The organism is Nocardioides nanhaiensis, from assembly GCF_039542785.1.
Classification (GTDB): Bacteria; Actinomycetota; Actinomycetes; order Propionibacteriales; family Nocardioidaceae; genus Nocardioides; species Nocardioides nanhaiensis.
In genome coordinates, this window is the sequence record NZ_BAABIM010000005.1 from 1 (window position 1) to 225,091 (window position 225,091).

Below are 225,091 nucleotides of genomic sequence, written 5' to 3' on the forward strand. Positions count from 1 at the left end.
CTTCGTGGAAAGGGAAGAGATGACCTTCCAGGTCGGGCGGACAAAACAGTGATGAGACTGTGCAGACCAAGGTCCTATGAGGTCACACCCGCCCGGCCTGGTCATCAGATCGAGCACCCGGTCCAGGGGCCGACAGGTCCCGCTTGAGGACAACCACCAGGGGCGTCAGTTTCGACTTAAGTCAGACCCCTGGACCAGGTACCTACATCCTCACTGTTTCGACTCGCTCCCCACGAGCTCGCGGGCTCGCTCGTGTCGCTCGCTCAACCACCGACGCGTGAGGAACTACTCGCTGCGCTCGCAGTCCCTCATGCAGTCCGGATGCGGGCGCGGGCGTTGCGGCGCTTGAGCGCGCGGCGCTCGTCCTCGCTGAGGCCTCCCCAGACACCGTGGTCCTGTCCCGCCTCGAGAGCCCACGCGAGACACTGCTCGCGCACGTCGCATCGTCGGCACACCTGCTTGGCCTCCTCGATCTGGAGGATGGCCGGTCCGGTGTTGCCGATGGGGAAGAACAGCTCCGGATCCTCGTCGAGGCATGCGGAACGGTGGCGCCAATCCATGGGTGAGTGGCTCTCTCTCATCTCAAGAACGTGCAGGCAGGGGTGCTCAGGCCTGCGGGCGCGCGTGTACGTCGGAGTGTGAACGTTTTCACGAGCGCGTCCACCAGACTCGCAACATATCGCGCGGGTATCAAGGGTCAACGATGGTTTCCTGGGTCACAACCAGACCACCGGCCACCGTGTTCCCCTCCCGACGGCGACCCATGCACCCCTCGACGACCCCTCCGGCCGGCCCTGGGAGCACGACGGCGCCGGTAGGCTCGCCGTCGTGTCCGGCCACCAGGAGACCCCCGCCCCGCTCGTCGTGACCGCCTCGCTGGTCGCCCTCGAGGGGCTGGCCCTGCTCGGGATCGCGGTGGTGGAGCTGGCCGACCTCACCGGCGACCGGGTCTCGCTCGGCATCTCGGTGGCGGTGTTCTTCATCGTCTACGGCGCGCTGCTGCTGGTGGCCGGCCTGGCACTGGTGCGCCGCGCACCCTGGGCCCGGGGACCTGCACTGATGAGCCAGCTCATCGCCCTGGGCGTCGCCTGGTACCTGCGCGACGCCCCCCTTCCTGCGGCCGTCGTGGCCGTGACCGCGGTGGTCGCCATCGCCGGCATCGTGCATCCCGCGAGCATCGAGGCACTCGAGTCCGAGGCGGGCTGACCCGCGTCCTCTCGCCTCAGTCCTCGGCCTCGAGCGAGGTGCGCAGCTGGGTCAGGGTGCGGTTGAGCAGGCGGGAGACGTGCATCTGCGAGACCCCGATCTCCTCGGCGATCTGCGACTGCGTCATGTTCTTGAAGAAGCGCAGCAGCAGGATCCGCTTCTCCCGCGGGTCGAGCTGGTCCAGCAGGGGCTTGATCGACTCGCGGATCTCGACGTTGGCCAGGCCCTCGTCGTCGACGCCGATGACGTCGAGCATGCTCCCGGGACCGTCGTCGGAGTCGTCCGAGGAGGCGTCCAGGGAGAGTGTCGAGTAGGCGTTGCTGGACTCCATCCCCTCGACGATCTCCTCCACCGTGCAGCCGATGCGCTCGGCCAGCTCGCGCGGAGTGGGGGAGCGGCCCAGCGACTGGGTGAGCTCCGCGGTGGCGCTGCCGATCTGCATGCGCAGCTCCTGCAGCCGCCGCGGCACGCGGATCGCCCAGCCCTTGTCACGGAAGTGGCGCTTGATCTCGCCGATGATCGTGGGCGTGGCGTAGGTCGAGAACTCCACGCCACGCTCGGAGTCGAAGCGGTCCACCGCCTTGATCAGCCCGATGGTGCCCACCTGCACGAGGTCCTCGTAGGGCTCGCCGCGGTTGCGGAAGCGGCGTGCGCAGTGCTCGACCAGCGGCAGGTGCAGGGTCACCAGCGAATCGCGGGCCTGCTCGCGGGTCGCGGTGCCGGCGTCGGCGTCGTGCAGGACGCCGAAGAACCGACCGCTGCGGTGGCGGGTCAGCTCGATGCCGGTGAGGCCCTGCTCACCCGTGTCCTCGTCCTGGCCGGGGTCCACCACGTCAGGCTCCGGCGCCCGTCGCAGGGTCGTGCGCAGGGGAGAGCGAGGAGGTCATCGTCATGGTCACGGTGTAGCGGCCGCCGGAGGTGTCGATGTCGGCGTCGGCCGCCAGCGTGGTGAGCACCTGCCAGGCGAAGCTCTGCAGGTCGGGCACCGCCCCGGCGGAGGCGACGCTCACGCTCAGCACCATCCGGCCCGGGGCGAGGTGGCAGGTGCACACCAGGTCCGAGCCGGGGTCAGCCTGCTCGAGCACCATGGCGTTGGCCTCGGCCACGGCCATCCGCAGGTCCTCGATGTCGTCGATGGTGAAGTCCAGGCGCGCGGCCAGCGCCGCGGTGGTGGTGCGCAGCACGGCGGCATAGGCGCCCTCCGCGGGCAGCCGCACCTCGACCTGCGCGCGATCGCCGGCGGGGGAACCAGGACCGGGGAGCTGCTCGGAGCCCGCGGCGTCCTCGGGGAGTGCTGTCATCTGCTCACGACCTCCGCGTCGTGCGGACCGGCCACCCGCGCCTCGGGCGGCCCCGCGGGGCCGACCCTATGCCACGCGCGACCGGCAGGACCGGTGCGACCGGCACCGACGACGGACGCCGCCCACCTGCTGGCCATCGAGTGGCAGCGGGTGGACGGCGTCCGGGTGTCTCAGGTGGGCGGTCAGCCCTTCTTGGTCTCCCAGAAGATCTCGGCGATCTCGTCGATCTTCGCGAGCAGCTCGTCGGCCTTGGCGGCGTCGAGCTCACCCTTGGTGCCGCTGGCGCCGGCCAGCTTGGTGGCCTCGTTGACCAGCTGGTGCAGCTGCGGGTACTTCTCGAAGTGCGGGGGCTTGAAGTAGTCGGTCCACAGCACCCACAGGTGGTGCTTGACCAGCTCGGAGCGCTGCTCCTTGATGACGATGGCGCGGGTGCGGAAGTCCGGGTCGTCGTTGTCGGCGACCTTGGCGATGATGCCCTTGATCGACTCGGCCTCGATGCGGGCCTGGGCGGGGTCGTAGACGCCGCAGGGCAGGTCGCAGTGGGCCGAGACCTCGACGGTGGGAGCGAACAGGCGCGCGAACATGCGGTTCTCCTCGGTTGCACGGGTGGGACGCAGATGGGACGGGAGCCTGCGCGGGGCAGGTGTCCGTCGGTGACACTACTCCGCATGCGGTACCCCCTGGGGCCAGGTCCCATCCGACTCCGGACGCCCTCGGACGGCGGCGCGTGACCCGCCGGCTCGGCCTCGCCCGGGTGAGCGGGGAGTCGATGGGTCCGGTGCTGCGGCCCGGCGACCGGTTGCTGGTGCTGCACGGGCAGCGGCCCCGGCCCGGACAGGTGGTGGTGGCGCGCTTCGCCGACGGGACGTTGGCGCTCAAGCGTGCCGTCGAGCCGCGCCCCACGGCCTCGGGGGAACCGGGCTGGTGGCTGCTCAGCGACGACGCCGCCCGCGGCGTGGACTCCCGCCACCGCGGCCCGGTGCCCGAGCGGGAGGTGCACGCCGTGGCGCTGGCACGGCTGTGGCCCCGGCCCCGCCTGCTGCGCCCGCTGTGGAAGGATGCCTGACCGTGCCCGAGACCGCCCCCGAGCCCGAGCTGGCCCCCGTCGTCGACGCCGAGGAGGCCGCGCACCCCCGCGCCGGCGAGCCGGTCTTCGACCTGCACGTCGGCGGCAAGATGCAGACCCTCGCCACGGTGCCGCTGACCGGCGCCGACGACCTCTCGCTGGCCTACACCCCCGGCGTCGCGCAGGTGTGCGAGGCGATCGCCGCGGACCCCTCGCTCAGTCGGCACTACACCTGGGTGCCCAACACCGTCGCGGTCGTCACCGACGGCACCGCGGTGCTCGGTCTCGGGGACATCGGTCCCGCGGCCGCCATGCCGGTGATGGAGGGCAAGTGCGTGCTGTTCAAGCAGTTCGGCGGCGTCGACGGCGTCCCGATCTGCCTCGACACCACCGACACCGAGGAGATCATCGAGACCGTGGCGCGCCTGGCGCCCAGCTTCGGCGGCATCAACCTCGAGGACATCTCCGCGCCGCGCTGCTTCGAGATCGAGGAGCGGCTCAAGGAGCGTCTCGACATCCCGGTCTTCCACGACGACCAGCACGGCACCGCCGTCGTCGCCCTGGCGGCGCTCGAGAACGCCCTGCGCCTCACCGGCCGCTCCTACGCCGAGACCCGCGTGGTGATCAGTGGCGCGGGCGCGGCGGGTGTCGCGATCGCCAAGATCCTGCTCGAGGCCGGCATCGAGGACATCGCGGTCACCGACCGCAAGGGCGTGGTGCACTCGGGTCGATCGGACCTGACGCCGGTGAAGCGCGCGCTGGCCGAGCTGACCGCCGACCGCACCGGACGCTCCGGGTCGCTGGCCGAGGCGCTGGACGGCGCCGACGTCTACCTCGGCGTCTCCGGCGGCACCGTGCCCGAGGAGGACGTCGCCCGGATGGCGCCGGAGGCGATCATCTTCGCGATGGCCAACCCCACGCCCGAGGTGCACCCCGACCTGGCGCACCGCTACGCCCGGGTCGTGGCCACCGGCCGCTCGGACTTCCCCAACCAGATCAACAACGTGCTGGCCTTCCCCGGCATCTTCCGTGGTGCCTTCGACGTCGGCGCCACCGCCATCACCGAGGGCATGAAGCTGGCCGCGGCCCGGGCCCTGGCCGACCTCGTCGGCGACGACCTCTCGGAGGCGTACGTGATCCCCTCGCCGTTCGACGCACGCGTGGGTCCCGCGGTGGCGACCGCCGTCGCCGAGGCGGCGCGTGCGGAGGGTGTGGCCCGCCGCTGACGCAGCCGTCGGTGCGGTCGGTAGGTTCGCCCCATGGAAGCTGTCTACGTCACGTCCTTCTCCGCCGACGAGCCCCTCTCCGGGCTGGTGGTCGGTGACCGCCCCGAGCCCGAGGTGCCCGAGGGGTGGACCACCGTCACCGTCAAGGCGGCCTCGCTCAACCACCACGACCTGTTCTCGCTGCGGGGCGTGGGGCTGAAGGAGGAGCAGCTGCCGATGATCCTCGGCACCGACGCCGCCGGCCTCGACGAGGACGGCAACGAGGTCGTGGTGCACGGCGTCATCAGCGACCCCGCCTGGCGCGGCGACGAGACCTTCGACCCGCGCCGCTCGCTGCTGAGCGAGCGCTACCAGGGCACGATGGCCGAGCGGGTCGCGGTGCCGCGCGCCAACCTGGTGCCCAAGCCCTCCTCCCTCTCCTTCGCGGAGGCCGCCTGCCTGCCCACCGCCTGGCTGACCGCCTACCGGATGCTGTTCACCCGCGGCGACCTCAAGGCCGGTGACACCGTGCTGGTGCAGGGTGCCGGTGGCGGCGTCGCCACGGCCCTGATCACCCTGGCCCGTGCGGCCGGCCTGCAGGTGCTCGCCACCTCGCGCGACGAGGCCAAGCGGGCGCGGGCGCTCGAGATCGGCGCCCACGAGGCCTTCGAGTCCGGTGCGCGCCTCCCGGTCAAGGTCGACGCCGTCATGGAGACCGTCGGTCGCGCCACCTGGTCGCACTCCATCCGCTCGCTGCGCCCCGGCGGCAAGCTGGTCATCTCGGGCACCACCTCCGGCCCGAAGCTCGACGACGCCGAGCTGACCCGGATCTTCTTCCTGCAGCTGAGCGTCATCGGCTCCACGATGGGCACGCGCGACGAGCTGGCCTCGCTGGTGACCATGCTCGACGCCACGGGCACGCGCCCGCTGGTCGACCGCACCGTGCCGATGGCGCAGGCGGCCGAGGGCTTCGAGGCGATGGCCGGAGGCGACCTGTTCGGCAAGATCGTCTTCACCCGGTGACCCGCGCCGCCGGCACCGGGGCCGGGGAGCAGCGCCCGCGCACCCACCTGCTCACCGGTGCCGGCTCCGGCATCGGGGCCGAGCTGGCCCGGAGCCTGCACGCGCGCGGCGACCACCTGGTCCTGCTCGCGCGCAGCCAGGCCCGCGCCACCGAGCTGGCCGACACCTTCCCCGGTGCCTTCACGGTGGTGGCGGACCTGGCCCACCCGGACTCCCTCGAGCTGCCCGACCTGGACCCGCTCGACTCGGTGCTGCACGTGGCGGGCGTCGTCGACCTGGCGCCCGTGGCGGAGCAGACCACGGCCCAGCTGCGCGAGCACGTCGACGTGAACCTGGTGGCGCCGGCGGTGCTCACCCGCCTCACGCTGCCGCAGGTGCGCGCCGCCCGCGGCACCTACGTGTTCGTCAACTCCTCCGCCGGCCTGGACGCCAAGCCCGCCTGGTCGGCGTACGCCGCCTCCAAGTTCGGCCTGCGCGGCTTCGCCGACTCCCTGCGCGGCGAGGAGGTCGAGCACGGCGTGCGGGTCACGACGGTCTTCCCCAGCCGCACCGCCACGCCGATGCAGGAGAAGGTGCACGAGCAGGAGGGGCGCACCTACGACCCCGCGCAGTGGATCGACCCCGGCGTGGTCGCCGAGACCGTGCTGCACGTGCTCGACCTGCCTCCCGGTGCCACGATCCCCGAGGTCACGCTTCGACCCGTCAAGCCGTTCGGCGGGTAGGCCGCTCGGCTCGTCAGCTCGACCGTGAACGCCAGTTGAGGGCGCCCACCAGCACCATCCGCAGCTGGGTGCGCGCGGTCTCGGCGATGGCCTTCTCGTGCGAGGCGGGTGCGTTGAGCAGCGCCTCCGCGGTGGAGACCATCGCCCCGACGATCAGCTTGGAGAGGCTGCGCAGGTCCTCGGCCGACCACGGGTCGGTGCCCGGCAGCTGGTCGAGGTCGGTGGCCAGCTCGCGCTCGAAGAGCTCGATCTGACGGCGGATCTCCTCGCGGACCGAGAGCGGCCCCGCGGCCCGCTCGCGCACGATGAAGGCGAAGTGCTGGTGCTGGCCGCGCACGTGCTCGACCAGGACGTCGACCGAGCGGTCCACGATGGCGGCGAACGTGGGGTCCCCGCGCCGGACGTCGCGCAGCATGGCGCGCAGCGAGACGAACGACTCGTCGACCAGGGCCAGACCCAGCGCCTCGATGGAGTCGAAGTGCCGGTAGAAGGCGGTGGGCACCACGCCCACCTGCTTGGCCACCTGGCGCAGCGAGAGGGCGACGAGGCTGGAGTCCTCGCACAGGTCGAGGGCGGCGTCGAGGATGGCCCGGCGGGTGCGCTCCTTGCGCTCGCCCCGCGTCTCGCCCGTCGCCGCCGTCATGAGAGCCATCCTAGTGACCGCTATCTCGCCTCGATCGGTGGACGTGTGTCCACCATTACGCCACGTCGCTCTTGACCGGGACACAGCGTCCCGGGCACAGTTTCGGTGTACAGACGTACACCATTGCGACCGACAGGAGTCACGCATGAGCCTCACGGCACCGCTCGCCGGCCTCGGCCAGAGCGTCCTGCGCTCGCGGGCCCTCGCCGCGCTGACCTCCCCGCACGGCGTCGACCGCTACCTCGAGCAGATCAACCCGATGTGGGCCGCCACCGAGGTCCGCGCCCGGATCGTCGACATCCACCGTGAGGTGGACGTGCCCGGGCACCCGCCCGTGGCCACCCTCACCCTGCAGCCCACCTCCACCTGGCGCGGCCACCGCGCCGGCCAGCACGTGCAGCTCGGCGTCGAGGTCGAGGGCGCGCGGCGCACCACCCGCGTGTTCACCATCTCCAGCCCCGACTCGCGCCCCGGCGACCGCTTCCAGGTGACGATGCGCGCCAACCCCGACGGCGTCGTCTCCCGCTGGCTGGTCGAGAGGGCCACGCCCGGCACCACCGTTCACCTCTCGCAGGCCCAGGGCGAGTTCGTGCTGCCCGACCGGATGCCCGAGCACGTGCTGTTCATCTCCGGTGGCTCCGGCATCACCCCGGTGATGTCGATGCTGCGCTCGCTGCAGCGTCGCACCCACCGCGGCCGGGTGACGTTCCTGCACTACGCCCAGAGCCCCGAGCACCAGATCTTCGCCGAGGAGCTCGCCGAGACGGCGCGTACCGGCCACGGCGTCGACCTGCACCTGATGCACCCCGAGCTCGGCGACCCGAACCTCTCGCCGGCCTTTCTCGAGCGGCTCGTGCCCGGCTACCGGGAGGTGCCCACCTGGGCGTGCGGCCCGGCACCGCTGATCGAGGGAGTGCAGGCCGCCTACGACGGCTCCGAGTCGTTGCAGATCGAGTACTTCAAGCCGCCGCGACGGGCCTCGGCCGACGACGCCGAGGGCGCCGTCTCCTTCACCCGTTCCGGCAAGGAGGCGCCCAACACGGGCGCGAGCCTGCTGGAGCAGGCCGAGGCGCTCGGGCTCAAGCCCGAGTCCGGCTGCCGCATGGGCATCTGCTTCTCCTGCGTGGCCACCAAGACCGACGGCACCGTGCGCAACGTCCTCACCGGCGAGGAGAGCTCCTTGCCGGACGAGGAGATCCGCGTGTGCGTCAGCTCGCCCGTGGGCGACTGCTCCGTCGAGCTCTGACCCGCCGGCGCACAGTCCGCACACCTCCGACCACCCGAATCCACCCGACACCGCCCACCACGCTTGTCGACGAAGGGAGCACCACCGATGCCCACCCCGACCCGTCCCCGCCTCACCCCCGAGCAGATGGAGCAGTTCGGCGACGAGATGGACGCCATCCGCCAGCGCGTGATGGCCGACCTCGGCGAGGCCGACGCCACCTACATCCGCAAGATCGTCAAGGCCCAGCGCGGCTTCGAGGTCGCCGGCCGCGCGCTCTTCTACCTGCCTCCGGCCTGGCCGCTCGCCGTGGCCGCGCTGAGCGTCTCCAAGATCCTCGACAACATGGAGATCGGCCACAACGTCATGCACGGCCAGTACGACTGGATGGGCGACCCCGGTCTCAACTCGCGCATGTACGAGTGGGACAACGTCTGCCCCAGCGAGCAGTGGAAGTACAGCCACAACTACATCCACCACACCTTCACCAACGTCCTGGGCAAGGACCGCGACATCGGCTACGGGATCCTGCGGATGGACGAGGACCAGAAGTGGCACCCCTACTACCTGGGCAACCCCGTCTACGCGTTCCTGCTGATGATGTTCTTCGAGTGGGGCGTGGCCATGCACGACCTCGAGGTCGAGAACATCGTGGCCGGCAAGCGCAAGATCGAGGAGAACAAGGCCCTCCACGCCGGCATCATGCGCAAGGTCAAGCGCCAGGCGCTGAAGGACTACCTGCTCTTCCCGGCGCTCACCGGCCCGCTGTTCCCCATGACCCTCGCGGGCAACGCCGTCGCCAACCTGGTGCGCAACGTGTGGGCGTTCAACATCATCTTCTGCGGCCACTTCCCGGCCGGCGCCGAGACCTTCACCGCCGAGGAGTGCGAGAACGAGACCCGCGGACACTGGTACTACCGCCAGCTGCTCGGGTCGGCCAACATCACCGGCGGCCCGCTCTTCCACATCCTGAGCGGCAACCTCAGCCACCAGATCGAGCACCACCTGTTCCCCGACATCCCGGCCCGGCGCTACCCGGAGCTGTCGGCGGAGGTCCAGGAGATCTGCGAGCGCTACGGCCTGCAGTACAACACCGGCCGCCTCTCCAAGCAGCTGTTCAGCGTCGCGAAGAAGATCTGCCGCCTCGCGCTGCCCGACCGCAAGGCCGACGCCCCCGTCGACCGGGCCGGCGTGACCGAGGACGCGTTGGCAGCCTGACCTCGACGGGGGAGGATGACCCCATGCCCGATCACCTTTCCCGTTCGGAGATCACCAAGGACGCCGTCCAGGCGAGCGTCCAGGCCGCCGCCGGCACCGTCGGCGACGTCGTCGGGATCGTCACCCGAGCCGTCGCCGACGTCGCCGGTGCCGTCGGCGGTCTCGCCACCGAGGTGTTCGAGATCCGTGAGGCCGCCCGCAAGGCGGGTCGGGAGCACGGCGAGGACTGAACCTCGTCGGGTGCCGGCTCGGTGGTGCCGGCTTCGTCGGCTCGGCCTCGTCCCTCGGCCGTGCCTCCCGCGCCTGGACTGCTGACCGGGCTGCGGGGATCTCGACGCGCCGCTCGCGCGTTCCCGGGCTCACGCGCGAGGGCTTGCTCGATCTCGTTCGGGTGTGACGGGGAGGCGCGAGCGCCTCCCCCTCACCCGAACGACATCCGGAAGGCGTGCATGCGGGCCGAGGCGAGCTGTCGCGCCCCGCGGAGGAAGCCCAGCGGTCCGTCGGGGGCGAAGTCCCACGAGGCACGGCAGGGCAGGGTGCGGGCCGACCCCTTCATCGTCGCGCGCCGCTCCTGCCCGTCGGTGTCGTCGATGCCCGGCTGCCAGGTGTGACCGGTGAAGGGCAGCCGCGGCGCCAGGCGGGAGACGTCGGAGAACCGCGCCTCGGCGACCGGGCGGCGCTCGATGCTCGCCGACCACGCCGCGCGGCCCAGCGGGCCGGACCAGGTGGACTCGAGGTCGAAGTCGGCCAGGCCCTTGGGGATCGCCCAGAGCTCGCGTCCTCCCGCCACCGAGGCGGGGGAGTCGACCCAGATGTCGGTGATGCTCACGCGCCGGCCCCGACCGCCGGCGGGATCGGCGACCGGACGCGCCACCAGCAGCTCGCGGTAGGTCAGCGGGCTGCCCTCCTCGTAGGAGACGAAGGCGGCACCGTAGATGCCGGCCGGACGCAGGTCGTCGACGGCGTGGGCGACCTTGAACAGGGTCAGCCACAGCGAGCCGACCATCGGCCACGGCGCCGGCGGGTAGGTGGTGCTCTCCGGCCCGGGCGTCGTCCCGGGGGCCTGCGCGTGCTCGGTCATGCCGGTCAGGGTAGTGCTGGTGGCGCCGGGGCGGGAGGCGTCCCACCAGTCACCAGGTCGCCGCCGAGGTCGTCACCGACCTCCTGGATCTCCTCCGCCAGCGCTGCCGGCAGGTCCGCCAGCGACTGCGCCGCCGGACGCCGCGGTACCAGTGCCGCCATCGCCTGGTCGATCGCCCGCGAGACGTCGATGGTGCGCGCCGCCATCACGTAGGGCTTGGTCACCTCGCGCGCCACGTAGCGGGCCACGAACCGCCGCAGCTCGCCCTCGACGTTGGCGGCGTGCTTGGTGACCGAGGCGCGCAGACCGCGCGCCTCCAGGCGGCAGCCCACCTGGTGGGCGTGCGGCGGCTGCACGTCGAGATCGATGGCGAGGTCGGCGCGGGCGTGCGCGACGACGAGCAGCGGCACGGTGAGCTCCGCGTCGAAGCGGTGCCGGTCGACGCCGAGGTCGAGGGTGAAGCGCAGCGACACCGGCAGCCGCACGCGGAAGGTGGCGGGCTCGTGCGCGACCCGCTCGCCGGTCGCCTCGCCGATGCTGCCACGGGCGGTCACCTTGACCACCCGCCCCGGGCCCACCCCCATCGGGCCCACCTCGACCGGCTGCCCCGCCAGCACGTTGATGCCGCCGACCACCCGGTCGGCCGAGACGGCGGCGCGGAAGAACTCCTCGCCCCAGGCGGCATAGCTGACCGTGGGCGGCGCGGACGTGGCAGCGGGGTCGTCGGACGTGACCGGAGGCACGTCTCGCAATCTAGCGCCTCCCGTAGGATCGGGGGGTGCATCGTCACCGGGCCTCTCGGGGCCGGTTCTGGGGGTGGGGACTCGGGGGTGCTCGGGGCCCTGCCCTGGTCGTGCTCCCCGCAGCCGTGGTGCTGGTCGTGCTGGTGGGCCTGCTCGGCGCCGCCCAGCACGGGCGTGAGGCCGTGGCGCCGCGGGCCACTCCGCAGGCGGCCATGAGCCGGGTGGACGGCGACGTCGACCAGGCCACCTGCCGCCTCCTGGGCCGGGTCTGGGGCGACGGTGGCTGCCGGCGCGACCGCTGCCTGCGCGCGGTCGACACCGTCCGCCCCGCCGCGAACGCGGAGGTGTGCCTGCGCGGGGGACCGGGCGGAGCCCAGTACGGCAATCCCGTGCCCGAGGCGACCTGTCGCGCGCTGCACCGACGCTTCCTGCCGGAGGTCAACCTGTGCGCCGCGGTGGCCGACCGCAGCCGCCCCCTCGTGCGGCGGGCCGCGCCCTGCGTGGCCCCGCGCACCACCTACGTGGTGCACAGCGAGCGCGAGGGCGACTGGGACGAGTGCGTGGCGCCGCAGGTGGCCAACCGCCTGGAGCGGCTGGCACTGCGCTCCGGCACGCCCGTCGGCGCCTACATCGCCCTGCGGTCGCGCAACCTGTGCGCGCTGCGCCCGGGCTTCGAGTTCCGTGCCGGTCAGTGTCGCGCGACGCCCGCAGGCGGCGCGGCCCGTGCCGCGGTCGGCGCGACGCCGCAGGGCGTGCTGCTGCTGGGTGACTCCGTCGCCTGGCGGGCCGCCGACGAGCTCGGTGCTCTGCGCCCCGCCTGGCGGGTCGACGCCGTCCCCGGCCGGTTGGTGCAGGCACTGCCAGGCCGTCTGGCCCGTCAGCTGCGCACGGGCGGTGTCCCGTCGACGCTCGTGGTCGCCCTCGGCACCAATCCCGGCCACCACTGGGTCCTGGACGACTACCTGGACGCCGTCGCGGTGCTGCCGGAGTCCACGCGGATCGTGTGGGTCCTGCCGCACCGCGAGACGCAGCAGACGGCCACCAACACCGCCTACGCGATCGCGGAGGTGAGCCGGGTGCAGCGCGCGATGGCGGGCGCCGCTGCCGCGCGTCCCGGATCGTGCCTCGCCGAGTGGGGCGACGAAGTGGCCCGCAGCCCGGAGCTGCTGGTCGACGGCGTGCACCCGACCCGCGAGGGTGAGCAGGTCTGGGCCCAGCTGGTCACCCGCGCCGTCGACAGCTGCGCCTGACTCCTCAGCGGGGGTCCCGGCGGGGTCGGGGTCAGGGGAGCAACGGCCGCGGGCCCGACGTCAGAGGTCGTCGTCCTCCGGCCGGGCCAGCCACGTCGCGAGCCGCTCCACCGCGGTCTCGAACTCCGGGTGGACGTCGACGAAGGCCTGCAGCTGGTCGGCGACCCACGCCAGGGTGACCTCCTCGTCACCCCGGCGCTTCTCGAGCTCCTCGATGCCGCGGTCGGTGAAGTACACGGTCGCTGCCCTGGTCAGTCGTGGGGTCGTCGTCGGGTCAGTCGCCGAAGGCCTCGGCGATGAGCGCCTTCTGCTCCTCGGTGTGGCGCTTGGCGGTGCCGACCGAGGGGGAGGAGCTCGCGGCGCGGGTCACCGGCGTCACCTGCGCGTCGACGTGCGGCCACACGTCGAGGGCGTAGGTGGGCCAGGGGCCCATGTTGCGGGGCTCGTCCTGCACCCAGCGCACCGACTTCAGGTGGGGGTAGCGGGCGATCTCCTCGCGGATCGCGTCCAGCGGCTGCGGGTAGAGCTGCTCGACGCGTCCGATGGCGAAGCGCTCGCCGTCCTCGCGCTTGGACCGCTCGACCATCAGGTCCCAGGTGACCCGGCCCGAGCAGAGCAGCAGGGTGTCGACCTTGTCCTGGTCGGCGGCGTCGTCGCCGATGAAGGGGCGGAAGGTGCCGGAGGTGAAGTCCTCGGGCTTCGAGGCGGCCTCCTTGCGCTTGAGCATCGACTTGGGCGTGAAGACCACCATCGGCCGGTGCCGCTCGCTGAGCGAGTGCTGGCGCAGCAGGTGGAAGTAGGAGGCGGGCGTGGAGGGCTGGGCCACCACGAACGCCTCGTCCGCACCCATCATCAAGAAGCGCTCGATGCGCGCCGAGGAGTGGTCGGGGCCCTGGCCCTCGTAGCCGTGCGGCAGCAGCAGGACGACGCCGGACTGCTGGCGCCACTTGGTCTCACCGGCGGTGATGAACTCGTCGATGACCGTCTGGGCTCCGTTGACGAAGTCGCCGAACTGCGCCTCCCACAGCACCAGCGCCTCGGGCCGGGCCACCGAGTAGCCGTACTCGAAGCCCAGCGCCGCGTACTCGGAGAGCAGCGAGTCGTAGACGTGGAACTTGGCCTGGTCCTCGGTCAGCGAGCTCAGAGGCGTCCACTCGTCGGCGTTGCGCCGGTCGATGATCGTCGCGAAGCGCTGCACGAACGTGCCGCGGCGCGAGTCCTGGCCGGCCAGGCGCACCGGGCGGCCGTCCATCAGCAGCGAGCCGAAGGCGAGGATCTCGCCGGTGCCCCAGTCGATGGGACCGTCGGTGATCGCGGTGGCGCGACGCTGCAGCTGCGGCATCACCTTGGGGTGCACGGTGAACCCCTCGGGGGGAGTCACGTAGGCGTCGGAGATGCGCTTGAGCACCTCGCGGCTGATCGCGGTGTCGGTGTCGATCGCGGGCTTGTCCGGGTAGTCCGGGACCGTGGTCCAGTCCGAGGGCTGCGAGCTGGCCTCGCGCACCTCGGTGAAGACCCGCTCCAGCTGCTGCTGGTAGTCGCGCAGGACCTGCTCGGCCTCCTCGATCGTGATGTCGCCACGACCGATCAGGGACTCGGTGTAGAGCTTGCGCACCGAGCGCTTCTGCTCGATCAGGTCGTACATCAGCGGCTGGGTGTAGGAGGGGTCGTCGCCCTCGTTGTGCCCGCGGCGGCGGTAGCACACCAGGTCGATGACGACGTCCTTGTTGAACGTCTGGCGGTACTCGAAGGCCAGCCGCGCGACGCGGATGCACGCCTCGGGGTCGTCGCCGTTGACGTGGAAGATGGGTGCCTGCACCATTCGGGCCACGTCGGTGCAGTAGAGCGAGGAGCGCGAGCTGCCCGGCGAGGTGGTGAACCCGACCTGGTTGTTGACGACCAGGTGGATGGTGCCGCCGGTGCGGTAGCCGCGCAGCTGGCTGAGGTTGAGCGTCTCGGCCACGACGCCCTGGCCGGCGAAGGCGGCGTCGCCGTGCACCAGCAGCGGCAGCACGGGGAAGTCGACGCCGCCACGGTCCAGCACGTCCTGCTTGGCGCGGGCGATGCCCTCGAGCACGGGGTCGACGGCCTCGAGGTGCGAGGGGTTGGCGGCCACGGAGACCTTGATGGTGTCGCCGGTGCCGGCGGAGAACTCGCCCTCGGCGCCCAGGTGGTACTTCACGTCGCCGGAGCCCTGCACGGTGCGGGGGTCGATGTTGCCCTCGAACTCGCGGAAGATCTGGCTGTACTTCTTGCCCACGATGTTGGCGAGCACGTTGAGGCGGCCGCGGTGGGCCATGCCGATGGTGACCTCGTCGAGGTCGGCCTCCGCCGCGGCCTCGCAGATCTCGTCGATCACCGGGACGGTGGTCTCGCCACCCTCGAGGCTGAAGCGCTTCTGACCCACGAACTTGGTCTGCAGGAAGGTCTCGAAGGCCTCGGCCTGGTTGAGCTTGAGCAGGATGCGCAGCTGCTCCTCGCGGGGCGGCTTGGTGTGCGGCTGCTCGACGCGCTCCTGGATCCACCGGCGCTGCTCGGGGTCCATGATGTGCATGTACTCGATGCCGGTGGTGCGGCAGTAGGAGTCGCGCAGGATCCCCAGGATCTGGCGCAGCTTCATGAACCGGCGACCCTCGCCGCCGAAGGAGCCGGTGGCGAACTCGCGGTCGAGGTCCCACAGGGTCAGCCCGTGGCTCTCCACCTCGAGGTCGGGGTGGGTGCGCTGGCGGTACTCCAGCGGGTCGGTGTCGGCCATCATGTGGCCGCGCACGCGGTAGGCGTGGATGAGCTCGAGGATCCGCGCCTGCTTGCTGATCTCGTCGTCGTGGGAGGTGGCGATGTCGGCCGACCAGCGGATCGGCTCGTAGGGGATGCGCAGCGAGCGGAAGACGTCGTCGTAGAAGTCGTCGCCGCCGAGCAGCAGCTGGTGCATCCGCTTGAGGAACTCACCGGACTGCGCGCCCTGGATCACGCGGTGGTCGTAGGTGGAGGTCAGCGTCATGACCTTGCTGATGGCGTTGCGGGCGATGGCCTCCTCCGAGGCGCCCTGCCACTCCGGCGGGTACTCCATGGCCCCGACGCCGATGATGGCGCCCTGACCCTTCATCAGCCGCGGCACCGAGTGCACGGTGCCGATGCCGCCGGGGTTGGTGAGCGAGATCGAGGTGCCCTGGAAGTCGGTGACGGCGAGCTTGCCGTCGCGGCTCTTGCGCACGATGTCCTCGTAGGCGGTCCAGAACGCCGCGAAGTCCATGCTCTCGGCGGCCTTGATGCTCGGCACGAGCAGCTGGCGGGTGCCGTCGGACTTCTTGACGTCGATGGCCAGCCCGAGGTTGACGTGGGCGGGGGTGATCAGGTTCGGCTTGCCGTCGACGACGTCGAAGCCGACGTTCATCTCCGGCATGGAGACCAGGGCGCGCACCAGCGCGTAGCCGATCAGGTGGGTGAAGGAGACCTTGCCGCCCCGGGCGCGGGCGAGGTGGTTGTTGATGACGGTGCGGTTGTCCCACAGCAGCTTGACCGGCACCGAGCGCACCGAGGTCGCGGTGGGGACGGTCAGCGACTCGTCCATGTTCTTGGCCGTGCGCGCCGGGGCGCCGCGCAGCACCGTGAGCGTGGGCTCGTCGGAGGCCGCCGCCGGCTCCGGAGGACGTGACTCCTTGGGCATCGGGGAGCTGGTCCCCTTGGCGGGCTCGGCGGCCTTGGACGCCGGGCGCGGGGTGGCCTGCGGGGCCGGCTCGGACTTCTTCTCGGCCGACGCCGGCGCGGGCTTCTTCTCCGCTGGCTTCGCGGCGGGCTTCTCGGCCGCCTTCGCGGGAGCCTTCTCGGCCGCCTTCTCGGCAGTCTTCTCGGACGGCTTCACAGGAGCCCGCTCGGGGGCCTTCTGGGGCCGGCCGTTGCCGGACCCGTTGCTGCCGGCCTGCTCCTGCTGGCCGTGCTGGCCGTTCTCACCGCCCTGGTGGTCACGGAAGAACCGCGCCCACTCCTCGCCCACGCTCTGCGGGTCGGCGTCGAAGCGCTCGCGCATCTCCTCGACGAGCCACTCGTTGGCGCCGAAGTCGGCGCCGGAGGGCTCCAGGGAGCCCGAGGTGGAGGTGCTGGTGGACTGGCTGCCTGACGACTGCGGCACGACGTGCTTCGCCTCTTCCGATGAGTGCGCGGGTGGTGATGAGCAACATGCTGACCGGCGCGTGGGCGGGGAGCGGAGCGGCACCACGGGCGGACAGACCCAGGCTAGTCCCTCGCCGAGGCAAATACCCGGGTGAGGGGGCGGTTTCGGGCACGCTGGTGCACGCAGGCAGGGTGTGCCACTGCTCGATGGCCGGTGGTGACCCCGCTCGCCGGCCCTGACCAGCCAGGACGTGACCAGGAGAGCCCCCCGGATGAGACCCCCGGAACGACCGATACGACCACTGCGCACACAACGACCGCTGCGGGTCGCGCGCGTCGTGGCCGCCGTCACGTCGGTGCTCGCGGCCGTGGTGCTGCTGGCCGGCTGCTCCGGCGGGGCCGAGGAGTCGGGTGGCCCCGAGACCCCCGCCACCTCGGCCCCCGCCGAGACCGGGCCCCCTCCGCTGACGACCCGGGCGGAGCTGGCCAGCGTCGTCGGGCGGCTGCCCGCCGCCGACCGCGACCGCCTGCAGGAGCGGGTCGTCGCCGTCGTCGACGACTGGATCGACGCGGCGTTCACCGAGGGCGAGTACCCGCGGGCAGCCGACGAGGTGCTCGACGGCGCGTTCGCGGGATTCACGCCCGTGGCGCGCGAGCGGGCGCTGCGCGACCGCGCCCTGATGAGCAACGCCGACCTCGCCGACCGGCTCGACGGCGTGCGCGCCACCCGGCGGCAGGTGCGCCTGGACGTCCTCGCGGTGCGCGGCCGCGCCGTCGGCGTCACCGCGCGCACCGTGCTCGAGCTGCAGCTGAGCGGCCAGGTGCAGCGCCGCGACCGGGTGAGCGCCGACCTGTTCCTCACCTACGTCCCCGGCGCGGACGGTGCGAGCGGTGGCTGGCGCGTCTTCGGCTACGACGTGGCGCGGGGGCGGGCATGAGCGCGGGGCAGGCGCCAGGCACGCTGGCGCGGGTGCGACGCCTGGTGACGCTGGCGGTGGTGCTCACGGTCAGTGCGCTGCTGGTGCCCGACGCCGCGCCCCGCCCGCCCCAGGTGGCGCTGGTGCAGGTCGACCGCGCCGCGGGCGTGGACCCGGCCGCCGGTGCCGACGAGGTGGTGTGGATCCTCGCGGTCGGCTCCGACGCCCGTCCGGGCGAGGACATGCTGCGGGTGCGCGGCGACGCGCTCCAGCTGGTGGGCCTGCACACCCGCACCGGTGCCGCGACGACGATCGGCATCCCCCGCGACTCCTACGTCTCGATCCCGGGCTACGGCTCGGACCGGATCAACGCCGCGCTGTTCTACGGCGGCCCGCGCACGATGGGCGACGCCGTGGGCGAGCTCGTGGGCATCCGGCCCGACTACGTGATGGTCACCCGCTTCCCGCTGTTCGAGGACCTCGTCGACGACATCGGGGGCATCACCGTCCGCAACCCGCGGGCCTTCCGCGACTCCGACCTCAAGCCGCTGGGCTTCGAGGCCGGCCGGATCCGGCTCGACGGCTACGGCGCGATGGCGTTCGCCCGCATCCGCAAGGAGCTGCCCGGCGGCGACTTCGACCGCTCGGCCAACCAGCAGATCGTGCTGCGCGGCATCCGTGACGCGATCGCGGCCCGCAGCGACGAGCCCGGCTTCATCGCGCGCGGCGTGCAGAGCGTGCTGCGCAACCTGAGCACCGACCTCCCCCCGGGTGAGCTCTTCCGGCTGGCGCAGACGGTGGCGCAGGTCGACCCCACGAAGATCACCGGGTGCGTGCTGCAGGGCGGGATCGGCGACATCAACGGCGCCAGCGTGGTGATCCCCGACGTCGCCGCGGCCCGGCGCTACGGCGAAGACGCGCGCCGCGACGCGGTCATCTCCCGGTGCTGAACCTGCCGCCGGACCTGCCGCCGGGCCCGGTGATACCGGATCAGCGTGCCTGCTGAACTAGAGTCCCCCGACGTGCGGAGCAGGGCGCAGAGCGTGATCCATGGGGGCTTCCGGGCCGACATCCAGGGCCTGCGCGCCCTCGCGGTGGGCCTCGTGGCGCTCGACCACGCGAACGTGGGCCCCTTCACCGGCGGCTTCGTGGGCGTCGACGTCTTCTTCGTGATCTCGGGCTACCTGATCACCTCGCTGCTGCTGCGCGAGGCAGACCGCTCGGGCACCGTCTCGCTGCGCGAGTTCTACGCCCGCCGAGCGCGCCGCATCCTCCCCGCGGCGCTGCTGGTGATCCTGGCGACCATCGCCCTGGCCGTGCTGTTCCTCGACGGCGGCGCCGCGCTGCTGGTGGGGGAGCAGGCGCTGTGGGCCACCTTCTTCGCGGCCAACGTGAAGTTCGCGATCGACAGCACCGACTACTTCGCCGCCGACCAGCCGGCCTCGCCGCTCCAGCACTACTGGTCGCTGGCGGTCGAGGAGCAGTTCTACCTCGTGTGGCCGCTGCTGCTCCTGGGCGTCCTGGTGCTGCTGCGGCGCCGGTTCGGCGGGCCGCACCGACCAGCGCTGCTGGTGCTGGTGGTCGCGGTCACGGCCTCCTTCGCCTGGTCGCTGTACGCCACCAGCACCAGCCCGCTCAGCGCCTACTTCTCCACGCCCGCCCGTGCGTGGGAGCTGGGTCTCGGGGCGCTGGCGGCAGCCGCGCTGCCCTGGATCTCGCGCGTGCGGCCCGGTGCGCTGGCCGCCGGCTCCTGGGTGGGGTTGGGCATGGTCGTGGTGGCCGCGCTCGCCTACACGCCCGCCACGGCGTTCCCGGGCTACGCCGCCGCCCTGCCCGTGGTCGGCGCGGTGCTGCTGATCATCGGTGGGGCCGGCTCCTCGATCACCACGTGGGGTCCGCAGCGGATGCTCTCGCTGGCGCCGCTGCGCGCCGTCGGCGACTGGTCCTACTCGCTCTACCTGTGGCACTGGCCGCTGATCATCGTCGCCGAGTACCGCTACGGCGAGGTCTCGGGCCTGCGCGGGGTGCTGGTGCTCGCGGTGGCCACGGTGCTCGCCGCGCTGACCTACCGGTTCGTCGAGACCCCCTTCCGGACCGCCGGGCTGCTCACCCGCCCCACCCGCGGTCGCACCCGCTCGTTGCTGCTCTACCCGGCCATGGTGATGGTGGTCGTGCCCTCGGTGGCCGCCGCCAACCACGTGGTGCGCGCCGGTCTGGACGACGGCGGCTCGGCGATCTCGACCGAGAACTACGGCCAGGCCGACGACGCCCCCACCGCCGACTTCAGCGAGGACCCCTACCGCGCACTCGTGCAGGCCTCGGTGCTCGCCGCGCGCAACGGCATGGAGGTGCCGGCCGGGCTGGACCCCGACCCGCTGGTGCTGAAGGAGAACATCCCGCCGCTCGGCGACTGCGAGTACTTCGGCGTCCCCACCGAGGAGCTGGGGCTCTGCCCGCGAGGCGACCTCGAGGGCGACAAGACGATGATCCTGATCGGGGACTCGCACGCCCGCCAGTGGATCCCCGCCCTGGAGCGCATCGCCGAGCAGCGCGGCTACGTGGCCTACTTCCTGGTGCGCGAGGGCTGTCCCGCCGTCGACCAGACGCCGTGGCTGGCCAACGGCACGGGGCCCAACGAGGCGTGCGCGGAGTTCCAGGACTGGGCCGCCGAGCAGGTGCGCGAGATGCGTCCGGAGATCACGCTGATGGGCACCGACGCCAACGAGCGCGGGTACGCCGACGAGAACGGCGAGCAGGTGGTCGACGACGCCGGCGTCGAGGCGATGGTCGAGTCCGGCATGGAGGCGCAGATCGAGCGGATCCAGCCCTACAGCGGTCGCACGGTCATCCTGGGGGACCCGCCGATCCACGAGATCAGCCCGGTCAAGTGCCTCACCGAGCGCGACCCCACCCTGCGCGGCTGTCTCTCGCCGCCCGAGGAGCGCTCGATCGTGATGGCCGACGCGACCCGCCGCGCCGCCGAGGCCACGGGGGCGGAGTTCCTCGAGACCGAGCAGTGGTTCTGCTGGGACGACGTGTGCCCCACCGTCGTCGGTGACCTGGTGACCCATCGCGACGTCGAGCACATCTCGATGCCCTACTCGGAGTACCTGGCCCCCGAGATCGCCCGCAAGCTCGACCTCGGCGAGGTCACGCCCCCCTGATCAGGGCGCGCCGCGCGGCTCGCGCCAGTCGGGGGTCTGCTCCTGCTCCAGCTCGTCGACGACCAGCAGGTCGCGGCGCAGGTGGCCGGCGCGGTAGGCCGCCCTGGCCACCATGTGGCTGGCCACCACGCTGGTGGCCATCTGGGTGATCGCCACGAGCAGCAGCAGGCCCAGCACGGCGGGCTGGCGCAGGCACAGGGCGGTGCCGGTCAGGGCCAGCAGCAGCCCGATCACCTGGGGCTTGGTGGCCGCGTGCATGCGGCTGAGCAGGTCCGGCAGGCGCAGCACGCCCAGGGCGGCGACGAGCGCGAACCCCGCGCCGGTCAGCAGCAGCACGCCGCCCACGACGTCCAGCACGGTGCTCACCGCCCCTCACCCCGCGTCTCGTCACGGGCTTCGCGCTCGGCGTCCTCACCGTCCACGTCGTCGCTGCCGCTGGCGAACCGGGCGATGCTCACCGCACCGACGAACCCGGCGGTGCTCAGCGCCAGCAGCACCGGCAGGGCGTAGACCTCTCCGGTCGCGACCGTCACGAGGCAGACAGCCACGATGGTCAGGGCCATGACGACGTCGAGGGCCACGCTGCGGTCCAGGATGGTCGGGCCGATGGTCAGCCGGGTCAGCAGCGGCACCAGTGCCACACCCAGCAGCACGGCGGCAGCGGCCAGCAGCACCTCCAGCGCGCTCACCGGGTCACCACCTCCTCGTCGGGCACGAACGCGGCCAGGAACCGCTCCTCGACCAGGCGCGCCTGCGCCCGGTAGCGCTCGACGGCCTCCGCGTCGGGGGTGTCGAGCACGTGCAGGTAGAGGGTGTGCGTGGAGCGGCGCGCCTCCACGACCACCGAGCCCGGCACCAGCGAGAGGATCGAGGCGATGCCGGTGAGGGCGAAGTCCGAGGTGGTGCGCAGCGGCAGGGCCACGACGGCGTTGCGCAGCGGTGCGCGGCGCACCACCACCCACGAGACCTCCAGGCTGGCGCGCACCACCGAGGCCAGGAAGACCACGACCAGCCGCAGCAGCGGCCAGGGTCGCACCCGTGCGTGCAGCCGCACCGGCGGCAGCGGGAAGGCGAGGCAGGCGAGCACCGCCACGATCACGCCGGAGAGCACGAGCTTCACGCTCACCGACCCCCACAGCAGCAGCCACGCGACGGTGAGCCACGCGACGGCGGCCGGCTGGACGGCGCGGTGGCGCGCCGGTCGCGTCGACCCGTCGCGCCGGGTGCGGGTGCGCGGGCTCACGGCGCCCCCTCGGGCAGCACGGCCTGCACGTAGGCGGTGCGGTCGAGCAGGTCGTCCGCGGCGCGGTCGGTGTAGGCGAAGAGCGGGCCCGCCACCACGGTGAGGGCCACGCTGAGCGCCACCAGGCCTGCCGTGGGGCCGACCATGCTGATCGGCATCGTGCGGGTGTCCTCACCGGCCTCGATCAGCTGGTGCAGGTCGCGCACGGGGGTGTCCTCGTCGCGCAGGGCGCGGACCTCCTCGAGGTCGGTGCTGGACACCAGCCCGCCGGGGCTGTCGGGGTGGTGCGACCGTGCGGCACCGGCCCCCCGCGCCCGGCGGCGGCCCCGCCCTCCTCCCTGCTCCTGCTCGGCGGCCTCGGCGACGACCGAGCCGGCCTCCTGCCACGCCTCGTGCGCCTGCTCCGGGGTGCGCCAGAAGGCCACGGCCCACGTCTTGGCGACGGCGTAGAGGGTGAGCAGGCTGGTGACGACGCCGCCGGCGACCAGCACCCAGGCCAACCAGGTGCCCTGCTGCTGGGCGCCCTGGAGCAGGCCGACCTTGCCGATGAACCCCGAGAACGGCGGGATGCCGGCCAGGTTCATGGCCGGGATGAAGAACAGGACGCCGAGCAGGGGCGCGAGCCGCGCCAGGCCGCCGATGCGCAGCAGCGAGGTGCTGCCCGCGCGGCGCTCCACGAGGCCCACCACCAGGAACAGGGCGGTCTGCACGGTGATGTGGTGGACGATGTAGAAGATCGTCCCCGAGACCCCGGCCCGGTTGGCCAGCGCGATGCCGAGCACCAGGTAGCCGATGTGGCTGACGAGCGTGAAGGAGAGCATGCGCTTGATGTCGGACTGCGCGATGGCGCCCAGGATGCCCACGAGCAGGGTGAGCAGCGCCGCCCACAGCAGCAGTCCGGTCAGGGGGCTCTCCGGGAACAGCAGCGTCTGCATCCGCAGGATCGCGTAGACGCCGACCTTGGTGAGCAGGCCGGCGAAGACCGCGGTGACCGGGGCGGGGGCGGTCGGGTAGCTGTCGGGCAGCCAGAACGAGAGCGGGAAGACCGCCGCCTTGATGCAGAAGGTGGTGAGCAGCAGCAGCTGCAGCATCAGCGAGACGTGGTCGGGCAGGTCGGCGATGCGGTCGGCCAGGTGGGCGAGGGTCAGGGTGCCCGTCGCTGCGTAGACCACCGCGATCGAGATCAGGAACAGCATCGAGGAGAGCAGGTTGACCAGCACGTAGATCGTGCCGGCGCGCACCCGCGCGGCGGTGCCGCCCAGGGTCAGGAGCACGTAGCTGGCGAAGAGCAGCATCTCGAAGCTGACGAAGAGGTTGAACAGGTCACCGGCCAGGAAGGCGTTGGCGACGCCGGCGACCAGCACCAGGAAGGTCGGGTGGTAGACCGAGAGCGGTGCTCCCTCGTCGTCCTCCGTCATGCCCTGACCGATGGAGTACAGCAGCACCGCGAGGGTCACCAGGGCGCTGATGAGGAGCATCAGAGCTGCGAGCCGGTCGGCCACGAGCACGATGCCGAGCGTCTCCGGCCAGCCACCCACCCACTGCACCTGCGGCCCCGAGCGGTCGGCCTGCACCAGCAGCACGCCGGCCACGCCCACGATGGCGAGCAGCACGGTGATGCTCACCCAGCGCTGGATCCGGGGGTGCTGACCCAGCACCAGCGACAGCCCGGCGCCCAGCAGGGGCAACGCCACGGGCAGTGGCACGAGAGCGCTGGTCATCGCTCGGCCCTCCTGTCGTCCGGTGCTGGGGCGCCCTGGCGCGGGTCGTCGCCCTCGGGCTCGGTGTCGGTGACCGCCGAGTAGGCCTCCGAGGTCACGTCGGCGTCGGCCAGACGGCGGATGGTGGCGTCCTCGACGTCGTCCTGGACGTCGTCGTGGCCGTTGAGCTGCCAGCTGCGATAGGCCATCGCGAGCACGAACGCGGTCGTGGCCAGCATGATCACGATCGCCGTCAGGACCATCGCCTGCGGCAGGGGGTCGGCCAGCGGCTCGGTGGGCGCGGTCTCGTCGAGGACCGGCGCCGCGCCGTTGCGCCCCCCGGCCACCAGGAAGCTGAGGCTGACGCCGTTGCCCATCACGACCAGACCCACGAGCACCCGCGACAGGCTGCGCTCGAGGATGAGGTAGGTGCCGCAGCCCATCAGGCCGGCGGCGATCAGCACGAGGGCGAGGTTGACGCTCACGGGGCGCTCACCTGCGCCTCCGGGGTCGTGGCCTCGGTCTCGGCCTCGCGCCGCTCGCGGACCAGCTGCCGGTCGATGTGGGAGCCCAGCGCGCGCAGCAGGTCGAGTGCCAGACCCACGACCACCAGGTACACCCCCACGTCGAACAGCACCGAGGAGACCAGGTGCAGGTCGCCGACCAGCGGCACGTGCACGTCCACGACGGCGCTCTGCAGCACCGCGCCGCCGACGGCGATCGGCAGCAGCGCGGAGACCGCCGCGACCACCAGGCCGGCGCCGATGAGGCGGCCGGCGTCGACCGGCGCGGCCTCGTCGAGCTCGTACCGGCCGCCGGCGAGGTAGCGGATCACCAGCGCCAGACCGGTGACCATGCCGGCGGCGAATCCGCCGCCGGGCTCGTTGTGGCCGGCGATGAGCAGGTAGATCGAGAAGACGATGACGGTGTGGAACAGCAGGCGGGTGACGACCTCGAAGATGATCGAGCGGTTCTCGGGCGCCATGGTGCGGGGGGCAGGCAGCCAGGCGCGGCGCCCCGGGCGGGTGGCCTGCTTCGCGACACCGGCGGGGTAGGGGATCTCGTGGACGCGGCGGATCCCGGCGCCGCGGTGGCGCACGAAGACCAGGCTGGCCACGCCGGTGGCAGCCACGACCAGCACCGCGATCTCGCCGAGCGTGTCCCAGGCGCGCACGTCGACCAGGATGACGTTGACGATGTTCTCGCCGCCCCCGTAGTCCAGAGCCTCCTGGGGCATGGTGGCCGAGACCGGCGTCGCCGTGCGCGCGCCCGCGGCCACCAGCATGAAGCCGGCGCCGACGACGGCCACGCCGACGCTCAGGACCACGCGCCAGTAGCGCTGGCGGCTCAGCGGGCGGTCGGTGAAGTACTCGGGCAGCCGGCGCAGCGCGAGGGCGAAGATGACGACCGTGATCGTCTCGACCAGCACCTGGGTGAGCGCCAGGTCGGGTGCGCCCTGCATCACGAACAGCAGCGCGGTGCCGTAGCCGGTGGCCCCGGCCAGCAGCACCGCCCGCAGCCGGCGTCGCGACCGGACCGCCATGACCGCCGCGACCAGCACGCCCACGCCGACGGGCACCTGTGCCGGCAGGTCCCAGGCACGGACGGTGATGTCGCGCCACCCCTGCAGCAGCGTGGAGCCCGGCAGCAGGACGACGACCAGCAGGATGATGCCGAGGTAGGCCGCCGCCGAGCCGCGCTGCACCACGGCCGTCACCTCGACGGCGGCGCGGTCGAGCAGCCGGATCGAGGCGCGGTAGGCCCGCTCCAGGGAGAGGTCGTGGGCCAGTCGCGCCTGCCAGCGCTCCACGGGGGTCCGCGCGGCCACCAGCAGCACGCCCCCGAGGATCGCGACGACGGTGGCCAGCAGCGGGAGGCCCACGCCGTGCCACAGCACCAGCTCGGGCTCGTGGGCGCCCACGGGGAGGGTGCCGCCCACCCCGCCCAGGGCGCGGGTCAGCGGCCCACCGGCGAAGCCGAGCGCCACGCAGCCGAGAGCCAGCAGCACCGGGCCGGCGACGAACCCGGCTCGGGGCGGCCTGACGGGGGAGGCGGGCGCGGCGGGGGAGCGGTCGGCGTCGACCTCTCGGGTGCCGAAGGCGCCCCACACGAAGCGGGCGGAGTAGGCGACGGTCAGGGCCGAGCCCAGCACGGTGCCGGCGAGCAGCGGCCAGCCGGCGGCTCCCTCGAGCCCGGTGCCGTCGCCCTCGGCGGCCACGTCGACCAGCGCGACGAAGACCGACTCCTTGGCCAGGTAGCCCAGCAGTGGCGGCAGCCCCGCCATCGAGGCCGCTGCCACCGTGCCGGCCACGGCGACGACCGGCATCCGCTGCCGCAGGCCGGTGAGCCGGCGCAGGTCGCGCGTGCCCGCGCACCGGTCGATGACGCCGACGACGAGGAACAGCGTGGCCTTGAACAGCGCGTGCGCCAGCAGCAGCGCGATGCCCGCGACGAGGGCGCTGCGCGAGCCCACGCCGACCACGAGCACCAGGAAGCCCAGCTGGCTCACCGTGCCGTAGGCCAGCAGCAGCTTGAGGTCGTGCTGGCGCAGGGCGCGCACACCGCCGAGGAGCATGGTGGTGAGCCCGAGGACCAGCAGCACGGGACGCCACCCCGGTGTCGCGGCGAAGGCCGGCGCCAGCAGGGCCACCAGGTACACGCCGGCCTTGACCATGGAGGCGGCGTGCAGGTACGCGCTGACCGGGGTGGGGGCGGCCATCGCGCCGGGCAGCCAGAAGTGGAACGGCACGAGGGCCGACTTCGAGATCGCCCCCACGAGCAGCAGGTGGACCGCCACCGTGACGGCCGCGCCGGAGGGCGGGTCGGCCAGGATCTGGCTGATCCGGTGGGTGCCGGCCTCCTGGCCGAGCACGATGGCGCCCACCAGCATCGCCAGGCCGCCGAGCGTGGTGACGATCAGCGCCGTCAGCGCGGACTGGCGGCTGGAGCGCCGGGTGGGGTCGTGGCCGACGAGCAGGAACGAGAAGACCGTGGTGGCCTCCCAGAAGACGTAGAGCAGCAGCAGGTCGTCGACCAGCACCAGCCCCAGCATCGCGGCCATGAAGGCCACCAGCACGCCCGCGAAGCGGGGCACGCCCACGCTGTCCGCGTGGAAGTACCAGCCGCAGTAGGCCAGCACGACGGCGCCGATGCCGAGCACCACCAGGGCCATCACCCACTGCAGGGGGCCCAGCTGGAAGGCCAGGTCCATCCCGATGCTGCCCACCCAGGGGTGGACCTCCTCGAGCGGGTCGCCGTCGAGCACGCGCGGGCCCTGGGCGGCGATCCACACCGCACCCGCCAGGGGCGCCAGGGCGATGACGCCGAACGCGCGGCGGCCGAACCGCAGCAGCGCCCAGGGGCAGGCCGCCGCCACCACGAGGAGGGCAGCGACGAGCAGCAGCAAGGGCACGACCTTCGAGCGAGCGAGGCGGGGAGAGGCGTCCGGCGACGCCGTGCCGCGGGTGGGGCGGCACCGCCCACAGTACCCACGGCGACCGCGGCCGACGCCGGCGCGCGGCGGCGTACCCGGGGTCGTGCGGTGCACGTCACAGGCACCGTCAGGGATGTGGGACAGCGGTGCACGTCGCAGCGTGCTGCTGCGCGGCTGGTGGGTGCCTCCGGCAGGATTCGAACCTGCGGCACCTGGTACCGGAAACCAGTGCTCTATCCCCTGAGCTACGGAGGCATCGGCTCGTCGTCCCCGGCGGGGTGCGTCGATCCGGGTGCGGACACTACCGGTCGCCACTGGTGAGGGGGAAACCGGAGGCCGCCGATAGGCTGACCGGCGTGAATCCGGCCCAGCTCTCCAGCGCCGTCGTCGAGGCGCTCGGCGCCCTCGTCGACGAGGGCGCGCTCGCGTTGCCCGACGGCGTGCCCGCCGAGGTGACGATCGAGCGTCCCCGCGAGAAGGGGCACGGCGACTACGCCACCAACGTGGCGCTCAAGCTGGCCAAGCGCGCCGGCACCAACCCGCGCGCGCTCGGTGAGCTGCTGGCGCAGCGGCTGCTCGCCCACGAGGGCATCGCCGCCGCCGAGGTGGCCGGCCCGGGGTTCCTCAACCTGACCGTGGCCGCCGACGCCCAGGGTCGCGTGGCCGCCGACATCGTGGCCGCGGGCGCGGCCTACGGCGACACCGCCACGCTGGCCGGCCAGGCCATCGACGTCGAGTTCGTCTCGGCCAACCCGACCGGGCCGCTGCACCTGGGCCACACCCGCTGGGCGGTGCTCGGCGACGCCATCGGCCGCGTGCTGGCAGCGGCGGGTGCGACCGTGACGCGCGAGTTCTACATCAACGACCGCGGCGTGCAGATGAACCACTTCGCCGACTCGATCATCGCCGTGGCCCAGGGGCGCCCGGTGCCCGAGGGCGGCTACCACGGGGCCTACGTGCACGAGCTCGCCGCCGCGGTGGCCCAGCAGCACCCCGGGGTCTTCGAGGGGCCCGACGACTCCGCGGAGGAGCGCCGCGTCGCCGTCCGCGAGGCCGGCTACGCCCTGCAGCTGAAGGCCCAGCAGACCTCGCTGGCGCGCTTCAACACCCACTTCGACACCTGGTCCTCCGAGCGGGCCCTGCACGAGTCGGGCTCGGTGCCCGAGACCCTCACCCGGCTGACCGAGCTCGGTCACGTCTACGAGGAGGCGGGCGCGCTGTGGATGCGCACCACCGACTTCGGTGACGACAAGGACCGGGTGCTCATCAAGTCCGACGGCGAGCTCACCTACTTCGCCTCCGACACCGCCTACTACCTCGACAAGCGGGCGCGCGGCTTCGACCGCTGCATCTACCTGCTGGGCGCCGACCACCACGGCTACGTGGGCCGGCTGCGCGCCATGGCGGCCTGCGTGGGCGACGACCCCGACCAGACCCTCGAGGTGCTGATCGGCCAGCTGGTCAAGATCATGCGCGACGGCGAGGAGCTGCGGCTCTCCAAGCGGGCCGGCACCATGGTCACCCTCGACGAGCTCGTCGACGAGATCGGCACCGACGCGCTGCGCTACTCCCTGGCCCGCTACCCGGCCGACTCCCCGCTGGTGCTCGACGTCGCCGAGATCACCCGCGCCTCGGCCGACAACCCCGTCTACTACGTGCAGTACGGCCACGCCCGCACCTGCGCGCTGATGAACAACGCCGCCCAGCTGGGCGTCACGCTGCCTGGCACGGACGCGAGCGAGGCTGTCGACGCCTTCGACCCGGCGTTGCTGAGCCACGAGCGCGAGCGCGACCTGCTGCGCGCCCTGGCGGACTTCCCCCGGGTGGTGGCGAGCGCCGCCGAGCTGCGCGAGCCGCACCGCATCGCGCGCTACCTGGAGGACACCACCTCGGCGTTCAACAAGTGGTACGACACCCGCGAGTGCCGGATGCTGCCCCAGGGCGAGGAGCCCGTCGGCCCCCTCAACCGTGCGCGGCTGCTGCTCGTCGTGGCCAGTCGCACCGTGCTGGCACGCGGTCTCGACCTGCTCGGGGTCACCGCCCCCGAGCGCATGTGAGGGGTGCCGCGATGACGCACGAGGCCGGCTGGGCGCACGCGCCCGGTGCCCTGCGCGGCCCCTCGTGGCTGCGCGAGCCCGTCGACCCCAACGCGCTGGTGCCTCACCTGTGGTCGGCCACCGCTCACAAGGACGCCTCCGGCGACCTCGTGGTGGGCGGCGTCGCCCTGCCCGACCTGGCCGCGGAGTTCAACACCCCGGCCTACGTGCTCGACGAGGCCGACTTCCGGGCCCGTGCCCGCGCCTTCCGCGAGGCGTTCGCCGAGTACGACGTCTACTACGCGGGCAAGGCGTTCCTGTGCACGGCGGTCGCGGGTTGGATCGCCGAGGAGGGGCTGCACCTCGACACGTGCTCGCCCGGCGAGCTCACCGTCGCCCTGCGCGCGGGCGTCGACCCGGCCATGGTCGGCTACCACGGCAACAACAAGAGTCTGCCCGAGCTGCGCCGCGTCGTCGACGCCGGCGTCGGCCGCGTCGTCGTCGACTCCTTCGTCGAGATCGAGCGACTGGCCGCGGCCGCCGCCGACCTCGGCCGCACCCAGACCGTGATGGTGCGCGTCACCGCCGGCGTCGAGGCGCACACCCACGAGTACATCGCCACCGCCCACGAGGACCAGAAGTTCGGCTTCTCGATCACCTCCGGCGACGCCTTCGAGGCCGTGCGGCGGGTGCTGGACGCCGAGCACCTCGAGCTGGCCGGCCTGCACTCCCACATCGGCAGCCAGATCTTCGACTCCTCGGGCTTCGAGGTGGCCGCGCGACGCGTGCTGGCGCTCCACGCCCGGGCGGCGGCCGAGCTCGGCGTCGAGCTGCCCGAGATGGACCTGGGAGGCGGCTTCGGCATCGCCTACACCACCCAGGACGACCCCGCCGAGCCGGCGCGGCTGGCCGCGGAGATGACCGCGATCGTCGAGCACGAGTGCCGTGCGCTCGGGCTGGCACGGCCGCGGCTCTCCATCGAGCCCGGCCGGGCGATCGCCGGGCCGGCGATGTGCACGGTCTACACCGTCGGCACAGTCAAGCCCGTGCGCCTGGACGGGGGAGCGGTGCGCACCTACGTGAGCGTCGACGGGGGCATGAGCGACAACATCCGCACCGCCCTCTACGACGCCGACTACTCCTGCACCCTCGCCGGCCGTCGCTCCGAGGCGCCGCCGGTGCTGGCACGCGTGGTGGGCAAGCACTGCGAGGCCGGCGACATCGTGGTCAAGGACGAGTTCCTGCCCGGCGACGTCACGCCCGGGGACCTGGTGGCGGTGCCCGGCACGGGCGCCTACTGCCGCTCGATGGCCTCCAACTACAACCACGCGCTGCGTCCGCCGGTGATCGCGGTGCGGGACGGCGTCGCGCGCGTGCTCGTGCGACGCGAGACTGAGGACGACCTGTTGGCGACGGACGTGGGTGCGTGATGAGCGAGGGTGGGCCCGTGCTGCGGGTGGCGGTGCTGGGCTGCGGATCGGTGGGCTCCCAGGTGGTGCGGCTGCTCCAGGAGCAGGCCGAGGACCTCGCGGCCCGAGTGGGCGCGCCGGTCGAGCTGGCCGGCGTGGCGGTGCGCCGCATCGACGCGCCGCGCGAGGTGGAGGTGCCCCCGGGGCTGCTCACCACCGACGCCGCGGGCCTGGTGGCGCGTGACGACGTCGACCTGGTGGTGGAGGTGATCGGCGGCATCGAGCCCGCGCGGTCGCTCATCCTGAGCGCGCTCGAGCACGGCGCCAGCGTGGTGACGGCCAACAAGGCCCTGCTGGCCGAGGACGGCCCCACGCTCTTCGAGGCCGCCGAGAAGGCCGGACGCGACCTCTACTACGAGGCGGCGGTGGCCGGGGCCATCCCGATCCTGCGGCCCCTGCGCGAGTCGCTGGCCGGTGACCGCGTGACCCGGGTGCTGGGCATCGTCAACGGCACCACCAACTTCATCCTCGACAAGATGGACTCCACCGGCGCCGGCTTCACGGAGTCGCTCGAGGAGGCCCAGGAGCTCGGCTACGCCGAGGCCGACCCCACGGCCGACGTCGAGGGCTTCGACGCCGCCGCCAAGGCCGCCATCCTTGCCAGCTTGGCGTTCCACACCCGTGTCACCGCCTCCGACGTGTACCGCGAGGGCATCGCCGACGTCACCGCTGCCGACGTCGCCTCGGCCGCCGACATCGGCAGCGTGGTCAAGCTGCTGGCCATCGCCGAGCTCAACGACGACGCCGTCAGCGTGCGCGTGCACCCGGCGATGATCCCGCGCAGCCACCCCCTGGCCAGCGTGCGCGAGGCCTACAACGCGGTGTTCGTGGAGTCCCAGGCCGCCGGCCAGCTGATGTTCTACGGTCCGGGTGCCGGCGGCGCGCCGACCGCGTCGGCCGTGCTCGGCGACCTGGTCACCGTCGCCCGCAACCACCTCGCCGGCAGCCGCGGCGTGGGGGAGTCGGCCTACGCCCAGCGCGCGGTGCTGCCGATGGGGGAGACCCGGACGCGCTACCACGTGGCCATCGACGTCGACGACCGCGCCGGCGTGCTCGCCACCGTGGCGATGGCCTTCTCCGAGCACGGGGTGAGCATCCAGACCGTGCGCCAGGAGGGCCGCGGCGCCGACGCCCAGCTGGTGGTGGTGAGCCACGAGGCCACCGACGCCCAGCTGAGCGCGACCGTGGAGCAGCTGCGCGGCATGGAGATCGTCCGCGAGGTCACCTCGGTGATGCGCGTCGAGGGGAGAGACGAGTGAGCAGCCAGGAGCAAGCCGCTGCGGCGGGCCGGTTCACCGGCGTGCACCAGTGGCGCGGCGTCATCGAGGAGTACCGCGAGCTGCTGGAGATCCCGGCCGGCGTCGAGGCCGTCACGCTGCGCGAGGGCGGCACGCCGCTCGTGGCCTCCGAGTGGCTCTCGGGGGTCACCGGCGCCGAGGTCTGGCTCAAGGTCGAGGGCAACAACCCCACCGCCTCCTTCAAGGACCGGGGCATGACCACCGCCATCTCGGTCGCCAAGCACGACGGCGCCCAGGCCGTGGTGTGCGCCAGCACCGGCAACACCTCGGCCTCCATGGCCGCCTACGCCGCCAAGGCCGGGCTCAAGCCCCTCGTGCTCGTGCCCGAGGGCAAGATCGCCGCCGGCAAGATGGCGCAGGCGATCCTGCACGGAGCCCAGGTGATCATGGTCCGCGGCAACTTCGACGCCTGCCTCGCGCTGGCCCGGCAGCTGGCGTGGGACTACCCCGTCGAGCTGGTCAACTCCGTCAACCCGGTGCGCCTGCAGGGTCAGAAGACCGCTGCCTTCGAGGTCGTGGACTTCCTCGGCGACGCGCCCGACCACCACCTGCTGCCGGTGGGCAACGCCGGCAACATCGCCGCCTACTGGCTCGGCTACACCGAGTACCAGCGGCTCGGCCGCTCGACGCGGCTGCCGCAGATGCGCGGGTTCCAGGCCGAGGGCGCCTCCCCGCTGGTCACCGGGGAGCCGTTCCCCGACCCCGAGACCAAGGCCACGGCCATCCGCGTGGGCAACCCGGCCTCGTGGAAGCTCGCCGAGGCCGCCGTCCACGAGTCCGAGGGCCGCTTCGCCGCCGTCACCGACGAGCGGATCCTGGCCGCCCAGCGCGAGCTGGCCTCCCGCGACGGCGTCTTCGTGGAGCCCGCCTCCGCGGCCGGGGTGGCCGGCGTGCTGCAGGACGTCGCCGCGGGTGTCAGCTACGCGGGCACCCGGATGGTCGTCACGGTCACCGGCCACGGGCTCAAGGACACCGTGACGGCGCTCGAGGGCATGGGCCCGGTGGTCGACACCGTGGTGGACGCCGACGTGCGTGCCGCCGCGGCCGCCGCCGGCCTGGCCTGACGCGGTGGGCGACGTCGTCCGCGGGCCGGTCCGCGTCTCGGTCCCGGCCACCTCCGCCAACCTCGGCCCCGGCTTCGACTCGCTCGGGCTGGCGCTCGACCTGCGCGACGAGCTCGAGGGCGAGGTGCTCGCCCAGGGGCTCGAGGTCGAGGTGCACGGGGCCGGTGCCGAGCAGGTGCCGCGCGACGAGCGCCACCTGGTGGTCCGCGCGATGCGGGTGGCCTTCGAGGTGCTCGGCGTCGAGCCGCCCGGGCTGCGGCTCACCTGCCACAACGTCGTGCCGCACGCGCGGGGCCTGGGCTCGAGCTCCGCGGCGATCGTCGGAGGGCTGGCACTGGCGCGGGCGCTGGTGACCGACGGCGCCGAGCGGCTCGACGACCAGGCGCTGGTCGCCCTCGCCACCCGCATGGAGGGGCACCCCGACAACGTCGCCCCCGCGGTGCTCGGTGGCTTCGTCATCAGCGGGACCGACGACGACGGCCGCGCGTACGCCGTGCCGTCGGCGGTGGCGCCGGATCTGGAGACCGTGGTGCTGGTGCCCGCCGATCCGGTGAGCACCGAGATGGCCCGCGGCCTGCTGCCGGCCACGGTGCCGCACGCCGAGGCCGCCGCCGACGCGGGGCGCGCAGCCCTGCTGGTGGCCGCACTGGCCGGGCGACCCGACCAGCTCCTGCGCGGCACCCGCGACTACCTGCACCAGCACTACCGGCGCCCCGCCATGCCGGCCTCGCTCGACCTGGTCGAGGCCCTGCGCAGCGATGGGGTGCCCGCCCTCGTCTCCGGCGCCGGGCCCACCGTGCTCGCCTTCGTCGGCGTGGGCGCTGCGGTGCCGGCCGAGGCTGTGCTCGCGCGCTGTCCGCAGGGGTGGACGGCCCACCACCTGGCCGTCGACCGCCGCGGCGTCCTCGTCGTCTGAGCGCCCGCGCGCTGCGTGGTCGGTGCGCCGGACGGCGCGTCAGCCGGGTGGTACTGTGGCGCCGCGCCGGCGCTCTGCCCGGCGCCGCACCGTCTCGGCGATCTGGCGGTCGGTGCGCACGACGTTCATCCGGAGCCCTCGTCCCGTCCTCCCGGTCGTGCACGATCACGTGTCCCACCGGGCCTGCCGCACGGGCCGCACTCCCTCGCAGCCGTCAAGGACCCACGTTGACCGACACCCTCGACACCCCGTCCCGCAAGCGTGGCGGAGGTCTGAGCTCCCTGCTGCTCGCCGACCTGAAGAAGCTCGCGGGTGACCTCGGCATCGCCGGGTCGGGCTCGATGAAGAAGGCGCAGCTCGTGGACGCCATCAAGGCCCACCAGTCGGGCGGCCAGTCGGGCGGCCAGTCGGGCGGCCGGTCGGGCGGCTCGAGCCGTCCCGAGGGCGAGCGACCCGCCCAGGCGCCGGCCGCGCCGGTGAGCCCCGAGCCCGAGCGTTCCACCGACCGACCCGCACGCACCCGGGTCCGCGACCGGGCCGACTCCGCGGCGGCGGCCCAGGCCCCGCAGGACAGGCCGCAGGACGCGCCGCAGGTCAGGAAGGACAAGCAGTCCGACCAGGCCGACGCCCCGCAGGGCAACCAGCCGACGCAGGGCAACCAGGCCAAGCGGGACAACCAGGTCAAGCAGGACAACCAGCCCAAGCAGGACAACCAGCCCAAGCAGGACAACCAGCCCAAGAAGGGCAGCCGGCCCCCGCAGGCCAACCAGCAGGCCGACGCGAAGCAGGCCGATGCGAAGCAGGCCGACGCGAAGCAGGCCGACACCAAGCCGGGCAAGCAGGGCCAGAACGGCCAGAACGGCCAGGGCAACCAGAACGGCCAGGGCAACCAGAACAAGCAGCAGCCCGAGGCCAAGAACAACCAGAGCAGCCAGAGCAACCAGAGCAACGACGCGGAGGACGACGACGAGGACGGCGGCAGCCGCCGCAACCGTCGGCGCCGCGGCCGTGACCGCAACCGGCCGGTGGCGGCGGGACAGCGGGGGAGCGAGCCGGACACGACGATCCTCGAGGACGACGTGCTCGTGCCGGCGGCGGGCATCCTCGACGTCCTGGACAACTACGCCTTCGTGCGCACCAGCGGCTACCTGGCCGGCGCCGACGACGTCTACCTCTCGCTGTCGATGGTCCGCAAGTTCGGCCTGCGCCGCGGCGATGCCCTGGTGGGGCAGGTGCGCCAGCCCCGGGAGGGCGAGCGCAAGGAGAAGTTCAACCCGATGGTGCGCATCGACAGCGTCAACGGTGCCGAGCCCGACCAGGGCCGCACCCGCGTCGACTTCGACAAGCTGACGCCGGTCTCGCCGGCCGACCGGCTGCGGCTGGAGAACGAGCCGGCGAACCTGATCGGCCGCGTCATCGACCTGGTCGCGCCGGTGGGCAAGGGGCAGCGTGGCCTCCTGGTGGCGCCGGCGGGCGCTGGCCGGACGCGGGTGCTGGCCTCGGTAGCGGCCTCGATCACCGCCAACAACCCCGAGTGCCACCTGATGGTGGTGCTGCTCGACGAGCGGCCCGAGGAGGTCACGGAGTTCGAGCGCACCATCAAGGGCGAGGTGATCGCCTCCACCTTCGACCGTCCGGCTTCGGACCACACGATGGTGGCCGAGCTCGCCGTCGAGCGGGCCAAGCGCCTGGTCGAGCTGGGCCACGACGTCGTGGTGCTGGTGGACGGGCTGACCCGGCTGGGTCGGGCCTACACCCAGTCGGTGCCGCCCTCGGGTCGCGCGCTGCCCGGTGGGGTCGACGCGGGGTCGCTGCACCCGATCAAGCGCTTCTTCGGTGCCGGTCGCAACCTGGAGAGCGCGGGCTCGCTGACGATGCTGGCCACGGTCGCCGTCGAGACCGCCTCCTCCACCGACGAGGCGATCTTCGAGGAGCTGGCCGGCACCGGCACCTGGCAGCTGCGGCTGCGCTCGGACCTCGCCGCGCAGCGCATCTTCCCGGCCATCGACCTGCGAGCCTCGGGCACACGGCGCGACGACCTGCTGCTGGGTGTGCAGGAAGCCGCCATCGTGGGGGCTCTGCGGCGTAGCCTGGTGGAGCTCGCGCCCGACCAGGCTCTCACCCAGCTGCTCGACCGCGTGCGTCGCACGCGCACCAACATCGAGCTGCTGACCCAGGTGGAGGCATCTGGGGCCGGGAAGGAAGTCTGACGTGGCGAAGATCGTGGTGGCCGACGACGACGTCGACATCCGGGAGCTGGTGGAGTTCAAGCTCGCCTCGATGGGTCACGAGATCGTCGCGGTGGCCGACGGCGCCGCCGCGGTCGACGCCTGCCGTGCCGAGCACCCCGACCTGGCGGTCCTCGACGTGATGATGCCGGGGGTCTCCGGTCTCGACGCCGTGCGCACCATCCGCGCCGACGCCGTGCTGGGCTCGCTGCCGGTGATCCTGCTGACCGCCCGCGCCCAGGAGTCCGACGTCGAGACCGGGCTGAGCTCGGGGGCCGACGAGTACATCACCAAGCCGTTCAGCCCCCGCGATCTCGCCGCCCGCGTCGACCAGCTGCTGGAGCGAGCAGCCGGACGCGGTCAAGCGAGCCGTGGCTGACCGAGGCACGAGGTCAGGCACCAGCGAGACGAGGTTGAGCAAGCCCCGCGACCGAGGAACGAGGTCGCGACGGGCGCGTCGAAACCCGGTGCGCCACCCAGCAGCACCCCACCCACCACTGGGAAGATTTCCGCCCCACCGCGGCGTTGACTAGCATGACCCGCTGGCTCCGGTTCACGTCCCACGCCCCGTGCGGACGACCCGGCGGCCGTCACCTGAAGGGAAAGCCCATGAAGAAGGACGTCCACCCGGACTACACCGAGACCCAGGTCACCTGCACCTGCGGCGCCTCGTTCACCACCCGCAGCACCTCCAGCTCGGGCACCATGCGCGCCGACGTGTGCAGCCAGTGCCACCCGTTCTACACCGGCAAGCAGAAGATCCTCGACACCGGCGGCCGCGTCGCCCGCTTCGAGGCCCGCTACGCCAAGGCTGCCAAGAAGTAGCACCGACCGAGCGCCGGCTCCCCGTCCACCGCGGCGGGGGCCGGCGCTCGTCGTGTCCCCAGCCACCACCTGCCAGCAGTCACCAGCCACCACCAGCCACAGGAGTCGCCGTGTTCGAGGCCGTCGAGGCGCTCGCCGCCGAGCACCGCGAGCTGGAGGGTCGGCTGGGGGAGCCCGAGACGCACGCCGACGCGCGCCTGGCCAAGCGGCTCAACCAGCGCTACGCCGAGCTCACCGCGATCGTGCGCACCCACGAGGAGTGGGTGCGCCTGGGCGACGACGTCGAGGCCGCCCGCGAGCTGGGGGCCGACGACGAGGCGTTCGCCGAGGAGGCGACGTCGCTGGCGCGGCGACGCGACGAGGTCGCCGAGAAGCTCCGGCGGCTGCTGGTCCCGCGTGACCCCGCGGACGACAAGGACACCCTGCTGGAGGTGAAGTCCGGCGAGGGCGGCGAGGAGTCCGCGCTGTTCGCCGGCGACCTGCTGCGGATGTACACCCGCTTCGCCGAGCAGCGCGGCTGGGCGGTGGAGATGCTGGACGCCGCCGAGTCCGACCTCGGCGGCTACAAGTCGGTCACGGTGGCGGTCAAGGCCCGGGGCGCCGTCGAGCCGGGTCAGGCGCCCTTCGCCCTGCTGAAGTTCGAGGCGGGCGTGCACCGCGTGCAGCGGGTGCCGGTCACCGAGTCCCAGGGCCGGGTGCACACCTCGGCGGCCGGGGTGCTCGTGCTGCCCGAGGCCGAGCAGGTCGACGTCGAGGTGCACGACAACGACCTGCGCATCGACGTCTTCCGCAGCAGCGGCCCCGGCGGCCAGAGCGTCAACACCACCGACTCCGCGGTGCGCATCACGCACGTGCCCACGGGCATCGTGGCCACCTGCCAGAACGAGAAGAGCCAGCTGCAGAACAAGGAGCAGGCGCTGCGCATCCTGCGTGCCCGCCTGCTGGCGGCCGCCCAGGAGGAGGCCGACGCCGAGGCCAGCGAGGCGCGCCGCAGCCAGGTGCGCACCGTCGACCGCTCCGAGCGCATCCGCACCTACAACTTCCCCGAGAACCGGATCTCCGACCACCGCACCGGCTACAAGGCCCACAACCTCGACCAGGTGCTCGACGGTGACCTGCAGCCGGTCATCGACAGCTGTGTCGAGGCCGACCTGGCCACGCGGCTGGCCGCCCTCGAGGACGCCTGAGCGTGGGCGCCCCGGAGCGCCGGACGCTGCTGCGCGAGGCTGCCCACCGGCTCGCCGCCGCCGGCGTCGCCAGTCCCGAGCACGACGCCGCCGAGCTGCTCGCCCACGTGCTGGGCACCTCGCGGGGAATGCTGGTGATGGTCGACCAGGTCGGCCCCGACCAGGTGGCGCGGTTCGAGGCGCTGGTGGAGCGCCGGGCCGGCCGCGAGCCGCTGCAGCACCTGACCGGCGTCGCCTGGTTCCGCACCACCTCGCTGGCGGTGGGGCCCGGGGTGTTCGTGCCGCGACCGGAGACCGAGCTGCTGGCCGGTTGGGCGATCGAGCAGGCCGGAGCGCTCGCCGACCCCGTCGTGGTCGACCTGTGCACCGGGTCCGGCGCCGTCGCGAAGTCGATCGCACAGGAGGTGCCGGCCGCGCGGGTGCACGCCGTCGAGCTGGACCCTGCCGCGCACGCCTGGGCCGAGCGCAACCTGGCGGGCACCGGCGTCGAGCTGCGACTGGGCGACCTGGCCACCGCGTTCGACCACCTGCTCGGCGAGGTCGACGTGATCACCTGCAACCCCCCGTACGTGCCCCTGGAGGCCTGGGAGTCGGTGGCGGTCGAGGCGCGTGACCACGACCCGCACCTGGCCCTGTTCTCCGGTCAGGACGGCCTGGACGCCATGCGCCTGCTCGAGCAGCGGGCGGCGGCGCTGCTGCGGCCCGGGGGAGTGGTGGGCGTCGAGCACGCGGAGGCCCAGGCGCAGAGCGCGCCGGCGGTCTTCACGGCGACCGGGCGGTGGGTCGAGGTGCGCGACCACCACGACCTGGCGCGACGACCGCGCTTCCTGACCGCTCGGCTCGCACCGGGTTCTGGCACGATGGCCGGGTCATGAGCCAGTCACCCGAGATGGAGTCCCCGCAGCCAGCCGACGAGGGGTCGGAGGAGCAGGCGCGCCTGCTGCCCACCGGCACCGAGGAGGAGCGCGAGGCCGCCGTGCAGGCAGCCACCCTCGCGGTCCAGCGCGGCCGCCTGGTCGTCATCCCCACCGACACCGTCTACGGCCTGGCCGCCGACGCGTTCGACCCCGAGGCCGTCGAGGACCTGCTGGCCGCCAAGGGCCGCGGGCGCGAGATGCCCCCGCCGGTGCTCATCAGCAGCGCCGGCACCCTGGACGCCCTGGCCACCCGCGTGCCCGACTACGCCCGCGCCCTGGTCGAGGAGTTCTGGCCCGGCCCGCTGACCCTCGTGGTGCACCAGCAGCAGTCGCTGCAGTGGGACCTCGGCGACACCCGCGGCACGGTGGCGGTGCGCATGCCCGACGACGACCTGGCGCGCGAGGTGCTCGAGCGCACCGGTCCGCTGGCCGTCAGCTCGGCCAACCTCACCGGCCAGCCCGCCGCCACGCAGGCGGCCGAGGCGGTGCGGATGCTCGGCGACGTCGTCGCGGTGGTGGTCGACGCCGGCCCCTCGCGCGGCGGCGAGGCCTCCACCATCGTCGACGCCACCGGCCCGCACGGGCGGGTGCTGCGCGAGGGCGCGCTCTCGCTGGCGCAGCTCAACGCCGTCCTCGAGCCGCTGGGCGCCACCATCACTCCCGAGGGTGCCGCCGGAGACACGGGCGAGGACGTGCCCCAGGACGAGGAGCCCCGGCCCGACCCGGCCGGGTAGCCCACGTGCGCGAGTACCTGCTCGTCTTCCTGGTGGCCGGCGCGGTCACCTACCTGCTGACCGTCGTGGCCCGCGAGATCGCGGTGCGCACGGGCGCCGTCGCCAAGGTGCGCGACCGCGACGTGCACGCCGAGCCGATCCCCTACCTGGGCGGCCTGGCGATGCTCGGCGGGCTCACGGCCGCCTACGCGGTGGCCACCCAGCTGCCGTTCCTCTCGCGCAGCCAGCCGTTCGTCTTCGAGGACGCGCGGACGGTGATCTTCGCGGGCGCGCTGGTGTGCGGCGTCGGGATGATCGACGACATCTTCGACCTCGACGCCCTCACCAAGCTGGGCGGCCAGGTGATCGCGGTGGGTCTGCTGGTCTACAGCGGCATCCAGTTCCGCTGGTTCTACGCACCGGACGGCAACCAGTTCTCCCTCGACCCCGCCCAGGGCGCGCTGCTCACCGCGCTGCTGGTCGTGGCCACCGTGAACGCGGTGAACTTCGTCGACGGGCTCGACGGCCTGGCCGCCGGCGTCATCGGCATCGGGGCGCTCTCCTTCTTCCTCTTCTGCTACCAGCTCACGGTGCTCAACCAGGTCACCCGGGCCACCACCGGGGCGCTGCTCTCGGCCGCGCTGGCCGGGGCGTGCGTGGGCTTCCTGCTGCACAACTTCCACCCCGCCCGGCTCTTCATGGGCGACTCGGGCTCGATGCTGATCGGGGTGGTGCTCTCGGCCACCTCGATCACCGTCACCACCCAGTTCGCCCTGCCCGACCTGGCCCAGGGGGAGGCGGGGGCACGGGCCAGCCTGGTCCCGATGCTGCTGCCGATCGCCCTGCCGATCCTGATCCTGATCGTCCCGATGGCCGACCTGGTGCTGGCGGTGCTCAGGCGCACCCGGGCAGGCCGCTCACCCTTCGCGCCGGACAAGCAGCACCTGCACCACCGGTTGCTCGAGATCGGGCACTCCCACCGCCGCGCGGTGCTGATCATGTGGCTCTGGGCGGCGCTGATCGCCTTCGGCACCGTGGTGGCCAGTCTCTACACGGGCCCGCGGATGTGGACGGCGCTCGGGGTCATGACGCTCGTGACGGTCGCCCTGACCTTCGTGCTGCCCGTGCTGCGCAAGCCGGTGCTGGTCGGCGACACGGTGGATTCGGAGCCTGCCGACACTTTGTGATAGTTTTCACGAGCGCGCCGGACGGACTCCCGACCGGCACCACGAGCGCCGACGACCACCCACAGAACGGCCGCCGACGATGACGACCGAGCAGACCCGACGCCCCCCGGGCGCCCCCAGTGGGGCGTGGTCCGCCCTGGTGCGGGCAGCCCTGGTGGCCGCGGTCGGCGGTCTGCTGGTCAGCGCGGCGGGATTCGTCCTGTCCGGCTCGTCGGCGGGTCTCGGAGCACTCGCGGGCACCGCGTTCGTGCTGGTCGTGCTGGTGGTCGGCGCCTTCGGCGTCCACTGGGTCTCGCGCACGATGCCCGCTGTCTCCCTGATGTTCGCCCTGCTCACCTACACCTTCCAGGTGGTGCTGATGGGGCTGCTGTTCGTGGTGCTGCAGAACTCCGGGGTGCTCGACGGTCCGCTGGACCGGACCTGGTTCGCGGCCACGATCATCGCGGGCACCGCCGTGTGGGTGGTGGCCCAGGTCGTGACCACCACCCGCCAGCGCATCCCGGTCTACGAGCTCACGGAGGCGGGTCGGTGATGACGCGCCACGACTGCTATCGTCCGGTTCGCCATGAGCCAGCCCGACACACCGCGCGGGGACCCCTGGATGGCGTTCGGGTACCTGACCTCGGGCGTCCTGCTCTACGGAGCGATCGGCTGGGGTCTCGACCGCTGGTGGGGGACCGGGTTCATGGTGGTCGTCGGCATCCTGCTGGGGGCGGGGCTGGGGCTCTACCAGACCTTCGCGCGCTTCCGGATGGTCGAGGAGGAGCCGAGCGCCCCTCCTCCCGATGCCCCCGGCAGCACGAGGCCAGCACAGCAGTGAGCAGCACCGTGATCAGCACCGTGAGCACCAGCAGAGCACGCACAGTCATGACGAACGCGACGAGCCAGGAGACCAGGTGAGCCTCATCATCAGCGCCGCCGACGGCGAGGGATTCACCCCCCCGGGACCCGCGGACTTCAACCTGCCCCCGATCTTCGAGTTCGGCAGCGGCACGGGGGAGTTCCTCGGACAGGCCTACATCCTCGGGATCACCAAGCCGATGGTGCAGATCGTCGTCGCCGCGATCCTGGTCTTCGTGGTCTTCTACGCCGCCTCGCGCAAGCGGGCCATGGTGCCGGGCAAGCTGCAGTTCGTGGGCGAGGAGGCCTACGGCTTCGTGCGCAACTCGCTGGGCCGCGACATCATCGGCAGCCACGACTTCCAGCGCTTCGTGCCCTATCTGTTCGCGCTGTTCTTCTTCATCCTGGTCAACAACCTCATGGCCTCGGTGCCGGGCTTCCAGTTCCCGACGTTCTCGCGATCGGGCATGGTCTACTCCCTGGCCATCATGAGCTGGGTCATCTACAACGCCGTGGGCATCCACAAGCACGGCTTCGTGGGCTACCTCAAGAACCAGTGCGTGCCGTCGGGCATCAAGGGCCCCATGCTCCTGCTGCTCGTGCCGCTGGAGTTCATGTCCAACATCCTGGTCCGGCCGGTCACCCTGGCGCTGCGTCTGTTCGCCAACATGTTCGCCGGCCACCTGCTGCTGATCCTCTTCGCCCTCGGCGGCGAGTACATCCTGCTGCACCTCTCGATCGCCTACGCGCCGGTCGGCATCCTCGCCTGGCTGCTGTTCATCGCCGTGGCGTTCCTCGAGCTGCTGATCCAGTTCCTGCAGGCCTACGTCTTCGTCCTCCTGAACGCCATGTACATCCAGGGCGCGCTGGCAGACGAGCACTGATCCATCCGCATCACCTGCTCCACTCGGGTCAACCGGACCCACCGAAGTAGGAACAACCGAAAGGAAATCGCCGTGGACGGCAACCTCAACATGATCGGTTACGGCCTGGCCGCCATCGGCCCTGGTGTCGGCATCGGCCTGATCTTCGCCGCCTACATCAGCGGCGTCGCCCGTCAGCCGGAGGCCCAGAGCCGCCTGCAGTCGATCGCCATCCTGGGCTTCGCGCTCGCCGAGGCGCTCGCGATCATCGGTATCGCCCTCGCGTTCGTCCTCTAACCCACCCGGCGCGCAGCACCCGGAAGGACCTGCCATGCAAGCACTGAACGCACCCACCGTGGTGCGGGCGGCCGAGGAGCTCAACCCCCTCATCCCGCACCCGATCGAGATCGTCCTCTCGGTCGTCGTGTTCGGCATCCTCTTCTTCGCCGTGAAGAAGTACGTCGTCCCGAACTTCGAGGCGACCTTCGCCGAGCGCACCTCGGCAATCGAGGGTGGCCTGGCCGCAGCCGAGACCAAGCAGGCCGAGGCCGACGCCAAGCTCGCCGAGCTGGAGAAGCAGCTCGCCGACGCACGGCACGAGGCCGCGCGCATCCGCGAGGAGGCGCGCGAGCAGGGTGCCGCGATCGTGGCGGAGATGCGGGAGCAGGCCCAGGCCGAGTCCACGCGCATCGTCGAGCACGGCAAGACGCAGATCGAGGCCGAGCGCCAGCAGGCGGTCACCTCCCTGCGGGCGGAGGTGGGCACCCTGGCCACCACGCTGGCCGGTCGCATCGTGGGCGAGAGCCTCGATGACGACGAGCGCCAGAGCCGTGTCGTCGAGCGGTTCCTGGCCGACCTCGAGTCCGGTACGCCGGGCCGGAACTGAGGGGGACTGATGGCCTTCCGAGGTGCTTCCGCCGACGCCGTCGCCGCATTGAGCGGCGAGCTGGAGACCATGGACCCGCGCGGTTCGGCCGACGTCGCCGGTGACCTGTTCACCGTGGCCGACACGCTGCGGGCCGAGGGTGCGCTGCGGCGCTTCGCCACCGACGCCTCGCTGCCGTCGGAGGCCAAGTCGGGCCTGGTGGGCGAGGTCTTCGGAGGCAAGGTCGACGAGGCGACGCTCACGGTGCTCCGATCGGCGGTGACCCGCCGCTGGACGGTCGGCCGTGACCTGCCCGACGCCCTCGAGCACCTCGGGGTGGTCGCGGTGGTGCGGTCGGTGGGCACCGACACCGGTCGCCTGGCCGACGAGCTCTTCGCGTTCGCGCAGGCCGTCAAGGAGAACCCCGAGCTGCGTGACGCGCTGGCCGACCCCGTGCGGTCCCCGTCCGACAAGCGGGTGCTGCTCGACTCCCTCCTGGGAGGCCGGGCACTCCCCGCCACGATCACGCTGGCCGGTCAGTCCCTCGCGGGCAGCCACCGCACCGTGACCGCCGCGCTCACCGAGTACCAGAAGGTGGTCGCGTCCGTGCAGTCGCAGGGTGTCGCCACCGTCCGGGTGGCGCGGCCCCTGCCCGACGCCGAGGTGCGTCGTCTGGGCTCCGCCCTGGAGGCGCAGTACGGCCACCCGGTCCACATCAACCTGCTCATCGACCCGTCGGTCATCGGCGGGATCCGCGTGGAGATCGGCGACGACGTCATCGACGGGACGGTCTCCAGCCGGCTCGACGACGCCCGACGTCGGCTCGTCGGCTGACCACCCGCTCACCCAGACACTCGAAGACAGAAGAGAGAAGGCACCACAATGACGGAGCTCTCCATCCGTCCGGACGACATCCGCGACGCGCTGCAGAAGTACGTCGCGGAGTACAAGCCGGACGCGGCCAGCAAGGAAGAGGTCGGCCACGTCGCCGAGGCCGGTGACGGGATCGCCCGCATCAGCGGCCTGCCCTCCTGCATGGCCAACGAGCTGCTCGAGTTCGAGGACGGCACGCGCGGCCTGGCCCTCAACCTCGACACCCGCGAGATCGGTGCCGTCGTCCTCGGTGACTTCAACGGGATCGAGGAGGGCCAGCCGGTCAAGCGCACCGGCGAGGTGCTCTCGGTGCCCGTCGGCGACGCCTACCTCGGCCGCGTCGTCGACCCGCTCGGCAACCCGATCGACGGTCTCGGCGACATCGAGACCACCGAGCGTCGCAACCTGGAGACCCAGGCGCCGTCGGTGATGCAGCGCAAGTCGGTGCACGAGCCGCTGGCCACCGGCATCAAGGCGATCGACTCGATGACCCCGATCGGTCGCGGCCAGCGCCAGCTGATCATCGGTGACCGCGCCACCGGCAAGACCACGGTGGCGATCGACACGATCATCAACCAGAAGCAGTACTGGGAGACCGGTGACCCCGACAAGCAGGTGCGCTGCATCTACGTCGCCATCGGCCAGAAGGGCTCCACGATCGCCTCGGTGCGCGGCGCCCTCGAGGAGTCCGGCGCGCTGGAGTACACCACGATCGTGGCCTCTCCCGCCTCCGACTCCGCCGGCTTCAAGTACCTCGCCCCCTACACCGGCTCGGCCATCGGCCAGCACTGGATGTACGAGGGCAAGCACGTCCTGATCGTCTTCGACGACCTGACCAAGCAGGCCGAGGCCTACCGCGCGGTGTCGCTGCTGCTGCGCCGCCCGCCGGGTCGTGAGGCCTACCCCGGTGACGTCTTCTACCTGCACAGTCGGCTGCTCGAGCGCTGCGCCAAGCTCTCCGACGACATGGGCAAGGGCTCGATGACGGGACTGCCCATCATCGAGACCAAGGCCAACGACGTCTCGGCGTTCATCCCGACCAACGTCATCTCGATCACCGACGGGCAGATCTTCCTGCAGTCGGACCTGTTCGCCTCCAACCAGCGCCCGGCCATCGACGTGGGTGTCTCGGTCTCGCGGGTGGGCGGCGCGGCGATGACCAAGGCGATGAAGGCGGTCACCGGCTCGCTCAAGGTCGACCTGGCGCAGTTCCGCGCCATGGAGGCGTTCGCGATGTTCGCCTCCGACCTCGACGCCGCCTCGCGCCAGCAGCTGGCCCGTGGGCAGCGCCTGATGGCGCTGCTGCGCCAGCCGGCCTACTCGCCCTACCCGGTCGAGGAGATGACCGTCTCGCTGTGGCTCGGCACGACCGGCCGCCTCGACAACGTCCCCACCGATGACGTCCTGCGCTTCGAGGCCGAGTTCCTCGACTTCCTGCGCCGCTCGCACGAGGGCATCCTGTCGGCGATCCGTGAGTCCTTGAAGTTCGAGGACGACACCGACAACGCCGTCGCCGATGCCTACACGTCGTTCCTCGACCAGTTCGAGACCTCCGAGGGGGGCTCGATCAAGCCCGGGCACGAGGCTGACGCCGAGGCCCTCGAGGACGACGAGCTCGAGCAGGAGCAGATCGTCAAGCAGAAGCGGGGCTGACCCATGGCCCTCTCGCTGCGTGAGTACCGCGCGCGGATCAGGTCGACGGAGTCGATGAAGAAGATCACGCGCGCCATGGAGCTCATCGCTGCGTCCCGCATCATCAAGGCGCAGCAGCGGGCGCAGGCGGCCGCGCCGTACGCCCGGGAGCTGACGCGGGCGGTCTCGGCGGTGGCGACGTTCTCCAACGTGGACCACCCGCTGACCCGCGAGGAGGAGAATCCCCAGCGCGCCGCCGTGCTGATCGTGACGAGCGACCGCGGTCTCGCGGGCGCCTACTCCTCCAGCGTGCTCAAGGAGGCCGAGCGCCTCGCCGAGCGCCTGCGCGAGGAGGGCAAGGAGATCGACTACTACATCACCGGACGCAAGGGCGAGGCGTACTTCAAGTTCCGCAACCGCCCCATCGTCCGGGCGTGGACCGGTGCCTCCGACCAGCCGTCCTACGACGTGGCGGCCGAGGTGGGTGCGGCGTTGATCGAGACGTTCCTCAAGGAGCAGGATGAGGAGGGCGACGTCGACGAGGTCCACGTCGTGTACACCCGGTTCCGCTCGATGCTGCTGCAGGAGCCGACCGCGGTGCGCTTGCTGCCCCTCGAGGTCGTCGAGGGCGAGGAGGCCCCGGAGAAGTCCGAGGTCCTGCCGCTCTACGAGTTCGAGCCCTCGGCGGAGGCGGTCCTCGACGGGCTGCTGCCGCAGTACGTCCAGAGCCGGATCTTCTTCGCACTGCTGCAGGCTGCGGCCTCCGAGCTGGCCGCGCGCCAGAAGGCGATGAAGTCGGCCACCGACAACGCCGACGAGCTCATCAAGAAGTACACCCGCATCGCCAACCAGGCCCGCCAGGCCGGCATCACCCAAGAAATCAGCGAGATCGTCGGCGGCGTCAACGCGCTGGCCGACGCCTCAGCCGGGAGTGAGTGAGAGAGACATGACTGCCACTGTTGAAGAGACCAAGGACACGACGTCCGGCAGCACGGGCCGCGTGGCCCGGGTGACCGGCCCGGTCGTCGACGTCGAGTTCCCCACCGACGCGATGCCAGAGATGTACAACAAGCTCGAGGTCGACCTGGAGCTCGACGGCGAGACGAAGACCCTGGTCCTCGAGGTCGCCCTGCACATCGGTGACGGCATGGTTCGTGCCATCTCGATGCAGTCGACCGACGGCTTGGTGCGCGGCTCCACCGTGACCGACACCGGTGGCCCGATCTCGGTGCCCGTGGGTGACATCACCAAGGGCCACGTGTTCAACGCCGTGGGTGACGTCCTCAACCTCGAGGAGGGCGAGGTCTACGAGGTCAACGAGCGGTGGGGCATCCACCGCAAGGCCCCGGCCTTCGACCAGCTGGAGTCGAAGACGACGATGTTCGAGACCGGCATCAAGGTCATCGACCTGCTCACGCCCTACGTCAACGGCGGCAAAATCGGTCTGTTCGGTGGTGCCGGCGTCGGCAAGACGGTGCTGATCCAGGAGATGATCGCCCGCGTCGCCAAGGACCACGGCGGTGTGTCGGTGTTCGCCGGCGTGGGTGAGCGCACCCGTGAGGGCAACGACCTCATCGAGGAGATGACCGAGGCCGGCGTCATCGGCCAGACGGCCCTCGTGTTCGGCCAGATGGACGAGCCGCCGGGCACCCGGCTCCGCGTGGCCCTCTCGGCGCTGACGATGGCGGAGTACTTCCGCGACGTGCAGAACCAGGACGTGCTGCTCTTCATCGACAACATCTTCCGGTTCACCCAGGCTGGTTCCGAGGTCTCGACCCTGCTGGGCCGGATGCCCTCCGCGGTGGGCTACCAGCCCAACCTGGCCGACGAGATGGGTCAGCTCCAGGAGCGCATCACCTCGACCCGAGGCAACTCGATCACCTCGATGCAGGCGATCTACGTGCCCGCGGACGACTACACCGACCCCGCGCCGGCGACCACGTTCGCGCACCTCGACGCCACCACCGAGCTCTCGCGCGAGATCGCCTCGCTCGGCATCTACCCGGCTGTGGACCCGCTGACCTCCACGTCGCGGATCCTCGACGCCCAGTACATCGGGCAGGCGCACTACGACTGCGCCATCCGGATCAAGCAGATCCTGCAGCGCAACAAGGAGCTGCAGGACATCATCGCGATCCTCGGTGTCGACGAGCTCTCCGAGGAGGACAAGGTCATCGTCTCCCGGGCCCGCCGCATCCAGCGGTTCCTCTCGCAGAACACCTACGTGGCCAAGCAGTTCACCGGCATCGAGGGCTCGACCGTCTCGGTGGGCGACACCATCGAGGCGTTCAACAAGATCGCCGACGGCGAGTACGACCACGTGGCCGAGCAGGCCTTCTTCATGTGCGGCGGTCTCGACGACGTCGAGCAGAAGTGGTCCGAGATCCAGAAGAGCCTCTGATGGCCGACGCGCTCCAGGTCGAGCTGGTGGCCGCCGACCGGACCGTGTGGTCCGGCTCGGCGACCATGGTCATCGCGCGCACCGTCGAGGGTGACCTCGGCGTGCTCAAGGGCCACGCGCCGCTGCTCTCGCTGCTCACCGACGCGGTCGTGGAGATCACCGGCGAGGAGGGCGACGTCATCGTCGCCGCCGTCGACGGTGGCTTCCTCTCCGTGGCTGCCGACCGCGTCTCCATCCTCAGCGAGCGTGCGCTGCTGGCCGAGGAGATCAAGATCGACGAGGCGCGTGCCGAGCTGGAGGAGGCCCGTGGCCTCCCGACCGGCGACGAGGCCGAGCTGCGCATCCGCCGCGCGGAGGCCCGCATCCGGGCCGCCGAGCGGGCTGCCTGACCGGCACGCACGCACCACCACGCAGGGCCCGGGGAGACCTCCCCGGGCCCTGCGTCGTCCCCGGCCGCCCACCGGGACCTCGCTCGCCCGCTACCGATAGGCTGCGCGCGGACCAGTGAGGGAGGTAGACGAGGATGCCGCTGTGGCAGTGGATCGTCGACATCGCCGGCGGCCTCCTGCTCCTGCTCGTCCTCTACGGCCTCGCGCTGGTCGTCCGTCGCCGTCTGCTGGGTCGCCACGGCGGGACCTTCGAGCTCAGCCACCGCGTGCGCACCGACCGGCCAGGCCGGGGCTGGGTGCTCGGCGTCGGCCGCTACTCCGGCGAGATCCTCGAGTGGTACCGGGTCTTCTCCCTCTCCCCACGACCCAAGCGCGTCTGGCAGCGCGAGCAGCTGAGCTATGACGGCCGTCGTGAGCCCATGGGCGCGGAGCAGACCTCGCTCTACCCCGACCACCTGGTGATCTGCTGCCGCAGCGACGACGGGGAGGTCGAGCTGGCGATGAGCGGTGGCTCGTTGACCGGCTTCCAGTCCTGGCTGGAGGCCCGCCCTCCCGGCACCGACTGGTCTCGGTGACGGCTCGACACGGCGCTCGCGAGGCCGTGGCCGTGGTCTTCGCGCTCAACGGGCTGCTCGTCGCCAGCTTCATCTCGCGGGTGCCCGACGTGCGCTCGAGCCTCGGGCTCGACAACGGCGCGCTCGGGCTCCTGCTGCTGGCCATGGCGGTGGGCTCGCTGGCCGCCCTGCCGCTCAGCGGGCGGCTGGTCTCGCGGTTCGGCGGCACCGCGGTGGTGCGTGCGGGTGCCGTCGTCGCCGCGGTGGGCGCGACCGCCGCCGGTGTGGGTGTCCAGGTGTGGGGCTCGGTGGTCGCCGTCGCGGTGGCGCTGCTGCTGCTCGGCGCCGGCATCGGTGCCTGGGACGTGGCCATGAACCTCGAGGCCGCCGAGGTGGAGCGTCGGCTGCGCCGCTCGATCATGGCGCGCTTCCATGCCGCCTTCAGCCTCGGCACCGTGGGTGGGGCCGGCCTCGCCGTGCTGGTCACCGCCGGTGACGTCGGCCCGGCGCTGCACCTCGCCGTCGTCTCGCCGCTGGTGCTGGCGGTGACCTGGTGGTCGGCGGCGCGGTTCCTCCCGGCGCGCGCGTCGGCCGGGTCGGCGTCATTCAACGAGAGCGGGAGCGGGAGTGCCGGGTCGGCCTGGCTCGAGCCGCGCACGCTCGCGATCGGCGTGATGGTGCTGGCCTTCGCCGTCACCGAGGGATCCGCCAACGACTGGCTCACGGTGGCGCTCATCGACGGGCACGACGTCGAGCACTGGGTGGGCGTGGCCGGGTACGCCCTGTTCGTGACGGCCATGACGGTGGGGCGGCTGGTCGGACCGTGGGCGCTGGACCGGTGGGGGCGCCCGCGGACCCTGTGGGCGACGACCGCCCTGGCGCTGGTCGGTCTGCTGCTGGTGGTGCTGGGCCAGGGGGTGGTGCTGGTGGGCGTGGGAGTCCTGCTGTGGGGCCTGGGCGCCTCCCTGGGGTTCCCGGTCGGCATGAGCGCCGCCTCCGACGACCCTGCGCGGGCAGAGGCCCGGGTCTCGGTCGTCGCCACGATCGGCTATGCGGCCTTCCTGGCCGGTCCGCCGCTGCTGGGGTGGCTGGGCGACGCCGTCGGCACCCTGCGCGCGCTGCTCGCCGTCGCCGTCCTGCTGGTGCCGGCGGCGGTGGCGGTGCTGGCCGCGCGCCCGCCGCGGGCGATCTCGGAGCAGGACGGCCCGCAGGTCACCGCCCGGGGCTGACAACCTTCTGCCGGGGCCACCCCCTTTCCACGGGTGAGGAGGTGCCGCGGTGGCGACGGACGGAGTGCTGGTGCAGCAGGACAGGACGGACGGGGCGGGCGACCGTGCCGACGACGGGTTCGACGCGTTCGTCGTGGCCCGCGGCGACGCGCTGTGGCGCACCGCGTGGTGGCTGACGGGCGACGCCCACCTGGCCGAGGACCTGGTGCAGACGGCGCTGGCCAAGAGCTACCGCGCCTGGCGGCGGGTGGGCCCCGGCGGCTTCGAGGCCTACGTCCGACGGGTCATGGTGACGACGCAGTCCTCGTGGTGGCGTCGTCGCTGGCGGGGGGAGCGACCGACGGAACGGCTCCCGGAGGCGGCAACCTCCGGCGCCGACCTCGACCTGCAGCGCGACCTGGTGACGGCGCTCCGGTCGCTGCCGGCCGGCCAGCGGGCCGTGCTGGTGCTGCGCTATCTGGAGGACCTCACCGAGCAGCAGACCGCGGAGACCCTCGGCGTCACCGTCGGCACGGTCAAGAGCCAGGCCTCCCGGGCGCTGCGCACCCTGCGTGCCTCCGGCCTGCTGCACCACCCGAGCGACCTGGAGGACGACGATGAGTGACGACACCCCCGACCCGCTGCGCGACGCCCTGGCCGGCGGCGCGCCCGCTCCCGACGTGGCCGCAGTCGACCGACTGGCCGCCGTGCACCGACGTCGTCGCGCGGCGCGGACCCGGCTGGTGGCGGCCGGCGGGCTCGCGGTCGCGGCCGTGGTGGTCGGCGCCGTCGTCGGCTGGGGTCTGATGGGGGAGCAGGGTGAGGAGACGGTGCCCGCGACCGGTGTGGACCGCTCGTCGGAGGCGGCGCCGGACCTGACCTGCCCGCCCGACGGCGTGCTGCCCGGTGCGCCCGACCCCCGGGACCCCGAGACGGGTCAGGAGACCGAGCTGCCAGCCGACCCGGTGTCCGCCCGGCTGTGCCCCGGTCCCCTCCAGCTGGTTCCGCAGCCCCCGGGGGAGGGCAGCGGTGAGGAGGCGGCCGTCGAGGCGGGCACGGCGGCCGAGTTGGTCGCGGCCGTCAACGCCACTGACCCCCAGGACCCTGCGGTGACCATGTGCACGAGGGACGCCGGCCCGGACCACCTGCTGCTGCTCGGGTACTCCGACGGCACCGTGGTGCCCGCCGGTGTGGAGAGCTTCGGCTGCCGCTGGGTCTGGGTCGGCGGCACACCGCGCCCCGCCGCCGACGCGGTGCTCGACCTGATGGATGTGCACGGCATCTCGTGAGGACCCGCGTACCGAGACCCCCGCACTCGACCGCCGACCCCGACCACCGCACTTTGGTTGAAGAAAACTGTTACTAGTTTGTTGCTCTCAGCCCGGTAGATAACCCCTGATCACGGGTCTTCCATGTCGGTGGTGAGTGCTTGGGTAGACCCATGACCACCACGGCTCCCGACCTCGCCGAGGTCTTCGCGCGCGAGGAGCGCGAGCGTGGTGAGCGTGAGGAAGCGTTGCGGATGGTGCGCTCGGCGAGGAGCAACCGGATGCGTTCGGAGGTGGACGAGCTTCGGATGATCGTGGAGTGGGCCAAGGTCAACCGGTTGGACGCCGACCACCTCGATGGCGAGCCCGACCCCGACGCCGTGATGAGCGACGAGGAGGTCGCCGAGCTCGAGGCAGCGCTGGGCGACCAGGGGTTCTGCGACCGCTGGCTCTCGGTTGCCGGGCCGGGCGCACCGGTCGTCAGTGAGTTCGCGGTGATGGAGCTCGCGAGCACGCTGAGCATGGGCACGGATGCTGGGTTGACGCTGGTGGGGCGGGTGCTGGAGCTGAAGTACCGACTCCCGCGGCTCTACCGGCGGGTCGAGGAGCTACAGCTCCCGGTCTGGAAGGCCTTCGAGCTCGCCGACCTCACCCAGCCGTTGAGCGCGGAGGCCGCCGACCACGTGGACCGGCAGGTCGAGGCCGTCGCCGGCAAGATCGGCAAGCGCCAGATGGAGCGGTTGGTCGCCGAGACCCAGGCGCGGTTCGACCCCGCCGCCGCAGCGGAGGCTGAGAAGGACAAGCGGGAGCGGCGGTTCTTCGACATCGGCGAGTCCCGCCGCACCCCCGACACAGCCGGCACCCTGGAGTCGCTGGCAGGCACCGCGCCGGTCTCCGGCTGCCTGGACGCCGCCGACGCTGCCGACCTCGAGGCAGCGATCCGGCACACCGCCCGCGCGCTGGGCAAGGCCGGGTGCGAGGACTCGTTGGACGTCCGCCGTGCCGCCGCCGTCGGCGAGCTCGCCCGCAACCAGCTCTCCCTGGACCTCGAGACCGGCGAGATCCAGGACTCGAAGTCTGTGAGCCACGGCCGAGGCGTCGACCTGGTCGTGCACCTCTCCGACGAGTCCACCGCCGCCGGGTTCATGGTCGGCCGCCTGGAGAGCACCCAGACCCCGGTGAGCGCGGAGGTGATCCGCGAGTGGTGTGGCACCGCCGGCAGGATCACCGTCCGGCCCGTGATCGACCTCAACGGTGCGGTGCACGTGGAGCAGTACGAGGTCCCCGACCGGATCAAGCAGCGCACCCGGTGGACCGACCCGCGCTGCGTGTACCCGCACTGCAAACGGCCGGCCGATCGCTGCGACTGCGACCACATCCAGCCGTTCGAGCAGGGCGGCGCGACCTGCACTTGCAACCTCGCCCCGCTCTGCCGGCGCCATCAACGGTTCAAGACCCACGGCGCCGTCACCTACCGACGCATCGGGCCGGGGGCGTACGAGTGGGAGTTCCAGACCGGGATGACCATCGTCCGCGACCACCTGGCACCCACGAACCCCAGTGGCCCAAGCCACCACCGCCCGAGGACTGGGAAGCCGAACCACCTGACGACCTCGTCTTCGTCTGACCCTCCGTCACCGGTGATCGAGACAGTCACCGGGTGGGGTCGGCGAGCCTCGTGGTGGCGGTGGTGACCTCCAGCGCGGCCGGGGGACTGGCGATGGTCACGCTGCCCGGCACCGGCTGGGCGGGGCCGCCGTCGACGCGGTAGGTGGCGGTGTAGGTGGTGGCCACGGTCGGGCGGACCTGCTGCGCGCGCTCGTAGGTGTGGGTGACCTCCAGGCGGGGGTAGGGCGCGCCGGGGGTGTCGGTGGTGACCGTGCTCCCGTCCCCGAAGCTCCAGGTCCAGCGGAACGGGGTGATCGCCAGGTCGATGCGCCGCCCGAGCAGCGTCACCGTCCGCGACAGCGGCTCGGCGGGGGTGTGGAAGTTGGTGGCCAGGTTGACCAGCGTGACCCCGTCGACCGGCTCGATCACCAGGGGGGTCGCCGGCAGCGGCACCCGCTGGAACGCCTGCGTGATCATGCCGGGCGTGAGCACCGGCGCCACCGGGGTCTCCTCGACCGGCTCGGGATCGCAGCCCGCGGAGTAGTTGGTCCCACCGCAGAACGCGTCCCTGATGTCATCACCCAGGTCGACGATCGGAGTGGACGAGGTATCGCCAGTGTCAGTCTCTGACTGCGTGTCGCCTGTGAACTGGTCGTTCACGCCGACGTTGAAGTCGCCATCGCCCGGTGCGACCACGATTGGATCCTTTGCCATGGCCAGCGCCGGCGTAGCGATCAGAAGAAGCAGCAAAGCGCGCGCGAAGCCGGAACTCACGGGATTCGCAGACCCTCGGCAACTAGGCCAGCCTGAGCGTCTCTTTGGACAGCGATCTCATAAGTGAGCTCACCGGCCTCGACGATTTTCGTCACTGCCCCGCTACTGTCCAGCCAACGCTGCTGAGCGGATCTGATATCGACACGCCAAACTGCTCCGATAGGCGAGTTCTCAATGAAGGTGGCATTTTCAACCACGTATTCCGCTCCCTCAACACGCCCTCCATCTGCATAAGCCGCACGCACATTGTCAGCAATGGTCCTGCAGTTCTGGCATGAGTTTCCCGACTGATCCAACCAACTCTGAGGATCGCCAGTGGCAAATGAAGTAGACATCAGCGCGAAGTAGTTCTCGATGAACTCGCTCTCGCCGGCGCGCGCTGGAACGTTGGAGTCTGCCGTTGTGGGCGCGTCACTGCTCGTTACCGACTCACTCGGCTCCGCGAACCTCGGCTCCGGCTCGTCGGAGCAACCTCCGACGAGGGTGACGACAGCGAGCGTGGCCACGGTGGCCAGGCGGCGGCGAGCAGCAGGCTTCACGATCAGGTCCTTCCCGAGAGGTCTCGGAATCTACCTGCGACGCCGCGTCGGGTGAAGCCTCTCCGGCCGGGCTGTGGACAACCTCGTGACGCATGTGAATCCTCGCGACACGAGGGACAGGTGCGGCGTCGGTGACGGGACCGAGGAGGTCAGGCCGGCGTGTCGCCGCGCTCGCCGCCGGGGAGCCACAGCACGTCGCCGGCCTCGCGGTTGGCGTGGCGGGCGAGGATGAAGACGAGGTCCGAGAGCCGGTTGAGGTAGGTGATCGCGAGCTTGTTCATCGTCTCGGCGTGCACCTCCCACGCGGCCCAGGCGGAGCGCTCGGCGCGGCGAACCACGGTGCGCGCCACGTGCAGGTGGGCGGCGCCGGCGGTGCCGCCGTTGAGGATGAAGGAGCGCAGCGCCGGCAGGTCGGCGTTGTACTGGTCGCACCAGCCCTCGAGCCGGTCCACGTACTCCTGCTCGATGCGCAGCGGCGGGTACTCGGGGTCGGCCACCACCGGGGTGCAGAAGTCGGCGCCGACGTCGAAGAGGTCGTTCTGCACGTGCGTGAGCACCGCGACGACGTCGTCGTCCAGCCCGCCCGTGGCGACGGCGACGCCGAGGTGCGCGTTGGCCTCGTCGACGTCGGCGTAGGCGGCCAGCCGCAGGTCGTTCTTGCTCGTCAGGCTCATGTCGCCCAGTCGGGTCTCGCCGCCGTCGCCGGTGCGCGTGTAGATCCTGGTGAGGTTGACCATGACGCGAGGGTAGCGACCACCCGCCGACCACCGATCGTCACCTGCGCGTCGCCGGGTGCTTGCCGGCGTCTCGCCCGCAGGACGCCGACCGCCCGTCGACTCGGGCTCATGCAGACATCTCGGAGAGCACTTCTGTCCGCTGCCGGGGCCGGGGGCCTGGTCGCAGGCGCCCTCGCCGGCACCCACCCCACGCACGCCGCAGCGCCCGTGCGGCGCGACCTGCGTCGTCACGCGGCGGCCCGCTTGCCGCGCAGCCCCTTCACCCTCGGTGTGGCCTCGGGCGACCCGGCGCCCGACGGCTTCGTCGTCTGGACCCGCCTGGCCACCGACCCGCTGGCCGACGACGGTCTGGGTGGCATGCCCTCGGTGCGGGTGCCCGTGCGCTGGGAGGTGGCACGCGACGAGCGCTTCCGGCGCGTCGTGGCGCGCGGCACCGCCCACGCCGGTCCGGAGTCGGCGCACGCCGTCCACGTGACCCTGAGGCACCTCGAGCCGGGCCGTGAGTACTTCTACCGGTTCGCGGTGCAGCGCTGGGTCTCCCCGACCGGTCGCGCCCTGACGACGCCGCGCCCCGACCAGCGCCCAGCGAGCCTCTCGATGGCCTTCGCCTCCTGCTCCAACTATCCGGCGGGCTACTTCACCGCCTACCGCCACCTGGCGGAGGAGCGGCCGGACCTGGTGCTGCACCTGGGCGACTTCCAGTACGAGCAGGCCGCCGCAGCGAACGCCATCGGCCGGCCGCACGTGGGCCCCGAGACGGTCACGTTGGCGAACTACCGCCAGCGCCTGGCCCAGTACCGCACCGACCCGGACCTGCAGGCGGCCCAGGCGGCCGCGCCCTGGCTGGTGGTGTGGGACGACCACGAGGTCGACAACAACTACGCCGACGACGTGCCGGAGCGGGTGGCCGAGACGCCGGGCTTCCTCGACCGCCGGGCCGCGGCCTACCGCGCCTACTACGAGAACATGCCGCTGCGAGCCACCTCGGTGCCGCGCGGGCCCGACCTGCAGCTCTACCGCCGCGTGCAGTGGGGGAGCCTGGCCACGTTCCACATGCTCGACACCCGGCAGCACCGCTCCGACCAGGCCTGCGGCGACGGCTTCAAGAGCTGCCCCGACGCCGACGACCCCTCCCGCTCGCTGCTGGGCGCCGAGCAGGAGCGCTGGCTCGCGGACGGGTTCGCGCGGTCCCGCGCGCGCTGGGACCTGCTGGGTCAGCAGGTGTTCTTCGGCCGCCGCGACAACGACCCGGGTGCAGCCACCACCGTCTCCATGGACGCCTGGGACGGCTACGCCGCCACGCGGAGGCGCGTCGTGGAGTCCTGGGAGTCGGGCCGCGTGCGCAACCCGGTGGTGCTCACCGGCGACGTGCACGCGCACTGGGCCTCCGAGGTGCTGGCCGACTGGGCGGACGGCGACTCCCGCGTGCTCGGCTCGGAGCTGGTCACCAGCTCGATCACCTCCGGCGGGAACGGCTACGACGAGCCCACGGGCACGCACCCCTGGGCGGCGTGGAACCCCAACCTGCGGTTCTGGACCAACCTGCGCGGCTACGTGCGCACCACGATCACCCCCGCGTCGCTGCGCGCCGACTTCCGGTGCGTCCGCGAGGTGACGACGCCCGGCGCGGAGGTGTTCACGCGCCGCAGCTACGAGCTGCGTGACGGCGAGCGCGGGCTGCGGCAGGTGGCCGACTCGCCGTTGCCGTCCGCGTCGCTCTCGGTGCGCCGCCTGCCCGACGAGGAGCAGATCATCCGCGACACCATCCGCGAGGAGACGGGCTACTGACCCCCGACGCCAGCAGCCGGCCCGGGGCGGGGCCCCGGGCCGGCCGGATCAGTGCTCTCGGCTCACTCGTCGCCGTCGATCGAGGTGAGGTCGCCGTACCGGTCACCCCGGACGGCGTCGCGGGGAACCGCGCGCTCGAGCTGGGCGAGGTCCTCCTCGCCGAGCTGGACCTGCAGCGCGCCGACGTTCTCCTCCAGGTAGCGCACCCGCTTGGTGCCCGGGATCGGTGCGACGCCGAGTCCCTCGGCCGGGCGCCCGGCGTCGGCCTGGGCGAGCACCCATGCCAGCGCGAGCTGGCCCGGGGTGCAGCCGAGCCGCTCGGCCACGGTGCGGACCGCGGCCACCAGCTGCAGGTTGGCCTCGAGCGCCTCGCCCTGGAAGCGCGGGAAGTAGGCGGTACGCCGTGAGTCGCCCTCGGCCAGCTGCTCCTCGCTGGTGATGGCGCCGGTCAGGAGACCGCGCCCGAGCGGCGAGTAGGGGACCAGCCCGATGCCGAGCTCGCGCAGCACCGGCAGGATCTCGTCCTCCAGGTGCCGGGTGAACAGCGAGTACTCCGACTGCAGCGCCGTGATGGGCGCGGTCGCGGCGGCGCGACGGATGGTCGCCGCCGAGGCCTCCGAGAGCCCGAGGTGACGCACCTTGCCGGCCTGCACCAGCTCGGCCATGGCGCCCACGGTCTCCTCGATCGGGACCGTGGGGTCGACCCGGTGCTGGTAGTAGAGGTCGATGTGGTCGACCCCGAGGCGCTGCAGCGAGGCGTCGCAGGCCGAGCGCACGTACTCCGGCTTGCCGTTGATGCCGAGCCTGGTGCCGTCGGGGAGGCGCTCGTTGCCGAACTTGGTGGCCAGCTGCACCTCGTCGCGCCGGTCGGCGATCGCGCGGCCGACGAGCTGCTCGTTGGTGAAGGGGCCGTACATGTCCGCGGTGTCGAGGAACGTGACGCCGAGGTCGAGGGCGCGGTGCAGGGTCTGCACCGCCTCGTCCTCGTCGCGCGTGCCGTAGAACTCCGACATCCCCATGCACCCCAGCCCGAGGGCGGAGACCTCGAGCGCGGAGGAGGTGGTGGAGTCGCTTCCGAGAGTGCGTCGATCAGTGGTCATGCCCACCAGCCTGCCCCTGCTCGCAAGACGCTGCGTGCGACCTCTCCCAGATTCCTGCGGAACCGGCGCAACCTGGGAGGGTTCCGGCGCGTCTAGGTGGGTAGAGGAGAGTCGACGACTCGGGAGGCCCCCCATGCAGATTCTGACCGACGGACGTCACCTGGTGCTCCGAGGTGACTTCGACGCACGCTCGACCGACCGCGTGCGCGCCGTCGTCTACGAGCTGCTCGAGACCGGCGACGACGACCTCGTCGTCGACCTCACCGACGTCGACAGCGTCGACCTCACCGCGCTGCGCGTGCTCGCCGTCGCCACCCGGCAGGCCGCGCGCTCGGGCCGGCCGGGTCGTCGCCTGCAGCTGCGCGGGTGCAACGGGGCCGTGCGGCGGCTGCTGCACCGCAGCCACCTGATCCGGGTCGTGCACCTCGAGCGCGCAGCACCCGTCCCCGCCTGAGCGCCTCCTGACCGCGCCTGGCCCAGCCGGCGCGCGGGGGCACCTGGCACGCTGGAGCGATGACCGACCGCACCGCGCGCATCCGGCTCGCCGTCCTGGTGGCGCTGCCCGGCCTGGCGCTCGCCGGCGCCGGGCTGTTCCACCCGCACAGCCTCAGCTACGAGACGTCGTGGCGCTGGTTCTCGCTGCACGTGCCGGGGCTGCTGGTCTTCCCCCTGGTGGGTGTGGCGCTGATGGTGCTGGTGCGCGGTCGTCGCGACCCGCTGGCCTGGGCCGTGCGCGTGGGCGCCTACGTGTACGCCACCTTCTACACCGCCCTCGACGTGATCAGCGGGATGGCTGCCGGCTGGGTGACCCACGAGCTCGGCCCCGGCGTCGAGCGGCCGGAGGAGGTCAGCCTGCTGTTCCGGCTCGGCACCCCCGTCGGGGAGGTCGGCTCGTGGGCGCTGCTCGCGACCACTGCCCTCCTGGTCGTCGACCTGCTGCGACGACGCCGGCTGCCCGCCGCGGGGGCGGGTCTGGTGCTGGTGGTCGGTGCGTGGCTGGTGCACGTGGACCACATCTTCTCGCCCGTCGGGGTCGTGGGCTGCGCGCTGCTCGGCCTCGGCACGGCCGCCGTCGCGCTGCTGGACGTGTCCGATATCCCACACGGTGAAGCGGTTACCAAGCGGTAGCGCTCGTCCTACCCTCTGCTCATGAGCGAGCAGGACACCCCGGCACCCGTCAGCGAGACCGCCGTGCCCGAGCGGCCGCAGAAGGACCGCCCGTGGGTGATGCGCACCTACGCCGGCCACTCCACGGCCGAGGCCTCGAACGCGCTGTACCGCGGCAACCTCGCCAAGGGCCAGACGGGTCTCTCGGTGGCCTTCGACCTGCCCACCCAGACCGGCTACGACCCCGACTCGGTGATGTCGCGCGGCGAGGTCGGCAAGGTGGGCGTGCCGGTGCCGCACCTGGGCGAGATGCGCAAGCTCTTCGACCAGATCCCGCTCACCGAGATGAACACCTCGATGACGATCAACGCCGTCGCGATGTGGATGCTCGCGATGTACCAGGTGGCCGCCGAGGAGCAGAACCCCGACCTCTCGCCCGAGGAGGTCGCCGCCCGTCTGGCCGGCACCACCCAGAACGACATCATCAAGGAGTACCTCTCGCGGGGCACCTACGTGTTCCCGCCCGAGCACTCGCTGCGGCTGATCGCCGACATGATCGCCTACACCGTCCACCAGATCCCGAAGTGGAACCCGATCAACATCTGCAGCTACCACCTGCAGGAGGCCGGGGCGACGCCGACCCAGGAGCTGGCCTACGCGCTGTGCACCGCGATCGCCGTCCTCGACCAGGTCAAGGCCTCCGGCCAGGTCGCGGAGGAGGACTTCCCGCAGGTCGTCGGTCGGATGTCGTTCTTCGTCAACGCCGGAGTGCGGTTCGTCGAGGAGACCTGCAAGATGCGCGCGTTCGTGCAGCTGTGGGACGAGATCACCCGCGAGCGCTACGGCGTCGAGGACCCGAAGATGCGCCGCTTCCGCTACGGCGTCCAGGTCAACTCGCTCGGCCTGACCGAGGCCCAGCCCGAGAACAACGTGCAGCGCATCGTGCTGGAGATGCTCGGCGTCACGCTGTCGAAGAACGCCCGTGCGCGGGCGCTGCAGCTGCCGGCCTGGAACGAGGCGCTCGGCCTGCCGCGCCCCTGGGACCAGCAGTGGTCGCTGCGCCTGCAGCAGGTGCTCGCCTTCGAGTCCGACCTGCTCGAGTACGAGGACATCTTCGACGGCAGCCACGTGATCGAGGCCAAGGTCGCCGAGCTGGTCGCCAGCGCGAAGGCCGAGATGGACCGCGTGCAGGCGCTGGGCGGCGCCATCGCCGCCGTCGAGTCCGGCTACATGAAGCAGGCCCTGGTGAGCGCCCACGCCGCCCGGCGCGGTCGCATCGAGTCCGGCGAGGAGATCATCGTCGGCGTCAACCGCTACGAGACCACCGAGCCCTCGCCGCTGACCGCCAACCTCGACGACGCGATCATGGTGGCCGACCCGCAGGCCGAGGCCGCCGCCCTCGCGTCCATGGAGGCCTGGAAGGCCCAGCGTGACGACGAGCAGGTGCGCGCCGCGCTCGAGGCGCTCGCGACCGCCGCCAAGACCGACGAGAACCTGATGGGGGCCACGCTGGACGCCGTCCGCGCCGGCGCGACGACGGGGGAGTGGGCCGCCACCCTGCGCGAGGTCTTTGGCGAGTTCCGCGCCCCCACCGGCGTCGGTGGCGCCGTCGGCGTGGCCGAGGCCGGCGCGGAGCTGACCGCCGTGCGCGAGAAGGTGCAGCGCACCGGCGAGGAGCTGGGCGGACGGCTGCGGCTGCTGGTCGGCAAGCCCGGGCTCGACGGTCACTCCAACGGCGCCGAGCAGGTGGCCGTGCGCGCCCGCGACGCCGGCTTCGAGGTCATCTACCAGGGCATCCGCCTGACGCCGGAGCAGATCGTCTCGGCCGCCGTGGCCGAGGACGTGCACTGCGTCGGCCTCTCGATCCTCTCCGGCTCGCACATGGAGCTGGTGCCGGCGGTGCTCGAGGGCCTGCGCGAGGCGGGCCTGGACGACGTGCCGCTGATCGTGGGCGGCATCATCCCCGACTCCGACGGTCGCCGGCTGATCGAGTCGGGCGTCGCGGCGGTCTACACGCCGAAGGACTTCGGGCTCACCGAGATCATGGACGGCATCGTCGAGCAGATCCGCCGCGCGCACGACCTCGACGCTTGAGTAGCCCGGGCTGCCGGGTGCCGGCGTCCGGACGACGAGAACTGGGTCACGGTTTGGTGAGCCTGACCTAACCCGCGTGCTAGCGTCGCCCTCGTGGGCAAGAGCAAGAAGAAGACCGGCAAGGGCACGGTGGCGAAGCTGCCGAAGACCAAGTGCTGCGTCTCCAAGAAGAAGTGCAGCCGCTGCCCCCTGCGCATGCTCAAGGAGGGCACCCTCCCCGAGGGCTACACCGTCAAGCGCCGTGTGCTCGTGCGCGAGGACGGCAAGAAGGTCTCCAAGAAGAAGCTGGCCAAGGCCGCCTGAGTCCGCCCGGGCTCTCCGCGAGCGGTCGGGCGCCGGTCCGTGGAAAGGTAGGGCCATGCCCGCACCGAGGTTCGCCGAGCAGCTCAACGCCCAGATCGGCAACGAGCTCGCCGCCCACAACCAGTACCTGGCCATCGCCGTGCACTACGACGCGCTCACCATGCCGCGCATGGCGGCCTTCTTCTACGCCCAGGCGATGGAGGAGCGCACCCACGCGATGATGATGGTCCAGTACCTGCTCGACACCGACGCCGACGTCGTCGTCCCCGGCGTCGAGGCACCGGTCCCGGCCTTCGACGACGTCGTCTCGCCGGTCGCGCTGGCCCTGCAGCAGGAGAAGCGGGTCACCGAGCAGATCAACGGGCTGCTGCGCACCGCACGCGAGGAGTTCGACTTCGCCTCCGAGCAGTTCATGCAGTGGTTCATCAAGGAGCAGGTCGAGGAGGTCGCCACCATGACCGACCTGCTGGCCGTCGTGACCCGCAACGCCGACGACGTCGAGGACATCGAGGAGTACGTGGCCCGCGAGTCCGGCGGTGAGGGCGCCGACCCGACGGCGCCGCGGGCCGCGGGCGCGACGGCCGGCTGAGGCCGGGCTGGTGGGGCGCATGGGCTCGGGGGGAGGGGCCGCGCGCCGAGTCGTCGTGGTGGGGGCCGGCGTCGTCGGCCTCACCTGTGCGGTGCGGCTGCTCGAGGAGGGGCACCGCGTCGACGTGCTGGCGCGCGACCTGCCGCGCGAGACCACCTCGGTGGTGGCGGCCGCCCTCTGGTACCCCTACCTGGTGCTGCCGCGCGCGCGGGTGACGACGTGGGCGGCCTGCTCCTACGACGCGTTCGGCCGGCTTGCCGGGCAGCCCGGCTCCGGGGTGCGACTCCTGCCGGGCACCGAGGTGCACCACACCCGCACGCCCGACCCCTGGTGGCGCGGGGCAGTGCCCGACCTGCAGCGCGTGGCCCCGTTGGTGCTGCCCGGCCCCTACCGCGACGGCTGGAGCTTCGCCGCGCCCGTCGTCGACATGCCCGTGTACCTGACCTGGCTCACCGCGCGCCTGCACGAGCTGGGCGGCAGCCTCACGCGCCTCAACCTGGCCGCGCTGCCGCAGTCCACCGGGCCCGACGACGTCGTCGTGGACTGCTCGGGCATCGGCTCGCGGCTGCTGGCGCACGACCCCACCACCACACCGGTGCGGGGCCAGGTGGTCGTGCTCGAGCAGTGGGGCCTCGACCGGTGGTGGCTCGACGGCAGCGGTCCCACCTACGTCGTGCCCCGCGAGCACGAGGTCGTGGTGGGTGGCACCGAGGAGCCGGGCGACTGGAGCCGCACACCCTCGCCCGAGGCCGCGCAGTCGATCCTGGACCGGGCCGCGAACCTGGTGCCGCAGGTGCGCACCGCCCGCGTGCTGCGCCACAAGGTCGGGCTGCGGCCGGCCCGCCCGCAGGTGCGCCTGGAGCGCGAGGGCGCCGTCGTGCACTGCTACGGGCACGGGGGCGCCGGCGTCACGCTCAGCTGGGGGTGTGCCGAGGAGGTCGCGGCCCTCGTGGGGCCGCCGGCCTGACCAGGCCCCGTGCGGCGCGGATCAGTCGGGCGAGTGCCGGCGGCGCACCCACAGCGCCGGCGGCAGCGCTGCGACGACGCCGATCGCCGTCCCGGCCAGCAGCCCGACGTCACCGGCCACCGCGGCACCGAGCACCGCACCGAGGGCGGCGAGCACCAGCACGATCCCGGCGAGCGCCAGCCGGTGGAAGAGCTCCTCGAGGAAGAGGCTGCTGAACGACCGGCCCGGCCCCGGGCCGCCGCGTGCGTGCGAGCCGGCCCCCTCCAGCGGCAGCACCTGCACGACCGCTGCGGGGTCGAGCGCGCCGTAGAGGTGCGGGAAGGTCTCGGCCCCGGGTCCGGCGCCGGGTGGTGCCTCCTCGACGACGGGCACGTCGAGCCGGTCGCCGTCGATGACCAGCAGCACCAGCGGCTCGGTGACCTCGGCGTAGAAGCGCTCGCGCACGCCCTGCCACTGGTCGGCGCGGCTGGCGTGGATGAACCCCTCCTCCGCCAGCGTCACCCCGTAGGTGGAGGTCGTGTACCGCCCGCTGCGGCGCGCGGCCTCCCAGTCCGCGCGGGTGGCGATGTGGAAGAGGCGCACGGCCGGCACCCTAGTGCGGAGCCCGACCGGGGCTGGGGTCAGGACGGGTCGGGGAGGCGGCGCAGCACCTCGGCGAGGGTGGTGTCGATCGTGTCGAAGCGCGCGGTGTGGGCATCGAGGGTGGCGGTGTGCGCGTCGAGGGTGGCGGTGTGCGCGTCGAGGGTCGCGGTGTGGGAGTCCAGGGTGGTGTCGATCGCGTCGAGACGCGCCGTGTGGACGTCCAGGGCGGTGCGGACGTCGGTGAGGAGGTCGTAGATCGCCTCGACGTCGTTCTCCAGCCGCGTCGTGCGGCGCGCGAGGCCCTGCTCACCGGTCATGGCGACCACGGTAGGCGGGCCACGGACCGGCCGCCAGCCCCGCCAGCCCCGCCAGCGCAGCTGTGGAGAACCGGCTCAGAACAGCCGGTCGGTGGGGTCGTCCATGCCGCGCAGCGCGTCGTAGTCGACGACGGCGCAGGTGATGCCGCGGTCCTCGGCCAGGGTGCGGGCCTGCGGCCTGATCGCCTGGGCGGCGAAGATGCCCTGCACCGGGCCCTTGCGGGTCAGGGCCGGGTCGCGGTTGAGCAGCTCGAGGTAGCGGGTCAGCTGCTCGACGCCGTCGATCTCGCCGCGGCGCTTGATCTCGACCGCGACCGAGACACCGGCGGCGTCGCGGCACATCAGGTCGACGGGGCCGATGGCGGTCGGGAACTCGCGGCGCACCAGCGTGAGGCCGTCGGCGAGCGTGGCGGGGTGCTCGGCGAGCAGCTCCTGCAGGTGCTTCTCGACGCCGTCCTTGCGCAGGCCGGGGTCGATGCCCAGGTCGTGGGTGGAGTCGTGGAGGACCTCCTCGAGGAGGATGCGCAGGGTGTCGGGCTCTCCCTGCGAGGTGGCCTTCGCGGTGACCACCCACTCGGCGACGCCGTCGTCGTTGACGCCCTCGCGCACCGTGCAGGGGGGCGACATCCAGTTCAGCGGCTTGTAGGAGCCGCCGTCGGAGTGGATGAGCACCGAGCCGTCGGCCTTGAGCATGAGCACCCGCGTGGCCGGGGGCAGGTGGGCCGTCAGCCGGCCCGCGTAGTCCACCTGGCACCGCGCCACCACGATTCGCACCTGCGAAATCGTGCCAGTTAACCTCCCTCGGTGACGAGGCGGGGTTGGCTGGTGCTGCTCGTCCTGGTGCTGATGGCGGCACCGGGGCTGTGGGTGGCGTCCTCGTCGTCCCACGAGGCGCTCCCGGCGGTCGGTGGTCCGACCGCGGCGGGGGAGACGGGTGACACGGGCGAGGCCCGCCGCACTCCGTGGAACGCGATCGTCGTGGTCGTCGACGACATGGACGACTTCACCTGCGCCGACGCCGCGGCCTACCTGCCGCGCAGCGCGCCGTGGCTGGTGGACCAGGGGCGCTGCTTCGAGGACGCGACCGCCGCGAGCCCGGTCTGCTGCCCCGCCCGCGCGGTGATCTCCACCGGCCAGCTGCCGCACAACAACGGGGTGCGCCGCCAGAACGAGGCGATCCGCCTGGTGGGCACCGACACCGTGCAGCACGACCTGGCCGGGGCCGGCGTCGCCACCTACGGTGTCGGGAAGTTCCTCAACGGCCTCAACCCCGGGCTGATCGCCAGCGGCGAGTTCGACTCCGGGTTCGAGCAGCACGACTTCTGGCCCAACCCCAGCTACTACACCTATCCGCTCTACGACGACGAGGGCGAGCCCTACCGCCCGGAGGAGCCGGTGCACACCACCGTGCGGGCCGGGGAGAACCTGCGCAGCTTCGTGGCCGAGCAGGACGACGAGCGCCCGTTCTACGCCTACGCCGCGTTCTTCAGCCCGCACGACCGCACCGGTGGCGGCCCGCGCGGACGTCGTCTCCCGGTGCCGACGCCGGCCAACGTGGGCCGCGAGGTGCCGCCGTTCGCGTGGCAGCCCGAGCGCGACACCCGCGACAAGCTGCTGCCGTTCCGGGCGCTGGAGGAGGGGCGCGCCTACTTCGAGGCCAAGCAGGCCACCCGGGTGCGCTCGCTCTACGACGTCGACGACCAGATGGCGCTGACCTTCGCGCAGCTGGAGGAGCAGGGGCTGCTCGACACCACGATGGTGCTCTTCACCAGCGACAACGGCTACGCGCTGGGGGAGAACGGGTGGCACGGCAAGGCGGTGCCCTACAGCGCGTCGGTGGACGTGCCGATGCTGGCCTACGTGCCGACCGCGATGACCGAGCGGGGTGTCGACGACCGCGAGGTCGACCTGGTCGACATCGCGCCGACGCTCTACGACCTCTTCGACGTCGAGCCGGCGCACCTGCTCGACGGCCACTCGCTGCTCTCGGACTACGCCCGGACCCGCGGCCGGCTGCTGAGCTTCGCCAACGAGCGCTCGAACTTCGTGCTGCAGGAGTCGGGCTACGCGCCCTTCCGGGTGCCGACCTGGGCGGCCCTGCGCACCAAGGACCACCTGCTGGTGGAGTTCTACCGCTCGGGCCGACTGCTGGAGCGGGAGTTCTACGCCGACCCGTTGGACCAGGAGAACCTGCTGTGGCAGGACCTGCCGCGCGCCGAGCGAACCGCCCTGTGGCAGCGGATCCTGCCGCTGGTCAAGGACCTGCGCGCGATGCGCACGTGCGCCGGCACGATCGAGCAGGGCTCACCCAACCCCTGTCCCTGACCGGGGCGTGACTACCCGTGACCGGCGGTCAGGTTACCGGCCGGTATCGACCTGCGAACGAGCCCTGCGGGCCCGAAATCGGCGTGCCATGATGCCGCCATGACGCAGACGGTCCCCGCCCCTGACAGCAGCCCCGGCGACGCCTCCGACGCCGCGCGCACCTTCGGCACCATCGGCGTGGTGGGCCTGGGCACCATGGGCGCCGGCATCGCCGAGGTCTTCGCCCGCAACGGCCACACCGTGGTCGGCGTCGAGCTCGACGACGCAGGCGCCGCGCGCGGTCGCCAGCACCTGGAGAACTCCACCGCGCGCGCCGTCAAGCGCGAGAAGCTCACCGAGGAGGAGCGCGCCGAGCTGCTCGGTCGGATCAGCGTCACCACCTCGTTGAAGGACCTCACCGACGCCGACCTCGTCATCGAGGCCGTGGTGGAGTCGGCGGAGGTCAAGAAGCAGATCTTCCGCGAGCTCGACGACATCGTGGCACCCGAGGCGGTGCTGGCCACCAACACCTCCTCGCTCTCGGTCACCGAGATCTCCACGGCCAACAGCCGCCCCGGTCGCGTCGTCGGCATCCACTTCTTCAACCCCGCGCCGGTGCAGAACCTGGTCGAGATCGTGCGCACCGTGGTGACCGAGCCGACCGTGCTCGCCGACGTGCAGGCGCTGGTGCAGCAGCTGGGCAAGAGCCCCGTGGTCTGCGGCGACAAGGCCGGCTTCATCGCCAACACCCTGCTCTTCGGCTACCTCAACCACGCCGCCTCGATGTTCGAGGCCAAGTACGCCAGCCGCGAGGACATCGACGCCGCCATGCGGTTCGGCTGCGGCTACCCGATGGGCCCGCTGGCGCTGCTCGACCTGATCGGCCTCGACACCGCCTACGAGATCCTCGAGACGATGTACCGACAGGGCCGCGACCGGCTCCACGCGCCCACGCCGATCCTCAAGCAGATGGTCACCGCCGGCCTCCTGGGCCGCAAGAGCGGTCGCGGGTTCTACACCTACGAGGGCCCGGACAGCCCCGTCGTCGTCGCCGACGACAAGACCCCCTCGGCCGACGAGGCGCCGCAGCTGCGCCACGAGATCAGCCAGGTCGGCGTGGTGGGCACCGGCACCATGGCCGCCGGCATCGTCGAGGTCTTCGCCAAGGCGGGCTACGAGGTGCTCTACGTGGGGCGCAGCCAGGAGAAGGTCGAGGGCGTCCGGGCCCAGATCACCAAGAACTTCGACAAGCAGATCCAGCGCGGCCGCGCCACGGAGGAGAAGAAGGCCGAGGTGCTGGCCCGGCTGACCGGCAGCACCTCCCTCGACGACCTGGGGTCGGTCGACATCGTGGTGGAGGCGATCGCTGAGGACCTGGCCGTCAAGACCACGCTGTTCGAGAACCTCGACGAGATCTGCAAGCCCGGCGCGATCCTGGCCACCACCACCTCCTCGCTGCCGATCATCTCCTGCGCGCAGGCCACCAAGCGTCCCCAGGACGTCGTCGGCATGCACTTCTTCAACCCCGCGCCGGTGATGAAGCTGGTCGAGGTGGTCTCGACGGTCTCGACCTCCGAGGAGGTCACCGAGACCACCCGGGCGCTTTGCGCCAAGGTCGGCAAGGTGGCGGTCTCGTGCGCCGACCGAGCGGGCTTCATCGTCAACGCGCTCCTCTTCCCCTACCTCAACGACGCCGTGAAGATGCTCGAGGCGCACTACGCCACCGCCGACGACATCGACCTGGCCATGAAGCAGGGCTGCGCGCTGCCGATGGGCCCCTTCGAGCTGCTCGACGTCGTGGGCAACGACGTCTCGCTGGCGATCCAGCGCGAGCTGTACCTGGAGTTCCGCGAGCCGGGGCACGCGCCTGCGCCGCTGCTGGAGCACCTGGTGACCGCCGGCTACCTGGGCCGCAAGACCGGCCGCGGCTTCCGGGACTACACCCGGCGCTGACCCGCCGCCGACCTGCCGTCGACGACCACGCCCCCGTCGGGAACATCCGGCGGGGGCGCGGTCGTTCACCCGCCATGACCTACGTCGTGACGGCCGCCAGTGGACAGCTCGGACGAGGCGTGGTGGAGCACCTGCTGCACCGCGGCGTGCAGCCGGGGGAGGTGCTGGCCACCGCCCGGCGCCGCGAGGCGCTGGACGACCTGGCCGCCCGCGGCGTGCGCACCGCGCGGCTGGACTACGACGACGTCGAGGCAGGCGTGCTGGCGGCCGGCGACACGGTGCTGCTGGTCTCCGGCAGCGAGGTGGGTCAGCGCGAGCGCCAGCACGGCGCCGTCGTCGAGGCCGCGCGCGCGGCCGGGGTGGCCCGACTGCTGTACACCAGCGCTCCGGCCGCCTCCGAGACCGCTCTCGTGCTCGCCCCCGAGCACGCCGCCACGGAACGGCTGATCGCTGCCAGCGGGGTGCCCGCCACCGTGCTCCGCAACGGCTGGTACACCGAGAACTACCGCCAGGCCTTCGACCAGGCCGCAGCCACCGGCGAGCTGGTCACCAGCACCGGCCACGACGCCCGCGTGGCCAGCGCCGCGCGCGACGACTACGCCGAGGCGGCGGCGGCCGCGATGCTCGAGCCCGCGACCACCGGGCAGGTGCTCGAGCTCTCCGGAGACGAGGCCTGGACCTTCGACGAGCTGGCCGAGACGTTCGGCCGGGTGCTCGGGCGCGAGGTGGTGCACCGGGCCGTGGGTCCCGGCGAGCACCAGGAGATGCTCCAGCAGGCGGGGCTGGACGAGGGCACGGCGGGGTTCGTCGTCGCACTGGACCAGAACACCGCCGCCGGGCTGCTGGCGGAGCGCACCGGGGAGCTCGCGACGCTGATCGGGCGTCCGACGACGCCCATGCCGCAGACGGTGGCCGGCTGGAGCTGACCGGGACCTCGGCTCAGCCGCGCGGGTAGCCCCGCCGCACCGTGCGGTCCAGGATGCCCAGGGTGGCGCGCAGCGCGGTCTCGGAGATGACCGGGAAGATCCCTGCCTCGCGCCACTGCGGAGCTATCTCGCTCCAGTCGTAGAACGAGGTCACCCGGGTGCTGCCGGCCTGCTCGCCGTCCAGGGGCTCGAGCCGGTAGCCGTAGACGTGGCCGATCTGGGGGCGCACGCGGCCCAGGATCGTCCAGCTGACCAGTCGCGCCGGCTCCAGGTCGCGGATGGTGACGGTGACGTCGTAGGTGCCCATCTCGGGGAAGTCGCCGAGCGCCTCGCGGTCCATGTGCACGACGAAGGTGTCGCCCGGTGCGGTCACCGCGTCGCCCTCGGCGCTCTGCAGCATCCCCGAGGAGTCGATGGCCACGTGGCCCTGGGGGTCGCACAGCACGGCGAAGATCGCCTCGGCATCTGCGGCGATCACCCGCGAGGTCTCGATCCGGTCGGTCGTCATGCGGCGAGCCTGGCACAGCCGTCGTCGCCGCGCCTGAGAGCGGCTCAGGATCGCCTCGTACGGTGGAGTGCATGGCCGGACTGATCGTCACCCTGCTCGTGCTGGCCGCGCTGGCCGCGGTCGTCGTGGTCACCCGACAGCGCAGCCAGCAGCGCGCGGCCGAGCTCAAGGAGGCCGAGCTCGCCCCGGTGCGCAAGCTCGCCGAGGAGGACATCACCGCCCTCGGCGTCGAGCTGCAGCACTTCGACACCGAGGTGGCCGGGCACGAGCTCGACGCGGGCGCCAACGCCGACTACCAGCGCGCGCTCGACGCCTACGACTCCGCCAAGCGGGCGGGTGACCGCATCGAGCAGCCCGAGGACGTCAAGCACATCACCACCATCCTCGAGGACGGGCGCTACGCGATGGCCTGCGTGCGCTCCCGGGTGGCCGGGGAGCCGTTGCCGGTCCGTCGTCCGCCGTGCTTCTTCGACCCGCGCCACGGCCTGTCGGTGCGCGACGTCGAGTTCGCGCCCCCGGGCGGCACCCCGCGCGACGTGCCCGCGTGCGCCCTCGACGCCGAGCGGGTCGAGGCCGGCGCGGAGCCCGACAGTCGCATGGTCATGCAGGGCGCGCAGCGCGTGCCCTACTGGCAGGGAGGCCGCGCCTACCAGCCCTATGCCGCAGGCTACTTCGGAGGCTTCGCGCCGATGGACTGGATGTTCATGGGCCTGATGTTCGGCGCCTTCAGCGGCTTCGGCGGTGGCTTCGGCGGCTACGACGCAGGCATGTCCGACGCCGGCGGTGGCGACGGCGGTGGTGACATGGGTGGCGACGGCGGCGGGCTGTTCGAGGGCTTCGACGGCGGCGGCATGTTCGACGGGTTCTAGCCCGCCGCTCCCACCGCTCCCGACTATGTGACCGGTGCCGGGTAGCCGGCCTCGACGGCCAGCGCCATCACGCGCTCGTTGAGTCGCTGCCAGGCGGGGGAGTCCGCGGCGCTGTGGTCGGCGACCACCTGGTACCCGGCGCGGTCCTCGCCCCACTGGTCGGTCTCCTGGGCCGCGCGGTCGACCGGGTAGTGGCGCTGCAGCAGCTCCACGGTGCGGCGAGCCAGCTCCTCGACGGCGTCGTCGTCGGGGTCCAGGTCGCGCACCGCCTGGAAGTCGAGCAGCAGCCGCACGTAGTCGGGGTCCTCGAGCGCCGTCGCGTGCTCGGCGATGCTCTCGGAGAGGACGCCGGGGTAGACGGCGTCGACCAGGATCCAGCCGTCGCGGTTGAGCCGGAGGAAGTCGTCGTCGAAGCCCAGCTCGCGCATCCGCCGGTGCATCCGCACCGCCTCCGGCGGCAGGCAGATCTCCTCGGGCGCGTCCAGCAGTCGCAACGCGCGTCGCACCTCCTGCAGCTCCCGGATCCGGGCGCGCAGCTGGCCGTCGAGGTCGCGACGGACCGGCTCGAAGGTCTCGGCGTCGGCCTCGAGCAGCTCGCCGACCCTGCCCAGCGGCACACCGGCGGCGGCCAGGGTGCGGATGCGCACCAGGTCGACGACGTGCTGGCCCGCGTAGCGGCGGTAGCCGGAGGCGTCCCGCGGGGGCTCGGCCAGCAGCCCGATCCGGTGGTAGTGCCGCACCGCGCGCACGGTGACCCCGGCGTAGTCAGCGAGCTGGCTGATCGTCAGCACCGGCGGCCTCCTGAGGCGTGGGATCGGTGGGTGCCGGGGTCGGGTCCCGGGGCGCGACCACCGTACGCATCGCCCTGCTGGTGAGGGAGAACAGCGCCACCACCGACCAGCACGCCACCACGACGACGGCCGCGGTGCCGAGCGGGACCCGGGTCAGCAGCAGCGCGGCGAGGCCGATGCCCAGCGGGCTCGCCACCAGCGCGAGCGCGTTGAACAGCCCCAGCACCCGCCCGCGGACGTGCTCGGGCACCAGCTCGGTGAACGCCACGAGGAAGATCGGGCTCAGCATGCCGCTGCCCACACCCAGCACCGCGGTGCCGGCGGCCACGACCCAGAAGCCCTCGAGCACCGCCACGAGCGCGAGCCCGAGCGTCTGCAGGCCCACGCCGACCACGTACGCCAGGCGTCGCGAGCGGCGCGCGGTCACGGCGTAGCCGACCGCACCGAGCACGCTGCCCACCGCGAAGGCCGACATGGTCAGCCCGAGCAGGCCGGGCGAGTCGAGCGCGGCGAAGTGCGCGGGCAGCAGCAGCGCCACCACGGGGGCCACGACCACGGCGCTGCCGAAGGAGATCAGCAGCAGCGCGCGCAGCACCGGGGAGCCTGCCACCGTGGCCAGGCCGCCGACGTCGTCGCCCTCGGCCGGGGTGGCGCGACCCACCAGGGGCAGCGCGAGGGTGCAGAGCGCGGCCGCCGCGGAGCAGCCGGCGGTGAGCCAGACCACGTCGACCGGGTCCAGGACGGCGAGCAGCAGCCCGGCCAGCGCAGGGCCGGTCAGGAAGGCGAGACCGAAGACGGCCTGGCGCACCGAGGCCAGCGTGTCGAGGGCGACCCCGCCGGTGGCCGCGACCCGTCCCATCATCGTCTCGCGGGCAGTCATGCCGGGCACGTCGAAGAGCGCCCCGGCGATGCCGAGCACCACGAACCAGCCGACGGTCAGCCCGGCCACCAGGTCCACGACGGCGAGCGCGGCGACCGCCGTCGCGCTGCCGACGTCGGCGAGCACCGCCATCCGGCGCTGCCCGACGCGGTCGACGAGCTGACCGCCCAGCAGCGCGGCGAGCACCGCAGGTACCCCGGCGGCCGCCGCCACCAGACCCGCCACCGAGACCTCGCCGGTGCGTTGCAGCACGAGCCACGGCAGGACGATGCCGATCGCGGCGTTGCCGAACAGCGAGAAGCCCTCGGCGGCCACGAACAGGGGCACGGCCAGGCGGTTGCTGCCGACGACGGGGGCGGGTGCGGTGCTGCTCATGACCGCATCGTCGAGGGTTGACCCTGGGTCAGGGTCAAGCCGTGGCCGGGGACGGGGCCGTACGCTGCCGCGGTGAGCTCTCGTCCCGGCCGACCGACGGCCGCCCTGCTGGTCCCCCTCCTGGCTGCCCTGCTGACCCTCCTCGTCCCGCAGACCGGCGCGGCGGTGGCCGCCGAGGTGCGACCGCTCCCGGCGGGGGTCGACGTCGACTACCAGCTGGGCGGACCGGTGGCGCCGGACGAGCGGGTGGGCATCGTGGTGCGCGACCGCTCGGTCGCCCCCGCGCCCGGTCCGGGCCGCTACAACGTCTGCTACGTCAACGGCTTCCAGACCCAGCCCGACGAGCGGCGCTTCTGGCAGGCGCGGCCGGGTCTGCTGCTGCGCGACGACGCCGGCCGTCCCGTCGTCGACGAGGCGTGGGGCGAGTGGCTGCTCGACCTGCGCACCGCGGCCACCCGGCAGCGGCTGGCGCGCATCGTGGACCGCTGGATCCGGGGCTGTGCCCGCGCCGGGTACGACGCCGTCGAGCTGGACAACCTGGACTCCTTCACCCGCTCGGGCGGGCTGCTGCGCCGTCCGCAGGCCCTGGCCTACGCACGCCTGCTGGTGCGTGCCGCGCACCGTGCCGGCCTGGCCGTCGGCCAGAAGAACCTCGCGGGCCTCGACGGCACCCGGCTCGGCTTCGACTTCGCCGTCGCCGAGGAGTGCGGTCAGTACCGCGAGTGCCGGGCCTACACGCGGTTCTACGGCACCCAGGTGATCGTGGTGGAGTACACCGGGCGCGGCTTCCGGCGCGCCTGCGCCGAGGTGGGTGCGCGGGTGCCGGTGGTGCGGCGCGACCTCGCCGTCAGCCCCGGTGGGATCAGGCGCTGGTGCTGACCCCGGGTCAGCGCGTCGGTGAGAGCGCCTCGCGCAGCAGCATCGGCGCCACCGGTCCCCAGTCACGGACGTCCTGCTCGTCCATCGTGGGATAAAAGCTGAGCCACGGCTCCAGCCCCTGCAGCATGCCCAGGCGCAGTGCGGCGGGCAGGGCGGCGCGCAGGGCCGAGGGTGGTGCCAGGTCGCTCCACACCTCGAGCGCCGGCTCGGCGAGGTCGAGCACGGCGGGGTCGGTGGCTGGTCGCTGCAGGTGCTCGGCGAGCGCGCCGAGCGGACGCAGCAGCGCACCCAGCGGGCCTGCCACGACGGCGTCGGCGAAGTCGAAGAACGCGATCCGACCCTCGATCGCCACCGCGTTGCCGGGGTGCAGGTCGTTGTGCTGGACGGTGAGTGGCAGCCCCAGCGCGCCCACCTGCTCGTCCCAGCGCTCCACGCGTGGCAGGCTCGCACGCAGCCCGGCCGCCTCGTCGGCGCCCACGTGCCGGGGGTCCTCGGCAGGCAGGGTCGAGAGCTGCTCGAGCGCCTGCTCGGCGTAGGCGGCGTGGCTGCCCGGGGCGAGGAGGCGAGCCCCGCACGTCTCCAGCGCGGGCGAGGCGGCAGCGGCCCGCTGCAGCACCGCACCCTCCACCATCACCTGCACCAGCAGCGCGGCGTCCGGACCGGACGCTGCACCTGCCTCGGCGAGTGTCGGACCGGCGTCGGCGGTCAGGAGCCGGCGCTCGTCGTCGTTGCACGCCAGCAGGGGCACGACCGCCGCGGGCCGCGCCGCGACGAGCAACCGGTGGACGGCGGCCTCGGCGGCGTGGCCGGGGCAGGTCTGCTTGGCCCACACCACCCCGGCGGCGGTCCGCATCCGCCACACGGTGGCCCAGGGCCGGTGCTTGCGCACCTCCACGTCGTCAGCGCCGACGGGTCCGTGCACCCGCGACACCCAGGCCCGGGCCTCCTCGGTGGCCGGCGGTGCGGTCACGGTCTCACCCGCTCAGGTGCCGGCGGCCTGGCGGGCCCGGTAGGCCGCCACGGCGTTGCGGTTGCCGCAGGTGGTGGAGCAGAAGCGGCGCGAGCGGTTGCGGGAGAGGTCGAGCACGACGCCCTCGCAGTCGTCGTCGGCGCAGACGCCCAGCCGCGACATCTCGTCGGCGCGGATGACGTCGATCATCGCCATCGCGGTCTCGACGACGATCCGGGTGGCCAGCGGCTGGTCCTGGGCCACGGCGTGGACGTGCCAGTCGAAGGCGTCGTGGCGCACCAGCTGCGGCACCGCCCGGTGCTCGGCCAGCATCTGGTTGACCAGCTCGACGGCGTCGTCGCGACTGGCGGTGAGCAGGGCGTGCAGACGGGGCCGCGCCGCCCGGACGTCGTCGAGCTCGGCGCGGGTGCGGTCGTGGCGCCCGGTGTAGGCGTGGGTCTCGAAGACCTCGGTGAGGGCCTCGACGGTCTCGAGCGTGTCCGGCTCGAGGGCGGAGTTGGCGAGCACCACGGCCACCTGCAGGGCGATCTCGGTGTCATAGGCGAAAACCACGTTGACAGGTTACACAACCGATCGCTAGCGTCATTACCCATGAGCACCGTGACCCATGACGCCGCCGCGACCGCGGCCGTGCCGCCCGCCACCCGGACCGCCGCCGGGCTCGGTTTCGCGCTCGTCAGCGCGATCTCCTTCGGCCTCTCCGGGGCGCTGGCCCGTGGTCTGCTCGACTCCGGGTGGACCCCGGGCTCGGTGGTGCTCGTGCGCATCGCACTGGCCGCGGTCGTCGTCGCCCCCTTCGGCCTGCTGGCGCTGCGCGGGCGCTACCACCTGCTGCGCCGCAACGCGCGCACCCTCGTGCTCTACGGCCTGCTCGCGGTCGCCGGCGCCCAGTTCTGCTACTTCTCGGCCGTCCAGTACATGCAGGTGGGGCCCGCGCTCCTGATCGAGTACACCGCCCCGGCCGCCGTGGTCGTGTGGCTGTGGCTGCGGCACGGGCAGCGCCCCGGGCCGCTGACCCTCGCCGGTGCGGGGCTCGCGGCGCTCGGCCTGGTGCTGGTGCTCGACGTGCTCTCCGGCGCCGACGTCAGCCTCCCGGGTGTGCTGTGGGCGCTGGCGGCCATGGTCGGCGCCGCCTCGTACTTCATCATCTCCGCCGACACCTCCGGCGGCCTGCCGCCGCTGACCCTCGCCGGCGGTGGCCTGGTGGTCGGTGCCCTCGCGCTCGGTCTGCTCGCCCTCGTCGGGCTGCTGCCGATGAGTGCCAGCACCGACGACGCCGTCTACGACGGCACCGCCGTGGCCTGGTGGATCCCCCTGGTGGCGCTGGGGCTGGTCACCGCCGCGCTCAGCTACACCACGGGCATCGCGGCGATCCGCCGCCTCGGCTCGCGCGTGGCCTCCTTCGTGGCCCTCTCCGAGGTGCTGGCCGGCGTCGCCTGGGCCTGGCTGCTGCTCGACGAGCTGCCCAAGCCCGTGCAGATGCTGGGCGGCGTCCTGATCCTGCTCGGCGTCGTCGGCGTCAAGCTCGGGGAGCGCACCACGGTGCGGCCCGAGGTGACGCCTGCCTGACGGTTTCGGCCGGGACGCGGCGGGGGAGGGTGCCGTCGTGAGCGAGTCCTACGAGGTCTACCCCGCCGGCGGCCGCGAGCCGGCCCCGGAGCCCGAGCCCCGCGCGGGCGGCGACGGCGGGGCCGGCGGCACCGGGACGCTCTGGTACGTGATGGTCGAGTACTCCAACCAGGGACAGGCCAAGCCCCCGACGGTGGTCAAGATCGTCGCCGGCCCCTTCGACGGGCGCGAGCAGGCGCGCGACGCGGCCCGCGAGGAGGCCGTCGGCTTCCGGCCACCCGACCCCATGTCGCCCAGGAAGCGCGTGGTCTACCGGCTCTCCGACGACGAGCTGATGACGTTCGTGGAGGGCGCCATGAGCACGTTCCACTTCCGCACCTTCACCGCGGAGCTGCTCGGCTCGCGCGACGAGTAGCGGCTCTCGGGCGCTCGCTCAGAACGACCGGTCGGCCGCCCGCAGCCGCGCCACCGCCGCGTCGGGGCCGAGCAGGTCGACCTCGTGCACCTGCTCGCGCCCGAGCAGGAACAGTGCCAGCTCGGAGGGGCGGCCACGCACGGTCACCGGGTCCTCGCCGCGCACGAGGGTGCGCGAGGCGTCGGCGTCGGAGCGGGCCAGGCGCACCGGCACGCCCGCGCGGCGCACCAGCAGCGCCGCCATCGGCCACAGCCGGCGCCACACCAGGTCCTCGTCGGGCTCGGGGAGCACTCGCGGCGTCCAGCCCGGTCGGGCGCGCCGCACGTCCTCGTGGTGGACGAGGAACTCGATGCTGTTGGCGAGCGACTCGACCGGCGGCAGCGCCCACGGGGTCAGGCCGGGGGAGCGGACGGCGGCGACCAGGCGCCGGTAGTCGCGCCGTGCGATCCGGCTCATGGCCTGTTCGGCGAGGCCCTCCAGCGGCGGCACCACGATGCCGACGGCGCCGATCGGCCGTCGCTCGCGCACGAACAGGTGGGCCGCCAGCTGACGGGTACGCCAGTCACCGCACAGCGTGGGCGCCTCGGGTCCCAGGTCGAGCAGCAGGTCGCAGAGCGCGTGCCGCTCACGGCGGGCGAAGCGGGGGGAGGCCATCTGAGGAATCTATCCACGCACGCATAGGTTGGGCGGGAGATGAGTGAGCAGCAGCGGGCCGGTCGCGGGTCCACCTCGGCCGGGTTGCACGTGCTGGGCGTGGCCATCCGCCGCGAACCCTGGGTCTTCGCCGCCTCCACCGCCGGAAGCGTCCTGTTCGGCGCGCTCACCGTGGCCGACGCCTGGGTGCTCGGCTGGGCCACCGACCACGTGGTGCTCCCCTCGCTGCGCGACGGCGAGGTGCGGCCCGGGATGCTCTGGGCGGTGCTCGGCCTGTTCGTCGGGGTCGCGCTGCTGCGCGCCGTCGGCATCGTCGCGCGCCGCCTGGGCGCCGGCATCATGCAGTACCGGATGCAGGCGCACACCCGCCGCGCCGTCACCCGCCAGTACCTGCGGCTGCCCATGGAGTGGCACCAGCGCCACCCCACCGGCGAGCTGCTCAGCAACGCCAACGCGGACGTCGAGGCTGCCTGGTCACCGATCGCGCCGCTGCCCATGGCGGTCGGCACGGTCGCGATGATGGTCATCGCCGTCGTGCAGATGTTCCTCGCCGACGTCGTGATGGCGCTGATCGGTCTGCTCGTCTTCCCGGCGGTCGTGGCCACCAACGTCGTCTACCAGCGGCTCTCCCAGGGCTGGGCCACCCGCGCGCAGGAGCTGCGCGCCGCGGTCAGCGAGATCGCCCACGAGTCCTTCGACGGCGCCACCGTGGTCAAGACCCTGGGTCGCGAGGCCGAGGAGACCGCGCGGTTCGCCGAGCGCAGCCACGAGCTGCGCGACGCCAACATCCGGGTCGGTCGCATCCGCGCCGCCTTCGACCCCGTGCTGGCCGCGCTGCCCGGGCTGGGCGTGCTCGTGGTGCTCGCCGTCGGCGTCTCCCGGGTGCAGAGCGGTGCCACGAACCCGGGAGACGTGGTGACGGTGGCCTACCTGCTCACCATCGTCTCGTTCCCGATCCGTTCCATCGGCTGGTTGCTCGGCGAGTTCCCGCGCAGCGTCGTGGGCTACCGCCGCGTCACCCGGGTGCTCGCCGCCACCGGCTCGATGACCCACGGCACGGTGACGCTGCCCGACGACGGCGAGGGGGCCCGCCTGGGGCTGCACGGCGTGCACTACGCCCACGAGCCCGAGCAGCAGCTGCTCGCCGGGCTGGACCTCGTGGTCGAGCCCGGCCGCACCGTCGCGCTGGTCGGCGCCACGGCCTCGGGCAAGAGCACGCTCACCACGCTGCTGAGCCGCCTCGTCGACCCCCGCGAGGGCGCCGTCACGCTCGACGGCGTCGACCTGCGCGACCTGGCTCCCGGCGAGCTGGCGCGGGTCAGCGCGCTGGTGCCGCAGAGCGCCTTCCTCTTCGACGACACCGTGCGCGGCAACGTGACCCTGGGTGCCCCGGTCGACGACGACGCCGTGTGGGCCGCGCTGCGCACCGCGCAGGCCGAGCAGTTCGTCGCCGCGCTGCCCCACGGCCTCGACACCCCGCTGGGGGAGCGTGGCACCTCGCTCTCGGGCGGCCAGCGCCAGCGCATCTCGCTGGCCCGGGCCCTCGTGCGCCGCCCGCGGCTGCTGGTGCTCGACGACGCCACCTCCGCCGTGGACCCCGAGGTGGAGGCGCGGATCCTCGCCGCCCTGCGCTCCGGGCCCGGCCGCGACCTGGGCACCACCGTGCTGGTGGTGGCCTACCGCAAGTCCACCATCGCGCTGGCCGACGAGGTGGTGCACCTGGCCGGGGGAAAGGTCGTCGACCGCGGCACGCACGAGGAGCTGCTGGTGCGCGACCCGGCCTACGCGCGCCTGGTCAACGCCTACGAGCAGGACGCCGAGCCGGCGGGGGCGCTGTCATGAGCGCGACATCGACCTCGGGCAGGACCGCGGGCACCGGGACCGCGACGGCGATGGACTCCGGGGAGCAGATCCCCGCGATGGAGACCATCCGCCGTGGGCTGCGCTACTCACCCGAGCTCACCGAGGGCATCCGCGTCACGCTGCTGTGGGCCGTGCTCGCCTCGGTGGGGCAGGTGGTGGTGCCGATCGCCGTGCAGCAGACCCTCGACCGCGGCCTGGGCGCCGAGACCGGCGAGCCGGACCTCTCCTTCGTGGTGCTGATGGGCGTGGTGGCAGCAGGCGCGGTGGCCCTCACCGGCGTCGCCTCGTACCTCATGACCTCGCGGCTGTTCACCACCGCCGAGCGCGGGCTGGCGACGCTGCGGATCCGAGCCTTCCGTCACGTGCACGACCTGCCGGTGCTCACCCAGACCACCGAGCGCCGCGGTGCGCTGGTCTCGCGGGTCACCAGCGACGTCGACCAGGTGAGCCAGTTCCTGGTCTTCGGCGGCCTGATCTTCGTGGTCAGCATCGGCCAGATCCTGCTGGCCACCATCGTGATGCTCGTCTACTCCTGGCAGCTGACGCTGGTCGTGTGGCTGTGCTTCGCGCCGCTGTTCGTCTCGCTGCGCTACTTCCAGCGCCGGCTCTCCGAGGCCTACGGCGTCGTGCGGCGCCAGGTCGGCGTCATGCTCTCGGCCATCTCGGAGCCCGTCGTGGGCGCTGCGGTCGTGCGCTCCTACGCGGTCGAGGACCGCACCCAGGAGCGCATCGACACCGCGATCCGGACCCACCAGCGCGCCAGCACGCGCGCCCAGGGCTTCACCGCCTTCTCCTTCTCCCTCGGCGGGATCTCCGCCGGGCTGGCCAACGCGGGGGTGATCATCGTCGGCGTCTGGCTCGGGCTGGCAGGCGACATCACCGCCGGCGGCATCCTGGCCTTCGCCTTCCTGGTCACGCTCTTCGTCGGGCCCGTGCAGATCGGCACCCAGATCCTCACCGACGCGCAGAACGCCATCGCAGGCTGGCGCCGCGTCATCGGCATCCTGGAGACCCCCGCCGACCTGGTCGACCCGGGCGAGGCCGGTGCCGACCTCCCGCGAGGACCGGTGGGCGTGCGCTTCGAGGGCGTGGGCTTCGCCTACCCAGGCGGGCCGCCGGTGCTGCACGGCATCGACCTCGAGGTGGCGCCGGGGCGGCGCGTCGCCGTCGTCGGCGAGACCGGGTCGGGCAAGTCGACGATCGCCAAGCTGCTGACCCGGCTGATGGACCCCACCTCCGGACGGGTGCTGCTGCACGGGCTCGACCTGCGCGAGGTGCGCGCGCAGTCGCTGCGCCGCAGCGTGGTGCTGGTGCCGCAGGAGGGCTTCCTCTTCGACGACACCCTGGCCGCCAACGCACGCTACGGCCGGCTGGACGCCACCGAGGAGGAGATCCGCACCGCGGCCGAGGAGCTCGGGCTCGGCGACTGGCTGGCCGGGTTGCCGGCGGGCCTGCAGACCCAGGTGGGCCAGCGCGGCGAGTCGCTCTCGGCGGGGGAGCGGCAGCTGGTGGCGCTGCTGCGCGCCCACCTGGCCGACCCCGACCTGCTGGTGCTCGACGAGGCCACCAGCGCCGTGGACCCGGCCCTGGAGATGCGCATCGGCCGTGCGCTCGAGCGGCTGATGTCGGGCCGCACCTCGGTCACCATCGCCCACCGGCTCTCGACCGCCGAGGCGGCCGACGAGGTGGTGGTGGTCGACGCGGGACGCATCGTGCAGCGTGGTCCGCACGCCGAGCTCGCCGTCCAGGAGGGCACGGTCTACGCGCGGCTCTACCGGTCGTGGACCGCCCGCCGCGGGGACCGGCCCGGGGCATGAGCCCGGTGGGCCACACTGGAGGGATGAGCACCCCGACCTCCCAGATCCCCGCGACCCCGGGCCTGGACCCTGCCATCGCCGCCCGCCTCAAGCGCGCCGACGACGGCACCGGGCGCGGACTGGTGCCCGCGGTGGTGCAGCAGCACGACACCGGCGAGGTGCTGATGCTGGGGTGGATGGACGACGAGGCGCTGCACCGCACGCTCACCACCCGGCGGGCCACCTACTGGAGCCGGTCGCGCCAGGAGTACTGGGTCAAGGGCGAGACCTCCGGCCACCGCCAGCACGTGCACGAGGTGCGCCTGGACTGCGACGGCGACACCCTGCTCGTGCGCGTGGACCAGGAAGGGCCGGCCTGCCACACCGGCACCCGTACCTGCTTCGACGACGGGCTGCTCGATGGCTGACTCGCCCGCGCCTGACTCACCCGGCTCACCTGACCGGTCCCGGCGGCGCACCTTCGGCCCGGTGGTGCTGGTCGGCCTGGCCTCGGCCGGCGCCCTGGCCGTGGCCGGGGCGCAGCCGTGGCAGAGCCCCGACACCGACTCGGTGACGGCCCAGATCACCGCCGCCGCCGCCGGCGGCAGCGCCCTGGAGGCGCCGCTGGTCACCGCGCTCGGGCTGGTGCTGCTGGCCGCGTGGGGAGTCGTGCTGGTCACCCGCGGCCGCGTGCGTCGGGGGGTGGCCGTGCTCGGGACGCTGGCGGCCCTCGGTGCCGCCGTGGCCGCCGTCGTCTCCCTGGTGCTCGACCCGGCGGCGCCGTCCACCGGGATCGGCGGTGCGGAGCTCCCCGCGCGACTGACGGCCTCACCGACCGGCTGGGCGTGGCTCGGGGTCGTGGCCGCCGTCGTGGCGGTGGCCGCGGTGGTGGTGGCGGTGCGCGAGGTCCCGCACTGGCCGGAGATGGGCAGCCGCTACGACGCGCCGGGCGAGCGTGCCTCCGCCTCGGCCTCGGCCTCGGTGGTCGGGTCGGCGGAGCCGGGCGACCCGATCGAGGAGCGCTCCAACCTCGACCTGTGGAAGGCGATCGACGAGGGACGCGACCCGACGCGATGACCCGACGAGTCCAGCGGCCGCGCGCCCACTAGGATCGTGCCTGCAGTCCCGCTCGCCCGACACGTCGACTCCGCAGGAGGAGCCCCCCATGTCTGACAATCACGGCAACACCCCGGCAGCCTGGGCTGCGGTGGTCGTGGCCCTGGTGGGCTTCGTCGTGGGTGGCATCGGCCTGATGCTGCAGCCGGTGAGCATGCCGATCTTCTGGGTGGGTGTCGCCATCACCGTCGCCGGCGGCCTGCTGTTCCCGATCATGGCCAAGCTCGGTTTCCACGACACCACCACCCGGCACTGACTCCTCGCCCGCCCGGCAGTCGGCGCGTGGCGTGTGCCACCGTCACCGGCCTGGGGTGACCGGCGACACCGTGACAGACTGGACGACGGGCCCCTCGCACCTGGGGACCCAGGCGGCCACCGGCCATCGGCCGGGCCGCCACCACCCGCCACTCGAAGGACGCTGAGACCCATGTCCGTGCTCGACGAGATCGTCGACGGCGTGCGCGCCGACCTGGCCCACCGCGAGGCGCAGGTGCCGCTGGCCGACCTCCGCGCCGCCCTGGCCGACGTCGACCCGCCGCGCGACCCGATGCCGCACCTGCGTGCCCCCGGCTCGAGCGTGATCGCCGAGGTCAAGCGACGCTCGCCCAGCAAGGGCGACCTGGCCGAGATCGCCGACCCGGCCGCGCTCGCTGCGGAGTACGCCGCCGGAGGAGCCGCCGCCATCAGCGTGCTCACCGAGGAGCGCCGGTTCGGCGGCAGCCTCGCCGACCTGCGGGCCGTGCGCGCCGCGGTCGACACCCCGCTGCTGCGCAAGGACTTCGTGGTCACCGAGTACCAGGTCGTCGAGGCGCGGGCCGCCGGCGCCGACCTGGTGCTGCTCATCGCCGCGGCCCTCGACGACGACCTGCTGCGCCGGCTGCACGACCTGGCCGGTGAGCTCGGGCTCACGGTGCTCCTCGAGGTGCACGACGAGGCCGAGACCGAGCGCGCCGTCGCGCTGGGCACCGAGCTGGTCGGCGTCAACGCCCGCAACCTCAAGACCCTCGCGGTCGACCCCGACACGTTCGGGAGGCTGGCCCCCCACGTGCCCGACGACCGGGTGCTCGTGGCCGAGAGCGGCATCGCCGGTCCGGTCGACGTCAAGCGCTTCGTGGCCGAGGGTGCCCGTGCGGTGCTCGTGGGCGAGGCGCTGGTGCGCGACGGCGCCCCGCGCGAGACGGTCGCCGCGATGACGGGCATCGAGGCATGACCGCCCCGGTGCAGGTCCCGGGTCGGGCTCCGGGCCGCTTCGAGGCCGACGCCCTGGGCTGGTTCGGCGGTGCCGGCGCCGCCGCGGAGGCCTTCGGCGGGCGCTTCATGCCCGAGGCACTCGTCGCGGCCCTCGACGAGCTCACCGTCGCCTGGCAGGAGGCGATGGCCGACCAGGCCTTCCTCGCCGAGTTCGACGCCGTGCTGCGCGACTACGCGAACGTGCCCAGCCCGCTCTACGACGCCGAGCGGCTCACCGAGCGCATCGGCGGCGCCCGGATCCTGCTCAAGCGCGAGGACCTCAACCACACCGGCGCCCACAAGGTGCGCAACGTGATGGGCCAGGCGCTGCTCACCAAGCGCATGGGCAAGCAGCGCGTCATCGCCGAGACCGGCGCCGGCCAGCACGGCGTCGCGAGCGCCACCGCCGCCGCCTACTTCGGCCTGGACTGCACCGTCTACATGGGCGAGGTCGACACCCGGCGCCAGGCACTCAACGTGGCCCGCATGCAGCTGCTCGGCGCCGAGGTCGTGCCTGTCTCCTCGGGCAGCGCGACCCTCAAGGACGCCATCAACGAGGCGTTGCGCGACTGGGTGGCCTCGGTCGACCACACGGCCTACCTGTTCGGCACCGCGGCGGGCCCGCACCCCTTCCCGAGCATGGTGCGCGACTTCACCCGCGGCATCGGTGACGAGGCCCGGGCCCAGTGCCTGCAGATGATCGGCCGGCTGCCCGACGCCGTCGCGGCGTGCGTGGGCGGCGGGTCCAACGCCATCGGCCTCTTCACCGCCTTCCTGGAGGACGAGCAGGTGGCCGTGCACGGCTTCGAGGCCGGCGGCGAGGGTGTGGCCACCGGCCGTCACGCGGCCACCATCGGCGCCGGCGCCAGCGGCGTGCTGCACGGCGCGCGCACCTTCGTGCTGCAGGACGAGGACGGCCAGACCGCCGAGTCGCACTCCATCTCGGCCGGGCTCGACTACCCCGGCGTGGGCCCGCAGCACGCCTTCCTGGCACGCAGCGGGCGCGCCACCTACTCGCCGGTGACCGACGCCGAGGCCATGGACGCCATGTCGGTGCTGGCCCGCACCGAGGGGATCATCGCCGCGATCGAGACGTCGCACGCGCTCGCCGGTGCCTACGAGCTGGCTCGCGAGCTGGGCCCCGACGGCGTCGTCCTGGTCAACCTCTCGGGTCGCGGCGACAAGGACATGGAGACCGCCATGGACTGGTTCGGTCTGGGTGACCGCCGACCCGACGCCGAGGCCGCGCGCGAGGACGGCGACACGTGAGCACGGCCATCGGCACCACCACCGGACGCGCCTTCGAGGTCGCCCGGGCCGAGGGTCGTGCCGCCCTCGTGGGCTACCTGCCGGCCGGGTACCCCGACGTGCCGGGCAGCGCCGAGGCGCTGCGGGTGATGGTCGAGGCCGGCTGCGACGTCATCGAGGTCGGTCTGCCCTACAGCGACCCGGTGATGGACGGCCCCACCATCCAGGCGGCCGCCCAGCAGGCGCTGGAGAACGGGTTCCGCACCCGCGACGTGCTGAGCACGGTGGAGGCCGTCGCCGCCACCGGCACGCCCACCGTGGTGATGACCTACTGGAACCCGGTGGAGCGCTACGGCGTCGAGCGGTTCGCCGCCGACCTCGCCTCGGCCGGGGGAGCGGGGTTGATCACCCCCGACCTGACCCCCGACGTCGCTCCCGTCTGGACCCGGGCCGCCGACCAGCACGGCCTCGACAAGGTCTTCCTGGTCGCGCCGTCCAGCACCGACGAGCGGATCGCGATGACCACCGCGGCCTGCCGCGGGTTCGTGTACGCGACCGCCGTGATGGGCGTCACCGGCGCCCGCACGACCACCAGCGGGCTGGCCGCGCCGCTCGTCGAGCGTGCCAAGCGCCTCGCGCCGTCGCAGCTGCCCGTGGGTGTCGGGCTCGGCGTCAGCACCGGTGACCAGGCCGCCGAGGTGGCCGCGTTCGCCGACGGCGTCATCGTGGGCTCGGCGTTCGTGCGGGTGCTGCTCGACCACGCCGACGACCGCGCCGGGGGGCTGCGCGCCCTCGCCGCCCTCACCGCCGAGCTGGCCGAGGGGGTGCGCCGTGGTGAGCCGACCCCGGCGTAGCGCCGTCGCCCTGCTGGCGGCGAGCCTGATGACCCTCACCGCGTGCAGTGGTGGCGCCAGTGCCGACGACTTCAGCGGCACCGCCCTCGACACCCCCTACGAGGTCTCGCCGCTCCCGCTCACCGACACCGACGGCCAGCCGTTCTCGCTGGCCGACGACACCGACGCCGAGCTGACGCTGGTCTTCTTCGGGTACGTCAACTGCCCCGACATCTGCCAGACCGTCATGGGGTCGCTCGCCCAGGCCATGACCCGCCTCGACGACGCCGACCGCGAGGCGATCGACGTCGTCTACGTGACCACCGACCCCGAGCGCGACACTGCCCCGGTGATCCGGGAGTACCTCGACCGGCTCGACCCCTCGTTCATCGGTCTCACGGGCACCCTCGACGACGTCATCGAGGTGGGCAACAGCATCGCGGTCGGCGTCGACCGCGTCGACCCGGGCGGCCACACCACCAAGATCATGGGCATCGACCCCGAGGACCGCTCCCCGGTCTACTGGGACGACGACACCACCGGCGCTCAGTTCGCGGCCGACATCCACACCCTGCTGGGCGGCTGACGCGGGTGGCTGCGCCAGACTGAGGGGGTGATCTCCTCGCTCGTGCAAGCCTCCGCGGTGCTGCCGCTCGCCATCCCGAGCCCGGCCGAGGGCGTGTGGTACCTCGGCCCCGTGCCGATCCGGGGGTACGCGCTGGCGATCATCCTCGGCATCGTCATCGCGATCTGGATCGGGGAGAAGCGCTGGGTGGCGCGCGGCGGCCGCCCCGGCGACGTGCAGGACCTGGCCGTGTGGGCGGTGCCCTTCGGCATCGTCGGTGCCCGGCTCTACCACGTGATCACCGACCGTGGCCTGTACTTCGGCGAGGGCCGCGACCCGGTGAGCGCGCTCTACGTGTGGCAGGGCGGGCTCGGCATCTGGGGCGGCGTGGCGCTGGGGGCGCTCGGCGTGGTGATCGGCGCGAAGGTCAAGGGCATCCGGCTGCTGCCGATCCTGGACGCGATGGCGCCAGGCGTGCTGGTCGGGCAGGCCATCGGTCGCTGGGGCAACTGGTTCAACCAGGAGCTCTTCGGCGGCCCCACCGACCTGCCCTGGGCGCTGCGCGTCAGCGACGAGACCGCCCGCGCCGCCGGCTTCGACGCCGGGACCACCTTCCACCCCACGTTCCTCTACGAGTTCGTGTGGAACCTGGCGGCGTTCGCGCTGGTGATCTACCTCGACCGCCGGCTGCGACTCGGGCACGGCCGGGTGGTGGCGCTCTACGTGATGACCTACACCGCCGGTCGCGGATGGATCGAGAACCTGCGCATCGACCCGGTCGAGCTGGACGACGTGGGTGGCCTGCGGCTCAACGTCTGGGTCTCGATCGTGTGCTTCGTGCTCGCCGCGCTGTTCTTCGTCTGGCAGGGCCGCCGGCGTCCCGGGCGTGAGGAGCAGGTGTACGTGACCGGTCGCGAGCCGGTGGACGAGGCGTCCCGCGACGTCGACGACACCCCGGAGACCGAGCCCGCGACGGGGCCCGCGGAGGACCCGGTCGAGGACCCCGGCAGCACCGGCGTCCAGCGCACCGACGACACGCGCTGAGCCGGTTCACGCGGTGGTAACCTGGAGGCTCCGCCGCGTGGGTCAACGAAGTCCTGTGCGCCCAAGCTGCACCGCCGGTCCGCTGGCTCGTGCACCGACGACGACGGGAGAACCCCAGTGCCCTACCCGCACGCGTTCCCGCCGGCTCAGGGTCTCTACGACCCCGCCTTCGAGCACGACGCCTGTGGCGTGGCCTTCGTGGCCACGCTCACCGGCGAGGCCAGCCACGACATCGTCGCCAAGGCGCTGACGGCGCTGCGCAACCTCGACCACCGCGGCGCCGCCGGTGCCGAGCCGAACTCCGGTGACGGCGCCGGCATCCTGATGCAGATCCCCGACGCGTTCCTGCGCGAGGTGGCCGCCGAGGCCGGCATCGAGCTGCCCACCCCGCGCGCCTACGCCGCGGGCACCGCGTTCATCCCGGGCGACCCCGACGAGGTCGAGAAGACCCGCGGTCGCATCGAGGAGCTCGCCGAGGCCGAGGGCCTCACCGTGCTGGGTTGGCGTGACGTGCCGGTCGACCCCGAGATCCTCGGCTCGACCGCGCGCGGCGTCATGCCCACCTTCAGCCAGCTCTTCGTCGTCGCCACGGGCCAGCGCCTCACCGGCATGGGCCTGGAGCGCCTGGCGTTCTGCCTGCGCAAGCGCGCCGAGCGCGAGACCGACGTGTACTTCCCGTCGCTGAGCTCGCGGACGCTGGCCTACAAGGGCATGCTCACCACCGACCAGCTCGACAAGTTCTACCCCGACCTGCGCGACGAGCGGATGGCCTCGGCGCTGGCGGTCGTGCACTCGCGGTTCTCCACCAACACCTTCCCGAGCTGGCCGCTCTCGCACCCCTTCCGGTTCATCGCCCACAACGGCGAGATCAACACCGTCATGGGCAACCGCAACTGGATGCGGGCCCGCGAGGCGCTGCTGGACTCCGACCTGATCCCCGGCAACCTAGAGCGGATCTTCCCGATCTGCACCCAGGGCGCCTCGGACTCCGCCTCCTTCGACGAGGTGCTGGAGCTGCTCCACATGGGCGGTCGCTCGCTGCCCCACTCGGTGCTGATGATGATCCCCGAGGCGTGGGAGAACCACACCGAGATGGACCAGGCGCGGCGCGACTTCTACTCCTTCCACTCCGCTCTCATGGAGCCGTGGGACGGCCCCGCGTGCGTGGTGTTCACCGACGGCACCCAGATCGGCGCGGTGCTCGACCGCAACGGCCTGCGCCCCTCGCGCTACTGGGTCACCGACGACGGCCTCGTGGTGCTGGCCTCCGAGGTCGGCGTGCTCGACCTCGACCCCGCCACCGTGGTGCGCAAGGGCCGCCTCCAGCCGGGTCGGATGTTCCTCGTCGACACCGAGGAGCACCGGATCATCGAGGACGAGGAGATCAAGGGCGAGCTCGCCGCCGAGCACCCCTACGGCGAGTGGCTGCACGCCGGGCTGATCCACCTCGACGACATCCCCGAGCGCGAGCACGTCGTCCACACCCACGCCTCGGTCACGCGGCGCCAGCAGATCTTCGGCTACACCGAGGAGGAGCTGCGCGTCCTGCTGACCCCGATGGCCAACACCGGCGCCGAGCCGATCGGCTCGATGGGCACCGACACCCCCATCGCGGCGCTCTCCGACAAGCCGCGGCTGATCTTCGACTACTTCACCCAGCTGTTCGCGCAGGTCACCAACCCGCCGTTGGACGCCATCCGCGAGGAGCTCGTCACCTCGCTCAACGGCACCATCGGTCCGGAGTCCAACCTGCTGGAGCCCACCCCGGCCTCGTGCCGCCAGGTGGTGCTGCCGTTCCCGGTGATCTCCAACGACGACCTCGCCAAGATCCGCCACATCAACCGTGACGGCGACATGCCCGGCTTCATCACCCACGTCTCCCGCGGGCTCTACCCCGTCGAGGGCGGGGGAGCGGCCATGGCCGAGCGGATCGAGGAGGTCTGCCGCGAGGTCAGCGCCGCCATCGCCGAGGGCGCCCGGATCATCGTGCTCTCCGACCGGCACTCCACCGCCGAGCTCGCGCCCATCCCCTCGCTGCTGCTCACCGGTGCCGTGCACCACCACCTGGTGCGCGAGAAGACCCGCACCCAGGTGGGGCTGCTCGTCGAGGCCGGCGACGTGCGCGAGGTGCACCACGTGGCGCTGCTGGTCGGGTTCGGCGCGGCCGCCGTCAACCCCTACCTGGCGATGGAGTCGGTCGAGGACCTCGCCCGTGAGGGCCACTACGTCAAGGCCGAGCAGGAGAAGGCCGTCGCCAACCTGGTCAAGGCGCTCGGCAAGGGTGTGCTCAAGGTGATGTCCAAGATGGGCGTCTCCACCGTGGCGTCCTACACCGGCGCGCAGATCTTCGAGTGCATCGGCCTCTCCCAGGAGGTCGTCGACCGGTACTTCACCGGCACCACCACCAAGCTGGGCGGCATCGACCTCGACACCATCGCCGAGGAGGTCTCCCGGCGCCACGCCTCGGCCTACCCGCGCGGCGGGATCCTCCCCGCCCACCGCGAGCTGGCGATCGGCGGCGAGTACCAGTGGCGCCGCGAGGGCGAGCCGCACCTGTTCGACCCCGAGACGGTCTTCCGGCTCCAGCACGCCACCCGCACGGGTCGCTTCGACATCTTCCAGCAGTACACGCGCGCCGTCGACGAGCAGTCCGAGCGGCTGATGACGCTGCGCGGCCTGCTGCGGTTCAAGGACGCCGGCGCCACCGGGCGCCAGCCGGTCCCGATCGAGGAGGTCGAGCCGGTCTCCGAGATCGTCAAGCGCTTCTCCACCGGCGCGATGTCCTACGGGTCGATCTCCAAGGAGGCGCACGAGACCCTCGCGATCGCCATGAACCGGCTGGGCGCCAAGTCCAACACCGGCGAGGGCGGCGAGGACGCCGACCGCCTCTACGACCCCGAGCGCCGCAGCTCGATCAAGCAGGTCGCCTCGGGTCGCTTCGGCGTCACCTCGGAGTACCTCACCAACGCCGACGACATCCAGATCAAGATGGCGCAGGGCGCCAAGCCCGGCGAGGGCGGGCAGCTGCCCGGCAACAAGGTGTACCCGTGGGTGGCCAAGACCCGGTACTCCACGCCGGGCGTGGGCCTGATCAGCCCGCCGCCGCACCACGACATCTACTCCATCGAGGACCTCGCCCAGCTCATCCACGACCTGAAGAACGCCAACCCCGAGGCCCGCGTGCACGTCAAGCTGGTCTCCGAGGTGGGCGTGGGGACCGTGGCCGCGGGTGTCAGCAAGGCGCACGCCGACGTCGTCCTGGTCTCCGGGCACGACGGCGGCACCGGTGCCTCGCCGCTGACCTCGCTCAAGCACGCCGGCGGCCCCTGGGAGCTCGGCCTGGCCGAGACCCAGCAGACGCTGCTGGTCAACGGCCTGCGCGACCGGATCGTCGTGCAGACCGACGGCCAGCTCAAGACCGGCCGCGACGTGGTGGTCGCGGCGCTGCTGGGCGCCGAGGAGTACGGCTTCTCCACCGCCCCGCTGGTCGTCTCGGGCTGCATCCTGATGCGGGTCTGCCACCTCGACACCTGCCCGGTGGGGGTGGCCACCCAGAACCCGGTGCTGCGTGAGCGGTTCTCCGGCAAGGCGGAGTACATCGTCAACTTCTTCACCTACATCGCCGAGGAGGTGCGGGCGCTGCTCGCCGAGCTCGGCTTCCGCAGCCTGCAGGAGGCCGTGGGCCAGGTGGGCTCGCTCGACGTCGCGCCCGCCGTCGACCACTGGAAGGCCAAGGGTCTCGACCTGACGCCGATCCTGCACGCCCCCGACACCAGCCACTTCCCCGACCAGGACCTCTACCGCACCAAGAGCCAGGACCACGGCCTCGAGCGGTCCCTGGACCGCACCGAGCTGGTGCCCCTGTGCGAGCCCGCCCTCGAGCGGGGCGAGCCCGTGCGTGCCCAGGTGGCCGTGCGCAACGTCAACCGCACCGTCGGCACGATCCTGGGCCACGAGGTCACCAAGCGCCACGGTGGCGAGGGACTTCCCGACGGCACGATCGACCTCACGCTCGTGGGGTCGGCGGGCCAGTCCTTCGGCGCGTTCCTGCCCCACGGCATCACCCTGCGCCTCGAGGGCGACGCCAACGACTACGTGGGCAAGGGCCTCTCCGGCGGCCGCATCGTCGTGCGGCCCGACCGGGCGGCCACGTTCCGCGCCGACGAGCAGATCATCGCCGGCAACGTCATCGCCTACGGCGCGACGCGAGGTGAGATCTTCATCCGCGGCGGCGTGGGGGAGCGGTGCTGCGTGCGCAACTCCGGCGCCTGGGTGGTCACCGAGGGCGTGGGCGACCACGGCTGCGAGTACATGACCGGAGGCCGCGTGGCGGTGCTCGGCAAGACCGGGCGCAACTTCGCCGCAGGCATGTCCGGTGGCGTCGCGTGGGTGCTCGACCTCAAGGACTTCCGGGTCAACAAGGAGCTCGTCGAGCTCGGCCCGGTGGTCGGCGAGGCCGCGCAGGAGCTGGAGCAGATGGTGCGTCGTCACCACGAGGAGACCGGCTCCGAGGTGGCCGCCGCGCTGCTGGAGGACTGGGAGACCTCGCTGACCCGCTTCACCGAGGTCATGCCCAGCGACTACCGCAAGTCGCTCGAGGCCAAGGCGAAGGCCGAGGCCGACGGGCTGGACGAGAACGAGACCGCGCACGCGATGATGGAGGCACTCCATGGCTGATCCCAAGGGATTCCTGAAGGAGGGGCGCCAGACCGCGCCCCGTCGCCCGGTCGAGGAGCGCATCCACGACTGGGACGAGGTCTACCCGGGCGGGATGGGCCGCGCGCTGCTGCCGATCATCACCACCCAGGCCAGCCGCTGCATGGACTGCGGCATCCCGTTCTGCCACCAGGGTTGCCCGCTGGGCAACATCATCCCGGAGTGGAACGACCTGGTCTGGCGCGACGACTGGGAGGGCGCGATCGAGCGCCTGCACGCCACCAACAACTTCCCGGAGTTCACCGGGCGGCTGTGCCCGGCTCCCTGCGAGACCGCGTGCGTGCTCGGCATCAACCAGGACCCCGTGACGATCAAGAACATCGAGGTCTCGATCATCGACAAGGCGTGGGAGACCGGCCTGGTGCGCCCCCAGCCGCCGGAGTGGCTCTCGGGTCGCACCGTCGCCGTCGTCGGGTCCGGTCCGGCCGGCCTCGCCGCCGCCCAGCAGCTGACCCGCGCCGGCCACACGGTCGCCGTCTACGAGCGCGCCGACAAGATCGGCGGACTGCTGCGCTACGGCATCCCCGAGTTCAAGATGGAGAAGAAGCACCTCGACAAGCGGCTGGACCAGATGCGCCGCGAGGGCACCATCTTCCGGGCCGGCGTCGACGTCGGCGAGGGCGACCTCACCGCCGAGCGGCTGCGCGAGCGCTACGACGCCGTCGTGCTGGCCATGGGTGCCACCGCGGCCCGCGACCTGCCGGTGCCCGGCCGCGAGCTCGCCGGCATCCACCAGGCCATGGAGTTCCTCCCGCAGTCCAACCGAGCCGCCCTCGGCGAGGAGGTCGAGGGCCAGATCATGGCCACCGGCAAGCACGTGGTGATCATCGGCGGCGGCGACACCGGCGCCGACTGCCTGGGCACCTCCACCCGCCACGGCGCGGCGTCGATCACCCAGCTGGAGATCATGGGCGAGCCGCCGACCGAGCGGCCCGACGGCCAGCCCTGGCCCACCTACCCGATGACCTTCCGGGTCTCCTCGGCCCACGAGGAGGCCGGCGACCGGGTCTACGGCGTCTCCACCCAGGAGTTCCTCGGTGACGAGGACGGACAGGTGCGCGCGCTGCGCCTGGTCGACGTGGAGTTCAAGGACGGGCGCCCGCAGGAGATCGAGGGCACCGAGCGCGAGATCCCGGCCGACCTCGTCCTGTTCGCGATGGGCTTCGTCGGCCCGGAGAAGCAGGGCCTGGTCGAGCAGCTCGGCGTCGAGCTCGACGAGCGCGGCAACGTCAAGCGCGACCTGGGCTACATGTCCAGCGAGCGGGGCGTCTTCGTGGCCGGCGACGCCGGCCGTGGGCAGAGCCTAATCGTGTGGGCGATCGCCGAGGGCCGCGCGGCCGCGGCCGCCGTCGACGAGTTCCTCACCGGCTCCACCACGCTGCCCTCCCCGATCCCGCCGACCGCTCGTCCGCTGATGGCCTGAGCAGGGGCGCCGGAGCGCAGCGACTGCGCGCCCTCGTCGGTGGTGGTCGAGCAAGCGACCACGACCGAGCCCGCGAGGTCGTGACGAGCGCGTCGAGACCTGGTGAGCGACGTGCCCGCGTCGTGCCCACTCACGGCGGCCCGTGTTGGAACGATCCAATGCGCTAGGCTGCGTGGGTGCGGAGAGCCAAGATCGTGTGCACCCTGGGTCCGGCCACCAGCTCGGAGCGTCGTATCCGTGAGCTGGTATACGCGGGGATGGACGTGGCCCGGCTCAACATGAGCCACGGGTCCCACGCCGACCACGCCGAGAGCTACCGGCTGGTCCGCGAGGCCGCCGACGCCAGCGGACACGGCGTCGGGATCTTCGCCGACCTGCAGGGTCCCAAGATCCGGCTGGAGACCTTCGCCGAGGGGTCCGCCCACCTGACCCGCGGGCAGGCGTGGACGATCACCACGCGCGACGTGCCCGGCGACGGTGAGGTGTGCGGCACCACCTACAAGGGCCTGCCCGGCGACGTCGCGGTCGGCGACCCCATCCTCATCGACGACGGCAAGGTGCGCCTGCGGGTCACCGGCGTCACCGACACCGACGTGAGCACCGAGGTGCTCACGGGCGGTCGGGTCAGCAACAACAAGGGGATCAACCTGCCCGGCGTCGCGGTCTCGGTGCCGGCGCTCTCGGACAAGGACGAGGAGGACCTGCGCTTCGCGCTCAGCCTCTCGGTGGACTTCATCGCGCTCAGCTTCGTGCGCGACGCGCACGACGTCGAGGACGTGCGCCGGGTGATGCGCGAGGTCGGGGTGATGCTCCCGGTGATCGCCAAGATCGAGAAGCCGCAGGCCATCGACAACCTCGACGAGATCATCGCCGCCTTCGACGGGTTCATGGTCGCCCGCGGCGACCTCGGGGTGGAGTGCCCGCTGGAGGAGGTGCCCTTCCTGCAGAAGCAGGTCATCGAGAAGGCGCGCCGCAACGCCAAGCCGGTGATCGTGGCCACCCAGATGCTCGAGTCGATGATCACCAGCCCCTCGCCCACGCGGGCCGAGGCCAACGACGTCGCCAACGCGGTGCTCGACGGTGCCGACGCCGTGATGCTCTCGGGCGAGACCAGCGTGGGGGAGCACCCCATCCACACGGTCGAGACCATGGCGCGCATCGTCTCGGCGACCGAGCGGCACGCGATGGAGGACGTCGGGGTCGGTCACTTCGACCAGATCGACTGGGACCCCCACACCACCGGCGGCGTGATCGCCAAGGCCGCCGAGGAGGTCGCCCGCCGCGTCGGTGCCCGCTACGTCGTGGCCTTCACCCAGTCCGGCGACTCCGCCCGCCGTCTCTCGCGGTTGCGCAGCCACGTGCCCGTGCTGGCCTTCACCCCCGAGGCTCGGGTGCGCTCCCAGCTCTCGCTCACCTGGGGCGTGGAGACCTTCAAGACCCACGGCGTCGAGCACACCGACGAGATGGTGCGCCAGGTCGACGAGCAGCTGCTGCAGATCGGCCGCGTGCAGGAGGGCGATCGCGTCGTCATCGTGGCGGGCAGCCCACCGGGCATCCCGGGATCCACCAACGCCCTGCGCATCCACCGGATGGGCGACGCCATCAACGAGGTGGCCCCCGCCTACCGCAAGGGCTCCACGCCTCCCGCCGTCACCGCTTGAGCCCGATCAGGGCGTCCAGCGACGCCACCGCCTCGCGCCGCGAGACGCTGATGGTGCGCGGTGCCGACTGGCGCCACGCGACGTCGACGAGGTCGAGCGCCCAGCAGCAGAGCTCACGGATGTCGGCGGACGCATTCACGAACTGCCAGCGCGGGTAGTCGTAGCGCTTCAGCTCGCCGGCGACGGGTTGGCGGGCCCAGTTGCGCACGCGACAGCCGTCGGAGTGGAAGAGCCCGCGCAGGAGAGGTCCCGGGTGCTCGGCGACGACGGCCAGCTGCCACGGCTCGAGCCCGATGGATCGCTCGTGCTTGCGGCCCTGGCCGTGCTGGGGGAACAAGCACGGCCAGTGCCGCCAGCCCTGCTGCACCACGGTGCAACCCGGTGCGGGCACCCGGAAGACCGAGCGGTGTGGATGCACCGACAGCATCAGCGCTTCGACGTCGTCGATGATGCCCGGGTAGAGGTTGTCGCAGGAGACCCGCAGGACCGTCGACCTGCGGAAGCGGGAGATGCATCCGTCGCCCAGGTAGTAGCCCAGCAGCGCCGCGTAGGCCTGCGCCAGGCGCTCGTCGTGCGGAAGGGCGCGCTCGACCGCCGGGCGCGGGCAGTCCGACAGCTCGGGTGCGGACTCCCAGGACCGGAGCGTGGAGCGGTTGACGCCGAGCAGACGGGAGACCTCGGACCACGTCCGTCCCTGCGCCCGCAGGGCCCGCGCTCGGTCACGCACGCTCGAGGGATACATGGGTCGATGCTGCCGTCGACCACCGACACCGATCGACGGGCGTAGTGCCCCGGGTGGGACTCGAACCCACACTGGACGGTGTTTGAGACCGCGTTCTCTGCCGATTGGAATACCGGGGCTCGGCGGCTCGGAATCCTAGCCGACGGCAGGTGCGGTGCTGGCGTAGCAATCTCTACTGATCTTATGTACTTTAAGCCCATGACTTCCGCCCGACGCCCTGTGCAGGTGCTGTGGTCGACCGTGACCGGCGCCGTTGCCGGGTGGTCGGTCGGCAGCCACGCCGTCGCCACCGACAACGCGCGCGCCGCGGCGACGGAGTGCAGCCGTCTGCGCGTCGAGCGCGAGGAGGTGGCGCGCTACCTGGCCGAGGTCGCCCGCCCGGCGGCGGTCGGGGTGGCGGCGGACGGCCTGACCCGCGCGCGGAGCCGCAACCACTAGCCTGGGCGCGTGAGCGCCACCTCGCCGAGCACCCCGACCCCGCGCACCGTCGTCATCGCCGAGGACGAGGCCCTGATCCGCATGGACCTGGCCGAGATGCTGGGGGAGGAGGGCTACGACGTCGTCGGACAGGCCGGTGACGGCGCCCGGGCCGTCGAGCTGGCCCAGGAGCTGCGGCCCGACCTGGTGATCCTCGACGTCAAGATGCCCGTCCTGGACGGCATCGCCGCGGCCGAGGCGATCGCGGCCGAGCGGATCGCCCCGGTGGTGATCCTGACGGCCTTCAGCCAGCGCGACCTCGTGGAGCGCGCCCGCGATGCCGGCGCCATGGCCTACCTGGTCAAGCCGTTCACCAAGAACGACCTCGTGCCGGCCATCGAGATGGCGGTCAGCCGCTTCGGCGAGGTGGCCATGCTCGAGGCCGAGGTCGCCGACCTGACCGAGCGCCTCGCCATGCGCAAGGCGGTCGATCGCGCCAAGGGCATCCTGCAGGAGCAGCTCCAGCTCTCCGAGCCCGACGCGTTCCGCTGGATCCAGAAGACCGCGATGGACCTGCGCCTCTCGATGCGCCAGGTCGCCGAGGGTGTCGTCGAGCACGGCCCCTCGATCGCCGGCTCCTGACCAGGCGTCCCGACCAGGGTCCCGGTCCGATCCCGACCACGGGAGCATCGCCGTCAGGTCACGACTGCATCACGACCCGGCGCGCCAGCCCCACGCGGCGCTCTGGACCGCCAGCATTCCCCCCGGGTGTGGATAGAGTGCCCGGCAGCCGTCGCCCCGGAGGGGCCGGAGAGGGAGGATCACGTGGTGGGTCGCACACCATCGGCGCGCAGCGCCGGTACGCGCGGGAGGGCACGAGGGGTGGCACCGGCCGCCTGGCGCGCCGGACTGCTCTCGCTGCTGCTGGCACCGATGCTGGCCGTGCTCGCGGGCACCCTGCTGGCACCGGCCGCCTCGGCGTCGGTCGCCCAGACCGTCTCGGTCTCCTGCCTGCCCCAGCCCGACCAGCAGGGCTGCATCGCCGGCACGCTCGGCGGGCGCAACGACCCCGTCGAGGGCGCTGACCTGACCCTGGTCGACGAGGCCGGCACGGAGGGCGACACCGTCACGACCGGCGAGGACGGCAAGTTCGCGTTCACCATCACCGAGCCCGGCGCCTACACGGTGCGCCTGGACGAGGAGACGCTGTCCGACGACTTCGAGCTGCTCGGTCCCGCCGAGGTGAGCGTCAACGTCAACCTCGGCGCCAACGCGGCCGCGTTCTTCGAGATCCGCCCCGACAACTTCGAGGCCGGCGGCTCGAGCCGCGGGGAGCGCATCGTCCAGGGCGTCGCCAACGGCCTGAAGCTCGGTCTGCTGCTGGCCCTGGCCAGCCTGGGCCTCTCGCTCATCTACGGCACCACCGGGCTCTCCAACTTCGCGCACGCCGAGCAGGTCACCCTGGGCGGCGTGGTCGCCTACGGGCTGGTCAACGTCGGCGGCATGAACCTGTGGCTGGGCATCGTGGTCACGGTGCTGATCTGCGGGGCCACCGGCTACCTGCAGGATCGGGTGCTGTGGCAACCACTGCGACGGCGGGGGTTGGGCCTGACCCAGATGGTCATCGTCACCATCGGCATGGCGCTGGCCGCCCAGTACGCCTTCCAGTACTTCATCGGCGCCTCGAACCAGAAGGTGGTCGTGCGGGACTTCGGCACCACCACGATCGGCCCCATCACCGTCACCAACCAGTCCTGGATCGCGATGGGCGTCTCCATCGTGATGATCGCGCTGGTCGGGTTCGTGCTCCTGCGCACCCGGATCGGGCAGGCCACCCGGGCCGTCTCCGACAACCCGGCCCTGGCTGCCGCGTCGGGCATCGACGTCGACCGGATCATCCGACTGGTGTGGACCGCCTCGGCCGCGCTCGCCGGTCTCGCCGGCGTGTTCTACGCGCTCGCGGTCAGCAACGGCATCCGCTGGGACACCGGCATGCAGATCCTGCTGCTGCTCTTCGCCGCCGTCACCCTGGGCGGGTTGGGCACGGCCTTCGGCGCCTTCATCGGCTCCATCATCATCGGCCTGATCGTCGAGCTCGCCAGCCCCCTCGGTGCGCCCGGTGACCTCAAGTACGCCGTCGCGCTCGTGATTCTGATCCTGCTGCTGCTCGTGAGGCCGCAGGGCATCCTGGGCAAAGCCGGCCGGGTCGGCTGAGGGGGAGAGGACCACTCATGGACACCATCATCAGCATCCTCACCGCGATGCTCAGCGAGGCGATCGCACCGACCACCGCGGGTCTGGCGATCGCCGTCATCGGCCTCAACATCCACTTCGGGTACACCGGCCTGCTCAACTTCGGCCAGGCGGGCTTCATGCTCCTGGGCGCCTACGGCTTCGCCATCACGATCAAGAGCGGTCAGCCGATGTGGCTGGGCATCTTCGTGGGCCTGGGGGCCGCGATGGTCTTCGCCCTCATCCTCGGCGCCCCGACCCTGAAGCTGCGCGGCGACTACCTCGCCATCGTCACCATCTCTGCGGCGGAGATCATCCGCTTCACCGGACGTCTCTCTGTGCTGCAGGACTTCACCGGCGGCGCGCTCGGCATCCGCAGCGCCAACTACCGCGGGCCCTTCGTCGACCTCTCGCCGTTCAGCAAGGACCCCTCGGACCAGTTCACGCTGATGCCGATCAACTACACGGACTTCGGTGGCTCCAACGCCGTGCGAGTCGCGGCACTGCTCGTCGCCGCAGCCCTGCTGGTGGGCGCCATCGTCGTCTTCCGGCGTGGCCGCGCCGCGCTGGCCGAGAGCGGTGAGAAGCGGACGCCGACCTCGAGCCGCGTGATCATCTCCGCCCTCTCGCTGGGCGCCTTCATCGCCCTGTTCTTCGCCATCCCGCTCTCCTTCCCCCAGACCGGCAACGACGGCTGGTGGTTGCGCCTGGTCGGGTGGAGCCTGGTGGTCATCTGCTCCCTGCTGGTGCTGCTCCTGGTGCGCAGCCCCTGGGGCCGTCTGCTGCGCGGGGTGCGCGAGGACGAGGACGCCATGCGCAGCCTCGGCAAGAACGTCTTCGCGATCAAGATGCAGGCACTGGTCATCGGCGGTGTCCTGGGCGCCCTGGGCGGCATGATCTACGTGCTTCCCAGCACCGTGCAGCCCGACAGCCTCGGTCGTCAGGTCACCTTCCTGGCGTTCACCGCCCTGCTGCTCGGCGGTGCGGCCACGATCTTCGGTCCGCTGCTCGGCTCGATCCTGTTCTTCTCGCTGCGCATCGGCATCCGGGAGGCCGGTGACGCCTACATCCCCAACAGCATCATGAACAGCCAGCAGGCCGACCAGTTCGCGTTCATCGTCGTGGGCGTCGCGCTGATGCTGCTGGTGATCTTCCGGCCACAGGGCATCCTGGGTGACAAGAGGGAGCTGCGCATCAATGTCTGAGAACCCCACCGGAGTCACGACGCCGGGCGCCGGCGGCGCCGGCAGCATGGCGGACCCGGCTGCCCGACGCACGCTGATGGCCGATGTCGAGGCGCAGCCGGGAGCCGGCAAGCCCGACCCGATCCTCGTGGTCGACCAGATGACCCGGACCTTCGGCGGCATCACCGCCGTCCAGGTCGAGCACCTGGAGGTGCAGCGCGGGATCATCACCGCTCTCATCGGGCCCAACGGCGCCGGCAAGACGACCTTCTTCAACCTCATCACCGGCTTCGACAAGCCCTCCTCGGGCCGCGACGCCAGCTGGAGCTTCGACGGTCGCAAGCTCGACCGCACCTCGGCCTCGCGCGTGGCCAAGGCCGGGATGGTGCGCACCTTCCAGCTGACCAAGGCCCTCTCGCGGATGACCGTGATGGACAACATGATGCTCGGCGCCTCGGGGCAGCGCGGTGAGAACCTCGCCGCCTCGATGATCCGGCCGCTGTGGCGCAGCCAGGAGAACCAGGTCGAGGAGAAGGCGGTCGAGCTGCTGGGCCGCTTCAAGCTGCACGAGAAGCGCAACGACTTCGCGGGCAGCCTCTCGGGAGGTCAGCGCAAGCTGCTGGAGATGGCACGCGCGCTGATGACCGACCCGACGATGATCATGCTGGACGAGCCGATGGCCGGCGTGAACCCCGCGCTCACCCAGTCGCTGCTGGGTCACGTGCAGTCGCTGCGCGACGAGGGCATGACCGTGCTGTTCGTCGAGCACGACATGCACGTGGTGCGCCACATCTCGGACTGGGTGGTGGTGATGGCCGAGGGCAAGGTGGTTGCCGAGGGTGACTCCTCGACCGTGATGAGCAACCCCGCCGTCATCGACGCCTACCTGGGCGCGCACCACGACACCGACCTGGGCGACGACTCGCTGCTCGAGGCCGACGTCGCGGAGAAGTACGCGGCCGAGGCCGAGGAGATCGAGGCCGAGGAGGCCCACCACGAGGGCCACGACGGCGCCCACCGAGGCGAGGAGAAGTCATGACCGAGACCGCGACCGGCTCCGGGACGACGGCCGCGCCCGGCGCGCCCGTGATCGAGGTCAACGACCTCGTGGCCGGCTACCTGCCCGGCGTCAACATCCTCAACGGCTGCAGCATCGTGGCGCACCCCGGCGAGATGGTCGGCATCATCGGCCCCAACGGCGCCGGCAAGTCCACCCTGCTCAAGGCCATCTTCGGTCTGGTCAAGGTGCACTCGGGCAGCGTCACCCTGCAGGGTCGCGACATCACCAACCTCAAGGCCAACAAGCTCGTGCAGGCCGGTGTCGGCTTCGTGCCGCAGACCAACAACATCTTCCCCTCGCTGAGCATCGAGCAGAACCTGCGCATGGGGCTGTTCCTGCGCCCCAAGAAGCTCAGCGAGCGGCTCGACGCGATGTGGGAGCTGTTCCCGGTGCTGCACGACCGGCGCGCGCAGACCGCGGGCGGGCTCTCCGGTGGTGAGCGTCAGTCGCTCGCGATGGCGCGAGCCCTGATGATGGAGCCGCAGGTGCTGCTGCTCGACGAGCCGTCCGCGGGTCTCTCTCCGGTGCGTCAGGACGAGACGTTCCTGCGCACCCGGATGATCAACAAGACCGGGGTCTGCGTCGTCATGGTCGAGCAGAACGCCCGGCGCTGCCTGCAGATCTGCGACCGCGGCTACGTGCTCGACCAGGGCAAGGACGCCCACACCGGCACCGGCCGCGACCTCGCCAACGACCCCAAGGTGATCGCGCTGTACCTCGGGACGCTGGCCAAGGACGTCGACGGCGCCTGACCCGCGCCGACCGCGACACCACCACGAACGCCCGGCTCCCCCGTGGGGGGCCGGGCGTTCGTGCTGTCCCGCCTGCCCGTCGTCCCCCTGCGGGAGCCGGGCTGCGAGGAGCGGCGGAGCGAGCGGTGCGGGGGGACGGTCATCCCTGCACACCCCCTGCACGCTCACGACGCACAAGACCCCCCGGACCGTGCGGTCCGGGGGGTCTCGTGCTGCCGGGCGGTCGTGGCCCCGGCGGGGTTCAGCGGGTCAGGAGGTGCCCTCGACCGTGCTGGTCAGCTCGTAGCTGTTGTCCTCGAGGTACTGGTAGATACCCACGAAGGCCGAGGACGGGTCGTTCTGGTCGTTGATCGGACCGATGCCGGAGGGACCGACGTACCGGATCTCGCTGCCCTCGTCGATCAGGGTGAGGCACTCCTCGAAGGTCGAGCACTCCTCGCCGTCGGTGGCACCCGACACGGCGGCGAAGTTCTCCTGCACCGTCGCGGAGTCGTTCGAGCCGCCCTTGGCCGCAGCGAGCGCGGCAAGGATGGTGGCGTCGTAGGACTCGGCCGAGTAGGAGTAGTCGTTGAGCGACTCGCCCTCAGCGACCTCGTACCACTGGCTCACCCGGTCCTTGAAGTCCTGCGAGGCGTCGGCGCCCGGGATGGTGCCCTGGGCCCCGGTCATGATGCCGGCAGGCAGGTCCTCGCTGTAGTCCGAGGTGTTGCCGTCGGTGAAGTAGGTGTTGGCCATGTCCCAGCCCTGCGCGTCGAGCTCGGGCACGATCGCCTTGGTCTCGTCGAAGGCCAGCACCACGATGGCGTCGGGGCCGGCGGCGATCGCGTCGGCCACCTCGGAGGTGAAGGTGGTCTGACCGGCCGGGAACTCGTTGCCGTCGCCCTTGCAGCCGTAGACGCAGGAGCCGCCGGAGGCCGTGACGGTCTCCTCGACGACGTCGCGCAGACCCGTGCCGTAGGTGTCGTTGAAGACGATGAAGGCGATGTTCTGGAAGCCGTCCTGGCTGATCAGCGTGCCGAGGGCCGAGCCCTGGACGCCGTCCGGCGGGGCGGTGCGGAAGTAGAACGGCGAGATGCCGCTCAGGGCGACCGCGGTGTTGGCCGGGGAGACCTGGGTGACCTGGGCGTCGGTGAAGGTGTCGACGACGGCCTCGGAGACCGAGGACGACGCCGCGCCGATGACGACCGACGGGGTGCCGCGCACGAGGCCGCGGGCCGAGGCCTGCACGATCGAGAGGTCGGTGGAGTCACCGGAGTCCTCGATCTGGTGGCAGGCCTGCGCACCGTTGACGCCGCCGGCGGCGTTGATGTCGGAGACGGCCAGACCCACGGCCGCGATCTCCGGCGGGCCGAGGAAGGCCAGGTTGCCGGTGATCGGCAGGATGCCGCCGACCTTGAAGGTGTCCGCGCTGGTGGCGCTGCCCTCGCAGACGTCGTTGGTGGGCTCTGCCCCCGCGTCGCTGGACTCCGAGGTCGACTCGGAAGCGGCGGGCTCGTCGGCCTCGTTGGTGTCTTCACTGCCGCCGCAGGCGGCGAGCGTCAGGCTGAGGGCGGCGGTGCCGGCCATCAGCTTGACCCAGGAAGCTGTCGTGGATCGATTCACTGCGTGAACCTTTCTTGTCGGGTGCTTACAACCGCTGGTCCCGGCCCGAGGCAGGGTCTGAGCCCCCACACCGTAGGCCCGGGGGATCCCCGCCGGTGCGACGGAACACCCTCGTTAGCGAACCGTTACCAGCGGGGGTCAACCGTGACCTCGCGGCACCCGCTCGACGAGCGCCGACGGGTCAGTGGACGGCGGCCGCGACCTGGACGAGCAGGGGGGCCACGAGCAGCGCCGGCAGCAGGTCGGCGACCGCGATCTCGCGGATCCGCAGCAGCCGGAGGGCCACCCCGACGAGCAGCAGCCCGCCGCAGGCCGTGACCGCGGAGAGCTCGGCGGCCGGCAGCACGTCGCCGAGCAGCACGCCCAGGACCGTCAGGCTGCCCTGCACCACCAGCACGGTGAGCGCGCTGGCCGCCACGCCCCACCCGAAGGAGGAGGCGAAGGCCAGCGCCGCGAACCCGTCGAGGGTGGCCTTGAGCAGCAGCTGCTCGGGGCCGTTGCCGAGCCCGTCGTTGAGCGAGCCCAGGATCGTGAGCGGGCCGGTGCAGAAGACCAGCGAGGCCACGACGAAGCCCTCCACGAACCGCTCGCGCTCCTCGCCGGCGGCGCCGCCGGCCAGCCGGCGCTGGAGCCAGGCGCCCAGCGACTCGACCCGCTGCTCCAGCCCGAGCAACGAGCCGACCAGTCCGCCGAGCACGAGCGAGCCCAGCACGATCAGCAGCGGAGCGCTGGTGCCGACCCGCGCTGCGAGGGCGGGGTCCAGCACCGCGACGGCGGAGGTGGCGGCGATGAGGAGCGTCGTCAGCCCGAGCGCGTCGGTCACCAGGTCGCGGGTGCGGGCGGGCAGGCGGTTGCCCAGCAGCCGCCCCAGCACCGAGCCCAGGAGCACCGTGACCACGTTGACGGCGGTGCCGATTCCGGGGACCACGACACCCCTTTCGATGCTGGTCGGTCGTGTTCGTTTCCTGCCCGGCGGCGGCCTACCTCGTGCTGACAGCCGGGCGGGGCGAGCGTAGTCTCCATCCCGGACCAGCACTGCTCCCGGTCCTTCCCGCTGGTGGTCTGTCGAAGGTGGTCGCGATGAGTCGTTCGCTGGTCTCGCTGCGTCGGGCGACGGTGGCGGATGCGCCTGTCCTGGCCGAGCTGTGGGGCGAAGCGCTGCGGCGCGTCGACCACGCCGAGCAGGTCGCCGACCTGACCCGGGTGCTGACCGAGGCGGAGCGCGACGCCAGCGGTGCCGGCGCTGCCAGCGGTGTCAGCCGGGTCCTGGTCGCCGAGTACGACGGCGAGGTGGCGGGAGCGGTGCTGCTGCGCGTCTCCACGCTCAGTCCGCTCAACCTCGAGCCCTGCGTGCAGGCGGTCTCCCCGCACGTCTTCGCGGCCTTCCGGCGACGCGGTGTCGGGCGGGCGCTGATGGACGGCGCGGTGGTCTTCGCGGAGGAGCGCGGCATCGACCACGTCATGACCGCAGCCAACTCGGTCTCGCGCGACGCCAACCGCTTCATGGCCCGGCTGGCCCTGGGCCCGCACGCGATGCTGCGGGTCGCCCCCACCGCGGCGGTGCGCGCCAAGCTCACGACCTCCCGGTCGGCCATGGCCACCTCCGCCCGCGCGGAGCGGCGTCAGGTGACCCGCGTGCTGGCCGCGCGACGGTCGATGCGGCGCGCCCAGGCCCAGGCGCAGAGCCAGGGCTGAGGCACGCCGCCCGGTCCTCACCCGTCGGCGGGCTCCTGGAACTTCGACTGCACCTGGTCGGTGGAGATCAGCGCGCAGGTGATCCGTGAGGTGCACACGCGACGGTCGCGCTCGTCGGTGACGACCACCTCGACGCTGACCATCGAGCGCCCCCGGTGCACCGGTGTGGCGGTCCCCGTGACCAGCCCGCTCGTGGCGGAGCGGTGGTGCGTGGCGTTGATGTCGACACCGACGGCGAGCTTGCCCAGCGGCTCGGCGTGCAGGGCGGCCAGGGTGGAGCCCAGCGTCTCGGCCAGCACCACCGAGGCGCCGCCGTGCAGCAGCCCGTACGGCTGGGTGTTGCCCTCCACCGGCATGGTCGCCACGATCCGCTCCGCGGACACCTCCAGGAAGCGCACGCCCATCTTCTCGTTGAGCGCGCCCATCGGCATCCGCTCCAGCAGCTGCGCCGCATCGGCCGTCACCGCGGCGTCGGTCGGGTCCGTCGTCTCCTCGCTCATGCGCCGAACCTAACCCGCGGCGGTGTCGGCGGCCCGGGCTAGGGTGACGGCCGTGCCTGAGAACGCGCCGCAGCCCGGCTCCCGCCTGCTCCTGCTCGACGGCCACTCGCTGGCCTACCGGGCGTTCTTCGCCCTGCCGGTCGAGAACTTCTCCACCACCACGGGCCAGCACACCAACGCGGTCTTCGGCTTCGTCTCCATGCTCATCAACGTCCTGCGCGACGAGCAGCCCACCCACGTCGGCGTCGCCTTCGACGTCTCGCGCCAGACCTTCCGCGCCGAGGAGTACGCCGAGTACAAGGCCAACCGCTCCGCCTCGCCCTCGGAGTTCTCCGGGCAGCTCTCGCTCATCGAGGAGGTGCTCGACGCGCTGCGTATCCCCTTCCTGAAGAAGGAGGGGTTCGAGGCCGACGACATCATCGCCACCCTGGTCACCCAGGCGCTGCGCGAGGACTCGGGCATCGACGAGGTGCTCATCCTCACCGGCGACCGCGACTCCCTGCAGCTGGTGAGCGAGCGCTCGACGGTGCTCTACCCCATGCGGGGGGTCTCCGACCTCGCCCGGATGACGCCCGAGGCGGTGCAGGAGAAGTACGGCGTGCCGCCGCAGCGCTACCCCGAGCTCGCCGCGCTGGTGGGCGAGACCTCCGACAACCTGCCGGGGGTCCCCGGGGTGGGCCAGGGGTACGCCGCCAAGTGGATCAACCAGTTCGACGGCCTCGACAACGTGATCACCCACGCCGACCAGATCGGCGGCAAGAAGGGTGAGTCGCTGCGCGAGCACCTCGGCGACGTGCTGCGCAACCGGCGCCTCAACGCGCTGGTCACCGACCTCCAGCTCGAGCTCGGGCCGGCCGACCTGCTCAAGCAGCCGTGGGACCGCCAGCGCGTGCACACCCTCTTCGACAGCCTGGAGTTCCAGGTGCTGCGCACCCGGCTCTTCGACTCCCTGGAGTCCCAGGAGGAGGTCGAGGAGGGCGGCTTCGAGCTCGACGGCGCCCTGCTGGGCGAGGGCGAGGTGGCCGCGTGGCTGGCCGAGGTCGGCGAGGCCGTCGTCGGCGTGCACGTGCGCGGCGAGTGGGGGGCGGGCACCGGTCGGGTCGAGGGGCTCGCGATGGCCACCGCCGACGGTCGGGCCGCCTACCTCGACACCACCGGCCTCGGCGGCGAGGACGACGCCGCGCTCGCGGCCTGGCTGGCCGACCCCGCGCGACCCAAGGTCCTCCACGACGCCAAGGGCCCGGCGCTCGCGCTCGCGGCGCACGGGTGGTCGCTGGCCGGCGTCACCAGCGACACCGCGCTGGCCGCCTATCTCGTCCGGCCCGACCAGCGCTCCTACGACCTGGCCGACCTGACGCTGCGCTACCTCAAGCGCGAGCTGCGCCAGGAGGCCGTGGGCGAGGAGCCGGGGGAGCAGGGCGAGCTGTTCGCCGGCGAGGGCGCGGAGGCCGGGCACGCCGTGGCCGCCACCGCGATGCTGCATGCGCGGGCCGTGCTCGACCTCGCCGAGGCACTGGCCGAGGCGGTCGAGGAGACCGGCGGCCAGGAGCTGCTCACCCAGGTGGAGCTGCCGCTGATCGGCGTGCTGCGAGGCATGGAGGAGGTCGGCATCGCCGTCGACGCCGACCACCTGGGGGCGTTGGAGGCGCACTTCGCCACCGAGGTCGGCGCGGCGGCCGAGGCGGCCTACGCCGTCATCGGCAAGGAGATCAACCTCGGCTCGCCCAAGCAGCTGCAGGTGGTGCTCTTCGACGAGCTGGGCATGCCCAAGACCAAGCGCACCAAGACCGGGTACACCACCGACGCCGACGCGCTCACGGCGCTACTGGCCAAGACCGGGCACCCCTTCCTCGAGCACCTGCTGCGCCACCGCGACGTGATCCGGTTGCGGCAGACCATCGAGGGGCTGCTCAAGACCGTGGCGCCCGACGGTCGGATCCACACCACGTTCAACCAGATGATCGCCGCCACCGGCAGGCTCTCCAGCACCGACCCGAACCTCCAGAACATCCCGATCCGCACCGAGGAGGGGCGTCGCATCCGCGAGGGCTTCGTGGTCGGCTCCGGCTTCGAGTCGCTGATGACGGCCGACTACAGCCAGATCGAGATGCGGATCATGGCGCACCTGTCCGAGGACGCGCTGCTCATCGAGGCGTTCCGGTCCGGCAGCGACTTCCACTCCATCACCGCCGCGCGGGTCTTCGACGTGCCGGCGGCGGAGGTAACCCTCGAGATGCGGGCCAAGATCAAGGCGATGAACTACGGCCTGGCCTACGGTCTCTCGGCCTTCGGCCTGGGCCAGCAGCTCGGCATCGAGCCGGCCGAGGCCCGGGGCCTGATGGAGGAGTACTTCGAGACCTTCGGCGGCATCCGCGACTACCTCGACGGCATCGTCGACGTCGCGCGCCGCTCGGGCTACACCGAGACCATCCGCGGCCGACGCCGCTACCTGCCCGACCTGGTCAGCGACAACCGGCAGCGGCGCGAGATGGCGCAGCGGATGGCGCTCAACGCCCCGATCCAGGGGTCGGCAGCCGACCTGATCAAGATCGCCATGCTGCGCGTGGATGAGCAGCTGCGCACCCAGGGGCTCACCTCGCGGCTCCTGCTGCAGGTGCACGACGAGCTCGTGCTCGAGGTCGCCCCGGGGGAGCGCGAGGCGCTCGAGGAGCTGGTGCGGACCGAGATGGCGGGAGCCGCCGACCTCACCGTCCCGCTCGACGTCAGCGTCGGCACCGGTGCCAGCTGGCACGAGGCCGCCCACTGACGTGGGAGCCGATGCCACCGAGGTCGTCGGTCTCTACGGCGATCCCGACGCCACCTGGTCGATCGCGGTGGACCTCGGCCTGCTCGCGGCGGTGCGCCCGGAGGACCTGGAGGAACGTGCTGCGGCGATGGTGGCCGCGCACCTCCACCTGGGGCCGACGCCGGAGGTGCTGGTCAGCGACGTCGAGGACGAGCGTCAGGCGGCGGTCGTGCAGGCCTACCGTCCGGGTGATCCGCTGGTACGCCTGGTCCTCGCCCCCGACGGACGCCGGCTGCTGGTGGCCGCCCACCACGGGGCGGTCGACGGACTCGGTCTGCTCGGGGTGGCGCGGACGGTGCTCGACCTCGACCTGCGCTGCGGAGCCCGCGGCATCGGCGACCGGTCATCGCCGACCGGGTTCCTGCTCTCCAGCGTGCGACGGGTGGGAGAGGCCCTGCTGGCCCCGCCGCTGCGGTTCGGCGGCGACGGGTCGCCCGCCGAGGTGGGCGAGCACGTGACGGCCCGGGAGCTGCCCCCGACGCGTCGTGGCACCGCGGCCCTGGCCACCTCCGTCCTGGCCGCCCACCGGCGGCTGCACCCCGGGGCACGGGGGCGGGCGGTGCTGGCCGTGGGGGCCTCCCGCCGCACCGATCCCCGCCCGAGGCCCGACCGCCAGACCGCCTACCTTCGGCTGCGGCTGCCTCCGGGCACGCCCGGCGAGCAGGTGGCCGCCGCGTTGGCCACCGTGCCGCCGGAGCCTGACTTCCCCGAGACCTCGGCAGGGGGGCTCGGGCCGCTGGCCACCCGGGCGCTGCGCGGGCGCCTGGGCGCCACGGCCACGCTGAGCAACCTCGGGTCCGTCGAGGGCCAACTGCGCTCGGTGGCGATGTACCCGGCGCTCAACGGACCGCGGGCGGTGGGGGTGGGGCTGGCCAGCACGGCACTCACCATGACGCTGACCCTGCGCACCCGACGCAGCGACCTCGACCGGGCCGGGCACGACCGGCTGCTCGCCCTGATCGTCGACGAGCTGCTTCGGGACCAGTAGGGGTCAGGACGGCTCAGTCGGGCTCAGTCGGGCTCAGTCGGGCTCAGCAGGGCTCAGTAGGGGTCGTAGGGGGAGTCGTGACCCACCAGCCGGGCCACGGGCCGCAGCCGCAGACGTAGCAGCACCTTGATGCCGACGTTGCGGACCCACCACGGCAGCTCGGCCACCATCCGGACCCGGTCGGCGCGCCGCGGCGGGCGCACCCGGAACAGGGCGAGCGACCCGGCCCGGCGCTCGTAGGAGAGCGTGCGCGAGAACAGCACGTGGCGCAGCAGCCCCAGGGTGACGCCGATGGAGGAGAACGCGTCATGCACGAGCACGGCGGCTCCCGGCGGCAGGTGCACCGCCCAGCGCAGGTCGTCGGAGAGCGTCCAGTAGTCGTGCTTGCCGTCGATGTAGAGCAGGTCGAGCGGGCGGCTCCAGCCGGGCCGGGCGCGGGTGGAGTACTCGGGCACCAGCTCGACGTACTCGGCGACCCCCGCCTGCGCCACGTGGCGCTCGAACTTCTGCCGGGTGGTGGCACCGCCGAACAGGCGGCCCTCCACGAAGGGGTCCATCGCCACCAGGCGCGAGCCGCGGCGGCCGAGCGCGGCGGCGAGCACGACCGTGGACCGTCCCTGGTGGCTGCCGATCTCGAGGGCCACGGCGCCGGGGTCGAGCGCCTGGGCCTCGTCGTGCAGCAGGCGCGCCTGGTCGCGGGTCAGCCACCCGGGCACGGTGTCGGCGATGGTCCAGGCACGCTCGAACGTCGCGTCGTCGGCCGGGGTGGGCTGGGACAACCGGGCACCTTCTCTCGTGGGGTGGGTCGTGGTGCTGTGGTCCGGCGTGGTCGGCCGGTGCGGCCGACCACGCCGCGAGCACGACCTGTGACGGCGGCTACACTCCGCCCGTCAATCTAGTAGAGCCGTGGCCGGGGTAGCGGGGAGGGCACCATCGCAGGGTGGTCGGGCTGGTCGGGTCACGCCCGGGGACGCCTGGTCTGGGTGGTGCTGCTGGTGGGGTCGTTCCTCCAGCAACCCGGGGCGACGACGTGGGACACCAAGCTGGACCTGACCGCGGACCCCGGGGGGTTCCTGGCCAGGGCGCTGCACCTGTGGAACCCCGAGGCCTCCTTCGGAGAGCTGCAGAACCAGGCCTACGGCTACTTCTTCCCACACGGCCCGTTCTTCTGGCTCGGTGACGCCCTCGGAGCGCCCGACTGGGTGGTGCAGCGGCTGTGGTCGGGGCTGCTGCTGGTGGTGGCCTACGAGGGCACCCGGCTCGTGGCGCGCCACCTCGGGCTGGGCCCGGTGGCCGGGGTGCTGGCCGGACTCGTGTACGCGCTCTCCCCGCGCATGCTCGGTTCCTCGGGGGTCCTGACCGGCGAGGTGCTGCCGGGGGCGCTGCTGCCCTGGGCGGCGGTGCCGGTGCTGGCGTTCGCGGCCGGGCGGCTGAGCGCTCGCCAGGCGGGTCTGTGGTCCGGCGTCGCCGTGCTCTGCATGGGTGGTGTCAACGGCGCAGGGACGCTGGCGGTGCTGCCTCTGCCGGCGTTGCTGGTGCTGGCGCAGTGGCGACGACGACCGGGGGGCCGCGCGCTCGCCGGCTGGTGGGCGGCCGGGGTCGCGGCGGCGTGCGCGTGGTGGGTGGTACCGCTGGTGGTGCTGGGGCGCTACAGCCCACCGTTCCTCGACTTCATCGAGACCGCGGCCGCCACCACCTCGCCGACCGGGTGGGCCAACGACGTGCGCGGCGCCGATCACTGGTTGGCCTACTACGCGATCGGCGACCAGGCCTGGTGGCCGGGCGCCCGGATGATGGTGACCGAGCCGTGGCTGGTCGTGGCCGGGGGGCTGGTGGCCGCGCTGGGTCTGGCGGGTCTCGCCCACCGGGAGATGCCGTGGCGCCGGGTGCTGCTCGGGGTGGCGGTGCTGGGGCTGCTGTGCCTGACGGCGGGGAACCCGGGCCTGCTGGGCTCCCTGGTGGACGCGCCGGTGCGCGCCCTGCTCGACGGCCCGCTGGCGCCGCTGCGGAACGTGCACAAGGTGGACCCGCTGGTCCGGCTGCCGCTGGCGCTGGGCGCCGGGCACGCCGTGGTGGTGCTGGCACGGGCGTTGCCCGCGACCGCCGGGGACGGTGCGCGACGCCTGGTGGTGGTCGCTGCGGCCGGTGTGGTGCTCGTGGCCGGCGCCCCCCTGCTGACCGGTGACCTGCGGATGCCGGGCTACGACGCACTCCCGGACGCCTGGGCCCAGGCGTCCGCGCACCTCGAGGAGGCGTCCCCGCAGGGGACCAGGGCACTGGTGGTGCCGGGCTCGGGATTCGGACTGCAGACGTGGGGCTGGACGGTGGACGAGCCGATGCAGGCCGTGGCCGCCACCCCGTGGGCCACCCGCAGCCAGGTCCCGCTGGTCCCCGGGCCCACGGCCCGCTTCCTCGACGTGGTCGAGCGTCGGCTGGCCTCCGGCGAGGGCAGCCCCGCCCTGGCCGACCTGCTGGCCCGTGCCGGGGTGTCGCACGTGGTGCTGCGGCGCGACCTCAACCCGTTCGTGGCGGCCACCGCGTCGCCGGAGCGCACCGAGGTGGCCCTGGTGGCCTCGCCCGGCATCGAGAAGGAGGCCTCCTTCGGCTCCAGCGGCTTCGGCGAGCAGGCCCTGATCGACGTCTTCAGGGTCGAGCGTGACGTGACCCCGGTGACGGTGGTGGAGGCCGGGGACCTCAACGAGGCGGCCGGCACGCCCGACGACGTGCTGACGGCGCTGGAGGCCGAGGTGCTCGACCCCACCCGTCTCGTGGTGGGGCCACCAGGTCAGGCGCAGGGCGGTGTGGACACCGACACCGACCCCGCCACCGACCCCGCGACCGCGGCCGACCAGCTCGTCGCCGACGGCCTGCGGCGGGTGGAGCGCGAGTTCGGCCGCGTCCACGACGCCGTCAGCCAGGTGATGTCGGCCGACGAGCCGTGGCGCAGCACCCGGGCCTCGCGCGACTTCGCCGGCCCCGCCGGCACCCGCCTCGCCACCGCGGAGTTCGACTCCGGGGTCCGCGTGACGGCCTCGACCTCCGAGGGCTACGCGGAGGAGCTGGGTGCCGTGCGGCCGGAGTTCGGGCCCCACGCCGCCTTCGACGGCGACCTTGCCACGGAGTGGCACAGCGGCGCACTGCGCCGCCCGGACCGCCAGTGGTGGCAGATCGACCTGCCCGCCGACCTGCCCGAGACCCTCGGGGGCCAGGTGATGGCCGTGCACCTCGAGCTCGGGGGCTCGGCGGCCCGGGTGACGCGGATGCGGGTCTCCTTCGGGTCCGGGGGCGGACCGACCACTGAGTCCACGAGCGTGCTCGGGGTCCCGGACGACGGGCTGCTGCTCGTGCCCCTGCCCCGCGAGCCGATCAGCTCGGTGCGGCTGGCGGTGGTCGAGGCCACCGGACCCGAGGCGGAGGTGGGCCGGGTGATGGTGCGCGAGGTGGTCCTGCCCGGGGTCGAGCCCGGCCGCAGCACCGTCCTGGCGGGGACGCTGGGGCCGCAGACCTCGCTGGCGCTACGGCTCGACCCGCCGCGACGCCCCTGCCTGGACCTCGGGTTCGGCCCGCTCTGCGACGTGTCGGACGCACGCAGCGGTGAGGACGCCGGACGCCTGGACCGCACGGTCGAGGTGGCCGAGGGGGGTGGGTGGACGGCGTCGGGTCGCGTCGTCGCGGTGCCCGGGCCCGCCAGCGCTGGCCTGCTCGCGCCCGTCGACCGCCGGGCGAGGGCCCGCGCGTCGAGCGTGCTGGGCGGCGACCCGGCGGTGTCCGGGCAGTTCGCTGTCGACGGCTCTCCCGGCACGGCCTGGCTGACCGACCCGCGCGTCGAGCGCGCCTCGCTGAGCCTGCGGTGGAGCGGTGGCCCGCGCACCGTCACCGGCATCCGTGTCGTCCCCGCGGGCGGTGCGGCCGCGGCGCCGACCACCGCCGTCGTCATCGCCGGCGGCGAGCGCCGGGTGGTTCCGCTGGCCTACCTGCAGTCCTTCGAGCCGCTGCGTACCTCCGGCTTCCTGCGGGTGCTGCTGCTGCGTCCGACGAGCAGCCTGGGCGTGCCGATGGGTGTCGCCGAGGTGGAGGTAGCCGGCCTCGAGGGGCTCGAGGCCGCCCCGGACCTGGAGGCGTCCACCGGCGCGGTGTGCGGCCTGGGTCCGCAGGTGGTGGTGGACGACGAGGTGCGCGACACCGCCGTGTCGGGCACCCTCGACGACGTCCGGCTGGGGCGTCCGCTCGACTGGCGGGTCTGCGACGGGCCGATCACCCTGGCGCCGGGACGGCACCGGATCGTCGTGGAGCCCACGGCCCAGTTCCAGCCGGTGGTCCTGGGCCTGCGTCCGACCGCGACCCCCACGTCGAAGACGACGGTGACGACGCGGACGGTCGAGATCGAGCGGTGGGCTGCGGCCGACCGCAGCGTGCGGGTCGGTCCCGGCGAGGAGGCCGTGCTGCGCGTCTCGGAGAACCCGAACCCGGGCTGGGAGGCCACGCTGGAGGGTCGCCGGCTCGCACCGGTGACCGTGGACGGCTGGCAGCAGGGCTATCGGGTGCCGGCCGGGGAGGGCGGCGTGGTCAGCCTGCGCTTCGCGCCCGACGGCACCTACCGACTCGGGCTGCTGATCGGTGCCCTGTTGGCGGGCCTGCTGGTGCTGACGGCCCTGGGGGGCGGTCTGCTCGAGCGGCGCCGTCGTCCCGCCGGCCCTGTCGAGGGGTCCGCGGGACCGGCGGTGGCCGCGCCCACCGCCGCGCCCCGGCCGCTCACCCTCGCCACCGGTCTGGTGCTGCTGGTGGCGGGGGGCCCGGTGGCCGCCGCCGGTCTCGCCGCGGCCTCGTGGCGACGTCGGCTCGGCTGGGCGTGGGCGGTCGGCGGGGGCCTGGTGGGTCTCTCGGCCGTGCTCAGCGTGCTCTCGCCGGGCCTGGCACGGGGTGCCCCCGGGGTGGGTGCCGACGCAGCAGCGGCCGCGGGGGTAGGCCTGCTGGTGGGCGCGGCGCTGCTCGACGGCGGCGACCGCGCCGGCGGCTGGCGGCAGGCCACCGGACGTCGGCTGGCCCGGGCGGCGGCATGGCTGCGCGCCCGGCCGACCCTGCTCGTCGGCTTGGCACTGGTGGGCGCGCAGACGGCGCTGCGCGCCGTGGTGGTGTCGGGGTCCTACTTCTGGCAGGACGACTTCCTCCACCTCGACCTCTCCCGCACGCTCGGGCTCTCCTTCGATTACCTGGTGCGTGACTACTCCGGCCACCTCGAGCCGGGGCAGTACCTGGTGATGTGGGCGATCGGCCGCGTGGGCGAGGGATCGTGGGTGCCGGCCGTGGTGACGCTCGTGGTGCTGCAGGCCGTCGCCTCGCTGCTCCTGCTCGCCCTGCTGCGCAGCCTGTTCGGCTCCTCGCCGTGGGTGCTGGTGCCCTTCGCCGCCTACCTCGTGACGCCGCTGGGTCTGGCGACCGCCACCTGGCTCGCCGCCGGTCTCCAGGCCTTCCCGCTGCAGATCGCGATGCTGGGTGCCGCTCTCGGTGCTGTGCGCTACCTGGCCACCGGACGCCGTCGGTGGGCGGTGCTCTCGGTGGTGGCCCACGCCCTGGGCCTGGCGTGCTGGCAGAAGGCCGGCGTGGTCCTGCCGTTCCTGCTCGCGCTCGAGGTGCTGGTGCTGGCGCAGGGCCTGCCGCTGCGTGCCCGCGGGCGGCGACTGTGGGATCGACGCTGGTTCTGGCTGGGCCACGCCGGCCTGCTGGCGGCGTACGTGGCGGTCTACCTCTCGGTCACCGGCTCCGGCGACCTCGGTGCCCCAGCCGACCGCAGCCTGCTCGCCACGCTGCACGACATGCTCGTGCGCACGCTGCTGCCGGGCCTGTTCGGTCTGCCCTGGGGTCAGGAGGGCGCCGGCAACACCATCTACCCCGACACCCCAGCGGTGGCGCAGGCGGTGGCGGCGGCACTCCTGCTGGGGTTGGTGGCAGCCAGCGTGGTGAGGTCGGGTCGAGCCGCCTGGGCGGGGTGGCTGCTCGTGGTCGGCTACCTGGCGGCCGACGTGGCGCTGGTGCTGCTGGGCCGGGGCGCCTACCTGCTGCTCGTGGCTCGCGACCCCCGCTACGTCACCGACGCGCTGCCGGTGATCGTGATCGGCGTCTGCGCTGCCTTCGCCGCGGGCCGTCCCGCTCGACGTCCTGCTCGAGGTCCCGCTGGAGGTCCCGCTCGAGGTCCCGACGCGAGCCGAGGCCCGCGCGCGCGACACCTGCTGCCCACCCTGCCCTGGCTGCTCGTGCTCGTCGTCCTGACCAGCGGCCTGGTCTCCACGCTGCGGTTGGCGCCGACCACCCAGCACCCCCAGTCCGAGAGCTACGTGCGCACGCTCACGCAGGCCCTGGTGCGGGAGCCGGGTGCGGCCGTCCTGCTCACCCCGGTGCCGGCGGACGTGGCGGTCTCGGTGAACGCCGAGAGCCTGCTGCGGGCCGTGGGCCGCGAGCAGCGCTTGGACCGCCCCGGCGCCGAGCCGCGGCTGATCGGTCCGGGCGGCGACCTCGTGCCGGCTCGACTGGCCGCGCCGGACGTGACCGCGCAGGGCCCGACACCCGGGTGCGGGTGGTCGCTGGGCGAGCAGGAGACGTCGTTGACGGTGCTGCCGCCGGCCGAGGACCCCACCGCGCGCGTGCTGCGCCTGAGCTACGTGGCGGCTGAATCCGGGGTGCTGCTGGTCGAGGTGGACGGGCAGACCCAGGCCGTCGCGCACGAGGCGGGGCTGGGGGAGGTCTACGTGGTCGTCGGGAGCTCCGTCGGAGCGGTGCGTGCCCGGGTGGAGCCCGAGGCCGAGGTGGCCGCGACCGACCAGCTGACCGACCCGGCGACCGACCGGGCGGCCGGCCGGTTCTGCCTGGCCGAGCTCCAGCGCGGCACCGCGGTGCCGGCCGGCTGAGCCTCCGCTCGGTGCGACTCAGCCCAGCGCACCCTGGAGCCACCGCCACCGGCGGCGACGCAGGGATCAGCCGGCGTCCAGCACGCCGGCGACGGTGGTTGCCGTGGCCTCCCACGTGAAGCCGACGGCGCGCACCTTTGCCTTCTCGCCCAGCTCGTGGCGCAGCCCGTGGTCGGTGAGCAGCCGGTCGACCTGGGCCACCAGGTCGGGCAGGTCGAGGGCGAGCAGGCCGGTGACGCCGTCGAGGATCGACTCGCGCACGCCGCCGGCGTCGGCATAGGCGACCGAGGGCACGCCCACGTGGGCGGCCTCGACGATGGAGAGGCCCCAGCCCTCCTTGACCGAGGGGAGCAGGTGGACCCAGGCGCCGCTGAGGACCTCGAACTTGGTGCGCTCCTCGACGTGGCCCAGGAAGGTCACCGCCTCGGCCAGGTCGAGGCGGTCGCGCTCGGCCAGCAGCTCGTCGTGCCACCAGCCCGAGCCCATCACCGTCAGGTGCAGGCCCGGGTGGCGCGCCCGGAGAGCGGCGACGGCGTGCATGGCGTGCTCGACGCGCTTGTGGGGCACCAGCCGCACCAGCATCACCAGCTGAGGGGCGGTGCTCTCGGGGCGTTGCTCGAAGGGCGGTACCGGGGGAGTGCCGTTGAAGGCCAGGGTGATGTCGGCGGCGCGGACGCCGAGCTCGGCGAGCTCGGTGCGGGTGACGTCGGAGACGGCCACGTAGCGGCAGCCGCGGTTGACGCGGGGCGCGACCCGCGACTCCATGAACCAGCCGAAACGCGCCAGCGGCGCCGCCAGGATCGACCACTGCTCGCGGTGCACGTGGTGCACGAGCACGGTGACGCGGGCGCGGGTGAAGAGCCGGGCCAGGAACGGCATGCCGTTCTGCACCTCCAGCACCTGCTCGACGCGGCCCAGCGGACCCAGCCGTCCGAGTGCGAGCAGGAGCGCCGCCCACAGGTAGACGGTGAGGTGACCGCCGCGGCGCACGTAGCGCAGCCCCTCGCGCACCTCGGTGCGGGCCGCGCCCGGGTAGCGCGCGGTCAGGACGGTGACGGGGCGGCCCTCGGCCGCCAACCGGCGCGCCACCTCGGTGACGTACAGCTCGGAGCCGCCACCCTCGGGGTGCCAGCAGTCGCGCCAGTTGAGGACGACGAGACGACCCCTCCCGGCACGCGGTGTCGCGTGCGTCGAACGCACCATGGTGTCCCTCCCTGAACGCCCTGGGCGTGACGGAGGTTACAGCAGGGTGAACACCCGTGGGGGCTTCTCGGGACCGGTGAGGGTCACGGTTCGGTGACGGGCTCCTCGGGCACCTCGCGCGCCGTCAGCACCAGGCTCACGGTCAGCAGCACCGCGAGCAGGACGGCGTCGACGACCACCACGACGACGAGCAGCGACTCCACGGAGTCGGCGCCGAGCCCGGCCGCGACCAGCGCCACCAGGGCGACCCAGGGCACGTAGACCGAGCGTCGGCCCTGGCGCGCGAGCACCGAGTAGACCAGCAGCTGCAGCATGGCCAGGCAGGTGCCGAGCACGGCGAAGAGCCACAGCAGGCCCTGGATCTCGTCGTACTGGGCGCCACCCACGAAGACCATGGCCAGCCCGGAGAGCACCCAGGCCCCGGCGGTGGAGACCGCGCCGATGCCGGCGACGGCGAGGAGCCCGCGCACCAGGGTGCGGCGGCGCTCGCGCACGGTGGACATGGCCGGGAACGCCACCACCACCACGAACTGGGGCAGGAACAGCACGGCCTTGGTCATGATCAGCCCAGCCGCGTACAGCCCGGCCTCACGGCCGTCGAGCACGTTGCGCGCCACGATCACGTCGACGTTGCTGAGCGCGAAGAAGGCCAGCAGCGCCTGTGAGCTGCGCGCCACCTCGCCCAGGAGCGAGGGGGTGGAGGGCAGGTCGTGCGGGGTCTCGAGGTGCCGGGGGCGGCGCAGGGCGATCGTCCCGACCACCACCGGGGCGATCGCCCCGATGGCCACGCCGAGCACGGCGGTCGCCTCGCCGGGCTGCCAGAGCACCAGGGCGGTGCCCACCACCAGCCGCGGCACGCCCGCCGCGAGGTAGACCAGCGCCAGCGGGCCCCAGCGCCGCTCTCCCTGCAGCACGCCGGCCTGGCCGCCCATGATCGTGAGGGGCACCGCGATGACGCCGACCAGCGCGGCGCTGGCCAGGCTCTCGAGCCGCAGCAGCCAGTTGATGAGCGGGGAGGCCACCAGGAGCACGACGCCGAGCACGAGCGCTGAGCGGTAGGTGACCCGCAGGACCGCGCGCTCGATGCCCTCGACGTCGCCCGGCTCGGCCGAGATGCGCCGGGCGGCGGTGGCCTGCACGGCCAGCGACATCACGCTCACCACGAGCAGCACGTTCATGAGCGCCGCGAACGCGCCGTAGTCCTGGGGTCCGAGCACCCGGGCGGTGATCATCTGGAAGCCGTAGGTGGCCACGTTCATCACGGCCATGGCGACGGCGATGGCGGCGCCGGTGTCGCGGGCGCGGGGGCGCTCGCGCGGCTCCGTGGAGGGAGCGGAGCGCGGTGGGGTCGCCTCGGTCACCGCGCCAGGGTACGCAGCAGCCCGCGGGGGTATGTTCACGCGGTGCGCCCCCTCGTCGTGCTGTGGTCGGTGCTGCTCGCCGTCCTGCTCGTGGGAGCCGGTCTGGGGCCGGGCTACGTGCTCACCTACGACATGGTCTGGGTGCCCGACCTGGTGCTGCGCGCCGACGTGCTCGGCGTCGGGTCCGCGCTGCCGCGGGCCGTGCCCTCCGACGCGGTCGTCGCGGTGCTGGACGAGCTGCTCGGCGGCTGGCTGCTGCAGAAGGTGGTGCTGCTCGCGCCCCTGGTGGCCGGTGGTCTCGGCGTCGCCCGGCTGGGGCGGGCGCTGCCCCTGTCCGGCGTCCTGGTGGCGGTGACCATCTACCAGTGGAACGCCTTCGTCGTCGAGCGGTTGCTGATCGGTCACTGGCCCGTCCTCGTGGCCTACGGCGTGCTGCCCTGGGTGCTGCTGGCGGGGGAGCGGTGGCGCCACGAGGGTCGGCTGCCCCGGGTGCTGCTGGTGCTGCTGCCACTCGGCAGTCTCAGCGTGAGCGCCGGCCTGGCGACCTCGGTGGCGCTGCTGGCGGCCGCCGCGGGTCGCCGGCCAGGTGGCGCGCGGCGGTCCGCGGTCGCCGTCGCGATGCTGGTGGCGGCCAACGCGCCCTGGCTCGTCTCGGGTGTGCTGCACGCCGGGGCCGGGCTCACCGACGCCGACGGCGCCCGGGTCTTCGCGCTGGCGGGCGAGGGGTCTGTGCCGGCCCCCCTGGCCGCGCTGAGCCTCGGCGGCATCTGGAACGCGGAGGTCGTGCCGCCCTCGCGGGGCGGGCTGCTGGGATGGATGGCGCTGGTCATGGTGGTGCTGCTCGCCGCGCTCGGTGCCCGGCGCGCGGCGGTGGCCCTGGGGCGTCGCGCCGTCCGGGCCCTGCTCGTGTGCTGGGTGGTGGGCACCGGGGCGGCCCTGCTCACCTGGGCCGCCCCCGGGGTGGTCGGCTGGCTGGCCGCCACCGTTCCCGGCGGAGGCGTGCTCCGCGACGGCGGCCGGCTGCTCGTGCTTGCGGCGCCCGCACTGGCCCTGGTCTGCGGCGCGGGGGCGGCACGCGTTGCCGCCCTCAACACCGGGGTGGTGCGGGTGGTGGTGGCCGGCGGGCTGGTGCTGCTGCCGGTGCTGCTGCTCTCGGACCCGCTGACCACGAGCCGGTGGCGCCTGCACGCCGCCGAGTACCCGGCCGAGTACGAGGCCGTGTCGCAGGCCGTGCGCACCTCGCTCGTGCCGGGCGACGTGCTGGTGCTCCCGCTCAGCAGCTATCGCCAACCCGGCTGGAACGGCGACCGCAAGGTGCTCGACCCGCTGCCGCGCGTGCAGCCCCGCGAGCCGGTGAGCAGCGACGAGCTCGTCGTCTCCGGCACCGTGGTCGCCGGTGAGGACCCGCGGGTCCGCGCGGCGGCCCGCGCGCTGGCCGAGCCGACGGCGGCAGCGCGCAGGTCCGCCCTCGCGCAGCTGGGCATCGGGCTGGTCGTCGTGGACCGCACGGCGCCGGGCCCGCCGGTGCCCGCCGAGCTGCGGCGCGGGGACCTCGTGCGCGGTGAGCTGCTCGCCCTGACCCGCATCGTGGCCACCAGCGCGACGCCGGTGCCGGCCTCGTGGACGGTGGCGATGAGTGTCGCGTGGCTCGCCTTCCTGGGCGGACCGCTCGCGGCGGTGGCGCTGCTCCTGCGCCGCGCGCCGGCGCTGGCGCGCCAGGTGACAGGTCGGTCACGATCCTCCGCGTGATGCCCCCCGTGGCACCGTGACGTCTGTTACGGTGCGGCTCGCACCACTTGGCCGCGCGTGGGAGACGCGCCCGGCCGCGGTGCGGGACACCAGGGAGGGTGTGGACACAGTGGGGATCTCAGGCATCGCAGGTCTGGTCGCAGCACTCGTCGTCGGCGGGGCCGTGGGCACCGCGACGATCGTGGGTGTGGTCAACAGCCAGACCAGCCCGCCGAGCCAGTCGCCGGCCAACGTCGAGCAGCCGGCCATCGAGTACGGCACCACCAGCTGACCGCTCGGCGAGCCGCGGCGCGAGCCCGCCGACGGGCGACGCTGCGTCGCTCCGTCCGGCTGCTGCGCGACTTCCGCCACGAGCAGGACGACCCCGACCGCTTCTACACCGCGCTCGCCGCCGACTCGGTGGAGCAGCTGGCCGACTACGTGGCGCTCGACGGCGCCCTCCTGCTCGACGTCGGGGGAGGGCCGGGTTACTTCCGCGACGCCTTCACCGCGGCGGGTGCCCGCTACGTGGCGCTCGACGCCGACGTGGGCGAGCTCTCCGGGCTGGGCGACATCGACACCCGCACCGTGATCGGGAGCGGGATGCAGCTGCCCTTCGCCGACGGCTGCGTCGACGTCTGCTACTCCTCGAACGTGCTCGAGCACGTGCCGGACCCGGGTCGGATGGCCGCGGAGATGCTGCGGGTCACGCGGCCCGGCGGCACCGTCTACCTCAGCTACACCCTCTGGTTCGGCCCCTGGGGCGGCCACGAGACCGCGCCGTGGCACTTCCTCGGTGGCCATCGCGCACGAGGCCGCTACGCGCGCCGCCACGGGCACGAGCCCAAGAACCGCTTCGGTGAGTCGCTGTTCGCCGTCCGTGCCGCCCCGGCGCTGAGGTGGGCGCGCGAGCAGGAGGGAGCCGGTCTCGCCGAGGTGGTGGCGGTGCGCCCGCGCTACAACCCGTGGTGGTCGTGGTGGCTGCTGCGGGTGCCGGCGCTGCGCGAGCTGGTGACCTGGAACCTGGTGCTGGTCCTGCGCCGCAGCGACCGCGGGTAACCCCGCCGGTAACCCCGCCGGTAACACTGCGGACACAAGTTCGCGAGGGACGCGCCACACGGCAGTGACGTGCGTTACTGTGCGCCGACCGATGCCTGGGGAGGGATCGGCACCTGGTCGTCCTGGGAGGGGCACACCGTGCGCAAGAACATCGGCATCGTCGTCATCGGACTCAGCGGATTCCTGCTGCTGATCGGGCTGCTCACCGTCGCGTGGGCGCCCGGCAAGCTGGAGAAGACGCCGCTCGACGTCGACTCGGTGACGCGCCTGGAGGGCACCGTCGCCAAGGTCGACTCCTCGACCGGTGAGCTGGGCGAGACCCAGCCGGTGCTCGCCACGAGCATCACCAAGATCGACTCCAACGCCAGCGACGACGACGTGGCGGTGTGGACCAGCACCTCGTGCGTCGTCATCGACGAGGACGACCCGGCCGACTGCCTCGAGGGGACCGACCCGCGCCTGGTGACGGCCAGCACCGACGTCTTCGCCACCGACCGGGTCACCGGCCTCGCCGTCGCCGGCGACCGCTACCTGCCGGCGGGCGCCAGCAGCGGCGAGGGCCTGCGCAACAAGTGGCCCTTCGACGCCGAGAAGCGCACCTACCCCTACTGGGACGGCACCCTCGGCGCCGCGGTCGAGGCCACCTACGACCGCGAGGAGACCATCGAGGGCGTCCAGACCTACGTGTACCTGGTCGAGATCAGCGACGCCGACGCCGAGATCTCCGAGGGCCTGCAGGGCACCTACTCCTCGGTCAAGGAGATCTTCGTGGAGCCGATCACCGGCTCGATCCTGAACCAGACCGACGACCAGCAGCGCTACCTGGCCGACGGCACCCAGGTGCTCGACCTGCAGCTGGCCTTCACCCCCGAGCAGATCGAGGCCGGTGCGGCCGACACGAAGGACAACATCGCCGGGCTGAACCTGATCACGCGCACCGTGCCGATGATCGGCTTCATCGGCGGCGCGGTGCTGCTGCTGCTCGGCCTGTTCCTGGCCACGCGCGGCGGCACCCCGCCGGCCTCGCGCACTCGCGCCACGCGCCGCGAGCCGGTCGGCGTCAAGTAGCTCAGGCCGCGGCGGGGCCCAGTGTCGCGCCGAAGACCGCGGTGCCGGGCGTGATCCGCCCTCGCAGCGCGGACCAGCCGCCCCACACGCGCTCGTGGCCCTCGGGCCACTCCGGCTCGAGCAGGTCGGTGATCACGAAGCCGTGGCCCGCGAGCAACGCCACCCAGTCGCCGAGCGTGCGGTGGTGCTCCACGTAGGTGGCGCGACCGGTGTCCGGGTCGGACTCCACGTAGGGCGTGCGGTCCCAGTAGGACTGGCTGGCGGTGAGTCCCTCGGAGCCGGGGTGGTCGGGGAAGACCCACCGCGTCGGGTGGGTGATCGAGAACGCGAACCGTCCGCCGGGGCGCAGCACCCGCACGGTCTCCGCCAGCGCCGCGCCGAGGTCGTGCACGAACTGCAGCGCGCCGAAGGAGCAGAAGACGACGTCGAAGGTGGCGGTGCGGAAGGGCAGCGCGGTCGCGGTGGCCCGCACCGAGGGGACGCTCAGCCCGGTGGAGTCGTCCAGTCGCCGGGAGTGCTGCAGCTGGCGGTGGGAGAGGTCCAGGCCGATGCTGCGCGCGCCCTGGCTGCGCACCCACCGCGAGCACTGTCCGGCTCCCGAGCCGAGCTCGAGCACGTCGCGTCCAGACAGCGGGCCCAGCACCCCCGCCTCGGCCTCGGTGAGGCCCTCGGGCCCCCACACGAAGCCGACGTCACCGAGGAACTCCCCGTGGGTGGCCTGGTACTCGTCGGCGTAGCGGTCCCAGTCCGGGCCGTTGGCGCTGCGCGACTCGGCCTCGTCGACCGGGCGCCGGTCCACGTGCACGGGCGGGTTGGGCCACTGCTCGTCCACGCCCGGAGCCTACCGAAGCTAGCGGGACACGACGACGGGCACGGACCTCGGGTGAGGTCCGTGCCCGCCTCCGCCCCGCCAGGGTGCGGGTCAGGCAGGCGCCGGCGGCCCTCTGGGGGGTGAGGGCGGCCGACGCCCGCGTCTGTGGGAACCCCCGTCAGGGGTTCTTCGGCGTGCTGCGGGGGTCGAGCGGGTCGCTGCCCGCCTCGACCTCCACGCCGTCGCGCACTCCGCCGCCGTCGGTGTCGCGGTCGCAGGGGTTGGTCCGGAACCGCTTCACCTCCTGGCCGTCGGTGAGCTTGTCGCGGTCGGAGTCCTTGCGCCGCGGGTCGGTGGCGCACCGGCCGTAGCGCTTGTTCTTCGACCCGGTGACCTCCTGCTTGTCGGTCAGCCCGTCGCGGTCGGTGTCCTTGGCCCGCGGGTTGGTGCGCAGCCGGTTCACCTCCCGCCCGTCGACCAGCCCGTCGCGGTCGGTATCGCGCAGCAGCGGGTTGGTGCGGTGGCGGTTCACCTCGGCGCCGTCGCGCAGGCCGTCGCGGTCGGTGTCGGCGTTGCGCGGGTCGGTGCGGCGAGCGATCTCCTGGCCGTCGCCGAGACCGTCGTTGTCGCTGTCGGGGTTGCGCGGGTCCGTCGGCCGGTTGCCGTAGCGCCCGTTCTCCGAGCCGCGCAGCTCCTGCAGGTTGGTCAGACCGTCGCCGTCGAGGTCCTCCTGGCCGTCCTCGACGCCGTCACCGTCGGTGTCGGGATCGGTCGGGTCGGTGCCCAGGAAGGCCTCCTCCTCGTCGGTCAACCCGTCGTTGTCGCGGTCCGGGCCGGTGTCGTCGTCCGCCCCGTTGTTGGGGTCGGTGCCGTCCACGGTCTCCTGGCCGTCGGTCACGCCGCCGTCGTCGGTGTCGGGGTCGAGCGGGTCGGTGGCCTCGTTGTCGAAGTCGTCGTTCTCGGAGCCGGTGACCTCCTCGAGGTTGGTCAGCCCGTCGGCGTCCGGGTCCTCGACGCCGTCCATCAGGCCGTCACCGTCGGTGTCGGGGTCCTGGGGGTCGGTGTCGGTGAGGGTCTCCTCCTGCTCGTCGGTCAGGCCGTCACCGTCGGAGTCGACCGGGGGCGTGCCCGGGTCGTCGTCCGCCGGGTCGTTCGGGTCGGTGCCCGCCGTCGTCTCGGCGCCGTCCTCCACCCCGCCGTCGTCGGTGTCGGGGTCCTGCGGGTCCGTGGCCTCGTTGCCGAAGTCGTCGTTCTCGGAGCCGGTGACCTCCTCCAGGTTGGTCAGCCCGTCGGCGTCCGGGTCCTCGGCGTCGTCATGGATCCCGTCGTCGTCGGAGTCGGCGTCGTTCGGGTCGGTGCCCGTCTCGTCGACCTCCTGGCCGTCGGTCAGGCCGTCGTCGTCGGAGTCGGCGTCGGTGGGGTCGGTCGGCTCGTTGCCGTAGAGGTCGTTCTCCGAGCCGGAGAACTCCTCGAGGTTGGTCAGGCCGTCGCCGTCGTTGTCCTCGGCGCCGTCGTTCACCCCGTCGTCGTCGGAGTCGGCATCGGTCGGGTCGGTGCCGACGATCTCCTCCTGGTCGTCGGTCAGGCCGTCGCCGTCCTCGTCGTCACCCGGCGGGTCCACCTGCCCGCACTCGACGCCGCCCGTGGGCGCGGTGGCCGCGGCACTCATCGGCGAGACCCGCAGGGTCACGTCGGCCAGCTCGGATCCGAGCAGCTCCACCCGGACGTTCAGGGAGACGACGGCGTCCAGGGTGGCGCTGGCGGCGGCACCGCTCGAGGTGTCCTCGGGGTCGAGCAGCGTGGCGGTCACGTCGGCGGTCGCGAGACCCAGCACGTCGAGCTCGTTGGTCGTGAACGTGCCGCCCTCGACGTCGTTGAGGGTGACGGCGTCCTCGCCCGCCACGCGCACCACGACGGTCGGGTTGCTGTACTGCACCGCGGTCGTCGCGCCGTCGGAGGCGGCCAGCAGGCGCACGGGGTCGGCCACCTGCACGGTGACGGCCCCGGCGAGCAGCGAGATGTCGCCGATCTCGGAGGTGGTCTCGGTGGCCACGGTAGAGCCCCTGCCGGCGACGTCGACCAGGCTGGTGCGGCTGGTGGTGGCCGAGGCGCCCACCTGGGCGACCGCCTGGCTCTGGCCGGCCACCGACAGGTCGACGACCTCCGCGGAGGCCAGCTGCGTGCTGGCCGAGGAGAGCTCGCGCACCCCGCTGACGGCGGGCACGCAGGCGTCGGCGCCCGACCAGGCGGCGCTGGTGCTGCCGGCGATGACGCCGAGATCCAGCAGCGGGGACAGGTCGGCCGGGACCAGCTCGTAGCTGTCCGAGGCGCTCGGGGGTGCCACGGAGCTGGCGCCGTCGACCGGCAGGCTGCCGCCGCCGAGCCCCAGCGCGAGGTTGAGGCTCTCGGCCGTGGCGTTGTCGGTGGCGCGGGTGCTGTCCGCGTCGGCGGCCGCGTGGCCGATGCCGACGTCGGCCAGGTCGGTGCCGAGCAGGTCGGCGTCGACGGTGACGATGTCGGCCGCGCCGGCCGCGGTGTACGGGGCGGGCAACGGATCGGCCTGGGCGGCGGTGGCGCCGGACAGCGCGAACGCGAGCGCCGTCGAGGCCGTGGCCGCCGCCGCGAGGGCAGGGCGGAGCGTCATGGGGGGAGGTCCTTCGTGGGGGGAGGGAGCAGTGGCGGGGAGGGGACCGGTCAGGACGCCGGCGGCCGGGGTGAGGCCTGGGGGGAGTGCCGGTCGGGTGGGTCGCGAGGGGGGTGGGGGGAAGCGACCCGTAGCGGCACCGTACCCGGTCTAGACGCCACGATGCGAGGTCCTCGGCAACTATTTACCGAGGACCCCGCATCAGGGTCGTACGCGCTGGGTAACTTCTTCGCTGCTCAGCGCAGGGCGCGGACCCCCAGTCCCGGGTTGTCGGTGAAGAAGCCGTCGATCCCGGCGCGCAGGAAGACGCGCAGCTCGCCGGCGAGGTCACCCGGCGCGTTCGGGTCGCTGCCGCGCCGGAACTGCGCAGGCAGGAACTGGTTCTCCACCCGGAACGTGTAGGGGTGCACCAGCAGGTCGAACCGGTGGGCGTCGTCGACCACGGCCGTGGGCCGCAGCAGACGACCCTGGGCGTCGCGCGGGACCACCTGGTCCTTGCACGGGCCGAGGCCGTCGGCGTAGCGGCTCACCTGGCGCAGCCCGGTGCGGCTCACCAGGTCGGCGTAGGTCCGCCGGTCACCCCGCGCCACCAGGTCGTAGGGCGCACCCGAGCAGCCGGTCAGCTGCACCAGCGGCAGGTCGGTCATCCGGTCGAGGTCCTTGAGGTTGCTGGTCTCGAAGCTCTGCAGGAACACCCGGTCCGGGGTGTCGCCGAAGCCGTTGCGCTCCAGCTCCTCGACCAGCGGCTCCTCCATCGAGAGGCCGAGCCCGTCGAAGTAGGTGGGGTGCTTGGTCTCGACGTAGACCCCCACCGGGCTCCCGTCGCAGGTGCGGGAGTGGCGGGCGAGGTCGAGCACCTCGTCGAGCGTCGGCACGGCGTACAGGCCGTCGAAGCGGGTGTTCTGCGGGCGGGTGCCGGGGATCCGCTCCTTGGCGCGGAGGGTCTTGAGCTCCGCGAGGGTGAAGTCCTCGGTGAACCAGCCGGTGTAGCGCACGCCGTCCACGGTCTTGGTGGTGCGGCGCGCGGCGAACTCCGGCCGGGTGGAGACGTCGGTGGTGCCGCCGATCTCGTTCTCGTGACGGGCCACCAGCGCACCGTCCTTCGTGGGCACGAGGTCGGGCTCGATGAAGTCGGCGCACTGGCGGATCGCCTCCTCGTAGGAGGCCAGGGTGTGCTCGGGCCGGTCGCCGCTCGCTCCGCGGTGCCCCACCACGAGCCGGCTGTTCGGCTCGGGTGCGCGCTCACGGCGCAGGTCGATCGTGATCAGCTCGGTGTCGTCGGGCGTGCCCGGTCGGCGCGCGTCGTCGCCGGGGTAGTTGTTGTCGTTGGCCACCAGCAGCTGGCCGTCACGCAGACCCAGCACCACCTCGACCGAGACGAACGGGAAGCTGAACGGGTCGGAGACGCCGTAGGCACCCGGGTCGGCGGCGACGCCGATGCGATCGGGGTTGGCGATCCTCGTGAGGTCGACCAGCAGCGTCTTGACCAGGTTGCCCGCGGCGTCGGTGCGGCGCAGGTCGACCTCGTAGAGGCGCTTGGTGACGGCGGCGGCGCCGTCGTAGTTGTCGCGCTCGAGCACCACCATCCGGTGCTGGTCGCGCATCCAGGCGTCGCCGACCAGGTTCGGGGCCTCGTCGACCTCGTAGCTCCACGTCCGGCCGGTGTAGCGCTGGGTGCGGGTGTCGAGCTCGTGCACCACGCGGCGGCGCTGGTCGGTGTCGGCGCTGAGAGCGCCCTCGAGCACGGGGTAGAGGTAGCGCCCGTCGGGGCTGCCGGTCATCGCCTCGAAGCCCTTGCTCGCCGGGAGGGTCGGCGTCTGGCCCGGTGCCAGGTCCGGGCTCTGCGGCGACGTGACGCCGGGCAGGGGGATCGGAGCGTCGAGCACCACGCCGTTGCGCGCCACGTGCAGCACGTAGGGCCCGAACTCCTCGCCGATCCAGAACGTGCCGTCCGGGGCGGCCACGAGCGACTCGATGTCGAAGTCGGCGCCGGTGAGCAGCCGCTCGCGCGTGCTCTCGTTCTGGATCGGGAACGGCACCTCGCCGCGCGGGTCGCGCAGCGAGACGAAGCGCTGCACCCGCACCTCGCCCGGCCCGCCGTCGGCGCGCTCCCAGAGAGGCCTGACGCGGTAGATGCGCAGCAGGAAGTCCGCGGAGTTGGTCTTCGCGCCGAAGCCGTTGTCGGGCTGGGCCCAGTAGGTGCCGTCACCGGCCTCGACCATGGCCGAGAACCCGGGCACGACCTGGCCGTCGAAGGGGCCCTGACGCCCGTTCGCCGGCGTCACCTGCGCACCCGAGGGCGGACCGGCCGCCAGGTAGTCGGCCGAGAGCGTGGCCCGGCCGGTGAGGGTCGGCACGGTGATTTTGCCGGGCTTGCCGGGCTTGCCGGGCTTCCCGGGCTTCCCGGGGTCCGAGGGCTTCGAGGGCCGCTCGGGCGGTGCGGCGTCCGCGGGGGAGAGGGGGCCCAGCAGCGTGGCGCCGAGGGCAGCGGAGGCGAGCAGGGAGGTGAGCAGGGTGCGGCGGGGCCGCCCCTGGCGGGAGGTGATCCGAGACATGGCGCCAGCCAACGCGGGCCGGGCGACCGCGTGGCGACGTCGGGGCGAACGCACCGTGACACGATCGCGCTCGTGGAGGGACTCGAGAGCCTCGGCCTCACCGCCCTGACGCCGCTGGAGGGCGGCTGGTCGGGTCGCACGTTCCTGGCGGCGGGTGGCGGCCCGGACGGCGACCAGGTGGTGCGCATCTACCCGCCCGGTGACGACGCCGCCGGCCGCGGCGAGGCTGCGGCCGAGGTCGATGCCGCGCTGCTGCGCCTGGTGCGCGGCCTGCTGCCGGTGCCCGAGGTGCTGGAGGTGCGCCGCCCGCTGCCCGAGCACGACCAGCCCGGCCTGCTGGTCACCTCGGTGCTGCCCGGGGTGCGAGGCGACCTGCTGCTGCCGACCCTCGACGACGACGGCCAGCGTCGTGCCGGGGCCGCCGTCGGCGCCGTCGCCGCGGTGCTGGGCGCGATCCCCATGCTGCGCGAGGGGCCGCTCGTGGACGCCGACCTGCGGATCGGCTCGTGGGAGGGGCCCGACTGCCTCGCGGACTGGGTCGAGCAGAGCCTCCCCGCGCTCGCGCACTGGTCGCAGGTGGAGCAGGAGGCACTGCGCGGGCTCGCAGCCGACGTCGAGGAGCTGCTCGCCGACGTCGACCGCGTCTGCCTCGCGCACAGCGACCTCAACCCCAAGAACCTGCTGCTGGATCCGGCGACCCTCGCCGTCACCGGGGTCCTCGACTGGGAGTTCGCGCACGCCGGCCACCCCGCCACCGACCTCGGCAACCTGCTGCGCTTCGAGAGCGGGCCGCGGTGGGCCGCGTACGGCGACGCGGTGCTGGACGCGTACCGCGAACGCCACGGCGGTGACCGCGACGAGCTCGTCCTGCGCGCCCGGGCGGCCGACCTGCTGCCGCTGCTGCTCCTCGCGACCCGGCGCGGCGAGAACCCGGTGGCGGACCGGGCCCACGACCTGCTCCTCGCCATGGCGCGCGACGAGCGGCTCGACGTAGCGTTCGACGGGTGAGCATCGAGGTCCGCCCGGCCCGGGTGTTCGACGACGTCGCCACCATGCTCGGGCCCAAGAGGTCGCCGGACGCCAACGTCTGCTGGTGCCTGAGCCACCGCGTGGACTCCCGGACGAACAAGGAGCTGGTCGGTCGCGCGCGAGGCGAGCACGTCGCCGACCTCGTCGGCGCCGAGGTGCCGCCGGGGGTGCTGGCCTACGACGGCGAGGAGGTCGTCGGGTGGGCGGGTGTCGCCCCGCGCGCCGGTCTACCGGTCGCGCGGTCGACGGTGATCCCCACGGTCGACGACGAGCCGGTCTGGTCGGTCTTCTGCGTGCGGGTGCGGCCGGGACACCGCGGCCGGGGCATCACCCGACACCTGGTCGAGGGTGCCGTGGCGCTCGCGCGTGAGCACGGCGCGCCCGGCGTCGAGGCCGTGCCCGTGGACAACCGGGGTGAGAAGGTCGACCTCACGATGGCGTTCGTGGGCACCCGGGCGCTCTTCGAGTCCTGCGGCTTCACGGTGGTCTCCAAGACGTCCTCGGTGACCGCCGGGCACCCGCGCGTCGTCATGCGCAGGAGCCTGGCGTGAGCCCCGCTCCGTGTCCCCGACCCGGGCATTGGACGCGCTCGCGAGGCCGCGCGTAGACTCAGGCGTTGCGCCTGTGGTCTGCCTGGGTTCCAGACGGAGCGGACCCTCGCTCGCTAGTGCATGAGCCTGCCCCGCCCGCTCCCTCGGAGCGTGCCGGCGGTCGTCATCGGTAGTGAACACCGACCTCGGGCGCGTCCGCACGACTTCTGCCCACCCAAGGATCCCTTTCCCTTATGACGAGCACCATCATCCCTCTCCCGGACTACGACGCGCCCCAGGTGGCGATCAACGACATCGGGTCCGAAGAGGACTTCCTCGCGGCGATCGACGCGACCATCAAGTACTTCAACGACGGTGACATCGTCGACGGCACGATCGTCAAGGTCGACCGGGACGAGGTCCTGCTCGACATCGGCTACAAGACCGAGGGCGTCATCCCCTCGCGCGAGCTGTCCATCAAGCACGACGTCGACCCGCACGAGGTCGTCGAGGTGGGCGACAAGGTCGAGGCCCTGGTCCTCCAGAAGGAGGACAAGGAGGGTCGCCTGATCCTGTCCAAGAAGCGCGCCCAGTACGAGCGCGCCTGGGGCACGATCGAGCAGGTCAAGGAGGAGGACGGCGTCGTCGAGGGCACCGTCATCGAGGTCGTCAAGGGCGGCCTGATCATCGACATCGGCCTGCGCGGCTTCCTGCCCGCCTCGCTGGTCGAGATGCGCCGCGTGCGCGACCTGCAGCCCTACGTGGGCCAGACGCTCGAGGCCAAGATCATCGAGCTCGACAAGAACCGCAACAACGTGGTCCTCTCGCGCCGCGCGTGGCTCGAGCAGACCCAGTCCGAGGTGCGCCACGGCTTCCTGACCCAGCTGCAGAAGGGCCAGATCCGCAAGGGCGTCGTCTCCTCGATCGTCAACTTCGGTGCGTTCGTCGACCTCGGCGGCGTCGACGGCCTGGTGCACGTCTCCGAGCTCTCGTGGAAGCACATCGACCACCCGAGCGAGGTCGTCACCGTCGGCGACGAGGTCACCGTCGAGGTGCTGGACGTCGACATGGACCGCGAGCGCGTCTCGCTGTCGCTGAAGGCGACCCAGGAGGACCCCTGGCAGCACTTCGCCCGCACCCACCAGATCGGTCAGATCGTGCCCGGCAAGGTCACCAAGCTGGTGCCCTTCGGCTCGTTCGTCCGCGTCGAGGAGGGCATCGAGGGCCTGGTGCACATCTCCGAGCTGGCCGAGCGCCACGTGGAGATCCCCGAGCAGGTCGTGCAGGTCAACGACGACGTCATGGTCAAGATCATCGACATCGACCTCGAGCGTCGCCGGATCTCGCTCTCGCTCAAGCAGGCCAACGAGACCGCGGCCGCGGGCGACGTCGAGGACTTCGACCCCACGCTGTACGGCATGACCGCCACCTACGACGAGCAGGGCAACTACGTCTACCCCGAGGGCTTCGACCCCGAGACGGGCGAGTGGCTCGAGGGCTACGAGGAGCAGCGTGCGGTCTGGGAGGACCAGTACGCCAAGGCCCACGCCCGCTGGGAGGCCCACGTCAAGCAGCAGGCCGAGGCCAAGCAGGCCGAGGTCGAGGCCGGCGAGGCGACCTCGTACTCCTCCGGTGGCGACGACGTCGCCGAGGAGGGCGACGGCGGCTCGCTCGCCTCCGACGAGGCGCTGCAGGCCCTGCGCGAGAAGCTCACCGGCGGCAGCAACTGACCTGTCGCTGAGGCTCCTCGAGCCTCACTGCACCATCACCACGGCCCGACTCCCGTTCGCGGGGGTCGGGCCGTGGTGCGTCCTGGGGCGCGACGTGGGCGGATCAGCGGCGGGCGGGCGGCAGGAACTGCGCGTCCTCGTGGTGCGAGCGGGGTGGGGCGTCCGGGCCGGCGCCGTCGTGGCGCAACGCGGAGACGAGGGCGGCGGCCGCGCCGAGGAAGGCTGCGGTCCAGAACAGGGCGGCGATGATGGTCATGGCAGTAATCGTGCGCTCGTCGCGATCCTGCCGCGAGTGGCAGGAAAGTCAGGGTGAGTCGATTTCCTGCCACATCTGTGTCAGGATCGCTGTGTGCACACGGTGGCAGTGATCGTCCAAGACGGAGCCGAGCCCTTCGGCCTCGGCTCGCTGGTGGAGGTGTGGGGCGAGCCGGCCCACCCCGAGGACGGCACCCCGACCTTCGACTTCCGGGTGTGCACACCCAGCCCGGGCCGCGTGCGCGGGCGCTCCGACTACGACCTGCACGTGGAGCGGGGGCTCGAGGCCACGCTGGACGCCGACCTGGTCTGCCTGGCGCCCAAGTACCGCTTCACCCACCACGACGACGCCGTGCTCGAGGCGGTACGCGCCGCCCACGACCGCGGCGCGATCCTCTACGCCCACTGCTCCGGCACCTTCGAGCTCGGCGCCGCCGGGCTGCTCGACGGGCACGAGTGCACCACGCACTGGCGCTACACCGACCTGTTGGCCCGCACCTATCCGGAGGCCACGGTCCTGCCCGACGTCCTGTACTGCCACGACGGCCGGGTGCTCACCGGTGCCGGCTCGGCGGCCGGCATCGACGCCTCGCTGCACCTGGTGCGGGAGAAGTTCGGTGCGGCCGTCGCCGCGGCCACCGCCCGGCGGATCGTGGTGCCGCCGCACCGCGACGGCGGTCAGGCCCAGTACATCGCCCGCGCCGTCCCGGACTGCGACGCCGAGACGCTCGGCCCGCTGCTGGCGTGGGCGCGCGAGCACCTCGAGGAGCCCCTCGACGTCGAGACGCTGGCGCGGCGGGCGCTGATGTCGCCACGCACGTTCGCGCGGCGCTTCCGCGACGAGACCGGCACCACCCCGCACGCGTGGGTCACCGCGCAGCGCGTGCTGGCCGCCGAGGAGCTGCTGGAGCGCTCGTCGCTGAGCGTCGACCAGATCGCCGACCGCGTGGGCTTCTCGAACGCCGCGACGCTGCGCCACCACTTCGGGCGGGTGCGCGGCGTCGGGCCGGCCGCCTACCGCCGCCAGTTCGCCTGTTGAATGGGAGCGAGCGCGGACGGCGTCGCGAGCGAAGGTTGAGCAAGCACCGCGGGTGAGCTCGCGAACCCGCGTCGTGCGCGTCGTAACCCGCCGACTCAGCGAGCGCGCAGTCGTGGTCCTCTGCCGCAGAGATGTCGACGCGCGCCGCAACTGGCCACGGAGCTACTGCCGGTCCCGGTGCGCGTGCCGCATCCCCAGCCGCACGCCGGCGGCGATGACGCCGATCCAGACCGCGATGCCGGAGCCGACCGCCAGCGCGTAGCCCAGGTAGGCCAGGGCGTCGACGGCCCCGTCGAGACCGATGGCCACGAGGACGGCGCTGACGAGCACACCCAGCACTCCCAGCCCGATCCACATCGCCGGCGGTGCCGGGGGAGGCAGGACGGAGGGGCCGTCCCAGTCGTTGCCGTCCCAGTAGCGCTTGCGCCCGTTCCCCTCCGGGGCGGGGTACCAGCCTGCCGTCCTCGTCTGGTTCATGGCGAAAGGGTAGGTGCGGCCGGGGGTCCGACGTGCGCCTGAGGAGGTGGCGGCAGGACTTGTCGGCCTGTGGTGCATCTCGTGGGCCATGGGTGTGGCCCACGTGTGGGGATCTCGCCGGCCGACCGGGTAGGTCTGAGGCGGATGGGACGTGTGAGGCGACCACCCCGCGGTCGGGGCTCGCCGGCCCTCAGAGCTCCGAGCGGAGCACCTTGCCCGTGAGGGTGCGGGGGAGGGCGTCGGTGAACCGGTAGCGCTTGGGGCGCTTGGGCGGGGCCAGGTGGGTGCGCGCCCAGGCGTCGAGCGCCTCGGGCGTGGCCGAGCCGACGACGACGGCGCAGACGCGCTGGCCCCAGTCGGGGTCCGGCTCGGCGTGCACGGCCACGTCGTCGACGCCGTCGAGCTCGCCGAGCACCTGCTCGACCTCCATCGGGTAGACGTTCACGCCGCCGGAGATGATCAGGTCGTCACGGCGCCCGTCGAGGAACAGGTAGCCCTCGTCGTCCAGCCGACCCGCGTCGCCGACGGTGAAGGCGGGTCCGGCGGGCGTCTCGCGCCAGGCACCGGCTGTCTTCTGCGGATCGTTGAAGTAGCTGAAGCGGGCGTGCGCGGGCACCGTGCACCAGATGGTGCCGTCGTCGTCGAGCAGGAGGGAGCGGCCCGGGCGAGCGCGGCCCACGGTGCCGGGGCGCTCCAGCCATTCCTCGCTGCGGCAGGCGGTGAACTGGCCTTCGGTGGACCCGTAGAACTCCCACGTCGAGCCGGGTGGGAAGACCTCGATCAACCGACGCTTCAGATCGGTGGGGCAGGGCGCTCCCGCGTGCGCGACGAGGCGGAAGCAGTCGAGGTCGGGCCAGCCGTGCTCGTCCCAGTGGGCGAAGAGGCGTTGCAGGTGCGTCGGCACGCAGAACATGCTGGTGGGCCGGTCGCGCTCGATCGCCGCGGTGACGGCGACCGGGTCGAACGGCCCCGGGATCGTGACCGAGCCCCCGGCGAGCAGCGTCCCGAGCGCGAACCGCAGCGGTGCCGAGTGGTAGAGCGGGCTCAGCACCAGGTTGGTGTCGGCGGCGGTGAAGCCCCACAGGTCGCGCTCCTCGGCGAGCAGTGCGTCGGCGTCGTGGTCGTCGAGCAACCCGCTCCAGACGCCCTTCGGGGTGCCGGTGGTGCCGCTGGTGCAGTGCATCGGACGTGCCCGCGGCACGCCCCGGTCCGGGGTGGTGACGGCGGCTAGACCGGCAGCGTCGGTGACCACCACGGTCGGATCCAGGGGCGCCAGGATGCGGGTTCGCTCGTGCTCGGTGAGCCGGGGGTCGAGCGGGATCGGCACCACGCTGCGGGCGAGCAGCGACCAGACGGCCTCGAGGTAGGCCGGCGACCCGGGCACGAGCAGCGCGACGCGGTCGCCCTCGCGCAGCGGGGTCATCGGGCGGGTCAGGCGAGGTCGAGGTCGGCGGCCAGCAGGTCCACGACGGCGGCGAAGTGGGCGTCGGGGTCGAGCACGGACCCCTCCAGCTGCCCGAAGACCTCGAGCGAGACGTGACCGACGAGCGCGGCCCACACGGCCAGCGCCCGGACGGTGGAGGCGGGGGAGAGAGCCGGGTCGACGGACTCCGAGACCGGCTTGACCGAGGCCTTCTCGGCGGCGGGGACCCGTGCCGGGCCTCCGCGCCGGCCGGCGAGCTCGGCGTCGCCCGCGAGCTGCAGGAGCACCAGGGTGGCGCGGGCCGCTGACGTCGTCGTCTCGGCCGACCCCGCGTAGCCCGGTACGGGGCTGCCGTAGCACAGCGCGTACTCGTGGGGGTGGCTGCGCGCCCAGTCGCGCAGGGCGTGCGCGGCCGCCCGGAACCGCTTGCGCAGGTCGCCGCGCCGCACCCCGGCGTCGGCGGCCTCCACGGCCTCGCCCAGGTCGTCGTGCGCCTCCGCGATCAGGCCCGTGAGGAGCGCGTCCCGCGTGGCGAAGTAGCGGTAGACCGCAGAGCTGACCATGCCGAGGTCGCGGGCGACGGCGCGCACCGAGAGTGCGGCCGGACCGACCTGTGCCAGCTGGGAGCGCGCGCTGTCGAGGATGGCGGCGGTCAGCTCGGCGCGAGCGACCTCACGTGCGGTCTGGGGGGCGTCGGTCATGGGGCCATCCTGCCAGTGCGCCCAAGAGCAGCGCCCGTGGACGAGAGCACTGCTCGCATCCGTGGCTGGTTCGCTCCCGGGCAGGAGAGCGCTGCTCCGCACCGGGCGCGGGCCACAGGTTGTCCTGGATCAGCGACCGTCAGGGTCTTGACAGCAGGAGGTCCACGGTAGATGTTTGGCCTAGCCCATTGGTCTACTCGGGACCGGGCGCCTCGACCCTCTCGGGAGGACATCGTGCTCCGACGCCCCCGCGCGCTGCTCGCCGGTCTCGGCGGACTCGCCGGCGCCGCCCTGCTGGCCAGCCTCCTGGGCGCCTGCCCGGCCACCTCGGCCGCCCCTGACACGCGGCCTGACACGCGGCCCGACACCCGGCCCGGCGCGGCCTGCACCACCGATCCCGCCCGCCCGCTGCGCCAGGTGCGCGGCGAGTGGATCGCCAGCGTGGCCAACATCGACTGGCCCTCCCGGCCCGGGTTGAGTGCCGCGCAGCAGCGCGCCGAGCTCGTGAGGTGGTACGACGAGGCCGCCGCGCGCGGACTGAACACCGTGGTCCTCCAGGTGCGTCCGACCGCCGACACCTTCTGGCCGAGCCGGCTGGAGCCGTGGAGCCGCTACCTCAGCGGCACCCCGGGCGAGGACCCCGGGTACGACCCGCTGGCCTTCGCCGTCCGCGCCGCCCACGCACGCGGCCTGGAGCTGCACGCCTGGTTCAACCCCTACCGGGTGGCCATGGACACGAACCGGGCGGCACTGGCGCCCGACAGCCCGGCCGCGCGGCACCCCGAGTGGGTCCGCGAGTACGGCGGCAAGCTGTACTACGACCCGGGCGTGCCGCAGGTCCGGGAGCTCACGACGCGGGTGATCCTCGAGGTGGTGCGGCGCTACGACGTGGACGGCATCCACTTCGACGACTACTTCTACCCCTACCCGGTGGCCGGCCAGGACTTCCCCGACGACGCCACGTTCGCCGAGCACGGGGCGGGCTTCGCCGACACCCCGGAGGGCCGCGCCGACTGGCGTCGTCACAACACCGACCTGCTCGTCGAGGGGCTCGACCGGCGCATCCACGCGATCGCCCCGCACGTGCTCTTCGGGGTCAGCCCGTTCGCCGTCTGGCGCAACCAGGCCACCGACCCCGAGGGATCGGCCACCACCGCCGGCGCCGAGACCTACGACGACCTCTACGCTGACACGCGCCGCTGGGTGCGCGAGGAGTGGGTCGACTACATCGCGCCGCAGGTGTACTGGAACATCGGCTTCGCAGCGGCCGACTACGCCGCGCTCGTGCCGTGGTGGGCCGACGTCGTGCGCGGCACCGACGTGCAGCTGCAGATCGGCCAGGCCACGTACAAGCAGGGCGTCGAGCCCGCGCAGAGCCCCGCCTGGCTCGACGCCCGCGAGATGAGCCGCCACCTGACCTTCAACCGGCAGCACCCCGAGGTCGTCGGCGACCTGTACTTCTCGGCCAAGGACGTGCGCGCCAACAGGCTGGGGCACATGGACGTCGTCCAGGCCGACCACTACTCCCGCCCGGCGCTGCTGCCGGTGACGCAGGGGGTGCCGGGACGCGCTCCGCGACCGGTCGGGCGTGTGGAGGCCGAGGACACCGCGGACGGCGTCGCCGTGCGCTGGCGCGCCGTGCCCGGCGCCGAGCGGTACGCCGTCTACCGGGTGCCGGGACGACGCGCGGACCGCTGCGACCTCGCCGACGCCACGCACCTGGTGGGCGTCGTGACCCGGCCCGGGTTCCGCGACGACCACACGAGCGGCCGCAGGGGCAGCACGTACGTGGTGACGGCCCTCGACGAGGCACACCGCCAGAGTGCGCCCCGTGCGGCCCGGGTGCGCCCGTGAGCACCCTCGACGCCCCGGCACCTGCCGGCTCCGCACCCACGACCCAGGCGCGGTTGCGCGCCAGCCTCGAGCGCCTGGTCGCCGAGCGCGGCCCGGGAGACCTGCTCCCCGCGGAGCGGGTGCTGGCCGGTGAGCTCGGGGTGGCCAGGATGACCCTGCGGCGGGCGCTGGACGCGTTGGTGGCCGACGGTCTGCTGGTGCGCCGTGCCGGTTCCGGCACGTTCGTGGCCGGCACGAAGGTCAACCAGCGGCTCGCCGCCACGTCGTTCTCGGCCGACATGCGCGCGCGAGGGCTGCGCCCGGACAGCCGCACCGTGCACGCCCGCACGGCGCCGGCGGGAGCGATGCTCGCGGCGGTGCTCGACGTGCCGCCGGAGACCCCCGTCCTGCACGTGCGCCGGCTGCGCCTGGCCGACGACGTGCCGATGGCCCTGGAGGACCTGCACGTGCCGGCGACGGTGGCCCCGGGCCTGCGTGCCGAGGACCTCGACGGCGCCTCCTACTACGACCTGCTGGCGGCCCGGCACGGCACCCCCGTCGTCTCGGGCACCCAGACCGTGGAGCCGGCGCTCGCCGCGGACGACGAGGCGGCCCTGCTCGACGTCACCGCGGGTGACCCGGTCTTCCGCTTCGAGCGCACCACCCGCGTGGCCGACGGCCGCGTCGCGGAGTTCGTGCGCTCCACCTACCGCGGCGACCGCTACCGGATCGTCGTCGACATCTTCCCGCCGGCGCCCGCCGACGGGAGCTCGGTGTGACCTCGGGTCACACCGCACGGAGAGAGGAACCAGCATGAGGGTGACCAGCACGGGCGCGCGCGGCGCGCGAGGTGTGGCGCGAGGTGTGGTGGGCGGTCTGGCGGCCCTGGGCCTGATGACCGCGTGTGCGGGCGGCACCGGCGGTGACGCCGAGATCAGCACCGCCGACGGCGAGGTGGACGGCAGCGGCAAGACGCTCACCGTCTGGATCATGGAGGGCACCAACCCCGACGCCGAGCCGTACTTCGAGGAGGTCGGGGCGGCGTTCGAGGAGGAGACCGGCGCCGAGCTCGACGTCCAGTTCGTGCCCTGGGCCGAGGCGCACGACAAGTTCGTCAAGTCGATCGCGGGCGGCACCACGCCCGACGTCGCCGAGGTGGGCACCACCTGGACCCCCGAGTTCGCCGACGCCGGCGCGCTCGTCGACCTGACCGGCGCCGTCGAGGACGCCGGCCTGGCCGACGGCCTGGTCCCCGGCCTCGTGGAGGCGGGCACCGTGGAGGACGAGCTCTACGGCATGCCCTGGTACTCCGGCGTGCGCTCGGTCATCTACCGCACCGACCTCTTCGAGCAGGCAGGCGTCGAGCCGCCGACGACCTGGGACGAGCTCGTCGAGGTCGGCGAGGCGCTCGAGCAGCAGGACCCGGAGATGCTCGCGTTCCCCGTGGCCGGCGACAGCGAGTTCGGCGTCGCGCCCTTCATCTGGGGCAACGGCGGCGAGCTCGCCGTCGAGGAGGACGGCTCGTGGACCAGTGCCGTCGACAGCCCCGAGGCGGTGGAGGGCATCGAGTTCTACACCGGCCTGGCCACCGAGCACGGCTTCTCCAGCCCCGCCGCGACCACCTGGGACGAGGCCGACCTCTCCGACGCCTTCGCGCGCGGCGACGTGGGCATGATGGTGGCCGGCAGCTGGACGCCGGCCGCGCTGCTGGAGGCCAACCCCGACCTCGAGGGGAAGATCGGCGCCTTCCCGATCCCCGGCCCCGACGGCGGGCTCTCGCCCTCGTTCCTGGGCGGCTCGCACCTCGGCATCTTCAACACCACCGAGGACCCCGACCTGGCCTTCGCCCTGGTGCGCCTGATGAGCACCGGCGAGCTGGCCGAGAAGTGGGGCGACCAGTCCGGCTACTTCCCGGGCACCACTGCGCTGCTGGAGGAGATCGAGGCCGAGGGCGACCCGCTCGTGGCTCCGTTCGCCCAGCAGGAGCGCGAGGCCGGCAAGTCCGTGCCGGTGACGCCCCTCTACGGCCAGGTGCAGGGCAAGAAGACCGTCTCGGCGATGCTGCAGGAGATCCTCTCGGGCAAGGCCGACGCCGCCACCGCGGCCGAGCAGGCCGCCGCCGAGATGGACGAGATCTTCCAGCGCGGCTGAGGGACCTCGGGACAGCACAGGAGAGCGATGACGACGACGCAGGCCGCCCCGCGGCAGGAGCCGGGCGCCCCGGAGCCCCAGGAGAGGTCACCGTCCCCGGCTCGGGGGAGCGGCGGCGGCCGCCTGACGCCGCCCTGGTTGCCCTGGCTGCTGCAGGCACCGGCGCTGCTGGTGCTGGGCGGCCTGCTCGTCTACCCGCTGCTGTGGGTGGTCACGCTCGCCTTCCAGGACTTCAACCTGCGCGAGCTGCGCACCGGCGGGTTCCACTGGAGCGGGCTCGACAACTTCCGCGAGATCCTGGGCGACTCGACGCTGTGGCAGGTCGCGCTGCCCAACACCGTGGTCTTCGCCGCCGTCAACGTGGCGCTCACCGTGGTGGTGGGCACGCTGGTCGCGATGCTCCTGCTGCGGCTGGGGCCCTGGCTGCGCGGGGTGCTGACCGGCGCGATCATGGTGGCCTGGGCCATGCCGGCCGTCACCGGCACCTACGTGTGGGTCTACATCTTCGACACCAGCGACGGCATGGTGATGCGACTGCTCTCGACACTCGGGCTGGCCGACCCCGACACCACCAACTGGTTCACCGACCGGGCGGCCTTCTTCGGCATCGCCACGCTCAACGTGGTGCACCACGGCTTCCCGTTCGTGGCGATCACGGTGCTCGCCGGCCTGCTCACCGTGCCGAAGGAGGTGCTGGAGTCCGCGGAGCTCGACGGCGCGGGGGCCTGGCGCCGGTTCTGGCACATCACGTTCCCGCTGATGAAGCCGATCTTCGCCGTCGTCGTGGTGCTCTCGACCATCTGGGACTTCAAGGTCTTCACGCAGATCTACCTGATGCCCGGCGGCAGCGGCACCAACCGCGAGGTGCTCAACCTCGGCACCTGGAGCTACGTCACCGCGCTCTCGCAGAACCGCTACGGGTCGGGTGCGGCGATCGCGGTGGTGCTGACGCTGCTGCTCCTCGGCATCACCCTCGTGTACCTGCGCACCCTGTTCAAGCAGGAGGAGCTGTGACCACCACCGCCGTCCCACCCGCCCCGACCGCCCCGGACGGTGCCCCCGCCTACGCGACCGACGGTCGCGGCGGCCCGCGTGCCCCGCGGCGCAGGCTGCGCGGACGACTCGGCAACGCCGTCGGCTTCGTGCTGGTGCTCGCCTTCAGCGTCGGTCCCGCACTGATCATGTTCAGCACCGCCTTCGACGCGCGCGCCAACGACGGCTCACGCTCGCTGCTGCCCTCGGACCCCTCGCTCTCCAACTTCCAGACCGTCTTCGGGGAGGCCGGCTTCGGTCGCTACCTGCTCAACTCCGCGATGGTCGGGGTCGGCACCGTGCTCGCCTCCGGGCTGCTGGCGCTGCTCGCCTCGGTGGCGGTCGCGCGCTTCCGCTTCCGCCTGCGCACCACCATGCTGGTGCTCGTCCTGGTGATCCAGATGGTGCCGCTCGAGGCGCTGGTGATCCCGCTGTTCATCCAGGCCAGCTCGCTCGACATGCTCGACTCGCTGATCGGCCTGACCGTCGTCTACGTGGCGTTCTCGCTGCCCTTCGCCATCTGGATGCTCCGCGGCTTCGTGGCCGCGGTGCCGGTGGAGCTGGAGGAGGCCGCCTACCTGGACGGCGCGTCGTGGCGCCAGATGTTCTGGCACGTGCTGTTCCCGCTGTGCCTGCCGGGCCTGATCGCCACCAGCGTGTTCTCCTTCATCACCGCGTGGAACGAGTTCGTCTTCGCGATCACGTTCCTGGGCGACGAGGACAAGTTCACCGTGGCCGCGGGTCTGCGCCAGTTCTTCACCCAGTACGGCACGGACTGGGGGTCGGTGATGGCGGGCTCGACGATCATCACGGTGCCGGTGATGGTGCTCTTCGTCATCGTGCAGCGGCGCCTCAGCGAGGGCCTCGTCGCAGGTGCGGTCAAGGGATGAGCAGGTCTGCGTCGGAGGACCTGCGCCGCTTGGCGCTTGGCGTGGTGCTGCCCGGCTTCCTCGGCACCGACCTGCCGCAGTGGCTGGTCGAGGCACTCGGGGAGGGACTGGCCGGGGTGTGCCTGTTCGGCCAGAACGTGCGCGACGACGCCCAGGTGACCGCGCTCTCCGCCGCGGTGCGCGCGGCCCGCCCGCGGGCGCTGGTCGCCTCCGACGAGGAGGGTGGCACCGTCACCCGGCTCGACGCCGCCTCCGGGTCGCCGTGGCCGGCACCGGCGGCGCTGGGCGCGATCGACGACCCGGCGACCACGCGCGAGGTGGCGCGGCGGCTCGGGACGGCCGCGCGGGAGCGCGGCGTCGACCTCGTCCTCGCGCCGGTCGCCGACGTCGCCAGCGAGCCCGACAACCCGGTGATCGGCGAGCGTTCCTTCGGCGCCGACCCGGCGCTGGTGGCACGGCACGTGGCGGCCGCTGTCGAGGGCCTCCACGCGGCGGGCGTGGTGGCCTGCGTCAAGCACTTCCCCGGGCACGGCGCCACGCGCACGGACTCCCACCTCGAGCTGCCCGTCGTCGAGGTGGACGAGGCCACCTGGCGGGCCCGGGAGCTCCCGCCCTTCCGGGCCGCGGTGGAGGCCGGTGTGCGGTGCGTGATGACGGCGCACGTCGTGCTGCGAGCGCTGGACGACCGGCCCGCGACGCTGAGTGCGCGCGTGCTCGGCCTGCTGCGCGACGAGCTCGGGTTCGACGGTCGCGACCAGGTGGTGGTGACCGACGCCGTCGACATGCGTGCCATCTCCGAGGGCGTCGGTCGTGCTGCCGGAGCGGTGCTCGCCCTGGCCGCGGGCGCCGACCTGGTCTGCCTGGGCAACCCGGCCTACCCCGACCACTACGACGACGGAGCGGCGCTGCACGAGGTGGTGGAGGCCGTGGTGGCAGCCGTGGAGGCGGGCGAGCTGCCGCTCCCGCGGCTCGCGCAGGCGGCCGCCCGCGTCGCGGCGTTGGCCGACACCGCGTCCCGGCTGGTCCCCGAGGCCCTGCCCGCGGACGACCTGGCGCACGACCCCGCCGCTCTCGCGCTGAGCGTCGAGGGCGACCCGCGGCTGGGTCGCGACGCACAGATGCTGGTGGTGCAGCCCGAGACCTCGATGGCTGCCGGCGCCCGGGCCTCGACGCTCACCCTGCTGGAGCCGAGCGCCGTGCAGGTCCACGACGTCCGGGAGGCGGAGGCGCACGCCCTCGCGGCCGGAGGCGACCTCGCGGTGGCGGTGGAGGGGCGCAGCACCCCGGGCACCCGCGCCGTCGTGGCTGCCGTGCTCAGGAACCGGCCCGACGCGGTGGTCGTGCACCTGGGCCCCGACGACCACCGGGGCCCCGCCCGCCGTCACGCCGTCGTCAGCCACGGGGGCGGACTGGCCTCCGCCCGCGCGGTGCTGCACCGGCTGGGTCTCGAGGCCAGCGACGACCACACAGCGAGGAGCACCCGATGACGAACCAGATCGAGAGCAGCGCTCTTGCCGTGGGCGTCGACCTGGGGAAGACCGGGTGTCGTGCCGTGGCGGCCGGCCGGGAGATGGTCGCCGGGCCCGGGTCGCCCGGGCTTGCCGAGCCCGGCGGAGCACGTGCGGCAGCTGCCGCCGTCGGCGCTGTGCTCGACCGACTCCTGGTGGCTCTGGACCACCACTCGAGAGCGCCGCTCTCGGTGTGTGTCGGTGCCGCCGGGGCGGAGGCCGCGCCGGCGGCGACCGCCCAGCTCGCGGAGCTGCTCGGTGCCGCGACCCCGGGCGCACGCATCGCCGTCACCTCCGACGCCGTCACGGCCCACGCGGGCGCCCTGGCGGGCGAGCCCGGCACGGTGCTCGCCGTGGGCACCGGCAGCGTCGCCCTCGGCCTCGACGCCGCGGGCCGTGCGACGCGTACCGACGGCTGGGGCCCGTGGCTCGGCGACGACGGCAGCGGCGCCTGGATCGGGCGCGAGGCCCTCCGGGCGGTGCTGCGCGCCCGGGAGCGCCGCGGCGCCGAGACCGCCCTCACCGCGGCCGCCACCGCGCGCTTCGGGGACCTCCCCGACCTGCCCGCCACCCTGGCGGCCTCGGGGGAGCAGGCCCGCACCACGGCCGCCTTCGTGCCCGAGGTGCTGGCGTGCGCCGCCGCGGGCGACGAGGTGGCCGGGGAGGTGCTGCGACGGGCCGTGACCTGCTGGGTCGAGCTCGCGCTGCCGGCGGTGCGCGGCACGGGCACCGGCGAGCTGGTGCTCACCGGTGGCCTGGCGCAGGCGCCCGCGTTGGTCGACGCCTTCGGTGACGCGCTGGCCGCGAGGGCGGGTGACTCGGAGGTCGTGCTCCGGGCCGCTGTGGGCGGGTCGCACGACGGAGCGCTGCTGCTGGCCGCGCGCCGCGACCTGCCGCACGAGCCCGCGGTGCTGCGGCAGCCGCCGCTCGGCCCCGCGCCGACGGTGGTGCAGGCCGACCGGACCGACCAGGCCCACCAGGTCGACGCGCTCGCGACCGAGCAGGTGCGCCCCGACCTCGCCGACCTCGACGCGCGCGAGCCCTCCGAGGTGGTGCGGCTGCTGCTCGATGCCGAGGCGACGGTGCCGGCCGCCCTTGCCGCAGCGCGCACGGCGCTCGTCGCAGCCGTCGAGCTCGCCACGGAGGCGCTCACCGGAGGTGGACGGATCGTCTACGTCGGCGCCGGGACCCCCGGTCGTCTCGCCGCCCTCGATGCGGCCGAGTGCCCGCCCACGTTCGGCATCGACCCCGCCACCGTGGTGGCGCTCTGCGCCGGCGGCGAGGCGGCCGCCCGCGAGGCGGTCGAGGGCGCCGAGGACGACGCTGCGGCGGGTGCCGACGACGTCGCCGGCCTCGACGTCGGCCCGCGCGACCTGGTCGTCGGCATCACGGCCTCGGGTCGGACGCCCTACGTCCTGGCGGCGCTCGCGGAGGCCGCACGCCGCGGCGCGCGCACCGTCGCCGTCGTCAACAACCCGGGGAGCGCGGCTGCCGCGGCGGCCCAGGTGGCCGTGGAGCTGCTGACCGGGCCCGAGGTGCTCGGGGGCTCGACGCGGCTGAAGGCGGGCACGGCCCAGAAGATCGCACTCAACGCCCTCTCCACCGCGGCCATGGTCGGGGCCGGGCACACCTACGGCGCGTGGATGGTCGACGTGCTCGCCAGCAACGAGAAGCTGCGCCGCCGGGCGGCGCGGATCCTGCGCGAGGCCACCGGGGCCGACGACCAGCGTGCGCGGGCCGCCCTGGAGCAGTCCGGGTGGCGGACCAAGACCGCGCTCGTGGCACTGCTGGCCGGCCTGCCGGCGGACCGGGCACAGGCGCTGCTCGAGCGGCACGGCGGTCGCGCCCGTCGGGCGCTGCACGAGCACGAGCAGGCAGCGGGAGCCGCGCGGTGATCGTCGTCTCCGTCGCCTCGGGCACCTCGGCCGACGGCATCGACGTCGGGGTCGTGGGGTTCGGGCCCGCCGGTGGCGAGCAGCTCGAGGTGGAGGTGCTGGACGCGCGCACCGCCCCCTGGCCCCGCGGGCTGCGGGAGCGGCTGCTCGCGCTGCTGCCACCCGGTCGCACGACCGCCGCCGAGCTGTGCTCGCTCGACACCGAGGTCGGCCAGGCACTGGCCGCCGTCGCCGCGACGGCCTGCCGGTGGCTCGCGGACCGGGGGGCGACGGCGGACCTGGTGGTCTCGCCCGGTCAGACCGTCCACCACGAGGTGGTCGACGGGCACTGCCTCGGCACGCTGCAGATCGGTCAGCCCGCCTGGATCGCCGAGGCGACCGGTCTGCCGGTCCTCTCGGACCTGCGTGCCCGCGACGTCGCCGGGGGTGGGCACGGCGCCCCGCTCGCAGGCGTGCTCGACGCGCTGTGGCTCGGCCCGGTGACCGCAGGCCCGCGGGTGGCGGTGAACCTGGGTGGCATCGCCAACCTCAGCGTGGTGACGAGCACCGGGGTCGAGGCGTGGGACACCGGGCCGGCCAACTGCCTGCTCGACGTCGCCGCGGCGCGCGCCAGTGCAGGGCGGCTCACTCACGACGTCGACGGTGCGCTGGCGGCGGCCGGGACCTGCGACCCCGCGCTGCTGGACCGGTTGCGCGCGCACCCCTTCCTGCGCGCCGCCCCTCCCAAGAGCACCGGTCGCGAGACCTTCAGCGAGTCCTGGCTCGACGGCGTCCTCGACGCCCACCTGCTCGACGGGGTGCTGACGCGCGAGCGACGGCCGCTGCGCTGGCCCGACGTCCTGGCCACGCTGGTGGAGCTCACGGCCTCCACCGTGGCGGAGGCCGTCACGCCGCGGGGTCCGGCCGAGGTGGTCGTGTCGGGCGGGGGTGCGCGCAACCCGGTGCTCATGGCGGCCCTGGGGCGCCACCTCGACGGTGTGCCGGTGGTGACCAGCGAGCACCACGGCCTGCCCGCGGACGGCAAGGAGAGCGTGCTGTGGGCGCTGCTCGGCTGGTTGGCCTGGCACGGGGTGCCGGTGACCACGGGCGAGCACCGGCCCCGGGTGCCGGGGCGCTTCAGCCCCGGTGCGCACGGCCTGGGCCTGCCACCCCCGCTGGCGGCGGCGACGTGGCCGGTGCGGCTGTCGGTGCGGGCGTGTGGTGGACCGGGCACGGCCGACGCGCGTGACGAGCGTGACGAGTACGAGCGAGACACCTCGGAGGTGGTCTGAGTGGGCACGACCGGAGTGAGCCGACGGCTGGGTGTCGCCCGGGCGCTGGTGGGTGGTCGGTTGGTGGGCGGTGACGTGGAGGTGACCGACGGCGTCGTCACGCGGGTCGGCCTGCCTCCGGCAGTCGGTGGCGGCACAGCGGCCCCCGGCCTGGTCGACCTGCAGGTCAACGGCTTCGACGGCGTCGACCTGATGGGTGCCGACGCCGACGCAGTCCGTCACGTGGCGCGGGCGCTCGCCTCCCACGGGGTCACCGCCTGGTTGCCGACGCTGATCACGGCCGAGCCCGCCGCGACCGAGCGTGCCCTGCGCGTGCTGGGAGAGGTGGCCGCGGCCGGGCCCGGACCGGGGGAGGCGCGCGTGCTCGGCGTGCACCTGGAGGGGCCGTTCCTGAGCGCGCGCCGGCTGGGCACCCACCCGCCCGAGCACCGTCGCGACCCCGACCCCGCGCTGCTGGCGCGGTGGCTCGACCTGGCGCCGGTGGTGGCGGTGACCCTGGCGCCCGAGCTGCCGGGGGCGCTGGCGACCGTGCGGCGGCTGGCTGCTGCCGGCGTCCGGGTCTCCCTGGGGCACTCGCAGGCCACCGCGGCCGAGGCGCACGCGGGCTTCGACGCCGGGGCGAGCGCGGTGACGCACGTGTTCAACGCGATGAGCCCGCTGCACCACCGCGAGCCCGGGCTGCCGGGGGCGGCCCTGGCCCGACCGGGGGTGCTGGTGCAGCTGGTGGTCGACGGCCACCACCTCGCCGACGACGTCGTGCGCGTGGTGTGGGCCGCGGCCGCGGGCCGCACCGTGCTGGTCACCGACGCCACCGCGGCCTCGGCGCAGCCCGACGGGCGCTTCGCGCTGGCCGGCGTCGACCTGACCGTGCGTGACGGTGCCGTGCGCAACCCGCAGGGTGTGCTGGCCGGGAGTGCGTTGACGCTGGACCGTGCCGTGCAGAACGCCCGCGCCCTGGGGCTGGGGGAGGCCTCGGTGCTGCAGGCGGCCACCGCCAGCCCGGCCGCCTGGCTCGGACGCGCCGACGTCGGGGTGCTCGAACCCGGGGCCCGTGCCGACCTCGTGGTGCTCGACGAGGCGCTCGCGGTGCGCCAGGTGCTGCTGGCGGGTGTGCCTCTCGAGACTGCGCCGCAGGAGGTGCCCGCGTGAGCAGCCTGCTCGAGCAGGAGATCGCCGAGCAGCCGGAGGTGGCCGCACGGCTGCTGGACCGGGTGCGCCCCGACCTGGCGGCCTACGCCGGGCTGCTGCGCTCGCGGGGGAGCCGAGGCCTGGTGACCGTGGCCCGGGGCAGCTCCGCGCACGCCGCGCACCTGGGCCGCACCCTGGTCGAGGTCAGGCTGGGACTGGCGTCCGGGGAGGCGACGCCCAGCTCGACGACGGCCTACGGACGCACGCCCGCCTGGGACGACCGGGCCGTCGTGGCGGTCTCGCAGTCCGGGGCCTCGCCCGACGTCGTCGCGGTGGTGACCGCCGCGCGGGCGGCGGGCAGGCCCACGCTCGCCGTCACCAACGACCCGGCCTCACCGCTGGCCCGCGCCGCCGAGGCGGTGCTCGACCTGGGCTGCAGCGAGGAGCGCTCGGTGGCGGCCACCAAGACCTACACGGCCTCGGCGCTCGCCCTGGCGCTGCTCGTGGTGGCCCTCGACGACGGCCGCGGTCTCGCCGAGGCCCAGGCGGTCCCCGACGCCCTGGCTGCGGCGGTCACGGGCACCGCCCGGCTCGAGGAGCTCGAGGAGGCCGCGGCCCTGCTGGCCGCGCACGACCGCGCGGTGGTCGTGGGGCGCGGCTACTCGGCGGCGACCGCGCGGGAGACGGCGCTGAAGCTGACCGAGCTGACCGGCACCCTCGCCATGCCGTTCACCCCTGCCGACCTGCTGCACGGACCCGTGGCCGCCGTCGGGCCCGAGGTGCCGGTGCTGCTGCTCCCGGGTGCCGGCCCGGCGGCTGCCGGGGTGCGGGACCTGCTGCCGGAGCTCGCCCGCCGTGGGGCGCCCGTGCTGCAGGTGGTGTCCGGGCCGGAGGAGCCGGGGCTGCCGACGACGATCGAGGTCCGGCTGCCTGCGGCGGCCGGGGTCGCGGACTGGCTGGAACCGGTGGTGGGTGTCGTGCCCGGCCAGCTGCTCGCGTGGCGCACCGCCGAGCGCCGCGGGGTCGAGGTGGACCACCCCGGTGGCCTGACGAAGGTGACGCTGACGCACTGAGCGGTGCCCCCGGGACCTGCGAGGAGCCGCGTAGGGTCGCGGCATGCGCGTGGGACTCACCGGTGGTGTCGGATCGGGCAAGAGCACCGTGGCGGCCGAGCTGGCCGAGCTGGGGGCGGTCGTCATCGACGCCGACCAGCTGGCCCGCGAGGTGGTGGCGCGGGGCACCCCCGGGCTGGCGGCCGTCGTCGAGGAGTTCGGCGAGCAGCTGCTCACCCCCGAGGGCGACCTGGACCGACCGGCCATGGGTGCGCTGGTGTTCGGCGACGAGTCGCGGCGCCGTGCGCTGGAGGCGATCGTGCACCCGCTGGTCTTCGAGCGCTACGCCGAGCTGGAGGGCGCGACCGGTCCCGACGACGTGGTGGTGCACGACATCCCGCTGCTGGTCGAGTCGGGACGCGCCGAGGAGTTCGAGGCGGTGCTCGTCGTCGACGTGCCCGACGCGGTGCGGATCGAGCGGCTGGTGCGCGACCGCGGGTGGACCCGTGAGGACGCCGAGAGCCGGATCGCGGCGCAGGCGGCCCGCGAGGAGCGGCTCGCCGTCGCGACGCACGTGATCGACAACGCCGGCACGCGCGAGGAGCTGCGCGAGCGGGTCCGCGCGGTGTGGCGCGAGCTCGACGACGCCGCACGGGTCACAGATCCAGCGTGAGGAACGCCGAGCTCGGGTCGGGGGAGTAGCCGCCGAAGGGCAGGCACTCGACGAAGCCGTGGGCGCGGTAGAGGGCGCGCGCCGGCGCGAAGAAGGGCTGGCTGCCGGTCTCGAGGCTCAGCCGCGCGTACCCCGCGTCGCGCGCCGCGCCGAGCACGTGCTCGAGCATCCGCCGGGCCAGCCCCTCGCGGAGCCGGTGCGGCGCGGTGCGCATCGACTTCAGCTCGGCGTGGCCGGCGTCGAGGTGGCGCAGGGCGGCGGTGGCCAGCACCTCGCCGTCGGCGGGGTCGTCGTACCCGGTCCAGAACCGCATGCCGGCGCCGCGCAGGCCCTCGAGGTCGAGCGCGTGCACGCTCTCGGGGGGTGAGGTGGCGCGCATCTGGGTCAGGTGGGCCTCCAGGAACGCCACCACCGCCGGGTCCTCGAGCCCGTCCTCCACGATGCGCACGGCAGCAGGGTAGGCCGTGTCACAGGCACGGGCTCCCGGTGGGAGCCGCGGCCCGACGCTGTGGCAGCGTGCGCGCGTGAGCACCCCGACCCGTCGCTGGCTGGTGCTCGTGGGCATCGTCGCGCTGGCCTTCAACCTGCGACCGGCCGCCGTCAGCGTGGGCCCGGTGCTCGACGACGTCCGGGCCGGGCTGGACATGTCGGCCGCCGAGGCGGGCCTGCTCACCTCGCTGCCCGTGGTGGCCTTCGCCGTCTTCGGTGCGCTGGCCTCCCGACTGGCCCGGGCAGTGGGGCCGCACCGGGTCGTGCTGGGCTCGCTCGTGGCCGTGACGGTCGGCCTGACGGCCCGCAGCCAGGTGGAGCACGTCGGCGCGTTCCTGCTGCTCAGCCTGGTCGCGTTGGCGGGCATGGCCACCGGCAACGTGGTGCTGCCGGCCCTGGTCAAGCGGCACTTCCCGGACTCGGTGGGCCGCGTCACCGCCGCCTACACCACCTCGCTGGCCGTCGGCCTGACGGCGGCGTCGGTGCTCACCGTGCCCGTCAGCGACGACTGGCGCACCGGGCTCGCACTGTGGGCGGTGACGGCGGCCGTCGCCGCGCTGCCCTGGCTGGGTCTGCTGGGCCTGGACCGCGGTGCACGCGACGCGGAGCGGGAGGAGGGGACCCCGATCACGCTCGCCCAGGTCGCCCGCACGCGGCTGGGGTGGGCGATGGCGCTGCTCTTCGGGCTGCAGTCGCTGCAGGCCTACGCGATCTTCGGGTGGTTCGCCGCGATCTACCGCGAGGCGGGCTTCTCGGGCACCACGGCCGGGCTGCTGCTCGGCGTCATCACCGCCACGAGCATCCCCACCTCGCTGGTGGTGCCGCGGCTCGCCGCCGCCCGCCCGGACGCGCGACCGCTCATGGTGGGCTTCGTCGTCTGCTACGTGGTCGGCTACCTCGGGCTGGCCTTCGCCCCGGCACCCGGAGCGGTGGCGTGGGCGGTGATGATCGGCCTCGGGACGGCGAGCTTCCCGTTCGTGCTGACCCTGATCGGCCTGCGAGCACGCACCGCCGCCGGGACGGCGGCCCTCTCGGGGTTCACCCAGCCGGTGGGGTACCTCGTCGCGGCTCCGGGGCCGTTCCTGGTCGGACTCCTGCACGACAGCACCGGCAGCTGGACGGTCCCGCTGCTGGTGCTCACCGGCCTGACGCTGCCGCTGCTGGCCGCCGGCCTGGTGGCGGGTCGCCCCGCTGCCATCGAGGACCACGTGCGCTGAGCCTGGAGCCCGCAGACGAGGCGACCCCCGCGCCGGGGGGACGCGGGGGTCGAGTCGGTGGAGCGGTGGAGCCGGGTGGGCCGGAGCCTCAGGCGGCGAGGTCGGGGTCGCCGAGGCGACGCAGCTTCTGCAGCGCCTCGCGCTCGAGCTGGCGCACCCGCTCGGCGGAGATGCCGTGCTTGGCGCCGATGTCGGCCAGCTTGTGCTGGCGGCCGTCGGTGAGGCCGTAGCGCGAGCGGATGATGTCGGCGGCGCGGTCGTCGAGCTGACCGACCAGGCTGTTGAGCCGGTCGCGCGACTCGACGTCGAGCACGGTCAGGTCGGGCCCGGGCGAGGTCTCCTGCGCCATCAGGTCGCCCAGAGAGGTGTCGCCGTCCTCGTCGACCGGGGTGTCGAGGCTGACGTGCTCGCGGCCCCACGAGATCAGGTCGATGACGCGCTCGACCTCCATGCCGAGCTCGGCGGCGATCTCCTCGGGCTCGGGCTCGCGGCCCAGCTGGCGCTCGAGCGTGCGGCGGGCGCCGCCGACCTGGTTGAGCTCCTCGACGACGTGCACGGGCAGCCGCACGACGCGGGCCTGCTGCGCGATGCCGCGGGTGATCGCCTGCCGCACCCACCAGGTGGCGTAGGTGGAGAACTTGTAGCCCTTGGTGTAGTCGAACTTCTCGACCGCGCGGATGAGCCCGGTGTTGCCCTCCTGGATCAGGTCAAGCATCGGCATCTGGGCCCGGCCGTACTTGCGCGCGATCGAGACGACCAGACGCAGGTTGGCGGTGATGAAGGTGTCGACGGCCTTGCGGCCCTCCTCGGCCAGCCACTCGAGCTCCTCCTGGGAGGCGCGCAGCGGGGCGCCGCCCTTGCGGCGGCCCACGCGACCCTCCTTGAGCAGGGCCTCGGCCATCAGACCCGCCTCGATGGTCTTGGAGAGCTCGACCTCGGTGGCGGCGTCCAGCAGGGGGTTGCGGGCGATCTCGTCGAGGTAGAGCCCGACGCTGTCGCGTCCCTCGATCTCTCGGGTGGCGCGCGGAGCGGTGCGTGTAGCCATTGGGGGACCCTCCTGGAACTCGTGGACGAGGCGTTGCCGACGTCTGCAAGGTCAACGTCTGGCCGCCGTCGTGGATTCCCCAGTACCCACGGTGACGCCCTTCACCGACCGGTGATCGGCCTGCATTTCGGCTCTGTGCTAGGCCTTCGAGAGCACTGACGATCCGGATGGGTCCAGAGTTGCCTCCGGGCCGGAATCTCAGTGACTTCTCAGTCCCGGAGGGGGGTTCTCAGTCGCGGTCGGCCAGGCCCATCCGGTCGAGGATCCACGCGAGGCTGAACGCGCGGTCGTGCCAGGCCTTGTAGCGGCCCGAGACGCCGCCGTGCCCGGCCGACATCTCGGTGCGCAGCAGGACGTCGGCGCCAGGTGCGCGCTCGCGCAGCCGGGCCACCCACTTGGCGGGCTCGACGTAGAGCACCCGGGTGTCGTGGAAGGAGGTCTCGGCGAGGATCGGGGGGTAGGGAAGGTCGGCCACGTTGTCGTAGGGCGCGTAGGAGGCCAGGTAGTCGTAGACCTCGGCGTCGGCCTCGGGGTTGCCCCACTCGTCGTACTCGGTGACGGTCAGTGGCAGCGAGGCGTCCAGCATGGAGGTCAGGTTGTCGACGAACGGCACGGCCGCCACGATCCCGCCGAAGGCGTCGGGGGCCTGGTTGGCCACAGCGCCCATCAGCAGGCCGCCGGCCGAGCCGCCCTCGGCCACCAACGTGCCCGGGGTGCTCCACCCCGCCTCCACCAGGTGGCGAGCGCACGCGGCGAAGTCGGAGAAGGAGTTCTGCTTGGCCATCAGCTTGCCGTCGTCGTACCAGCGCCGCCCCATCTCGCCGCCGCCGCGCACGTGCGCGATGGCGAAGGCCGCCCCGCGGTCGAGCATCGAGAGCCGCGCCACCGAGAAGTAGGGGTCGATGGAGATCTCGTAGGCGCCGTACCCGTAGAGGAGCGTCGGCACGGGCCCGGTGCGGCCGCGTCGGGCGACCAGCGAGATCGGGACCTGCTCGCCGTCGGGAGCCGTGGCCCACAGGCGGTGCTCCTCGTACTCCTCGGCGTCGAAGTCACCGAGCACCTCGGCCTGCTTGAGCAGGCTCAGCTCGCGGGTGCGCACGTCGTAGTCGAAGACCGACGCCGGGGTGGCGAGGCTGGTGTAGCCCACTCGCACGACCGGCTGGTCGAAACCGGGGTTGCCGCCGGACTCGACGGTGTACACCTCGCGGTCGAACTCCACGAGGTAGTCGTCGGTGACGCCGCGCGGCTGCTCGGCGGTGCCGCCCAGCTCGAGGATGCGCACCTGGGTGAGCCCCCGGCTGCGCTGGTGCACGACCAGGTGCCCGGCGTGGGCGTCGACGCCCTCGAGCCGGACGGCGGGGTCGTGCGCCACCAGCGGGCGCCAGTCCTGCGGCTGCGTCGGTGCCACGGGGGCCGAGCCGATCTCGAAGTCGGGCCCGGTCGCGTTGTGCAGCACCAGCAGCAGGTCCTCCCCGTCGACGACGGCGTGCTCGAGGGAGTACTCCAGGCCCTCGCGACGCGGGCAGAACACCCACCAGCCGGCCTGCGGGTCCTCGGTGTCGTGCACCAGGTACTCCGAGGTGGTCTTGGAGCCGGAGGCGACCATGAGGAAGCGCGCGGTGCGGCTGCGTCCGACGCCCACCCAGAAGCGCCCGTCCTGCTCGTGGTGCACCAGCTCGTCGTCGGCCTGGTCGGTGCCGAGCCGGTGGCACCAGATCTTGTCGGCGCGCCAGGTCTCGTCGACGGTCGTGTAGTAGAACGACGTGCCGTCGGGGTGCCAGGTGACGCCGCCGAGCGTGCCGGTGACCTCGTCGGGGAGCAGGTCGCCGGTCTCGAGGTCCTTGACCCGCACGGTGTAGCGCTCGTCGCCGACGACGTCGACGGCGTAGGCCAGCAGCCGACCGTCGATGGTGATGCTGGAGCCGCCCAGGGAGAAGAAGTCGTGCCCCTCGGCGAGCGCGTTGAGGTCGAGCAGCACCTCCTCGCCGGGGAGCGCCGGCTGGTCGGGTGTGGTGTCCTCGGCGGGACGCGGCGGCGTCCAGTCGTCGGGGTCGGTGACCGGGACCCGGCAGGAGGTGCCGTACTCCAGGCCCTCGAAGGAGCGGCCGTAGTACCAGTGGCCGCGGTTGCGCGTCGGCACCGACAGGTCGGTCTCGCGGGTGCGGCCCTTGATCTCCTCGAAGAGCCGCTGTCGCAGGCCGGCCAGGTGGGCGGTGGCGGCCTGCGTGTGGGCGTTCTCCGCCTCCAGGTGCGCGACGACCTCCGTGGAGTCCTTCTCGCGCAGCCAGTCGTACTCGTCGGTGCGGGTGCGGCCGTGGTGCTCGGTGGTGACGGGCCGTGGTGTGGCGCGCGGCGGGGTGGGGCGGTCGGGCTGCTCGGAGGCCATGCGGGCGACGCTAGCCCGCGCACGTGACCACCCGCGCGCCAGGCTCGGGTAAGGGCGCCCTAAGTTACCGGGGTGACCGTCACCGCGCCGACTGCTCGGCCCACCTCCGGGTGGGGCGTCCTGCGCCGCGCCCTGCGCCGGCGTCGTCGGCACCTGGCGCCCTACGTGCTGCTCCTGTGCTCCTGGCAGCTGTGCGAGGCGCTGGTGCCGGTGCTGATCGGCGTCACGATCGACCGCGGTGTGGCCACCGGCGAGGCCGGCACCTTCGGGCTGTGGGCCGGGGCGGTGGCGCTGCTGTTCGTCGTGCTCAGCTACAGCTGGCGCTTCGGCGCCCGGGTGGGGCTGCGTGCCATCGAGACCGAGACCCACGAGCTGCGCATGGAGGTGGCCGAGCACGCCTTGGACCCGCGCGGCGCGCGCGCCGACCGACTGGCCGGCGAGACGCTGAGCCTGGACACCTCCGACGCCGAGGAGGTCGGGCAGGCGCTGCGGATGGTCGGGTACGGCGTCGCGGCCGCCGTGGCGCTCGTGGTGACCGCCGTGGTGCTGCTGCGCATCGACGTGCTGCTCGGCGTGGTCGTGCTGGTGGGGGTGCCCCTGACCCTGGGTCTCACGCAGCTGGCCACCCCGATGGTGAGCAGGCGCAGCCGCGAGCAGCAGGAGCGCGCCGCGGCCTCGGCCGGGGTGGCCGTCGACCTGGTGCGCGGTCTGCGGGTGCTGCACGGTGTGGGGGGCGAGGCCGCCGCGAGCCGGCGCTACCGCACCACCAGCGCGGCGGCACGCGACGCCGGCATCGGGCTGGCGCGGGCGCGGTCGGGTCTCTTCGGGCTGGCCTCGGGCCTGAGCGGGCTCTTCCTCGCGGTGGTGACGCTGCTCGCGGGGCGGTTGGCGCTCGAGGGGCAGATCAGCGTCGGTGAGCTGATCGCCATCGTGGGCCTGACCCAGTTCCTGGCCGAGCCGATCACGATCCTGGCCGACCTCAGCGCCCAGGTGGCCTCGGCGGTGGCGTCGGGGCAGCGGGTGGTGGAGTTCCTGGCCACGCCACTGGTGGGCACCGACGGCGGCATCGAGCCGGCGTCCGCCTCAGGTGTCGGCGTCGGCGCGGGTGCAGCGGCCCTGGCGGTGCCGGAGCGAGGGCTTGCCTCCCCCCCGGGCGAGCTGCTCGGTCTGGTGGTCCCGGACCCCACGGAGGCCGGGGCGCTGCTGGCGCTGCTCGCCGGGGACGTCTCGCCGGAGGAGGCGGGGGCGACCGTGCACCTGGAGGGCCGCGCGGTGCACGCGATGCGGGCCGAGGAGCGCCGGGCGCGCCTGGTGGTGGTGCCGCACCGCGCCGACCTGCTCGAGGGCACGCTGCGCAGCAACGTGGACCCCTGGGGCCGGCACGGCGAGGAGGGGGTGCGGCGGGTGCTGCGGGCCTCGGCCGCCGACGACGTGGCCGCACTGCGGGCGGGCGGGCTGGAGCAGCAGGTGGCGGCCGACGGTGGCACCTACTCGGGTGGCCAGCGTCAGCGGGTCGCCGTGGCGCGTGCGCTCGCCAGCGACGCGCCGGTGCTGGTGCTGCACGAACCCACCAGCGCCGTGGACTCGGTGACCGAGCAGCGCATCGCCCGTGGCCTGCGCAGCCTGCGGACGGGTGGTGGCGAGCCCGGCGCGGTGCGCACCACCTGGCTGGTGACGAGCAGCCCGGTGCTGCTCGAGCACGCCGACCGGGTCGTGCTGGTCGAGGACGGGCAGGTGCGGTGCGAGGGCACCCACCACGACCTGCTGGCCCAGCCGGGCTACCGAGCGGCGGTCCTGCGATGACGGCTCCTCACGGTTCGGTGACCGGCCGGCGGCTGCTCGAGGTGGCCGGGGGCCGCGAGACCCGGCGACTGCTGGTGGCCCTGCTGGCCCGTCGGCGCGGCGCGTTGGCGGCCAGCGGGGCCGGCTTCGCCGTGCTGGGAGTGGCGCAGCTGGTGGCGCCGCTGCTGATGGGTCGCACCGTCGACGTCGTGCTCGACGACGGCGCCGCCACCACGATCACCGGTTTCGCCGTCGCGATCGCGGTGGCCGCCGTGGTCGCCGGTCTGGCGACGGTGCTCGCCCAGACCGCCCTCGCCCGCGCCGCGCAGCCGGCCCTGGCCGACCTGCGCGAGCAGGTGGTCGACCGCGTGCTGCACCTGCCGCACCACCGGGTGGAGGAAGCGGGGGTCGGCGACCTGGTGAGCCGGGTGGGTGACGACGTGCGCACCGTCAACCGGTCGCTCGAGACCGTGGTGCCCCTCCTCGCGGGTGCGCTGGTGGCGGTGGTGTTCACGCTCGGCGGGCTCCTGGCGCTGGACTGGCGCCTGGGGCTGGCCGGAGCCGTGGCGCTGCCCATGTACGCCCTGGGTCTGCGGTGGTACCTGCCGCGGTCGGGCCCCTTCTACCGCCGCGAGCGTGTGGCACAGGGGGAGCGGGCCGAGGCCCTGGTGACGGGGCTGCAGGCGGCTCCCACGCTGCGTGCCTACGCGCTCGAGCGCCAGCAGCTGACCCGCATCCGCGAGGCCTCCTGGGCGGCGGTGCGCATCAGCATCGAGGTCCTCCACATGCTGACCCGGTTCTTCGCCCGCAACAACCGGGCGGAGTGCGTGGGTCTGCTCGCGGTGCTGACCACGGGCTACCTGCTGGTACGCGCGGGATCGGCCTCCGTGGGCGAGGTGACGGCCGCCGCCCTGTTCTTCCACCGCATCTTCAACCCGCTCGGCATCCTGGTCTCGCTCTTCGACGAGGTGCAGTCCGCCGGTGCCTCGCTGACCCGCCTGGCCGGGGTGGCCCTGGTGCCCGCGGCCGAGGAGCCGACCGCCGTCGCCGTGCCCGCGGGACCGCTGGAGGTGCGCGGTCTGACCCACGCCTACCTCGAGGGCGAGCCCGTGGTGCACGACGTCGACCTGGCCGTCGCCGACGGCGAACGCGTGGCGCTCGTGGGTGCCAGCGGCGCCGGCAAGACCACCCTGGGTGCCGCGGCCGCCGGGGTGCTGCGGCCGACGGCCGGTGAGGTGCTCGTCGCGGGCGTGCCGCTGGAGCGGATCGGCCGCGCGGGGTTGCGGGCACACGTCGCACTGGTGAGCCAGGACGTGCACGTGTTCTCCGGGACCGTGCGTGACTCGGTGACCCTGGTGGATCCCGCGGCCGACGACGAGCGGGTGCGCGGTGCGCTCGAGCGGGTGCTGGCGCTGGGCTGGGTGCAGGCGCTGCCCGCCGGGCTCGACACCCTGGTGGGTGAGCACGGCCACCCCCTCACCCCCATGCAGGCCCAGCAGCTGGCCCTGGCTCGCGTGGAGCTGCTCGACCCCCGGTTCGTCGTGCTCGACGAGGCCACCGCCGAGGCGGGGTCGGCCGGGGCGCGCGACCTCGAGCGCGCGGCCCTGGCCGTGACGCAGGGTCGTGGTGCGCTGGTGATCGCGCACCGCCTGGGCCAGGCGGCCCAGGCCGACCGCGTGGTGGTGATGGACGAGGGACGGGTGGTCGAGCAGGGCACGCACGAGCAGCTGGTGGCCGCCGGTGGCCGCTACGCCGAGCTCTGGGAGGCCTGGTCGGGATGACCTGAGCCCGGGCCGCGACGGCGCCGGGTCTCGGCGTGGCAGCCGGCCAGGGGCTCAGGCTGGGAACAGCCCCTCCTGGGGCGGGGGAGCCGCGTGCTCGAGCAGGTGGGCGACCACCCCCGCCAGCCCGTGCTCGGGGTCCACCGACCGGGCCCGGTCCACGGCGCACCAGGCGAGCGCGCCGTGGCCGGAGTGCCAGGCGGCCAGGGCGAGCAGCGCGGCGGGCTCGGCCGCCCAGGGCTGCGGAGTGCGTTGCAGGACCTCGCGCCACAGCCGCAGGTGCGCGCGCGCCGAGCCGCGGTCGAGCCCGGTCATCGCGGCGTCGCGCACCTGGGGCCAGTGCAGGGCCACCAGCAGCTCGGAGACCTCGTCGTCGGTGGGCCTCCAGTCGCGCTCCGGCGAGGCCAGGGGCTGGTCGGCCACGCAGCGGCCCACCAGGTCGGCCACCCAGTCGATCATCAGCCCGAGCGTCTCGAGGTGCTCCGGCGGAGCCGGCGAGGGGGTCCTCGTCGGTCGGGGCTCGAGCCGATCCGCCACGGGTGCGCTCCGCGAGGGCACCGGTGCCAGGGAGGCCGCCAGCTCCTCGCGCGAGCCGAGCACGACCTCGCCACGCAGGACGGCCTCGGCGAGGAGCGGGTGGCCCCGCAGGTCGACCTCGTGGCCGTCGGGCGGCACCAGGGCTCGCGCGGGGCCCACGAGAGGCCACCACCGGTCGCCGTCGGCGCGCACCACGTCGACGATCCGCACCTCGGTGCGGGCCAGCACGGTCTCCAGTCGCTCGCAGACGCGACGCGCCAGGCGCGGGTCGTCGGTGTAGACCACGAAGAGCAGCCGTGGAGCGCCGTGCCGGCGGGCGATGCGGACCAGCTCGTCGACGTCGGCCACCAGCGTCTGGCGGGCGGTGAGCCCGGGGCGCGGCCCGAGGTCGAGACGGGCGTGGAAGTTGCGCGGCGCGCCGACGGTGAGCATCACCAGGGAAGCGGCCGGACGGAAGCCGAAGAGCACCGGCACGTAGGCGAGCACGTCCTCGACGCTGCGCAGTGTCGTGGGGCCCGCGGGCCGGTCGGGAGCGGCCGCCGGACCGGGCGGTGGGATCCGCCGCAGGGGTCGGACGGTGGGGACGGGGTCGGGTTCGATGTGGGTCATGGGGCCACGCTCGCCCGCCGCAGCAGGTCGCGCGCGTCCTCGCCCTCCGGCTGTGGATGACCCGGGGCAGGACCCGGCGCTGTGGACGGTTCGTGGGTCGATCCGGCACCCGTTCCCGCACCGCGGGGGAGCAGTCGGCGCCGCGGGATAGCGTGCGGGGGTGCGGCAGCAGGCGTCGGTCCTCCACCTCGACCTCGACGCCTTCTTCGCCGCCGTCGAGCAGCGCGACAAGCCCTCGCTGCGCGGCAAGCCGGTGGTGGTCGGGGGCACGGGTGGTCGCGGGGTGGTCTCCACGGCCTCCTACGAGGCCCGCGTGTACGGCGTGCACTCCGCGATGTCCACGCGCGAGGCACGCGCCCGGTGCCCGCACGCCGCCTACCTGGGCGGGCGCTTCCACGCCTACCGCGCTGCCAGCGCGCAGGTGATGGCGGCGCTGCGCGAGGTCTCGCCCCTGGTGGAGCCGCTCTCCCTCGACGAGGCCTTCCTCGACCTCGCGGCCGGTCCGCAGGCCGAGGGCCGCGATCTCTCGGTGGCGGGGGTCGCCGAGCTCGCCGAGCGGCTGCGCGCCCGGGTGCACGAGGTCACCGGCGGCCTGACGGCCTCGGTCGGGGTCGCCACCTCCAAGTTCATGGCCAAGGTGGCCAGCGACCTCGACAAGCCCGACGGGCTCGTCGTCGTGGCGCCGGGCACCGAGCGCGAGCTGCTGCGGCCGATGGCGGCGACGGTGATCCCCGGCGTCGGGCCCGCCACCGCCGACCGGCTGCGCCGGGCCGGCATCCACACCGTGGCCGACCTGGAGGCCGTGAGCCTCGAGGAGCTGGTCCGGCTGCTGGGCCGGGCCATGGGGGCCGGTCTGCACGCGCTGGCGCGCGCGCAGGACGACCGGCCGGTGGTGGCCGAGCGCGAGGCCAAGTCGGTCAGCGTGGAGGGCACCTACGAGACCGACCTGACCGACCGCGCGCTGATGGAGGGCCTGCTCACCCGGCAGGCGCGGCAGGTCGCCGAGCGGCTGCGCAAGCACGGGCTCTCGGGCCGCACCGTGAGCATCAAGGTGCGGCGCCACGACTTCACCACGCTCTCGCGTTCGAGCACCCTGGCCTCGCCCACCGACGCCGCCACCACCATCGCGCGCACGGCGCGCGGCCTGCTGGCCGACCTCGACACCTCGGGCGGCATCCGGCTGCTGGGGGTGGGCGTCTCGGGTCTGGCCGACTGGATCCAGGAGGACCTCTTCGCCGACCTCGAGCGCGCCGAGCAGGCCGAGCAGGAGAGCGCCGACGAGGAGGTGGCGCAGGTGCCGGCCGAGCTGTTGAGCCGGCGCACCACCTGGAGCCCGGGCAGCGACGTCGAGCACGACGAGTGGGGTCGGGGCTGGGTGTGGGGCGCGGGCCGCGGGGTCGTGACCGTGCGGTTCGAGACCGCCGAGACCCCGGCCGGGCCGGTGCGCTCCTTCGCCATCGACGACCCGCGGCTGCGGCCGTGGCTCCCGCCGGAGCTGCCCGACCAGCCGACCGACGATCCGCTGCTCCCGGGCGACCACGGCGAAAACCGGTCGCCCGGCGGGGTGCCGGGGTCCTAGCGTCGTCGGTCGTGCGCATCGAGACCCTGGACACCGCCGACGACGCCCGCCTGCGCCAGGCCTACGACCTGCACCGGCGCGCCCACCTGCTCGGTCGAGAGGGTCGGCCGTTCTGGAGCTGGGAGGAGATGCGCGGTGAGTTCCGCACCGCCGACCCCGGCGAGCGGCTGGTGGTGCTGGGCGGCTACGCCGCGCCCGATGGCGAGCAGGCGGTGACGGCCGCGCCGGGGACGCTGCTCGGCATCGCCTACGTGTGGCTGCCGCTGCTCGACAACCTCGACAAGGCCTGGCTCTCGGTCGACGTCGACCCGGCGCACGCGCAGCGGGGGGTAGGGACGCAGCTGGCGGGCGCCCTCGTCGAGCTGTGCCGCGCCGAGGGTCGCCGCGAGGTCCTCGGCGAGGTCAAGATCCCCTTCTCCGAGCGCGAGACCCACGGCTACCGACGGTTCGCGGAACGGCTCGGCGCGACCTTCTCCAACGTCGAGGTGGTGCGCTACCTCGAGCTGCCGGTGCCGGGGGAGCGCGTGGAGCAGTGGGCGGCGACGGCGGCCGAGCGCGCCGGGGGCTACACGATCGAGACCCACGTCGACGTCGTGCCCGACGAGCTCGTGCCCTCGCTCTGCGTGCTGCTGGGCCAGCTCGGCGTCGACGCCCCCACGGGCGCCGTCGACTGGGAGGAGGAGGTGATGACACCGGACCGCTTCCTCACCCTGCGCGCCGAGCTCGTGGCCGCCGGCCGCACGATGCTCGAGACCGTGGCGCTGACGCCGGAGCGCGAGGTGGTGGCGCAGTCGACGCTGGCGGTCCCGGTGACCGGGCGCACCGACGTCTCCCAGTGGGGCACCTTCGTGCACCGCGAGCACCGCGGTCACCGGCTCGGGCTGGCGGTCAAGGCGGCGGCGCTGCGGCACCTGCAGGAGCACCACCCCGACATGCGCCGCATCGTCACCCAGAACGCCGAGACCAACGACCACATGGTCGCGATCAACGAGCTCATGGGCTTCGAGCCGGTCGAGACCTCCACGGAGATGCTGCTGCGCCTCTGACCCGGCCCGAACCGAGGCCGTAGGGTCGCGCCATGGGCGAAGAGGTCGACGCACAGGAGTTCACCCGGGCCGACCGGACCCGGCACCGGGAGAAGGTGCGGCGCTGCCTCGACGTGTTCGCGCGGATGCTCGCCGACTCCGCCTTCGACACCGACGACCCGATGACCGGGCTCGAGGTCGAGCTCAACCTCGTCGACGAGCGCGGCGACCCCGCGCTGAAGAACGCCGAGGCGCTGGAGGCGATCGCCGACCCCGACTTCCAGACCGAGCTCGGGCTGTTCAACATCGAGGTCAACGGTGCGCCCGCGAAGCTGCGCGAGCGCGGCCTGGAGCGGTTCGAGGACGACCTGCGCCGCAGCCTCAACGACGCCGAGGAGAAGTCCGCGCAGGTGGGAGCCCACCTGGTGATGATCGGTGTCCTGCCGACGCTGGCCGAGGGCCACATGTCGGTGGCCTCCCTCTCGGGCAACCCGCGCTACAAGCTGCTCAGCGAGCAGATCCTGGCCGCGCGCGGCGAGGACATCAGCATCGAGGTCGACGGCGTCGAGCGGCTCAGCACCTCGGCCGACTCCATCGTCCCGGAGGCCGCCTGCACGAGCATGCAGCTGCACGTGCAGACCTCGCCCGACCAGTTCGCCGACTACTGGAACGCCTCCCAGGCCATCGCCTCGGTGCAGCTGGCCGTCGGTGCCAACTCGCCCTACCTGCTGGGCAAGCAGCTGTGGCGCGAGACCCGGATCCCGCTGTTCGAGCAGGCCACCGACACCCGCAGCGAGGAGCTCAAGGTCCAGGGTGTGCGGCCGCGGGTGTGGTTCGGGGAGAGGTGGATCACCTCGGTGTTCGACCTCTTCGAGGAGAACGTGCGCTACTTCCCGGCGCTGCTGCCGGTCAGTGACGAGGAGGACCCGCTGGAGGTGCTCGAGGCCGGCGGCACGCCCAACCTCTCCGAGCTGCGGCTGCACAACGGCACGATCTACCGGTGGAACCGGCCCATCTACGACGTCGCCGGGGGAGTGCCCCACCTGCGTGTGGAGAACCGCCTGCTCGCCGCGGGCCCCACCGTCGTCGACATGATGGCCAACGCCGCCTTCTACTTCGGGCTCGTGCGCACCCTGGCCGAGAGCCAGCCGCCGCTGTGGTCGCAGATGTCGTTCAGCGCCGCGGAGGAGAACTTCCACGCGGCGGCCCGCTACGGCATCGACACCCACGTGTACTGGCCCGGCCTCGGGCAGGTGCGCGCCACCGAGCTGGTCGTGCGCCGGCTGCTGCCGATGGCGCGCGAGGGCCTCGACGCGTGGGGCGTGGAGCCCGAGACCTCCGAGCGGCTGCTCGACGTCATCCGGCAGCGCTGCCTGCTGGGCACCAACGGTGCGGAGTGGTTCGTGCGCCGGATGGCCGCGCACGAGGCCGCGGACCTGGAGCGCTTCGACGCGCTGCGGGCCACGCTGCTGGAGTACCGGGAGAACATGCACACCAACGAGCCGGTGCACACCTGGGCCTGACCCGCCGGGCCTACGCGGGGGAGGGGCGGTCGGTCTCGCGCCGGTCGCGCAGGCGCTGCCAGGTGCGGCCGGCGCCGGTGACGGGGTCGCGCCACGCCCGCCGGTTGACGACGACGAACGGCAGGTAGCGGCCCAGCTCGCCGCGGGCCGCCCGGACGGCGGCGTGCCAGGCCAGGTCGTCGTCGCGGGTCTCGGTGAGGTCGCCGGGCCGCGCCAGCCACGCCAGCGTCTGGGCGTTGCCCGCGGGCCGGTCGTGGGTCCCCGCCCGGCTGCGGCGCCACAGCGCGTGCACCACCTCGGTGCGCAGCGCCAGGTCCAGTGGACCCTCGTTAGGTTCGGCGCAGAAGGTGGCCACGACGCCGCCGGGCGTCCCGAGGTGCAGCACGGGGGCGAAGGTGCGACGCCGCTCGTTCGTGGCGTGCTCCAGGACCGCTCGCCGCAGGCGCACCTGCAGGGGGCGGGGGACGGGCTCGACGATGCCGGGGCGCACGCCCCCAGGCTGCCCCACCGGCGCGTCGCGCGCGCGGGCTCTCCACAGGGGGGCCCGCGCCGAGTACGGTGCGCACATGGCTGACACCGTCGTCGTCGGATACGTCCCCAAGCCCGAGGGCGAGGCCGCCCTGGCCAGCGCCATCAGTGAGGCCGAGCTGCGCTCGGCGCGCCTGGTGGTGGTCTACTCCCACCGCGGTGGCCCGGGCTTCGACCGCGCGGCCTCCGCGCAGGCCGACGACGAGGTCGCCGCCGTCACCAGCACGCTGGAGAAGTCCGGCGTGGCCTTCGAGGTGCGCCAGCTCGTGCGCGGCTTCGAGCCCTCCGAGGACCTGATCAACGTGGCGCAGGAGGTCGACGCCCAGCTGATCGTGATCGGCCTGCGCCGGCGCACCCCGGTGGGCAAGCTGATCCTGGGCTCCAACGCGCAGCGGATCCTGCTCGACGCGCACTGCCCCGTGCTCGCCGTCAAGTCCTGATCCCGGGCTCCGACGACGGGTTCGCCTCGCCGCGCGCGGACGCCGTCACCGGGTTCGCGCCCACCGAGGAGCTCTCGGCGTTGCGCAGCGGCAGCCCGATCCGGCGGTGGGAGCGGGCGCCCACGGCCAGCCCTCGCGGGGCGCTCGGGCCTCTCGGGCCGCTCGGTCGGGTGAGGCAGGATGTCGCCATGGCCATCCACATCACCGGCGACGACGCCGCCGACCAGGTGCTCACCGACAGCCCGTTCGCGCTCGTGGTGGGCATGATGCTCGATCAGCAGTACCCCATGGAGCACGCCTTCCGGGGGCCGGCGAAGGTGCTGGACCGGTTCGGGAGCCTCGAGCCGGCCGCCATCGCCGAGGCGGACGCCGAGGAGTTCGCGGCGCTGTGCGCCACCGCGCCGGCGATCCACCGGTTCCCGGGATCGATGGCGGCCCGGCTGCAGGACCTGGCACGACTCGTCGTCGAGAAGTACGACGGCGACGCCTCGCGGCTGTGGACCGAGGCCGAGAGCGGCAAGGACCTGTTCAAGCGGGTCCAGGAGCTGCCCGGCTTCGGCAAGCAGAAGGCGCAGATCTTCGTGAGCCTGCTGGCCAAGCAGCTCGACGTGCGGCCGGAGGGATGGGACGCGGTCGTGGGCGACTACGCGCTGGAGGGCTACCGCTCGGTGGCCGACGTGACCGACGGCGACTCGCTGCAGAAGGTGCGCGACTTCAAGAAGCAGAAGAAGGCCGCGGCCAAGGAGAAGGCCGTTTGACCTGCGGTTTCACGCATCGAAGCCGTCCGCAGTCCGCAGAGAGTCCGCAGGAGCAGCCAACGGCGCCAGCACGGCGTCCATGACGTCGCGGGTCCGATCGTCGTCGCCCGGCCACAGGTGGGCGTAGGTCTGCAGCGTGATGACCGCCGACGCGTGTCCCAGCCGCTCCTGGACCTGCTTCACCGACGCGCCACCCGCGATGAGTGCTGAGGCGTAGAAGTGCCGCAGGTCGTGCGCCGTGACGTCGACGCCGGCCGCGCGCGCCGCGCCCTCGGCCACGGTGCGCCACCGCCGGTACCTCAGCGGCTCGCCCAGCTCGTCGGTGAACAGTGGCCCGTCGCTCGGGTAGGTCGCCAGGTGGGCCGCCAGCGCCTCGACGACGACTGACCCGACCGGCACCACCCGGCGCGACTTCCGCGACTTGGGCGGGCCCAGGGTGCCGTCCTGGCGGCGCTGCCGCTCGATCGACACACCGACCGGCGGAGGAACTCGACGTGCTCAACGTCGAGGCCGAGCGCCTCTCCGACGCGCGGTCCGGCGCCGGCGACCAGCACCGCGAGCGCGCGGTAGCGCTCCGGGAGCGCGTCGCGGAAGGCCTCGACGTGCTCGATCGTGGGCGGGACGACGGGGGCCGCGTCTAGCTGGGGGAGCGTGATCCGGCGGCATGGCATCGCCGAGATCAGCCGATCGTCGACCGCGGCCGCGCACACCTGCGTCAGCACGTGATGGATGCCGTGGATCGTGCCGGGGGAGAGGCCCTTCGCCTCGAGCTTCTTCACCAGGCCCTGCACCATCGTCGGCCGAATGGCCGACAGCGGCGTCGCGCCGAGCTCGGGGAGGATGTGCAGCCGCAGCGCGTTGTCGACGATCCGCGCGGTGCCCTCGCTCGACACCTGGACCGCTTGCCACTGGCCAGCGTAGGTCTCGAGCGTGACCTTGCCGGCGCGGGGATCGACGTAGTCGCCTCGCACGACCGAGGCCGTGACCTGGTCGAGCCACCGCTGCCCGTCGACCTTGCGCTCGAAGTGGCGAGCGTGCTCCTTGCCCGCTGCGTCGCGGTACCTGGCCCGCCAGCGGCCGTCCGGGCGCTTCTTGATGCTCGCCATCAGATCAGGCCGGCTTCGCGTGCCTGCTGCACACGACGCGAGGCGGTGCGTCGGGAGTAGCGCATGAGCTTCTCGACCGCGCTGGTCGGTGCGTTGGGGTGCTCGGAGTAGATCCGAGCGACTTCCTCGAGCTCTGCGCGGGACGGACCGCGGCCAGGCGCATGGATCGCGCGCTCGATGCTCTTTCGCAGCCGCCGGGTCTCAGCCTCATCCGCTCCGCCGAGGGCCCCACCCCCAGGCGGCGTGGCGAAGTCGAGAAAGGCGGTCTCGGCGATGCCGTCGATGAACAGAGTCTTCAGGTCGCTGGTGCGGATCGCGCGGCCGTCCGGCTTCGCCGTCACCGTGAAGTCCACGCACTCAGGTCGGCCGTTGCGCACTTCGAAGTGGAGCGCTGCGTTGGGCTCGCCCAACTCGCCGGTCATCGTGACGCGGAGCCGCTTCGGCACCAGCACGCCGTCGACCAGCTCCTCACTGCTGAAGTCCCAGTGATTCTCGATCTTGCCTCGCAGTGTCATCTGCCCTGCCTTCCTAACGTGCGCCATTGGCGCGTGTGCCAAAGGCCCTATGCCAAGTGGCATAGGCAACTGTGCCAACGCCATGCCACGCTGTCAATCCCAGCAAACGTAATACGGGAAGGAGCTTCAGCGATGGGACAGCAGTTCATGACCACCGAGGAGGTGGCCGAGCTCTTGCGCAGCTCACCGGCCACGCTTCGCTACTGGCGCCACGTCGGCCGCGGCCCGCGCAGCTTCAAGGCGGGCCGACGTGTGCTGTACGCCCGCGAAGATGTGCACGCCTGGATCGCCGACGCGATGGCGACACCGGGAGGCAACGATGCCGCCTGACAACGAGAGAGGCCGCCCCTGCCAGGGCGGCCCCACGACCTCGACGCCATCGAAGATCCCGACCACGGTAACCGACCAGCCCGCGGCTTGGCGTGACGACAAGCCGTGTACCGGGCGCCCCAGCTGCACCTGCACCACCTGCCAAGCCGTCGATCGGATGCTGGCCCACGACCGTGCCTGACGCATCTGCCCGTGCGAACGCTGCGCCGACGACCGCCACATCGCCGCCGTGATCAGCGAGCTGTTCGAGCGAAAGCGAGTCGAGGAACAGGCGCGGCTGGTGTGCCCCTGCCCCGACTGCGTCGACGAGCGCCGGCATGCCGCGGCCCGGGACGCCGCCCACCTGCACGAGCGCACCACCCACACCGGCCAGCTACTGACCTGCGGCTGCTGGAACTGCCTGCTCGGCGTCCCCATCGGCCAGGACCCGCACTGGGCCTGGGACCCGATCTACGACCCCTACTGCCGACCCACCTGGCAGCTGGTGCTCGACGACCAGGCGGTGAGCTGATGACCTGGACCCGCCTCAGCGAAGACTTCATGGACCGCCCCGAGATCTACCGCCTCTCCCGCTCAGCACGACTACTGCACGTCGAGGCCCTGGTCTGGTGCAACAAGCGCGGCACCGACGGGCACATCGACGCCGGCGCCGTCCGCCGCATCACCGACGCCCCCGACTGGCAAGCCCTCGCCACCGAGCTCGAGGCATCGGGAGCCTGGTCACCCGACGGTGACGACGCATGGACTCTGGACTGGTCCGAGCAAGAGGACGCCGCCGACGTCCGCACCCGCCGCGACGCCAGGGCAGAGACCCAGAAGCGGTACCGCCAACGCCAAGCAGCGCACCAGCGAGGCGACCACAGCCTGTGCGATCCGCGGTACTGCCCAGCAGGCGTGACCGGTAACGCAACCAGTCACGCGACCAGTCACGACACAGGTCACAAGACGACCCCCCGTCCCGTCCCGTCCCGACCCGAAGGGGAGGGACAGGGACAGGGCGCAGGCACCGGCTCCGCTGACGCTCCGCCGGGCCGCGCCCCAGCGAACCAGCACGACACCGACACCGACTGGGACGCGGCCATCGAGACCGCCACCGGCCACCGCTACCGCCCCGACCAAGACGGCCGCTGCACCTTCATCCAGAAGACGCGAGTCATCGACCCAACCGTCTGCGGCTACCGCGCCGAGGATTGGCGACACGGCCACAAACCCGAAGGCGACGCATGCCCCTGCGGACACCCCTCTCACCACCCCGTGCACTACGCCGGCGAGCAGGCGACGTCGTGATACCGGGGGAGGGTGGCTCGCATCTCCAATGCCCACGGCGAGGGACCGCCGCAGTCTCGCCGGATCTCTCTCCGGACCTCGGACAAGTTCGGTGTCCGGCTAAGTCGGCCGCTGCTTGCAGAGCGGCAGGCCCCGTGGCGCCTCGTTTCTGGAGCTGGCATGACCGCTTAGCGTTGCGTCACGCTAACTACCTGGGGCTGGCGCTGTTCAGGCGCGTGGATCAGGACGACGTCGTGGCGGGCGCGTCGTGAAGCCGCAGAACCAGCTGCTGGCGGCTCACCTCGCCCGGGCGTTGGCCCGCTATGTGCCCGAGGCGACGCGGGAGGCCAAGGCGAGCGGCTCGGCCGTCCCTTCGGAGCTGGTGAACTTGGCTGAGTTCTTCGCAGATTGCGCCAGGCCGCGACAGGACGCGACATGGAATGCGGTCTCGCCGCCGACGATGGACGCTGCGGGTATGACGAACCGACTGCTCCTCACCAAGCGCGAGGCGGCCTCCCTGCTCGCGGTGTCGGTCCGACAGCTGGAGCGCTTGGTGGCTGGCGACGCAATCCGCACCGTTCGTGTAGGTGGCGGAGTGCGGGTGCGGCGAGCAGACCTCGACGCCTACGTCGCGGGCCTCGCGGCGCCCGCCAGCAGTTTCCGAGGAAGCGTGACAGCGAAGGACCAGGCCTCATGACTCGGCTCAGCAGCAAGGACGCCACGGCCGTCACCGTTCCCATCGCCTCGAGCGAGGCGGACGCTGGCGGAGGTTTCACCGCCATCGCGTCGACGGCCAGCATCGACCGCGACGGTGAGGTCATCGCTGTCGGCGCTTTCAACCCGCTGCCGGCCACTGTTCCGGTGCACGCCGACCACGTCGCCTCGGTCGACACGATCGTCGGCCGCGCTCGCCCCCGCTACGACGCAGGTCGGTTGCTCGTCGACGTGACGCTAGGCAGCGGCGCCCGTGAGCAGGACGTGCGCCGGAAGATCCGCGAGGGGCTGCTGGACTCGGTCTCGATCGTCTTCATCGGACATCGCTGGGAGATCATCGAGGGTGTCCGCACCTGCACCGCGGGGGAGCTGCTGGCCGTCGATGTCGTGACTGTCCCGTCGCAGCGAGACGCCCGAATCCTCGGGGTTCGCAGCATGAGCACGCCGGCAGCTGACCCGCTCGCATCCGTGCGCGCACTCCGGCGCCTCGTTCTCGCAGCAGACGCCGAGATCGTCCAGGCCAAGGCGGCGCTGATGCTCGCCCGTCATGCCACAGCCGACGGCACGCCGCCGCTACGACACGCCAGTCCATCGACAGCGCCTCCCGCCTGGGACGCCCATGTGATCCACGCCCTGACACCCAACACCTGAGGAGAAGCGTTATGACCACCACCACCCCGCCCCTGGTCCGCCTCGGCACCGACCTCCGGTCGCAGAAGGACCGCCAGGGCCACGAGCAGTACTACGAGGTCGCGCTCTTCTTCGAGAAGCGGCGCCCGGCGCGCTACTGGGTCCAGTTCCCCGGTCAGGACCCCCAGCCGGCGTTCGACACCAGCGCCCGTGACCCTCAGCCCGTGCCACTGGGACGGGTGCAGGGCCGCGGCTTCCGCTCAGGCAATCACACGGCGGGGAAGAGCGATCGTGACCAGGTGCTGCATCGCTTCGCCTCGTCGACGACACACGCCGGCCGCCCCTCGATGTCTCGACCGCAGGCCAGCGCGCACGCGAACACCCAGCTCGACTGACCTTCGACCCGCGCCCCAACGACCCTCGGAGGGAGGGCTGAGTCATCGCCGGCCCTATCCGCATCGCGATCCTGGCCAACGGCCTCCAGGCGCGCCGCGAGCTCGGCACCACGGCGACCGCGGCCGACCGCATGGGACAGCGGTTCTCCCGCGCCGGCGCGCTCATCCGCTCCGGGCTCACCATCGGCGCCGTCGGTGCCGGCGTGCTCGGCAAGGCCATCGTCACCCAGGCCAGCGACGCACAGCAGTCCCTCGGCGCCACCGAGAGCGTCTACGGCCGCTACGCCAACACGGTCATCCGGCAGTCGAAGAACGCTGCCGACGCCGTCGGGCTCTCGGCCAACGAGTACCGCGAGCTCGCCAACGTCACCGGCGCGATGCTCAAGTCCTCCGGCCTGCCGCTCAAGGAGGTCACCACCCTCACCGCCGACCTCACCGGCCGCGCGGCCGACCTCACCGGCCGCGCGGCCGACCTGGCCGCCACCTACGGCGGCACCACCCGCGAGGCCATCGAGGCCGTGTCCTCGCTGCTGCGTGGTGAGGCCGACCCGATCGAGGCCTACGGCGTCTCGATCAAGCAGGCCGACGTCAACGCCCGCCTGGCCGCCAAGGGGCTCGACGAGCTCGAGGGGTCCGCGCGCAAGCAGGCCGAGCAGCAGGCCCGGATCGAGCTGCTGTTCCGGCAGAGCGCCGACGCCGCCGGCCAGTTCGGCCGCGAGTCCGACACTCTCGCTGGGCAGAGCCAGCGCCTCAAGGCCGAGCTGCAGGACACCGCCGCCGAAGCCGGAACCGCGCTGCTCCCCTCGCTCACCGACCTGGTGAAGTACGGCCGGTCCACCGTGGTGCCGTGGCTGGGCGAGGCTGCTGACTGGCTGGCCACCAACAGCGACGAGATCGGCAACACCGCCAGCCAGATCGGCTCGGCGCTCCTGCCCAGCCTTAAGGCCTTCGCCGACGTCGGCGGAACCGTGCTCGACGTCATCACCGCCATCCCCGAGCCCGTGCGCAACGTCGCCGCCCAGGTCGGGATCGCGGGCTTCGCGTGGGCCAAGCTCAGCCCGGTCGTCATCGACAGCGTTGGGGCTCTCGGCGAGTTCAGCACCAAGGTCCGCGACGCCGAGACCCGAGCCGCCGCGATCGGCCGGGTGTCCCGCCAGGCTGCTGGCGTCGGCGGCCTTCTCGCCTTCGCCGCCGGCGCCCAGCAGACCGACTCCACGATGGGCACCTTGCTCACCACTCTCGGCGGTGCCGCCACCGGGTTCGCCATCGGTGGCCCCATCGGCGGCGCCGTCGGGGCGCTCGCAGGCCTGACGACCGGGCTGCTGCAGAGCAGGGACGCCGCCGACGACGCGCGCACGTCGGCCGAGGACTACGCGGCCGCTCTGGACCAGGTGACTGGCGCCGCGACAGAGCAGAACCGCGCGATGATCCTCACCGACCTGCAGCAGGCCGGCACGATCGACGCGCTGCGCGGCTACGGGATCAGCGCCCGAGAGGCCGTTAATGCAGCCCTCGGGCAGGCAGACGCGACTGAGCGCGTGAACCTCGCGCTGCAGGGCGAGGAGGCGCAGCTGCAGGCCAACCGGCAGGCACTGGCCGACGTGCAGCGGGAGTACGCCAACCTCTCCAGCTCCGAGCTCGAGGAGCGCGGTGGCGCGCTGATCGCCGACGAGGCGCGCATCAAGGGAGAGATCGACACCATCCGGAACGGGATCTCCACCCTTCGAGAGGTTGCCCGCCAGCACCAGGACACAGCGCAGTCCACACGGGCAGCGTCTCGCGCCACCACCGACTACAGCGCGCTGATCGGGAAGATCCCGAAGCGCGCCTACACGCGCATCGACGAAGTCGGTCTGCAGCCGACCGCGCGGGGGGTCGCACGGCTCACCCGCCAGTACAACCTGCAACCGAAGGAGGTCCGCACGGTCATCACGACGCTCGGCATCGACACCTCGGTGAAGAACGTCCGGCGCCTGGCCGGCCAGCTCGACGGCGTCGGGAAGAAGAAGCCCAAGTCGACGGTCGAGGTCAACACCAAGGGCGCCAAGGGGCAGCTCGACAGCTGGCTGTCCTCGCTGGGCAAGAGCATCCGGTCCGGCGTCCGCGAGGCCGACCGCGGCGGCAACGAGATCAAGCGCGGCCTGGAGAAGGGCCCGAAGGGCGCCCGCGCCGACCTCGGCCGCTACAAGAGCGACGTGTCGTCCGGCGTGGCGTCCGCACGCAGCACCGCGAGCTCGGGCGGCCAGTCGGTGGGCAACGCGCTCCAGTCTGGCGTACTCGCGGGCTTCGCCGGCACCCAGAGCGCTCTGGCCGCACAGGCCGCTGCAGCCGTCCGTGCTGCAGTCGCGTCGGCGAAGGCAGCGGCGAAGATCAAGAGCCCCTCGCGAGTGATGCGTGACGAGGTCGGCGCACAGCTCGGCCGCGGCCTCGAGCTCGGCATCGCTGACCGGAAGGGCAAGGCCAAGAACTCCGGCCGCAACCTGATCCGGTCGCTGCTGTCCGGTGTCGACGACGGCGCCGACGGCATCTCGAAGTCGGTCGACCGGCTGACCAAGCTGATCGAGAAGCGGGTCAAGGGCAAGGGCGAGGAGAAGCGCGAGCGCGCGATCCTCAAGAGCCTCAGCGACGAGTTCAAGCAGCTGCGCAAGAACGGCGCCCAGCAGGAGAAGAACAACCGCCTGCTGGTCGCCGCCCGTCAGCGCCACAAGGACCTGGTGGCCGCTGCGAAGCAGTACGGCACCGAGATCCGCGACAGCTTCGTGCAGTACGGCTCGGTCACCGCGCTCGGCCAGGGCGAGGGCTTCGGGTCGCTGGAGCAGATGTTCCAGATGTGGGAGGCCCGCGCCGAGGCAGCCGAGCGGTTCGGCAAGAACCTGCTCTCGCTCGCCTCGGCAGGCCTCTCGCGCACGGTGCTGGAGGACATCCGCAACGCGGGCGTGGAGGGCGGTGCGGGCATCGCCGAAGCGCTGCTGGCCGGCGGCAGGGAAGCGATCGGGCAGGCCAACTCGCTGGCCGACCGGTTCGCCCAGGTCGGCGGCGGCGTGGGCGACAAGCTGCGCGACCGCTACCACTCAGCGGGCATCGCCTCGGCCGACGCGCTGGTGCGCCAGCTCGAGCGCCAGCAGGCGAAGCTGGACCGCATCGCGCAGCGCATGGGCCGCGAGCTCGTGAAAGAGGCACAGCGCGCCATAGGTGGCCGCCCGCAGCCGCCCAGCGCCCGCGAGACCTACGCTCGCAGCCAGAGCGCGCGCCAGCAGGCCGGGGCCGCTCCGCAGCGGCTGCACCTCACCGCACAGGAGCTCGACCAGCTGCAGCGAGGACGGCAGATCTCGCGCGACCTGCGCGCGTGGGAACGAGCAGGGGGGACCCGATGAGCAAGTACGACGAGATCCTGAAGTCGATCACCGACTACGCCGACACCCTCGAGATAGCGGCTAAGGCCGGCGAGGAGATCACGGTCGACGTCTGGCGCGTGGTGGAGCAGCAACGCCTGCTCGCGCTCGTCCTCCAGGAGACCCTGGCCGAGATCGGTGAGGTCGTCGGAGACGTGGTGCGCGAGCAGGCGGTGCCGCTCATCCGCCAGGCGCTGCAGGAGGCGCTCAGCGAGGACGACGCCGGGGACTAGGTCGCCCTCACGCCGTCGTGACACAGCTAGCTCTGGTGGTCAGGTCACGCTGCTCGTGGCGGCGTGAGGGGCATTCGCCGGCTGATGGCCTATCTCTGCAAGATCTGCACACGTCGCCGAGCCGCGACCTAGCCTGCCGCCATGAGTGACAGAGTCCTTCTCGTCATCGGCGCCATCGTGGTCACCGTCGCCACCGCCATCGGCGGGTTCGCCGTCGGCCGCATCACCGAGAACCCACGCGACTCCGAGGTCTACCAGGCCCTCGACGACAAGCACTTGCGCACCGTCGAGAAGCGCAAGACCGCCGAGGACGAGCTGAAGGTGGCGCAGCAGCAGGTGGAGAACATCCTGGGCTCAGTCCCTGCACGCGAGGCAGCGCTCGAAGAGGGCCAGGCGTTACTCACGAAGGCCCAGCAGAAGATGAAGCGCGAACAGACCACTCTCGAGGAGGCCACCGTCGCGGTGTCAAGGCGCGAGCGCGCCGTCGGCATAGTGGAGCGCGAGATCGCCCGCAACACCATCCCGGGCGACGGGGTCTACCGGGTTGGGCAGGACATGAAGCCCGGCACCTACCGGACCAGCGGCGGCACCAGCACCCCCTGCTACTGGTCGATCAACGCCGACGCCAACGGCGCCGACATCATCCAGAACAACATCGGCGAGGGACCGGCCCTGGTCTCGGTCAGCGAGGGACAGTTCTTCGAGACGACCCGCTGCCAGGAGTGGACCCTGCAGCAGTAGCTCGCGGCGCTAGTCAGCGCGGGAGGTCCAGTCCTCGCGGGCGTTCAGCCCCCGCGGATCAGCGCGCGCTCCGCACTGTCCTGCAGAACCTCGTGATCGACGTCCTCGCGGCGCTCGTGCTCGTCGTGCTCCCCGTCGTCACCACCGCCGAGGGTTGGGACGACGTCGAGTGGAGCGTCCTCGGTTTCCTGCTGGCCAAGACGGCCGCCGTGACGGCGCTGTCCTACGCCATGCGCGTGTGGCTCGACCGCTCCGGGCTGCCGACGCCGCTGCCACCCGAGGACACCGAGCCGACCGTCCCCGCCCCCGACGTCGTCGCTCAGGTCAGCCCGGCTGGCGGCCTGGTCGCCGGCCAGGGCGCGGCAGCCATCCCCACCGGTGCACCCGTCGACGTCACCGCCATGACCTGACCCACCCCGCGCGCAGCTGCACCCCCGTCGCCCCCCTGGGCGGCGGGGGCGCTGATCTGCGTTCAACAGGCGACGCGCGGCAATTCGGTATAGCCTCCGCGGATCGGAACCGCGACTCGAGGGGGTTGAGGCCGCGGTGGACCTCTCCGCGTTGATGCTGAACGGCAACCTTCTGCCGGGCAGGTGGCCAGCGACGCCGCAAGACATCGAGACCTACTTCGTGAACGGGCTCTCGGATCGACGACAAAGAATCTGGGCGGATTGGCTCGAGCTGACGCAAGCTCTGAGGGAGGCAACGCTCGACCAAGTTGCAACGGCGTGGTTGGGCGGCAGCTTTTTCACGGACACGGACGAGCCCGGAGACATCGACTGTGTCTACATCGTTGACTGGGTCGTGCTCCTGGCGGCGAGGGCACACGCGGACGCAGCACAGTTCCTTGAGGTGGTTGCAACGAGCCAGGCGTGCGATGCCTTCGACCTTCTGGTGGACTCCTACATACTCGAGTGGCATCCCTTCGCTGGCGTGCAGCCGCCACAGGCTGCGAAGGACTATCTTGAGAGGCGCGGGTACTGGGATGACCTGTGGTCTCGGCGACGTTCTACCGACCAGCGAGAAGACTCGCTGCCAGTCCACGGCTACTTGGAGGTGACGCTAGATGGCTTCCTCTGAGCCTGGCGCCCTCAACAGGTTGCTGGCACGAGCACGTAGCCTTCCCGAGCCCACCTGGGTGGGTCCGGGGGACCTGAGCCGGATGAGCTTTGAAGCGATCGTCACCAGGCGCGGTGAGATCAGGGACCGGGCCAGTCACGGGCGAGTCCGTCTCACCGGTCCCGGAGTCCGTGAGCACGCTGCCGATCTCGACGAGGTTGGCCTTGTGGCCACGCTCTGGCAACGGTGCATTACTGCCGTCGGCGCAGCTCTCGAGGGCACGCGCAGCGCATCGGGTCGAATCCCAGAGATCGTCCGTATCCGAACTCAGCTATCACTACAAGCGGGCTTTGCGCCCGGCTCAGTGCTGCTGGATGTGGTTCCAAAGAACCCCCCTATGGAGGAAGTCGCGCCCGAGGGGGAGCGACGGATGTTCGATGAACCCCGTCCGTTGGCCGATCGTGCCAGCGACACACTGCTGCAACTGCTGAGTGTTGCGGCCGCCGACGACTTCCAAGCTGGTGAGCGCTTGAGAACTGAGCTGGCGGAGCTCGGCCCACGCGTCGCCTCGTCGCTGCGAAACCTTGCCGACGTCCTACACAAGGCGCACTTCGACGTTGAGGCGTCTTGGGAGGAACCGGGAGCAGCGACGCACCGCACCCGAGTCACAGCTGGCCAATCTGGTTGGCTTACAGACTTCGTCCGCGGCCAGGACCTCGACGCCTACGAGACCGAAATCGCCGGCACTGTTCGCACGGTGAGCGACATGGCGAAGTGGGCAATCGAGACTCCCGAGGGCATGGAACACGTGAGCGCAGCGCAACTGCCTCCCAAGGAGGTGCGCAGCACATTGGTGGGCCAAGCAATCACGCTCGCCGTGCAAGTACGAGTGACCGAACGACCCGACGGTTCAACATGGCGCAACCTGACCGCGCTTCGGGTCCTGTCGCGAGAATGAACGCTGCCCAGCGACCTCCCGATCCGACGTGGATCAGCTACGTCGCCGCGGCCGACCTCGCCGGCGTCAGCCACACCACCATCCTCAACGCGATCCGCCGCGGCGAGCTCGGCCACCGCCCCACCATCGGCCGCCGCCTCTCAGTGAACCGGGCCAGCGTCGTCGAGTGGACCGCCGGCCGCGCCCGCGCCGCCGAGGACGCCGCCGAGCGAGCCCGGGAACGGGCGCTCGCGCACGCCGACACCCTCCCGCCGGCGTCCGACCACGACTGGCTCACCGGCCCCCAGGCCGCCGAGGTCCTCGGCGTCACGAAGAAGCGCGTCTCCCAACTGGTGCAGGCTGACCTGCTCCCACACGTCCGGAAGGGCCGGCGGACGTGGTTCGGGACTTCCGACGCGACCAGCTCGAGGTTGTCGCGGCCGCGCGCCGCGTCCGGTTTCACGGGGATGATCTCGCCTGAGGCGATCCGAGTGCCCTTGGGCAGCCCCCGGACCGTGCAGTCTGCTTAACACGTGCCCGAGGGCCTCCACGTCGGTACCCGAGTGCCGATCCCACACGCGGTCGGGTTGGTCACCCGGTCACCTCAGGGCGCTCACGGGGCACGTTCCGGCACTCTGGCATTCTGGACGCTGTGAACGACCCGGACTCCCCGCGCTCGCAACAGCAGGGTGACCGTCTCGCCGAAGCGGTCTCCTTGCTCGCAGCAGAACTCACCGCCGCGCCTGACCAGGACATCACCGCCGACCACGTCTGCCATGCCGCGGTCAAGCTGCTTGCCCCCTGCACCGCGGCGTCAGTGACCATCCGCGAAGGCCGCCACAACTTCCAGACGCTCAGCTCGAGCGACCAGACCTCACTCGATCTCGACTCCCTGCAGTACCGCCTCAGCGAGGGCCCCTGCTTTGACGTGGCCAGCGCACGCGTCGATGGAGTCTGGAGTGACGACCTCCGCGAGGAATCCCGCTGGCCTGAGTGGACTCGCCACGCCCTGGACGCAGGTGTGCACGGAGTCGTGGCGGTTCCGCTCCTGGCCGGCAACCATCGGCTCGGAGCGTTCAACCTCTACTCCCACGACCCCGGCGCTTGGACCGAGGACGACTACCACCTCGCGCAGCTCTTCACTGCTCACGCCACCGTGCCCCTGTCCTACGCCCACGAGGCGGACGGCCTCAGCACCGCGATCAGCAACCGCCACACCATCGGCATCGCCCAGGGCATCTTGATGAGGGACTACGACCTCGACGTCGCCGCGGCGTTCAAGGTCCTGCAGACCCTGTCCGCCGAACGCAACGTCAAGGTCCAACAGCTCGCGCAGCAGATCGTCGCCGAAGCTGAGCAATCACGCGGACGGTAAAGTCACCTCCTAGGCGCGGCCTTCGCTGATCGCATCCCCATGTGTCCCGCGAGGGCCGCGCCGCTAGAGTCGCCTCGGGCATTAGCGACGTCGGTGGCCGGGTGCACACTCGGGCCCGTGATCCTCCACGCCTCCCGCCGCCCCCACGGCGACACCACCGCCGACCCCGTCGAGTGGACCGTCGAGGCTTCCGACTACGCCGCCGCTCTGCAGCAGGCCCGCGCCGACGTCCCTAAAGGCTGGGACCTGCTCCACGTCCGCACGCAGGGCTGAGCCTGTCGTGGGTGGGTGGGCGCCGAAGCGCGGCGAGCACGGCACGATGGCCGAGCGGATCGCCCGCACCCGCGCCGGTCACGAGCAGCCCGTTGATGACCCGGCGTCGCTCCGGCCGCCGCGCAAGATCCGGCCCTGTTGGGTGCGCGACGCCGACGATCCCCGCGGCCACCACCCCGCCCTCCTCCTCGACTGGCGCCAGGACCCCACCGGCGTGTGGATGGGCCGCGTCTGCCACCAGCTGCTCGCCGACGACGGCTGGATCGTTGCCGAGGAGTGGCTGCCCGGCGACCGGCTCCGCCCTGCCTGACCTGTCGGTGACTCGTCCGAAGGGGGGCTGACGCCGAGAGCAGTTGCGTGGCAGAGTCCGCGCCATGGAAAACATGACTGACTTCGCGGTCGCCAGCCACGCCCTCGCAAACGCCTCCAGTGCTGGAGCTGACCGCGAGGTGCTTCAGGTGCTCGAGGAGCAGGCGAAGAACGCTCTGCGCCTGGTGATCAGCGAGCTGAATGGACAGCCCGGCATCCACTGAAAGCTGCCCCGCCGGTCGGCCGCGTTCGGCGTGACTGTCGATGCTCACCTCTTGCGCCGGCGCGGTGTCGGTGGGCTGACCTAGCCTCCTCGGCATGACGATCGACGTGGAGAATCAGCGCGGCTACTGCGGGCACTGCGAGCAGCCCTCTGGCTTTACCGCCCGACGAGTCGAGACGATTCACCCGTCCAGCGGGTATGGCGGACGCCTCCAGCCCAACGACGTGCAGCCAACAGCCACGATTGAGCACCTACTCGAGTGCACGTACTGCAAGGACCTGACGCTCGTTGTGGAGCGCAGACGGTGGGACATGGCGACGAACGAGGTCGTCGACAGGGTCACCGTGGTCTACCCGAAGCCTCCTCCTCGGCCCGTGCACCCGTCGGTGCCAACGCTTGTCGCGAGCCTCTTCTCAGAGGGCGCCGAGGCCGAGGCCGCAGGCCTGCTGCGCGGCGCAAGCATGCTCTACCGGTCCTGCGTCGAGGCGATGGCGAAAGAGCGAAGTGCCGAGGGCCGCGATCTCTACCAGCGGATCGAGGCAATGAAGTCCACGAAGGCGCTCGAAGCCGACTTGGCCGACGCCATGCACGAGGCCCGGCTGCTGGGCAACGACACTACGCACGACGGCATCGCCTACTCGGCTGAGGAGGTGGCCGACGTCGCCGAGCTTGTCAGCGAAGCGCTGCACCTGATCTACGTGCAGCCAGCGGAACGCGCGCGGTTCAAGCAGCTACGACAGGCGCGACGCGACAGCGCAAGGCGCGGCGGTGCGGCACGGCCATGAGCGTCAGGCCGGCGGGGGGCTCTCGAGCCACGCCTCGAAATCGCGGACCCGGTACAGCTCCTTCCCGACGCCGTTGCCGTGCCTGTCGCGGCTGAGCTTCTTTGCGCTGAGGTCGCCACGGTTCTTGGCTCGACGGATGGTGTCTTCGCTGACAACGCATGTGGGAGCAGCCTCGACTTGAGTCACCGCCAGGCGGGGAAGTGGCAGTGTGGCTCACGGTCGCGGACGGTCATTGCAGCTAGCGCCGCCCTTCCCAGTAGCGCGCGCTGCGTGCTGTCTGACCGGGTAACGCCCCCGGCACCCGCGGTTCGCGCTGGTCCGCTGGCGTCAACACGGTGTGCTCGGTGAGGACCGCTTCGAGCTGTGCCTCGGTGTAGCGGATCTGATTGCCGATCCGGACGTGCGGCCAGCCGTAGCGGAGGCGCCAGGCGGCGGCTCGTGCGGGGCTGACAGCGAGGATCTCGGCGACCTCGGCCTCGGTCAGGACTCGCATGCGCTTAGTGTGCGGCCTCGATCCATGCTTCGAGGTGCTCTCGTCTGATCCCCCAGCGTCCCCGCGGTGACCGCTGGCTGCCCTCCAGGTCTCCTCGCTCGAGCGCCTTGCGCAGGGTGTCCGGGTGAACGCCCGCCAGCTCGGCGCCCTGCCTGACCGTGAAGATCAGCCGGCCGGCGTGCGTCAGGGGAGGAGCGGACCCCGCCCGCTCAAGGACGGCGACGCGATCGGCAAGCTCGGCGACCTGGCGCCGAAGATCGGTCGTCGCATGGTCGACGAGCTGCTGCAGCAGCAGGGCGGGGTCCGCGGTGCTCATCCCGGCAGCCTGAGCCAGTCGTCGCCCCACAGCAGCAGCGGGTGCAGCCCCACGGCCGCCGCGAACTGGTCTGCCGCGCGCAGTGTGATCCGCCCGGTTTGCGTGGCTCGCACGTAGGCCTGCTCGAGACCGGTGGTGTGTGCAAGTCCGCTGGCCGTCAGCCCTCCGCGCAGGGCAATCTGGCGCAGCAGCGGCTCGGCCGGCAGCCCCGTCACAGCAGCCGCCCCTCGGCCAGCTGCACCTGGTAAGTCAGCGCCAGGGCCAACTCCTCGGCGTCGGTCAGCCCCAGCGTGAGGATGACCGTCGACTCCTTGTTGAGGTAACGGATCAGCCGGATGCGTGGAGCTCGCTGGCCGACCTGCTCGAGCGACACCTCGACGGATGCTGCGAGGACGCCCTCGGCGCAGAGCGTGCCGCGGTAGGCCGAGAGTGCCACCTCGAGGTCCCAGGTCGGGGTGTGCAGCGCCGAGAGGGGGTGCCGCGGGTCGATGCCGTGGCGGGCAGGGTCGTGCGCCAGGCCGCACCAGCTCGGACATGGCCGCTGCTCTGGGTGCTGCTCGCCGGAGCGGTACTCGATGGGGCGCAGGCCGAGCTTCTTCTCGAACTCGGGCTGGCCGGCGCCTTCCCCGGCGCCGGTCTGCTCGTTGGTGGATGATTCGGTCATGGTTCTTCGTGCCTCCGTTGCACATGGGATCTAGGCCCCTGGCCGGTGTGTCCGCACCGGTCGGGGGCTGCTCGGTTCGAGGGCGGCAGTCCGCAGAAAGTCCGCAGCACAACCGTCGTGGTCCAACGCTTCCCAACGCTGGTAGTCGCGTCGTCGCAGGTCAGCGCGCGGCGGCCCTCGACAACCAACGTCAGCCAACGCACGGGCCGCCAAGAAGCAGAAGAAGGCCGCCGCCAAGCAGGCGTGAGCCGGGCACCCGCGCGATGCTGCCCTCCGTGCGCTGAGGTGACGTTGAGCGGTGCCTGAGCGTTCGCTGAGAGCGCCGTGCGCTCGCGGGGCGGTGTCGGTTCACGACCCTCACCCACGGCGTGCCACAATAAACGTGCGGCTCTTGACACCTCCGGTGTTCGTCGCGCCCACAGTCAGACATCGACCGTCCTGGTGGCGGTCCAGTTCCTTCCGACGAGAGGTGTTCGTGTCCTCGAACGCGCGCAAGGTCCCCGCTGAGGTCCTCACCCACCCGGCCGTCACCGCACTCATCGATGCCGGTGCCGAGAGTGGTGCGGTATCGCCCGAGGCGGTGCGTCGCGCCAGCGACGACGCCGGCATCGAGCCCCAGCACCTCAAGGGCTTGCTCGCCCACCTGAGCTCGGTCGGCGTCTCGGTGGCGATGCCGCCGGCCGCTGCCCGTGGCCGCGTGGCCGCCGCGCCGGCGCCCACGAAGAAGACCACCTCCGCCCCGGCGAAGAAGGCGGCGGCGAAGAAGGCCGCACCGGCCAAGAAGGCGGCCCCCGCGAAGAAGGCGGGGGCCACCGCCGCTGCGACGCCGACGGCGGCCGCCGAGGTGGTGGGCCCCGACGGCAAGAAGGTCCTGCCCGACGTGCCCGACGAGCAGTTCGAGAAGGACGTCAAGGCCGACCCCACCATCAAGGAGGACGAGAAGTCCGCCTCCTTCGTGGTCTCGGCCGCCGACGACACCGACGAGCCCGAGCAGCAGGTCATGGTGGCCGGCGCCACCGCCGACCCGGTCAAGGACTACCTCAAGCAGATCGGCAAGGTCCCGCTCCTCAACGCCGAGATGGAGGTCGAGCTGGCCAAGCGCATCGAGGCCGGTCTGTTCTCGGAGGAGAAGCTGGCCAAGGGCGGCAAGATCTCCCCCAAGGTCCTCGAGGAGCTCGAGTGGATCTCCGAGGACGGCCGCCGCGCGAAGAACCACCTGCTCGAGGCCAACCTGCGCCTCGTGGTCTCGCTGGCCAAGCGCTACACCGGTCGCGGCATGCTCTTCCTGGACCTCATCCAGGAGGGCAACCTGGGCCTGATCCGTGCGGTCGAGAAGTTCGACTACACCAAGGGCTACAAGTTCTCCACCTACGCCACGTGGTGGATCCGCCAGGCCATCACCCGCGCCATGGCCGACCAGGCCCGCACCATCCGCATCCCGGTGCACATGGTCGAGGTCATCAACAAGCTGGCCCGCGTCCAGCGCCAGATGCTGCAGGACTTGGGTCGCGAGCCCACCCCGGAGGAGCTCGCCAAGGAGCTCGACATGACCCCCGAGAAGGTCATCGAGGTCCAGAAGTACGGCCGCGAGCCCATCTCGCTGCACACGCCCCTGGGCGAGGACGGCGACTCGGAGTTCGGCGACCTGATCGAGGACTCCGAGGCGATCGTGCCCGCCGACGCCGTCAGCTTCACGCTGCTGCAGGAGCAGCTGCACGCGGTGCTCGACACCCTCTCCGAGCGCGAGGCCGGCGTGGTCTCCATGCGCTTCGGCCTCACCGACGGCCAGCCCAAGACCCTCGACGAGATCGGCAAGGTCTACGGCGTCACGCGTGAGCGGATCCGCCAGATCGAGTCCAAGACCATGTCGAAGCTGCGTCACCCCAGCCGCTCGCAGGTCCTGCGCGACTACCTGGACTGACCGACCCGCCGGGCCCAGGCGCGCGCCCCGTCATCGCCGGCGTGAGAGCGTGGCCCGAGACGCGCACGCGTGAGCCGATCGGGAGGCGGGACGCATGGCCCTGTGGGGACGACGAGACCGACGTGGCGACGACGCCGCGGGCACCGGGCCCGCACCGGGCGCGGACGGCTGGGCCGAGGTGGCGTTCCGGCGTCGTCGCGTGCGCTTCGCCATCGACGACCCCGGCGACTCGGTGCAGAAGCACCTGGTCCGTGGCTCCTTCTACGAGCCGGGGCTGCTGCGGCGCCACGTGGAGATGGTGCCGCGCGGCACCACCGTGGTCGACGTCGGCGCCAACGTGGGCAACCACTGCGTCTTCTACGCGCTCTCCGGTGCCGGGCGGGTCTACCCCTTCGAGCCCAACCCGCGCGCCAACCTGCTGCTGCGCCGCACCGTGGCCGCCAACTCCGGTCTGGACGCCGTCGACCTGACCCACGTCGACCACGGGGTGGGCGCGGAGCCGGCCGAGCTGTTCCCCCACACGCCCGGCCGGCGCAACCTGGGCAGCACCCGGCTGGCCGAGCGCGGTGAGGCGGGGGAGGCGCCGGTGCAGGTCGTGCCGCTGGACTCGCTGACGCTGCAGGGGCGCGTCACGCTGCTCAAGATCGACGTCGAGGGCATGGAGCTGGCCGTCCTCGCCGGAGCGGAGCGCCTGGTCGCCGAGCACCGTCCGGCGCTCGCCATCGAGGTCGACGACGAGAGCCAGGACGCCTTCTGGGACTGGGCGGAGCACTGCCGGTACCACGTGGTGCACGCGGTGAAGATGTACCGGCGCAACATCAACTACGTGTGCATCCCTCGCGGGTCGGGTCGGTCGCCCGCGATTCACCTGTAGCGGGTAGATTCGTTACATGGCTCGAGCGAGACGGCGCAACATCGCCACCGGCATGGACAAGATCGTCACCGACCTGGTGACGCGCTGCGAGGACCCCCTGCGCGACCTGGACGCCTACGACCGGCTCGAGGAGATCGACCTCGACCGGGTGCCCGGCTGGCTCGAGGACGTGCGGGTGGCCGAGCGCAGCCTGCAGCGGTTCCGCCAGCAGCTGGAGGCGCTGGTCGGGGAGCGGCGCTGCGGCTGGTGCGACGAGCCCATCTACGGTCGGCCCGACCGCGCCTTCTGCTCCACCCGCTGCCGGGTGGCCAACCACCGTGCGAACAAGAAGCAGCGCGAGGCCGCCGACGCCTGAGCGGGGCTGGGGGCAGGTTCACCTGCCTCCCGCCGTGACGCGGTCGATCGTTCACCCGCGAGGGTGAATGTCGTGACGTCGATCGGGTACCGATGGCTCGTCCACGACTGATCGCCGTCGTGGGCGACAGCACCAGCAGCACCGGCAGCACCACAGCACCACAGCACCGCACGTGCACGACCTGGGACGGCCCCGCGGCCGCCCCCGCACCGACCCGCGGTCGGTCCACCTCGGTGGCCCGGCCGGTCCGGACCTGGAGGGGGCCTCATGACCGCACCGATCCTCGCCTGCGACGAGCTCACGCTCGACGAGGCCGACCCGGTGGCCGACGCCTGCGCACACATCGCGGCCGCAGCGCTCACACCCAGCCCCGTGGGTCGGGTGGGTCTCGAGCTGGAGCTGCACCTGGTGGACCTCGCCGACCCCGGCCGTCGACCGGACTGGACGCGGGTCCAGGAGCTGCTGGCCACCGTGCCGCCGTGCCCGCACGGCAGCACCGTGACCGTCGAGCCCGGCGGTCAGGTGGAGCTCTCCACCCCGCCGGCCCCCGACCTCAGCACCGCCGTGGCGTGGCTGCAGGCCGACCGCGAGGTGCTGCGGGAGGCCACCGGGGCGCTCGGCCTGGGTGCCGCGCCGCTCGGCGCGGACCCGGCCCGCCCCGTGGAGCGCAGCAACCCGAACCCGCGCTACGTCGCGATGGAGGAGCACTTCGCCAGCCGCGGGTGCTCCCTGCCCGGCCGCTCGATGATGACGGCGACCGCGGCGCTCCAGGTCAACCTCGACGCCGGTCCGCCGGCCCTGTGGTCCAGTCGCCTGGCGCACCTGCGGGCGCTGGTGCCGATGCTGGTGGCGGCCTCCTCGACCTCGCCGTGGCTGGGCGGGCGTGCCTCTGGCTGGCACTCGATGCGCCAGCAGTGCTGGGACGGCATCGACCACGGCCGCAGCGACCCGATCCCGGTGGGGGAGCCCACCGTGGCGTGGGCGCTCTACGCCCTCAACGCACCGGTGATGCTGCTGCGCCAGCCCGACGGCACGGTGCCGGTCACCGAGCGCATCACCCTGGGCGACTGGCTGCGCGACCCCGCCCGGCTCGGGCGGGCAGCCGACCGGGCCGACCTCGACTACCACCTGACGACGCTCTTCCCGCCCGTGCGCCCCCGCGGCTACCTGGAGCTGCGCTGCCTCGACGCGCTGCCCGACCGCTGGTGGCCGGCCGTGGCGAACCTCGCCGTCGTCCTGGCCGACGACCCGGTGGCCGCCGACGCCGCCGCCGAGCTGTGCGCGCCCGTGGCCGGCGCGTGGGCCACCGCGGCCCGCGACGGCCTGGCCGACCCGGCGATGCGTCGCGCGGTGGCCGGGTGCACCGATCTGGCGGCGCGCCGCGCCCCGGCGGCGTTGCGCGCCCAGGCCGAGGCGCTGGCCCAGCTGGCCGCCGACGGCCGCAGCCCGGCCGACGAGCTGCGTCGTCGCGCCGAGACCGACGGCCCGACCCGACTGCTGGAGGAGGAGGCCCGTGCGTGAGCAGGCCGCCCGCGGACTGGAGACCGCCCGCGCCCGCACCCTGGCGCTGACCGACCTCGACGAGCGTGAGCTCACCACCCAGCACAGCCCGCTGATGAGCCCGCTGGTCTGGGACCTCGCGCACATCGGCCAGCAGGAGGACCTCTGGCTGCTGCGCGGTGGCGACGCCCGCCGTCAAGGCCTGATCTCGGCGCAGGTCGAGAGGCTCTACGACGCCTTCGAGCACCCCCGCGCCACCCGGGTGAGCCTGCCGCTGATGAGCTCGCGCGAGGCGCGCGGCTACCTCGGCGAGGTGCGCCACCGGGTGCTCGACGGGCTCGACCGCGCCCCCGAGGAGCAGCTGTTCGGTTACGGCATGGTCGAGCAGCACGAGCAGCAGCACGTGGAGACCATGCTGGCCACTCACCAGCTGCGCGACGGCGAGCCGCTGCTGGGCCACGGCGCCCCGCTGCCGGCGGGTCGCGAGGTGCCCGCGGCACGCCGCGAGGACGCCGTCCTGGTGCCGGCCGGCCCCTTCCGCCTGGGCGTCGACGGCACCGAGGAGCCGTTCTCGCTCGACAACGAGCGCCCGGCGCACCAGGTGGACCTGCCGGCGTTCCGGATCGCGCGGGTGCCGGTCAGCAACGCGCAGTGGCGCGAGTTCATGGCCGCCGGCGGCTACGACGACCCCGCCTGGTGGTCCGAGCGCGGCTGGGCGCACCGGTGCGAGGCAGGGCTGGAGCGCCCGCTGTTCTGGGCCGCCGACGGTTCGCGACGCCGCTTCGGCGTCGTCGAGCAGGTGCCCGACGACGAGCCCGTGCAGCACGTGAGCTTCTTCGAGGCCGAGGCCTTCGCCACCTGGGCCGGCGCCCGCCTGCCCACCGAGCAGGAGTGGGAGAAGGCCTGCACCTGGGACCCCGCCGCCGGGCACGACGGCGCACCCGAGGGTCGACGGCGCCGCTGGCCGTGGGGGGAGTCCGCTCCCACCCCGGCGCTCGCCAACCTCGGCGGCACGGCCTTGCGCCCCGCCCCGGTCGGCGCCTACCCGGCCGGCGCCTCCGCGTACGGCGTGGAGCAGATGATCGGGGAGGTCTGGGAGTGGACCTCCTCGGGCTTCGAGGCGTGGCCGGGCTTCACGCCGATGCTCTACGCCGACTACAGCGCCCCGTTCTTCGGCGGTGACTACCGTGTGCTGCGCGGCGGCTCCTGGGCCGTCGACGGCGCCGCGGTGCGCCCCTCCTTCCGCAACTGGGACCACCCCCAGCGCCGACAGATCTTCTGCGGCCTGCGCCTGGCCTGGGACGCCTGATGTGCCGCCACCTCGCCTGGCTGGGAGAGCCCCGCAGCCTGGCGGACCTGGTGCTCGCCCCCGAGCACGGGTTGCTGCGACAGAGCTACCAGCCGCGTCGGCAGTCCCACGGGCTGGTGAACGCCGACGGCTGGGGGGTGGGCTGGCACGACCCCGCGCACCCCGACCACCCGCACCCCGTGCGCTGGCGCTCGGCGCAGCCGCTGTGGAACGCCGCAGCGTTCGCCGCCGTCGCGCCGCTGCTGCACGCCGGGTCGGTGGTGGCCGCCGTCCGCTCGGCCACGGTGGGCATGCCGCCCGACGAGACCGCCGCCGCACCGTTCGCCGGCGGACCCGACGGTCGCTGGCTGGTCTCGCACAACGGCCGCGTCGACCGCTCGGTGCTGCCCTTCCGGCACGACGCGGAGTCGGTCTGCGACTCCGCCGTGCTGGCCGCGCACGTGCTGGCCCTGGGCCCCGACCGGCTCGCCGCCACGGTCATCGAGGTGGCCGCCGCCGACCCCGGTGCCCGGCTCTCCCTGCTCCTCGGCGACGGCGAGCGGGTGCTCGCCGTCAGCTGGGGCGACCCGATGGCCTACCTCGAGCGCCCCGACGGCGTCGTGGTGGCCAGCGAGCCCTACGACGACGACCCGCGCTGGGTCGACGTGCCCGACCGGCACCACCTCGAGGTCACCCCCGCGGGCCAGGTCGTCGTCACGCCGCTCGACCCCGCACCGCCCCCCACACCCGCTCCCATCCACTCCTCCCGAGAGGCAGCCACCCCATGACCCTCGCCCCGCCCGAGGTGCACCTCGACGCCGGCAGCCTGGCCAGGCAGATGGCGCACGACGTGCACGACGGACTCTCGAGCCGCCCGCTGACCCTGCCGCCGAAGTACTTCTACGACGCGCACGGCAGCGAGCTGTTCGACCAGATCACCCGGTTGCCGGAGTACTACCCGACCCGTACCGAGCGCGCCATCCTGGAGGCGCACGTCGAGGAGATCGCCGCGCTCACCGGCGCACGCACCCTGGTCGAGCTGGGCAGCGGCACCTCGGAGAAGACCCGGCTGCTGCTCGACACCCTCCGCGGCGCCGGCACCCTGCAGCGGTTCGTCCCGTTCGACGTCGACCCGGCGGTGCTGGAGCTCGCCAGCGTCGCGATCTCGGCCGAGATGCCCGAGGTCGCCGTCACCCCGGTGGTGGGCGACTTCGAGCGTCACCTGGGTCAGCTCGGCCTCGCCGGCGGCGACTCTCCGTGCCTGCTGGCCTTCCTCGGCTCGACCATCGGCAACCTCGACCCGGCGCAGCGCGCCTCGTTCCTGGCCGGCGTCCGCTCGGCGCTGACCCGCGACGACGCCTTCCTGCTGGGCCTGGACCTGGTCAAGGACCCCGAGCGCCTGGTGGACGCCTACGACGACGCGCAGGGCGTGACGGCGGCGTTCAACAAGAACGTGCTGAGCGTGATCAACCGCCAGCTCGACGCCGACGCCGACCTGTCGTGCTTCGAGCACGTGGCCCGGTGGGTGCCCGAGCACGAGTGGATCGAGATGCGGCTGCGCTCGACGATCGAGCAGCGCCTGCACGTGCGGGCGCTGGACCTCGAGGTGTTCCTGGAGCGCGGCGAGGAGATCCGCACCGAGATCTCCAGCAAGTTCCGCCGCGAGGGGATCGCCGCCGAGCTGGCCGCGGCCGGGCTGGACCTCGAGCACTGGTGGACCGATCCCGCAGGCGACTTCGCGCTGCTGCTCGCGCGGCCCGTCTGAGGAGGCAACCCACGGGTGGTGTCGTGCGTCTCCTGAGCAGACCCCACGTCCGCGACAGCCTGGAGGCACCGTGCCCGCCCTGACCGCCCGACTCCGGAACCGACCCGCCGCGCGCCGGTGGCTGCTGACAGCTGCCACCGGTGCCCTCGGCGCCACCCTGCTGACGGCCGTCCCGGCACACGCCGACGGCGTCCGCCTGACCGACCCCGCCGACGCCACCGCCTCGCTGGCCGACGTCCGCGAGGTGACCCTGCGCCACACCGCCCGCCGCGTGGTGGTCGTCGTCCGGGTCACCGACCTGCGCCGCTCCGCGCGCAGCGGCCCGGCGGGCGCGGCCGTCTTCTACGACACGAACCGGTCGGTGGCCGGGCCGGAGTGGCGCCTGACCACCGGACTCCACGACGGCACCGACTACCAGCTGGTGCGCAGCCGCGGCTGGAACGGCACGGTGGGGGAGCCCTCCTCGTGCGGCTACCGGGTGCGGCTGGACTACGCCGCCGACACGATGACCTCCTGGGTCGCCCGTCGCTGCCTGGGCAACCCGCCGCGGGTGCGGGTCGGCGTGCACGTGGTGGACCAACACGACCCCTCGCACCCGGTGGAGGACTGGCTGGGCGCCGCGCGCAGCTGGACCCCGGCCTTCGCACCCGGCTGAGCCGGGCCGGAGGACGGCCACCGCCCCGACCGGACCCGGACCGGGCCCCGCCGGGGCGGGTGTCGGTGTCGGTGAACGCGGCGGCGGTCAGTCGCAGAGCTCCTCGACGGTCTCGGCGGCCGCGACCGCGGCGTTGCGTGCCTGCTGGGCGGCCGTGGACGCCGCGCGGTGACGCTGGCCGGCCACCGTGAGCGCCCGGCGTGCCTGGGCGATCCGCGGGCGGGGAGCGCCACGGTCGAGCAGGACCCGCAGCTGGCGTTGCCGGGTGGCGAGGGTGCGCCGGGTGACGCCGACGGTCGCGATCGCCCGGTCGTACCCGGTCTTCGCGGCCGCGTAGGCCGTCTCGGCGTCCGCGCACTCGGTGGCCGCGTCCGGCACCCGGCCTCCGGAGCCGAACAGGTCCAGGGTCGCGTCGGAGCCGGGGAAGCCCGACGGGTCGGCGTCGCGGGCCTCCTCGGCCAGCGCCGTGATGGCCGTGCGCAGCCGCTCGCCGCCGAGTCGGACGTAGACACCCGGGTCGCCCTCGCCGCAGCCGTTGCCGAAGCTGACGACGCCGACCAGGCGCCGTCCCTGGGTGGAGGAGACGGTCAGCGGCCCGCCGCTGTCGCCCTGGCACGAGTCCTGGCCGAGCTCGAAGGCACCCGAGCACAGCATGAGGTCGGTGTCGTAGTTGTCGTAGGCGTCCGCACAGTCGGCGTCGGCGCGCAGCGGGAGGGTGACCTGCTTCAGCACGGGGCTGGCCGAGCCGCCCGGGCTCGTCGCGCCGAAGCCGGAGACCGTCGCCTGCCGGCCGGGCGCCCAGAGGGACTCCTCGCCCTCGCCGGCGATCGTGATGACGCTCGAGGCGGGAGCGGGGCTGCCCAGGGTCACCAGCGCCCAGTCGTCGGCCAACGTCTGCGCGTCGTAGCCGGAGGCGACGTGGACGTCGCGGACCCGCAGCGCGGTGCCACCGCTGTCGATGTCGCGGCGGCCGAGGTAGGCGTCGACGTCGGCGGCGGCGACGACCGAGCCGTCGTCGCCCACGACGCAGTGGGCCGCGGTCAGGACGATGCGTGGGTGCACGACGCTGCCGCCGCAGATCTGGTCACCGGGCTCGAGCAGCACCTGCCAGGGATGCTGGGCGGGGTCGGCCGACGAGCCGCCGACGATGCGGGGCTGGGGGTCGGCGGCGCCGGCGCCGGCGCCGGGCGCCATGAGCGTCGATGCCGTGAGCACGGCGATCGCGGCGGCGCCGACGAGGTCGCGGCGCAGGCTGCGCAGTGAGGGGGGAGGGGCGAGGGGGGATCTCATCCGCGGAACCTAGGCAGGGGCACCGGATCGTCGTGCGTTAACGGCGAAGCCCGGCTCTCGGTGCAACAACGCCGCGCAGGTGGTGGGTCCCCCTCACCCTGCGACGACGAGCAGGACCGCCGTGGCGCTCAGCAGCAGCCCCCACGCCTGACCACGGTGGACGCGCTCGCGCAGCACGGCGGTGGCCAGGAGCACCGTGAACGCGGGGTAGAGCGCGGTCAGCACCGCGGCCACGGTGAGGCTGCCGCGCTGGCTGGCGAGCAGGAACAGCACGGTCGCCCCCGACCCCAGCGCGCCGCACACCGCGCCCAGCCCGGCGGCGCGGTGTCGCGGCACCCAGGACACGCGCATGGTCGACGCGACCGCCACGACCAGCACGGCGGCCACCAGCTGGTTGAACGCCACCGGCAGCAACCCGGCCTCGGGCGGCACCTGGGCCAGGGCGGCGAACAACGTGCCGAAGCCGGCGCCGGCCACGATGCCGTCGAGCAGGCCGACGGCGGTGCGCGGTCCGCGCGTCGCGGTGATCGCCCCCGCGGCGGCCGGCTCGCGCGAGACCAGCCAGATGGCGGGCAGGGCCAGCACGACGCCGAGCCACACCAGGGTGGGCAGCCGCTGGCCGCCCACGACGTCGACCAGGACCGGCACCACCGCGGCCCCCACGGCGGAGACCGGCCCCACCACGCCCATCCTGCCGGTGCCGAGCCCGCGGTAGAGGAACGCCGTCCCGATGCCGTTGCCCAGGCCACCGAGCGCCGCCCACCCCAGGTCGGCGGGGCGCGGGTCACCGCCCAGCAGGAGCGCACCGAGCAGCACCAGGAGTCCGCCGACGCAGGCGCCGACCAGGGCCACCGACCACGGCGAGGTGCGCCGGGAGGCGGTGCCGCCCACGAAGTCCGAGAGCCCGTAGGCCAGCGCGCCCCCCAGGGCCAGCAGCACCGTCACGCCGACCAGCCTGCCGGATCGTCCCTCGGGGACGCCGACGGCCCCGGACCACTGTGGTCCGGGGCCGTCGAAGGCGTGCGGGGCCCCTGGGGGCCCGTGGTGCCGCCCGGGGGCGGCGGTGGCTCAGCTCCCGTCGGCGGGGGCGGCGGGCGAGCCGGTCAGCTTGTGAGTCTCGTCCACCACGGTGGTGGCGACCTCCTTGAGCTTCTCGCCGTGCTCGCGTGCGTGGTGCGCGCAGAACAGCAGCTCGCCACCGGACTGGAGCTCGACCCTCAGGTAGGCCTGGGCGCCGCAGCGGTCGCAGCGGTCTTCGGCCGTCAGGGGGGCGCTGGGGGCTACAGCAGTAGTCACGTCGGCCTCTTCTCTGTCTCGTCGGTGTCTGGTCAACCTATCGAGCGAGCCCAAGATTCCCGCGTCGAGGTGGTGAACGCCACGTCGCTGTGGCGGTGCTGCTGGGGTGCTGCCGGATGCTGCTGGTCGTGCCGGGTGGTGTTGGTGCTTCCCCGAGTGTTGCTCCTCCAACCCCATCGTGGGACGGAGGTCACGCGGTGTGGACGGTCGGAGTCGAATCGTGGCCGACCGGGTGCCCATCGTGACCCGTCCGGGCCAGGCGTGCCGTCCGATCGCTCCGGCGTGTCGCAGGTTAGATTCGGTCCCGAGGCCGCACCGGATGGGTGCGGTCGCGGTGGCCAGGTGTGGTGGGTGGTGGCGGGGTTCCTCCCCGATACCCAGACCGTGCGCGGCGCACCCAGCAGCACCCCCCGCACCTCCGCAGCACCGATCAGGAGCACCGTCATCGCCGACAACACCTACAACGCCGCGCACCTGCTCGTCCTCGAGGGTCTCGAGGCCGTGCGCAAGCGGCCGGGCATGTACATCGGGTCCACCGACACCCGGGGCCTGATGCACTGCCTGTGGGAGATCATCGACAACGGCGTCGACGAGGCGCTGGCCGGCTCCGCGCACCGCGTGGAGGTGACGCTGCACCCCGACGACTCGGTCGAGGTCACCGACGACGGTCGCGGCATCCCCACCGACAAGGAGCCCAAGACGGGGCTGCCCGGCGTCGAGGTCGTGGCCACCAAGCTGCACGCCGGCGGCAAGTTTGGCGGCGGTTCCTACAACGCCACCGGAGGCCTGCACGGCGTCGGCCTCTCGGTGGTCAACGCGCTCTCCTCGCGCATGGACATCGACGTCGACCGCTCGCCGAGCCGTCAGGGCCTCAGCTTCCAGCGCGGGGTGCCCGGCGTCTTCACGGGCGAGGGCCCGCAGGCCGACTTCGAGCCGCGCTCGGGACTGACCCGCAAGGGCCCGCGCGTCACCAAGGGCCGCTCGGGCACCCACATCCGCTTCTGGCCCGACCGCCAGATCTTCACCCGCGACGCGCGCTTCGAGATCGAGGGCCTGCTCGGCCGCGCCCGGCAGACCTCCTACATCGTCCCCGGCCTCGAGATCGTGATCCGCGACCTGCGCGGTGAGACGCCGGTGGAGGAGAAGTTCCGCCACGACGGCGGCATCGCGGAGTTCGTGGACTACCTCTCCCACGGGGAGCCCGTCACCGAGGTGCTGCGTCTGCAGGGCACCGACAGCTTCACCGAGACCGTGCCGATGCTCGACGACAAGGGCCACATGACCCCGCAGGACGTCGAGCGCGAGCTGACCGTCGACGTCGCGGTGCGCTGGGACACCGGGTACGAGACCGAGCTGCGCTCCTTCGTCAACGTGATCGCCACGCCCAAGGGCGGCACCCACGTCTCGGGCTTCGAGGCCGCGCTCACCAAGACCTTCAACGACTCCATGCGCGCTGCCAAGACGCTCAAGGTCAACGACGCCGACGTGGTGAAGGAGGACATCCTCGAGGGCCTCACCGCGGTGGTCACCGTGCGCCTGGCCGAGCCGCAGTTCGAGGGCCAGACCAAGGAGATCCTCGGCACCCCCGCCGTGCGCAGCTGCGTGCGCAAGGTCGTGGCCGGCGAGCTCAAGGCGTTCCTCACCTCCACCAAGCGCGCCGAGAAGGCGCAGGCCAAGCTGTTGATGGAGAAGGTGGTCGGGGCCTCCAAGACCCGGATCGCCGCGCGCCAGCACAAGGAGACCCAGCGTCGCAAGAACGCGCTCGAGTCCTCGACGCTGCCCTCCAAGCTCAACGACTGCCGCAGCTCCGACATCGAGCGCTGTGAGCTGTTCATCGTCGAGGGCGACTCGGCCATGGGCACCGCCAAGGCGGCCCGCAACTCCGAGTTCCAGGCGCTGCTGCCCATCCGCGGCAAGATCCTGAACGTGCAGAAGGCCTCGGTGGGCGACATGCTCAAGAACACCGAGTGCGCGTCGATCATCCAGGTGGTCGGCGCCGGCTCGGGTCGCACCTTCGACCTCGACGCCGCCCGCTACGGCCGGATCATCTTCATGGCCGACGCCGACTCCGACGGCGCCCACATCCGCTGCCTGCTGGCCACGTTGTTCTACAAGTACATGCCCGACCTGGTGCAGGCCGGCCGCGTCTACACCGCGGTGCCGCCGCTGCACCGCATCGAGCTCTCCAACCCCAAGAAGGGCATGGAGAAGTACGTCTACACCTACTCCGACGACGAGCTGCAGCGGAAGCTGGCCGAGCTGAGCAAGAAGAACGTGCGCTGGAAGGACCCCGTCCAGCGCTACAAGGGCCTGGGAGAGATGGACGCCGACCAGCTGGCCGAGACCACCATGGACCCCCGCCACCGGACCCTGCGCAAGCTCACGGTCTCCGACGCCGACGCCGCCTCGTCGGTCTTCGAGCTGCTGATGGGCTCGGAGGTGGCGCCTCGCAAGGAGTTCGTCATTACGCACGCAGGTGCCCTAAGTGACGACGAACTCGACTTCTGACTAGCCCCCTGACCTGGGGAAACGCGAAACACCCCGCCTAGCGAGGCTAGACGGGGTGCGCGCGGAGCGAGGATCAGGCGGGTTCGAACGCGTCGACCGCGCACCCCTCGCAGAACTCCTCAGGCTCCGTCGCGAGGACCTGCGCGTCGCGACGGACCTGCATCCACGCCTCGTCGCCGTGCTCCTCGCAGCGAACGAGCCAGACGTACCCGGCCTCGGGAACGTCCGCGTCCGAGCGGGCGTCCCAGGCCGAGACCCACACGCCTGCGGTCCGAGCCTTCTTGGTGTCGATGTGCTTCATGGTGTCCTCCGTCGCTCGGTTGGTTGTCTAGGTCAACTACTTGAGCGCGAACGTACGCAGCCACGTGACCGATGTACATACGCATGCGAGGCTCAGCGAGTGATGGCTGCTCTAATCGACCTGCTGCCTGTGGCTGTCGGTGCGCTGTTGGGTTTCGGGTTCAGTCAGTTCGGCAAAGCCTCCGAAGAACGTCGCAGTGCGGAGCGCGCGCGCCTGCTTGCGGAGAAGCAGCGAGTCGTGGAACTGCTCGTGTGCTTGACCGGCTGGCACGACAGTCTGCGGACCTACTTGCGCTATCGGTTTCTCGACCTAACCGACCCGGTCAAGCAGCAGTTCATGCAGAGCGTGTTGGACGACATCGCCACTGTCACGAGTGCCTTCGACCGCTTGTTCGCTGAGGTCGAACTGCTCGGCCCGCGCTGGCTGATCGACCGTGGCACGCTCGAACGGCTCGAAGAGCATGTGAGAGGCAACTACGGGGTTGTCACGAGAGTCATTGGTCTACGGGAAGAGGGCGTGGTCGATCACGTCGAGCGACTGCTGGAGAGTGGCGAGAGACTGAGTCGTGAACTGATTCGGGTCAGCCGTGAGGAGTTCACGCCTCGTCGTCGTCGTTTGGCTTTTTGGAAGGGACAGCCACCAGAGCCCCAAGAATTGCCATGAACGCGACGTTCAACTCGGGCGCAGGCTTGAACTCGGCGACGATGATCGGTGCGGTGAAGTTCATCGCCCACACCATCGTCACCACCGCGACGACAGCGTTCCGGACTCCTGTAGGCACGTCATGACTCGCGCACCACGGTCATCGTCGTGTGTGCCAAGTTCACCGTGGCTGACGTCGAGTTCGCAGTGTTGCGCGTGCGCGCGTAGATCGTTCGCGTGCCCGGCGCGAGTCCAGTGATGCGCCACGTCTGAGCGCCCGCAACGCGCATACCCGCTGGGCCGGACGTGATGAGCGCAGGGTCGGTCAACGCGACGTTGTCCACGACGAGTTCGATGATGTTGACCGTTCCCGCTGTGCTGATCACGACGTCCGCCTGCAACGTCACGCGGTAGACCGAACTCGTGTTCGCGGGGCTCAGGTCCGTCGTGATCCCAGGAAGCGACGTGTTGGTCGTCGCTGTGGTGCTGGACTTGGTGACGGCTGCTGTCTGGGTGACCTGCCGCGACGTCCACGTGTCGGTGTTCAGACGCGGCGCGTTGACGACCGGGGGAGTGGTCGTAGGAACGGGCGACGACGCAGGCGCAGCGAACCCGAACGTGACGAGCCACTTGCCCGGTGTGATGACGTGCTTCACCGAAGTGATGCGCATTGCCTCGTTGATCGCCGCTGCGGTGTTGCTGACGGTGACAACGTCACCGAGGTCAAGCAACGCGCGCGACGCGATGACCTGGCTGTGCGTCTTGACCGGCAACGTCACGGTGTTGATGCGACGCTTGGGGTTCGCGTTCGATGTCAGGATCGCGTTCGCGTAGTCCTGGAGCGCGGTGCCGGTCGTGGAGATGCCTTGCACCGTGAAGTCGGCGGCGAACATGCCCCACTTGTCGACGCTCTCCTGATCGACGTACGGACCGAACGCGGTCTCGACGGTCTGCCCGTCGATAAGGTTGAGGCGCAGCAGGTTGATGCGTACGACGTTGATCAACCGGTCGCTGTCGAAGTCGACGTTCAGGTCCGAGTAGTCCGCTTCCGCAAGGGTCGCGACAGACGTGTTGCTCAGCGCTGATCGACTGAACACGCGCAAGACGCCTGTCCGGTCGACCCACGCTTCTCCGCGCTGACTGTCGCGAGTGATGAGTACCTGATCCAACGCGCTAGCGGACTCGTTGCGCGCGACGACGGTGTACGCGTCGATAGACGTTGACGATCCGTCCACTGACCAGGGAAGGCGAAGCCCGTTAAGGACGCCGGGAAGTTCTGGAACGGTCGCGACACCTTCCGTGCGCGACGAGTTCGCGAGAACGCTGACGTTGTCGACCGCTGAGAGTTCGATCCTCGTCTGGCGGTTGGTTGGGATCTCCGGGTCTTTGAGTTCGTAGTCGACTTTGACGTTGAGGAGCGTTCCCACGAACAGCATCTGCTGCGTGTTCATCGTCAATGGGTCGAGCGCACTGACACGCACGCGACGTCCCTTCACGAGAAGCGCGTTTGTCGCGGGGTCGAGGTTGGCGTCACGCACGATGGCGCTGAGCGTTCCGAGGTTCAACGCTTCACGGTTGATCTCGATGTCCGTAGTCGAGCCCGTGATGGTGTCGTATGTCGGTGTCGCGAGCGGTGTGTACGCGAAGATCTGCGCGGCAGTGCCGTAGGCCATCGTCAGGTTCGACACGGTGACCCAGTCGCCCGCTGTTGTCGCGGACCCTGAGCGCGACACGAGCAGGTTCATCGCGACGAACCGTGTGCCGACAGGCGCGGTCACGGCGGGCATCGTCGTCGTGCCTGTCGTCGTGATGTGCGCTGTCGTGCCGACTGTGCCGATCAAGACCTTGCTGGCGTTGTAGCAGCGATACGACGCTTGCACCGTGACGGACGTCGAGTTGCGACCACCAAGCGCGATCTGTCCGCGTAGTTGGTAGTCGGTCGAGGACGTCTGCAACGGGACCTGTGCGTGATCACTGAGCGCGGAGCCTGTCGTCTGCGCGGTGAGAGTGCGGACCTCAAGCAGGACACCCGACTGAGAGACGCGCACGCCACTGGTAGGTGTCCATCCCCATCCGCCGCTGCGACCGTCATGGTTCGCTACGAGGTTGGCGAGCGTCGTCCAGTCCTTCTGGACCTCGAGGCGTACTTGCGCGTTCGTTGGGAAGTTCATCGTCCACCTGCCCGCTCAAAGTCGTTGAGCGCCTTCTTGATCTCGCGACCGATCGCGACCTTGTCAGCGGTCGGCGAGACATTGACCTGGATCGTGTAGTTGCGCTGGCCGCGCTCTGAGTCGCGACGTGACGTGTAGACGTCCTCAGCGCGAATGCGCGGCGTAGGCGTTCCGAAGCCGTTGACGAGATCGCGCGACAGTCCCTGGCCGACCTTGCGCATGTCGATCTGCCCGGTGCCGACCTGGAGTCCTTCGGTGAAGTACCGACCGAGTGACATCGCGACGCGCGACGGGCTCTTGATGCCGAGCGCCTTCTTGATCGCGTTCACCAGCGCTTGCGCCATGCGGCGGGAGGCCTGCTCTAGACGGCGAGACTGGCTCTCTAGACCCGCGACGAGTCCGCGCGCGGCGTCGACACCAGCCTGGTACATGTTGGTCGACGTCTGCGTGCCTAGTGCGTTCGCAGCGTTCTTCAACTCGTTCTGCAACGTGTTGAACTCCGCGACCGCTGCCTGACCGCCAGACGCGATGACCTGGGCAGTAGCGAACCCCGCCTCGGGTCCTGCCTGGACTAGCTGGTCGTAGATCGTCTTGTCCAACTTCATCGCGGCGAGACGCTTGAGCAGCGCCGCGAACTCCTTCACGCGTGCGATGCGTGCGCGGAGTTGATCCAGCATGTCGCTGGTGGAGAACACGGTGGTCAAGTTGGTGACAGCGCCGAAGCCCAGCATCGAGTTCGCGACGTTCCCCGCGTAGTCGTCGCGCTGCTTGAGTCGATCAGCGAGCAACTTCTGTGCTGCTGCGAGTTGCGTCGCGACACGGGCGACCTTGACGGCGTGGTTCTTGAACTCCTTGACGCGACCGTCCAGCAACTTGCGCAGTTGCTTCGTCTCGCGCTTGATGCGGTCCTTACCGAAGTCGGCCTTCTCCATGAGGTCGACCACCGACGACAAGACGTCGTTCATCGCGGAGACGGCGCCCTTCTTGCCGCCTGCGAATCCGAGGATGAGACCGCGCATGGTGTCGCGACCGATGTTCTTGAAGACACGTGACGGCGACTTGATGCCGAGCAGTGCCTTGGCTCCGTTGATCGCACCCTTGACGACACCCTTGGCGGCGTCGACCGCTTGACCGGCCATGGCCTCGATGCCGTTGATGAGTCCCCGGATCAAGTCGAGTCCTGCGCTGAACAGCCACGACCCGATTCCTGAAAGCACGCCAGTGACGCGACCCTTGAGGCCGGACGCGAGTTGGATGACACCGTTGATCGCGTCGCCAACCGCCTTGCGGATGCCGTCCCACGCTCGCGACGTCAGGTTCTTAACGGCGGTCCAACCAGCGCTGATGCCCGTTCGTACGACGTTGACGCCCTGGCGAACGATGCCCTTGATGATGTTCCAGACGCCCGAGATGATCGACTTGATGCCGTTCCAGACCATCGACCAGTCGCCGCGAATGGCTCCGGTGATGACCTTGATGACGCCGCGAATGACCTGCATCGCGCCACGGATAACGCTCGCGACGTTCTGGAACGTAGATCGAGCAAACGACAAGATCGTTGAGCCGAAGGTGCGCCACAACGCGCGGATGACGACGACGGCACGCTGCACGATGTTGCGCACGGCTTCGAAGGCAGCGCGGAACGTCTGCGCGAGAGACGCCAGCACCGGTCCGGCGTTCTGCTTGAGGAACGCGAACAGGTTGTTGATCGCGTTACGCACGGCCTCGTTGCGCTGATACAGCACGACAAGCGCGCCGACGAGGGCACCGATAGCGACGACGATGATGCCGATCGGGTTTGCGGTCATCGCGACGTTGAGCGCGATCTGAGCAACGGTGAACGCCTTCACCGCACCGCTGGCGATCAGCAGCGCAGCGCCCGCACCAGCGACGGCAGCGCCAATGATCTTGAACGTGTCCGCGTTGCTGCGCACGTAGTCGAAGACGTTGCCGATCTGGTCACCGAGCGTCGCTAGTGCGGAGCCGGCCGCCTTGATGCCTGCGGAGATCTGGTCGCCGTAGTTCGCGGAGAACGAGTCGAGTGCCTGAGAGGCCGCTGTGGCGAGTTTGGCGAGCGGGGGCAGCAGGACGGAGAAGATCGTCTCGCCCAGGTTTCCGAACGCGTTCTTCGCGGCCTCTGCCTGTCCTGCGGCGGTCTTAGCGAACGCTGCACCTGAGCCACCGAACTGGCGCTCAAGTTCCTTGAGGATGACCTTCTGCGCGCCCATGACGTTGCCGGACTCGGTCAGCGACTTGATCGTCTGCTTCTGACTTTCGGTGAACGACACACCGACACGGGTTAGCGCCGACACTCCCTTGACGGGATCGTTCAGCGCCTTGCCGAGTTGAATCGCTGCGGCCTTGGGCTCGGTGCCCATCGCGCGAGCGAGGTCGACCATCGATGTCGTCGTGCGGTCGAAGATCTGGTTCGACTTGCCGACGCCGTTGCGGATGTTCGTGAACGTCAGCAAGAGGTTCGCACCCTCTTGCGTCGACTCCGCCTCGGTGGCGGTCAGCCGCTCTAGCCGGTCCGCGAGGCCGGTGACGTCCTTCGCAGTGACGTTCGCTGCGCCACCTGTCGACTTGATGACGCTCGCTGTCTGCGCGCCGATGCGCTCGATGCGCGCCAGCGCTTCGACCGAGTCCTTCGCCCACGCGACGGTTGCAGCGCCCGCGACAGCGAGACCTGTTCCGAGAGCGACACCGGCGGTCCGACCCACCTTGCCGAGCAGCGACCCCATCGTCTGCGTCTGCTTCGACACAGAACTGAGTTCGCGCTTGGCTTGCGAGGCGTTTGCGAGAATCGCAATACGAATCGGACCAGCCACGGTGTCACCTCCTTCGGTTCGCTACGGTTATGAATGCGTCTCTTTCAAGCCGCGTGAGTTCGAGGTAGACGCTCGGCGGTTGCTTTGTCAGCAAGCACCAAGCCGCCTGGTCCTCTGCTCTCAGGCGCTCGCGGAGTTGCCTTTTCCCTCAGGCGTGTCCGGCGCGTCAGGGTCGATCTCTTCGAGTTCCGGCGCGAAGTGGTCTTGGAGTTCGCGCATGGGCATTTCCATTGCGACCTTGCGTGCCTCGTGCGCGTTGTCGCCGTCACGCATTCGCTGTACGAACACGAGGGCGCGCATAACGCGCATCGGCTTTGCCTGTCCCTCGCTGTAGATTTCGACGCCCATGTGCGCCTCGATAGCGATTTCCTCGAAACCGGTAAGGGTCTGGATCGTCTCGCTCGCTGTTAGCTTCTCGCTCATTCATCTACTCCCGGATTAATGCAGTCCGCGTGCGCGGATCTGCTTATTGATTTCGTCCTCAAGCATGTCGATTGCTTTCGGAGCCATGCGGTTATCTGTTCGTTGCATAAACGGATTCGGCGCGATACCGCGTGCGCGCCAGCCGTAATTGATCGGTCCCGCGTACGGAACCGACGAGCGTCCCGCCGCGACGACGGCCTTGCTCTTCGCGCGGTTACCTCGTACGTCTCCCGAGAGACGCCCAGATCGCTTTGGTGCCTCTTGGGCAGCGATCTGGGCGCCCTCTTGCGCGATCCGGGAGAACGCGTCTTTGAGGTCGTCGGTCTCGAAACCGATCTCTTGCAGTGCACGCACTACCTGGTTGAGGCCTTCGACCTTGAACCCAGCGGTGGACATCGTTAGCGTTGCTAACTATCAGGCAGTGACTCGGACAGGCTTCGCGGTGAAGGTCCATGCGCAGTCGAACGTGAAGCGCGCTGTCGATGACGCGTTCGCCTCGCCACCGAGGATGTCGCCGTCTGGCTCAGAGACGATGACGTTGCCGGTGAAGTGTGGCTGCGTCGGCGAGGCGGTTGTTCCGCCAGCGGGCTTGACGATGACGGCGACGGACGTTCCCGGCGCGGTGAACATCGTGTTCCACAGAGTCGCTGTTGCTGGGTCCTGGATTGCGGTGAACTCCAACTTGTATTCGCGTGCGCCACCAGAGGCAGCGTCCAAGAATGTCGTGATGTCGGAGTCTGCTGCTCCAGCGGTGATGCGGCAGTTGGTGACAACTGCTGTGTAGTCAGTGCCGCCCACGCTGAGCGTAAGGGCGCGCGTTCCTAGTACGGCCATTTCATTCCTCTTCTCGATAGCCTGAGATGATCAGCGCGAAATAAGAGCTTTTGCTGTCATTGGGCAGGGATATTTGCTGCGGGCTCATGGTCTGAATAGTCATGTGCTCGCTCAGGGCCTCGTGAAGAGGCTTGCTGTTCTTTTCTATGAATCGCTCCATGCCGTCGATTGACTGCGGAGCGATGACGATGACTTGCCAGTAGGCCATGCCACCGAAAGCGTTGGGATACTCGACGCGATCAAGTCGCACGTACGCGTGACCGGGTCGTGTGGTCTGCGTGTAGTACGGAAAACCCGTAATCCCCTCAACGCTGGAAGCGGCGTTTGCGAACAACTCGCGTACGGCGGCGCTCATCCGATCACCAGCCGTCTGTACGGCGCTTCAAGCCGACGAACTTCGGGGTCAGTCGAACCAACCCGCACGCCACCGAACTCGTCGTTCTGAGCGATGCCGATGGGAAGGTTCTTCATCTCCATGTGTCGGTGCACGCGTCGCATCAGCGCAGCGCGCAACGACTCGTTGTACGGCGTGACCCGACACCGCGTTGACTGGTCCGCTGTCTCAGCAGCGAGCGCGTCAACTACCTCCTGCTGGGGATAGCCAGCAGGTAGGTACGCCATGACGGCGGCGATGTCGGGTACGTCGGTCACTTGACTGTGACCTCGTCACCGTCAACTACGAACTTGCCCGGTGCGTCGTAGACGTACTGAGTGCCGTGCACGTTGAATGACGTGTCGTCAGGTCGAACGACAAGCGCGCCGTCCTTGACGTCGACAACGTCGCCAACCTTGGCGCTGGCCTTGCTGGGTGCCTTGTTCTCGGTCATCCCTGGTTCTCCTCTTCTGCGTGTACTGCCTCGACGTACTCGTGCTTGGCAGTGGCCTGCTCCTCAGTGAGGAAGCGGTCATCGGCGGGACGCACGTTTCCGTGGTCGTCGTAAGCGCGGAGTTCGCTCGGGTTGTCGTTGACAGCCCGGGTCTCCTCAACTTCCTTGCGGCGACTCATCAGGCGTCCGCGGTGGTGTAGTCGACTGGCTTGACGTCGGAGTCGCGCGTCACGGCGGTGGCGCAGTAACCCCAGATCGCCATGTCGATGGACTTCACCTGGTACTGGAAGTCGAAGCGGTCAGGCGCTGAAACCCAGCAGTAGACAGACGACGGCACGAACGAGAAGGAACGAGCGGCGTTGCCCGTGCCAAGCGCCCATGCTGCGCGGATGTCCTGGTTGCCAACCTGCACGCGGTCGAAGCCGCTTGATACCTGACCTGTGGCGTTTGTCGGGCCGAGGATCGGAAGTAGCGGACGACCGGACGAGTCCTTGGCCGCGATGAGTGCGGGGAAGAGCGAACCATCAGCAGCGAACGCGGTGAAGCGGTTACCGCCGCGCACGAACTGGAGTCCGGCGAAGTAGTTCGTCAGCGACCCGACGAGAGCAGAGTCAACAGCGCTGGCGAGGTTGAGTTCTGCGGTTGCGCTGGCCTGTAGTTGAGTAGCGATACGCGCCTCGATGGCCTCGTACCAACCGTTCAGCATCTCGTTCCAGATGATCTGGTCGGCCTGGGGTGATCCGCCCTGGTCGAGAACCTCACGGTTGATCTCGATCTTTCCGCTGAGCGCAGACGGTGTGACGGTCTGGTTGGTAGCGGAGAACGCGCCAGGTGTTGGCTCGACGCCCTGCGTGTGAGGACCAACAAGACCGGAAGCCGAGTTGAACTTGGGGATGGTGAACGGAGTCACCGAGTCGACGGAGCCGGTCGTCACGAGCTCGAAGAGAGGACGCGTGAACGACAGGTTCGGTACGTACAACTCTGGGCGGTTCTGCGTTGGGTTCAGGCTCGTCGCGTTGCCGGTCGTGACGGCGAACGCTGCCTTCAGGAACTCGTCGACGCGCTGACGTGCGACGGAGTCACCCTGCTGAGCGGCGCGCATGTCGAGTGACAGCGAGTGCTCGGCCTTGATGCCGTCGAAGCGGTAGGGAAGCGGCTCGTTGACCTCGAACTTGGGAGTCGGGTTAACGACCTCGGGGCCAGTGAATGCGTTGCGGAGTGCTTCGGTAAGCACGTCCATGGTGACCGGCTGAGCGGCCTCGTGTGTGACCTCAGTATCGGTCATGTTGGGGTTCTCCTTCGTGTTGTCGCGGGAAGCCGCGACGCTGGTGACCCGCGCGTCAGAGAACGCCGGGCAGGGGGTGAGCGAGATCTCCGCAAGAGGCGCGGACAGCGCGTGGTAGACGCCGTCGCGCTCCTCGTACTCGGTGATCTCGTTGGTGCCGATCGACAGGCCGTCCCAGACGCCGTCTTCAGCAAGAGCAAGCGCGTTATCGCCAGCAGCGCCGCGCGCGACCTTGAACGTGGCGAGAAGGCCCTCGTCGGTGTCCTCTAGTTCGACGGCCTTACCGATTGCCTGCGTCCAGTCGTGACCGGCAAGCAACTTCACGCGAGAGACGTCTTCGAACTTGAGGACGCCCTTGGCGAACTGCCACGTCAGACCGTTCGCCTTCGCTGTCTTGCCGTACGGCAGAGCGAGACCCTTGATCTCTCGCTTCGTTGTGTCGACGGAGAACGACGCGCCCTGCTGGGGCGCGTCGAACTTCATCTCGGTCTCGTACTTCGTCATGACGTGGCCTCCTGGGCAGGCGCGGCAGCAGGCAGCGCGCGTGGCGTGGCTGGTGCGGGTAGAGGCGGCTTGTTCTCAAGCGCGCGAATCTCGTCGGGCGCATACGCGCCGACGTCGAGACCAAGGCGGTAGGTCTCCATGCGGGTCTTGTCGTCTGAGCGCAAGAAGTCGGAGAGGTTGAAGCGCACTTCGTGTCCGCGACGTGTGACGTCGTTGAGGCTCAGACGCTGCTCAAAAGCACGCATGTACGGGCCAAGCGTGAAGTCGAGGAACGCTTTGCGGCGGTCCTGCTGGTTTGCGTACGTCCGGCTCGTCGTGGAGACGCCGAGTTCTTCCGGGTCAACGCCTGCGACGCGCGCGATCTCGAGGACAGCGTGCTGACGTGCGTCAGCGAGTTGAATCTCTGCGGGCGTGAACTGGACCGGCTGGTACTTGAGTGACGCAGGTACGTAAGCGGTCGACTTCGTCTTGCGGGCGTCGCGCCACGCGGTGAGAAGCGCGATGACGTCTTCGTCGTCGGCGGGGTCTGCGCCCTCGTTCGGTGCGAAGTACCCGGTCGGCATGGGCTCGTCGGCGTACAGCGCAGCAGCGGCGTCCAACTTGAGGCACGTACGGATCGCGCGTGCGCCTGCGACCAACAGCGCGTCGTTCGGGGACTCGAACTGAATCAGGTCGGCGGGGTTCACCTGGCGCCCGTCAACGCGGTAGATACCGGTCTCGGGCTCGTACTGGACGCGGTTCGGAGCCAGATGCTCAACGAACTTGGGGAACCCGTCGAACGCGCGCTCAACGACGCGCCACCAAGCGACGCCCTCGAACAGCATGTCTTCGACGGTTCGCGTCATCGTCACCATGCGCGGACGCCCGCGCTCTGGCTGGTCGAGTACGTCGCTTGTTCGCTCTGTCTTGTAGAGGTCGTGCACGTCGAGAGGGAGTTGACCCAGCGTGGACGCGATCAGATCGCGGGTTCGCTTGACGGCAGGAACCTGAATCGCTTCGCGCCGCGAAATGCGGGGTGCGGGCGCGATGGGGTCTGAATATGACGTGAGACCGAATACAGCGGGATCAATGGACGTCGCATCGACTGCGAAAGCGACAGAAGTGGGATTCGTCGCCGCTTCTACGACAGGGCTGGGGCGGCCAATGACAAAATCCCAGAATGCGCCCATGTTAGTAATACGCTAAACGGGGTTTTGCTAGTTACGCGGCAACAATAATGCGCGGCTTGCCAACAGAAGGCGCGAGGGTGCGCGCTAAATGAACCGCTCCGGCCGCTGCATAAACTGCATCGACATTTCCGCTGTCACGGCGCGCGAAACGCCAACCGTCGCCTGACGGCATCGCTACGGCCATCGCAGCGTGCGCATTTAGCAGCGGGTCGCTGCGGTGCATGAGGCGTCGACTCATGACCTGCTCGGCGAACCCCATGCACGTCGCGGCGACGTCGCTGGACTTGATCTCGCGCGCGTCCGCGACCGTGCGCAGGTCCGCTGCCAGTGCGGCGGCGGGTCCACCTGGGAACCACCCGAACGACCTCGGCGAGACGCGCTCCAGCAGGCCAGGGAGCGCCTGCCGTGCGGCGTCGGGGGAATCCCACGCGGCGACGACATCGACGCGCACGCGCCCGTCTTGCCCGACCGCTGCGGCGACGAGCGAGACGTGCGAGTGGTTCGGGGAGACGTCGAGGCAGACGGCGACCCGATCCCTCAGGCCGTCGAGAGTCAGCTGCGGATCGGCGCACCCCTGCCACGCCTGCAGGTCCAGGGCGGTGTTGATCGTGTCGACGCGCTGGCACAGGTGCTCGGTCCTGAACGCTCCCGGCGACATCGTCGCGGCGGCAGACGCCAGCACGCGCTCGGTGATGGTGTGGCCCAGGCCGGGGTTGGCCTGCGCCCACGCGGCGCGGTCGGTGATCTCCGCGCCGTCGGGTGCGCTCCACTCGAAGATGCCGGTGCTTTCGTCGGTCGACGTCAGCGCCATGTCGCGCAGCGAGTTCAAGACAACGCTCGCCTGCTCGCCAGCGTTCGTGATCGGCAAGATAAGCCCGCCAGACGCGGCGGTCGTCGCGCTGAGCGCCTTCCACGCGTCCTCGGACTTCTGCTCGCGCAACTCGTCCAAGATGAGCAGGTCAACGGTGAGTCCACGTCCGGCCTTGCCGTTCGCGGCGGTGATCTTGTAGCGCGCCTGATTGCTTAACAGGAACTGGTAGTCACCTGCCCCGCGTCGTGTCGTGGCGTGCATCTTCGCCAGCGACGGGTTCGCTTCGATGTACTCAAGCGCGCCCTCCCATGATTCGCGGGCGATGGAGAGGTTCTGAGCGACGCCGAGCACGAGCCGTGCGCGTCCCGAGTACATGAACCAGAGCGAGACGATCTTCAGCAGTTCGGTCTTGCCGTTCTGCCTGGAGATGAGAGTGAGGAGGATACGGAACCGAAACTCACCGGACGGCAACAGTTCTAGCGCGTGGATGAGCCACCACTTCTGCCAGGGCATCAACTGAATGCGGCAGAAGCGTTCCGCGAAGTCGATGACTTCGAAGCCCTTGCTGGTGTCCGGGGTGAGTTCGCGCAGCGGTTGCGTCCACAACCGCGGCGTCTCACTCCCCAGCAGCGGCGCCAAAGAACGCCTCGATGTCATCGTGGGCGGGATTACCCGTCCGTGCTGCTGCGCGGGCGCGAGGCGTGGCCTCTAGGGCGCTCAGGGCGGACAGAATCTTGCTGCCGTAATCCTTGAGCGGAGCGCCCGCGTCTACTTCGTTGCAATACGCGATCAACAGCGCGCGTAGCGCTGTGTCTTGCGGGTCATTCGGGATGTTTCGCAGTGTTTCGCGTGCTGCTGCCACCAGTCCTGGGGTTTGACTGGTAATACTCACTAATCAACGATAATCCGAGGTTTTACTGGTTGCGCGTGAAAAAGAACACGGGGCGCAGGTGTCCGGGTGGCCCGTACTAGGAAAAAACCCGTGCAGTTTACAGCGAATGTCTGACGACGATGCGCGCCCTTTTCTTGTTATCCCACGTCACCACGTACCCGATGCACGTGCCGTCCGGTGTGTCGATCAACGCCGGCGAGCCAGGCGTGTAGTCGAACGAATATCCCATCACTCGAAGGGGCGGGGGCAGGTGGCTTTCGCCTTCTTTGAGTGCTTCCCATAGCGTCGCTGCTGTAGCGCGCACTGGTAGTTCATACAGATCATCGGTCATTGTGTTCACCATCTTGTTCCTGGTCTTGGGATTGGATCGCCGTACTTCTCAGCAGTGGGATCTCCATACGCCAGGTTGCAGTCCTTACACGCTGCAATTAAATGCTTGGGATCGTCGCCGACTACACGTCTCGACTGCGTGTGGTGGACGTGGGTGGCGTGGCCCGTACATACGTTGGGTATCTGCAAGCGGCAGGCGTACCCGTCGCGAGCCAACACCAGCGCGCGCACCTTGCGCCACGCTGATGTTGACCCGCCCTTCCAATTACTACTCACTGTTCGATGACGTCGTCTTCGTGTATGTCACCGCCGAAGTTGAGCGTTACGCCAAACTCTTGTTCTTCGTCAGCGTGCGTACGAGACTCCAGGTTGTACTTCATCGTGGTGATAGCGAGATCACTGCCGATTACCTCGCCGTTCCGCACCAACGTCACCGGCCGGTCCGCATGAATTGACCCGCTGGTTACGACGCAGCCAGCGATGTCGCCGTACCTGCTGGAGCGAAGAACTGCTAATACCTTGGCGCTGTTGTTCTTGTTCTTGAATCTTGTGTTGCTCATCTACTTGTTTCCCTTCTTGCTTTGAATTGCTTGCTGTACAACTTCGGTCCCTACTGCTGCTGCGCCGAACACGAGTCCGGCATATACGAGGAGAGTGATCACCTGACACCTCCTCTCGCTGCTGACGCCGCCTTCAAGCGGAGTTCGTGGTAGTCACCGCGTCGCACGTTGATGCACGGCTGGTTGATGGGCGCACGGCACGCGGTGACCGGACAGGGGACCGCCAGCGTCTCGGCGCGGTATCCCAACCACCAGGCGTTGATCGCCCGCCAGATGCGGTCTGTGCACGTCCTAGGGCGGTCGCAGGCCTGGCTCGTGGGTGCGCCGCACGCGGGGCAGGGGACTGTCGTGTGGTTGCTCATTTCGAGGGGCTTCATTTCGGTGTTTGGTTTCTTTCGTCGGATCGGTGATGGTGGGTGAATCCCCTAAAGGGGGGGATTCACCACCACCACCCCACGAATCCCGGCGGGATTCATCGGGATTCATCAAAGGGATTCATCGCACGATGTCGGGGATCGAGTACCAGGAGCCGCGACCGTGGAGGTTCTCCTGGACGGTCAGGACGCCGGACTCGACGAGCCCCGCTAGCTGCTTCCGGATCGTTTCGTCCTTGCCCGTGACGGCGTTGCTGATGGCCTTGCCGGACACCGGCTCGGTCGACGTGCGCAGGACGTCGAGGATCGCGCTCTGGATGCGGGTCTTCGTCGCCTCGACGCGACCTCCCTGGCCGACGACGCGCAGCGACCAGTCGGTGGTGTCGCAGTCGACGGTCCACTTCTGCATCTCGACGCCGCGCGACTGCGCCGCGATGAGCCACCGCTGGGTCGCGGGCACGCCCTCGCGCTCGTTCGCAAGGCCGGAGCCGGACCAGGCCCAGGTGTTGTCGGCCCAGTCGCCAAGGCGCGACGCGCCTCGCGTGCGCTCGAAGCCTTCCTCGGCCTCGCCGTGCCCGGTGTGGGTCACCACTACGACCTCAGAGACCCCTGCTCGGCGCTTGATGAGGTCGACGGCCTTGTGCCACTCGCGCACGTCGTCGTTGGAGTTCTCCTCGCCCGTGAAGACCGCGCCGAACGGGTCGATGATCCAGACCTTGACCTGCCGCCGGGTCAGCCACTCGACGGCCCAGTCCTGCACGGCGGGAGCGATCAGCGGCGTCGAGAACCCGCGCAGGTGGAGAGCGGACGCGCGCTCCGGCGTCCGAATGTTCATCTTGCGGAGCATGTTGGTCGCGTAGTTCTGGTCGAGTTCGTAGTCCCACCACGCCACGCGCCCGTCAGGTGGGCGTACCGCGAACTGACCGAGGAACGGATCTCCGTCGCAAAGCGACTTCATCATGTTCATCATCAGCGTCGACTTGCCTGACTTCTTCTGAGCGGCGAGCAGCATGTTTCCGCCCTCGATCAGCAAGCCGTCGATCAGGTACTCCTGGGGCACTTCTGGTGCGGCCAGTTGCTCAGCCAGCGTCAAGAACTCGACGTTCGGTGCCTCGAATTCTTCAAGCGCCAGTTCCTGCGAGAACTCACGCTTGGCCTCGTGCGACTGGCGCAGGCCGTACACCTTCTGAGAGATCGCCTCGGCGTCGCGCACCTTCTGTCGTACGGCGATCTCCGCCAACTTGCGATCCACCGTCCCCTCTGCGGGGACCGGAGCGCCGAACATCTTCTCGATGTCGGCCTCCGTGACTTCAAAGTAGTCCTTATTCATCGGATATAATCTTTCTTGTGTTTGAAAGCTTCGGTTTTCTTACGTAGTGCGTATCGTGTAGGTGTCATGAGATAGCCCCCGACAACTTTGCCCTCCTCGGCGTCGGGGGCTTTCTCGCCTTTAGCGCTCATACGAGCGGATAGGCGTTTCGTCCCATACGACGTAGCCGCTGGGGTTGTTGCCATTGCTGGCGCGGTACTTCGACTCGCAGTGAGGAGCCTTGTGGCCGAGGCTTCCGCGCTTGCCAAGGTCAGCGCCGTGGTTGTGGCGCTTCGGGCACAGCGGGCACTCGACCGTCACGACGCGGTAGTCGCCGTACTCATTGCTCGGCCGAAAGACGGCGGAGACGACGTGGGCCTTCGGGTACTTAAAGTCGCTCATGAGTCACCTCGAACGATATTCGAAGGCGCGAACATGTGGTCGAGGTCCGACGCGCGTACACGCCACTGACTCCCGACTCGGAATGCGGGCAGGCGGTTATCCCGAATCATCTGGTAGACGGTTCGGGTGCTCAGGCCTAGGTATTCAGCGGTCTCTTTGACCGACAATAGATTCGACACGGTTGACAACTCTCTGTAGTAAAAGCGGAGCGTCGTTTTCGTGTCGTTATGTCGTGCAGGTACTACGTTATCCTAGAGTTTCTTCGATCTTCTTCGATGTGCCGCATTTTCCGCGCTATCACAACGAAAAAACTGCACGAGACTGAGAAAGCACTTCAGTCTGTGCAGTCGATCAGGCGTGTCGCTTGAGGTATCGCTCGGCCTGCCGCACAGTGCGCTCGGCCATCCACTGCCGCAGTTCCTCGCCCGTCCCGGGCGGGACGCTCGCGCGCATGCAGTCGCCGCACCAGGGCAGGGCGTCGCTGACGGCCACGCCGGTCGAGCACGTCCGGCACCCGCCGCCTGGGTGCTCCCAGATCAGTTCCATCTCCTCACCTCCCCTCTCTCTCTCTCTCTCGGTTGGGTGCCGCCAGGCTCGCACGCCGACCGCTGCACAACAGCGGGTCGAAGGAGGACAGTGAGCGCGTTTGCCCAGGTCAGAGGCGGTCTGACGTGATCTCAGGATTGATCGGAACCCCGTACAAGGTGTCGACGGTGTCGCCCGCCTCGCTGACGTCGACCACCGGGACGCCGTTCTGCAACTGCTCGACCTCGCCGGACTTCCAGACGAGCTCGACCCGCGTGAGGTCGATCGAGTTCCGCCCGTTCGTCGGGGCGGGCGCGATCACGACGGCGTCCAGGTGCCGCGCGAGGAGGGCGCGCATCTCGCCGAGGCTGAGTTGAAACAGTTCGCGGGCGTCGCGGTGAGCCCAGTTCGGGTCGACGGCGTTCACCGCTGCTTGCCGACGCTGGCGCTCGACCGCCTTGAGACGCTGCTCCGCCGCCGCGAGAAGGGGGAGGGCCGTCGCCAGGGTGATCTGCTTGCTGGTGACGGCGTCCTGCACCTGAGCGATCTCCGCGCGCGCCTCGTCCGCCTCGGCGTCGAAGTCCTGCGCGACCTCCTCGGGGGCGTCGCGCTTGCGGTCGAAGACCTCGCGAGCGACGACGGAGATCACGACGGGGTCATCGATCCAGTCGCACCGGATCGACACCTTGCCGCACCCGCCGTAGGTCGCCGCGCATCGGTAGCGCGACGCGCGGGCCGACGCGGGCGCGCCCTTCATCTTGCCGGAGCAGACCTTGCAGCGGGCGATCCCTGACAGCAGATGCTTGCGGGTGTTCGTCCCAGGCGGGGGAGCCTCCCCGACCGCTTGGACCGCGTCCCACACGACACGATCTACGAGCCTGGGGAACCCCTCATGGAGTTCGCCCACGACCTCGCCCCGGTAGCGCCTGAGACCGGTGTAGACGGGGTTCTTCAAGATGTTGACGAGCGTCCCGTGCCCGACGCCGATCGACTTCGAGATCGACCCGATGGACTCGCCCGACGCGCGACGGCGGAACGCCTCCCGGACCTTCGCCGCCTGCGCGTCATCGACGTTCCACGCGCGGTCGAAACCGAACGTGGCGTACCTGCCGCCCTGGGGGAGTCCGTTCTCCGCGCGCTGCTGCTTCTGGCGGGCGACGCGCTCGCCGATCCGCTCGGCCTCGGCGGCGTCAGCGGCGGCGAGCATCCGCGCCAGCATCCGACCGTCCGCTGTCAGCAGGTCGATGCGCCCCGTCACGAGGTGAAACAGGACCCCGTACCGCTCGGTCAGCACGATCAGGTCCTCCAACTCGCGCGGTCGACGCGTCAGGCGCGACGACGAGTAGGCGTAGACGTGCTTGATCTGGCCGGCCTCGATCAGGCTCACCATCCGAGCGAACGCCGGGCGGACCTTCGTGCTGCGGGTGGACGCGGAGATGTCGTTGTCGTTGAAGCGCAGGTCGTCCGGCACGTCGCGTCCGGCGAGGCGCAGGGAGTCCTCGGTCTGGCGGGTGACGCCTGCCTCGAGGCCCTCCTTGTCGTCGGAGATGCGGACGTAGATCGCTGAGTCGTTTGGCACGAGGACCATCGTATCCGCCGCGTGCTCTTTGTTACACAAGTACTTCATCGTGCAGGGTGCCTACAAGGTCGACGTCGAGGCGCTGGATGCCTGAGGGCCCCGGGGGACCCGTGCACCCCGCGGGGACCGTGGACCCCGCGGAGCGCGCCGACGAGGTGTGGCACCGGGCACTGCTGCCGCAACCGGTCTCGGACCTGCCCGGCGACGTCGCCCTCCACCACGCCCTGTCCTTCCACGGCACGGTGATGCGGGGCGGGCTCCTCAAGGCGGTCGAGGACGCGATCGAGGCGGGCGACGGCGAGCACCTCGACGCGGTCGCGAGCGCCTACCTCTGGCTGGGCGTCGGCGAGGTCGCCGATCTCGTGGGCCGGGTGCGAAGCGCCGTCGAGGCGGGCGGGACGCGTCGGCTGGCCGAGGCCGAGACGCTGGAGCGTGAGAGCCAGCAGGAGATCGACGCGGTGATGCCCGACGACGCGGCCCTGGAGGCCGTGCTGCTGGCGAAGGTGGTCGAGTCCCCGGGGGCCTTCTCCCCGGGCGGAGTCCCGCGCTTCTCCTGGGCGGACCACGTGCGGGACCAGGCCGGGGAGAGCTAGGTGCACGTCTCCGCACCCGGGTGGAGAGGCGTGCCCTCGCCTCCCGTCGGCCACAGCGTGGTCGGCAGCCGACCGCGATGCCTAGTCTTCGACCCATGAGCCCTCACCCCGTCGAGCCCCACGGACCCGTGGATCCCACGGTCGTCTCGCGCCCCGCGCTGGCCCTGGCCAGCTACCTGGGGACCGCGCTGCTCGTCGGGGGAGTCCTGTGCTTCGTGGCGGCGTTCGTCAACCACGACGCCTTCCGGAACACGTTCTACGACGACCTGGGCAACGAGGCGGTCATCGGCTCGAGCACCACGCTCCTGCTGGTCGTGCTGGGACTGCTGCTCGTGCTGCACGGCGCCGTCCTCCTGCTGTGGCGCGCGGCGTCGCGACCGCGGCGAACCTGACCACGGTTCGGGTGGTGGTGGAGCGCCGCTGGGGTACCGCTGGAGGAACAGGGCAGGTCGTCGACCTGCCCGCATCCCGCATTGGAGAACCCGTGAGCTACCAGCCCGCACCGCCGCAGACCAACCAGTCCAACGTGCTGTCGATCATCGGCATCGTGTGCGGTGTCGTCGCCGTGCTGTTCTTCCCGATCGTCTTCGGCCCGCTCGGCCTGATCCTGGGCGGCATCGGCAAGTCCCGCGGCGAGAAGCTCTCCACCATCGCGCTGGTGGTGGCCGCCGTGGGCATGGTCGTGGGCTTCCTGCTCGGCGCGCTGGTCTACAGCTCCACCCAGTAGCACCGGCGAGGGGCGCGGCTGCGCCGTGAGGCTCAGACCTCGCGGCGCAGAAGCCCCGTGTCGACGTCGTAGATGAACCCGCCGACCTGGACCGACTCCGGCACCAGGGGGTGCGTGCGCACCTTCGCGACGTCCTCCTTGAGGGTGTCGACCTGGTCGTCGACGGTCGGGAAGGACTGCCACGAGGCGTCCTGGCCGGCCGACTCCGAGACCCGGCGCCGCAGCTCGGCCTCGGTGCTGCTGGCCACCGCACAGCGGGTGTGCGGGACCACGAGCACGCGGTCGACGTTGAGCAGGTGGACGCCGAGGACGATCGCCTCGAGCGCCTGCGGCGTCACGCGCCCGCCCGGGTTGCGGAAGATCTTGGCGTCGCCGGGCTTCAGCCCGACCATGCCGAGCGGGTCGATGCGGCTGTCCATGCACGTCACCAGCGCCACTCCGGCCTTGGCGACGCCGTCGAAGCCCTGCAGGGCGAAGGTGTCGGCGAAGGCGCGGTTGGCGGTCAGCAGGTCGTCGAAGTCGTCGCTCACACGGCGCAGGTTAGCGCTGCGACCCCGCCCGTGGGATGTGGCGCCGATCTCAGCCGGTCAGCCGCCGGTGCGCAGCAGGTCGGAGGCGGCGACGCCGCGGGTGGCCGCGCCGCGGAAGACCGCCAGGGCCACCAGTCCGGCGATGACGGCGCAGACGGCGGCGCCGGCGAAGACCGCGTGCTCCTGGGGGATGCCGGCGGCTGCGAGCAGGTCGGTGTACTCCGAGCAGCGGGTGGAGCCACCGCCGCACACCTCGGCGGCGGTGGGGAGCGGGTTGCGCTCCAGCTCGAGGTAGTAGCGGCGCAGCCCGATCGCCGTGAGCGCCGAGATGCCCACCAGCATGCCGACCATCCGGGCCACCACCACCATGGCGCTCGCCAGGCCGTGCACGTCGTCCGCGGTCGTCGCCAGCATGGCGGCGTTGATGGGTGGCAGCGCGAGGCCGAAGCCGAAGCCGCAGATCACCAGCGGCACGGTGGCCAGCGGGCTCTCGAGGGAGTCGACGCCCCACTGGGTCATCCACACGAAGCCGGCGGCCGCCATCGCCATGCCCGCCGCCGTGACGGCGCCCGCGCTGTAGCGGCGGGTCAGGTAACCGCCCACGACGGCACCCACGGGCAGCGCCACCAGGAAGCGCACCAGCACCAGCGCCGCCATCAGCTGGGAGTCGCGGTAGGTGGTGGTGCGGGCGAAGAGCGGGATGTCGGCCACGGCCGCCATCAGCGCGGCGCCCATGAAGAAGCTGACGATCACCGACCCCCACGCCGCGCGCGCCGCGAGCGCGCCGCGGGGCACCAGCGGGTTGCGGGCCCGGCGCAGGTGCACGGCGAAGAGCACGAACGCGACGCCGGCACCCAGCAGGTACCACCAGCCCTGCTCGGCGAAGACCTCGACCTTCACGTCGGCCGTGGCGAAGGCGAGGATCACCCCGCCGAGGCCGAGCGCCAGCCAGGTGGCGCCGAGCAGGTCGGCCTCGCGCAGGCTGCGCCACCAGGAGGGGAGGTCGACGAGCGGGCGTCGCGCGGTGGCGCAGCGCACCACGAACAGCAGTGCCGCGACGACGGCGAGCAGGCCCAGCGGCGTCAACCACCGGCCCTCGCCGGCGACCGGGATGAACAGCTGCCCCCAGGTCATGTCGACGAGCAGGGAGCGCGGGCGCACGAAGACCAGCGACCCGGCCGCGAGAGCCACGGCCGCCAGGACCACCCCGACGAGGTCGGGCAGGCCACCGCGGTAGCGGGGCGGGCGCGTGGCAGCGGCGTGGTCGGGCCGGCCCTCGGAGGTGCGCAGCGTGGCGATGGCCGCGGCCAGCAGCAGGCCGACTGCCAGGTTGAGCGCGAAGATCGCCCGCCAGTCGGCGACGGCGAGCACCAGCGCGCCGAGCACCGGTCCGAGCACGCTGCCGGCCTCCTGCACGGCCGAGACGACACCGAGCGGCACCGCGCGGCGCTCCACGGGGTAGAGGTCGGCCACCAGCGCCAGCGTGGCGGGCACCAGGGCACCGCCGCCGACGCCCTGCAGGAAGCGGCCGGTGACCATCGAGGGCAGGTCGTAGGCCAGGGCCGTGACCAGGGAGCCGAGGGCGAAGACCACCAGGGCCATGACCAGGACCGGGGTGCGACCGCGCAGGTCGGCGATGCGCCCGATCAGCGGCAGCATCGCCACGTAGCCGAGCAGGAAGCCCGAGATGATCGGCGCCGCCCGCTGCAGCTCCTCGGCGGAGATGCCGACCGAGCCCACCATCTCCGGCAGGGCCAGCACCACCACGTAGGTGTCCGCGGCCGCGAAGGCCACCGCAACGGCGGCCAGGGTCAGCAGCAGCAGCGCTGGGCGCCGGTCACCCCCGATCGGGGCCGCCGCCGGGGTGGTCACGGGACCGCGGGAGCGGTGATGTCCTGCTCGGTGCCGTAGTCGGTGAAGCGCAGCGAGTAGGTCATCGGGTCGGTGTCGGGGTAGAAGACGCCGGTGAGGTCGGCGGAGCGCAGCTCGCCGTCCTCGAAGCCGTAGGAGGCGTCGAAGTCACCCTCGGCCGAGGGGATCACGCTCTCGACCGCCGAGCCGGGCACGGTGCCGGCGACGGTGCGCAGCACCTGCGAGGGGTCGTCGGGGTTGCGTTCCTCGCCGGAGTCCTCGAGGTCGGTGGTCTGGTCGAGCAGGGTGACGAAGCCGCCGTCGGCCGCGAGCAGCTGGGCCGGGTCGGGGGCGCCGTACTGGGCGGGGTCGACCTGCTGGAAGCCGGGGGTGAGCGGCACCTGGGCGTAGACGACGTCGTCGACGGCGACCACGGGCACCTGCACCGGGTTGCCGGCGAGCACGACGGTGATCGAGCCCTCGAAGGCCGGTGCGGAGGTGACGACGCCGTCGGCGGCGCTGAGTCCGGTCACGCCCTCGGGGAGGTCGTCGGTGGTGAGCGCCAGCTGCAGTCCGCTGGTCTCGCCGAAGGCGTCGCCCGCGTCGGCCAGCAGGTCCTCGGCGGTGGCCTCGTCGCCGCCTCCGCCGCCGCCCCCTCCGCCGGCGTCGTCGCCGCTGCACGCGGTGAGCGCGACGGCGAGGGCCAGGGCCGTGAGCGGGGCGGCGATGATCCTGCGGGGCGAGCGGGCCCGACGGGCTCCGGGCGTGGTGCGCATGCGCTCAGCCTTCCACATCGGCGGGTGACTCCACGGCGGTGGCGAACGGCGCCAGGCGTGGGGCGAGCGGACCGGCGACGGCGACCACGGGCTGGCTGCCGGGCACACCCGAGCCGTCGCGGCGGCCGGTGGGCTCGGGCAGCTCGACCGGGGCGCCGCTGGCGGCGGCCGCACGGGCGGGCGCGGTGCCGGCCCAGGCGAGCACCAGCGTGTCCTCGCCCTTGAGGAAGCGGTGGCAGCGCACGCCGCCGGTGGCGCGCCCCTTGGCCGGGTACTCGCCGAACGGCGTCACCTTGAAGGCACCGGGCTCGGTGCCCGGAAGGGCCGTGGAGGAGCCCGATGCCGTGACGACGACCGAGCCGTCCGGCGCGGCGGGGTCGACGGCGCCGAACCACACGACCCGCTGGCCGGCGGCGAGCTTGATGCCCGCCATGCCGCCACCCGAGCGGCCCTGGGGGCGGACGAGGGAGGCGGAGAAGTGCAGCAGGCTGGCGTCGGAGGTGATGAAGCACAGCGACTCCTCGCCGGTGACCAGCTCGAGGGCGCCCACCACCTCGTCACCCTCGCGCAGTCCGATGACCGGCCACTCGTCGCGACCCAGCACCTCGGGGTTGACCCGCTTGACGACGCCCTCGCGGGTGCCGAGCGCCAGGCCGGGCCCCTCGGCGGTGATCCGGCACAGCGCCAGCGCGCGCTCCCCGGCGGCGAGCGCGAGCATCTCGGTGAGTGGCAGGCCCCCCTGCAGGTGCGGGTCGTCGGCCTGGGGCGGCAGCACCGGCAGGTCGAGGACGCCGAGCCGCAGCAGCCGGCCCTGCGACGTGAGCACGCCCACCTCGCCGCGGGCCGTGGTGGCCACCGCGGAGACGACGACGTCGTGGTTGGCGCGGTTCTCGCCGGCGCCGACGGGTCGCCCCGAGGAGGTGCGCGCCAGCAGACCGCTGGAGGAGAGCAGCGCGAAGCACGGGTCGTCGGGCACCTCGAGCGGCACCGCGGAGGCGGTGGCAGGGGTGCCGGCGGACTCGAGCAGCACGGTGCGACGCGGGGTGCCGTAGGTCTTGGCGATCTCCGCGAGCTCGTCGGAGACGACCTTCCGCAGCAGGGCGTCGTCGGCCAGGATCGCCTCGAGCCTCTCGATCTCGGCGTCGAGCTCGGACTTCTCCTTCTCCAGCTCCAGGGTCGAGAAGCGGGTCAGGCGGCCCAGCTGCATCTCGAGGATGTAGTCGGCCTGGGGCTCGGTGAGCTCGAAGACCGTCATCAGCTTCTCGCGGGCCTGGCCGCGATCGTCGCTGCCGCGGATCAGCTGGATCACCTCGTCGATGTCGAGGATCGCGATGAGCAGGCCCTCGACCAGGTGCAGGCGACGCGCGGCCTTGTCGCGGCGGAACCGCGAGCGACGTCGGACGACGTCGAAGCGGTGCTGCAGGAAGACCTGGAGCAGCTCGACCAGGCCCAGCGTGCGCGGCTGGCCCTCGACCAGCGCCACGTTGTTGATGCCGAAGGAGTCCTCCAGCGGCGTCTGCCGGTAGAGCTGCTCGAGCAGCGCCTCGGGGACGAAGCCGTTCTTGACCTCGATCACCAGCTGCAGGCCCTTGGCCCGGTCGGTGAGGTCCTTGATGTCGGCGATGCCCTGCAGCTTCTTGGACTGCACGAGGGTCTTGATCCGCTCGACGACCTTCTCGGTGCCCACGCCGTAGGGCAGCTCGGTGACGACGATGCCCTTGCGGCGCCCGATGGACTCGATGCGGGCGGTGGCGCGCATCTTGAAGGTGCCGCGGCCGGTCTCGTAGGCCTCGCGGATGCCCTCGAGCCCCACGATCTTGCCGCCGGTGGGCAGGTCGGGGCCGGGGATGAACCGCATCAGGTCCTCGACGCCGGCCTTCGGCTGCTTGATGAGGTGGCGCAGCGCCTGCACCACCTCGACGAGGTTGTGCGGCGCCATGTTGGTGGCCATGCCGACCGCGATGCCGGCCGACCCGTTGACCAGCAGGTTGGGGATGGCGGCGGGCAGCACGCTGGGCTCGAGCTCGCGGCTGTCGTAGTTGGGCCGGAAGTCGACGGTCTCCTCGTCGATGTCGGCCGTCATCGCCACCGCGGGCGGCGCCATGCGGCACTCGGTGTACCGCATCGCCGCCGGAGAATCGTCAGGAGATCCGAAATTCCCGTGGCCGTCGACCATCGGCAGCCGCATCGACCACGGCTGCGCCATGCGCACCAGGGCGTCGTAGATGGCGCCGTCGCCGTGCGGGTGCAGGCGGCCCATCACCTCGCCGACGACGCGGGCGCTCTTGACGTGCCCGCGGTCGGGGCGCAGGCCCATGTCGTTCATCGTGTAGAGGATCCGGCGCTGCACGGGCTTGAGGCCGTCGCGTGCGTCGGGCAGGGCGCGGGAGTAGATGACCGAGTAGGAGTACTCCAGGAACGAGGCGCGCATCTCGTCACCGATGTCGATGTCGAGGATGTGCTCCTCGAAGTCGTCGGGGAGGTCCTGCTTGGTGGAGCGGCGAGCCATGGGGGCCATTCAACCGCCCGGCACCGACAGCGCTGCCGGTGGCACGCCCGGAAGGACGCGGGGATCCTCGGCGCAGGCTAGATTTTCACCGTGACCACGCCCCCCACCCCGCACGAGCCCGCCCCGAGCGGTGAGGTGGGCGAGGACGAGCCGCCCCCCGCCCCGACGCACTGGGAGGCCGACGTCCTGCTGCGCGACGGCCGCACCGCCCACATCCGGCCGATCCGTCCCGAGGACGCCGCCCTGCTCGTCGACTTCTACGCCCGCGTCTCCGACGAGTCGAAGTACTACCGGTTCTTCTCGCCCATGCCGGTGCTCTCCGCACGCGACGTCAAGCGCTTCACCCAGGTCGACCACGTGCGCCGGGTGGCGTTCGTGCTCCTGCTCCAGGGCCGGATGATCGCCGTCGGCCGCTACGACGCCGACCCGAAGACCGAGGAGCCCGAGGCCGAGGTGGCCTTCCTCGTGGAGGACGAGCACCACGGCCGCGGCATCGCCCAGCTGCTGCTCGAGCACCTGGCGCAGGCCGGGCGCGAGCGCGGCATCGAGACCTTCCACGCCGAGGTGCTGCCGGACAACAACCGGATGATCCAGACCTTCCGCGACGCCGGCTACCACGTGGCCAGCGGCTACGAGGACGGCGTCATGGTGCTGGAGTTCTCCATCGACCCCACCGAGACCGCCATCGGGGTGATGCGCGGGCGCGAGCACCGCGCCGAGGCCGCCTCGATCGAGCGGTTCTTCAACCCGCGCTCGGTGGCCATCATCGGCGCCAGCCGCCGCCAGGACACGATCGGCCAGACGCTGGTGCGCAACCTGGTCACCGGCGCCTACACCGGCCGGGTCTACGTGGTGAACCCGACGGCGGCCGCCGTCTCGGGCATGCCGGCCTACAAGTCGGTCAACGACATCCCCGACGACGTCGACGTCGCCATCGTCGCCGTGCCGGCCGAGGCCGTGCCGGACGTCGTGCTCGACTGTGCTGCCAAGGGCGTGCACGGGATGATCGTGATCTCCTCGGGCTTCGCCGAGACCGGCGACGAGGGCCGTCAGCGCCAGCGGCACCTGCTGGGGCTCTCGCGCTCCTACGGCCTGCGGCTGATCGGCCCCAACTGCCTGGGCATCATCAACACCGACCCCGGCGTCTCGGTCAACGCCTCGCTCTCCACGATCATGCCGGCCCGCGGCCGCGCAGGCTTCTTCTGCCAGTCCGGTGCGCTGGGAACCGCCATCCTGGAGAAGGTGCGCAACCGGGGCCTGGGCCTCTCCACGTTCGTCAGCGCCGGCAACCGCGCCGACGTCTCCGGCAACGACCTGCTGCAGTACTGGGAGGAGGACGACTCCACCGAGGTCGTGCTGCTCTACCTGGAGAGCATCGGCAACCCGCGCAAGTTCTCGCGGATCGCGCGCCGGGTCTCGCTGCGCAAGCCGATTATCGCGGTCCGTTCGGGCCGCGCCACCCAGGGTGTGCCCATGGGGCACGCGGTGCGCCGCATCGAGGCGCCCGCGCAGGCCGTCGACGCGATGTTCCGCCAGGCCGGCGTCATCCAGGTCGACACGCTCGAGGAGATGTTCGACGTCGCGCAGCTGGTCGCCCACCAGCCGCTGCCCCGCGGGCGCCGGGTCGCCGTCGTCGGCAACTCCGACGCGCTCGGCCTGCTGGCCGCCGACGCCGCCGCGGCCGCCGACCTGGTGGTCGGCTCCTCGGTCTCGCTGGGCGCCGAGGCCACGGCCGAGGACTTCGAGGACGCACTCGACGCCGCCATCGACGACCCCGAGATCGACTCGGTGATCGCGGTCTACATCCCGCCGCTCAACGTCTCCGGCGAGGACGTCGCCAACGTGCTGGCCGCAGTGGGGGAGCAGTCCGACAAGCCGCTGGTCTCCTCGTTCCTGGGTGCCGAGGGGGTGCCCGAGCTGCTCCGGGTGCCGGACGTCGCCGGCTCCACGGCCGGTCGCGGCTCGGTGCCCTCCTACCCGGCCGTCGAGGCCGCGGTGCGGGCGCTGGCGCGCGTCGTCGAGTACGCGCTGTGGCTGCGCACCCCCGACGACCCGGCGCTCGACCCCGCCGTCGTCGACCTCGACGCCGCCCGCACGGTGGTGCAGGAGGCGCTCTCGGCCAGCCCCGAGGGAGCCGTGCTCGACGCCGGGCAGACCCGTCGGCTGCTGGGCGCCTACGGCATCGAGGTCTGGGAGTCGCTGCCCGTGGGCACGCTGCGCGAGGCGCAGGCCGCGGGCAAGGCGCTGGGCTGGGACGTCGTGCTCAAGGCCAGCGCCGAGTCCTACCGGGAGCGCCCCGACCTGGCCCACGTGTGGCGCAACATCGACTCCGCGACCCAGATGCGCGACGCCTGGCGCTCGCTCAACGAGATCATCGACCGCCCCGAGAACGCGGCGTTCGTGGTGCAGCGCACCGCGCCGCCGGGCGTGCCGGTGGCGGTCCGCAGCATCGAGGACCCGCTGTTCGGCCCGGTGATCTCCTTCGGGATCGCCGGCCCGATCATCGAGCTGCTCTCCGACAAGTCCTACCGGATCCCGCCGCTGGGCCACCGCGACCCGGCCGCCATGGTGCGCGAGGTGAAGGCCTCCCCGATGCTGTTCGGCTACCGCGGCTCCGAGCCGGTGGACGTCGGCGAGCTGGAGCGGCTGATCAGCCGGGTCGCCCAGTTGCAGAACGACCTGCCCCAGGTCTCCCACTGCCAGCTGCCGCTGGTGCTCGCCGGCGGCGCCGGCGCCTCGGTGCTCACCGCGGCCGTCAAGGTGGCGCCCGTCAATGACCGCCCCGACTCGTTCGTGCGGCGGATGCCGGACCTGGTGGACACCATCCCGGGCTGAGTGACTGTTGTGCCGGGTCGGTGTCTTGTGGTGGATGTGCCCGCGCCGGTAGCACGGCCGGTCTCCCCGTCAAGGACCTCACTGCGTTCGGCCGCTTCGCGGTGGCCTGCGGCCATCCGTTGACGGCGAGCCTCGTCGGCCGTGCTGTTGGCCGGCACTGGGGCGGCGGCAGGCCGCCGCCCTCCAGGCGCGGGCCCCTCCGGGCCCGCCCCTGTCCCGCGTGGTGAGACCCGGACCGGACTTGTCGGCCCGAACCCTCACTTGTCGGCCAACGCGTTGGCCGACAAGCTGCACAACGGGCCGACAAGTCCCCGGTTGGTCCCGCATCCCGAGACAGATGACCCGATCAGGGCCTGGTGCGGGCCCGGAGGGCCCGCGCCCTGCGGGGCGGCGGCGGAGCCGCTGCCCCTGAGTGCCGCCCCAGCCGTCCGGCCGAGGCTCGCGGTCAAGGATCGGCGGAGCCGACCGCGTAGCGGGAAGAGCGCAGCGGAGCTCCTTGACGGCGAGAGTCGGACGGCTACGCGGCGCGCGCCCACACCCAGCACAAGACACCGACCGCACCGCAGCCCGCCGCCCGCAGCCCGAAACCCGGTGCGAGGCGGTGCCGCCAGCCGCCATCATTGGCCCATGCCCAGCCACAGCCAGTGGGCCGCCTTCCTGGTGGCCAGCATCCTGTTCATCCAGGTGCCGGGGCCCAGCCTGCTGTTCACGCTGGGTCGTGCGCTCACGGTGGGGCGGCGCGACGCGCTGCTCTCGGTCGTGGGCAACGCGCTGGGCCTGGTGGTGCAGGTGCTGTGCGTGGCGGTCGGGCTGGGCGCCGTGGTGGCGGCCAGCGCCACCGCCTACACCGTGCTGAAGGTGGCCGGCGCCGCCTACGTCGTCTACCTCGGCGTGCAGGCGATCCGGCACCGGGGCGACGCGCGGGCGGCGCTGCTGGCGGGGGAGCGCGCTCCCGAGCGCACGGGTCGCTCGCTGGCCACGGGGTTCACCGTGGGCGTCACCAATCCCAAGACCATCGTGTTCTTCGTGGCCTTCCTGCCCCAGTTCACCGACCCCGGCGCCGCGGCCGCGCCGCAGGTGGCCCTGCTCGGGCTGGTCTTCGGGCTGCTCGCCGTCTGCTCCGACAGCCTGTGGGCCCTGGCAGCCGGTCGGGCGCGCGACTGGTTCGCCCGGGAGCCGCAGCGCCTCGACCACCTGGGCGCCGCGGGCGGCGTGATGATGATCGGGCTGGGCGCCACCCTGGTGGCCGCGGACGCGTGAGGTCGGTGACACACTGAGCCGCATGCCGAGGTCCCAGCGCCCCTCCGAGGTCCACGACGAGCACGACCAGAGTCGTGATCTGCGCCGCGCCATCGACCGCACGGGCTACTACCCGGAGGTGGTGGCCGACGGCGTGCAGGGCGCGGTCGGCGGCGAGCCCGTCGCCGCGTACTTCGTGCACCACGAGCCCACCTTCGAGCGCGACGAGGTGCGTCGTCACCAGAGCGTCGTCGTGCTGACGCCGAGCCGGCTGATCCTGGCCCACACCGACGAGCACGCCCCCGACGACCTGCTGCCCGAGCCCTACACCTCCACCTCCACCGAGTCGGTGCGGCTCAGCTCCATCACCTCGGTGGTGGTGACCCGGATGACCGCCAACCCGACCTCGGGCCCCAAGCGCCCGGCCGAGGCGGTGCTCACCATCGGCTGGGGCGGCGTGGCGCGCGTCGACCTCGAGCCGGCCGGCTGCAGCGACCCCGAGTGCGACGCCGACCACGGCTACACCGGGGTGCTGAGCTCCGACGACTTCTCGCTGCGGGTCTCCGCCGCGGCCGACGGCACGGACGCCGTCAACGGCCTGCTGGCCTTCGCCGACGCACTCTCGGCCCGCACGCACGCCGGCTGACCCGACGGTGACCACCCCCGCGGAGGCCGCTTTCGTCGAGCCGCGCTACGGCGACCGCTCGCTGGGCGACGTCCTGCCGGCGGTCGGACGCGCCCTGGGACTCGGCGTGCCCGGGCCCACCGGCCTCGAGCTGCCGCCCGCCTCGGCCTACGTGGTGCTGCTGGTCGACGGTCTCGGGGCGCAGCTGCTCGAGCGGCACGCGCACGCCGCGCCCTACCTGGCCTCGCTCCTGGCGGGTGACCACGGGCAGGAGCCGATGACGGCGGGCGTGCCCTCCACCACGGCCACCAGTCTGACCTCCCTGGGCACGGCGCTCACCCCGGGCACGCACGGCTTGGTCGGCTTCACCGCGCGCGTGCCCGGCAGCGGCGAGCTGCTCAACCACCTCTTCTGGGACCGCGACGTCGACCCGCTCGAGTGGCAGCCGCATCCCACCGCCTTCAGCACGCTGCGTGCCGCCGGCGCCTCGGTCACCGTGGTCAACCAGCGCGCCTTCGATGGCACCGGCCTCACCGTCGCCGCCCACCGCGGCGCCACGTTCGTGGGTGCCGACAAGGTGGGGGAGCGGATCGCCGCCGCCGTGCACGCCGCCCGCGAGCGGCCCTCGCTCACCTACCTCTACGACGCCGACCTCGACTGGACCGGGCACCGGTGGGGCGTGGCCTCCAGCCAGTGGCTCATGCAGCTCTCGATGATCGACGCCGAAGCCGAGCAGCTGCGCGAGGCGCTGCCTTCCGACGTGCGCCTGGTGGTGGTGGCCGACCACGGCATGGTCGACTCGCCGGCCGGCAGCCGCGTCGACGTCGACGACCACGCCGAGCTCTCCGACGGCGTCAGCCTGCTGGGCGGCGAGGCGCGCTTCCGGCACCTGTACTGCCGGCGGGGGGCGCAGGACGACGTCGTCGCCGCGTGGTCGGCGGTGCTCGGCGAGCGCGCCGACGTGCTGAGCCGCGAGGACGCGGTGCGGCGCGGGTGGTTCGGTGCCGTGGACGCCGCCGTGCTGCCGCGCCTGGGCGACGTCGTCGTGGCCTGCCGGGGCGACCTCGCGGTCGTCTCCACCACCCACTTCCCCTACGAGCACTCACTCGTGGGGCTGCACGGGTCGTTGACGCCTGCGGAGATGCTCATCCCAGTGCTGGTCGACTGACCACACCCTCGCGCCCGTGCTCGGCGAAGGCGGCCTCGAGCGCGCGCCGGCGCACGTCGTCGAGGGGCCGGTATCGACGTGCGGCGGCGTCCCACTCCCACACGGGGTCGGCGGTGGTCCACAGCTCGCGGCGCAGGCGCGGCTTGTCGACCTTGCGCGTGGCGGTGACGGGCAGCTGCCGGCTGACGCGCACGAGCGTGGGGCGTGCCTTGGCGTGCAGGTCGGGCTGGGCGTCGACGAACGCGGCGAGCGCCGCCGGGTCCAGGCCACGCTCGGCCGAGGCGTCGTCGAGCTGCAGGCAGGCCATCACCCGGTCACCGGTGCGGGGATCCGGCGCCGGGTAGACCGCCGCCAGCGCGACGCCGGGCAGCCGCGCCAGCACCCGTTCCACCGGGGCGGCCGCGAAGTTCTCGGAGTCCACGCGCAGCCAGTCGGCGGTGCGCCCGGCGAACCAGAACCAGCCCTGCTCGTCGACGTAGGCCAGGTCGCCGGTGTGCACGTCGTCGCCGCGGACCTTGTCGGCCGTGGCCGCCGGGTGGGCGTAGTAGCCCTCGAAGCGCGCC

At 72.1% G+C, this 225,091-nt stretch carries 220 protein-coding genes and 2 tRNA genes (1 of these 222 cut by a window edge); 139 read left to right on the forward strand and 83 right to left on the reverse strand.

All coding sequences use genetic code 11. The annotated features are described in order from the left end of the window. Positions 1–308: 308 nt before the first annotated feature. The gene (locus tag ABD948_RS19680) at positions 309–560 is read right to left on the reverse strand and encodes a WhiB family transcriptional regulator (protein ID WP_345272557.1); all 252 of its coding nucleotides are present in this window, start codon (positions 558–560) and stop codon (positions 309–311) included. Between the two features lie 268 nt (positions 561–828). Here ABD948_RS19680 and ABD948_RS19685 point away from each other — a divergent pair, with 268 nt between their 5' ends. Beyond that, positions 829–1,206 (forward strand): hypothetical protein, encoded by a 378-nt coding sequence (locus ABD948_RS19685; RefSeq protein WP_345271201.1) that lies wholly within the window; start codon positions 829–831, stop codon positions 1,204–1,206. A 16-nt stretch (positions 1,207–1,222) separates the two neighbouring features. On the opposite strand, the gene ABD948_RS19690 is transcribed toward ABD948_RS19685, so the two are convergent. The 3 genes from ABD948_RS19690 to sodN form a co-directional block, all read right to left on the reverse strand. Further along, on the reverse strand, positions 1,223–2,035 hold the full coding sequence (locus tag ABD948_RS19690) for an RNA polymerase sigma factor SigF (RefSeq protein WP_345271206.1): 813 nt from the start codon (positions 2,033–2,035) through the stop codon (positions 1,223–1,225). Between the two features lie 4 nt (positions 2,036–2,039). Next, complete coding sequence (locus ABD948_RS19695) at positions 2,040–2,507, reverse strand: ATP-binding protein (RefSeq protein ID WP_345271211.1); 468 nt, start codon at positions 2,505–2,507, stop codon at positions 2,040–2,042. Between the two features lie 182 nt (positions 2,508–2,689). Then, positions 2,690–3,091 (reverse strand): superoxide dismutase, Ni, encoded by a 402-nt coding sequence (sodN, locus tag ABD948_RS19700; RefSeq protein WP_345271217.1) that lies wholly within the window; start codon positions 3,089–3,091, stop codon positions 2,690–2,692. Positions 3,092–3,234: 143 nt separating this feature from the next. Here sodN and ABD948_RS19705 point away from each other — a divergent pair, with 143 nt between their 5' ends. The 4 genes from ABD948_RS19705 (at position 3,235) to ABD948_RS19720 (ending at position 6,523) form a co-directional block, all read left to right on the forward strand. Then, complete coding sequence (locus ABD948_RS19705; RefSeq protein WP_345271224.1) at positions 3,235–3,573, forward strand: S24/S26 family peptidase; 339 nt, start codon at positions 3,235–3,237, stop codon at positions 3,571–3,573. Positions 3,574–3,683: 110 nt separating this feature from the next. Further along, on the forward strand, positions 3,684–4,799 hold the full coding sequence (locus ABD948_RS19710; RefSeq protein WP_345272561.1) for an NAD(P)-dependent malic enzyme: 1,116 nt from the start codon (positions 3,684–3,686) through the stop codon (positions 4,797–4,799). 33 nt (positions 4,800–4,832) lie between these two features. Continuing rightward, positions 4,833–5,801 (forward strand): zinc-binding dehydrogenase, encoded by a 969-nt coding sequence (locus tag ABD948_RS19715; RefSeq protein WP_345271229.1) that lies wholly within the window; start codon positions 4,833–4,835, stop codon positions 5,799–5,801. Then, a complete protein-coding gene (locus tag ABD948_RS19720) occupies positions 5,798–6,523 on the forward strand; it encodes an SDR family oxidoreductase (protein ID WP_345271234.1) in 726 nt (241 codons plus the stop codon). Before ABD948_RS19715 ends, ABD948_RS19720 begins: the two co-directional genes overlap by 4 nt. 13 nt (positions 6,524–6,536) lie before the next feature. Here ABD948_RS19720 and ABD948_RS19725 read toward each other — a convergent pair whose 3' ends face one another. Further along, positions 6,537–7,166 carry a TetR family transcriptional regulator gene (locus ABD948_RS19725; protein ID WP_345271238.1) on the reverse strand — a complete coding sequence of 210 codons (630 nt, stop codon included), beginning with the start codon at positions 7,164–7,166 and terminating at the stop codon, positions 6,537–6,539. Between the two features lie 145 nt (positions 7,167–7,311). Here ABD948_RS19725 and ABD948_RS19730 point away from each other — a divergent pair, with 145 nt between their 5' ends. From ABD948_RS19730 to ABD948_RS19740, 3 genes are all read left to right on the forward strand, one after another. Beyond that, positions 7,312–8,412 carry a ferredoxin reductase gene (locus ABD948_RS19730; RefSeq protein WP_345271242.1) on the forward strand — a complete coding sequence of 367 codons (1,101 nt, stop codon included), beginning with the start codon at positions 7,312–7,314 and terminating at the stop codon, positions 8,410–8,412. A gap of 87 nt (positions 8,413–8,499) precedes the next feature. Beyond that, the gene (locus tag ABD948_RS19735) at positions 8,500–9,609 is read left to right on the forward strand and encodes a fatty acid desaturase family protein (protein WP_345271247.1); all 1,110 of its coding nucleotides are present in this window, start codon (positions 8,500–8,502) and stop codon (positions 9,607–9,609) included. A gap of 23 nt (positions 9,610–9,632) precedes the next feature. After that, positions 9,633–9,839: a hypothetical protein gene (locus ABD948_RS19740; protein WP_345271251.1), complete on the forward strand. Its 207-nt coding sequence runs from the start codon at positions 9,633–9,635 to the stop codon at positions 9,837–9,839. Between the two features lie 191 nt (positions 9,840–10,030). Here the strand turns inward: ABD948_RS19740 and ABD948_RS19745 are convergent, their stop codons facing one another. Then, complete coding sequence (locus ABD948_RS19745; RefSeq protein WP_345271257.1) at positions 10,031–10,690, reverse strand: acetoacetate decarboxylase family protein; 660 nt, start codon at positions 10,688–10,690, stop codon at positions 10,031–10,033. 5 nt (positions 10,691–10,695) lie between these two features. Continuing rightward, on the reverse strand, positions 10,696–11,433 hold the full coding sequence (locus ABD948_RS19750) for a hypothetical protein (RefSeq protein WP_345271262.1): 738 nt from the start codon (positions 11,431–11,433) through the stop codon (positions 10,696–10,698). A gap of 110 nt (positions 11,434–11,543) precedes the next feature. Here ABD948_RS19750 and ABD948_RS19755 point away from each other — a divergent pair, with 110 nt between their 5' ends. Beyond that, positions 11,544–12,683 (forward strand): SGNH/GDSL hydrolase family protein, encoded by a 1,140-nt coding sequence (locus ABD948_RS19755; protein ID WP_345271265.1) that lies wholly within the window; start codon positions 11,544–11,546, stop codon positions 12,681–12,683. A gap of 60 nt (positions 12,684–12,743) precedes the next feature. Here ABD948_RS19755 and ABD948_RS19760 read toward each other — a convergent pair whose 3' ends face one another. Both ABD948_RS19760 and ABD948_RS19765 read right to left on the reverse strand, forming a co-directional pair. Further along, on the reverse strand, positions 12,744–12,920 hold the full coding sequence (locus ABD948_RS19760; protein ID WP_345271269.1) for a DUF6104 family protein: 177 nt from the start codon (positions 12,918–12,920) through the stop codon (positions 12,744–12,746). Between the two features lie 37 nt (positions 12,921–12,957). Next, positions 12,958–16,812 (reverse strand): multifunctional oxoglutarate decarboxylase/oxoglutarate dehydrogenase thiamine pyrophosphate-binding subunit/dihydrolipoyllysine-residue succinyltransferase subunit, encoded by a 3,855-nt coding sequence (locus tag ABD948_RS19765; RefSeq protein WP_425576647.1) that lies wholly within the window; start codon positions 16,810–16,812, stop codon positions 12,958–12,960. A gap of 319 nt (positions 16,813–17,131) precedes the next feature. Between ABD948_RS19765 and ABD948_RS19770 the strand changes: the two genes are divergently transcribed. The 3 genes from ABD948_RS19770 to ABD948_RS19780 all read left to right on the forward strand — a co-directional run bounded on the left by ABD948_RS19770 (position 17,132) and on the right by ABD948_RS19780 (position 20,874). Then, positions 17,132–17,731 carry a hypothetical protein gene (locus tag ABD948_RS19770; RefSeq protein WP_345271273.1) on the forward strand — a complete coding sequence of 200 codons (600 nt, stop codon included), beginning with the start codon at positions 17,132–17,134 and terminating at the stop codon, positions 17,729–17,731. Then, on the forward strand, positions 17,728–18,660 hold the full coding sequence (locus ABD948_RS19775; RefSeq protein WP_345271281.1) for an LCP family protein: 933 nt from the start codon (positions 17,728–17,730) through the stop codon (positions 18,658–18,660). Before ABD948_RS19770 ends, ABD948_RS19775 begins: the two co-directional genes overlap by 4 nt. Positions 18,661–18,732: 72 nt before the next feature. Continuing rightward, entirely contained in the window at positions 18,733–20,874 is a 2,142-nt protein-coding gene (locus tag ABD948_RS19780) for an acyltransferase family protein (RefSeq protein WP_345271286.1), read from the forward strand. Here ABD948_RS19780 and mnhG read toward each other — a convergent pair whose 3' ends face one another. The 7 genes from mnhG to ABD948_RS19815 all read right to left on the reverse strand — a co-directional run bounded on the left by mnhG (position 20,875) and on the right by ABD948_RS19815 (position 27,505). Continuing rightward, positions 20,875–21,240, reverse strand: coding sequence for a monovalent cation/H(+) antiporter subunit G (mnhG, locus tag ABD948_RS19785; RefSeq protein WP_345271291.1), 366 nt, complete (start codon positions 21,238–21,240; stop codon positions 20,875–20,877). It lies immediately after the preceding gene. Next, positions 21,237–21,563, reverse strand: coding sequence for an MrpF/PhaF family protein (locus ABD948_RS19790; protein ID WP_345271299.1), 327 nt, complete (start codon positions 21,561–21,563; stop codon positions 21,237–21,239). The genes mnhG and ABD948_RS19790 overlap by 4 nt, the downstream gene beginning before the upstream one ends. Beyond that, positions 21,560–22,117: a Na+/H+ antiporter subunit E gene (locus ABD948_RS19795; RefSeq protein WP_345271314.1), complete on the reverse strand. Its 558-nt coding sequence runs from the start codon at positions 22,115–22,117 to the stop codon at positions 21,560–21,562. The genes ABD948_RS19790 and ABD948_RS19795 overlap by 4 nt, the downstream gene beginning before the upstream one ends. Further along, entirely contained in the window at positions 22,114–23,838 is a 1,725-nt protein-coding gene (locus ABD948_RS19800; RefSeq protein ID WP_345271320.1) for a Na+/H+ antiporter subunit D, read from the reverse strand. Before ABD948_RS19800 ends, ABD948_RS19795 begins: the two co-directional genes overlap by 4 nt. Further along, positions 23,835–24,302 carry a Na(+)/H(+) antiporter subunit C gene (locus tag ABD948_RS19805; RefSeq protein WP_345271327.1) on the reverse strand — a complete coding sequence of 156 codons (468 nt, stop codon included), beginning with the start codon at positions 24,300–24,302 and terminating at the stop codon, positions 23,835–23,837. Before ABD948_RS19805 ends, ABD948_RS19800 begins: the two co-directional genes overlap by 4 nt. Next, positions 24,299–27,229 (reverse strand): Na+/H+ antiporter subunit A, encoded by a 2,931-nt coding sequence (locus ABD948_RS19810; protein WP_345271331.1) that lies wholly within the window; start codon positions 27,227–27,229, stop codon positions 24,299–24,301. The genes ABD948_RS19805 and ABD948_RS19810 overlap by 4 nt, the downstream gene beginning before the upstream one ends. Before the next feature lie 203 nt (positions 27,230–27,432). After that, a tRNA-Arg gene (locus ABD948_RS19815) sits at positions 27,433–27,505 on the reverse strand. Positions 27,506–27,606: 101 nt separating this feature from the next. Between ABD948_RS19815 and argS the strand changes: the two genes are divergently transcribed. From argS to ABD948_RS19950, 27 genes are all read left to right on the forward strand, one after another. Continuing rightward, positions 27,607–29,307: an arginine--tRNA ligase gene (argS, locus tag ABD948_RS19820; RefSeq protein WP_345271336.1), complete on the forward strand. Its 1,701-nt coding sequence runs from the start codon at positions 27,607–27,609 to the stop codon at positions 29,305–29,307. 11 nt (positions 29,308–29,318) lie between these two features. Beyond that, positions 29,319–30,716, forward strand: a complete 1,398-nt coding sequence (lysA, locus tag ABD948_RS19825) for a diaminopimelate decarboxylase (protein WP_345271341.1) — start codon at positions 29,319–29,321, stop codon at positions 30,714–30,716. Then, positions 30,716–32,014, forward strand: coding sequence for a homoserine dehydrogenase (locus ABD948_RS19830; protein ID WP_345271351.1), 1,299 nt, complete (start codon positions 30,716–30,718; stop codon positions 32,012–32,014). Before lysA ends, ABD948_RS19830 begins: the two co-directional genes overlap by 1 nt. 41 nt (positions 32,015–32,055) lie before the next feature. Next, the gene (gene thrC, locus ABD948_RS19835; RefSeq protein WP_425576670.1) at positions 32,056–33,117 is read left to right on the forward strand and encodes a threonine synthase; all 1,062 of its coding nucleotides are present in this window, start codon (positions 32,056–32,058) and stop codon (positions 33,115–33,117) included. A gap of 4 nt (positions 33,118–33,121) precedes the next feature. Then, on the forward strand, positions 33,122–34,033 hold the full coding sequence (thrB, locus tag ABD948_RS19840; protein WP_345271362.1) for a homoserine kinase: 912 nt from the start codon (positions 33,122–33,124) through the stop codon (positions 34,031–34,033). A gap of 227 nt (positions 34,034–34,260) precedes the next feature. Continuing rightward, positions 34,261–36,243: a transcription termination factor Rho gene (gene rho, locus ABD948_RS19845; RefSeq protein ID WP_345271368.1), complete on the forward strand. Its 1,983-nt coding sequence runs from the start codon at positions 34,261–34,263 to the stop codon at positions 36,241–36,243. 1 nt (position 36,244) lies between these two features. Continuing rightward, positions 36,245–36,640 (forward strand): response regulator transcription factor, encoded by a 396-nt coding sequence (locus tag ABD948_RS19850; RefSeq protein WP_345271374.1) that lies wholly within the window; start codon positions 36,245–36,247, stop codon positions 36,638–36,640. Between the two features lie 230 nt (positions 36,641–36,870). Further along, positions 36,871–37,086: a 50S ribosomal protein L31 gene (rpmE, locus tag ABD948_RS19855; RefSeq protein WP_345271384.1), complete on the forward strand. Its 216-nt coding sequence runs from the start codon at positions 36,871–36,873 to the stop codon at positions 37,084–37,086. A 110-nt stretch (positions 37,087–37,196) separates the two neighbouring features. Then, positions 37,197–38,273 carry a peptide chain release factor 1 gene (gene prfA / locus ABD948_RS19860; protein WP_345271394.1) on the forward strand — a complete coding sequence of 359 codons (1,077 nt, stop codon included), beginning with the start codon at positions 37,197–37,199 and terminating at the stop codon, positions 38,271–38,273. A 2-nt stretch (positions 38,274–38,275) separates the two neighbouring features. Beyond that, positions 38,276–39,148 carry a peptide chain release factor N(5)-glutamine methyltransferase gene (gene prmC, locus ABD948_RS19865; RefSeq protein ID WP_345271404.1) on the forward strand — a complete coding sequence of 291 codons (873 nt, stop codon included), beginning with the start codon at positions 38,276–38,278 and terminating at the stop codon, positions 39,146–39,148. After that, the gene (locus ABD948_RS19870; RefSeq protein WP_345271416.1) at positions 39,145–39,924 is read left to right on the forward strand and encodes an L-threonylcarbamoyladenylate synthase; all 780 of its coding nucleotides are present in this window, start codon (positions 39,145–39,147) and stop codon (positions 39,922–39,924) included. Before prmC ends, ABD948_RS19870 begins: the two co-directional genes overlap by 4 nt. A 5-nt stretch (positions 39,925–39,929) precedes the next feature. After that, positions 39,930–41,090, forward strand: a complete 1,161-nt coding sequence (locus ABD948_RS19875; RefSeq protein WP_345271429.1) for a glycosyltransferase family 4 protein — start codon at positions 39,930–39,932, stop codon at positions 41,088–41,090. Positions 41,091–41,169: 79 nt separating this feature from the next. Then, positions 41,170–41,622 carry a hypothetical protein gene (locus ABD948_RS19880; protein ID WP_345271432.1) on the forward strand — a complete coding sequence of 151 codons (453 nt, stop codon included), beginning with the start codon at positions 41,170–41,172 and terminating at the stop codon, positions 41,620–41,622. Between the two features lie 33 nt (positions 41,623–41,655). Beyond that, entirely contained in the window at positions 41,656–41,910 is a 255-nt protein-coding gene (locus ABD948_RS19885; protein WP_345271436.1) for a hypothetical protein, read from the forward strand. A gap of 76 nt (positions 41,911–41,986) precedes the next feature. After that, complete coding sequence (gene atpB / locus ABD948_RS19890; RefSeq protein WP_345271442.1) at positions 41,987–42,814, forward strand: F0F1 ATP synthase subunit A; 828 nt, start codon at positions 41,987–41,989, stop codon at positions 42,812–42,814. 72 nt (positions 42,815–42,886) lie between these two features. Then, positions 42,887–43,090 carry an ATP synthase F0 subunit C gene (atpE, locus tag ABD948_RS19895; protein ID WP_056908071.1) on the forward strand — a complete coding sequence of 68 codons (204 nt, stop codon included), beginning with the start codon at positions 42,887–42,889 and terminating at the stop codon, positions 43,088–43,090. Positions 43,091–43,124: 34 nt separating this feature from the next. Next, a complete protein-coding gene (locus ABD948_RS19900; RefSeq protein WP_425576648.1) occupies positions 43,125–43,679 on the forward strand; it encodes a F0F1 ATP synthase subunit B in 555 nt (184 codons plus the stop codon). Positions 43,680–43,688: 9 nt separating this feature from the next. Continuing rightward, the gene (locus tag ABD948_RS19905; RefSeq protein WP_345271450.1) at positions 43,689–44,492 is read left to right on the forward strand and encodes a F0F1 ATP synthase subunit delta; all 804 of its coding nucleotides are present in this window, start codon (positions 43,689–43,691) and stop codon (positions 44,490–44,492) included. 48 nt (positions 44,493–44,540) lie between these two features. After that, the gene (atpA, locus tag ABD948_RS19910) at positions 44,541–46,184 is read left to right on the forward strand and encodes a F0F1 ATP synthase subunit alpha (protein ID WP_345271455.1); all 1,644 of its coding nucleotides are present in this window, start codon (positions 44,541–44,543) and stop codon (positions 46,182–46,184) included. A 3-nt stretch (positions 46,185–46,187) separates the two neighbouring features. Further along, positions 46,188–47,102, forward strand: a complete 915-nt coding sequence (locus ABD948_RS19915; protein ID WP_345271460.1) for a F0F1 ATP synthase subunit gamma — start codon at positions 46,188–46,190, stop codon at positions 47,100–47,102. A gap of 7 nt (positions 47,103–47,109) precedes the next feature. After that, complete coding sequence (atpD, locus tag ABD948_RS19920) at positions 47,110–48,564, forward strand: F0F1 ATP synthase subunit beta (protein WP_345271467.1); 1,455 nt, start codon at positions 47,110–47,112, stop codon at positions 48,562–48,564. Next, positions 48,564–48,953 carry a F0F1 ATP synthase subunit epsilon gene (locus ABD948_RS19925; protein WP_345271471.1) on the forward strand — a complete coding sequence of 130 codons (390 nt, stop codon included), beginning with the start codon at positions 48,564–48,566 and terminating at the stop codon, positions 48,951–48,953. Before atpD ends, ABD948_RS19925 begins: the two co-directional genes overlap by 1 nt. A gap of 134 nt (positions 48,954–49,087) precedes the next feature. After that, a complete protein-coding gene (locus tag ABD948_RS19930) occupies positions 49,088–49,528 on the forward strand; it encodes a DUF2550 domain-containing protein (protein ID WP_345271476.1) in 441 nt (146 codons plus the stop codon). After that, on the forward strand, positions 49,525–50,736 hold the full coding sequence (locus ABD948_RS19935; protein WP_345271481.1) for an MFS transporter: 1,212 nt from the start codon (positions 49,525–49,527) through the stop codon (positions 50,734–50,736). Before ABD948_RS19930 ends, ABD948_RS19935 begins: the two co-directional genes overlap by 4 nt. A gap of 49 nt (positions 50,737–50,785) precedes the next feature. After that, complete coding sequence (locus ABD948_RS19940) at positions 50,786–51,340, forward strand: SigE family RNA polymerase sigma factor (RefSeq protein WP_345271487.1); 555 nt, start codon at positions 50,786–50,788, stop codon at positions 51,338–51,340. After that, the gene (locus ABD948_RS19945) at positions 51,333–52,004 is read left to right on the forward strand and encodes a hypothetical protein (protein WP_345271491.1); all 672 of its coding nucleotides are present in this window, start codon (positions 51,333–51,335) and stop codon (positions 52,002–52,004) included. The genes ABD948_RS19940 and ABD948_RS19945 overlap by 8 nt, the downstream gene beginning before the upstream one ends. Before the next feature lie 152 nt (positions 52,005–52,156). Then, positions 52,157–53,677, forward strand: a complete 1,521-nt coding sequence (locus ABD948_RS19950) for an HNH endonuclease signature motif containing protein (RefSeq protein ID WP_345271496.1) — start codon at positions 52,157–52,159, stop codon at positions 53,675–53,677. Here ABD948_RS19950 and ABD948_RS19955 read toward each other — a convergent pair. From ABD948_RS19955 to ABD948_RS19965, 3 genes are all read right to left on the reverse strand, one after another. After that, positions 53,637–54,365: a PKD domain-containing protein gene (locus tag ABD948_RS19955; protein ID WP_345271499.1), complete on the reverse strand. Its 729-nt coding sequence runs from the start codon at positions 54,363–54,365 to the stop codon at positions 53,637–53,639. The two genes, ABD948_RS19950 and ABD948_RS19955, sit on opposite strands and share 41 nt — an antisense overlap. Beyond that, positions 54,362–54,904, reverse strand: coding sequence for a hypothetical protein (locus ABD948_RS19960; protein WP_345271502.1), 543 nt, complete (start codon positions 54,902–54,904; stop codon positions 54,362–54,364). Before ABD948_RS19960 ends, ABD948_RS19955 begins: the two co-directional genes overlap by 4 nt. A 149-nt stretch (positions 54,905–55,053) precedes the next feature. Next, the gene (locus ABD948_RS19965) at positions 55,054–55,641 is read right to left on the reverse strand and encodes a cob(I)yrinic acid a,c-diamide adenosyltransferase (RefSeq protein WP_345271511.1); all 588 of its coding nucleotides are present in this window, start codon (positions 55,639–55,641) and stop codon (positions 55,054–55,056) included. A gap of 108 nt (positions 55,642–55,749) precedes the next feature. Between ABD948_RS19965 and ABD948_RS19970 the strand changes: the two genes are divergently transcribed. Then, positions 55,750–57,429, forward strand: coding sequence for an alkaline phosphatase D family protein (locus ABD948_RS19970; protein ID WP_345271515.1), 1,680 nt, complete (start codon positions 55,750–55,752; stop codon positions 57,427–57,429). A gap of 62 nt (positions 57,430–57,491) precedes the next feature. On the opposite strand, the gene ABD948_RS19975 is transcribed toward ABD948_RS19970, so the two are convergent. Then, on the reverse strand, positions 57,492–58,529 hold the full coding sequence (locus ABD948_RS19975) for an aldo/keto reductase (protein ID WP_345271522.1): 1,038 nt from the start codon (positions 58,527–58,529) through the stop codon (positions 57,492–57,494). A gap of 133 nt (positions 58,530–58,662) precedes the next feature. On the opposite strand from ABD948_RS19975, the gene ABD948_RS19980 reads away from it, so the two are divergent. The 6 genes from ABD948_RS19980 to ABD948_RS20005 all read left to right on the forward strand — a co-directional run bounded on the left by ABD948_RS19980 (position 58,663) and on the right by ABD948_RS20005 (position 63,589). Beyond that, positions 58,663–58,983, forward strand: coding sequence for an STAS domain-containing protein (locus tag ABD948_RS19980; protein ID WP_345271529.1), 321 nt, complete (start codon positions 58,663–58,665; stop codon positions 58,981–58,983). Between the two features lie 59 nt (positions 58,984–59,042). After that, positions 59,043–59,657 carry a hypothetical protein gene (locus ABD948_RS19985; protein ID WP_345271533.1) on the forward strand — a complete coding sequence of 205 codons (615 nt, stop codon included), beginning with the start codon at positions 59,043–59,045 and terminating at the stop codon, positions 59,655–59,657. Positions 59,658–59,678: 21 nt separating this feature from the next. Further along, on the forward strand, positions 59,679–61,730 hold the full coding sequence (locus ABD948_RS19990; RefSeq protein ID WP_345271537.1) for a protein meaA: 2,052 nt from the start codon (positions 59,679–59,681) through the stop codon (positions 61,728–61,730). A gap of 93 nt (positions 61,731–61,823) precedes the next feature. Next, positions 61,824–62,033, forward strand: coding sequence for a hypothetical protein (locus ABD948_RS19995; RefSeq protein WP_345271542.1), 210 nt, complete (start codon positions 61,824–61,826; stop codon positions 62,031–62,033). Positions 62,034–62,088: 55 nt separating this feature from the next. Continuing rightward, positions 62,089–62,622, forward strand: a complete 534-nt coding sequence (locus tag ABD948_RS20000) for a ferritin (RefSeq protein ID WP_345271547.1) — start codon at positions 62,089–62,091, stop codon at positions 62,620–62,622. A 19-nt stretch (positions 62,623–62,641) separates the two neighbouring features. Further along, positions 62,642–63,589, forward strand: coding sequence for an FAD-dependent oxidoreductase (locus ABD948_RS20005; protein ID WP_345271552.1), 948 nt, complete (start codon positions 62,642–62,644; stop codon positions 63,587–63,589). A 21-nt stretch (positions 63,590–63,610) separates the two neighbouring features. On the opposite strand, the gene ABD948_RS20010 is transcribed toward ABD948_RS20005, so the two are convergent. The 3 genes from ABD948_RS20010 to nucS form a co-directional block, all read right to left on the reverse strand. Beyond that, entirely contained in the window at positions 63,611–64,171 is a 561-nt protein-coding gene (locus ABD948_RS20010) for a DUF952 domain-containing protein (protein ID WP_345271556.1), read from the reverse strand. 38 nt (positions 64,172–64,209) lie between these two features. Next, positions 64,210–64,488, reverse strand: coding sequence for a hypothetical protein (locus ABD948_RS20015; RefSeq protein ID WP_345271558.1), 279 nt, complete (start codon positions 64,486–64,488; stop codon positions 64,210–64,212). Positions 64,489–64,563: 75 nt separating this feature from the next. After that, positions 64,564–65,262 (reverse strand): endonuclease NucS, encoded by a 699-nt coding sequence (nucS, locus tag ABD948_RS20020; RefSeq protein WP_345271561.1) that lies wholly within the window; start codon positions 65,260–65,262, stop codon positions 64,564–64,566. A 30-nt stretch (positions 65,263–65,292) separates the two neighbouring features. Here nucS and ABD948_RS20025 point away from each other — a divergent pair, with 30 nt between their 5' ends. From ABD948_RS20025 to ABD948_RS20035, 3 genes are all read left to right on the forward strand, one after another. After that, complete coding sequence (locus ABD948_RS20025; RefSeq protein ID WP_345271567.1) at positions 65,293–66,813, forward strand: sulfatase-like hydrolase/transferase; 1,521 nt, start codon at positions 65,293–65,295, stop codon at positions 66,811–66,813. A gap of 99 nt (positions 66,814–66,912) precedes the next feature. Further along, positions 66,913–68,745, forward strand: a complete 1,833-nt coding sequence (locus ABD948_RS20030) for a 3-hydroxyacyl-CoA dehydrogenase family protein (protein WP_345271573.1) — start codon at positions 66,913–66,915, stop codon at positions 68,743–68,745. A gap of 74 nt (positions 68,746–68,819) precedes the next feature. Continuing rightward, positions 68,820–69,671 carry an NmrA family NAD(P)-binding protein gene (locus ABD948_RS20035; RefSeq protein ID WP_345271580.1) on the forward strand — a complete coding sequence of 284 codons (852 nt, stop codon included), beginning with the start codon at positions 68,820–68,822 and terminating at the stop codon, positions 69,669–69,671. A 13-nt stretch (positions 69,672–69,684) separates the two neighbouring features. On the opposite strand, the gene ABD948_RS20040 is transcribed toward ABD948_RS20035, so the two are convergent. Then, complete coding sequence (locus ABD948_RS20040) at positions 69,685–70,179, reverse strand: SRPBCC family protein (RefSeq protein ID WP_345271583.1); 495 nt, start codon at positions 70,177–70,179, stop codon at positions 69,685–69,687. 71 nt (positions 70,180–70,250) lie between these two features. Here ABD948_RS20040 and ABD948_RS20045 point away from each other — a divergent pair, with 71 nt between their 5' ends. After that, a complete protein-coding gene (locus tag ABD948_RS20045; protein WP_345271587.1) occupies positions 70,251–71,048 on the forward strand; it encodes a hypothetical protein in 798 nt (265 codons plus the stop codon). Positions 71,049–71,071: 23 nt separating this feature from the next. On the opposite strand, the gene ABD948_RS20050 is transcribed toward ABD948_RS20045, so the two are convergent. Both ABD948_RS20050 and ABD948_RS20055 read right to left on the reverse strand, forming a co-directional pair. Next, on the reverse strand, positions 71,072–71,839 hold the full coding sequence (locus ABD948_RS20050; RefSeq protein ID WP_345271593.1) for a MerR family transcriptional regulator: 768 nt from the start codon (positions 71,837–71,839) through the stop codon (positions 71,072–71,074). Beyond that, positions 71,814–73,094, reverse strand: coding sequence for an MFS transporter (locus tag ABD948_RS20055; protein ID WP_345271600.1), 1,281 nt, complete (start codon positions 73,092–73,094; stop codon positions 71,814–71,816). Before ABD948_RS20055 ends, ABD948_RS20050 begins: the two co-directional genes overlap by 26 nt. 72 nt (positions 73,095–73,166) lie before the next feature. Here ABD948_RS20055 and ABD948_RS20060 point away from each other — a divergent pair, with 72 nt between their 5' ends. Next, a complete protein-coding gene (locus tag ABD948_RS20060; RefSeq protein WP_345271604.1) occupies positions 73,167–73,973 on the forward strand; it encodes an endo alpha-1,4 polygalactosaminidase in 807 nt (268 codons plus the stop codon). Between the two features lie 7 nt (positions 73,974–73,980). On the opposite strand, the gene ABD948_RS20065 is transcribed toward ABD948_RS20060, so the two are convergent. Beyond that, positions 73,981–74,943: a phosphotransferase gene (locus tag ABD948_RS20065; protein ID WP_345271608.1), complete on the reverse strand. Its 963-nt coding sequence runs from the start codon at positions 74,941–74,943 to the stop codon at positions 73,981–73,983. Between the two features lie 12 nt (positions 74,944–74,955). Then, positions 74,956–75,495, reverse strand: a complete 540-nt coding sequence (locus ABD948_RS20070) for a CGNR zinc finger domain-containing protein (protein ID WP_345271613.1) — start codon at positions 75,493–75,495, stop codon at positions 74,956–74,958. 39 nt (positions 75,496–75,534) lie between these two features. Between ABD948_RS20070 and ABD948_RS20075 the strand changes: the two genes are divergently transcribed. Further along, a complete protein-coding gene (locus ABD948_RS20075; RefSeq protein WP_345271620.1) occupies positions 75,535–76,512 on the forward strand; it encodes an EamA family transporter in 978 nt (325 codons plus the stop codon). Between the two features lie 37 nt (positions 76,513–76,549). After that, positions 76,550–76,927, forward strand: a complete 378-nt coding sequence (locus tag ABD948_RS20080; RefSeq protein ID WP_345271623.1) for a hypothetical protein — start codon at positions 76,550–76,552, stop codon at positions 76,925–76,927. Positions 76,928–76,945: 18 nt separating this feature from the next. Here the strand turns inward: ABD948_RS20080 and ABD948_RS20085 are convergent, their stop codons facing one another. After that, entirely contained in the window at positions 76,946–77,581 is a 636-nt protein-coding gene (locus ABD948_RS20085; protein ID WP_345271627.1) for a TIGR03085 family metal-binding protein, read from the reverse strand. Positions 77,582–77,620: 39 nt separating this feature from the next. Between ABD948_RS20085 and ABD948_RS20090 the strand changes: the two genes are divergently transcribed. The 13 genes from ABD948_RS20090 (at position 77,621) to pyk (ending at position 95,076) form a co-directional block, all read left to right on the forward strand. Beyond that, complete coding sequence (locus tag ABD948_RS20090) at positions 77,621–79,423, forward strand: ABC transporter ATP-binding protein (RefSeq protein WP_345271632.1); 1,803 nt, start codon at positions 77,621–77,623, stop codon at positions 79,421–79,423. Next, positions 79,420–81,261 carry an ABC transporter ATP-binding protein gene (locus ABD948_RS20095; protein ID WP_345271636.1) on the forward strand — a complete coding sequence of 614 codons (1,842 nt, stop codon included), beginning with the start codon at positions 79,420–79,422 and terminating at the stop codon, positions 81,259–81,261. The genes ABD948_RS20090 and ABD948_RS20095 overlap by 4 nt, the downstream gene beginning before the upstream one ends. A gap of 23 nt (positions 81,262–81,284) precedes the next feature. Beyond that, positions 81,285–81,668: a phosphoribosyl-AMP cyclohydrolase gene (gene hisI / locus ABD948_RS20100; protein WP_345271643.1), complete on the forward strand. Its 384-nt coding sequence runs from the start codon at positions 81,285–81,287 to the stop codon at positions 81,666–81,668. Next, the gene (locus ABD948_RS20105; protein ID WP_345271649.1) at positions 81,661–82,317 is read left to right on the forward strand and encodes a Trp biosynthesis-associated membrane protein; all 657 of its coding nucleotides are present in this window, start codon (positions 81,661–81,663) and stop codon (positions 82,315–82,317) included. Before hisI ends, ABD948_RS20105 begins: the two co-directional genes overlap by 8 nt. Positions 82,318–82,405: 88 nt before the next feature. Then, positions 82,406–82,612 carry an HGxxPAAW family protein gene (locus ABD948_RS20110; protein ID WP_345271653.1) on the forward strand — a complete coding sequence of 69 codons (207 nt, stop codon included), beginning with the start codon at positions 82,406–82,408 and terminating at the stop codon, positions 82,610–82,612. 171 nt (positions 82,613–82,783) lie between these two features. Further along, the gene (gene trpC / locus ABD948_RS20115) at positions 82,784–83,566 is read left to right on the forward strand and encodes an indole-3-glycerol phosphate synthase TrpC (protein ID WP_345271659.1); all 783 of its coding nucleotides are present in this window, start codon (positions 82,784–82,786) and stop codon (positions 83,564–83,566) included. Further along, positions 83,563–84,855, forward strand: coding sequence for a tryptophan synthase subunit beta (trpB, locus tag ABD948_RS20120; protein WP_345271662.1), 1,293 nt, complete (start codon positions 83,563–83,565; stop codon positions 84,853–84,855). The genes trpC and trpB overlap by 4 nt, the downstream gene beginning before the upstream one ends. Beyond that, positions 84,852–85,688, forward strand: a complete 837-nt coding sequence (trpA, locus tag ABD948_RS20125; RefSeq protein WP_345271667.1) for a tryptophan synthase subunit alpha — start codon at positions 84,852–84,854, stop codon at positions 85,686–85,688. The genes trpB and trpA overlap by 4 nt, the downstream gene beginning before the upstream one ends. Continuing rightward, complete coding sequence (locus ABD948_RS20130; RefSeq protein WP_345271668.1) at positions 85,666–86,253, forward strand: SCO family protein; 588 nt, start codon at positions 85,666–85,668, stop codon at positions 86,251–86,253. The genes trpA and ABD948_RS20130 overlap by 23 nt, the downstream gene beginning before the upstream one ends. A gap of 27 nt (positions 86,254–86,280) precedes the next feature. Continuing rightward, positions 86,281–87,276, forward strand: coding sequence for a prolipoprotein diacylglyceryl transferase (lgt, locus tag ABD948_RS20135; protein WP_345271669.1), 996 nt, complete (start codon positions 86,281–86,283; stop codon positions 87,274–87,276). Between the two features lie 117 nt (positions 87,277–87,393). After that, entirely contained in the window at positions 87,394–91,953 is a 4,560-nt protein-coding gene (gltB, locus tag ABD948_RS20140; protein WP_345271670.1) for a glutamate synthase large subunit, read from the forward strand. Further along, positions 91,946–93,415, forward strand: a complete 1,470-nt coding sequence (locus tag ABD948_RS20145; RefSeq protein ID WP_345271671.1) for a glutamate synthase subunit beta — start codon at positions 91,946–91,948, stop codon at positions 93,413–93,415. Before gltB ends, ABD948_RS20145 begins: the two co-directional genes overlap by 8 nt. A gap of 176 nt (positions 93,416–93,591) precedes the next feature. Next, a complete protein-coding gene (pyk, locus tag ABD948_RS20150) occupies positions 93,592–95,076 on the forward strand; it encodes a pyruvate kinase (RefSeq protein ID WP_345271672.1) in 1,485 nt (494 codons plus the stop codon). On the opposite strand, the gene ABD948_RS20155 is transcribed toward pyk, so the two are convergent. Both ABD948_RS20155 and ABD948_RS20160 read right to left on the reverse strand, forming a co-directional pair. Further along, positions 95,066–95,818, reverse strand: a complete 753-nt coding sequence (locus ABD948_RS20155; protein WP_345271673.1) for a transcriptional regulator — start codon at positions 95,816–95,818, stop codon at positions 95,066–95,068. The genes pyk and ABD948_RS20155 overlap by 11 nt on opposite strands. A gap of 45 nt (positions 95,819–95,863) precedes the next feature. After that, a tRNA-Leu gene (locus tag ABD948_RS20160) sits at positions 95,864–95,937 on the reverse strand. Between the two features lie 79 nt (positions 95,938–96,016). Here ABD948_RS20160 and ABD948_RS20165 point away from each other — a divergent pair. The 6 genes from ABD948_RS20165 to ABD948_RS20190 all read left to right on the forward strand — a co-directional run bounded on the left by ABD948_RS20165 (position 96,017) and on the right by ABD948_RS20190 (position 101,463). Beyond that, positions 96,017–96,256, forward strand: coding sequence for a hypothetical protein (locus ABD948_RS20165; protein ID WP_345271674.1), 240 nt, complete (start codon positions 96,017–96,019; stop codon positions 96,254–96,256). A gap of 9 nt (positions 96,257–96,265) precedes the next feature. Continuing rightward, positions 96,266–96,877 (forward strand): ANTAR domain-containing response regulator, encoded by a 612-nt coding sequence (locus ABD948_RS20170; RefSeq protein ID WP_345271675.1) that lies wholly within the window; start codon positions 96,266–96,268, stop codon positions 96,875–96,877. A gap of 240 nt (positions 96,878–97,117) precedes the next feature. After that, positions 97,118–98,449 (forward strand): ABC transporter permease subunit, encoded by a 1,332-nt coding sequence (locus ABD948_RS20175; RefSeq protein ID WP_345271676.1) that lies wholly within the window; start codon positions 97,118–97,120, stop codon positions 98,447–98,449. A 17-nt stretch (positions 98,450–98,466) separates the two neighbouring features. After that, complete coding sequence (locus ABD948_RS20180; protein WP_345271677.1) at positions 98,467–99,672, forward strand: branched-chain amino acid ABC transporter permease; 1,206 nt, start codon at positions 98,467–98,469, stop codon at positions 99,670–99,672. After that, a complete protein-coding gene (locus ABD948_RS20185; protein WP_345271678.1) occupies positions 99,665–100,690 on the forward strand; it encodes an ABC transporter ATP-binding protein in 1,026 nt (341 codons plus the stop codon). Before ABD948_RS20180 ends, ABD948_RS20185 begins: the two co-directional genes overlap by 8 nt. Then, entirely contained in the window at positions 100,687–101,463 is a 777-nt protein-coding gene (locus tag ABD948_RS20190; protein WP_345271679.1) for an ABC transporter ATP-binding protein, read from the forward strand. Before ABD948_RS20185 ends, ABD948_RS20190 begins: the two co-directional genes overlap by 4 nt. 249 nt (positions 101,464–101,712) lie before the next feature. On the opposite strand, the gene ABD948_RS20195 is transcribed toward ABD948_RS20190, so the two are convergent. Both ABD948_RS20195 and ABD948_RS20200 read right to left on the reverse strand, forming a co-directional pair. Then, positions 101,713–103,029: an ABC transporter substrate-binding protein gene (locus tag ABD948_RS20195; RefSeq protein ID WP_345271680.1), complete on the reverse strand. Its 1,317-nt coding sequence runs from the start codon at positions 103,027–103,029 to the stop codon at positions 101,713–101,715. 217 nt (positions 103,030–103,246) lie between these two features. Continuing rightward, positions 103,247–103,993, reverse strand: a complete 747-nt coding sequence (locus ABD948_RS20200; RefSeq protein ID WP_345271681.1) for a DUF554 domain-containing protein — start codon at positions 103,991–103,993, stop codon at positions 103,247–103,249. A gap of 152 nt (positions 103,994–104,145) precedes the next feature. Here ABD948_RS20200 and ABD948_RS20205 point away from each other — a divergent pair, with 152 nt between their 5' ends. Next, positions 104,146–104,760: a GNAT family N-acetyltransferase gene (locus ABD948_RS20205; protein WP_345271682.1), complete on the forward strand. Its 615-nt coding sequence runs from the start codon at positions 104,146–104,148 to the stop codon at positions 104,758–104,760. Positions 104,761–104,777: 17 nt separating this feature from the next. On the opposite strand, the gene ABD948_RS20210 is transcribed toward ABD948_RS20205, so the two are convergent. Next, on the reverse strand, positions 104,778–105,260 hold the full coding sequence (locus ABD948_RS20210; protein WP_345271683.1) for a PaaI family thioesterase: 483 nt from the start codon (positions 105,258–105,260) through the stop codon (positions 104,778–104,780). Positions 105,261–105,312: 52 nt separating this feature from the next. Here ABD948_RS20210 and polA point away from each other — a divergent pair, with 52 nt between their 5' ends. Both polA and ABD948_RS20220 read left to right on the forward strand, forming a co-directional pair. Beyond that, positions 105,313–108,027: a DNA polymerase I gene (gene polA, locus ABD948_RS20215; RefSeq protein ID WP_345271684.1), complete on the forward strand. Its 2,715-nt coding sequence runs from the start codon at positions 105,313–105,315 to the stop codon at positions 108,025–108,027. 1 nt (position 108,028) lies between these two features. Continuing rightward, entirely contained in the window at positions 108,029–109,054 is a 1,026-nt protein-coding gene (locus ABD948_RS20220) for a hypothetical protein (RefSeq protein ID WP_345271685.1), read from the forward strand. A gap of 53 nt (positions 109,055–109,107) precedes the next feature. On the opposite strand, the gene ABD948_RS20225 is transcribed toward ABD948_RS20220, so the two are convergent. Then, a complete protein-coding gene (locus ABD948_RS20225) occupies positions 109,108–109,833 on the reverse strand; it encodes a class I SAM-dependent methyltransferase (protein WP_345271686.1) in 726 nt (241 codons plus the stop codon). Between the two features lie 216 nt (positions 109,834–110,049). Between ABD948_RS20225 and ABD948_RS20230 the strand changes: the two genes are divergently transcribed. Continuing rightward, positions 110,050–115,956: an alpha-(1->3)-arabinofuranosyltransferase domain-containing protein gene (locus tag ABD948_RS20230; protein ID WP_345271687.1), complete on the forward strand. Its 5,907-nt coding sequence runs from the start codon at positions 110,050–110,052 to the stop codon at positions 115,954–115,956. 66 nt (positions 115,957–116,022) lie between these two features. On the opposite strand, the gene ABD948_RS20235 is transcribed toward ABD948_RS20230, so the two are convergent. Next, positions 116,023–117,159, reverse strand: a complete 1,137-nt coding sequence (locus ABD948_RS20235) for a glycosyltransferase family 4 protein (protein ID WP_345271688.1) — start codon at positions 117,157–117,159, stop codon at positions 116,023–116,025. An 83-nt stretch (positions 117,160–117,242) separates the two neighbouring features. Then, on the reverse strand, positions 117,243–118,520 hold the full coding sequence (locus ABD948_RS20240) for a lipopolysaccharide biosynthesis protein (protein ID WP_345271689.1): 1,278 nt from the start codon (positions 118,518–118,520) through the stop codon (positions 117,243–117,245). Positions 118,521–118,562: 42 nt separating this feature from the next. Between ABD948_RS20240 and ABD948_RS20245 the strand changes: the two genes are divergently transcribed. The 4 genes from ABD948_RS20245 to pgfA all read left to right on the forward strand — a co-directional run bounded on the left by ABD948_RS20245 (position 118,563) and on the right by pgfA (position 122,375). Then, positions 118,563–120,269 carry an MmpA family trehalose lipid delivery protein gene (locus ABD948_RS20245; protein ID WP_345271690.1) on the forward strand — a complete coding sequence of 569 codons (1,707 nt, stop codon included), beginning with the start codon at positions 118,563–118,565 and terminating at the stop codon, positions 120,267–120,269. A gap of 109 nt (positions 120,270–120,378) precedes the next feature. Continuing rightward, entirely contained in the window at positions 120,379–120,540 is a 162-nt protein-coding gene (locus tag ABD948_RS20250) for a hypothetical protein (RefSeq protein ID WP_345272622.1), read from the forward strand. A gap of 62 nt (positions 120,541–120,602) precedes the next feature. Continuing rightward, the gene (locus tag ABD948_RS20255) at positions 120,603–121,307 is read left to right on the forward strand and encodes a class I SAM-dependent methyltransferase (protein ID WP_345272575.1); all 705 of its coding nucleotides are present in this window, start codon (positions 120,603–120,605) and stop codon (positions 121,305–121,307) included. 138 nt (positions 121,308–121,445) lie between these two features. Beyond that, on the forward strand, positions 121,446–122,375 hold the full coding sequence (pgfA, locus tag ABD948_RS20260; protein ID WP_345271691.1) for a cell envelope lipid trafficking protein PgfA: 930 nt from the start codon (positions 121,446–121,448) through the stop codon (positions 122,373–122,375). A 1-nt stretch (position 122,376) separates the two neighbouring features. On the opposite strand, the gene ABD948_RS20265 is transcribed toward pgfA, so the two are convergent. From ABD948_RS20265 to ABD948_RS20275, 3 genes are all read right to left on the reverse strand, one after another. Next, positions 122,377–123,207 (reverse strand): class I SAM-dependent methyltransferase, encoded by an 831-nt coding sequence (locus tag ABD948_RS20265; RefSeq protein ID WP_345271692.1) that lies wholly within the window; start codon positions 123,205–123,207, stop codon positions 122,377–122,379. A 157-nt stretch (positions 123,208–123,364) separates the two neighbouring features. Then, positions 123,365–125,830, reverse strand: a complete 2,466-nt coding sequence (locus ABD948_RS20270; RefSeq protein ID WP_345271693.1) for a hypothetical protein — start codon at positions 125,828–125,830, stop codon at positions 123,365–123,367. 236 nt (positions 125,831–126,066) lie between these two features. After that, positions 126,067–128,385 (reverse strand): esterase-like activity of phytase family protein, encoded by a 2,319-nt coding sequence (locus tag ABD948_RS20275; RefSeq protein WP_345271694.1) that lies wholly within the window; start codon positions 128,383–128,385, stop codon positions 126,067–126,069. 72 nt (positions 128,386–128,457) lie between these two features. Between ABD948_RS20275 and ABD948_RS20280 the strand changes: the two genes are divergently transcribed. From ABD948_RS20280 to rpsA, 3 genes are all read left to right on the forward strand, one after another. Then, entirely contained in the window at positions 128,458–129,393 is a 936-nt protein-coding gene (locus ABD948_RS20280) for a phosphotransferase family protein (RefSeq protein ID WP_345271695.1), read from the forward strand. Next, positions 129,390–129,965 (forward strand): GNAT family N-acetyltransferase, encoded by a 576-nt coding sequence (locus ABD948_RS20285; RefSeq protein WP_345271696.1) that lies wholly within the window; start codon positions 129,390–129,392, stop codon positions 129,963–129,965. The genes ABD948_RS20280 and ABD948_RS20285 overlap by 4 nt, the downstream gene beginning before the upstream one ends. A 233-nt stretch (positions 129,966–130,198) precedes the next feature. After that, positions 130,199–131,674 (forward strand): 30S ribosomal protein S1, encoded by a 1,476-nt coding sequence (rpsA, locus tag ABD948_RS20290; RefSeq protein ID WP_345271697.1) that lies wholly within the window; start codon positions 130,199–130,201, stop codon positions 131,672–131,674. 103 nt (positions 131,675–131,777) lie between these two features. Here rpsA and ABD948_RS20295 read toward each other — a convergent pair whose 3' ends face one another. Beyond that, a complete protein-coding gene (locus ABD948_RS20295; protein ID WP_345271698.1) occupies positions 131,778–131,930 on the reverse strand; it encodes a hypothetical protein in 153 nt (50 codons plus the stop codon). 93 nt (positions 131,931–132,023) lie between these two features. Between ABD948_RS20295 and ABD948_RS20300 the strand changes: the two genes are divergently transcribed. Beyond that, on the forward strand, positions 132,024–132,968 hold the full coding sequence (locus tag ABD948_RS20300) for a GlxA family transcriptional regulator (RefSeq protein WP_345271699.1): 945 nt from the start codon (positions 132,024–132,026) through the stop codon (positions 132,966–132,968). 162 nt (positions 132,969–133,130) lie between these two features. Here ABD948_RS20300 and ABD948_RS20305 read toward each other — a convergent pair whose 3' ends face one another. The 3 genes from ABD948_RS20305 to ABD948_RS20315 form a co-directional block, all read right to left on the reverse strand. Continuing rightward, a complete protein-coding gene (locus ABD948_RS20305) occupies positions 133,131–133,445 on the reverse strand; it encodes a DUF2510 domain-containing protein (protein WP_345271700.1) in 315 nt (104 codons plus the stop codon). A 190-nt stretch (positions 133,446–133,635) separates the two neighbouring features. Then, positions 133,636–134,868 (reverse strand): class I adenylate-forming enzyme family protein, encoded by a 1,233-nt coding sequence (locus ABD948_RS20310; protein WP_345271701.1) that lies wholly within the window; start codon positions 134,866–134,868, stop codon positions 133,636–133,638. Between the two features lie 8 nt (positions 134,869–134,876). Continuing rightward, positions 134,877–135,569, reverse strand: coding sequence for a TetR/AcrR family transcriptional regulator (locus tag ABD948_RS20315; protein WP_345271702.1), 693 nt, complete (start codon positions 135,567–135,569; stop codon positions 134,877–134,879). A 234-nt stretch (positions 135,570–135,803) separates the two neighbouring features. Here ABD948_RS20315 and ABD948_RS20320 point away from each other — a divergent pair, with 234 nt between their 5' ends. From ABD948_RS20320 to coaE, 11 genes are read left to right on the forward strand one after another with little or no spacing between them, the layout of a single operon-like run. After that, entirely contained in the window at positions 135,804–137,423 is a 1,620-nt protein-coding gene (locus tag ABD948_RS20320) for a glycoside hydrolase family 10-like protein (protein ID WP_345271703.1), read from the forward strand. Continuing rightward, positions 137,420–138,181, forward strand: coding sequence for a GntR family transcriptional regulator (locus ABD948_RS20325; protein WP_345271704.1), 762 nt, complete (start codon positions 137,420–137,422; stop codon positions 138,179–138,181). The genes ABD948_RS20320 and ABD948_RS20325 overlap by 4 nt, the downstream gene beginning before the upstream one ends. 34 nt (positions 138,182–138,215) lie before the next feature. Then, positions 138,216–139,553, forward strand: coding sequence for a sugar ABC transporter substrate-binding protein (locus tag ABD948_RS20330; RefSeq protein WP_345271705.1), 1,338 nt, complete (start codon positions 138,216–138,218; stop codon positions 139,551–139,553). A gap of 27 nt (positions 139,554–139,580) precedes the next feature. Then, entirely contained in the window at positions 139,581–140,567 is a 987-nt protein-coding gene (locus ABD948_RS20335; RefSeq protein WP_345271706.1) for a carbohydrate ABC transporter permease, read from the forward strand. Beyond that, positions 140,564–141,475, forward strand: coding sequence for a carbohydrate ABC transporter permease (locus ABD948_RS20340; RefSeq protein ID WP_345271707.1), 912 nt, complete (start codon positions 140,564–140,566; stop codon positions 141,473–141,475). Before ABD948_RS20335 ends, ABD948_RS20340 begins: the two co-directional genes overlap by 4 nt. Then, the gene (locus tag ABD948_RS20345) at positions 141,472–142,962 is read left to right on the forward strand and encodes a glycoside hydrolase family 3 protein (protein WP_345271708.1); all 1,491 of its coding nucleotides are present in this window, start codon (positions 141,472–141,474) and stop codon (positions 142,960–142,962) included. The genes ABD948_RS20340 and ABD948_RS20345 overlap by 4 nt, the downstream gene beginning before the upstream one ends. Then, positions 142,959–144,878 carry an N-acetylmuramic acid 6-phosphate etherase gene (gene murQ, locus ABD948_RS20350; RefSeq protein WP_345271709.1) on the forward strand — a complete coding sequence of 640 codons (1,920 nt, stop codon included), beginning with the start codon at positions 142,959–142,961 and terminating at the stop codon, positions 144,876–144,878. The genes ABD948_RS20345 and murQ overlap by 4 nt, the downstream gene beginning before the upstream one ends. After that, positions 144,875–146,149, forward strand: a complete 1,275-nt coding sequence (locus tag ABD948_RS20355) for an anhydro-N-acetylmuramic acid kinase (RefSeq protein ID WP_345271710.1) — start codon at positions 144,875–144,877, stop codon at positions 146,147–146,149. Before murQ ends, ABD948_RS20355 begins: the two co-directional genes overlap by 4 nt. After that, the gene (gene nagA / locus ABD948_RS20360) at positions 146,150–147,298 is read left to right on the forward strand and encodes an N-acetylglucosamine-6-phosphate deacetylase (RefSeq protein ID WP_345271711.1); all 1,149 of its coding nucleotides are present in this window, start codon (positions 146,150–146,152) and stop codon (positions 147,296–147,298) included. It abuts the gene before it with no gap. Then, complete coding sequence (locus ABD948_RS20365; RefSeq protein WP_345271712.1) at positions 147,295–148,350, forward strand: SIS domain-containing protein; 1,056 nt, start codon at positions 147,295–147,297, stop codon at positions 148,348–148,350. Before nagA ends, ABD948_RS20365 begins: the two co-directional genes overlap by 4 nt. 43 nt (positions 148,351–148,393) lie before the next feature. After that, positions 148,394–149,002 (forward strand): dephospho-CoA kinase, encoded by a 609-nt coding sequence (coaE, locus tag ABD948_RS20370; protein WP_345271713.1) that lies wholly within the window; start codon positions 148,394–148,396, stop codon positions 149,000–149,002. Here the strand turns inward: coaE and ABD948_RS20375 are convergent. Then, positions 148,986–149,450, reverse strand: coding sequence for a GNAT family N-acetyltransferase (locus ABD948_RS20375; RefSeq protein WP_345271714.1), 465 nt, complete (start codon positions 149,448–149,450; stop codon positions 148,986–148,988). The genes coaE and ABD948_RS20375 overlap by 17 nt on opposite strands. Positions 149,451–149,526: 76 nt before the next feature. Here ABD948_RS20375 and ABD948_RS20380 point away from each other — a divergent pair, with 76 nt between their 5' ends. Next, a complete protein-coding gene (locus tag ABD948_RS20380; RefSeq protein ID WP_345271715.1) occupies positions 149,527–150,708 on the forward strand; it encodes a CynX/NimT family MFS transporter in 1,182 nt (393 codons plus the stop codon). Between the two features lie 88 nt (positions 150,709–150,796). Here the strand turns inward: ABD948_RS20380 and ABD948_RS20385 are convergent, their stop codons facing one another. Together ABD948_RS20385 and ABD948_RS20390 are read right to left on the reverse strand one after the other, a co-directional pair. After that, a complete protein-coding gene (locus ABD948_RS20385; protein ID WP_345271716.1) occupies positions 150,797–151,753 on the reverse strand; it encodes a sigma-70 family RNA polymerase sigma factor in 957 nt (318 codons plus the stop codon). Between the two features lie 229 nt (positions 151,754–151,982). After that, on the reverse strand, positions 151,983–154,139 hold the full coding sequence (locus tag ABD948_RS20390; RefSeq protein ID WP_345271717.1) for a S9 family peptidase: 2,157 nt from the start codon (positions 154,137–154,139) through the stop codon (positions 151,983–151,985). Positions 154,140–154,211: 72 nt separating this feature from the next. Between ABD948_RS20390 and ABD948_RS20395 the strand changes: the two genes are divergently transcribed. Both ABD948_RS20395 and ABD948_RS20400 read left to right on the forward strand, forming a co-directional pair. After that, the gene (locus tag ABD948_RS20395; RefSeq protein WP_345271718.1) at positions 154,212–155,942 is read left to right on the forward strand and encodes an ABC transporter transmembrane domain-containing protein; all 1,731 of its coding nucleotides are present in this window, start codon (positions 154,212–154,214) and stop codon (positions 155,940–155,942) included. After that, positions 155,939–157,702: an ABC transporter ATP-binding protein gene (locus tag ABD948_RS20400; protein WP_345271719.1), complete on the forward strand. Its 1,764-nt coding sequence runs from the start codon at positions 155,939–155,941 to the stop codon at positions 157,700–157,702. Before ABD948_RS20395 ends, ABD948_RS20400 begins: the two co-directional genes overlap by 4 nt. Before the next feature lie 54 nt (positions 157,703–157,756). On the opposite strand, the gene ABD948_RS20405 is transcribed toward ABD948_RS20400, so the two are convergent. After that, on the reverse strand, positions 157,757–158,848 hold the full coding sequence (locus tag ABD948_RS20405) for a DUF4192 domain-containing protein (protein WP_345271720.1): 1,092 nt from the start codon (positions 158,846–158,848) through the stop codon (positions 157,757–157,759). Positions 158,849–159,008: 160 nt separating this feature from the next. Between ABD948_RS20405 and ABD948_RS20410 the strand changes: the two genes are divergently transcribed. The 3 genes from ABD948_RS20410 to ABD948_RS20420 are packed head-to-tail and all read left to right on the forward strand — an operon-like array spanning position 159,009 to position 162,975. Next, a complete protein-coding gene (locus ABD948_RS20410) occupies positions 159,009–160,427 on the forward strand; it encodes a DNA polymerase IV (RefSeq protein WP_345271721.1) in 1,419 nt (472 codons plus the stop codon). Positions 160,428–160,438: 11 nt separating this feature from the next. Beyond that, positions 160,439–161,473: a GNAT family N-acetyltransferase gene (locus ABD948_RS20415; RefSeq protein ID WP_345271722.1), complete on the forward strand. Its 1,035-nt coding sequence runs from the start codon at positions 160,439–160,441 to the stop codon at positions 161,471–161,473. 32 nt (positions 161,474–161,505) lie between these two features. Next, positions 161,506–162,975, forward strand: coding sequence for a glutamate-cysteine ligase family protein (locus ABD948_RS20420; RefSeq protein WP_345271723.1), 1,470 nt, complete (start codon positions 161,506–161,508; stop codon positions 162,973–162,975). Positions 162,976–162,985: 10 nt separating this feature from the next. On the opposite strand, the gene ABD948_RS20425 is transcribed toward ABD948_RS20420, so the two are convergent. Next, positions 162,986–163,465, reverse strand: coding sequence for a hypothetical protein (locus ABD948_RS20425; protein ID WP_345271724.1), 480 nt, complete (start codon positions 163,463–163,465; stop codon positions 162,986–162,988). A gap of 76 nt (positions 163,466–163,541) precedes the next feature. Between ABD948_RS20425 and ABD948_RS20430 the strand changes: the two genes are divergently transcribed. After that, positions 163,542–163,943 carry a universal stress protein gene (locus ABD948_RS20430; RefSeq protein WP_345271725.1) on the forward strand — a complete coding sequence of 134 codons (402 nt, stop codon included), beginning with the start codon at positions 163,542–163,544 and terminating at the stop codon, positions 163,941–163,943. A gap of 188 nt (positions 163,944–164,131) precedes the next feature. After that, the gene (locus ABD948_RS20435; RefSeq protein ID WP_345271726.1) at positions 164,132–164,701 is read left to right on the forward strand and encodes an HhH-GPD-type base excision DNA repair protein; all 570 of its coding nucleotides are present in this window, start codon (positions 164,132–164,134) and stop codon (positions 164,699–164,701) included. Positions 164,702–164,710: 9 nt separating this feature from the next. Here ABD948_RS20435 and ABD948_RS20440 read toward each other — a convergent pair whose 3' ends face one another. Genes ABD948_RS20440 through ABD948_RS20450 form a run of 3 tightly spaced genes read right to left on the reverse strand, consistent with a single transcriptional unit; the run spans position 164,711 to position 166,322 of the window. After that, positions 164,711–165,103 (reverse strand): tyrosine-type recombinase/integrase, encoded by a 393-nt coding sequence (locus tag ABD948_RS20440; RefSeq protein ID WP_345271727.1) that lies wholly within the window; start codon positions 165,101–165,103, stop codon positions 164,711–164,713. Next, positions 165,001–165,807: a tyrosine-type recombinase/integrase gene (locus ABD948_RS20445; protein ID WP_345271728.1), complete on the reverse strand. Its 807-nt coding sequence runs from the start codon at positions 165,805–165,807 to the stop codon at positions 165,001–165,003. The genes ABD948_RS20440 and ABD948_RS20445 overlap by 103 nt, the downstream gene beginning before the upstream one ends. Further along, complete coding sequence (locus ABD948_RS20450) at positions 165,807–166,322, reverse strand: hypothetical protein (protein ID WP_345271729.1); 516 nt, start codon at positions 166,320–166,322, stop codon at positions 165,807–165,809. Before ABD948_RS20450 ends, ABD948_RS20445 begins: the two co-directional genes overlap by 1 nt. Before the next feature lie 132 nt (positions 166,323–166,454). Here ABD948_RS20450 and ABD948_RS20455 point away from each other — a divergent pair, with 132 nt between their 5' ends. The 18 genes from ABD948_RS20455 to ABD948_RS20540 all read left to right on the forward strand — a co-directional run bounded on the left by ABD948_RS20455 (position 166,455) and on the right by ABD948_RS20540 (position 178,984). Further along, positions 166,455–166,652: a helix-turn-helix transcriptional regulator gene (locus ABD948_RS20455; RefSeq protein WP_345271730.1), complete on the forward strand. Its 198-nt coding sequence runs from the start codon at positions 166,455–166,457 to the stop codon at positions 166,650–166,652. Positions 166,653–166,881: 229 nt separating this feature from the next. Beyond that, on the forward strand, positions 166,882–167,163 hold the full coding sequence (locus ABD948_RS20460) for a hypothetical protein (protein WP_345271731.1): 282 nt from the start codon (positions 166,882–166,884) through the stop codon (positions 167,161–167,163). Continuing rightward, complete coding sequence (locus tag ABD948_RS20465; protein WP_345271732.1) at positions 167,163–167,939, forward strand: hypothetical protein; 777 nt, start codon at positions 167,163–167,165, stop codon at positions 167,937–167,939. Before ABD948_RS20460 ends, ABD948_RS20465 begins: the two co-directional genes overlap by 1 nt. 247 nt (positions 167,940–168,186) lie before the next feature. Continuing rightward, entirely contained in the window at positions 168,187–168,615 is a 429-nt protein-coding gene (locus ABD948_RS20470; RefSeq protein WP_345271733.1) for an excisionase family DNA-binding protein, read from the forward strand. Continuing rightward, the gene (locus ABD948_RS20475; protein WP_345271734.1) at positions 168,612–169,283 is read left to right on the forward strand and encodes an HK97 family phage prohead protease; all 672 of its coding nucleotides are present in this window, start codon (positions 168,612–168,614) and stop codon (positions 169,281–169,283) included. Before ABD948_RS20470 ends, ABD948_RS20475 begins: the two co-directional genes overlap by 4 nt. A gap of 11 nt (positions 169,284–169,294) precedes the next feature. Further along, entirely contained in the window at positions 169,295–169,657 is a 363-nt protein-coding gene (locus tag ABD948_RS20480) for a hypothetical protein (RefSeq protein WP_345271735.1), read from the forward strand. A 131-nt stretch (positions 169,658–169,788) separates the two neighbouring features. Further along, positions 169,789–173,031, forward strand: coding sequence for a coiled-coil domain-containing protein (locus tag ABD948_RS20485; protein WP_345271736.1), 3,243 nt, complete (start codon positions 169,789–169,791; stop codon positions 173,029–173,031). Then, positions 173,028–173,282, forward strand: coding sequence for a hypothetical protein (locus ABD948_RS20490; RefSeq protein WP_345271737.1), 255 nt, complete (start codon positions 173,028–173,030; stop codon positions 173,280–173,282). The genes ABD948_RS20485 and ABD948_RS20490 overlap by 4 nt, the downstream gene beginning before the upstream one ends. 141 nt (positions 173,283–173,423) lie before the next feature. After that, the gene (locus ABD948_RS20495; protein WP_345271738.1) at positions 173,424–174,023 is read left to right on the forward strand and encodes an Rv1352/Rv1906c domain-containing protein; all 600 of its coding nucleotides are present in this window, start codon (positions 173,424–173,426) and stop codon (positions 174,021–174,023) included. A 92-nt stretch (positions 174,024–174,115) separates the two neighbouring features. Beyond that, positions 174,116–174,433 carry a hypothetical protein gene (locus ABD948_RS20500; RefSeq protein WP_345271739.1) on the forward strand — a complete coding sequence of 106 codons (318 nt, stop codon included), beginning with the start codon at positions 174,116–174,118 and terminating at the stop codon, positions 174,431–174,433. A gap of 136 nt (positions 174,434–174,569) precedes the next feature. Next, entirely contained in the window at positions 174,570–175,103 is a 534-nt protein-coding gene (locus tag ABD948_RS20505) for a DUF6932 family protein (protein WP_345271740.1), read from the forward strand. Positions 175,104–175,308: 205 nt separating this feature from the next. Then, positions 175,309–176,040, forward strand: coding sequence for a hypothetical protein (locus tag ABD948_RS20510; RefSeq protein WP_345271741.1), 732 nt, complete (start codon positions 175,309–175,311; stop codon positions 176,038–176,040). After that, positions 175,998–176,549, forward strand: a complete 552-nt coding sequence (locus ABD948_RS20515; protein WP_345271742.1) for a helix-turn-helix domain-containing protein — start codon at positions 175,998–176,000, stop codon at positions 176,547–176,549. Before ABD948_RS20510 ends, ABD948_RS20515 begins: the two co-directional genes overlap by 43 nt. Before the next feature lie 122 nt (positions 176,550–176,671). Continuing rightward, the gene (locus ABD948_RS20520; protein ID WP_345271743.1) at positions 176,672–177,394 is read left to right on the forward strand and encodes a GAF and ANTAR domain-containing protein; all 723 of its coding nucleotides are present in this window, start codon (positions 176,672–176,674) and stop codon (positions 177,392–177,394) included. A 117-nt stretch (positions 177,395–177,511) separates the two neighbouring features. Further along, the gene (locus ABD948_RS20525) at positions 177,512–177,667 is read left to right on the forward strand and encodes a hypothetical protein (RefSeq protein WP_345271744.1); all 156 of its coding nucleotides are present in this window, start codon (positions 177,512–177,514) and stop codon (positions 177,665–177,667) included. A gap of 46 nt (positions 177,668–177,713) precedes the next feature. After that, positions 177,714–177,977 carry a hypothetical protein gene (locus tag ABD948_RS20530; RefSeq protein WP_345271745.1) on the forward strand — a complete coding sequence of 88 codons (264 nt, stop codon included), beginning with the start codon at positions 177,714–177,716 and terminating at the stop codon, positions 177,975–177,977. Positions 177,978–178,041: 64 nt separating this feature from the next. After that, on the forward strand, positions 178,042–178,200 hold the full coding sequence (locus ABD948_RS20535) for a hypothetical protein (RefSeq protein ID WP_345271746.1): 159 nt from the start codon (positions 178,042–178,044) through the stop codon (positions 178,198–178,200). Positions 178,201–178,294: 94 nt separating this feature from the next. Continuing rightward, complete coding sequence (locus ABD948_RS20540; RefSeq protein ID WP_345271747.1) at positions 178,295–178,984, forward strand: DUF4145 domain-containing protein; 690 nt, start codon at positions 178,295–178,297, stop codon at positions 178,982–178,984. 238 nt (positions 178,985–179,222) lie between these two features. On the opposite strand, the gene ABD948_RS20545 is transcribed toward ABD948_RS20540, so the two are convergent. From ABD948_RS20545 to ABD948_RS20560, 4 genes are read right to left on the reverse strand one after another with little or no spacing between them, the layout of a single operon-like run. Then, the gene (locus ABD948_RS20545; protein WP_345271748.1) at positions 179,223–179,477 is read right to left on the reverse strand and encodes a helix-turn-helix domain-containing protein; all 255 of its coding nucleotides are present in this window, start codon (positions 179,475–179,477) and stop codon (positions 179,223–179,225) included. A gap of 4 nt (positions 179,478–179,481) precedes the next feature. Continuing rightward, on the reverse strand, positions 179,482–179,793 hold the full coding sequence (locus tag ABD948_RS20550) for a helix-turn-helix domain-containing protein (protein WP_345271749.1): 312 nt from the start codon (positions 179,791–179,793) through the stop codon (positions 179,482–179,484). Continuing rightward, the gene (locus ABD948_RS20555) at positions 179,790–180,008 is read right to left on the reverse strand and encodes a hypothetical protein (RefSeq protein ID WP_345271750.1); all 219 of its coding nucleotides are present in this window, start codon (positions 180,006–180,008) and stop codon (positions 179,790–179,792) included. Before ABD948_RS20555 ends, ABD948_RS20550 begins: the two co-directional genes overlap by 4 nt. Further along, a complete protein-coding gene (locus tag ABD948_RS20560) occupies positions 180,005–180,457 on the reverse strand; it encodes a hypothetical protein (protein ID WP_345271751.1) in 453 nt (150 codons plus the stop codon). Before ABD948_RS20560 ends, ABD948_RS20555 begins: the two co-directional genes overlap by 4 nt. 469 nt (positions 180,458–180,926) lie before the next feature. Between ABD948_RS20560 and ABD948_RS20565 the strand changes: the two genes are divergently transcribed. From ABD948_RS20565 to ABD948_RS20600, 8 genes are all read left to right on the forward strand, one after another. Further along, positions 180,927–182,378 carry an RNA polymerase sigma factor gene (locus ABD948_RS20565; protein WP_345271752.1) on the forward strand — a complete coding sequence of 484 codons (1,452 nt, stop codon included), beginning with the start codon at positions 180,927–180,929 and terminating at the stop codon, positions 182,376–182,378. 94 nt (positions 182,379–182,472) lie between these two features. After that, entirely contained in the window at positions 182,473–183,252 is a 780-nt protein-coding gene (locus ABD948_RS20570; RefSeq protein ID WP_345271753.1) for an FkbM family methyltransferase, read from the forward strand. Between the two features lie 16 nt (positions 183,253–183,268). After that, positions 183,269–183,607: a hypothetical protein gene (locus tag ABD948_RS20575; RefSeq protein ID WP_345271754.1), complete on the forward strand. Its 339-nt coding sequence runs from the start codon at positions 183,269–183,271 to the stop codon at positions 183,605–183,607. Between the two features lie 267 nt (positions 183,608–183,874). Further along, the gene (egtA, locus tag ABD948_RS20580; RefSeq protein WP_345271755.1) at positions 183,875–185,128 is read left to right on the forward strand and encodes an ergothioneine biosynthesis glutamate--cysteine ligase EgtA; all 1,254 of its coding nucleotides are present in this window, start codon (positions 183,875–183,877) and stop codon (positions 185,126–185,128) included. After that, on the forward strand, positions 185,121–186,416 hold the full coding sequence (gene egtB / locus ABD948_RS20585) for an ergothioneine biosynthesis protein EgtB (RefSeq protein ID WP_345271756.1): 1,296 nt from the start codon (positions 185,121–185,123) through the stop codon (positions 186,414–186,416). The genes egtA and egtB overlap by 8 nt, the downstream gene beginning before the upstream one ends. Beyond that, positions 186,416–187,183 (forward strand): ergothioneine biosynthesis protein EgtC, encoded by a 768-nt coding sequence (gene egtC / locus ABD948_RS20590; protein ID WP_345271757.1) that lies wholly within the window; start codon positions 186,416–186,418, stop codon positions 187,181–187,183. The genes egtB and egtC overlap by 1 nt, the downstream gene beginning before the upstream one ends. Then, positions 187,180–188,160, forward strand: coding sequence for an L-histidine N(alpha)-methyltransferase (gene egtD, locus ABD948_RS20595; RefSeq protein ID WP_345271758.1), 981 nt, complete (start codon positions 187,180–187,182; stop codon positions 188,158–188,160). Before egtC ends, egtD begins: the two co-directional genes overlap by 4 nt. 70 nt (positions 188,161–188,230) lie before the next feature. After that, positions 188,231–188,815, forward strand: a complete 585-nt coding sequence (locus tag ABD948_RS20600) for a hypothetical protein (protein WP_345271759.1) — start codon at positions 188,231–188,233, stop codon at positions 188,813–188,815. A gap of 87 nt (positions 188,816–188,902) precedes the next feature. Here the strand turns inward: ABD948_RS20600 and ABD948_RS20605 are convergent, their stop codons facing one another. The 3 genes from ABD948_RS20605 to ABD948_RS20615 all read right to left on the reverse strand — a co-directional run bounded on the left by ABD948_RS20605 (position 188,903) and on the right by ABD948_RS20615 (position 191,401). Further along, the gene (locus ABD948_RS20605) at positions 188,903–190,105 is read right to left on the reverse strand and encodes a S1 family peptidase (protein WP_345271760.1); all 1,203 of its coding nucleotides are present in this window, start codon (positions 190,103–190,105) and stop codon (positions 188,903–188,905) included. 93 nt (positions 190,106–190,198) lie between these two features. Next, positions 190,199–191,050: an EamA family transporter gene (locus ABD948_RS20610; RefSeq protein WP_345271761.1), complete on the reverse strand. Its 852-nt coding sequence runs from the start codon at positions 191,048–191,050 to the stop codon at positions 190,199–190,201. Positions 191,051–191,173: 123 nt separating this feature from the next. Next, positions 191,174–191,401, reverse strand: a complete 228-nt coding sequence (locus ABD948_RS20615) for a DUF7455 domain-containing protein (protein WP_345271762.1) — start codon at positions 191,399–191,401, stop codon at positions 191,174–191,176. 384 nt (positions 191,402–191,785) lie between these two features. Here ABD948_RS20615 and ABD948_RS20620 point away from each other — a divergent pair, with 384 nt between their 5' ends. Then, positions 191,786–193,909 (forward strand): DNA gyrase/topoisomerase IV subunit B, encoded by a 2,124-nt coding sequence (locus ABD948_RS20620; protein ID WP_425576653.1) that lies wholly within the window; start codon positions 191,786–191,788, stop codon positions 193,907–193,909. Positions 193,910–193,982: 73 nt separating this feature from the next. Here ABD948_RS20620 and ABD948_RS20625 read toward each other — a convergent pair whose 3' ends face one another. Next, positions 193,983–194,210, reverse strand: a complete 228-nt coding sequence (locus tag ABD948_RS20625) for a hypothetical protein (RefSeq protein WP_345271763.1) — start codon at positions 194,208–194,210, stop codon at positions 193,983–193,985. A gap of 102 nt (positions 194,211–194,312) precedes the next feature. On the opposite strand from ABD948_RS20625, the gene ABD948_RS20630 reads away from it, so the two are divergent. Together ABD948_RS20630 and ABD948_RS20635 are read left to right on the forward strand one after the other, a co-directional pair. Then, positions 194,313–194,873: a hypothetical protein gene (locus ABD948_RS20630; protein ID WP_345271764.1), complete on the forward strand. Its 561-nt coding sequence runs from the start codon at positions 194,313–194,315 to the stop codon at positions 194,871–194,873. Next, positions 194,870–194,998, forward strand: coding sequence for a hypothetical protein (locus tag ABD948_RS20635; RefSeq protein ID WP_345271765.1), 129 nt, complete (start codon positions 194,870–194,872; stop codon positions 194,996–194,998). Before ABD948_RS20630 ends, ABD948_RS20635 begins: the two co-directional genes overlap by 4 nt. On the opposite strand, the gene ABD948_RS20640 is transcribed toward ABD948_RS20635, so the two are convergent. The 18 genes from ABD948_RS20640 to ABD948_RS20715 form a co-directional block, all read right to left on the reverse strand. Then, positions 194,993–197,023, reverse strand: coding sequence for a hypothetical protein (locus tag ABD948_RS20640; RefSeq protein ID WP_345271766.1), 2,031 nt, complete (start codon positions 197,021–197,023; stop codon positions 194,993–194,995). The genes ABD948_RS20635 and ABD948_RS20640 overlap by 6 nt on opposite strands. Further along, positions 197,020–199,851 carry a phage tail protein gene (locus ABD948_RS20645; RefSeq protein ID WP_345271767.1) on the reverse strand — a complete coding sequence of 944 codons (2,832 nt, stop codon included), beginning with the start codon at positions 199,849–199,851 and terminating at the stop codon, positions 197,020–197,022. The genes ABD948_RS20640 and ABD948_RS20645 overlap by 4 nt, the downstream gene beginning before the upstream one ends. 120 nt (positions 199,852–199,971) lie before the next feature. Then, complete coding sequence (locus ABD948_RS20650; RefSeq protein ID WP_345271768.1) at positions 199,972–200,274, reverse strand: hypothetical protein; 303 nt, start codon at positions 200,272–200,274, stop codon at positions 199,972–199,974. A 15-nt stretch (positions 200,275–200,289) separates the two neighbouring features. Beyond that, a complete protein-coding gene (locus ABD948_RS20655) occupies positions 200,290–200,670 on the reverse strand; it encodes a hypothetical protein (RefSeq protein WP_345271769.1) in 381 nt (126 codons plus the stop codon). 18 nt (positions 200,671–200,688) lie between these two features. Next, complete coding sequence (locus tag ABD948_RS20660) at positions 200,689–201,072, reverse strand: hypothetical protein (RefSeq protein WP_345271770.1); 384 nt, start codon at positions 201,070–201,072, stop codon at positions 200,689–200,691. A 37-nt stretch (positions 201,073–201,109) separates the two neighbouring features. Then, a complete protein-coding gene (locus tag ABD948_RS20665; protein ID WP_345271771.1) occupies positions 201,110–201,463 on the reverse strand; it encodes a hypothetical protein in 354 nt (117 codons plus the stop codon). Further along, positions 201,460–201,759, reverse strand: a complete 300-nt coding sequence (locus tag ABD948_RS20670) for a hypothetical protein (RefSeq protein WP_345271772.1) — start codon at positions 201,757–201,759, stop codon at positions 201,460–201,462. Before ABD948_RS20670 ends, ABD948_RS20665 begins: the two co-directional genes overlap by 4 nt. Continuing rightward, on the reverse strand, positions 201,756–201,935 hold the full coding sequence (locus tag ABD948_RS20675) for a hypothetical protein (protein ID WP_345271773.1): 180 nt from the start codon (positions 201,933–201,935) through the stop codon (positions 201,756–201,758). Before ABD948_RS20675 ends, ABD948_RS20670 begins: the two co-directional genes overlap by 4 nt. Beyond that, the gene (locus ABD948_RS20680) at positions 201,932–202,114 is read right to left on the reverse strand and encodes a hypothetical protein (RefSeq protein WP_345271774.1); all 183 of its coding nucleotides are present in this window, start codon (positions 202,112–202,114) and stop codon (positions 201,932–201,934) included. Before ABD948_RS20680 ends, ABD948_RS20675 begins: the two co-directional genes overlap by 4 nt. Next, on the reverse strand, positions 202,114–203,724 hold the full coding sequence (locus ABD948_RS20685) for an HK97 family phage prohead protease (RefSeq protein ID WP_345271775.1): 1,611 nt from the start codon (positions 203,722–203,724) through the stop codon (positions 202,114–202,116). The genes ABD948_RS20680 and ABD948_RS20685 overlap by 1 nt, the downstream gene beginning before the upstream one ends. Then, positions 203,721–204,893: a phage portal protein gene (locus ABD948_RS20690; RefSeq protein WP_345271776.1), complete on the reverse strand. Its 1,173-nt coding sequence runs from the start codon at positions 204,891–204,893 to the stop codon at positions 203,721–203,723. Before ABD948_RS20690 ends, ABD948_RS20685 begins: the two co-directional genes overlap by 4 nt. A gap of 31 nt (positions 204,894–204,924) precedes the next feature. Next, the gene (locus tag ABD948_RS20695; protein WP_345271777.1) at positions 204,925–206,343 is read right to left on the reverse strand and encodes a hypothetical protein; all 1,419 of its coding nucleotides are present in this window, start codon (positions 206,341–206,343) and stop codon (positions 204,925–204,927) included. A gap of 855 nt (positions 206,344–207,198) precedes the next feature. Next, a complete protein-coding gene (locus ABD948_RS20700) occupies positions 207,199–207,486 on the reverse strand; it encodes a hypothetical protein (protein WP_345271778.1) in 288 nt (95 codons plus the stop codon). Between the two features lie 98 nt (positions 207,487–207,584). Continuing rightward, on the reverse strand, positions 207,585–207,863 hold the full coding sequence (locus tag ABD948_RS22140; RefSeq protein ID WP_425576655.1) for a zinc finger domain-containing protein: 279 nt from the start codon (positions 207,861–207,863) through the stop codon (positions 207,585–207,587). A gap of 118 nt (positions 207,864–207,981) precedes the next feature. Further along, on the reverse strand, positions 207,982–209,190 hold the full coding sequence (locus tag ABD948_RS20705) for an AAA family ATPase (RefSeq protein ID WP_345271779.1): 1,209 nt from the start codon (positions 209,188–209,190) through the stop codon (positions 207,982–207,984). Positions 209,191–209,310: 120 nt separating this feature from the next. Beyond that, the gene (locus ABD948_RS20710) at positions 209,311–209,571 is read right to left on the reverse strand and encodes a hypothetical protein (protein WP_345271780.1); all 261 of its coding nucleotides are present in this window, start codon (positions 209,569–209,571) and stop codon (positions 209,311–209,313) included. Further along, positions 209,568–209,750 carry a helix-turn-helix domain-containing protein gene (locus ABD948_RS22145; protein WP_425576656.1) on the reverse strand — a complete coding sequence of 61 codons (183 nt, stop codon included), beginning with the start codon at positions 209,748–209,750 and terminating at the stop codon, positions 209,568–209,570. The genes ABD948_RS20710 and ABD948_RS22145 overlap by 4 nt, the downstream gene beginning before the upstream one ends. 476 nt (positions 209,751–210,226) lie before the next feature. Further along, positions 210,227–211,675, reverse strand: a complete 1,449-nt coding sequence (locus tag ABD948_RS20715) for a recombinase family protein (protein ID WP_345271781.1) — start codon at positions 211,673–211,675, stop codon at positions 210,227–210,229. Between the two features lie 86 nt (positions 211,676–211,761). Here ABD948_RS20715 and ABD948_RS20720 point away from each other — a divergent pair, with 86 nt between their 5' ends. The 3 genes from ABD948_RS20720 (at position 211,762) to ABD948_RS20730 (ending at position 212,995) form a co-directional block, all read left to right on the forward strand. Further along, on the forward strand, positions 211,762–212,268 hold the full coding sequence (locus tag ABD948_RS20720) for a hypothetical protein (protein WP_345271782.1): 507 nt from the start codon (positions 211,762–211,764) through the stop codon (positions 212,266–212,268). Between the two features lie 95 nt (positions 212,269–212,363). Next, positions 212,364–212,660, forward strand: a complete 297-nt coding sequence (locus ABD948_RS20725; protein WP_345271783.1) for a hypothetical protein — start codon at positions 212,364–212,366, stop codon at positions 212,658–212,660. A gap of 92 nt (positions 212,661–212,752) precedes the next feature. Then, the gene (locus ABD948_RS20730) at positions 212,753–212,995 is read left to right on the forward strand and encodes a hypothetical protein (RefSeq protein ID WP_345271784.1); all 243 of its coding nucleotides are present in this window, start codon (positions 212,753–212,755) and stop codon (positions 212,993–212,995) included. Positions 212,996–213,027: 32 nt separating this feature from the next. On the opposite strand, the gene ABD948_RS20735 is transcribed toward ABD948_RS20730, so the two are convergent. From ABD948_RS20735 to ABD948_RS20750, 4 genes are read right to left on the reverse strand one after another with little or no spacing between them, the layout of a single operon-like run. Then, entirely contained in the window at positions 213,028–213,525 is a 498-nt protein-coding gene (locus ABD948_RS20735) for a beta-class carbonic anhydrase (protein WP_345271785.1), read from the reverse strand. Between the two features lie 57 nt (positions 213,526–213,582). Beyond that, on the reverse strand, positions 213,583–215,397 hold the full coding sequence (locus ABD948_RS20740) for an MFS transporter (RefSeq protein ID WP_345271786.1): 1,815 nt from the start codon (positions 215,395–215,397) through the stop codon (positions 213,583–213,585). Further along, a complete protein-coding gene (locus tag ABD948_RS20745; protein ID WP_345271787.1) occupies positions 215,394–216,152 on the reverse strand; it encodes an LppX_LprAFG lipoprotein in 759 nt (252 codons plus the stop codon). Before ABD948_RS20745 ends, ABD948_RS20740 begins: the two co-directional genes overlap by 4 nt. A gap of 4 nt (positions 216,153–216,156) precedes the next feature. Then, on the reverse strand, positions 216,157–218,661 hold the full coding sequence (locus ABD948_RS20750; RefSeq protein WP_345271788.1) for a DNA gyrase/topoisomerase IV subunit A: 2,505 nt from the start codon (positions 218,659–218,661) through the stop codon (positions 216,157–216,159). A 90-nt stretch (positions 218,662–218,751) separates the two neighbouring features. On the opposite strand from ABD948_RS20750, the gene ABD948_RS20755 reads away from it, so the two are divergent. The 4 genes from ABD948_RS20755 to ABD948_RS20770 all read left to right on the forward strand — a co-directional run bounded on the left by ABD948_RS20755 (position 218,752) and on the right by ABD948_RS20770 (position 224,528). Then, on the forward strand, positions 218,752–221,496 hold the full coding sequence (locus ABD948_RS20755) for a bifunctional acetate--CoA ligase family protein/GNAT family N-acetyltransferase (RefSeq protein WP_345271789.1): 2,745 nt from the start codon (positions 218,752–218,754) through the stop codon (positions 221,494–221,496). A gap of 627 nt (positions 221,497–222,123) precedes the next feature. Further along, a complete protein-coding gene (locus ABD948_RS20760; protein WP_345271790.1) occupies positions 222,124–222,756 on the forward strand; it encodes a LysE family translocator in 633 nt (210 codons plus the stop codon). Between the two features lie 22 nt (positions 222,757–222,778). Next, positions 222,779–223,381, forward strand: a complete 603-nt coding sequence (locus tag ABD948_RS20765) for a DUF5998 family protein (protein ID WP_345271791.1) — start codon at positions 222,779–222,781, stop codon at positions 223,379–223,381. Positions 223,382–223,388: 7 nt separating this feature from the next. Continuing rightward, entirely contained in the window at positions 223,389–224,528 is a 1,140-nt protein-coding gene (locus tag ABD948_RS20770; RefSeq protein WP_345271792.1) for an alkaline phosphatase family protein, read from the forward strand. On the opposite strand, the gene ABD948_RS20775 is transcribed toward ABD948_RS20770, so the two are convergent. After that, positions 224,506–225,091 carry the final stretch of an AMP-binding protein gene (locus ABD948_RS20775; protein ID WP_345271793.1) on the reverse strand. Its footprint extends 1,151 nt past the window's final position, so the window shows 586 of its 1,737 coding nt (coding positions 1,152–1,737); its start codon lies beyond the right edge, outside the window — the gene reads right to left on this strand; the stop codon is at positions 224,506–224,508. The two genes, ABD948_RS20770 and ABD948_RS20775, sit on opposite strands and share 23 nt — an antisense overlap.

What these genes read in the sequence shown, in the direction of transcription:
- ABD948_RS20665 (WP_345271771.1), bottom strand. Translation starts at nt 201,463, where the DNA reads ATGAGCGCCGCCGTACGCGAGTTGTTCGCAAACGCCGCTTCCAGCGTT.
- ABD948_RS20330 (WP_345271705.1), top strand. Translation starts at nt 138,216, where the DNA reads ATGAGGGTGACCAGCACGGGCGCGCGCGGCGCGCGAGGTGTGGCGCGA.
- ABD948_RS19975 (WP_345271522.1), bottom strand. Translation starts at nt 58,529, where the DNA reads ATGACCACTGATCGACGCACTCTCGGAAGCGACTCCACCACCTCCTCC.
- sodN (WP_345271217.1), bottom strand. Translation starts at nt 3,091, where the DNA reads ATGTTCGCGCGCCTGTTCGCTCCCACCGTCGAGGTCTCGGCCCACTGC.
- ABD948_RS20765 (WP_345271791.1), top strand. Translation starts at nt 222,779, where the DNA reads ATGCCGAGGTCCCAGCGCCCCTCCGAGGTCCACGACGAGCACGACCAG.
- ABD948_RS19725 (WP_345271238.1), bottom strand. Translation starts at nt 7,166, where the DNA reads ATGACGGCGGCGACGGGCGAGACGCGGGGCGAGCGCAAGGAGCGCACC.
- ABD948_RS20635 (WP_345271765.1), top strand. Translation starts at nt 194,870, where the DNA reads ATGAACGCGACGTTCAACTCGGGCGCAGGCTTGAACTCGGCGACGATG.
- coaE (WP_345271713.1), top strand. Translation starts at nt 148,394, where the DNA reads ATGCGCGTGGGACTCACCGGTGGTGTCGGATCGGGCAAGAGCACCGTG.
- ABD948_RS20630 (WP_345271764.1), top strand. Translation starts at nt 194,313, where the DNA reads ATGGCTGCTCTAATCGACCTGCTGCCTGTGGCTGTCGGTGCGCTGTTG.
- egtC (WP_345271757.1), top strand. Translation starts at nt 186,416, where the DNA reads ATGTGCCGCCACCTCGCCTGGCTGGGAGAGCCCCGCAGCCTGGCGGAC.
- ABD948_RS20700 (WP_345271778.1), bottom strand. Translation starts at nt 207,486, where the DNA reads ATGAGCAACACAAGATTCAAGAACAAGAACAACAGCGCCAAGGTATTA.
- ABD948_RS19735 (WP_345271247.1), top strand. Translation starts at nt 8,500, where the DNA reads ATGCCCACCCCGACCCGTCCCCGCCTCACCCCCGAGCAGATGGAGCAG.
- murQ (WP_345271709.1), top strand. Translation starts at nt 142,959, where the DNA reads ATGACGAACCAGATCGAGAGCAGCGCTCTTGCCGTGGGCGTCGACCTG.
- ABD948_RS19985 (WP_345271533.1), top strand. Translation starts at nt 59,043, where the DNA reads ATGACCGACCGCACCGCGCGCATCCGGCTCGCCGTCCTGGTGGCGCTG.
- ABD948_RS20045 (WP_345271587.1), top strand. Translation starts at nt 70,251, where the DNA reads ATGGCCGGACTGATCGTCACCCTGCTCGTGCTGGCCGCGCTGGCCGCG.
- egtA (WP_345271755.1), top strand. Translation starts at nt 183,875, where the DNA reads ATGACCGCACCGATCCTCGCCTGCGACGAGCTCACGCTCGACGAGGCC.
- ABD948_RS19945 (WP_345271491.1), top strand. Translation starts at nt 51,333, where the DNA reads ATGAGTGACGACACCCCCGACCCGCTGCGCGACGCCCTGGCCGGCGGC.
- ABD948_RS20055 (WP_345271600.1), bottom strand. Translation starts at nt 73,094, where the DNA reads ATGAGCAGCACCGCACCCGCCCCCGTCGTCGGCAGCAACCGCCTGGCC.
- ABD948_RS20625 (WP_345271763.1), bottom strand. Translation starts at nt 194,210, where the DNA reads ATGAAGCACATCGACACCAAGAAGGCTCGGACCGCAGGCGTGTGGGTC.
- ABD948_RS20710 (WP_345271780.1), bottom strand. Translation starts at nt 209,571, where the DNA reads ATGAGCGACTTTAAGTACCCGAAGGCCCACGTCGTCTCCGCCGTCTTT.
- ABD948_RS20180 (WP_345271677.1), top strand. Translation starts at nt 98,467, where the DNA reads ATGGACACCATCATCAGCATCCTCACCGCGATGCTCAGCGAGGCGATC.
- ABD948_RS19925 (WP_345271471.1), top strand. Translation starts at nt 48,564, where the DNA reads ATGGCCGACGCGCTCCAGGTCGAGCTGGTGGCCGCCGACCGGACCGTG.
- ABD948_RS20145 (WP_345271671.1), top strand. Translation starts at nt 91,946, where the DNA reads ATGGCTGATCCCAAGGGATTCCTGAAGGAGGGGCGCCAGACCGCGCCC.
- lysA (WP_345271341.1), top strand. Translation starts at nt 29,319, where the DNA reads ATGACGCACGAGGCCGGCTGGGCGCACGCGCCCGGTGCCCTGCGCGGC.
- ABD948_RS20550 (WP_345271749.1), bottom strand. Translation starts at nt 179,793, where the DNA reads ATGAGCACCGCGGACCCCGCCCTGCTGCTGCAGCAGCTCGTCGACCAT.
- ABD948_RS19950 (WP_345271496.1), top strand. Translation starts at nt 52,157, where the DNA reads ATGACCACCACGGCTCCCGACCTCGCCGAGGTCTTCGCGCGCGAGGAG.
- ABD948_RS20445 (WP_345271728.1), bottom strand. Translation starts at nt 165,807, where the DNA reads ATGGCGAGCATCAAGAAGCGCCCGGACGGCCGCTGGCGGGCCAGGTAC.
- ABD948_RS20275 (WP_345271694.1), bottom strand. Translation starts at nt 128,385, where the DNA reads ATGTCTCGGATCACCTCCCGCCAGGGGCGGCCCCGCCGCACCCTGCTC.
- ABD948_RS20575 (WP_345271754.1), top strand. Translation starts at nt 183,269, where the DNA reads ATGGCTCGAGCGAGACGGCGCAACATCGCCACCGGCATGGACAAGATC.
- ABD948_RS20535 (WP_345271746.1), top strand. Translation starts at nt 178,042, where the DNA reads ATGGAAAACATGACTGACTTCGCGGTCGCCAGCCACGCCCTCGCAAAC.
- ABD948_RS20685 (WP_345271775.1), bottom strand. Translation starts at nt 203,724, where the DNA reads ATGACGAAGTACGAGACCGAGATGAAGTTCGACGCGCCCCAGCAGGGC.
- ABD948_RS20155 (WP_345271673.1), bottom strand. Translation starts at nt 95,818, where the DNA reads ATGTATCCCTCGAGCGTGCGTGACCGAGCGCGGGCCCTGCGGGCGCAG.
- ABD948_RS20605 (WP_345271760.1), bottom strand. Translation starts at nt 190,105, where the DNA reads ATGAGATCCCCCCTCGCCCCTCCCCCCTCACTGCGCAGCCTGCGCCGC.
- atpA (WP_345271455.1), top strand. Translation starts at nt 44,541, where the DNA reads ATGACGGAGCTCTCCATCCGTCCGGACGACATCCGCGACGCGCTGCAG.
- ABD948_RS20165 (WP_345271674.1), top strand. Translation starts at nt 96,017, where the DNA reads ATGACTTCCGCCCGACGCCCTGTGCAGGTGCTGTGGTCGACCGTGACC.
- ABD948_RS20195 (WP_345271680.1), bottom strand. Translation starts at nt 103,029, where the DNA reads ATGGCCGGCACCGCCGCCCTCAGCCTGACGCTCGCCGCCTGCGGCGGC.
- trpC (WP_345271659.1), top strand. Translation starts at nt 82,784, where the DNA reads ATGTCCGTGCTCGACGAGATCGTCGACGGCGTGCGCGCCGACCTGGCC.
- ABD948_RS22140 (WP_425576655.1), bottom strand. Translation starts at nt 207,863, where the DNA reads ATGAAGCCCCTCGAAATGAGCAACCACACGACAGTCCCCTGCCCCGCG.
- ABD948_RS20295 (WP_345271698.1), bottom strand. Translation starts at nt 131,930, where the DNA reads ATGACCATCATCGCCGCCCTGTTCTGGACCGCAGCCTTCCTCGGCGCG.
- ABD948_RS20560 (WP_345271751.1), bottom strand. Translation starts at nt 180,457, where the DNA reads ATGACCGAATCATCCACCAACGAGCAGACCGGCGCCGGGGAAGGCGCC.
- ABD948_RS20530 (WP_345271745.1), top strand. Translation starts at nt 177,714, where the DNA reads ATGGCCGAGCGGATCGCCCGCACCCGCGCCGGTCACGAGCAGCCCGTT.
- trpB (WP_345271662.1), top strand. Translation starts at nt 83,563, where the DNA reads ATGACCGCCCCGGTGCAGGTCCCGGGTCGGGCTCCGGGCCGCTTCGAG.
- ABD948_RS20190 (WP_345271679.1), top strand. Translation starts at nt 100,687, where the DNA reads ATGACCGAGACCGCGACCGGCTCCGGGACGACGGCCGCGCCCGGCGCG.
- ABD948_RS20435 (WP_345271726.1), top strand. Translation starts at nt 164,132, where the DNA reads ATGGCCATCCACATCACCGGCGACGACGCCGCCGACCAGGTGCTCACC.
- ABD948_RS20390 (WP_345271717.1), bottom strand. Translation starts at nt 154,139, where the DNA reads ATGGCCTCCGAGCAGCCCGACCGCCCCACCCCGCCGCGCGCCACACCA.
- ABD948_RS20450 (WP_345271729.1), bottom strand. Translation starts at nt 166,322, where the DNA reads ATGACACTGCGAGGCAAGATCGAGAATCACTGGGACTTCAGCAGTGAG.
- ABD948_RS20420 (WP_345271723.1), top strand. Translation starts at nt 161,506, where the DNA reads ATGGGCGAAGAGGTCGACGCACAGGAGTTCACCCGGGCCGACCGGACC.
- ABD948_RS19710 (WP_345272561.1), top strand. Translation starts at nt 3,684, where the DNA reads ATGCAGACCCTCGCCACGGTGCCGCTGACCGGCGCCGACGACCTCTCG.
- ABD948_RS20000 (WP_345271547.1), top strand. Translation starts at nt 62,089, where the DNA reads ATGCCCGCACCGAGGTTCGCCGAGCAGCTCAACGCCCAGATCGGCAAC.
- ABD948_RS19900 (WP_425576648.1), top strand. Translation starts at nt 43,125, where the DNA reads ATGCAAGCACTGAACGCACCCACCGTGGTGCGGGCGGCCGAGGAGCTC.
- ABD948_RS20040 (WP_345271583.1), bottom strand. Translation starts at nt 70,179, where the DNA reads ATGACGACCGACCGGATCGAGACCTCGCGGGTGATCGCCGCAGATGCC.
- ABD948_RS20640 (WP_345271766.1), bottom strand. Translation starts at nt 197,023, where the DNA reads ATGAACTTCCCAACGAACGCGCAAGTACGCCTCGAGGTCCAGAAGGAC.
- ABD948_RS20385 (WP_345271716.1), bottom strand. Translation starts at nt 151,753, where the DNA reads ATGGCTACACGCACCGCTCCGCGCGCCACCCGAGAGATCGAGGGACGC.
- atpD (WP_345271467.1), top strand. Translation starts at nt 47,110, where the DNA reads ATGACTGCCACTGTTGAAGAGACCAAGGACACGACGTCCGGCAGCACG.
- ABD948_RS20110 (WP_345271653.1), top strand. Translation starts at nt 82,406, where the DNA reads ATGTCTGACAATCACGGCAACACCCCGGCAGCCTGGGCTGCGGTGGTC.
- ABD948_RS20270 (WP_345271693.1), bottom strand. Translation starts at nt 125,830, where the DNA reads ATGACGCTCCGCCCTGCCCTCGCGGCGGCGGCCACGGCCTCGACGGCG.
- ABD948_RS20650 (WP_345271768.1), bottom strand. Translation starts at nt 200,274, where the DNA reads ATGAGCGAGAAGCTAACAGCGAGCGAGACGATCCAGACCCTTACCGGT.
- ABD948_RS19800 (WP_345271320.1), bottom strand. Translation starts at nt 23,838, where the DNA reads ATGACCAGCGCTCTCGTGCCACTGCCCGTGGCGTTGCCCCTGCTGGGC.
- ABD948_RS20315 (WP_345271702.1), bottom strand. Translation starts at nt 135,569, where the DNA reads ATGACCGACGCCCCCCAGACCGCACGTGAGGTCGCTCGCGCCGAGCTG.
- ABD948_RS20720 (WP_345271782.1), top strand. Translation starts at nt 211,762, where the DNA reads ATGCCTGAGGGCCCCGGGGGACCCGTGCACCCCGCGGGGACCGTGGAC.
- ABD948_RS20035 (WP_345271580.1), top strand. Translation starts at nt 68,820, where the DNA reads ATGACCTACGTCGTGACGGCCGCCAGTGGACAGCTCGGACGAGGCGTG.
- hisI (WP_345271643.1), top strand. Translation starts at nt 81,285, where the DNA reads ATGAGCACCCCGACCTCCCAGATCCCCGCGACCCCGGGCCTGGACCCT.
- ABD948_RS19830 (WP_345271351.1), top strand. Translation starts at nt 30,716, where the DNA reads ATGAGCGAGGGTGGGCCCGTGCTGCGGGTGGCGGTGCTGGGCTGCGGA.
- ABD948_RS19715 (WP_345271229.1), top strand. Translation starts at nt 4,833, where the DNA reads ATGGAAGCTGTCTACGTCACGTCCTTCTCCGCCGACGAGCCCCTCTCC.
- ABD948_RS19990 (WP_345271537.1), top strand. Translation starts at nt 59,679, where the DNA reads ATGAGCGAGCAGGACACCCCGGCACCCGTCAGCGAGACCGCCGTGCCC.
- ABD948_RS19885 (WP_345271436.1), top strand. Translation starts at nt 41,656, where the DNA reads ATGAGCCAGCCCGACACACCGCGCGGGGACCCCTGGATGGCGTTCGGG.
- ABD948_RS20075 (WP_345271620.1), top strand. Translation starts at nt 75,535, where the DNA reads ATGAGCACCGTGACCCATGACGCCGCCGCGACCGCGGCCGTGCCGCCC.
- ABD948_RS20675 (WP_345271773.1), bottom strand. Translation starts at nt 201,935, where the DNA reads ATGACCGAGAACAAGGCACCCAGCAAGGCCAGCGCCAAGGTTGGCGAC.
- ABD948_RS19880 (WP_345271432.1), top strand. Translation starts at nt 41,170, where the DNA reads ATGACGACCGAGCAGACCCGACGCCCCCCGGGCGCCCCCAGTGGGGCG.
- ABD948_RS20465 (WP_345271732.1), top strand. Translation starts at nt 167,163, where the DNA reads ATGACCTGGACCCGCCTCAGCGAAGACTTCATGGACCGCCCCGAGATC.
- ABD948_RS20085 (WP_345271627.1), bottom strand. Translation starts at nt 77,581, where the DNA reads ATGGCCTCCCCCCGCTTCGCCCGCCGTGAGCGGCACGCGCTCTGCGAC.
- ABD948_RS19775 (WP_345271281.1), top strand. Translation starts at nt 17,728, where the DNA reads ATGAGCGCGGGGCAGGCGCCAGGCACGCTGGCGCGGGTGCGACGCCTG.
- ABD948_RS20725 (WP_345271783.1), top strand. Translation starts at nt 212,364, where the DNA reads ATGAGCCCTCACCCCGTCGAGCCCCACGGACCCGTGGATCCCACGGTC.
- ABD948_RS20405 (WP_345271720.1), bottom strand. Translation starts at nt 158,848, where the DNA reads ATGACCCACATCGAACCCGACCCCGTCCCCACCGTCCGACCCCTGCGG.
- ABD948_RS20310 (WP_345271701.1), bottom strand. Translation starts at nt 134,868, where the DNA reads ATGACCCCGCTGCGCGAGGGCGACCGCGTCGCGCTGCTCGTGCCCGGG.
- ABD948_RS20705 (WP_345271779.1), bottom strand. Translation starts at nt 209,190, where the DNA reads ATGAATAAGGACTACTTTGAAGTCACGGAGGCCGACATCGAGAAGATG.
- ABD948_RS20305 (WP_345271700.1), bottom strand. Translation starts at nt 133,445, where the DNA reads ATGAACCAGACGAGGACGGCAGGCTGGTACCCCGCCCCGGAGGGGAAC.
- ABD948_RS19740 (WP_345271251.1), top strand. Translation starts at nt 9,633, where the DNA reads ATGCCCGATCACCTTTCCCGTTCGGAGATCACCAAGGACGCCGTCCAG.
- ABD948_RS20015 (WP_345271558.1), bottom strand. Translation starts at nt 64,488, where the DNA reads ATGACCGGTGAGCAGGGCCTCGCGCGCCGCACGACGCGGCTGGAGAAC.
- ABD948_RS19905 (WP_345271450.1), top strand. Translation starts at nt 43,689, where the DNA reads ATGGCCTTCCGAGGTGCTTCCGCCGACGCCGTCGCCGCATTGAGCGGC.
- ABD948_RS19915 (WP_345271460.1), top strand. Translation starts at nt 46,188, where the DNA reads ATGGCCCTCTCGCTGCGTGAGTACCGCGCGCGGATCAGGTCGACGGAG.
- ABD948_RS19870 (WP_345271416.1), top strand. Translation starts at nt 39,145, where the DNA reads ATGAGCCAGTCACCCGAGATGGAGTCCCCGCAGCCAGCCGACGAGGGG.
- rpsA (WP_345271697.1), top strand. Translation starts at nt 130,199, where the DNA reads ATGACGAGCACCATCATCCCTCTCCCGGACTACGACGCGCCCCAGGTG.
- ABD948_RS20400 (WP_345271719.1), top strand. Translation starts at nt 155,939, where the DNA reads ATGACGGCTCCTCACGGTTCGGTGACCGGCCGGCGGCTGCTCGAGGTG.
- ABD948_RS20745 (WP_345271787.1), bottom strand. Translation starts at nt 216,152, where the DNA reads ATGCGCACCACGCCCGGAGCCCGTCGGGCCCGCTCGCCCCGCAGGATC.
- ABD948_RS19680 (WP_345272557.1), bottom strand. Translation starts at nt 560, where the DNA reads ATGGATTGGCGCCACCGTTCCGCATGCCTCGACGAGGATCCGGAGCTG.
- ABD948_RS20760 (WP_345271790.1), top strand. Translation starts at nt 222,124, where the DNA reads ATGCCCAGCCACAGCCAGTGGGCCGCCTTCCTGGTGGCCAGCATCCTG.
- ABD948_RS20485 (WP_345271736.1), top strand. Translation starts at nt 169,789, where the DNA reads ATGGGACAGCGGTTCTCCCGCGCCGGCGCGCTCATCCGCTCCGGGCTC.
- ABD948_RS19970 (WP_345271515.1), top strand. Translation starts at nt 55,750, where the DNA reads ATGCAGACATCTCGGAGAGCACTTCTGTCCGCTGCCGGGGCCGGGGGC.
- ABD948_RS19930 (WP_345271476.1), top strand. Translation starts at nt 49,088, where the DNA reads ATGCCGCTGTGGCAGTGGATCGTCGACATCGCCGGCGGCCTCCTGCTC.
- ABD948_RS20515 (WP_345271742.1), top strand. Translation starts at nt 175,998, where the DNA reads ATGGCGCAACCTGACCGCGCTTCGGGTCCTGTCGCGAGAATGAACGCT.
- ABD948_RS20005 (WP_345271552.1), top strand. Translation starts at nt 62,642, where the DNA reads ATGGGCTCGGGGGGAGGGGCCGCGCGCCGAGTCGTCGTGGTGGGGGCC.
- ABD948_RS20205 (WP_345271682.1), top strand. Translation starts at nt 104,146, where the DNA reads ATGAGTCGTTCGCTGGTCTCGCTGCGTCGGGCGACGGTGGCGGATGCG.
- ABD948_RS20480 (WP_345271735.1), top strand. Translation starts at nt 169,295, where the DNA reads ATGACCACCACCACCCCGCCCCTGGTCCGCCTCGGCACCGACCTCCGG.
- ABD948_RS20430 (WP_345271725.1), top strand. Translation starts at nt 163,542, where the DNA reads ATGGCTGACACCGTCGTCGTCGGATACGTCCCCAAGCCCGAGGGCGAG.
- ABD948_RS19730 (WP_345271242.1), top strand. Translation starts at nt 7,312, where the DNA reads ATGAGCCTCACGGCACCGCTCGCCGGCCTCGGCCAGAGCGTCCTGCGC.
- ABD948_RS20570 (WP_345271753.1), top strand. Translation starts at nt 182,473, where the DNA reads ATGGCCCTGTGGGGACGACGAGACCGACGTGGCGACGACGCCGCGGGC.
- ABD948_RS20185 (WP_345271678.1), top strand. Translation starts at nt 99,665, where the DNA reads ATGTCTGAGAACCCCACCGGAGTCACGACGCCGGGCGCCGGCGGCGCC.
- ABD948_RS20545 (WP_345271748.1), bottom strand. Translation starts at nt 179,477, where the DNA reads ATGCGAGTCCTGACCGAGGCCGAGGTCGCCGAGATCCTCGCTGTCAGC.
- ABD948_RS20095 (WP_345271636.1), top strand. Translation starts at nt 79,420, where the DNA reads ATGAGCGCGACATCGACCTCGGGCAGGACCGCGGGCACCGGGACCGCG.
- ABD948_RS20750 (WP_345271788.1), bottom strand. Translation starts at nt 218,661, where the DNA reads ATGGCTCGCCGCTCCACCAAGCAGGACCTCCCCGACGACTTCGAGGAG.
- ABD948_RS20490 (WP_345271737.1), top strand. Translation starts at nt 173,028, where the DNA reads ATGAGCAAGTACGACGAGATCCTGAAGTCGATCACCGACTACGCCGAC.
- ABD948_RS20335 (WP_345271706.1), top strand. Translation starts at nt 139,581, where the DNA reads ATGACGACGACGCAGGCCGCCCCGCGGCAGGAGCCGGGCGCCCCGGAG.
- ABD948_RS20090 (WP_345271632.1), top strand. Translation starts at nt 77,621, where the DNA reads ATGAGTGAGCAGCAGCGGGCCGGTCGCGGGTCCACCTCGGCCGGGTTG.
- ABD948_RS19745 (WP_345271257.1), bottom strand. Translation starts at nt 10,690, where the DNA reads ATGACCGAGCACGCGCAGGCCCCCGGGACGACGCCCGGGCCGGAGAGC.
- ABD948_RS20235 (WP_345271688.1), bottom strand. Translation starts at nt 117,159, where the DNA reads ATGGTGCGTTCGACGCACGCGACACCGCGTGCCGGGAGGGGTCGTCTC.
- ABD948_RS19965 (WP_345271511.1), bottom strand. Translation starts at nt 55,641, where the DNA reads ATGGTCAACCTCACCAGGATCTACACGCGCACCGGCGACGGCGGCGAG.
- ABD948_RS20030 (WP_345271573.1), top strand. Translation starts at nt 66,913, where the DNA reads ATGACGCAGACGGTCCCCGCCCCTGACAGCAGCCCCGGCGACGCCTCC.
- ABD948_RS20680 (WP_345271774.1), bottom strand. Translation starts at nt 202,114, where the DNA reads ATGAGTCGCCGCAAGGAAGTTGAGGAGACCCGGGCTGTCAACGACAAC.
- ABD948_RS20210 (WP_345271683.1), bottom strand. Translation starts at nt 105,260, where the DNA reads ATGAGCGAGGAGACGACGGACCCGACCGACGCCGCGGTGACGGCCGAT.
- ABD948_RS19695 (WP_345271211.1), bottom strand. Translation starts at nt 2,507, where the DNA reads ATGACAGCACTCCCCGAGGACGCCGCGGGCTCCGAGCAGCTCCCCGGT.
- ABD948_RS20690 (WP_345271776.1), bottom strand. Translation starts at nt 204,893, where the DNA reads ATGGGCGCATTCTGGGATTTTGTCATTGGCCGCCCCAGCCCTGTCGTA.
- ABD948_RS20655 (WP_345271769.1), bottom strand. Translation starts at nt 200,670, where the DNA reads ATGTCCACCGCTGGGTTCAAGGTCGAAGGCCTCAACCAGGTAGTGCGT.
- ABD948_RS19980 (WP_345271529.1), top strand. Translation starts at nt 58,663, where the DNA reads ATGCAGATTCTGACCGACGGACGTCACCTGGTGCTCCGAGGTGACTTC.
- ABD948_RS20475 (WP_345271734.1), top strand. Translation starts at nt 168,612, where the DNA reads ATGACTCGGCTCAGCAGCAAGGACGCCACGGCCGTCACCGTTCCCATC.
- ABD948_RS20495 (WP_345271738.1), top strand. Translation starts at nt 173,424, where the DNA reads ATGAGTGACAGAGTCCTTCTCGTCATCGGCGCCATCGTGGTCACCGTC.
- ABD948_RS20455 (WP_345271730.1), top strand. Translation starts at nt 166,455, where the DNA reads ATGGGACAGCAGTTCATGACCACCGAGGAGGTGGCCGAGCTCTTGCGC.
- rpmE (WP_345271384.1), top strand. Translation starts at nt 36,871, where the DNA reads ATGAAGAAGGACGTCCACCCGGACTACACCGAGACCCAGGTCACCTGC.
- ABD948_RS20345 (WP_345271708.1), top strand. Translation starts at nt 141,472, where the DNA reads ATGAGCAGGTCTGCGTCGGAGGACCTGCGCCGCTTGGCGCTTGGCGTG.
- ABD948_RS20540 (WP_345271747.1), top strand. Translation starts at nt 178,295, where the DNA reads ATGACGATCGACGTGGAGAATCAGCGCGGCTACTGCGGGCACTGCGAG.
- egtD (WP_345271758.1), top strand. Translation starts at nt 187,180, where the DNA reads ATGACCCTCGCCCCGCCCGAGGTGCACCTCGACGCCGGCAGCCTGGCC.
- ABD948_RS20105 (WP_345271649.1), top strand. Translation starts at nt 81,661, where the DNA reads ATGGCTGACTCGCCCGCGCCTGACTCACCCGGCTCACCTGACCGGTCC.